General features: G+C 71.6%; 171 protein-coding genes and 1 riboswitch (1 of these 172 running past the window's edge). Of the genes, 99 read left to right on the top strand and 72 right to left on the bottom strand.

Features of this window, described 5'->3' with window-relative positions; genetic code table 11:
• From whiA to AB0N81_RS08390, 9 genes are all read left to right on the top strand, one after another.
• Positions 1 to 12, top strand: the final stretch of a protein-coding gene (gene whiA / locus AB0N81_RS08350) for a DNA-binding protein WhiA (RefSeq protein WP_365356769.1). The gene continues 996 nt to the left of window position 1, outside the view; 12 of the gene's 1,008 nt are visible here — the last part of the coding sequence; its start codon lies beyond the left edge, outside the window; its stop codon occupies positions 10 to 12.
• A gap of 203 nt (positions 13 to 215) precedes the next feature.
• A complete protein-coding gene (locus AB0N81_RS08355) occupies positions 216 to 3,176 on the top strand; it encodes a M14 family zinc carboxypeptidase (RefSeq protein ID WP_365356772.1) in 2,961 nt (986 codons plus the stop codon).
• Between the two features lie 189 nt (positions 3,177 to 3,365).
• Complete coding sequence (gene gap, locus AB0N81_RS08360) at positions 3,366 to 4,376, top strand: type I glyceraldehyde-3-phosphate dehydrogenase (protein WP_365356773.1); 1,011 nt, start codon at positions 3,366 to 3,368, stop codon at positions 4,374 to 4,376.
• Positions 4,377 to 4,482: 106 nt separating this feature from the next.
• Entirely contained in the window at positions 4,483 to 5,694 is a 1,212-nt protein-coding gene (locus AB0N81_RS08365) for a phosphoglycerate kinase (protein WP_365356774.1), read from the top strand.
• Positions 5,695 to 5,700: 6 nt separating this feature from the next.
• The gene (gene tpiA / locus AB0N81_RS08370; protein ID WP_365356776.1) at positions 5,701 to 6,477 is read left to right on the top strand and encodes a triose-phosphate isomerase; all 777 of its coding nucleotides are present in this window, start codon (positions 5,701 to 5,703) and stop codon (positions 6,475 to 6,477) included.
• A 101-nt stretch (positions 6,478 to 6,578) separates the two neighbouring features.
• Positions 6,579 to 6,809, top strand: a complete 231-nt coding sequence (gene secG / locus AB0N81_RS08375) for a preprotein translocase subunit SecG (protein WP_055702100.1) — start codon at positions 6,579 to 6,581, stop codon at positions 6,807 to 6,809.
• A 159-nt stretch (positions 6,810 to 6,968) separates the two neighbouring features.
• Complete coding sequence (locus tag AB0N81_RS08380) at positions 6,969 to 7,304, top strand: RNA polymerase-binding protein RbpA (protein WP_329389108.1); 336 nt, start codon at positions 6,969 to 6,971, stop codon at positions 7,302 to 7,304.
• Between the two features lie 168 nt (positions 7,305 to 7,472).
• Positions 7,473 to 9,125: a glucose-6-phosphate isomerase gene (gene pgi, locus AB0N81_RS08385; protein WP_365356778.1), complete on the top strand. Its 1,653-nt coding sequence runs from the start codon at positions 7,473 to 7,475 to the stop codon at positions 9,123 to 9,125.
• Between the two features lie 313 nt (positions 9,126 to 9,438).
• Positions 9,439 to 9,702 (top strand): DUF2087 domain-containing protein, encoded by a 264-nt coding sequence (locus AB0N81_RS08390; RefSeq protein ID WP_365357021.1) that lies wholly within the window; start codon positions 9,439 to 9,441, stop codon positions 9,700 to 9,702.
• 52 nt (positions 9,703 to 9,754) lie between these two features.
• Here AB0N81_RS08390 and pgl read toward each other — a convergent pair whose 3' ends face one another.
• From pgl to tkt, 5 genes are read right to left on the bottom strand one after another with little or no spacing between them, the layout of a single operon-like run.
• Positions 9,755 to 10,534 (bottom strand): 6-phosphogluconolactonase, encoded by a 780-nt coding sequence (gene pgl, locus AB0N81_RS08395; protein ID WP_365356779.1) that lies wholly within the window; start codon positions 10,532 to 10,534, stop codon positions 9,755 to 9,757.
• Positions 10,531 to 11,583, bottom strand: a complete 1,053-nt coding sequence (opcA, locus tag AB0N81_RS08400) for a glucose-6-phosphate dehydrogenase assembly protein OpcA (RefSeq protein WP_365356780.1) — start codon at positions 11,581 to 11,583, stop codon at positions 10,531 to 10,533. Before opcA ends, pgl begins: the two co-directional genes overlap by 4 nt.
• Positions 11,580 to 13,103, bottom strand: coding sequence for a glucose-6-phosphate dehydrogenase (gene zwf, locus AB0N81_RS08405; RefSeq protein WP_365356781.1), 1,524 nt, complete (start codon positions 13,101 to 13,103; stop codon positions 11,580 to 11,582). The genes opcA and zwf overlap by 4 nt, the downstream gene beginning before the upstream one ends.
• Positions 13,104 to 13,109: 6 nt before the next feature.
• Positions 13,110 to 14,228: a transaldolase gene (tal, locus tag AB0N81_RS08410; protein WP_365356782.1), complete on the bottom strand. Its 1,119-nt coding sequence runs from the start codon at positions 14,226 to 14,228 to the stop codon at positions 13,110 to 13,112.
• A 34-nt stretch (positions 14,229 to 14,262) separates the two neighbouring features.
• Positions 14,263 to 16,365 carry a transketolase gene (tkt, locus tag AB0N81_RS08415; protein ID WP_365356783.1) on the bottom strand — a complete coding sequence of 701 codons (2,103 nt, stop codon included), beginning with the start codon at positions 16,363 to 16,365 and terminating at the stop codon, positions 14,263 to 14,265.
• A 417-nt stretch (positions 16,366 to 16,782) separates the two neighbouring features.
• Here tkt and AB0N81_RS08420 point away from each other — a divergent pair, with 417 nt between their 5' ends.
• The 3 genes from AB0N81_RS08420 (at position 16,783) to AB0N81_RS08430 (ending at position 19,341) form a co-directional block, all read left to right on the top strand.
• On the top strand, positions 16,783 to 17,736 hold the full coding sequence (locus tag AB0N81_RS08420; protein ID WP_365357022.1) for a heme o synthase: 954 nt from the start codon (positions 16,783 to 16,785) through the stop codon (positions 17,734 to 17,736).
• Positions 17,737 to 17,812: 76 nt separating this feature from the next.
• Entirely contained in the window at positions 17,813 to 18,160 is a 348-nt protein-coding gene (locus AB0N81_RS08425; protein WP_365356785.1) for a hypothetical protein, read from the top strand.
• Positions 18,161 to 18,243: 83 nt separating this feature from the next.
• Entirely contained in the window at positions 18,244 to 19,341 is a 1,098-nt protein-coding gene (locus AB0N81_RS08430; RefSeq protein ID WP_365356786.1) for an amidohydrolase family protein, read from the top strand.
• Here AB0N81_RS08430 and AB0N81_RS08435 read toward each other — a convergent pair.
• The 3 genes from AB0N81_RS08435 to AB0N81_RS08445 form a co-directional block, all read right to left on the bottom strand.
• Positions 19,321 to 20,328, bottom strand: a complete 1,008-nt coding sequence (locus AB0N81_RS08435; RefSeq protein WP_365356788.1) for a COX15/CtaA family protein — start codon at positions 20,326 to 20,328, stop codon at positions 19,321 to 19,323. The two genes, AB0N81_RS08430 and AB0N81_RS08435, sit on opposite strands and share 21 nt — an antisense overlap.
• A gap of 75 nt (positions 20,329 to 20,403) precedes the next feature.
• Positions 20,404 to 21,174, bottom strand: a complete 771-nt coding sequence (locus AB0N81_RS08440) for an ABC transporter permease (protein WP_365356789.1) — start codon at positions 21,172 to 21,174, stop codon at positions 20,404 to 20,406.
• Positions 21,171 to 22,094 (bottom strand): ABC transporter ATP-binding protein, encoded by a 924-nt coding sequence (locus AB0N81_RS08445; RefSeq protein ID WP_365356790.1) that lies wholly within the window; start codon positions 22,092 to 22,094, stop codon positions 21,171 to 21,173. The genes AB0N81_RS08440 and AB0N81_RS08445 overlap by 4 nt, the downstream gene beginning before the upstream one ends.
• Before the next feature lie 173 nt (positions 22,095 to 22,267).
• On the opposite strand from AB0N81_RS08445, the gene AB0N81_RS08450 reads away from it, so the two are divergent.
• The 10 genes from AB0N81_RS08450 to AB0N81_RS08495 all read left to right on the top strand — a co-directional run bounded on the left by AB0N81_RS08450 (position 22,268) and on the right by AB0N81_RS08495 (position 29,897).
• The gene (locus AB0N81_RS08450; protein WP_365356792.1) at positions 22,268 to 23,008 is read left to right on the top strand and encodes a metalloregulator ArsR/SmtB family transcription factor; all 741 of its coding nucleotides are present in this window, start codon (positions 22,268 to 22,270) and stop codon (positions 23,006 to 23,008) included.
• The gene (gene sufB, locus AB0N81_RS08455; RefSeq protein WP_365356793.1) at positions 23,005 to 24,426 is read left to right on the top strand and encodes a Fe-S cluster assembly protein SufB; all 1,422 of its coding nucleotides are present in this window, start codon (positions 23,005 to 23,007) and stop codon (positions 24,424 to 24,426) included. Before AB0N81_RS08450 ends, sufB begins: the two co-directional genes overlap by 4 nt.
• Before the next feature lie 61 nt (positions 24,427 to 24,487).
• Positions 24,488 to 25,708, top strand: a complete 1,221-nt coding sequence (gene sufD / locus AB0N81_RS08460; RefSeq protein ID WP_365356795.1) for a Fe-S cluster assembly protein SufD — start codon at positions 24,488 to 24,490, stop codon at positions 25,706 to 25,708.
• The gene (locus AB0N81_RS08465) at positions 25,705 to 26,049 is read left to right on the top strand and encodes a bifunctional 3-phenylpropionate/cinnamic acid dioxygenase ferredoxin subunit (RefSeq protein ID WP_365356796.1); all 345 of its coding nucleotides are present in this window, start codon (positions 25,705 to 25,707) and stop codon (positions 26,047 to 26,049) included. The genes sufD and AB0N81_RS08465 overlap by 4 nt, the downstream gene beginning before the upstream one ends.
• Before the next feature lie 8 nt (positions 26,050 to 26,057).
• Positions 26,058 to 26,822: a Fe-S cluster assembly ATPase SufC gene (gene sufC, locus AB0N81_RS08470; RefSeq protein WP_362995453.1), complete on the top strand. Its 765-nt coding sequence runs from the start codon at positions 26,058 to 26,060 to the stop codon at positions 26,820 to 26,822.
• Complete coding sequence (locus AB0N81_RS08475) at positions 26,819 to 28,087, top strand: cysteine desulfurase (protein WP_365356798.1); 1,269 nt, start codon at positions 26,819 to 26,821, stop codon at positions 28,085 to 28,087. Before sufC ends, AB0N81_RS08475 begins: the two co-directional genes overlap by 4 nt.
• Before the next feature lie 16 nt (positions 28,088 to 28,103).
• Positions 28,104 to 28,580: a Fe-S cluster assembly sulfur transfer protein SufU gene (sufU, locus tag AB0N81_RS08480; RefSeq protein ID WP_365356799.1), complete on the top strand. Its 477-nt coding sequence runs from the start codon at positions 28,104 to 28,106 to the stop codon at positions 28,578 to 28,580.
• On the top strand, positions 28,577 to 28,915 hold the full coding sequence (locus AB0N81_RS08485) for a metal-sulfur cluster assembly factor (RefSeq protein ID WP_030358830.1): 339 nt from the start codon (positions 28,577 to 28,579) through the stop codon (positions 28,913 to 28,915). The genes sufU and AB0N81_RS08485 overlap by 4 nt, the downstream gene beginning before the upstream one ends.
• Before the next feature lie 116 nt (positions 28,916 to 29,031).
• A complete protein-coding gene (locus AB0N81_RS08490; RefSeq protein ID WP_365356800.1) occupies positions 29,032 to 29,352 on the top strand; it encodes a multidrug efflux SMR transporter in 321 nt (106 codons plus the stop codon).
• The gene (locus AB0N81_RS08495) at positions 29,352 to 29,897 is read left to right on the top strand and encodes a TetR family transcriptional regulator (protein WP_365356801.1); all 546 of its coding nucleotides are present in this window, start codon (positions 29,352 to 29,354) and stop codon (positions 29,895 to 29,897) included. The genes AB0N81_RS08490 and AB0N81_RS08495 overlap by 1 nt, the downstream gene beginning before the upstream one ends.
• On the opposite strand, the gene AB0N81_RS08500 is transcribed toward AB0N81_RS08495, so the two are convergent.
• The gene (locus tag AB0N81_RS08500) at positions 29,869 to 30,759 is read right to left on the bottom strand and encodes a winged helix-turn-helix transcriptional regulator (protein ID WP_365356802.1); all 891 of its coding nucleotides are present in this window, start codon (positions 30,757 to 30,759) and stop codon (positions 29,869 to 29,871) included. The genes AB0N81_RS08495 and AB0N81_RS08500 overlap by 29 nt on opposite strands.
• Positions 30,760 to 30,813: 54 nt before the next feature.
• Between AB0N81_RS08500 and AB0N81_RS08505 the strand changes: the two genes are divergently transcribed.
• The 12 genes from AB0N81_RS08505 (at position 30,814) to AB0N81_RS08560 (ending at position 40,598) form a co-directional block, all read left to right on the top strand.
• Complete coding sequence (locus AB0N81_RS08505; protein ID WP_365356803.1) at positions 30,814 to 32,112, top strand: MFS transporter; 1,299 nt, start codon at positions 30,814 to 30,816, stop codon at positions 32,110 to 32,112.
• 9 nt (positions 32,113 to 32,121) lie between these two features.
• On the top strand, positions 32,122 to 33,123 hold the full coding sequence (dapD, locus tag AB0N81_RS08510) for a 2,3,4,5-tetrahydropyridine-2,6-dicarboxylate N-succinyltransferase (RefSeq protein ID WP_365356804.1): 1,002 nt from the start codon (positions 32,122 to 32,124) through the stop codon (positions 33,121 to 33,123).
• Between the two features lie 31 nt (positions 33,124 to 33,154).
• On the top strand, positions 33,155 to 33,763 hold the full coding sequence (locus AB0N81_RS08515; RefSeq protein WP_365356805.1) for a hypothetical protein: 609 nt from the start codon (positions 33,155 to 33,157) through the stop codon (positions 33,761 to 33,763).
• Between the two features lie 223 nt (positions 33,764 to 33,986).
• Positions 33,987 to 34,541: a SigE family RNA polymerase sigma factor gene (locus AB0N81_RS08520; protein ID WP_365357023.1), complete on the top strand. Its 555-nt coding sequence runs from the start codon at positions 33,987 to 33,989 to the stop codon at positions 34,539 to 34,541.
• 2 nt (positions 34,542 to 34,543) lie between these two features.
• On the top strand, positions 34,544 to 35,770 hold the full coding sequence (locus AB0N81_RS08525) for a WD40 repeat domain-containing protein (protein WP_365356807.1): 1,227 nt from the start codon (positions 34,544 to 34,546) through the stop codon (positions 35,768 to 35,770).
• Between the two features lie 84 nt (positions 35,771 to 35,854).
• Entirely contained in the window at positions 35,855 to 36,265 is a 411-nt protein-coding gene (locus tag AB0N81_RS08530; protein WP_365357024.1) for a phage holin family protein, read from the top strand.
• Positions 36,262 to 36,831, top strand: coding sequence for a DUF3618 domain-containing protein (locus AB0N81_RS08535; protein ID WP_365356808.1), 570 nt, complete (start codon positions 36,262 to 36,264; stop codon positions 36,829 to 36,831). Before AB0N81_RS08530 ends, AB0N81_RS08535 begins: the two co-directional genes overlap by 4 nt.
• The gene (locus AB0N81_RS08540; RefSeq protein WP_365356809.1) at positions 36,828 to 37,094 is read left to right on the top strand and encodes a DUF4235 domain-containing protein; all 267 of its coding nucleotides are present in this window, start codon (positions 36,828 to 36,830) and stop codon (positions 37,092 to 37,094) included. Before AB0N81_RS08535 ends, AB0N81_RS08540 begins: the two co-directional genes overlap by 4 nt.
• Before the next feature lie 69 nt (positions 37,095 to 37,163).
• Positions 37,164 to 37,973 (top strand): glucose 1-dehydrogenase, encoded by an 810-nt coding sequence (locus AB0N81_RS08545; RefSeq protein WP_365356811.1) that lies wholly within the window; start codon positions 37,164 to 37,166, stop codon positions 37,971 to 37,973.
• 63 nt (positions 37,974 to 38,036) lie between these two features.
• Positions 38,037 to 38,837, top strand: a complete 801-nt coding sequence (locus tag AB0N81_RS08550; protein ID WP_365356813.1) for an SGNH/GDSL hydrolase family protein — start codon at positions 38,037 to 38,039, stop codon at positions 38,835 to 38,837.
• Positions 38,838 to 38,925: 88 nt separating this feature from the next.
• Positions 38,926 to 39,663: an antibiotic biosynthesis monooxygenase gene (locus tag AB0N81_RS08555; protein ID WP_365356814.1), complete on the top strand. Its 738-nt coding sequence runs from the start codon at positions 38,926 to 38,928 to the stop codon at positions 39,661 to 39,663.
• A gap of 98 nt (positions 39,664 to 39,761) precedes the next feature.
• Positions 39,762 to 40,598 carry an SRPBCC domain-containing protein gene (locus tag AB0N81_RS08560; protein WP_365356816.1) on the top strand — a complete coding sequence of 279 codons (837 nt, stop codon included), beginning with the start codon at positions 39,762 to 39,764 and terminating at the stop codon, positions 40,596 to 40,598.
• Positions 40,599 to 40,617: 19 nt separating this feature from the next.
• Here AB0N81_RS08560 and AB0N81_RS08565 read toward each other — a convergent pair whose 3' ends face one another.
• The gene (locus AB0N81_RS08565; RefSeq protein WP_365356818.1) at positions 40,618 to 42,471 is read right to left on the bottom strand and encodes an endonuclease/exonuclease/phosphatase family protein; all 1,854 of its coding nucleotides are present in this window, start codon (positions 42,469 to 42,471) and stop codon (positions 40,618 to 40,620) included.
• 244 nt (positions 42,472 to 42,715) lie between these two features.
• Between AB0N81_RS08565 and AB0N81_RS08570 the strand changes: the two genes are divergently transcribed.
• On the top strand, positions 42,716 to 44,182 hold the full coding sequence (locus AB0N81_RS08570) for a hypothetical protein (RefSeq protein ID WP_365356819.1): 1,467 nt from the start codon (positions 42,716 to 42,718) through the stop codon (positions 44,180 to 44,182).
• Between the two features lie 102 nt (positions 44,183 to 44,284).
• On the opposite strand, the gene AB0N81_RS08575 is transcribed toward AB0N81_RS08570, so the two are convergent.
• The 3 genes from AB0N81_RS08575 to AB0N81_RS08585 all read right to left on the bottom strand — a co-directional run bounded on the left by AB0N81_RS08575 (position 44,285) and on the right by AB0N81_RS08585 (position 46,299).
• A complete protein-coding gene (locus AB0N81_RS08575; protein ID WP_365356821.1) occupies positions 44,285 to 44,740 on the bottom strand; it encodes a hypothetical protein in 456 nt (151 codons plus the stop codon).
• Positions 44,741 to 44,766: 26 nt separating this feature from the next.
• The gene (locus AB0N81_RS08580; protein ID WP_365356823.1) at positions 44,767 to 45,927 is read right to left on the bottom strand and encodes a hypothetical protein; all 1,161 of its coding nucleotides are present in this window, start codon (positions 45,925 to 45,927) and stop codon (positions 44,767 to 44,769) included.
• Positions 45,928 to 45,993: 66 nt separating this feature from the next.
• A complete protein-coding gene (locus AB0N81_RS08585) occupies positions 45,994 to 46,299 on the bottom strand; it encodes a hypothetical protein (RefSeq protein ID WP_365356824.1) in 306 nt (101 codons plus the stop codon).
• A 195-nt stretch (positions 46,300 to 46,494) separates the two neighbouring features.
• Here AB0N81_RS08585 and AB0N81_RS08590 point away from each other — a divergent pair, with 195 nt between their 5' ends.
• Complete coding sequence (locus AB0N81_RS08590; protein WP_365356826.1) at positions 46,495 to 47,949, top strand: alkaline phosphatase PhoX; 1,455 nt, start codon at positions 46,495 to 46,497, stop codon at positions 47,947 to 47,949.
• A 6-nt stretch (positions 47,950 to 47,955) separates the two neighbouring features.
• Here the strand turns inward: AB0N81_RS08590 and AB0N81_RS08595 are convergent, their stop codons facing one another.
• Complete coding sequence (locus AB0N81_RS08595) at positions 47,956 to 50,394, bottom strand: protein kinase (RefSeq protein WP_365356827.1); 2,439 nt, start codon at positions 50,392 to 50,394, stop codon at positions 47,956 to 47,958.
• A 1-nt stretch (position 50,395) separates the two neighbouring features.
• The gene (locus AB0N81_RS08600; RefSeq protein WP_365356828.1) at positions 50,396 to 52,831 is read right to left on the bottom strand and encodes a protein kinase; all 2,436 of its coding nucleotides are present in this window, start codon (positions 52,829 to 52,831) and stop codon (positions 50,396 to 50,398) included.
• A gap of 510 nt (positions 52,832 to 53,341) precedes the next feature.
• Here AB0N81_RS08600 and AB0N81_RS08605 point away from each other — a divergent pair.
• Together AB0N81_RS08605 and AB0N81_RS08610 are read left to right on the top strand one after the other, a co-directional pair.
• Positions 53,342 to 54,937: a TROVE domain-containing protein gene (locus tag AB0N81_RS08605; protein WP_365356830.1), complete on the top strand. Its 1,596-nt coding sequence runs from the start codon at positions 53,342 to 53,344 to the stop codon at positions 54,935 to 54,937.
• Positions 54,938 to 55,141: 204 nt separating this feature from the next.
• Positions 55,142 to 55,369 (top strand): CarD family transcriptional regulator, encoded by a 228-nt coding sequence (locus tag AB0N81_RS08610; RefSeq protein ID WP_055564387.1) that lies wholly within the window; start codon positions 55,142 to 55,144, stop codon positions 55,367 to 55,369.
• A 127-nt stretch (positions 55,370 to 55,496) separates the two neighbouring features.
• Here AB0N81_RS08610 and AB0N81_RS08615 read toward each other — a convergent pair whose 3' ends face one another.
• From AB0N81_RS08615 to AB0N81_RS08645, 7 genes are all read right to left on the bottom strand, one after another.
• Positions 55,497 to 56,708 carry a TerD family protein gene (locus tag AB0N81_RS08615; RefSeq protein ID WP_365357025.1) on the bottom strand — a complete coding sequence of 404 codons (1,212 nt, stop codon included), beginning with the start codon at positions 56,706 to 56,708 and terminating at the stop codon, positions 55,497 to 55,499.
• Between the two features lie 153 nt (positions 56,709 to 56,861).
• Positions 56,862 to 57,851 carry a zinc-dependent alcohol dehydrogenase family protein gene (locus AB0N81_RS08620; protein ID WP_365356831.1) on the bottom strand — a complete coding sequence of 330 codons (990 nt, stop codon included), beginning with the start codon at positions 57,849 to 57,851 and terminating at the stop codon, positions 56,862 to 56,864.
• A gap of 16 nt (positions 57,852 to 57,867) precedes the next feature.
• On the bottom strand, positions 57,868 to 58,716 hold the full coding sequence (locus AB0N81_RS08625; protein WP_365356832.1) for a carbohydrate ABC transporter permease: 849 nt from the start codon (positions 58,714 to 58,716) through the stop codon (positions 57,868 to 57,870).
• On the bottom strand, positions 58,716 to 59,669 hold the full coding sequence (locus AB0N81_RS08630; RefSeq protein ID WP_365356833.1) for a sugar ABC transporter permease: 954 nt from the start codon (positions 59,667 to 59,669) through the stop codon (positions 58,716 to 58,718). Before AB0N81_RS08630 ends, AB0N81_RS08625 begins: the two co-directional genes overlap by 1 nt.
• Entirely contained in the window at positions 59,666 to 61,033 is a 1,368-nt protein-coding gene (locus AB0N81_RS08635; RefSeq protein ID WP_365356834.1) for a sugar ABC transporter substrate-binding protein, read from the bottom strand. Before AB0N81_RS08635 ends, AB0N81_RS08630 begins: the two co-directional genes overlap by 4 nt.
• A gap of 109 nt (positions 61,034 to 61,142) precedes the next feature.
• Positions 61,143 to 61,913: a DeoR/GlpR family DNA-binding transcription regulator gene (locus AB0N81_RS08640; protein ID WP_365356835.1), complete on the bottom strand. Its 771-nt coding sequence runs from the start codon at positions 61,911 to 61,913 to the stop codon at positions 61,143 to 61,145.
• A gap of 244 nt (positions 61,914 to 62,157) precedes the next feature.
• Positions 62,158 to 62,967, bottom strand: a complete 810-nt coding sequence (locus AB0N81_RS08645; protein ID WP_365356837.1) for an NAD(P)-dependent oxidoreductase — start codon at positions 62,965 to 62,967, stop codon at positions 62,158 to 62,160.
• Between the two features lie 312 nt (positions 62,968 to 63,279).
• Here AB0N81_RS08645 and AB0N81_RS08650 point away from each other — a divergent pair, with 312 nt between their 5' ends.
• The 3 genes from AB0N81_RS08650 (at position 63,280) to AB0N81_RS08660 (ending at position 66,840) form a co-directional block, all read left to right on the top strand.
• Positions 63,280 to 64,245 (top strand): 5-dehydro-4-deoxyglucarate dehydratase, encoded by a 966-nt coding sequence (locus AB0N81_RS08650; RefSeq protein ID WP_365356838.1) that lies wholly within the window; start codon positions 63,280 to 63,282, stop codon positions 64,243 to 64,245.
• Entirely contained in the window at positions 64,242 to 65,414 is a 1,173-nt protein-coding gene (locus AB0N81_RS08655; protein WP_365356840.1) for a hypothetical protein, read from the top strand. The genes AB0N81_RS08650 and AB0N81_RS08655 overlap by 4 nt, the downstream gene beginning before the upstream one ends.
• Positions 65,415 to 65,496: 82 nt before the next feature.
• Positions 65,497 to 66,840, top strand: coding sequence for a S28 family serine protease (locus tag AB0N81_RS08660; RefSeq protein ID WP_365356842.1), 1,344 nt, complete (start codon positions 65,497 to 65,499; stop codon positions 66,838 to 66,840).
• Here the strand turns inward: AB0N81_RS08660 and AB0N81_RS08665 are convergent.
• Complete coding sequence (locus tag AB0N81_RS08665) at positions 66,815 to 68,020, bottom strand: MFS transporter (RefSeq protein WP_365356844.1); 1,206 nt, start codon at positions 68,018 to 68,020, stop codon at positions 66,815 to 66,817. The two genes, AB0N81_RS08660 and AB0N81_RS08665, sit on opposite strands and share 26 nt — an antisense overlap.
• A 222-nt stretch (positions 68,021 to 68,242) precedes the next feature.
• On the opposite strand from AB0N81_RS08665, the gene AB0N81_RS08670 reads away from it, so the two are divergent.
• The 4 genes from AB0N81_RS08670 (at position 68,243) to AB0N81_RS08685 (ending at position 71,075) form a co-directional block, all read left to right on the top strand.
• A complete protein-coding gene (locus tag AB0N81_RS08670) occupies positions 68,243 to 69,034 on the top strand; it encodes an HAD family acid phosphatase (RefSeq protein ID WP_365356846.1) in 792 nt (263 codons plus the stop codon).
• 124 nt (positions 69,035 to 69,158) lie between these two features.
• Positions 69,159 to 69,887, top strand: a complete 729-nt coding sequence (locus tag AB0N81_RS08675; protein WP_365356847.1) for a CPBP family intramembrane glutamic endopeptidase — start codon at positions 69,159 to 69,161, stop codon at positions 69,885 to 69,887.
• Between the two features lie 13 nt (positions 69,888 to 69,900).
• Positions 69,901 to 70,242 carry a PadR family transcriptional regulator gene (locus tag AB0N81_RS08680; protein WP_365356849.1) on the top strand — a complete coding sequence of 114 codons (342 nt, stop codon included), beginning with the start codon at positions 69,901 to 69,903 and terminating at the stop codon, positions 70,240 to 70,242.
• Positions 70,239 to 71,075, top strand: a complete 837-nt coding sequence (locus tag AB0N81_RS08685; RefSeq protein WP_365356850.1) for a hypothetical protein — start codon at positions 70,239 to 70,241, stop codon at positions 71,073 to 71,075. Before AB0N81_RS08680 ends, AB0N81_RS08685 begins: the two co-directional genes overlap by 4 nt.
• Positions 71,076 to 71,120: 45 nt before the next feature.
• Here the strand turns inward: AB0N81_RS08685 and AB0N81_RS08690 are convergent, their stop codons facing one another.
• From AB0N81_RS08690 to AB0N81_RS08715, 6 genes are all read right to left on the bottom strand, one after another.
• Complete coding sequence (locus tag AB0N81_RS08690; protein ID WP_365356851.1) at positions 71,121 to 72,569, bottom strand: penicillin-binding transpeptidase domain-containing protein; 1,449 nt, start codon at positions 72,567 to 72,569, stop codon at positions 71,121 to 71,123.
• 63 nt (positions 72,570 to 72,632) lie between these two features.
• Complete coding sequence (locus AB0N81_RS08695; RefSeq protein ID WP_365356853.1) at positions 72,633 to 73,292, bottom strand: response regulator transcription factor; 660 nt, start codon at positions 73,290 to 73,292, stop codon at positions 72,633 to 72,635.
• Complete coding sequence (locus tag AB0N81_RS08700; RefSeq protein ID WP_365356854.1) at positions 73,289 to 74,545, bottom strand: histidine kinase; 1,257 nt, start codon at positions 74,543 to 74,545, stop codon at positions 73,289 to 73,291. The genes AB0N81_RS08695 and AB0N81_RS08700 overlap by 4 nt, the downstream gene beginning before the upstream one ends.
• Positions 74,542 to 75,690 (bottom strand): hypothetical protein, encoded by a 1,149-nt coding sequence (locus tag AB0N81_RS08705; protein WP_365356856.1) that lies wholly within the window; start codon positions 75,688 to 75,690, stop codon positions 74,542 to 74,544. Before AB0N81_RS08705 ends, AB0N81_RS08700 begins: the two co-directional genes overlap by 4 nt.
• A gap of 76 nt (positions 75,691 to 75,766) precedes the next feature.
• Positions 75,767 to 76,243, bottom strand: coding sequence for a GNAT family N-acetyltransferase (locus AB0N81_RS08710; RefSeq protein ID WP_365356858.1), 477 nt, complete (start codon positions 76,241 to 76,243; stop codon positions 75,767 to 75,769).
• Positions 76,244 to 76,246: 3 nt separating this feature from the next.
• A complete protein-coding gene (locus AB0N81_RS08715; protein WP_365356860.1) occupies positions 76,247 to 77,020 on the bottom strand; it encodes an IclR family transcriptional regulator in 774 nt (257 codons plus the stop codon).
• A gap of 122 nt (positions 77,021 to 77,142) precedes the next feature.
• Between AB0N81_RS08715 and AB0N81_RS08720 the strand changes: the two genes are divergently transcribed.
• Together AB0N81_RS08720 and AB0N81_RS08725 are read left to right on the top strand one after the other, a co-directional pair.
• Complete coding sequence (locus AB0N81_RS08720; RefSeq protein ID WP_365356862.1) at positions 77,143 to 78,675, top strand: aldehyde dehydrogenase (NADP(+)); 1,533 nt, start codon at positions 77,143 to 77,145, stop codon at positions 78,673 to 78,675.
• 4 nt (positions 78,676 to 78,679) lie between these two features.
• Complete coding sequence (locus tag AB0N81_RS08725; RefSeq protein ID WP_365356863.1) at positions 78,680 to 79,288, top strand: DUF1349 domain-containing protein; 609 nt, start codon at positions 78,680 to 78,682, stop codon at positions 79,286 to 79,288.
• 52 nt (positions 79,289 to 79,340) lie between these two features.
• Here the strand turns inward: AB0N81_RS08725 and AB0N81_RS08730 are convergent, their stop codons facing one another.
• The gene (locus AB0N81_RS08730) at positions 79,341 to 80,456 is read right to left on the bottom strand and encodes a Gfo/Idh/MocA family oxidoreductase (protein ID WP_365356864.1); all 1,116 of its coding nucleotides are present in this window, start codon (positions 80,454 to 80,456) and stop codon (positions 79,341 to 79,343) included.
• A 63-nt stretch (positions 80,457 to 80,519) separates the two neighbouring features.
• On the opposite strand from AB0N81_RS08730, the gene AB0N81_RS08735 reads away from it, so the two are divergent.
• The 6 genes from AB0N81_RS08735 (at position 80,520) to AB0N81_RS08760 (ending at position 84,945) form a co-directional block, all read left to right on the top strand.
• Positions 80,520 to 80,900: a helix-turn-helix domain-containing protein gene (locus AB0N81_RS08735; protein WP_365356865.1), complete on the top strand. Its 381-nt coding sequence runs from the start codon at positions 80,520 to 80,522 to the stop codon at positions 80,898 to 80,900.
• Between the two features lie 48 nt (positions 80,901 to 80,948).
• On the top strand, positions 80,949 to 81,230 hold the full coding sequence (locus AB0N81_RS08740; RefSeq protein ID WP_365356868.1) for a peptidylprolyl isomerase: 282 nt from the start codon (positions 80,949 to 80,951) through the stop codon (positions 81,228 to 81,230).
• Positions 81,231 to 81,396: 166 nt separating this feature from the next.
• Positions 81,397 to 82,113, top strand: coding sequence for a DsbA family oxidoreductase (locus tag AB0N81_RS08745; RefSeq protein ID WP_365356870.1), 717 nt, complete (start codon positions 81,397 to 81,399; stop codon positions 82,111 to 82,113).
• 22 nt (positions 82,114 to 82,135) lie between these two features.
• Positions 82,136 to 83,191, top strand: coding sequence for an aminotransferase class V-fold PLP-dependent enzyme (locus tag AB0N81_RS08750; RefSeq protein ID WP_365356872.1), 1,056 nt, complete (start codon positions 82,136 to 82,138; stop codon positions 83,189 to 83,191).
• A gap of 114 nt (positions 83,192 to 83,305) precedes the next feature.
• Complete coding sequence (locus tag AB0N81_RS08755) at positions 83,306 to 83,896, top strand: sigma-70 family RNA polymerase sigma factor (protein WP_365357027.1); 591 nt, start codon at positions 83,306 to 83,308, stop codon at positions 83,894 to 83,896.
• Positions 83,893 to 84,945 carry a maleylpyruvate isomerase family mycothiol-dependent enzyme gene (locus AB0N81_RS08760; protein ID WP_365356873.1) on the top strand — a complete coding sequence of 351 codons (1,053 nt, stop codon included), beginning with the start codon at positions 83,893 to 83,895 and terminating at the stop codon, positions 84,943 to 84,945. The genes AB0N81_RS08755 and AB0N81_RS08760 overlap by 4 nt, the downstream gene beginning before the upstream one ends.
• 312 nt (positions 84,946 to 85,257) lie before the next feature.
• On the opposite strand, the gene AB0N81_RS08765 is transcribed toward AB0N81_RS08760, so the two are convergent.
• The gene (locus AB0N81_RS08765) at positions 85,258 to 85,779 is read right to left on the bottom strand and encodes a MarR family winged helix-turn-helix transcriptional regulator (RefSeq protein WP_365356875.1); all 522 of its coding nucleotides are present in this window, start codon (positions 85,777 to 85,779) and stop codon (positions 85,258 to 85,260) included.
• Positions 85,780 to 85,895: 116 nt separating this feature from the next.
• Here AB0N81_RS08765 and AB0N81_RS08770 point away from each other — a divergent pair, with 116 nt between their 5' ends.
• Positions 85,896 to 86,957: an alkene reductase gene (locus AB0N81_RS08770; protein WP_365356876.1), complete on the top strand. Its 1,062-nt coding sequence runs from the start codon at positions 85,896 to 85,898 to the stop codon at positions 86,955 to 86,957.
• A 100-nt stretch (positions 86,958 to 87,057) separates the two neighbouring features.
• On the opposite strand, the gene thpD is transcribed toward AB0N81_RS08770, so the two are convergent.
• The 6 genes from thpD to AB0N81_RS08800 form a co-directional block, all read right to left on the bottom strand.
• Positions 87,058 to 87,957, bottom strand: a complete 900-nt coding sequence (gene thpD / locus AB0N81_RS08775; protein WP_365356878.1) for an ectoine hydroxylase — start codon at positions 87,955 to 87,957, stop codon at positions 87,058 to 87,060.
• A gap of 52 nt (positions 87,958 to 88,009) precedes the next feature.
• The gene (locus AB0N81_RS08780) at positions 88,010 to 88,414 is read right to left on the bottom strand and encodes an ectoine synthase (RefSeq protein WP_362996944.1); all 405 of its coding nucleotides are present in this window, start codon (positions 88,412 to 88,414) and stop codon (positions 88,010 to 88,012) included.
• Positions 88,415 to 88,467: 53 nt separating this feature from the next.
• Complete coding sequence (gene ectB / locus AB0N81_RS08785; RefSeq protein WP_365356879.1) at positions 88,468 to 89,739, bottom strand: diaminobutyrate--2-oxoglutarate transaminase; 1,272 nt, start codon at positions 89,737 to 89,739, stop codon at positions 88,468 to 88,470.
• Positions 89,740 to 89,833: 94 nt separating this feature from the next.
• Positions 89,834 to 90,385, bottom strand: a complete 552-nt coding sequence (ectA, locus tag AB0N81_RS08790; RefSeq protein ID WP_365356881.1) for a diaminobutyrate acetyltransferase — start codon at positions 90,383 to 90,385, stop codon at positions 89,834 to 89,836.
• Positions 90,386 to 90,736: 351 nt separating this feature from the next.
• Positions 90,737 to 91,261 carry a DinB family protein gene (locus tag AB0N81_RS08795; protein ID WP_365356882.1) on the bottom strand — a complete coding sequence of 175 codons (525 nt, stop codon included), beginning with the start codon at positions 91,259 to 91,261 and terminating at the stop codon, positions 90,737 to 90,739.
• Between the two features lie 418 nt (positions 91,262 to 91,679).
• Complete coding sequence (locus AB0N81_RS08800) at positions 91,680 to 92,780, bottom strand: aminotransferase class V-fold PLP-dependent enzyme (RefSeq protein ID WP_365357029.1); 1,101 nt, start codon at positions 92,778 to 92,780, stop codon at positions 91,680 to 91,682.
• A gap of 112 nt (positions 92,781 to 92,892) precedes the next feature.
• Between AB0N81_RS08800 and AB0N81_RS08805 the strand changes: the two genes are divergently transcribed.
• Both AB0N81_RS08805 and AB0N81_RS08810 read left to right on the top strand, forming a co-directional pair.
• Positions 92,893 to 93,990 (top strand): amidohydrolase family protein, encoded by a 1,098-nt coding sequence (locus tag AB0N81_RS08805; protein ID WP_365356884.1) that lies wholly within the window; start codon positions 92,893 to 92,895, stop codon positions 93,988 to 93,990.
• Between the two features lie 321 nt (positions 93,991 to 94,311).
• On the top strand, positions 94,312 to 95,241 hold the full coding sequence (locus tag AB0N81_RS08810; RefSeq protein ID WP_365356885.1) for an SCO1860 family LAETG-anchored protein: 930 nt from the start codon (positions 94,312 to 94,314) through the stop codon (positions 95,239 to 95,241).
• Between the two features lie 40 nt (positions 95,242 to 95,281).
• On the opposite strand, the gene AB0N81_RS08815 is transcribed toward AB0N81_RS08810, so the two are convergent.
• On the bottom strand, positions 95,282 to 98,716 hold the full coding sequence (locus tag AB0N81_RS08815; RefSeq protein WP_365356887.1) for an ATP-dependent DNA helicase: 3,435 nt from the start codon (positions 98,714 to 98,716) through the stop codon (positions 95,282 to 95,284).
• A gap of 136 nt (positions 98,717 to 98,852) precedes the next feature.
• Entirely contained in the window at positions 98,853 to 100,325 is a 1,473-nt protein-coding gene (gene cobC / locus AB0N81_RS08820) for an Rv2231c family pyridoxal phosphate-dependent protein CobC (RefSeq protein WP_365356889.1), read from the bottom strand.
• Between the two features lie 75 nt (positions 100,326 to 100,400).
• Between cobC and AB0N81_RS08825 the strand changes: the two genes are divergently transcribed.
• On the top strand, positions 100,401 to 101,132 hold the full coding sequence (locus AB0N81_RS08825) for a ZIP family metal transporter (protein WP_365356891.1): 732 nt from the start codon (positions 100,401 to 100,403) through the stop codon (positions 101,130 to 101,132).
• A gap of 14 nt (positions 101,133 to 101,146) precedes the next feature.
• Here AB0N81_RS08825 and AB0N81_RS08830 read toward each other — a convergent pair whose 3' ends face one another.
• From AB0N81_RS08830 to AB0N81_RS08860, 7 genes are all read right to left on the bottom strand, one after another.
• Positions 101,147 to 102,592 (bottom strand): cobyrinate a,c-diamide synthase, encoded by a 1,446-nt coding sequence (locus AB0N81_RS08830; RefSeq protein WP_365356893.1) that lies wholly within the window; start codon positions 102,590 to 102,592, stop codon positions 101,147 to 101,149.
• Positions 102,586 to 103,194, bottom strand: a complete 609-nt coding sequence (gene cobO, locus AB0N81_RS08835) for a cob(I)yrinic acid a,c-diamide adenosyltransferase (protein ID WP_365356894.1) — start codon at positions 103,192 to 103,194, stop codon at positions 102,586 to 102,588. Before cobO ends, AB0N81_RS08830 begins: the two co-directional genes overlap by 7 nt.
• Positions 103,194 to 105,275 (bottom strand): putative cobaltochelatase, encoded by a 2,082-nt coding sequence (locus AB0N81_RS08840; protein WP_365356896.1) that lies wholly within the window; start codon positions 105,273 to 105,275, stop codon positions 103,194 to 103,196. Before AB0N81_RS08840 ends, cobO begins: the two co-directional genes overlap by 1 nt.
• 34 nt (positions 105,276 to 105,309) lie before the next feature.
• The gene (locus tag AB0N81_RS08845; RefSeq protein ID WP_365356898.1) at positions 105,310 to 106,818 is read right to left on the bottom strand and encodes a cobyric acid synthase; all 1,509 of its coding nucleotides are present in this window, start codon (positions 106,816 to 106,818) and stop codon (positions 105,310 to 105,312) included.
• On the bottom strand, positions 106,815 to 107,768 hold the full coding sequence (locus tag AB0N81_RS08850) for a cobalamin biosynthesis protein (RefSeq protein ID WP_365356900.1): 954 nt from the start codon (positions 107,766 to 107,768) through the stop codon (positions 106,815 to 106,817). The genes AB0N81_RS08845 and AB0N81_RS08850 overlap by 4 nt, the downstream gene beginning before the upstream one ends.
• 109 nt (positions 107,769 to 107,877) lie before the next feature.
• Positions 107,878 to 108,011: riboswitch (cobalamin riboswitch) on the bottom strand.
• Positions 108,012 to 108,130: 119 nt separating this feature from the next.
• Complete coding sequence (locus AB0N81_RS08855; protein WP_365356901.1) at positions 108,131 to 108,355, bottom strand: hypothetical protein; 225 nt, start codon at positions 108,353 to 108,355, stop codon at positions 108,131 to 108,133.
• 12 nt (positions 108,356 to 108,367) lie between these two features.
• On the bottom strand, positions 108,368 to 109,663 hold the full coding sequence (locus tag AB0N81_RS08860; RefSeq protein WP_365356903.1) for an inorganic phosphate transporter: 1,296 nt from the start codon (positions 109,661 to 109,663) through the stop codon (positions 108,368 to 108,370).
• A 313-nt stretch (positions 109,664 to 109,976) separates the two neighbouring features.
• Between AB0N81_RS08860 and AB0N81_RS08865 the strand changes: the two genes are divergently transcribed.
• The 3 genes from AB0N81_RS08865 (at position 109,977) to AB0N81_RS08875 (ending at position 113,406) form a co-directional block, all read left to right on the top strand.
• A complete protein-coding gene (locus AB0N81_RS08865; protein WP_365356904.1) occupies positions 109,977 to 110,660 on the top strand; it encodes a class II aldolase/adducin family protein in 684 nt (227 codons plus the stop codon).
• Between the two features lie 66 nt (positions 110,661 to 110,726).
• Entirely contained in the window at positions 110,727 to 111,863 is a 1,137-nt protein-coding gene (locus AB0N81_RS08870; protein WP_365356905.1) for a hypothetical protein, read from the top strand.
• Positions 111,864 to 112,041: 178 nt separating this feature from the next.
• Positions 112,042 to 113,406, top strand: coding sequence for a hypothetical protein (locus AB0N81_RS08875; protein WP_365356907.1), 1,365 nt, complete (start codon positions 112,042 to 112,044; stop codon positions 113,404 to 113,406).
• 15 nt (positions 113,407 to 113,421) lie between these two features.
• Here the strand turns inward: AB0N81_RS08875 and AB0N81_RS08880 are convergent, their stop codons facing one another.
• Entirely contained in the window at positions 113,422 to 114,312 is an 891-nt protein-coding gene (locus AB0N81_RS08880; RefSeq protein WP_365356909.1) for a neutral zinc metallopeptidase, read from the bottom strand.
• Positions 114,313 to 114,540: 228 nt separating this feature from the next.
• Between AB0N81_RS08880 and AB0N81_RS08885 the strand changes: the two genes are divergently transcribed.
• From AB0N81_RS08885 to AB0N81_RS08900, 4 genes are all read left to right on the top strand, one after another.
• Positions 114,541 to 115,353 carry a hypothetical protein gene (locus AB0N81_RS08885; protein ID WP_365356910.1) on the top strand — a complete coding sequence of 271 codons (813 nt, stop codon included), beginning with the start codon at positions 114,541 to 114,543 and terminating at the stop codon, positions 115,351 to 115,353.
• Positions 115,354 to 115,474: 121 nt separating this feature from the next.
• Positions 115,475 to 117,073 carry an ABC-F family ATP-binding cassette domain-containing protein gene (locus tag AB0N81_RS08890; RefSeq protein WP_365356912.1) on the top strand — a complete coding sequence of 533 codons (1,599 nt, stop codon included), beginning with the start codon at positions 115,475 to 115,477 and terminating at the stop codon, positions 117,071 to 117,073.
• Positions 117,074 to 117,447: 374 nt separating this feature from the next.
• Positions 117,448 to 117,669 (top strand): helix-turn-helix domain-containing protein, encoded by a 222-nt coding sequence (locus tag AB0N81_RS08895; RefSeq protein WP_055550175.1) that lies wholly within the window; start codon positions 117,448 to 117,450, stop codon positions 117,667 to 117,669.
• Between the two features lie 136 nt (positions 117,670 to 117,805).
• Entirely contained in the window at positions 117,806 to 118,609 is an 804-nt protein-coding gene (locus AB0N81_RS08900; RefSeq protein ID WP_365356914.1) for an enoyl-CoA hydratase/isomerase family protein, read from the top strand.
• A 24-nt stretch (positions 118,610 to 118,633) separates the two neighbouring features.
• On the opposite strand, the gene AB0N81_RS08905 is transcribed toward AB0N81_RS08900, so the two are convergent.
• Positions 118,634 to 119,356, bottom strand: a complete 723-nt coding sequence (locus tag AB0N81_RS08905; protein WP_365356916.1) for a nucleopolyhedrovirus P10 family protein — start codon at positions 119,354 to 119,356, stop codon at positions 118,634 to 118,636.
• 100 nt (positions 119,357 to 119,456) lie between these two features.
• Here AB0N81_RS08905 and AB0N81_RS08910 point away from each other — a divergent pair, with 100 nt between their 5' ends.
• The 5 genes from AB0N81_RS08910 to amaP are packed head-to-tail and all read left to right on the top strand — an operon-like array spanning position 119,457 to position 121,749.
• Positions 119,457 to 119,942, top strand: a complete 486-nt coding sequence (locus AB0N81_RS08910) for an Asp23/Gls24 family envelope stress response protein (RefSeq protein ID WP_365356918.1) — start codon at positions 119,457 to 119,459, stop codon at positions 119,940 to 119,942.
• A 27-nt stretch (positions 119,943 to 119,969) separates the two neighbouring features.
• Positions 119,970 to 120,155: a hypothetical protein gene (locus AB0N81_RS08915; RefSeq protein ID WP_365356919.1), complete on the top strand. Its 186-nt coding sequence runs from the start codon at positions 119,970 to 119,972 to the stop codon at positions 120,153 to 120,155.
• 3 nt (positions 120,156 to 120,158) lie between these two features.
• Complete coding sequence (locus tag AB0N81_RS08920; RefSeq protein ID WP_365356921.1) at positions 120,159 to 120,503, top strand: hypothetical protein; 345 nt, start codon at positions 120,159 to 120,161, stop codon at positions 120,501 to 120,503.
• Positions 120,500 to 121,165, top strand: coding sequence for a DUF6286 domain-containing protein (locus AB0N81_RS08925; RefSeq protein ID WP_365356922.1), 666 nt, complete (start codon positions 120,500 to 120,502; stop codon positions 121,163 to 121,165). The genes AB0N81_RS08920 and AB0N81_RS08925 overlap by 4 nt, the downstream gene beginning before the upstream one ends.
• Positions 121,162 to 121,749: an alkaline shock response membrane anchor protein AmaP gene (gene amaP, locus AB0N81_RS08930; RefSeq protein ID WP_365356924.1), complete on the top strand. Its 588-nt coding sequence runs from the start codon at positions 121,162 to 121,164 to the stop codon at positions 121,747 to 121,749. Before AB0N81_RS08925 ends, amaP begins: the two co-directional genes overlap by 4 nt.
• Before the next feature lie 34 nt (positions 121,750 to 121,783).
• On the opposite strand, the gene AB0N81_RS08935 is transcribed toward amaP, so the two are convergent.
• The 6 genes from AB0N81_RS08935 to AB0N81_RS08960 form a co-directional block, all read right to left on the bottom strand.
• Positions 121,784 to 122,539 (bottom strand): SDR family oxidoreductase, encoded by a 756-nt coding sequence (locus AB0N81_RS08935; protein WP_365356925.1) that lies wholly within the window; start codon positions 122,537 to 122,539, stop codon positions 121,784 to 121,786.
• 5 nt (positions 122,540 to 122,544) lie between these two features.
• Positions 122,545 to 124,338, bottom strand: a complete 1,794-nt coding sequence (locus tag AB0N81_RS08940) for a glycoside hydrolase family 15 protein (RefSeq protein ID WP_365356927.1) — start codon at positions 124,336 to 124,338, stop codon at positions 122,545 to 122,547.
• Positions 124,339 to 124,407: 69 nt separating this feature from the next.
• A complete protein-coding gene (locus tag AB0N81_RS08945; RefSeq protein ID WP_365356928.1) occupies positions 124,408 to 125,196 on the bottom strand; it encodes an SURF1 family protein in 789 nt (262 codons plus the stop codon).
• 49 nt (positions 125,197 to 125,245) lie between these two features.
• Entirely contained in the window at positions 125,246 to 125,479 is a 234-nt protein-coding gene (locus AB0N81_RS08950; protein WP_079043687.1) for a hypothetical protein, read from the bottom strand.
• 63 nt (positions 125,480 to 125,542) lie between these two features.
• Complete coding sequence (locus AB0N81_RS08955) at positions 125,543 to 126,538, bottom strand: DEDDh family exonuclease (RefSeq protein ID WP_365356929.1); 996 nt, start codon at positions 126,536 to 126,538, stop codon at positions 125,543 to 125,545.
• Between the two features lie 31 nt (positions 126,539 to 126,569).
• A complete protein-coding gene (locus AB0N81_RS08960) occupies positions 126,570 to 127,205 on the bottom strand; it encodes a TetR family transcriptional regulator (protein WP_365356930.1) in 636 nt (211 codons plus the stop codon).
• A gap of 82 nt (positions 127,206 to 127,287) precedes the next feature.
• Here AB0N81_RS08960 and AB0N81_RS08965 point away from each other — a divergent pair, with 82 nt between their 5' ends.
• From AB0N81_RS08965 to AB0N81_RS09010, 10 genes are all read left to right on the top strand, one after another.
• Positions 127,288 to 128,085 (top strand): acetoacetate decarboxylase family protein, encoded by a 798-nt coding sequence (locus tag AB0N81_RS08965; protein WP_365356932.1) that lies wholly within the window; start codon positions 127,288 to 127,290, stop codon positions 128,083 to 128,085.
• Position 128,086: 1 nt separating this feature from the next.
• The gene (locus tag AB0N81_RS08970) at positions 128,087 to 128,971 is read left to right on the top strand and encodes an SDR family NAD(P)-dependent oxidoreductase (RefSeq protein ID WP_365356933.1); all 885 of its coding nucleotides are present in this window, start codon (positions 128,087 to 128,089) and stop codon (positions 128,969 to 128,971) included.
• 13 nt (positions 128,972 to 128,984) lie between these two features.
• Entirely contained in the window at positions 128,985 to 130,286 is a 1,302-nt protein-coding gene (locus tag AB0N81_RS08975; protein WP_365356935.1) for an amidohydrolase family protein, read from the top strand.
• Positions 130,283 to 131,521 carry an amidohydrolase family protein gene (locus AB0N81_RS08980; protein WP_365356937.1) on the top strand — a complete coding sequence of 413 codons (1,239 nt, stop codon included), beginning with the start codon at positions 130,283 to 130,285 and terminating at the stop codon, positions 131,519 to 131,521. Before AB0N81_RS08975 ends, AB0N81_RS08980 begins: the two co-directional genes overlap by 4 nt.
• A gap of 102 nt (positions 131,522 to 131,623) precedes the next feature.
• Positions 131,624 to 136,810: a caspase family protein gene (locus AB0N81_RS08985; RefSeq protein ID WP_365356938.1), complete on the top strand. Its 5,187-nt coding sequence runs from the start codon at positions 131,624 to 131,626 to the stop codon at positions 136,808 to 136,810.
• 60 nt (positions 136,811 to 136,870) lie between these two features.
• Positions 136,871 to 137,212: a hypothetical protein gene (locus tag AB0N81_RS08990; RefSeq protein WP_365356940.1), complete on the top strand. Its 342-nt coding sequence runs from the start codon at positions 136,871 to 136,873 to the stop codon at positions 137,210 to 137,212.
• Positions 137,209 to 137,859: a hypothetical protein gene (locus AB0N81_RS08995; RefSeq protein ID WP_365356942.1), complete on the top strand. Its 651-nt coding sequence runs from the start codon at positions 137,209 to 137,211 to the stop codon at positions 137,857 to 137,859. The genes AB0N81_RS08990 and AB0N81_RS08995 overlap by 4 nt, the downstream gene beginning before the upstream one ends.
• A 72-nt stretch (positions 137,860 to 137,931) precedes the next feature.
• Positions 137,932 to 138,657, top strand: coding sequence for a VIT family protein (locus AB0N81_RS09000; protein WP_365356943.1), 726 nt, complete (start codon positions 137,932 to 137,934; stop codon positions 138,655 to 138,657).
• Positions 138,658 to 138,836: 179 nt separating this feature from the next.
• Complete coding sequence (locus AB0N81_RS09005; protein ID WP_365356945.1) at positions 138,837 to 139,733, top strand: sterol desaturase family protein; 897 nt, start codon at positions 138,837 to 138,839, stop codon at positions 139,731 to 139,733.
• Positions 139,730 to 140,419 carry a lysoplasmalogenase gene (locus AB0N81_RS09010; RefSeq protein ID WP_365356946.1) on the top strand — a complete coding sequence of 230 codons (690 nt, stop codon included), beginning with the start codon at positions 139,730 to 139,732 and terminating at the stop codon, positions 140,417 to 140,419. Before AB0N81_RS09005 ends, AB0N81_RS09010 begins: the two co-directional genes overlap by 4 nt.
• On the opposite strand, the gene AB0N81_RS09015 is transcribed toward AB0N81_RS09010, so the two are convergent.
• From AB0N81_RS09015 to AB0N81_RS09025, 3 genes are all read right to left on the bottom strand, one after another.
• Positions 140,388 to 141,392 carry a CopD family protein gene (locus tag AB0N81_RS09015; protein WP_365357031.1) on the bottom strand — a complete coding sequence of 335 codons (1,005 nt, stop codon included), beginning with the start codon at positions 141,390 to 141,392 and terminating at the stop codon, positions 140,388 to 140,390. The genes AB0N81_RS09010 and AB0N81_RS09015 overlap by 32 nt on opposite strands.
• Positions 141,393 to 141,547: 155 nt before the next feature.
• On the bottom strand, positions 141,548 to 143,047 hold the full coding sequence (locus AB0N81_RS09020) for a S8 family serine peptidase (protein WP_365357032.1): 1,500 nt from the start codon (positions 143,045 to 143,047) through the stop codon (positions 141,548 to 141,550).
• Positions 143,048 to 143,136: 89 nt separating this feature from the next.
• Positions 143,137 to 144,684, bottom strand: coding sequence for a S8 family serine peptidase (locus AB0N81_RS09025; protein ID WP_365356947.1), 1,548 nt, complete (start codon positions 144,682 to 144,684; stop codon positions 143,137 to 143,139).
• Positions 144,685 to 145,011: 327 nt separating this feature from the next.
• Between AB0N81_RS09025 and AB0N81_RS09030 the strand changes: the two genes are divergently transcribed.
• The 3 genes from AB0N81_RS09030 to moaA all read left to right on the top strand — a co-directional run bounded on the left by AB0N81_RS09030 (position 145,012) and on the right by moaA (position 148,212).
• Entirely contained in the window at positions 145,012 to 145,410 is a 399-nt protein-coding gene (locus AB0N81_RS09030; protein ID WP_365356948.1) for a DUF485 domain-containing protein, read from the top strand.
• Entirely contained in the window at positions 145,407 to 147,044 is a 1,638-nt protein-coding gene (locus AB0N81_RS09035) for a cation acetate symporter (RefSeq protein ID WP_365356949.1), read from the top strand. The genes AB0N81_RS09030 and AB0N81_RS09035 overlap by 4 nt, the downstream gene beginning before the upstream one ends.
• A gap of 160 nt (positions 147,045 to 147,204) precedes the next feature.
• Entirely contained in the window at positions 147,205 to 148,212 is a 1,008-nt protein-coding gene (gene moaA / locus AB0N81_RS09040) for a GTP 3',8-cyclase MoaA (protein WP_365356950.1), read from the top strand.
• Here the strand turns inward: moaA and AB0N81_RS09045 are convergent.
• Both AB0N81_RS09045 and AB0N81_RS09050 read right to left on the bottom strand, forming a co-directional pair.
• Positions 148,209 to 148,457 (bottom strand): hypothetical protein, encoded by a 249-nt coding sequence (locus AB0N81_RS09045; protein ID WP_365356951.1) that lies wholly within the window; start codon positions 148,455 to 148,457, stop codon positions 148,209 to 148,211. The genes moaA and AB0N81_RS09045 overlap by 4 nt on opposite strands.
• A 186-nt stretch (positions 148,458 to 148,643) precedes the next feature.
• Positions 148,644 to 149,030 (bottom strand): DUF3099 domain-containing protein, encoded by a 387-nt coding sequence (locus AB0N81_RS09050; RefSeq protein WP_365356953.1) that lies wholly within the window; start codon positions 149,028 to 149,030, stop codon positions 148,644 to 148,646.
• Positions 149,031 to 149,254: 224 nt separating this feature from the next.
• On the opposite strand from AB0N81_RS09050, the gene AB0N81_RS09055 reads away from it, so the two are divergent.
• On the top strand, positions 149,255 to 149,530 hold the full coding sequence (locus tag AB0N81_RS09055) for a GlsB/YeaQ/YmgE family stress response membrane protein (protein ID WP_150183375.1): 276 nt from the start codon (positions 149,255 to 149,257) through the stop codon (positions 149,528 to 149,530).
• Between the two features lie 61 nt (positions 149,531 to 149,591).
• Here AB0N81_RS09055 and tyrS read toward each other — a convergent pair whose 3' ends face one another.
• The 3 genes from tyrS to AB0N81_RS09070 form a co-directional block, all read right to left on the bottom strand.
• Positions 149,592 to 150,857: a tyrosine--tRNA ligase gene (gene tyrS / locus AB0N81_RS09060; RefSeq protein ID WP_365356955.1), complete on the bottom strand. Its 1,266-nt coding sequence runs from the start codon at positions 150,855 to 150,857 to the stop codon at positions 149,592 to 149,594.
• A gap of 70 nt (positions 150,858 to 150,927) precedes the next feature.
• Complete coding sequence (locus AB0N81_RS09065) at positions 150,928 to 152,322, bottom strand: metallopeptidase TldD-related protein (protein ID WP_365356957.1); 1,395 nt, start codon at positions 152,320 to 152,322, stop codon at positions 150,928 to 150,930.
• Positions 152,319 to 153,842, bottom strand: coding sequence for a TldD/PmbA family protein (locus AB0N81_RS09070; RefSeq protein WP_365356958.1), 1,524 nt, complete (start codon positions 153,840 to 153,842; stop codon positions 152,319 to 152,321). Before AB0N81_RS09070 ends, AB0N81_RS09065 begins: the two co-directional genes overlap by 4 nt.
• 186 nt (positions 153,843 to 154,028) lie before the next feature.
• On the opposite strand from AB0N81_RS09070, the gene fabG reads away from it, so the two are divergent.
• From fabG to AB0N81_RS09085, 3 genes are all read left to right on the top strand, one after another.
• Complete coding sequence (gene fabG, locus AB0N81_RS09075) at positions 154,029 to 154,748, top strand: 3-oxoacyl-[acyl-carrier-protein] reductase (protein ID WP_365356959.1); 720 nt, start codon at positions 154,029 to 154,031, stop codon at positions 154,746 to 154,748.
• Between the two features lie 4 nt (positions 154,749 to 154,752).
• Positions 154,753 to 155,523, top strand: coding sequence for an enoyl-ACP reductase FabI (fabI, locus tag AB0N81_RS09080; protein WP_365356960.1), 771 nt, complete (start codon positions 154,753 to 154,755; stop codon positions 155,521 to 155,523).
• Positions 155,524 to 155,650: 127 nt separating this feature from the next.
• Positions 155,651 to 156,067 carry a hypothetical protein gene (locus tag AB0N81_RS09085; RefSeq protein WP_365356961.1) on the top strand — a complete coding sequence of 139 codons (417 nt, stop codon included), beginning with the start codon at positions 155,651 to 155,653 and terminating at the stop codon, positions 156,065 to 156,067.
• Here the strand turns inward: AB0N81_RS09085 and AB0N81_RS09090 are convergent.
• Positions 156,051 to 156,737, bottom strand: coding sequence for a FadR/GntR family transcriptional regulator (locus tag AB0N81_RS09090; protein WP_365356962.1), 687 nt, complete (start codon positions 156,735 to 156,737; stop codon positions 156,051 to 156,053). The two genes, AB0N81_RS09085 and AB0N81_RS09090, sit on opposite strands and share 17 nt — an antisense overlap.
• Positions 156,738 to 156,824: 87 nt before the next feature.
• On the opposite strand from AB0N81_RS09090, the gene AB0N81_RS09095 reads away from it, so the two are divergent.
• The 4 genes from AB0N81_RS09095 to AB0N81_RS09110 all read left to right on the top strand — a co-directional run bounded on the left by AB0N81_RS09095 (position 156,825) and on the right by AB0N81_RS09110 (position 159,302).
• Positions 156,825 to 158,147, top strand: a complete 1,323-nt coding sequence (locus tag AB0N81_RS09095) for an MFS transporter (RefSeq protein ID WP_365356963.1) — start codon at positions 156,825 to 156,827, stop codon at positions 158,145 to 158,147.
• A 43-nt stretch (positions 158,148 to 158,190) separates the two neighbouring features.
• Positions 158,191 to 158,307 (top strand): SGM_5486 family transporter-associated protein, encoded by a 117-nt coding sequence (locus AB0N81_RS09100; RefSeq protein ID WP_254374049.1) that lies wholly within the window; start codon positions 158,191 to 158,193, stop codon positions 158,305 to 158,307.
• A 171-nt stretch (positions 158,308 to 158,478) separates the two neighbouring features.
• Positions 158,479 to 158,694 (top strand): hypothetical protein, encoded by a 216-nt coding sequence (locus AB0N81_RS09105; protein ID WP_365356964.1) that lies wholly within the window; start codon positions 158,479 to 158,481, stop codon positions 158,692 to 158,694.
• Between the two features lie 89 nt (positions 158,695 to 158,783).
• Positions 158,784 to 159,302, top strand: coding sequence for a histidine phosphatase family protein (locus AB0N81_RS09110; protein WP_365356965.1), 519 nt, complete (start codon positions 158,784 to 158,786; stop codon positions 159,300 to 159,302).
• A 68-nt stretch (positions 159,303 to 159,370) separates the two neighbouring features.
• Here AB0N81_RS09110 and serB read toward each other — a convergent pair whose 3' ends face one another.
• Together serB and AB0N81_RS09120 are read right to left on the bottom strand one after the other, a co-directional pair.
• Positions 159,371 to 160,585: a phosphoserine phosphatase SerB gene (serB, locus tag AB0N81_RS09115; protein WP_365356967.1), complete on the bottom strand. Its 1,215-nt coding sequence runs from the start codon at positions 160,583 to 160,585 to the stop codon at positions 159,371 to 159,373.
• A gap of 562 nt (positions 160,586 to 161,147) precedes the next feature.
• On the bottom strand, positions 161,148 to 162,923 hold the full coding sequence (locus AB0N81_RS09120; protein ID WP_365356968.1) for a streptophobe family protein: 1,776 nt from the start codon (positions 162,921 to 162,923) through the stop codon (positions 161,148 to 161,150).
• A 266-nt stretch (positions 162,924 to 163,189) separates the two neighbouring features.
• Here AB0N81_RS09120 and AB0N81_RS09125 point away from each other — a divergent pair, with 266 nt between their 5' ends.
• Entirely contained in the window at positions 163,190 to 165,790 is a 2,601-nt protein-coding gene (locus tag AB0N81_RS09125) for an FHA domain-containing protein (RefSeq protein WP_365356970.1), read from the top strand.
• 115 nt (positions 165,791 to 165,905) lie between these two features.
• Here the strand turns inward: AB0N81_RS09125 and AB0N81_RS09130 are convergent, their stop codons facing one another.
• The 3 genes from AB0N81_RS09130 to AB0N81_RS09140 all read right to left on the bottom strand — a co-directional run bounded on the left by AB0N81_RS09130 (position 165,906) and on the right by AB0N81_RS09140 (position 168,686).
• A complete protein-coding gene (locus AB0N81_RS09130; protein ID WP_365356972.1) occupies positions 165,906 to 166,604 on the bottom strand; it encodes a transglycosylase SLT domain-containing protein in 699 nt (232 codons plus the stop codon).
• Positions 166,605 to 166,926: 322 nt separating this feature from the next.
• On the bottom strand, positions 166,927 to 167,991 hold the full coding sequence (locus AB0N81_RS09135; protein WP_365356974.1) for an S-adenosylmethionine:tRNA ribosyltransferase-isomerase: 1,065 nt from the start codon (positions 167,989 to 167,991) through the stop codon (positions 166,927 to 166,929).
• Complete coding sequence (locus tag AB0N81_RS09140; protein WP_365356975.1) at positions 167,988 to 168,686, bottom strand: SDR family NAD(P)-dependent oxidoreductase; 699 nt, start codon at positions 168,684 to 168,686, stop codon at positions 167,988 to 167,990. The genes AB0N81_RS09135 and AB0N81_RS09140 overlap by 4 nt, the downstream gene beginning before the upstream one ends.
• 223 nt (positions 168,687 to 168,909) lie before the next feature.
• Here AB0N81_RS09140 and AB0N81_RS09145 point away from each other — a divergent pair, with 223 nt between their 5' ends.
• The 4 genes from AB0N81_RS09145 to AB0N81_RS09160 all read left to right on the top strand — a co-directional run bounded on the left by AB0N81_RS09145 (position 168,910) and on the right by AB0N81_RS09160 (position 171,437).
• Positions 168,910 to 170,055, top strand: coding sequence for a GAF domain-containing sensor histidine kinase (locus AB0N81_RS09145; RefSeq protein ID WP_365356977.1), 1,146 nt, complete (start codon positions 168,910 to 168,912; stop codon positions 170,053 to 170,055).
• Complete coding sequence (locus AB0N81_RS09150) at positions 170,048 to 170,710, top strand: response regulator transcription factor (protein WP_365356979.1); 663 nt, start codon at positions 170,048 to 170,050, stop codon at positions 170,708 to 170,710. The genes AB0N81_RS09145 and AB0N81_RS09150 overlap by 8 nt, the downstream gene beginning before the upstream one ends.
• A gap of 140 nt (positions 170,711 to 170,850) precedes the next feature.
• On the top strand, positions 170,851 to 171,096 hold the full coding sequence (locus AB0N81_RS09155; RefSeq protein ID WP_365356981.1) for a chaplin: 246 nt from the start codon (positions 170,851 to 170,853) through the stop codon (positions 171,094 to 171,096).
• Between the two features lie 92 nt (positions 171,097 to 171,188).
• A complete protein-coding gene (locus AB0N81_RS09160; protein ID WP_365356983.1) occupies positions 171,189 to 171,437 on the top strand; it encodes a chaplin in 249 nt (82 codons plus the stop codon).
• Between the two features lie 96 nt (positions 171,438 to 171,533).
• Here the strand turns inward: AB0N81_RS09160 and AB0N81_RS09165 are convergent, their stop codons facing one another.
• Complete coding sequence (locus tag AB0N81_RS09165; RefSeq protein WP_365356985.1) at positions 171,534 to 172,322, bottom strand: hypothetical protein; 789 nt, start codon at positions 172,320 to 172,322, stop codon at positions 171,534 to 171,536.
• A gap of 120 nt (positions 172,323 to 172,442) precedes the next feature.
• On the opposite strand from AB0N81_RS09165, the gene AB0N81_RS09170 reads away from it, so the two are divergent.
• The 3 genes from AB0N81_RS09170 to AB0N81_RS09180 all read left to right on the top strand — a co-directional run bounded on the left by AB0N81_RS09170 (position 172,443) and on the right by AB0N81_RS09180 (position 174,731).
• The gene (locus AB0N81_RS09170) at positions 172,443 to 173,240 is read left to right on the top strand and encodes an ABC transporter ATP-binding protein (RefSeq protein WP_365356986.1); all 798 of its coding nucleotides are present in this window, start codon (positions 172,443 to 172,445) and stop codon (positions 173,238 to 173,240) included.
• Positions 173,241 to 173,285: 45 nt separating this feature from the next.
• Positions 173,286 to 173,714 carry an NfeD family protein gene (locus AB0N81_RS09175; protein ID WP_365356987.1) on the top strand — a complete coding sequence of 143 codons (429 nt, stop codon included), beginning with the start codon at positions 173,286 to 173,288 and terminating at the stop codon, positions 173,712 to 173,714.
• An 81-nt stretch (positions 173,715 to 173,795) separates the two neighbouring features.
• Positions 173,796 to 174,731 carry an SPFH domain-containing protein gene (locus tag AB0N81_RS09180; protein WP_365356989.1) on the top strand — a complete coding sequence of 312 codons (936 nt, stop codon included), beginning with the start codon at positions 173,796 to 173,798 and terminating at the stop codon, positions 174,729 to 174,731.
• 28 nt (positions 174,732 to 174,759) lie between these two features.
• Here AB0N81_RS09180 and AB0N81_RS09185 read toward each other — a convergent pair whose 3' ends face one another.
• The 3 genes from AB0N81_RS09185 to AB0N81_RS09195 form a co-directional block, all read right to left on the bottom strand.
• Positions 174,760 to 175,266 carry an HNH endonuclease gene (locus AB0N81_RS09185; protein WP_365356990.1) on the bottom strand — a complete coding sequence of 169 codons (507 nt, stop codon included), beginning with the start codon at positions 175,264 to 175,266 and terminating at the stop codon, positions 174,760 to 174,762.
• 166 nt (positions 175,267 to 175,432) lie between these two features.
• Positions 175,433 to 175,972: a YbhB/YbcL family Raf kinase inhibitor-like protein gene (locus AB0N81_RS09190; RefSeq protein ID WP_365356991.1), complete on the bottom strand. Its 540-nt coding sequence runs from the start codon at positions 175,970 to 175,972 to the stop codon at positions 175,433 to 175,435.
• 48 nt (positions 175,973 to 176,020) lie between these two features.
• Entirely contained in the window at positions 176,021 to 176,803 is a 783-nt protein-coding gene (locus AB0N81_RS09195; RefSeq protein WP_365356992.1) for a sporulation protein, read from the bottom strand.
• A 161-nt stretch (positions 176,804 to 176,964) separates the two neighbouring features.
• On the opposite strand from AB0N81_RS09195, the gene AB0N81_RS09200 reads away from it, so the two are divergent.
• Complete coding sequence (locus tag AB0N81_RS09200; protein WP_365356993.1) at positions 176,965 to 177,615, top strand: DNA-3-methyladenine glycosylase; 651 nt, start codon at positions 176,965 to 176,967, stop codon at positions 177,613 to 177,615.
• Positions 177,616 to 178,046: the final 431 nt, after the last annotated feature.

The raw sequence follows: 178,046 nt of genomic DNA on the forward strand, positions 1-178,046 counted from the left end.
ATGGCGGTCTGACGCCCGTCCCGCACGTCTCCTGCCGTACGTCTCCTGCCGTACGCCTCCTGTCGCACGTCTCCTGAGCCGCCGCCGCCCCACCGGGCGCCGGCGGCTTCGGCATGCCCGTCCCGCACGTCTTCACCCAGCGTATTGACATGATCATGCACTGTCACGAGCCTGGCATCCGGCACATCTGTGCCGGACAACCGCAAGGGGGGCTCATGAGACGAAGAGCGAGCGCGAGATCGGTTCTCGCAGTGAGCGCACTGCTCATCGGCGGACTTGTCACCGCCCCGCACGCCCAGGCCGACGGGCCCGCGAATGCCCCGGCCGCCGACGACCCGGCGGCCGTCAACGTCTACCAGGCCGAGGTCACCAAGAAGCAGATCCCGATCCTCGTCGAGGCCGGGCAGGACGCCCACGAACTCGCCGGGCAGATATCCGGGAACGGCGCCGGCCGTGTCGAGCTGTATCTGACCGAGGGCCAGGCCGAGGCCGTAGAGCGCAAGGGCATCGAGCTCAGCGAGCACAAGGTGTCCAAGGCGGCGCAGAAGCGGATCGAGGCCGCGGGGGACGGCGTCTACCGGCCGTACAGCGGAAAGGGCGGCCTCCAGGAGGAGATCGTCAGGACCGGGCAGGCGAACCCCGGCATCACCAAGGTCGTCTCCATCGGCAAGACCCTCCAGGGCAAGGACATCCTCGCCCTGAAGATCTCCAAGAACGCCAAGAAGGCGAAGGACGGCTCCAAGCCGTCGACGCTCTACATGTCCAACCAGCACGCGCGCGAGTGGATCACCCCCGAGATGACCCGCCGCCTCATGCACCACTACTTGGACAACTACGGCAAGGACAAGCGCATCACCAAGCTCGTGAACTCCACCGAGCTGTGGTTCGTGCTCTCCGCCAACCCCGACGGCTACGACTACACACACGCCGCCGACGGCAACCGCCAGTGGCGCAAGAACCTGCGCGACATCGACGGCGACGGGAAGACCGCGCCGGGCGACGGCGTCGACCTCAACCGCAACTTCGCCTACAAGTGGGGTTACGACAACGAGGGCTCGTCCCCGGAGCCGTCCTCCGAGACCTACCGCGGTACGGGCCCGATGTCCGAGCCCGAGACCAAGGCACTCGACCGCTTCCAGAAGCGCATCGGCTTCACGTACGGCATCAACTACCACTCCGCGGCCGAACTGCTCCTCTACGGAGTGGGCTGGCAGGTCGCCACGCCGACCCCGGACGACGTGCTCTACCGGGCGCTGAACGGCACCCCGGAGAAGCCCGCCGTCCCCGGCTACCACCCGCAGGTCTCCTCCGAGCTCTACACCACCAACGGCGAGGCCGACGGGCACGCGGGCAACATCAACGGCATCTCGATGTTCACCCCGGAGATGTCCACCTGCCAGACCGCGTCGAACGTGGACCCCGATGACGCGTGGAAGCCCCAGGACTGCGCCTCCATCTTCACCTTCCCGGACGACGAGAAGCTGATCCAGCAGGAGTTCGCCAAGAACGTCCCCTTCGCGCTCGCCGTCGCCGAGACCGCACTCCACCCCGACCAGCCGGTGTCCGTCAGCGGCATCGAGGCCCCGGACTTCACCCCTGACTCCTTCACCACCTCCTACGCCCGCGGAGGCGACCAGGAGGTCGCCGTCACCGCCCGCAAGTCGGTGCGCGACAAGGAGCTCAAGTACCGCGTCAACGGCGGCCGCACGCACGACGAGAGCCTCGAGGCATGGAAGGGCGGCGAGACCTACGGCGGCGAGGACAACCTCCACTTCGACGAGTACCGCGCACAGATCGAGGACGCGCGCGCGGGCGACAAGGTCGAGGTGTGGTTCACCGGACGCACGAAGAAGGGCCGCACCCAGAGCGAGCACTTCACCTACACCGTCGCCGAACGCCCCAAGGCGAACACGCTCGTCGTCGCCGAGGAGGGCGCGACGGCCACCCAGACACAGAAGTACGTGGACGCCATCAAGGCCAACGGCCGTAACGCCGCCGTCTGGGACGTCGCGAAGCAGGGCGCCCCGCACGCCCTCGGCGTCCTGTCCCACTTCTCAGCCGTCGTCCACTACACCGGTGACCCCGTCCCCGGCGCACCCACCCAACTCGCCCTGCGCGAGTACCTCAACGAGGGCGGCAAGCTCATCGAGTCCGGCGAGCGCACCGGCGGCAACGTCGACCTCGGCGAGGCCCTCACCGACGACTTCGCGCAGTACTACCTCGGCGCGTACGAACGTCTCTCCGCACCCGGCGCCACCGCCTTCAAGGGCAGCGGAGCCCTCGACGGCGTGAGCACCCCGCTCGCCGCCGCCGACGCCAACCCGCTCGACAAGGCAGGACGCTTCACCGTCACCTCCGACAGCCTGCCGCCCAAGGAGTTCCCGCAGTTCAAGAGCGCGGCCGCGGGCTCCTACCCCGGCCTCACCAACCCGTACGCGCCCTTCGAGGGCCAGGGCATGGCCTCGGCCACCCACGCCGACCAGGACTGGAAGCGGCTCACCCGCACCATCGACCTGACCGGCGTCTCGGCCGCCGACGCGCCGGAGCTGCGGTTCGCGCTCAACTGGAACCTGGAGCCCGGCTACGACCACGGGCTGCTCGAAGCGCACACCGCGGGCGCCGACGACTGGACCACGCTGCCCGACAAGAACGGCAACTCGTCCGCCACCGTCCCCGCCGAGTGCGCGGCCGGGTTCTTCGTCAACAGCCACCCGTTCCTGCGCCACTACCTGACGGTGGGCGCGGACACCTGCACCGCCTCCGGCACCAGCGGCTCATGGAACAGCTTCACCGGTTCCTCCGGCGGCTGGAAGCCGGTCGCCTTCGACCTGAGCGCCTACGCGGGCAAGAAGGTAGAGGTGTCGCTCAGCTCCGTCACCGACCCCTCCAGCGGCGGCCGCGGCCTCTTCGCGGACAACGCTCAACTGGTCGTCGGCGGCACCGCCACTCAGACCGAGGGCTTCGAGTCCTCGCTCGGCTCCTGGACCGCCGCGCCGGCCCCGGCCGGAAGCCCCAATATCACAGGCGACTGGGCGCGGAGCGGCGAGCTCTACCGCTCCTTCGCGGCGGTCACAGCGCGTGACAGCGTGCTCCTCGGCTTCGGGTTCGAGCATGTGCCCGGAAAGGCCGGGAGGGCCGCTCTTATGGGCGCCTCCCTGGCACATCTGCGCAGCTGACAGTGCGTAATCGGGACCAAGGTCCCGGTGGCCCGTACCCCTACTCCGGGGTACGGGCCTTTGTGCCGCTTACGGCCCCTCTCGATGTCACCTCAGAGGCTTCAGAGAGGTAGGGTCGGAGGCGGTCGGGGACATCCCATACAACTCGCCGGCGTCTAAAACCGGCGTACCAACGAGGAGATCGGTTTCGTGACGATCCGCGTAGGCATCAACGGCTTTGGCCGCATCGGTCGCAACTACTTCCGCGCGCTGCTGGAGCAGGGTGCGGACATCGAGATCGTGGCTGTCAACGACCTGGGTGACACCGCGACCACCGCACACCTTCTGAAGTACGACACCATCCTGGGCCGCCTCAAGGCCGAGGTGTCGCACACCGAGGACACCATCACGGTCGACGGCCGCACCATCAAGGTGCTGTCCGAGCGCAACCCCGCCGACATTCCGTGGGGTCAGCTGGGCGTCGACATCGTGATCGAGTCGACCGGCATCTTCACCAAGAAGGCCGACGCCGAGAAGCACATCGCCGGTGGCGCGAAGAAGGTCCTCATCTCGGCTCCGGCCAAGGACGAGGACATCACCATCGTGATGGGCGTCAACCAGGACAAGTACGACGCGGCCAACCACCACGTCATCTCCAACGCCTCCTGCACCACCAACTGCGTGGCGCCGATGGCCAAGGTTCTCGACGAGAACTTCGGCATCGTCAAGGGCCTGATGACGACGGTCCACGCGTACACGAACGACCAGCGCATCCTGGACTTCCCGCACTCGGACCTGCGCCGCGCCCGCGCCGCCGCCGAGAACATCATCCCGACCACGACGGGCGCCGCCAAGGCCACCGCCCTGGTCCTGCCGCAGCTCAAGGGCAAGCTCGACGGCATCGCGATGCGCGTCCCGGTCCCGACCGGTTCGGCCACCGACCTGGTCGTCGAGGTCTCCCGCGAGGTCACCAAGGACGAGGTCAACGCCGCGTTCAAGAAGGCCGCCGACGACGGCGACCTGAAGGGCTACCTCTTCTACACCGAGGACCCGATCGTGTCGTCCGACATCGTCAGCGACCCGGCCTCCTGCACCTTCGACTCGTCCATGACGATGGTCCAGGACGGCAAGTCGGTGAAGATCCTCGGCTGGTACGACAACGAGTGGGGTTACTCCAACCGTCTCGTCGACCTCACGGTCTTCGTCGGCGGTCAGCTCTGATCACCAGAGCAGGCACCTCGATGTGAGCACAGGGTTCGTCCCGCGCGATGATGCGCCGGACGGGCCCTGTTGCACGTCAGCGTCAGCCCTCCCAAGGAGTCCAGTAGTGAAGACGATCGACGAACTTCTCGCCGAAGGGGTCGAAGGCAAGCGGGTCTTCGTCCGCGCCGACCTCAATGTGCCGCTCGCCGACGGCACCATCACCGACGACGGCCGCATCCGCGCCGTCCTGCCGACGGTCAAGGCCCTCGCCGACGCGGGCGCCAAGGTCGTCGTGGCCTCGCACCTGGGTCGCCCCAAGGGTGCCCCGGACCCGGCCTTCTCGCTGCTGCCGGCCGCCGAGCGGCTCGGTGAACTCCTGGGCGGGTCCGTCGCGTTCGCGCAGGACACCGTCGGCCCGGCCGCGCACGACGCGGTGGACGGCCTCCAGCCGGGCCAGGTCGCCGTCATCGAGAACCTCCGCTTCAACGCGGGCGAGACCAGCAAGGACGACGCCGAGCGCGGGCAGTTCGCCGACCAGCTCGCCGCTCTCGCGGACGTCTACGTGGGCGACGGCTTCGGCGCCGTGCACCGCAAGCACGCCTCGGTCTTCGACCTGCCGGCCCGCCTGCCGCACTACGCCGGCTACCTCATCGCCGCCGAGGTCGGCGTCCTGAAGAAGCTCACCGACGACGTCAAGCGGCCCTACGCCGTGGTCCTCGGCGGCGCCAAGGTCTCCGACAAGCTCGGCGTGATCGACCACCTCCTGGAGAAGGCCGACCGCATCCTCATCGGCGGCGGCATGGCCTACACCTTCCTCAAGGCGCAGGGCCACGAGGTCGGCATCTCCCTCCTCCAGGAGGACCAGATCCCCGAGGTCAAGAAGTACATGGAGCGCGCCGAGGCCAAGGGCGTCGAGTTCGTCCTCCCCGTCGACGTGTTGGTCTCGCCGGAGTTCCCGGACCTGAAGACCAAGGCACCGGCCAACCCCACGACGGTCGCCGCGGACGCCATCCCGGCCGACCAGGAGGGTCTCGACATCGGCCCCGAGACCCGTAAGCTCTACGCCTCGAAGCTCTCCGACGCGGCCACCGTCTTCTGGAACGGCCCGATGGGCGTCTTCGAGCACCCCGACTACGCCGAGGGCACCAAGGCGGTCGCCCAGGCGCTCCTCGACTCCCCGGCCTTCACGGTCGTCGGCGGTGGCGACAGCGCCGCCGCCGTGCGGACGCTGGGCTTCGACGAGAACGCATTCGGCCACATTTCCACCGGTGGCGGCGCCTCCCTCGAATACCTCGAGGGCAAGACGCTCCCCGGCCTCGCGGCACTGGAGAACTGACACCTGATGACAACGCGCACCCCGCTGATGGCGGGCAACTGGAAGATGAACCTCAACCACCTCGAGGCCATCGCCCACGTCCAGAAGCTCGCCTTCGCCCTGGCGGACAAGGACTACGAGGCCTGCGAGGTCGCCGTCCTGCCCCCCTTCACCGACCTGCGGTCCGTGCAGACCCTCGTCGACGGCGACAAGCTCAAGATCAAGTACGGCGCCCAGGACATCTCGGCGCAGGACTCCGGTGCCTACACCGGCGAGATCTCGGGCCCGATGCTGGCCAAGCTGAAGTGCACCTACGTCGCCGTGGGCCACTCCGAGCGCCGCCAGTACCACAACGAGACCGACCAGATCTGCAACGCCAAGGTGAAGGCCGCGTACAAGCACGGCCTGACCCCGATCCTCTGCGTCGGCGAGGGCCTGGACATCCGCAAGGCCGGCCAGCAGGTCCAGTACACGCTGAACCAGCTCGACGGCGGCCTGAAGGACGTCCCGGCCGAGCAGGCCGAGTCCATCGTGATCGCCTACGAGCCGGTCTGGGCGATCGGCACCGGCGAGGTCGCGACCCCCGAGGACGCGCAGGAGGTCTGCGGCGCGATCCGCCGCCGCCTCGCCGAGCTGTACTCGCAGGAGCTCGCCGACAAGGTCCGCATCCAGTACGGCGGCTCCGTCAAGGCGAAGAACGTCGCCGACATCATGGCGCAGCCCGACGTGGACGGCGCCCTGGTGGGCGGCGCCGCGCTGGACTCCGACGAGTTCGTCAAGATCGTTCGCTTCGGCGACCAGTGAGTATGCGCTAGCGGCGTTACGTCGTACCCTGACGGGGGCCGAAGCCTGCCTTCGGCCCCCGTCGTCGTTTCAGATCCGAGGAAGTTGGTCCAGCCGTGGTTATGGGGTTCTCGATCGCCCTGATCGTCTTCAGCCTGCTGATGATGCTGCTGGTGCTGATGCACAAGGGCAAGGGCGGCGGTCTCTCCGACATGTTCGGTGGCGGCATGCAGTCGTCCGTCGGCGGCTCCTCCGTCGCGGAGCGCAACCTCGACCGCATCACGGTCGTGGTCGGTCTGCTCTGGTTCGCCTGCATTGTCGCGCTCGGCCTGCTGATGAAGGCGAACAACTAGCGCCGCCCGCTGCTCGCTTGTCCGGTGCAGGCCCGCGTGCGCGGCTTATCATGGGGCTTGCGTCCGGGGGAGGGGTGTAACTCCCGACACTGGACGCGCGTTGGGCCTTACGTAAACTGAGGCGCCCGCAGCAGCACCATCACGCAGGGAGTTACGACCGTGGCAAGTGGCAACGCGATCCGAGGAAGTCGGGTCGGGGCGGGGCCGATGGGCGAGGCCGAGCGCGGTGAGTCCGCGCCGCGAGCGCGCATCTCCTTCTGGTGCTCCAACGGGCACGAGACTCAGCCCAGCTTCGCCAGCGACGCGCAGATCCCCGACACGTGGGACTGTCCCCGCTGCGGCTTCCCAGCAGGTCAGGACCGGGACAACCCGCCGGACCCGCCGCGCACCGAGCCGTACAAGACGCACCTGGCGTACGTGCGGGAGCGGCGCAGCGACGCGGACGGCGAGGCGATCCTCGCGGAGGCGCTCGCCAAACTGCGGGGCGAGATCTAGTACTTGAGAACCGGCCGGACACCGAAAGGTGCCCGGCCGGTTTCTTTCTCCCGGCACGTGTGCGGACAGACAGTTTCGGACATCTCATCCCGCTCTCTGATCGATTAGGTTGGAAGGTGCAGCGGGGCAATGGACGTACGTGCGTACGAGAGAAGGCTGAAGTCCGAGATGAACGCAGAAAGCCGCGCCAGGCTCGATCAGACTCCCGAGTGGACGGCGCTCGCCAAGCACCGTGAGCGGCTGGGGGAGGTGCAGCTGCGAGAGCTGTTCGCCGCGGACCCGGCGCGCGGCACGGCGTACACCCTCCAGGTCGGCGACCTGCACATCGACTATTCCAAGCACCTCGTCACCGCCGAGACGCTGACGCTGCTGCGCGAGCTCGCCGCCGCGACCGACGTCTTCGGCCTGCGGGACGCCATGTTCCGCGGCGAGAAGATCAACACCACCGAGGACCGCGCGGTCCTCCACACCGCGCTGCGCGCGCCGCGGGACGCCGTCATCGAGGTCGACGGCGAGAACGTCGTGCCCGCCGTGCACGCCGTCCTCGACAAGATGAGCGCCTTCTCCCAGAAGGTCCGCTCCGGCGAGTGGACCGGGCACACCGGCAAGCCCATCAAGAACGTCGTCAACATCGGCATCGGCGGCTCCGACCTCGGCCCCGCGATGGCGTACGAGGCGCTGCGCTCCTTCACCGACCGCGGCCTCACGGTCCGCTTCGTGTCGAACGTGGACGGCGCGGACCTGCACGAGGCCGTGCGGGACCTGGACGCGGCGGAGACGCTGTTCGTCATCGCCTCGAAGACGTTCACCACCATCGAGACGATCACGAACGCCACGTCCGCGCGCGACTGGCTGCTGACCGAGCTGAAGGCCGGCCAGGACGCCGTCGCCAAGCACTTCGTGGCCCTGTCGACGAACGCCGAGAAGGTGTCGGAGTTCGGCATCGACACGGCCAACATGTTCGAGTTCTGGGACTGGGTCGGCGGCCGCTACTCGTACGACTCCGCGATCGGTCTCTCTCTGATGATCGCCATCGGGCCCGACCGCTTCCGCGAGATGCTCGACGGCTTCCACCTCGTCGACGAGCACTTCCGCACCGCGCCCGCCGAGTCCAACGTGCCGCTGCTGATGGGCCTGTTGGGCATCTGGTACGGCAACTTCCACGACGCCCAGTCGCACGCGGTCCTGCCGTACTCGCACTACCTCTCCAAGTTCACCGCGTACCTCCAGCAGCTGGACATGGAGTCCAATGGAAAGTACGTCGACCGGGACGGCAAGGAAGTCAACTGGCAGACGGGCCCGGTCGTCTGGGGCACGCCCGGCACCAACGGCCAGCACGCCTACTATCAACTGATCCACCAGGGCACGAAGTTGATCCCGGCGGACTTCATCGGCTTCGCCGAGCCGGTCGCCGACCTGCTCCCCGGCCTGGTCGGCCAGCACGACCTGCTGATGGCCAACTTCTTCGCGCAGACCCAGGCGTTGGCCTTCGGCAAGACGCCCGACGAGGTCCGTGCCGAGGGCGTCGCGGAGGAGCTCGTCCCGCACAAGACGTTCAAGGGCAACCACCCGACGACGACGATCCTCGCCAAGGAGCTGACGCCCTCGGTCCTCGGCCAGCTCATCGCGCTCTACGAACACAAGGTGTTCGTACAGGGCGCCGTGTGGAACATCGACTCCTTCGACCAGTGGGGCGTCGAGCTCGGCAAGGTCCTCGCCAAGCGCGTCGAGCCGGCGCTGACCGAGGGCGCCGAGGTGCCGGACCTGGACGGGTCGACGACCGCGCTGGTCGCCAAGTACCGGGATCTGCGCGGCCGTTGATGGCGCGTCGGAGTTAATCGGATGCGGGTGCCCCGACCGGCGGGTGACACTGCTTCGGCTCTGTCACCCGCCGGGAGGGAACCCCGTCATGGACCAGCTGCTCGCCGCGCTCGCCGACCCCGAGAGACTCAGGCTGTACGCGCGCATCGTCCTCGACGACCTGCCGCCGCGCGAGGCCGACTCCGCCGTCGCGCGCAGGCACCTGGGACGCCTCCTCGCCGCGGGACTCGTGGAGCGGCGGCCCGACGGGTCGCTGCGGGCCGACCCGGCCGTCTTCCGGCGCTCGCCCCTCCCCGGGGACACACACCCCGGCGTGCCCCGCCGCCTCACCGGCTTCTTCGCGCACGGCCGCCTCACGGCCATTCCCGTACGCCCGGTCGTACGCCACGAACTCCTCGTCCACCTCACGGACACGCTCTTCGACACCGGCCGCGTCTACAGCGAACGTGAGATCAACGACGCGTTCCGCACCGTCCACCACGACACCGCGGCGCTGCGGAGGTACTGCGTCACCGACGGCCTCCTCGTCCGTGAGCAGGACGGCAGCAGCTACCGCCGCGTCCTCGCAGACGCCTGAGGGCCCCGCACCGGCTGGTGCGGGGCCCTCATACACGTACGACGGGAAGCGGCTACGCCACCGCAGGCGGATACAGCTCCGGAGGGAGCTGGGAGGCCGCCGCGGCGTCCATCAGCCACAGCGTGCGCGAGCGGCCGTAGGCACCCGCCGCCGGGGCCTGCACCTCGCCGGCGCCGGACAGGGCGATCGCCGCGGCGTTCGCCTTGTCCTCGCCCGCCGCGAGGAGCCACACCTCGCGGGCCGCCCGGATCGCCGGGAGCGTGAGCGAGATACGGGTCGGCGGGGGCTTCGGCGCGCCGTGCACACCGACCACCGAGCGCTCCGTCTCACGCACCGCGGGCAGCTCAGGGAAGAGCGACGCGACATGCGTGTCCGGGCCGACGCCGAGCATCAGTACGTCGAAGGTCGGCACCGGGCCGTGGTCCTCCGGGCCCGCGGCGGCGGCGAGTTCGGCGGCGTAGACCTCCGCCGCCGCGTCCACCTCGTACGGACCGTCCGACGCGGGCATCGGATGCACCCGGGCCGGGTTGAGCGGCACCGAGTCGAGCAGCGCCTCCTTGGCCTGGGTGTAGTTGCGCTCCGGGTCGCCGTCCGGCAGGAAGCGCTCGTCGCCCCACCACAGGTCGAGGCGCGACCAGTCGATGGCGTCCTTCGCCGGGGACGAACCCAGCGCGGCCAGCAGGCCGTTGCCGTTGCGGCCGCCGGTGAGGACCACCGACGCGTGGCCGCGGGCGGCCTGCGCGTCGACGACCTTCGTGATGAGGCGGGCCGCCGCGGCCTGCGCCATCAGCTCCTTGTCGCGGTGGACGACGAGCTGCGGGGCCGCGCTCACTTCGCGGCCGCCTTCTTCGCCGCGGCCTTCTTCGCCGGAGCCTTCTTCGGCTCGGGAGCCGCCACGGAGTCACCGGAACCCCGGGGAGCCTCATCGGCCGTCTCGGTCACCCGCTCGGTGGGCGTCTGCGCCAGCCGGTCCACGCCGTACTTGAGCGCGGACGCGTAGGTGTCGTCCGGGTCGAGGCGCCGCAGCTCCTCCGCGATCAGCTCCGCCGTCTCGCGGCGCTTGAGCGCCACGGCCCGGTTGGGCTGGCCCTCGATGTGGAGCGTCGCGAGCGAGCCGTCGGCCCGGTCGAGCACGATGGGACCGCAGTCGGTCTCCATGCGCACACCGGTCAGGCCGGGGCCGGGCGACAGCGCCCGCTTCACCGGGACGTCGAGCCGGTCCGCGAGCCACATGGCGAGCAGCTCGACGCTCGGGTTGAACTCCTCGCCGTCCACCTGCACCGACTGCACCTTGCAGGCGATCTGGTCCAGGGCCGCGGCGAGCATGGAGCGCCACGGGGTGATGCGGGTCCAGGCCAGGTCGGTGCTGCCGGGGTGGTAGGACTCGGCGCGGGCGGTCAGCTCCTGGATCGGATCCTCAGCCGTGTACGAGTCCGTGACGCGGCGCTGCGCCAGGGCGCCTAGCGGGTCGTTGGCCGCGTCGCTCGGGGCGTTCACCGGCCACCAGACGACCACGGGGGCGTCGGGGAGCAGCAGCGGCAGCACGACCGACTGGGCGTGGTCGATGACCTCGCCGTACAGCCGCAGGACCACCGTCTCGCCGGTGCCCGCCTCCACGCCGACCCGTACCTCGGCGTCGAGGCGCGAGGTGGTGCGGTCACGGGGCGAGCGGGCGGCCCGCTTGATGACCACGAGGGTGCGCGAGGGGTGCTCGCGGGACGCGTCGTTGGCGGCCCTCAGGGAGTCGTAGGCGTTCTCCTCGTCGGTGACGATGACGAGGGTCAGGACCATGCCGACGGCCGGGGTGCCGATCGCGCGGCGGCCCTGCACCAGCGCCTTGTTGATCTTGCTGGACGTGGTGTCCGTTAGGTCGATCTTCATGGCCGACGCCAGCTCCGTCCGTCTCGTGCGAGCATTTCGTCCGCCTCGGTCGGGCCCCAGGTGCCGGCCGGGTACTGCGCGGGCTTGCCGTGCTTGTCCCAGTACTCCTCGATCGGGTCGAGGATGTTCCAGGAGAGCTCGACCTCCTCCGTGCGGGGGAAGAGGTTGGCGTCGCCGAGCAGGACGTCCAGGATCAGACGCTCGTACGCCTCCGGGCTGGACTCGGTGAAGGACTCGCCGTACGCGAAGTCCATCGAGACGTCCCGGATCTCCATGGAGGTGCCGGGCACCTTGGAGCCGAACCGGACCGTGATGCCCTCGTCGGGCTGGACGCGGATGACGATCGCGTTCTGCCCGAGCTCCTCGGTGGCGGTGTGGTCGAAGGGGGAGTGGGGCGCGCGCTGGAAGACGACCGCGATCTCCGTGACGCGGCGGCCCAGGCGCTTGCCGGTGCGCAGGTAGAAGGGCACGCCCGCCCAGCGGCGGTTGTCCACCTCCAGCTTGATCGCGGCGTAGGTGTCGGTCTTCGACTTGGCGTCGATGCCGTCTTCCTGGAGGTAGCCGACGGCCTTCTCGCCGCCCTGCCAGCCCGCGGCGTACTGGCCGCGGACCGTGTTCCTGCCGAGGTCCTTCGGGAGCCGGACGGCGCCGAGGACCTTCGCCTTCTCGGCGACCAGCGCGTCCGCCTCGAAGGAGGCGGGCTCCTCCATCGCGGTCAGCGCCATCAGCTGGAGCAGGTGGTTCTGGATGACGTCGCGGGCGGCGCCGATGCCGTCGTAGTAGCCGGCGCGGCCGCCGATGCCGATGTCCTCGGCCATCGTGATCTGGACGTGGTCGACGTACGACCGGTTCCAGATCGGCTCGAACATCTGGTTGGCGAAGCGGAGCGCCAGGATGTTCTGGACGGTCTCCTTGCCGAGGTAGTGGTCGATCCGGAACACCTGGTCCGGGTCGAACACCTCGTGCACGATCGCGTTCAGCTCCTGCGCCGACGCCAGGTCGTGTCCGAACGGCTTCTCGATGACCGCACGGCGCCAGCAGCCCTCCGGGGCGTCCGCGAGCTCGTGCTTCTTCAGCTGCTGGACGACCTGCGGGAAGAACTTCGGGGGCACGGAGAGGTAGAAGGCGAAGTTGCCGCCCGTCCCCTGCGCCTTGTCGAGCTCCTGGATGGTGGCCTTGAGCTGCTCGAAGGCGTCGTCGTCGTCGAAGTTGCCCTGGACGAAGCGCATGCCCTGGATGAGCTGCTGCCAGACCTCCTCGCGGAACGGCGTGCGGGAGTGCTCCTTGACCGCGTCGTGGACGACCTGGGCGAAGTCCTCGTCCTCCCAGTCGCGGCGGGCGAAACCAATCAGGGAAAAGCCCGGCGGCAACAGGCCTCGGTTGGCGAGGTCGTAGACAGCAGGCATCAGCTTTTTACGGGACAAATCGCCCGTGACGCCAAAGATGACCAGGCCCGACGGCCCCGCGATACGCGGGAGCCGTCGGTCTGCGGCGTCACGCAGCGGATTGCTGCTTGACAAAGTGGGTCAGCCCTTCGCGGGAGCGAGGCGCTTGAGCTCGGCCTCAGTCGACTTGAGCAGGTCGGTCCAGGACGCCTCGAACTTCTCGACGCCCTCTTCCTCGAGCAGCTGCACGACCTCGTCGTACGAGATGCCGAGCTTCTCCACGGCGGCGATCTCGGCGCGCGCCTGGTCGTAGGTGCCCGCGATGGTGTTGCCGGTGATCTTCCCGTGGTCGCCGGTGGCTTCCAGGGTCGCCTCGGGCATCGTGTTCACCGTGTTGGGCGCGACGAGCTCGTCGACGTACAGGGTGTCCTTGTACGCGGGGTCCTTGACGCCGGTCGAGGCCCACAGCGGACGCTGCTTGTTGGCCTGCGCCTTGTCGAGCGCGGCCCAGCGGTCCGAGGAGAAGACCTCCTCGTACGCCTCGTAGGCGAGGCGGGCGTTGGCGAGCGCGGCCTTGCCCTTGAGGGACTTGGCCTCGTCCGTGCCGATGCCGTCCAGGCGCTTGTCGATCTCGGTGTCCACGCGGGACACGAAGAAGGACGCCACCGAGTGGATCTTGGAGAGGTCCAGGCCGCGCTCCTTGGCCTTCTCCAGGCCGGCGAGGTAGGCGTCCATGACCATGCGGTAGCGCTCCAGCGAGAAGATCAGCGTGACGTTGACGCTGATGCCGAGGCCGATGACCTCGGTGATCGCCGGGATGCCCGCCTCGGTGGCCGGGATCTTGATGAGCGCGTTCGGCCGGTCCACCAGCCACGCGAGCTGCTTGGCCTCGGCCGTCGTGGCCTTGGTGTTGTGCGCCAGGCGCGGGTCGACCTCGATGGACACGCGGCCGTCCTGGCCGCCCGTCGCGTCGAAGACCGGTCGCAGGATGTCGGCGGCGTCACGGACGTCCGCCGTCGTGATCATCCGGATGGCTTCCTCGACGGTGACCTCGCGAGCGGCGAGGTCCGAGAGCTGCTGGTCGTAACCGTCGCCCTGCGAGATGGCCTTCTGGAAGATCGAGGGGTTGGTGGTGACGCCCACGACGTGCTGCTGGTCGATCAGTTCGGCGAGGTTGCCGGACGTGATCCGCTTGCGCGACAGGTCGTCCAGCCAGATCGCGACGCCTTCTTCTGAAAGGCGCTTGAGTGCGTCTGTCATGGAATTACATCTCCTACTTGGTCGTATATGGGCGTCAGCGCTGAGCGGCTGCGATCGATTCCCGGGCCGCCTCGGCCACCGCGTCGGCGGTGAAACCGAACTCGCGGAACAGCACCTTGGCGTCCGCGGAAGCACCGAAGTGCTCCAGCGAGACGATGCGGCCCGCGTCGCCCACGAAGCGGTGCCAGGTCAGGCCGATGCCCGCCTCGACCGCCACGCGCGCCTTCACCGAGGGCGGCAGCACCGAGTCCCGGTACCCCTGGTCCTGCTCCTCGAACCACTCGACCGACGGCATCGAGACGACGCGCGTCGGAACACCGGCGGCCTGGAGCTGCTCGCGCGCCTCGACGGCGAGCTGGACCTCGGAGCCGGTGCCGATGAGGATGACCTCCGGCGCTGTGCTCTTCCCGTTGGGCCCTTCGGCCTCGAACAGGACGTAGCCACCCTTGGCGGCGTCCTCGTTGCGCTCGTACGTCGGCACGCCCTGACGGGTCAGCGCGAGGCCGTGCGGGGCACCCTTGCCGAACTCCTTGGTGTAGCGCTTGAGGATCTCGCGCCACGCGATGGCGGTCTCGTTCGCGTCGGCCGGGCGCACGACGTTCAGGCCCGGGATGGCGCGCAGCGAGGCCAGGTGCTCGACCGGCTGGTGGGTCGGGCCGTCCTCGCCGAGGCCGATGGAGTCGTGCGTCCACACGTACGTCACCGGCAGGTGCATCAGCGCGGACAGGCGCACGGCGTTGCGCATGTAGTCGGAGAACACCAGGAAGGTGCCGCCGTAGATGCGGGTGTTGCCGTGCAGCGCGATGCCGTTCATCTCCGCGGCCATGGAGTGCTCGCGGATGCCGTAGTGGATCGTGCGGCCGTACGGGTCGGCGCCGGGCAGCGGGTTGCCCGTGGGCAGGAACGACGACGTCTTGTCGATCGTCGTGTTGTTCGAGCCCGCGAGGTCGGCGGAGCCGCCCCACAGCTCGGGGATCACCGCGCCGAGCGCCTGGAGGATCTTGCCGGACGCGGCGCGCGTGGCGACCGCCTTGCCGGTCTCGAACTCCGGGAGCTTCTCCTCCCAGGCCTCGGGCAGCTCGCCCTTGGCGACGCGGTCGAACTCGGCGGCGCGCTCGGAGTTGGCGGAACGCCACTCGGCGAAGCCCTTCTCCCACTGCTTCTTCGCCTCGGCGCCGCGGTCCAGGGCCTTGCGGGTGTGCGCGAGAACCTCGTCGGAGACCTCGAAGGTCTTCTCGGGGTCGAAGTCCAGGACGCGCTTGGTGGCGGCCACTTCCTCGTCGCCCAGCGCCGAGCCGTGCGCGGCCTCGGTGTTCTGCGCGTTCGGGGCGGGCCAGGCGATGATCGAGCGCATCGCGATGAAGGAGGGGCGCTCGGTCTCGGCCTTGGCGGCCTGGATCGCGGCGTAGAGGGCGGCCGGGTCGAGGTCGCCGTTCTCCTTGGGCGCCACACGCTGGACGTGCCAGCCGTACGCCTCGTACCGCTTGAGGGTGTCCTCGGAGACCGCGGTCTCGGTGTCGCCCTCGATCGAGATGTGGTTGTCGTCCCACAGCAGGACCAGGTTGCCGAGCTTCTGGTGCCCGGCCAGCGACGAGGCCTCTCCGGAGATGCCCTCCTGGAGGCAGCCGTCACCGGCGATGGCGTAGATGAAGTGGTCGAACGGGGACGAGCCGTCGGCCGCCTCCGGGTCGAACAGACCGCGCTCGTAGCGGGCGGCCATCGCCATGCCCACGGCGTTGGCGACGCCCTGGCCCAGCGGGCCCGTGGTCGTCTCCACGCCGACCGTGTGGCCGTACTCCGGGTGGCCCGGGGTCTTCGAGCCCCAGGTGCGGAAGGCCTTCAGGTCGTCCAGCTCCAGGCCGTAGCCGGCCAGGTAGAGCTGGATGTAGAGGGTCAGGGACGAGTGGCCCGCAGAGAGGACGAACCGGTCGCGGCCGGTCCAGTCCGCGTCCGCCGGATCGTGGCGCATCACCTTCTGGAAGAGGGTGTACGCGGCGGGCGCGAGGCTCATGGCCGTACCGGGATGGCCGTTGCCGACCTTCTGTACGGAATCCATGGCCAGGACGCGGGCGGTGTCAACGGCCCGCTGGTCCAGTTCGGTCCACTCGAGGTCTGTGGTGGTCGGCTTGGTGCTCACCCTGAGTCAGGGCTCCTCTCCACATGTCGAATGCCGGCGGTAGATCCCACCGGCCGATGTCGAGCCTACCGCTGCTAGAACGCTCATTTTTTCGAGTCATTCCAGACTGCCGTGACATGCGCGGATCCGCCTCTCGAAAGGAAAGCGGAGGTATTAGGCAAGTGAATATGGGCTCGCTCATATGTCCGCTCAAAAGGCCACCGGTATCGCCCATTTGTCCGCTCAATGAACGCCCCGTTCCGCTCATGTGACGACCCCGGTCGCCGCGGACGCCGTTCGGCCGCCCGGCCAACACGACCCGACCCCCGCGAAGGGCGAGGTATGGGCAACGTCTACAGTGGCGTGGTACGCGCGGGCCTTTACCGGATCTTCATGTCTGAAGGTGCTGGTCGGCCCGCTGGGATGTCTCTGTCAGGGGTGTGCGTGACGGCCGTTGAATCCCGTCCAGCGGGGGTTTCCGGGACGGACCTTAGCCCGAGCCATCGGCCGTTCGGGGCTCGTGTCAAGGCGTTCGTGGCGCTGACCAAGCCGCGGATCATCGAGCTGCTGCTCATCACCACCGTTCCGGTGATGTTCCTCGCCGAACAAGGAGTGCCCGACCTCTGGCTGGTCTTCGTGACCTGCCTGGGCGGCTATCTCTCCGCGGGGGGTGCCAACGCGCTCAACATGTACATCGACCGCGACATCGACGCCCTCATGGACCGCACGTCGCAGCGGCCGCTGGTGACCGGCATGGTCAGCCCGCGCGAGTGCCTCGTCTTCGGCATCACCCTCGCGATCGTCTCGACCCTGCTGTTCGGCTTCGCCGTCAACTGGCTCTCGGCGTGGCTCTCGCTCGGTGCACTGCTCTTCTACGTGGTCGTCTACACGATGATCCTGAAGCGCCGCACCTCGCAGAACATCGTCTGGGGCGGCATCGCGGGCTGCCTGCCGGTGCTCATCGGCTGGTCCTCGGTCACCAACTCCATGTCGTGGGCGCCGGTCGTCCTCTTCCTCGTCATGTTCTTCTGGACGCCGCCGCACTACTGGCCGCTCTCCATGAAGGTCAAGGAGGACTACGCCCGCGTCGGCGTGCCGATGCTGCCGGTCATCGCCTCCAACAAGGTGGTCGCCCGCCAGATCGTCCTCTACAGCTGGGTCATGGTCGCCGTCTCGCTGCTGCTGCAGCCGCTCGGCTACACCGGCTGGTTCTACACCGCGGTCGCGCTGGTCACCGGCGGCTTCTGGCTGTGGGAGGCGCACGGGCTGCAGAGCCGCGCCAAGGCCGAGGTCACGGGCGGCAAGCTCAAGGAGATGCGGCTCTTCCACTGGTCCATCACGTACGTCTCGCTGCTCTTCGTCGCGGTGGCGGTGGACCCCTTCCTCCGCTAGGGCCTGGGTCGCGCGTGGCCCACGCCACGCCGGCCGCCCGTCGCCAGACGATCTACTCGTCGGTAGCATCCTGCCCATGGCAGACACGCAGCAGGCGGACGACAGTAAGCAGGCGGCCAAGGACGAGCGCCGGGCGGCCAAGCTCGCCAAGGAGATCGGGGCCTTCGCGCAGGCGCACGGCGGCGCCGAGGGGCAGGTCGCGTACATCGGCCACGAGGGCACCCGGATCGTCCTCGTCGGCGGGGACGGCGGCTGGGGCGACCTGGTGGCGCCCACCTACGCCGTCGCGCAGAGCGCCGTCGAGAAGGCCGGCATCACCGTCCACGAGGACTTCGCCGGGGAGTTCGCGGCGAAGGTGAAGACCGGCCCCTACGAATGGACCCGTATGGCGGGCATTCAGCTCGGCGGCCCGAAGAACGACTGAGGCCGGGACCGGCCGAAAGCAACACCTGACACCCGGTGCACCCGTTAGGACCGTAGGAGCACGGTCCACCCTCGGGAGCCCGGATGATCGAAACGCCGTCCCTGGTGGACCAGTACTGCCATGGCGTCCTCCGTACGGAGCTGGGCCTCGGCACCTTCGAGGCCCACCTCGGCCGGGGCGAGGGCCCACCCGCCCCCGGCACCACCTTCTTCGACACCCAGACAGGCTTCGCGGTGCGCCGCTGGTGCCCGCCCCTGCTCGGCCTGGAGCCGCACTGCCCGCCGGCCCGCTATCTCGCCCGCCGCCGCGAACTGGGCGTCCTGGAATCGGGCCGCCGCCTGCTCCGGGGCAGCGGCATCACCACGTACCTGGTCGACACGGGCCTGCCGGGGGACCTGACGGGCCCCGGCGAGATGGCCTCCACGGGCGACGCCCAGGCCCGCGAGATCGTCCGCCTGGAATTACTCGCCGAGCAGGTCGCGGACACCTCCGGCACCGCCGACTCGTTTCTCGCCAACCTCGCCGAGTCCGTGCACGCCGCCGCCGTGGGAGCCGTCGCCTTCACCTCCGTCGCGGGCGCACGGCACCCGCTCGCCCTCGCCGCCGAACCGCCGGGCCCCGGCGAGGTGCGGGGCGCGGTGGAGCGCTGGCTGGCGGGGCGGCAGGTGGGCGGGGAGCTCGCGGACCCGGTGCTGCTGCGGCATCTGCTGTGGATCGCCGTGGCCTCGGGCCGGCCGCTGCAGCTGCACGCGGGCGCCGGGGACCCGCAGACACACTTCGGGGACTTCGCGCGCGCCACGGCGGGCCTCGGCACCGATCTGATGCTGCTGCACGGCTATCCGTACCATCGCAGCGCCGCGCACCTCGCGGCCGTCTTCCCGCACGTGTACGCCGACCTCGGCCCCGCGCTCGTACGCACCGGGGCCCGCGCGGCGGCCGTGCTCGCCGAGATCCTCGAACTCGCGCCCTTCGGAAAGCTGCTGTTCTCCAGCGGCGCCCACGGCCTGCCCGAACTGCACGTCGTCGGGGCACACCTGTTCAGGGAGGCCCTCGGGCGGGTGCTCGGCACCTGGGTCGCGGAAGGCGCCTGGTCGCTCACCGACGCGCAGCGCGTCGCCGGGCTGATCGCCGCGGGCAACGCCCGGCGGGTGTACGGACTCTCAGACGGCCGAGAGACGTGAGTCGTCCGCCTGGGCGGGCACCTCGGCCGTCGTGACCGGCCGCTCCCGCAGCGAGAGCAGCACCCGCATCACGAAGATCAGCACCAGGCACGAGCCGAACATGTGCAGCCCGACCAGGATCTCCGGCAGGTCCGTGACGTACTGGACGTAACCGATCGCGCCCTGCGCGAGGAGGATCAGGAACAGCTCGCGGACGCGGGCCAGCGGGCCCGGCGGCGCATCCACCGCCTTGAGGACGAACCACAGGGCGAACGTCAGCGTCACCACGATCCAGGCGAGGACCGCGTGCAGCTTGCTGACGTCCTCCCAGTCGAAGCCCATCCTCGGGACGTCGCTGGAGTCACCGGCGTGCGGCCCGGAGCCCGTCACGATCGTGCCCATGGCGATCAGCACCACGGAGGCCGCGACCAGGCACCACACGAGCTGCACCACGGCTTTGCCGACCAGCGGACGCGGCTCGGCGTCGCCCTCGCGGGTCCGCTGCCACATCGTGACGGCGACCGCGATCAGGGCGGAGGAGAGCAGGAAGTGCGCCGCGACCGTCCACGGGTTGAGCCCGACGAGTACCACGATGCCGCCGAGCACCGCGTTGCCCATGACCAGCCAGAACTGCGCCCAGCCGAGCAGGGTGAGGCTGCGCCGCATCGGCTTCTGCGAGCGGGCCGTGATGATCGCCCAGCCGACCACCGCGCACAGCACGTACGTCAGCATGCGGTTGCCGAACTCGATGACGCCGTGGAAGCCCATCTCGCTCGTCGCGGTCAGGGACTCCTCCGTGCACTTGGGCCAGGTCGGGCATCCGAGGCCCGAACCGGTCAGCCGGACGGCGCCGCCGGTCACCACGATGACCACCGTCATGACGAGGGAGATCATGGCCGCCTGCTGGACGGTCCGGCGGGAGGGGGTCCAGCGCTCGGCGATGAAGGCGAGCGGGTTCCGCACGGCTTGAGCGATGTCGGCTCGGGTCACGTTTGGCACGCGCACCATCGTAGGGGGCCGCTTGTGCACGCCTTCACGAGGGGGACGTTATGCGCCGCTTCCCGGACACGGCCCAGGAGGGCGCTACTCCCAGCGGAAGAACTTCGCCGCCGCGCCGAGCCCGAGGACCGCCCACACCGCGAGAATCCCGAGGTTCTGCCACGGCATGCCGGCGCCGTGCTGGAGGACGTCGCGAAGACCGTCCGAGAGGGCGGAGATGGGAAGCCAATCGAGCACGGTCCTGACCGCGTCCGGGAACTTGTCGAGCGGGACGATCACGCCGCCGCCCATGAGGAGGAGCAGGAAGACGAGGTTCGCGGCCGCGAGGGTCGCCTCGGCCTTGAGGGTTCCCGCCATCAGCAGCCCGAGACCGGAGAAGGCGGCCGTGCCGAGCACCAGGAGGAGCAGGACGGCGAGCGGGTTGCCGTGCGGGGACCAGCCGAGCGCGAACGCGATGACCGTGAGAAGCACGATCTGCAGGACCTCGGTGACCAGGACCGAGAGGGTCTTCGCCGCCATCAGGCCCCAGCGGGGGAGCGGCGAGGCGCCGAGGCGCTTGAGCACGCCGTACCGGCGCTCGAAACCCGTCGCGATGGCCTGCCCCGTGAAGGCCGTCGACATCACGGCGAGCGCGAGGATGCCGGGTGCGAGGAAGTCGACGGCCTCGCCCTCTCCGGTGTCGACGATGTCGACGGCGGAGAACAGGACGAGCAGCAGGGTCGGGATGACGACCGTGAGGAGCAGCTGCTCGCCGTTGCGCAGCAGCATCTTCGTCTCCAGGGCCGCCTGCGCCGCGATCATGCGGGAGAGCGGGGCGGCGCCCGGCTTCGGCGTGTACGTTCCGGCGGCGCTCATCCGCGCAGCTCCTTACCGGTCAGTTCCAGGAAGACGTCTTCGAGGGTGTGGCGTTCGACCGAGATCCTGTCCGGCATGACTCCGTGCTGGGCGCACCAGGAGGTGACGGTGGCGAGCAGCTGGGGGTCGACCGTGCCGCTGACGCGGTAGGAGCCCGGGGTCAGTTCGGCCGCCGCGGAGTCCGGTGGGAGCGCCTTCAGCAGCGAGGCGACGTCGAGGCCGGGGCGGCCGGTGAAGCGCAGGGTGTTCTCGGCGCCGCCGCGGCACAGCTCGTCGGGGGTGCCCTGGGCGATGACCTTGCCCGCGTCGACGATCGCGACGTCGTCGGAGAGCTCCTCCGCCTCGTCCATGTGGTGCGTGGTGAGGATGACGGAGACGCCGTCGCGACGCAGGTCGCGGACGAGCTCCCAGGTCGCCCGGCGCGCCTGCGGGTCCAGGCCGGCGGTCGGCTCGTCGAGGAAGACGAGCTCGGGCCTGCCGACCACGGCCATGGCGAGCGCGAGGCGCTGCTGCTGGCCGCCGGAGAGCCGCCGATAGGTGGTGCGGCCGCAGCTGCCGAGGCCGAGGCGTTCCATGAGGGAGTCCACGTCCAGCGGGTGCGCGTGCAGCCGGGCCACGTGGCGCAGCATCTCGTCGGCGCGGGCGCCGGAGTAGACACCGCCGGACTGGAGCATCACGCCTATGCGGGGCCGCAGCGCGTCGGCCTGGCGGGCCGGGTCGAGGCCGAGTACACGGACGGAGCCGGAGTCCGGCTTCCGGTAGCCCTCGCAGGTCTCGATCGTGGTGGTCTTGCCCGCGCCGTTGGGGCCGAGGACGGCGGTGATGCCCGCCCCGGCCGTCAGGTCGAGACCGTCGACCGCGGTCTTGTTTCCGTACCGCTTGACCAGACTCTCGATCTGGAGGACGGGCTCGTTTCGCATGGTGAGCCAGTCTAGGGACGGAGTGGAGGGGCCGGGTGGGCGGGGCGCGGTCGGCCGGGGTGCCAGTGATCGTTTCCGCAGGTCAGCTTAGGTATGCCTAAGTGATGTAGCGCACCGCGCGGTGATCGGGGCGCGGGTTGTCAGGGTCTGAGGAATTACGCAACAATGGCGTTGTGAAAAACGTCGGCGAGGCTCCGCAGGAGGAACTCGCGACCGGTGAGCGGTCCACCCGCAACCGGGTCGCGCGGTCCATCCTGGATCACGGCCCGTCCACCGTCACCGATCTCGCGAAGCGGCTCGGCCTCACCCAGGCGGCCGTCCGCAGGCACCTCGACACGCTCGCCCACGAGAACGTCGTCGAACCCCGCGAACAGCGGGTGTACGGCGCACGGACCCGGGGCAGGCCCGCCAAGGTGTTCGCCCTGACCGACTGCGGGCGCGACGCCTTCGACCAGTCGTACGACAAGCTGGCCGCGGACGCGCTCCGGTGGATCACCGAGCACCACGGCGAAGGGGCGGTCGTCGAGTTCGCCAGGGCGCGGATCGCCGCCCAGGCCGAGACGTACAAGAAGGCGATGGACGCGGCGCCGCCCGAACAGCGCACCGAGGCTCTTGCGAAGGCATTGACCGCCGACGGGTACGCTGCTACGGCGCGCAGCGCACCGGTCGGCGAGCAGCTCTGCCAGCACCACTGCCCGGTCGCCCACGTCGCCGAACAGTATCCGCAGCTGTGCGAGGCGGAGACGGAAATCTTCTCCACGCTGCTCGGCACACACGTGCAGCGCCTCGCCACCATCGCCCACGGAGACGGCGTCTGCACGACGTTCATCCCGCGCAGCGGCGGCAGCACTCCCCACACAGCACAGACCACCAATTCAGCATCAGCAAGCACGGCCGGGAGGAACCCCGCATGACGCTCCCCACGGAGACTGCTCACCCCGAGCTCGAGGGTCTGGGCACTTACGAATACGGCTGGGCCGACTCCGACGTCGCCGGTGCCTCTGCCAAGCGCGGCATCAACGAGGACGTCGTCCGCGACATCTCCGCGAAGAAGAGCGAGCCGGAGTGGATGACCAAGCTCCGCCTCAAGGGCCTGCGCCTCTTCGACAAGAAGCCCATGCCGAGCTGGGGCTCGGACCTCTCCGGCATCGACTTCGACAACATCAAGTACTTCGTGCGCTCCACGGAGAAGCAGGCGGAGTCCTGGGAGGACCTGCCCGAGGACATCAAGAACACGTACGACAAGCTCGGCATCCCCGAGGCGGAGAAGCAGCGCCTCGTCTCCGGTGTCGCGGCCCAGTACGAGTCCGAGGTCGTCTACCACCAGATCCGTGAGGACCTGGAAGAGCAGGGCGTCATCTTCCTGGACACCGACACGGCACTGAAGGAGCACCCGGAGCTCTTCAAGGAGTACTTCGGGACCGTCATCCCCGTCGGTGACAACAAGTTCGCGTCGCTGAACACCGCTGTGTGGTCCGGTGGCTCGTTCATCTACGTCCCCAAGGGCGTGCACGTCGACATCCCGCTCCAGGCCTACTTCCGCATCAACACGGAGAACATGGGCCAGTTCGAGCGGACCCTGATCATCGTGGACGAGGACGCCTACGTTCACTACGTCGAGGGCTGCACCGCGCCGATCTACAAGTCGGACTCGCTGCACTCCGCCGTCGTCGAGATCATCGTCAAGAAGGGCGGCCGCTGCCGCTACACGACGATCCAGAACTGGTCGAACAACGTCTACAACCTGGTCACCAAGCGCGCCGTGGCGTACGAGGGCGCGACCATGGAGTGGATCGACGGCAACATCGGCTCCAAGGTGACGATGAAGTACCCCGCCGTCTACCTCATGGGCGAGCACGCCAAGGGCGAGACGCTGTCCATCGCCTTCGCGGGCGAGGGCCAGCACCAGGACGCCGGCTCCAAGATGGTCCACATGGCGCCGAACACGTCCTCGAACATCGTCTCCAAGTCGGTGGCGCGCGGCGGCGGTCGTACGTCGTACCGCGGCCTCGTCGAGATCGGTGAGGGCGCCGCAGGCTCGAAGTCGAACGTGCTGTGCGACGCGCTGCTCGTCGACACGATCTCCCGCTCGGACACCTACCCCTACGTCGACGTCCGCGAGGACGACGTGTCGATGGGTCACGAGGCGACGGTCTCCAAGGTCTCCGACGACCAGCTCTTCTACCTGATGAGCCGCGGCATGACGGAGTTCGAGGCCATGGCGATGATCGTGCGCGGCTTCGTCGAGCCGATCGCCAAGGAGCTGCCCATGGAGTACGCCCTGGAGCTGAACCGGCTGATCGAGCTGCAGATGGAGGGTTCGGTCGGCTAAGACCGGACACCGTCCCGCAGCGAGCAGATTTCTTACGCAGAGAGAGAGCACGACGACAGCCATGGCTGAGGCTCAGAACTCCCCCAAGTCCTCGACTTCGCTCGGGCAGGGGGGACCCCCACCGCTGGGGTCGACGACCGCCGGATCGATCGCGGTGGCCGCCGAGTCCACCGTCGCCACCCGTATGAGCGCGCCCCCGTCCTTCGACGTGGCGGACTTCCCGGTCCCCCACGGCCGCGAGGAGGAGTGGCGGTTCACCCCGCTGGATCGCCTGCGTGGTCTGCACGACGGCACGGCGGTGGCGGACGGCGTCATCCGCGTCGAGGTGAGCGCCCCCGAGGGCGTCACCCAGGAGACCGTCGGCCGGGACGACGCGCGCGTCGGCAAGGCGGGCAAGCCCGTCGACCGCATCGCCGCGCAGGCCTACTCCTCCTTCGAGAAGGCCTCGGTCGTCTCCGTACCCAAGGAGACGGTCCTCGCCGAGCCGATCCGCATCACGGTGCACGGCCAGGGCGGCACCGCCTTCGCCCACCAGGTGATCGAGCTGGGCGCGTTCGCCGAGGCCCTGGTCGTCATCGACCACACCGGTGACGCCGTGCTCGCCGCCAACGTCGACTTCCTCGTCGGCGACGGCGCCAAGCTCACCGTCGTCTCCGTCCAGGACTGGGACGACAAGGCGGTGCACGTCGCCCAGCACAACGCGCTGATCGGCCGCGACGCCTCCTTCAAGTCCGTCGTCGTCACCTTCGGCGGCGACCTGGTCCGCCTGCACCCCCGCGTCACCTACGCGGGCCCCGGCGGCGAGGCCGAGCTCTTCGGCCTGTACGTCACGGACGCGGGCCAGCACCAGGAGCACCGCCTCCTGGTCGACCACAACACCCCGCACTGCAAGTCGAACGTCGTCTACAAGGGCGCGCTCCAGGGCGACGACGCGCACGCCGTGTGGATCGGTGACGTCCTCATCGAGGCCGCCGCCGAGGGCACCGACACGTACGAGATGAACCGCAACCTGGTGCTGACCGACGGCGCCCGGGTCGACTCGGTGCCGAACCTCGAGATCGAGACCGGCGAGATCGTCGGCGCGGGCCACGCCTCGGCGACCGGCCGCTTCGACGACGAGCAGCTCTTCTACCTCCAGTCGCGCGGCATCTCCGAGGAGGACGCGCGCCGCCTGGTCGTCCGCGGCTTCTTCGCCGAGCTGGTCCAGCAGATCGGCCTGCCCGACGTCGAGGAGCGCCTCATCGCCAAGATCGAAGAGGAGCTGGAGGCGACGGTCGCATGACCATCGACGGCACCCGATTCGTTCGGGCCTGCGGACTGGGCGAGCTGGAGGAGGACACCCCGAAGCGGGTGGAACTCGACGGCACGCCGGTCTCGGTCGTCCACACCGAGGGCGAGGTGTTCGCGATCCACGACATCTGCTCGCACGCGAACGTCTCCCTCTCCGAGGGCGAGGTGGAGGACTGCCAGATCGAGTGCTGGCTGCACGGCTCCAGCTTCGACCTCCGCACCGGCAAGCCGTCCGGCCTTCCCGCGACGCGCCCCGTCCCCGTATACCCCGTAAAGATCGAAGGGGGCGATGTGCTCGTTGACGTACACGCCTCCCTTTCCCAGGAGTCCTGAGGCAACCCATGGCAACGCTTGAAATCAAGGACCTGCACGTCACCGTCGAGGCCGACAACTCCACCAAGGAGATCCTCAAGGGCGTCGACCTGACCGTTAAGCAGGGCGAGACCCACGCCATCATGGGCCCGAACGGCTCCGGCAAGTCGACGCTCGCCTACTCGGTCGCGGGTCACCCCAAGTACACGATCACCCAGGGCAGCGTGACCCTCGACGGCGAGGACGTCCTCGAGATGTCCGTCGACGAGCGCGCCCGCGCCGGCATGTTCCTCGCCATGCAGTACCCGGTCGAGGTCCCCGGCGTCTCGGTCTCCAACTTCCTGCGCACGTCGGCGACGGCGATCCGCGGCGAGGCCCCCAAGCTGCGCACCTGGGTGAAGGAGGTCAAGTCCGCGATGGAGCAGCTCCAGATGGACCCGGCCTTCGCCGAGCGCAACGTGAACGAGGGCTTCTCCGGCGGTGAGAAGAAGCGCCACGAGATCCTCCAGATGGAGCTCCTCAAGCCGAAGATCGCGATCCTCGACGAGACGGACTCCGGCCTGGACGTCGACGCCCTGCGCCAGGTCTCGGACGGCGTCAACCGCGTCCGCGAGACCGGTGAGGTCGGCACCCTGCTGATCACGCACTACACGCGCATCCTGCGCTACATCAAGCCCGACTTCGTGCACGTCTTCGCGAACGGCCGCATCGCCGAGTCCGGTGGCGCCGAGCTCGCCGACAAGCTGGAGGCCGAGGGCTACGAGGCATACACGAAGGGTGGCGCATCCGCGTGACAGTGGCCCACCAGGGGCTTTCCGGCCTCCTCGACACCGAGGCGATCCGCAAGGACTTCCCGATCCTGGATCGCACGATCCACGACGGCAAGAAGCTCGTGTACCTGGACAACGCGGCGACCTCGCAGACGCCGCGCCAGGTGCTCGACGTGCTCAACGAGTACTACGAGCAGCACAACGCCAACGTCCACCGCGGCGTGCACGTCCTCGCCGAGGAGGCCACGGCGCTCTACGAGGGCGCCCGTGACAAGGTCGCGGAGTTCATCAACGCGCCGAGCCGCGACGAGGTGATCTTCACCAAGAACGCGTCGGAGTCGCTGAACCTCGTGGCCAACATGCTGGGCTGGGCCGACGAGCCCTACCGCGTGGACCACGAGACCGAGATCGTCATCACGGAGATGGAGCACCACTCCAACATCGTGCCGTGGCAGCTGCTCTCGCAGCGCACCGGCGCGAAGCTGAAGTGGTTCGGCCTCACGGACGACGGCCGGCTCGACCTCTCCAACATCGAAGAGGTCATCACCGAGAAGACGAAGATCGTCTCCTTCGTGCTCGTCTCCAACATCCTGGGCACGCACAACCCGGTCGAGGCCATCGTGCGCCGCGCCCAGGAGGTCGGCGCGCTCGTCCTGATCGACGCCTCGCAGGCCGCCCCGCACATGCCGCTGGACGTGCAGGCGCTGCAGGCCGACTTCGTGGCCTTCACCGGCCACAAGATGCTGGCCACGACGGGCATCGGCGTCCTGTGGGGACGGCAGGAGCTCCTCGAGGACCTGCCGCCGTTCCTGGGCGGCGGCGAGATGATCGAGACGGTGTCGATGCACGCGTCGACGTACGCTCCCGCGCCGCACAAGTTCGAGGCGGGCACCCCGCCGGTCTCCCAGGCCGTGGGCCTGGGCGCGGCCGTGGATTACCTCTCGGCCATCGGCATGGACAAGATCGCCGCGCATGAGCAGGCGATCACCGAGTACGCGGTCAAGCGTCTGCTGGAAGTCCCGGACCTGCGCATCATCGGTCCGGCGACGGCCGAGGAGCGCGGCGCCGCGATCTCCTTCACGCTCGGCGACATCCACCCGCACGACGTGGGCCAGGTCCTCGACGAGCAGGGCATCGCGGTCCGTGTGGGTCACCACTGCGCACGTCCCGTCTGCCTCCGGTACGGAATTCCTGCGACCACGCGAGCGTCGTTCTATCTGTACTCCACGCCCGGCGAGATCGACGCCCTCGTCGACGGCCTGGAGCACGTACGGAACTTCTTCGGCTGAGGGGCTGACCGGGAACGTGAAGCTGGATTCGATGTACCAGGAAGTCATCCTGGACCACTACAAGCACCCGCACGGGCGTGGTCTGCGCGATGGCGACGCCGAGGTGCACCACGTCAACCCGACGTGCGGCGACGAGATCACGCTGCGCGTCAAGTACGACGGGTCGACGATCGCCGACGTGTCGTACGAGGGCCAGGGCTGCTCCATCAGCCAGGCCAGCGCGTCCGTCCTGAACGACCTGCTGGTGGGCAAGGAGCTCGCCGAGGCGCAGAAGATCCAGGAAGTCTTCCTGGAGCTGATGCAGTCCAAGGGCAAGCTGGAGCCCGACGACGCCATGGAGGAGGTCCTGGAGGACGCGGTCGCGTTCGCCGGGGTCTCCAAGTACCCCGCCCGCGTCAAGTGTGCTCTGCTGAGCTGGATGGCGTGGAAGGACGCGACGGCCCAGGCGCTGGGCGAGACCGACGGCGCCGCTGCCGAGAGGAAGACCGCATGAGCGAGAACGAGACCCTGACCACGAAGCCCGCTTCCGAGGAAGAGGTCCGCGAGGCGCTGTACGACGTCGTCGACCCCGAGCTGGGCATCGACGTCGTCAACCTCGGACTGATCTACGGCGTGCACATCGACGACGCGAACATCGCGACGATCGACATGACGCTGACCTCGGCGGCCTGCCCGCTGACGGACGTCATCGAGGACCAGGCGAAGTCCGCTACCGAGGGCATCGTCAACGAGCTCCGGATCAACTGGGTCTGGATGCCGCCGTGGGGCCCCGACAAGATCACGGACGACGGCCGCGAGCAGCTGCGCGCGCTCGGGTTCAACGTCTGAGCGGACCCCGCCGCCGAGCGGGAGCGAAGCGCCGCGCGAAGCCCCCGGAGAGTTCCTCTCCGGGGGCTTCGTCGTTTTAGGTACGCCCGTACACAGTGATATGTACACTCGTACGCATGGGATACGGACTGCTGGCCGCGGCCATCGCGGCGGAGGTGGCCGGGACGACGGCCATGAAGTACAGCGAGGGCTTCAGCAGGCTGGTGCCCTCACTGATCACGATCGCGGGTTATCTGCTCGCCTTCACTCTGCTCGCGCAGACCCTCAAGACCCTCTCCGTGGGCACCGCCTATGCGATCTGGGCGGGCATCGGCACCGCCGCCGTCGCCGCGATCGGCATGATCTTCATGGGGGAGTCAGCCAACATGGTCAAGATCGCGGGCATCGGCCTCGTGATCGCGGGCGTCGTCGTGCTCAACCTGGGAGGGGCCCACTGATGGTCCGCCGGTACGACCCGGACCGCCGCCAGCGCATCATCGACGCGGCGATCCGCGTGGTGGGGGAGAAGGGGATCGGCGGGCTCAGCCACCGCACCGTCGCCGCCGCGGCCGATGTCCCGCTCGGCTCCACGACGTACCACTTCAAGACGCTCGACGAGCTCCTGGTCGCCGCGCTGCGGCAGAGCAACGAGGGCTTCGCGAAGGTGATGGCCGCAGGGCGGGCCTTCAACGACCCCGACGCGGACCTCGCGGCGGAGCTCGCGCGGCTCCTCGGCGAGTGGTTCGCGGGGGAGCGCTACGGCGTCGAGCTGGAGTACGAGCTCTATCTCGCCGCCCTGCGCAGGCCCGCGCTGCGTCCGGTGGCCGCCGAGTGGTGCGCGGGCCTCGCCGAGGCGATCGAGCGGTGCACCGACCCGGTTACCGCGCGCGCCCTCGTCGCCCTGATGGACGGGATCTCGCTGCAGGTGCTGCTCACGGGCGGCGAGTACGACGAGGCGTACGCCCGGGAGGTGTTCAACCGCCTGATCCGGTCAGCGACCTGACCGTGGCGAGGGCCGCCGCGACGCTCGCCTCCACGTCCTTGACCGGGTACTGCACGTCCCGCACCACCCGGACGGCGTCCACCACCAGCGTCAGCCGCTTCAGCCGGCTCAGGCCCGCCGCACGGAACGTCGGCAGGCGCAGCGCCGCCGTGAGGCCCAGGCCCTCGTCCGAGAGGAGCGGGAAGCGCAGGCCCTCCTTCTCGGCGAACGCCCGCTGCTCGTCGGGGCGCTGGGCCGAGACGCCGTGCACGGTCGCGCCCGCCGCCGTGAACTCCGCGAGCTGGTCCCGGTAGGTGCAGGACTCCAGCGTGCAGCCGCGCGCGCCGGGAATCCCGGCCCAGCCGGGCGGATAGGCGTCCTGGCGGGCGTACGCGCCGGGGAAGCAGTACAGGACCGTGTACGGGGTGTCCCCGGCCACCGGATCGCGCGGCTCCCCGTCGTGGCCCACGAGCCGGAGCTCCGGCACCCGCGTGCCGAGCAGCTCGTGGACCCGCCGCGCCTCCAGGGACGTCTCCGTCGCGGTCGCCATCGTCTCTCCCTCTCCCGTCACCCAGGTGTCGCCCCAGTCCTGGAGGGCGACCAGGACGGGCAGCAGCGCGCGGCCGCGCGGCGTCAGCCGGTACTCGTGGCGCACCGGGCGGTCCTGGTAGGGGACGCGCGTGAGCACGTCGGCCGCCACCAGGAGCCGCAGCCGCTCGGTCAGCACCTTGCGGGACAGACCCAGTTCGCGCTGCAGCTCCTCGAAGCGGTGCACGCCCCGCGCCGCGTCGCGCACGATCAGCAGGGTCCACCAGTCGCCGACGACGTCCAGGGCCTGCGCGATGGCGCAGTGGTCGTCGTCGAGCCGGGTTCGTTGCGCCATGCCGCCCATGCTGACATAGTCCGTTCCCAAAAGGAACGTACTCGGGGAGGCGTGGTGCGGGACAAGCGCGGCGAACGGCGGGACCGGCAACCGGGACAGCGGCTGCGTGACGTACCGAGAACCGTGTGGCTGCTCGCCGCGGGCCAGTTCTTCAACATGGTCGTCACCTTCACCTTCGTCTACTTCTTCGTCTATCTGACGGACGAGCGGGACCTGTCCGTCGCCCGCGCCGGACTCATCAGCGGCATCGGCGGCATCGGCATGGTCGCGGGCAACTTCACCGGCGGCTGGTTCGGCGACCGGTACGGCCACCGCCGGGTGCTCCTCGTCGGGTCCCTCGCCGCCGGCGCAGGCGTGCTCGCGCTGCCCGTTCTGCCGGTCGCGCTGCTGTACGTCGTGCCGGCCCTCAGCCAGTACGCGGGAGGATGCGCGCGCGCCGCCAACAGCGCCCTTGTCGCCGTCGCCGTCCCCACGGGCGGGCGCCGCCATGCCTTCGCCGTGACCCGGTTCGCGGCCAACGCGGGATTCACCGTCGGGCCCCCGCTGGGCGCGCTGCTGATCGCCCACGTCTCGTACGACTGGCTCTTCGTCGTCGACGGGCTCGGCACGCTCGTCTTCGCCGCGTACGCCCGGCAGATCCTGCCCGCCCACGGCGCGGCACGCGCCAAGCAGGCCGAGCCGGGACCGGGCGTCCTCGCCGCCCTGCGACAGCGCCCCACCGTGCTCGTCCTCCTCGGCGCCATCCTCGTCACCGACCTCGTCTACCGCCAGCAGTACTCGACGCTTCCCGTCGACCTCGCCCGGCACGGCCTGGACACCGGCGTCTACGGCTGGCTCCTCGCCATCAACGGCGGCGTCATCCTGCTCCTCGAACTCCCCGCCACCCTCGCCCTGCGCGGCCGCGCGCCGCTGCGCATCATCGGGGCCGGGCTGCTGCTCGTCGGCGCGGGCTACGCCGTGCTCGCCCTCGGCGTCGGCGTCGCCACCGCCGTCGCCATGATGCTGCTGCTCACCGCGGGCGAGATCCTCTACAAGACACCGGCCACGGCGTACGTCGCCGACCACGCGCCCGCCCACGTGCAGGGCCGCTTCCAGAGCCTGTACTCCGGCGTCTCGGTCAGCGGCGTCGTGCTGTCGGCGCCGCTCGGCGGGGCGCTGTACACCGTGGCGCCGGGGCTGCTGTGGCCGCTCTGCGCGGTGCTCGCGGGGGTGGCGGGGTGCGTCGTCCTCGCGGCGGGGCGGGGGCGGACCCGCCCGGCGTCCGTGCCCGTCCCCGTCCCCGTCGCCGTCGGCGGCACCACCGCCGGCCCGGACCCTGAGACCGGTTCGCCCGCGCGCGGCACCTCCGGTTAGGTTTCACCCATGACCGACACGAACGCATCTCGCACCACCGGCGCCGTCGCCGCAGGCCTCGCCACCGTCACCACCGACGGCACCGTTCTCGACACCTGGTTCCCCGCCCCCGAGCTCACCGCCGCGTCCGCCGAGGACCTCGGCCCCGCAGGCAGCGAGCGGCTGACCGCCGAGCGCGCCGTGGAACTGCTCGGTGAGGGCGCCGCGAAGGCCATCGGCCCGGACGCCCGCCGTGGCGTGGAGATCATCGCCGTACGTACGGTCATCACGTCCCTCGACGACAAGCCGCTGGACGCCCACGACGTCTACCTGCGCCTGCACCTGCTCTCGCACCGCCTGGTCAAGCCGCACGGCGTGAACCTCGACGGCCAGTTCGCCTTCCTCGCCAACGTCGCCTGGACCTCGCTCGGCCCCGTCGCCGTCGACGACGTCGAGAAGGTGCGCCTCAACGCCCGCGCCGAGGGCCTGCACCTCGCCGTGACGTCCGTCGACAAGTTCCCGCGCATGACGGACTACGTGACGCCGAAGGGCGTCCGCATCGCCGACGCCGACCGGGTCCGGCTCGGCGCGCACCTCGCCGAGGGCACCACCGTGATGCACGAGGGCTTCGTGAACTTCAACGCGGGCACGCTCGGCACCTCCATGGTCGAGGGCCGCATCTCCGCGGGCGTCGTCGTCGGCGACGGCTCGGACATCGGCGGCGGCGCCTCCACGATGGGCACGCTGTCCGGCGGCGGCAACGTCCGCATCGTCATCGGCGAGCGCTGCCTGGTCGGCGCCGAGGCGGGCGTCGGCATCGCGCTGGGCGACGAGTGCGTCGTCGAGGCCGGCCTCTACGTCACCGCGGGCACCCGCGTCACCATGCCCGACGGACAGATCGTCAAGGCCCGCGAGCTCTCCGGCGCCTCGAACATCCTCTTCCGCCGCAACTCGGTCACCGGCACCGTCGAGGCCCGCCCGAACAACGCGGTGTGGGGCGGCCTGAACGACGTCCTGCACAGCCACAACTGACCGGACACCGCCGCTCGACAGGGGGAACGACATGAACAGAACGGGTGCACGGGCGCTGGCCCTCGGCGCCGCCGCGGTGCTCGGCCTGGTGGCCGGGTGCGGACAGAGCGTGGGGCAGCCCCGCGACGACGTCCGCGGCGGCGCGCACGAGGTGAGCCGGGCGGCGACCGGTGATCACAGCCATCCGCTGCGCAAGAGCGACATCCCCTGGAGCGGCAGCCCGAGCCCGTTCAACGCGCAGACCAAGCTCGCCGACGGGCGGCGCGTGGCCATGCACTACATGAAGGGCAAGGGGCTGTTCGTGCAGGACTACAGCCCCCGCGCCAAGGGCTGGTCCAAGCCCGCCGTCGTGTACAGGACCAAGACCGACGCCTGCCAGGGCATCACCCTCAAGGCCAAGGACGGCACCGTCGCGGCCTTCGGCGACTTCGGCATGTACTGCGCGGACGGCGAACCGCCGACCGAGTCGGTCGCCGCGGTGGCCGTGGGCCCGCTGACGAAGTGGGACAAGCACCTCACGACGGACTTCGACGGCTGGGAGAAGATCGCCGTCGCCCCCGGAGGCAAGAAGGTCACGTTCAGCCGGGGCGGCGACACGCTGCGCTGGACCAAGGCCGGAGGATTCCCGGCCGCGCGCTGAGCGAGCCGCAGAGTCGCGGAGCCGCACCGGAGCGGTCGCCCCTTTTGGGGCGGCCGCTTCTTTTCGTGCGGCTTCTTTTCGTGCGGCTTCTTTTCGTGGGGCTCCTGCTTCGTGCGGATCTTTTTCTTGCGGGTTTTTTCTTCGGGAGGCATAGCGGGGGGCTCCCGGACCCGTCCTCAACCATGCGGGAGGGCAACAGGCCCACCAGGGAGCGAAGGTGACGATGGATGCCCAGGAGCAGGACCGTTTCCGCGAGTTCGTGGAGACCAGATCGCCGGCGCTGCTGAAGACCGCCGTACTGCTCAGCGGAGGCGACCGGCACGCGGGGGAGGACCTGCTGCAGAACGCGCTCGTCAAGGCGGCGGGGCGCTGGCAGCGGATCGACGAGCCGGAGGCGTACGTCCGGCGCATCCTGTACCGGCAGCAGGTCAGCCGGTGGCGGCTGAAGTGGCCCCGGCGCGAACTGGCCGTCGCGCAGCCGCCGGAGCGCGCCACGTCCGCGGACGGCACATCTGCCGCGGAACTGCGGATCGTGATGCGCGGAGCGCTGGCCAAGCTGACCGCTCGCCAGCGGACCGTACTCGTACTGCGCTACTTCGAGGACCTGCCCGAGGCGGAGGTGGCGGCCGTCCTCGGCTGCTCCGTCGGCACCGTGCGCAGCACGACGCACCGCTCCCTCGCCCGGCTGCGGGGCCTCGCGCCCGAACTGGCGCACCTCGACCGGCACGACACCGCGGAGCGGCCCGTCTCCCCCGACTTCTCGCCCATGGAGGTATGACCGTGAACATGGCAGATGTGGTGCGCGATTCGCTGCGGGAGCAGGCGGACCAAGGAGCGCCCGTGCCGGGCGACTTCGCCGACCGCGTGCTGGCCGTGCGGCGGCGGCGCAGGACCCGGGCGATCGTGGGCACCTCGCTCGCCGTGGCGACGGCCGCCCTCGTGGCGGTGGCGGTACCGGCGATCGACTCGGACTCCGGGGAGGAGGGCCCGCGGCCGGCCAGCGAGCTGCAGAGCGGCGACGTCCTCGCGCACCCCGGCCAGACACCCCCGCGGGAGCTGATCGCCGCGGGCCGGACGGCGCTCGCCGCGTACAGCACGAGCAAGCGCGTCATGCAGCCCGACGGCGACGCCGTCTTCACCCGTACCTACCGGCTCCTCGACCAGAAGACCGGCACCTACCGCGAGGCGCCCCGCTGGTCCTGGCTCGACGTCGCGCCCGGCATGCGGACCGCCGCCGTCCTGGAGCGTGGCCTGCCCACGAAGCGGATCGGCCTGCTGAACCTGATCACGGGCAAGGTCGAGCGCTGGATCCCGGTGAAGCACGGGGTCGGAGGCGTCGAGTTCTCGCCCGACGGCAGGAAGCTCGTCGCGACGACGTACGCGGACGACCCGGACCGGCTCGACAAGGACCGGCCGATGAGCGACGGCAAGCACGAGGAACCGGGCCCCGCCGACCCGAGCAGGACCGGCTTCTACGTCCTTGACGTGGCTTCGGGGAACGGGAGTTGGAGCGAGGTGAAGACGAAGACCGGCGAGTTCGGCATCGCGGACATCAACACCCGCCAGGACTTCACCTTCAGCCATGACGGCTCCCTGGTCTACACGGGCCTCACCTCCGCGCCGCACCAGCAGTACTACGACTTCGAGGGCCGCAAGCGGAGCACCCCCGCGAAGGAGAAGCATCTGCGCTGGTTCGTCGACGGCGGGCTCTCCCCGAACGGAAAGCTCGCCGCCGGTGACTTCGCGGGCGGCGCCAAGACCACCGCCACCGAGGTCCTCGACCCCCTCACCGGCAAGCGCGTCGCCAAGATCCCCGGCCAGCAGCTCCTCGCCTGGGCCGACGACAAGCGGCTCATCGCCTGGGACATCGCGCCCGGCACGAGCGAATACCGCAACCGTCTCGTCCTCGTCACCATCGGGAGCAAGAAGACCGTCCCGCTCAGCGGCTACCGCTCGTCGAAGGCCGACGCCGGCTCACGCTGGACGCCCCTCTTCGCCGAACGCTGATCACCCCGCTGTGTGGGTAGCGTCGCCCGGTCCGGGTACTCGGCCCTCCCAGCCAGAAGGGAGGCGGACCCCGTGACCGGGACCATGGGCGAGCAGCCGACGCGCGATCACGCGCAGCACTCGGTGGGAGAGCTCGTCGAACGGGCCAGCGCACAGCTTTCGGAACTCGTACGTCAGGAGATGCGGCTCGCCGGCCAGGAGATGGCCGAGAAGGGCAAGCGCGCGGGCCGCGGCGGAGGCCTCCTCGGGGCAGCCGGCGCGGTCTCGTACGTCGGTCTCATGGCGCTCGCGGCCACAGCGGCCGCGGCACTCTCACTGACCATGCCCGTGTGGGCCGCCGCCCTCATCGTCACCGGCGTGCTGTTCGCCGTGGCCGGGGTGCTCGCAGCGCTGGGGCGCAAGCAACTGGCCCGCGCGGTGCCCCCCGTGCCGCAGGAGGCGATGGACAGCGTCAGGGCGGATGTCGACGAGATCAAGGAAAGGGCCCACCGATGACGGACACCCCGAAGGACTCCACCAGCACGGGTGCGAAGGGGCCGGACGAACTGCGCCGGCAGATCGACGAGACCCGCAGCAACCTGGGCGAGACCGTCGAGGAACTCGCGGCGAAGGCGGACGTGAAGACCCGCGCCCTGGAACGGGCCGCGGTGGTCAAGGGACAGGTACAAGGAACGGCGGCACAGGTGAAGGACAAGGTGACGGAACAGGCGGCACGCGCCAAGGGCAAGGCGGCCGACGAGGCGGGCCACGCGAGGACCGTGACGGCCGAGGGCGCGGCACGTGCCAAGGAGAGGGCGGCCGAGGGCGCGGCCCGCGCCAAGGACGCCGTGCTCGACGGCAAGGCGCGCGCGGAACAGCACGCCGCCGTGGTCCAGGCAGAGGCGAAGGTGGCCGAGGCCGCGCGCCGGGTGCAGGAGGGCACGCCCGAGCCGGTACGGGCCGTCGCGAACGGCCTCGTGAGCAGCGGGCGCCGCCGCCCGGGGGCGTTCGCCGCGGCGGGCGCGGGCCTCCTGCTCGCCTTCGTGGTGCTGCGCCGCCGTAAGGGGGCGGGCCGGTCATGAGCGGGGTCCAGGTCCTCTACAAGCCGCTCGGCCTGGCCTTCGGCATGGCGGGCGGCGCGCTCGCGAGCGCGCTGTTCAATCGCACGTGGAAGGCGGTCGCGGGTGAGGACGACGCGCCGGACGCGCACGACGAGGAGCGTGCCTGGGGCGAGATCCTCGCCGCGGCCGCGCTTCAGGGAGCGATCTTCGCCGTGGTCAGGGCCGCGGTGGACCGCGGCGGCGCGATCGGCGTGCGGCGGATGACGGGCCGCTGGCCGGGCTGACGCCGACGGCCGTCTGGCATGATCGGCGCGGGCGCCGACAGGCCGGACGACACAGAGGCTTGAGGCACGATGAACGACAGCACCACCAGCACCACCACCACCAGCACCACCAACAACACGGCCGCCGGTGGCGGCGCGGGGCAGGGCGAGCGGCGCGTGGCCCTGGTGACGGGCTCCTCGTCCGGCATCGGCGCCGCCATCGCCCGCCGCCTCGCCGCCGCCGGCGTCCGCGTGGTCGTCAACTCCGCCCGCTCGGTGGAGGCGGGCGAGAAGCTCGCGGCCGAACTCCCGGACGCCGTCTACGTACGGGCGAGCGTCGCCGACGAGGCCGACGCCGCGCGGCTCGTCCAGGCGGCCGTCGACACGTACGGCCGCCTGGACATCCTGGTCAACTGCGCGGGCGCCACCCGGTTCATCGACCACGACGACCTCGCGGCCGCGAGCCCCGACGTGTGGCGGGAGCTGTACGACGTCAACGTCATCGGCGTGTGGCAGACCATCACCGCTGCCGTCCCGCACCTGCGGGCGAGCGGCGCGGGCAGCATCGTCAACATCTCCTCGCAGGCGGGCGTGCGCCCGAACGGCAGCTCGATCCCGTACGCGGTCAGCAAGGCCGCCGTGAACCACATGACCAAGCTGCTCGCCAAGACGCTCGGCCCGGCCGTACGGGTCAACGCGGTGGCACCCGGCATGATCGACACGCCGTGGTTCGACGGGGTGGAGGGCATCGAGGCATCGATGGAGGCGGTGGCGGAACGGCTGCCGCTGGGCCGCGTCGGCCGCCCCGAGGACATCGCCGAGGCGGTGGCCGACCTGACCAACTCCTCGTACATCACCGGCGAGGTGCTCCTCGTCGACGGTGGCGGCCACCTCCTGTAGCCGCCACCGGGGCGCCGCGGGGGCCGCGTTGACGGAGCCGGGCGCCCGGAGGAAGCTCTGCGCATGGCCACGACGCAGCATCACCGGTACGCGCGTTACGTCGCGATCGGCGACAGCCAGACGGAGGGACTCGGGGACGGCGACGAGGAGCACGGCTACCGGGGCTGGGCCGACCGGCTCGCCGAGATCCTCGCCGCCGGGAACCCCGGCCTCACGTACGCCAACCTCGCCGTGCGTGGCCGGCGGACGGCGCGGATCAAGGCGGAGCAGCTGGCCCCGGCCCTCGCGCTGAAGCCGGACCTCGTGACCGTCATGGCGGGCATGAACGATCTGGTGCGGCCGGGCTTCGATGCCGCGCTCGTCGCCGCCGACGTCGAGGAGATGTTCACCGAACTGACCGCCGCGGGCGCGCGCGTGGCCACCGTGACCTTCCCGGACATCGGGCGCGTCTCACCGCTCGCACGGCGCGCGCTGCCCCGCGTCCTGGAGCTGAACGCCCGCATCCGCGCGGCCGCCGACCGCCACGGCGTCGTCGTGTTCGACACGTTCCCGTACCGCATCACCACCGATCCGCGGCTGTGGAGCGGGGACCGCATGCACGCGAGCCCGCTCGGGCACGCCAGGATCGCCGCGGGCATGGCGGACGCGCTCGGTCTTGCCGGGCACGAGAACTGGCTGCGCCCGCTGCCCCCGCCGGCCCCGGTCTCCGTGTTCGGGGCGGTGACGGCGGAGGCGCGCTGGTTCGCCGGGTTCCTGGGTCCGTGGCTGTGGCGGCGGGTGCGGGGGCGTTCGTCGGGCGACGGGCGGGAGGCGAAGCGCCCCGTGCTCGCGGAGGTGGCGGCGAACGGTCACCGAGGGGCTTGACTTGAACCTTGGTTGAGGTTGGAGCGTTGTCCTCGTCCACGCCGGACCCCCTCCGGCACCCGACAGCGACCGAGACGGACGGCCCGCCATGCCCACGACCTCCACCCTCAGCACCGGAACCCTCCCCGACCCCGCCCGCCGCGACGGGGGCCTCACCTTCATCAGCACGTGGAGCACCGGCTCGCCCGAGCGGCAGCGGGCCACGCTGGACGCCATCGCGAAGGCCTGGGAGACCCGCCCCTGGCCGCACGAGGGCCTCCTCTCGTACACGGTGTACGCGGGCGCCGACGGCTCGACCGTCCTGCACCACTCGCAGTGGCGCGACGAGGACGCCTACCAGGACTTCTTCGCGAGCTCCGGCAACGGCAGGGACGCGAGGAACGCCGACATCGACGCGGCCGTCCCCGGCATCGACCGGCTCGGCCTGAACAAGACGCGGCTGTACCGCAGTTGGACCGGCGGGCGCGGGCGTGCGGGGCGCGAGCCCGGCGCGATCGTGATCGTGCAGGTCGACTTCGAGGGCCCCGACCCGGAGCGGCAGCGCGCCTGGGCGGACACGGTGATCGAGGCCCTGGACAGCGGCCCCGCCGACGGCAGCGGGCTCTACGCGGCGCACTTCCACGCCAGTACGGACGGCAGGCGCGTCGTCAACTACGCGGAGTGGGAGAGCGAGCAGGCCCACATCGACGCGCTCGCCTCGGCGGGCGACGGCATCGGCTCGCCCACGCCCCAGTGGCGGCGGGTGCGGGAGTTCCCCGGTGTGCTGGACGATGGAGCGGTGGCCCGGTACCGCTTCGCGTACAACTTCGTACCGAGCAAGGCGTAGTTTCCCGGCGCCGCCCCGCCGACGGCTCCCGCCCGCCTGGACAGCGCCGGTTCCCGGCGGGACGGTGGAGCCATGCTGGACGCACTCAGGGGGCCGTCATGAGCGGCGACGGCGGGCCGGGCCGGGGCAGGCCGGGCAGGCGCCGCAGGCCCGGCAGGGCGAGGGCGGACAGCGGCAGGCCCCCGGAGACCGCAGGGTCCCCCGCCACCGGCACGGCGTTCGAGATCGTCCGGGAGCTGGAGATCGAGGGCTCCCCGGCCCAGCTCTGGTCCGCCCTCACCACCGGCACCGGCGGCTGGCTGTGGCCCATGGAGTACGAGCCGCGCGAGGGCGGCGCCGCCCCCTCCGGCGGCACCGTCACCCGCTGGGACCCGCCCCGCCGCCTCACCGCCCGCGTCGAGGACCCGGACGGCGTGCCGGGCCAGACCCTCAACCAGCTCGACCACCTCATCGAGCCGCGCGACGGCGGCCGCCGCTCCTGGCTGCGCCACGTCCACAGCGGCATCTTCACCGACGACGGGGACATCCGGTACGAGGCGACCGTGAAGCACATCGACTTCCATCTGCACACCCTGGGCCAGTACATGGCGTACTTCGAGGGCCGCCCCGTCGCCTTCTCCGCCGTCAGCGGCCCGCCCGCCGCAGGCGCCCCGGACGCCTTCGTCCGGCTCGCCCGCGCCCTCGGCCTGCCCGACGACGCCACGGACGGCGCCCGCGTCCGCGTCCAGGCCCCCGGCGGGGAACTGGACGCGGTGATCGACTTCCGCAGCCCGTACTTCATCGGGCTGCGCGCGGACGAGACGCTGCACCGCTTCTTCGGCCGCAACCACTTCGGCGCCCGGGTCGGCGTCTGCGTCCACGACTTCGGCGCGCACGCCGACGCCAAGGGCACCGAACTGGCCTGGCAGGACTGGCTGGACCACCTCTACGGCTGATCACAGGCCCAGCCGTCGGTCAGGGACGGAAGCGCAGCACCTGCGGGTCGTGGTCGCTGTTCTGCTGCGCGAACTCCGCATTGATGTGCACGCTGTCGTAGCTGAAGTCGTCCGCGTCGCCCACCCCCGGGCTGGTCAGGATCTGGTCGAGGACCTGCGAGTTGCCCTGGTAGACGTACGAGTAGCGTTCGCTCCTCGGCAGCGACTTCACGGCCGCACGCAGCGCCCCGCCGTCCGTCAGCGCCTTGGTGGTCGCGGAGAACTCGAAGTCGTTGATGTCACCGAGCACGACCACGTCGGCGTTCCGCTGGACCTTGCGGATGTCCTTCACGAAGCCGTTCACGGCCTGCGCCTGCCGCAGCCGCTTGGCCTCGGAGGAGCGCACCGGCGGCTGGTGGTGCGAGGTCAGCCCCTCGTCGCCGCCCTTCGACCCGAAGTGGTTGGCGACCACGAAGACCGTGCGGCCGCGGAAGACGAACTCACCGGCCAGCGGCTTGCGGCTGTCCGCCCACGCGTCGTTCAGCGGGTCGACTCGGCCGGGGGAGTGGCTGAGCGCGGCCCGGCCCTTCTTCCGCACGACCTGGGTGGGCGTCGTCGCGTCGCCGGGCGCGCGCTCGGTGAAGGAGACCCGCTCGGGGTTGTGGAGGAAGACCTGACGTATGTTGCCGCCGGGCTCGCCGCCGTCCTTGTTGTTGTGCGGGTCGACGGAGTGCCACGCGTAGCGCGGCCCGCCCGCGGCGACGATCGCGTCGGTGAACTTCTTCAGGGTGGCGTCCGCGGAGACCGTCCCGTCGTTCTTCGCGCCGTTGTCGTCCTGGATCTCCTCCAGGGCGAGGATGTCGGGCGAGGCGAGGTTCGAGACGACGGCCGCGGCCAGCGCGTCGAACTTCTCCTGCGGGTCCCCCGGGTCGAGGTTCTCGACGTTGTACGTGGCGACGGCGAGCTCGCCCTTGGCCTGCCGCCGCGTCTTCTCGCGCTCGAGGCCCTTGTCGGCGATGCCGCCGAGCTCGCGGGCCACGAGGGTGTAGCCGCCGAACTGGTTGAAGTCCAGGGGCCCTTCGGCGCCGCCGCGCAGCACGTCACCGACGTCCGCCTTGGGGAAGGGCTGCTCGGAGACGGGCGCCAGCTGCTGGATCTGCAGCCGCCCGCCGTTCTGCGCGTCGTACGAGCCGTAGACGGTGCCGCCGCGCCTGTTGTCGTTCTCGTGCTTCTTCACCGTCACCCACAGCTCGTTGTACGCGTCGGTCGCGCCGACCACGCGTGAGCTGCCGACCCGCACGTTCATCCCCTCCAGGGACTCGTACAGGTCCAGGGCGTACGAACGGGGCCTCAGCGGCAGCGCGTTGATGCTGCCGCCCTGCGCGGGGTCACCGGCCGGCGCGTACGCGGCGGGGACGGACTTCGCGCCGATGGTGACGGGCGCGGGCAGCGGGTTGCCGGACGACTCCACGGTCACCGTCGGCTTGGTGATCTGCGTGAGGGACTGGTTGCCGGATCCGGCGCCCCCGGGAACGTACTCCGAGACCGTGCCGGAGACCCGGACCGCGTCGCCCGTCTGCACGGTGAGGGCCGCCGAGCCGGTGAAGACGAAGACGGCCTCGCTCGTGGCGGGGTCGGCGTCGGCCGCACCGTCGGCGGACTGGATCCAGAAGCCCTTGGAGCCGTATCCGCGGACGCCCGTCACGATGCCCGCGACGTCCGTGACCTGCTGTCCCGCCAGGGGAGAGAGGCGGGTGGTGCCCTGGATGTCGTGGACGCGGATCTCGTCGGCGGAGGCGGCGGAGGACGACACCACGAGCAGGCCCGCGGCGAGGGCGAGGGCGCTGACAGTGCTGACAGTGCTGACGGCGGCGGGTCTCGGTATGTGGGGCATCAGGGAACTCCGGATGAGGGAAGGATGAGGGAAGACGGAGAGGACAGCAGGCACCCGGACAGGCGCTCTACGCGCGTCAATCTCTTGCCTGACCAGGGGAGTTGTCAAGGTTGTGCGGGTGCCCGTTCCCTGTACGTCTTCTGACAGGGACATGAACCGGGCGGCATGCGGCCAAATCCGTCTAGGCTTGCGCCGTGCCGACCCGTACGTTCGGCGCCCCGCACCCTCGGAGGAGAACCAGCCGATGTCCGTAAGCCCCGCCACCCTGCCGCCGGTGCTGCTGCACTCCGAAGCGGAACTCGCGCGGGCCGCGCTCGCCACGCCGCTGCTGTCCCGCGCCGTCCGGCTCGCCCGCTGGGCGGGACCCGGGACCCGGGTCGGCGCGGGCGGCGAGCTCGTCGACGCACAGCTCCCGGCTGCCGCGGCCGAGCTGGACCTCGCGGCGCAGGGCATCGACGAGGAGGACGCTGCCGCCTACGCGAGCGAGGCCTGGCGGGTCGCCGTGGACACCGGCCTCGTCGAGGTCACGGACGCCGAGGAGGAGGGCGCGGAAGGCACCGTCACCCAGGGCGAGGACCTCGCGCTGCTCTCCGCCGGCAGCCCGCAGGACGTCCTCGGCGTCTGGCTCGGCGCCCTCGACACCGTGTACGCGGACGCCACCGTGCCCGACATGGAGAACCTCCTCGACGTCCTGGAGGAGAACGGCGAGGTCGACTTCGACGAGCTCGGCTGGGACCCGCAGGCCGAGGCCGACTTCCTGGACGGCGTCCTCGGCAACCTCTACCTGCTGACGGTCGGCGACGCCGCGGCCGGCGAGGACCCGGTGCCGCTGCCCGCGCTCGCCGCCTCGATGATCGTCCCCGACGACATGGGCGAGCCCACGGACGACGTCCTGGAGCGGGTCTCGGACGCGATGATGAAGCTCGACGACCAGTTCCGCCTCTTCGAGCCGCTCGGCCTCGTCGAGTACCAGCCGGTCGACGAGGCCCTCATGGCCGACATCGACGACGAGAGCGCCGAGCAGCCCCCGCAGGTCGACGACGAGGACGTCAGCCGCTACGGCATGGTCCGGCTCACCCCGCTCGGCCTGTACGGCGTCCGCGCCCGCATGCTGGAGGCCGGAGTCGACGCGCCCGCCGTCGGCGACCTCGCGGACAAGGGCGCCGACGCGCTGCTCGACGGCACCTCCGGCTTCCCGCAGCACGCCGCGCAGGCGGAGATCGAGCAGTGGCTCGCCCGGCACGCACCGCTGGACGCCGCACGCGAGCTGCTCGCCGCCGCGCGCGGCGGCGACGAGGGCGCGCCGCTGCGCAGGCTCCGCTGCCAGCAGGCGCTCTCCCTGGTCGGCGGCGAGGCGGAGCCCGCGCTGCGCGACGTGCTCGACGACCCGGAGCTCGGGGGTCTCGCCCGGGTGTGGCTCGCCGAGCAGGGCGCCGCGGACGTGCCCGCGCCGTCGGAGGCGCTCATCTTCTGGCTGACCATCGACACGCTCGCCGCGCAGCTCGCCGCCGAGGGCAACTCGGACGAGCTGCAGGGCCTGGTCGAGGGCCTCGCGGAGCAGCACAGCGGCTTCTTCGCCACGGCGTGGCGGGTCGAGCACCCCGCCACGGCCGACGTCCTGGAGGCGATGGGCCGCCTGCACCCCGACAAGAAGGTGGCGAAGGAGGCCCGCAAGGCGGCGTTCAAGGCGAGGTCGCAGCAGGGGGTTTGAGCCCGTCCGGCGGGTGAGGACGAGCCCGGAGGGCGATCGACAGCACCCCGGGTGGGCCCAGCCAGCAGGCCCACCCGGGTTCCGCTCACCCCGCCGGAGGCGTCAGCACTCGTACCGCGTCGTGTGCTTGAACGACGACGTCGCCCCGTCGAACCCGTACGTCCCCCGGTACGCCGGAGGGTTCTGGTACTCGCCGACGATCGTGATCGTGTTCGCGCACGAGCCCTGCCCGGCGCGCTTCGCGTCGAGCCGCATCGTCTCGCCGATCGTGCCGCCCGTGATGTCCCACGGCGCGCCGCAGATGCCGGACGTGATCCGGCCGCCCGTCACCACGTGCGGATAGGTGTTGGGGTTGTACTTCACCTCGATGGCGAACGTGACGGCGCCACTGTGCAGCGTCAGCCTGCAGTCCGTCGACAGGGCCTCGGCCGACACCTCGGCCATCGGCGCGGAGAACGCCTCGTCACGCGTCTTGACCTCGGCGCCCTGCGGATTGTGGAAGCGATGCTCCGACGTCCGCGACCGGCCGCCCTTCTGCTTACGTGCCTGAGTGGTCATGGGAAACCCTCCTTCCGTCCTGACCGTCAGGCCAGCAGCTCGGCGATCTCCACGCGCAGCAGCGCGCGGACGTTCTCGATGTGGTTGACGATGGTCGCGACCGACGAACCGGCGAAGAGCAGACCCACCGCGACGTCGTCCTGCGAGGTGACCAGCGAACCGGAGTCGCCGCCCGCCGAGATGTTCGTCGTGACGATCTGGTCCTTGAACCGGGCCGTGCCCGCCGTGCCGTAGTTCACGTCGACCGTCGCGTCGACCGCGATGATCCGGCCGAAGCTGATGTTCGTCGTCCTGCCGGACTTCTTCACCAGGTCGCCGACGGCCACGTTGGCCTTGCGCCGCCAGGCGCGCGGGGCGCCGCTGAAGTACTGCTCGCGCGTCGCGTCCTGGAAGTCGACCGAGCCGAGCGCCGCGTCCACCACGTTGTTGTGCCGCTCCAGCGGGATCTGCGGGGCGAACTGGATCGTGACGAAGCGCTCCAGGGTCGCGATGCGGTCCGCCGGGTCCTGCCCGCCGTCGAAGACGCCCGGCTGCACGATGGCGCTGCCCAGCTGCGCCCGGTTGGAGTCGGCGAGCACGTGGTTGTTGGAGAGGATGTAGAACTTCGCCGGCACACCGAGGCCGGAGCCCGGCGGGTCGACGGAGGCGCCGGGCAGGAAGTCGTAGACCACGCTGCCGAGCGTGCCCGCGGTCACCCGGACGTTGCCGACCGAGAAACCCGAGGGGCACGGGCGCATCCGGCGCTTGAGCAGCTGCGGCTCGAACGCGCCGCGCCCGGCGAGATCTTCGAGCTGTGGCTGCGCGAGGCCCGCGAGCTGCTCGCTGATGCTGCCGTCCGGGCCGTACGCCGACGCGCGGTCCTCGGCCCGCCGGCCGCCGGGCCTGCTCTGCTGGCGCTGCGCCGCGATGTGGCCCACCGCGACGACGTCGGTCGGGGTGCCGTCGTCCATCTGGCGCGGGACGACGTCCCGCTCCGGGAGCATGGACTCCGGGACCTTCTGGGTGACGAACACGATGACGGCGGGCTCGCCGGTGGGTTCCCCGCCGCTCCACTTCACGCCGTGGCCGAAGCCGACGACGTTGGACAGCGGCTGTTGCGGCCGCAGGAAGTCGGACATCGCCTGCTGGCGGGAGCTGTCGCTCAGCTGACCGCCGGTGGGTCCTCGCATCAGTTCGGGCTGGCTCACCACGCCAGACCACCTCTTCCCCTTTGAAGGGTGGGGGTTCCGGGCCGCGCCGGGGCGCCGCTGCCGCTACGTCCCGCCGTTCTGCGCGTCGATCTCGCCGATGGCGAGTACGCGTACGGGGACGCCGTCGAGCATGTCCGGAACCACGTCTTCGTCACGGAGACGGTCGCGGGGCACTCGGTGGGTGACAAAGACGACGATCACGTCCTGACCCGAGTGGTCGTCCCTTCCGATGCCGACTCCGGTGACATTGGCCAGCCTCATCAGCCGGCCCTCATGGAGGCTGCGTGCCTGATGTGCGTCCACTCGGCTCGCCTCCCCTTGCGGGTGGTGCGGCACTGCCACGTAGGTGATGTCTATTGCGGTGTGCATCGCGGGTCAAGGTGTTCTGCGGTGATTCTTCGCATTGCGGGTGAACCTGCCCGTCGGCCGGTCCCGGCGGGCAGGTTCACGGAAGGAGGCCCCTCGGCGTCGGACGGCGTTCAACCGCCGTTCGCGCGCGGGCGGGACGGTGACGCCGACAGCAGCCCGGTCGTACGTACCGCCTTCGCGTCCTCAGGAGAAACGATGCCGCTCACCCGCAGGGATTTCGCCAGACGCTCCGCGCTCTCCGGTGCGGGGGTCGCCCTGGCCGGCAGCGTCGGCGCGCTCGCCACCGCGCCCGGCGCCCTCGCCGCGACGGAGGTCGAGGAGGCGGCACACGCCCCGGGCCACGGCCACGGAGGCCACCTCGGCCCCGGCTACGGCCCCCTCGTGCCCGACCCCGACGGCCTCCTCGCGCTGCCCGCCGGATTCTCGTACCGCGTCCTCACACACAGCGGGAAGACCAAGCTGGAGAGCGGCGAGTTCACACCCTCCAACCACGACGGCACCGCCACCTTCCGCGGCCCGCGCGGCACGACGCTCCTCGTCAACAACCACGAGCTGGGCGGCCCCCGCAGCAAGTGGAAGCACCCCGTACCGCTCACCGAGGGCCTCGTCTACGACCCCGCGGCCGCGGGCGGCTGCACCGTCGTCGAGGTCCGCCCCGACGGCCGCGTCGCCGAATGGGTCGGCATCGCGGGCACCGCGACCAACTGCGCGGGCGGCAGCACCCCTTGGGGCACCTGGCTCACCTGCGAGGAGACCGAGGACCGGGCCGGCAGGAACGGCATGACCAAGGACCACGGCTACGTCTTCGAGGTCGACCCCGCCGACCGGCGCGCCAACCGCGCCCCCAAGCCCATCAAGGCGCTCGGCCGCTACGCCCACGAGGCCGTCGTCGTCGACCCCAAGCGCGGCCACCTCTACCTCACCGAGGACGCCTCAGGGCCGAACGGCCTCCTCTACCGCTGGACCCCGCCCCGGGGCTTCGCGCACGGCCGGGGCAAGCTGCGCACCCTCGCCGACGACGCGGGCGTCCTGAAGGCCCCCAAGTGCTACGACTCCGGCGGCCGCTTCGTCGACGACCTGTCCCGCGCCACGAAGATCGGCACGGTCTACGGCGTCGACTGGGTCGAGGTCCCCGACCGCGACGCGCGGACCGTGCCCGTGCGCCAGCAGTTCGACGACGGCGACATCACGCGCGCCCGCAAGCTCGAAGGCATGTGGTGGGGCGACGGCGGCGTCTACATCGTCGCCTCCTTCGCCCGCGACGAGAGCCCCGTCCAGCACGACGGCCAGGTGTGGTTCTACCACCCGGGCCGCCGCACCCTGACCCTCAAGGTGCTGCTCGGCGTCAACCCGGACCCCGGCAAGGACGGCGCCTTCGACGGCCCCGACAACATCACCGTCTCGCCCTACGGCGGCCTCGTCATCGCGGAGGACGGCGACGGCGTACAGCACCTCTTCGGCGCGACCGAGAGCGGCCGCACGTACCCGATCGCACGCAACGAGCTGAACAACGGCACCGAGGACGACCCGGAGTACAGCGAGTTCACCGGCGTCACGTTCTCACCCGACGGCAGGACGCTGTACGCCAGCATCCAGACCCCCGGCATCCTGCTCGCGATCACCGGGCCCTGGAAGCGGCAGCGGCGCTGACCGGCGTCACGCGCTCCCCGGCGCGTTGACCGCCCGCAGGGACGAGGTGCCGACCCTGGCGTACCAGCCGTCGGCGTCGGCGGCGAGCCAGGTGACCGCCTCGTCCACCGGCCACTCCCGCAGCGTCTTGCCCGTACGCAGACTCAGCGCCCGGCACACCTGCCCCGCGGTGACGTAGACCGTGCCGCCGCCGATGGCGGGCGGACAGCGCGCGACGGCGTCGAACGACGTCCGCCACAGCTGCCGCCCGCCACCGTTCTTGGTGCCGGTGAGGTCGATGGCCTGCAAGGTCCTGGCGTCCAGCCAGTTCAGCAGGGTGCCGTCCCGGGCGACCGGGCCGCGCCTGCCGCCGCCGGACAGGGGCGGCCAGCCGGTGTCGAGCCCGGCCGTCGGGTGGTTCCACAGCCGCTTGCCGCTCTCCGGGCCGAAGCCGATCAGATCCTCCCCTGCGGCGAGCACCAGGCCCGTGCCCGAGGCGTGCCCGAGAGCCGTGGCGCCGCTCCCCGACGTCAGCCCGAGCCGCTCCTCCCGCAGCCGGCCCCCGGTGCGCACGTCGATGAGGTGCAGGTCGCCGGCGTCGGTCAGGAGGGCGAATCGGTCGCCGCCGCCGCGGCCGCCCGGCGCGGGCAGCGTGACCGGCGCGGTCTGCACCGGCTCGTCCCTGCCGAGCGCGGTGTAGGTCCACGGTTCGCGGCCCGTGACCGCGTCGAGGCAGAACACACGGGGGTCCAGCGCGTCGGTGTCCGGCACGAGGAGCAGCCTGTCGCCCGAGACCGCGGGCGCCCGCCAGTCACGGGTGTCCTCCTTGCGGCGCGTGCGGGGCGAGCCGCCCGAGGGCAGCGCGCGCGTGTGCAGCACCCGGTCGTCGGACGATCCGCCGCCGTCGTCCAGCGTGACGAGCCGCCCGCCCGCGACGGCGAACCACTTCACGGCGCCGCGCCACGGCCGCTCCGGACGCCACACCTCGCCGCTCTCCAACTCATAGCCCCTGTCCATGAGTTCAGGGGCGATCAGCAGACCGCTCGCGACGCCCCAGAGCGGTTCACGGACGGCCTCGGCGGGAGCCTTCTCGTACTGCCAGCGGGTGGTCCCGTCCACGGCGTCGACGGCACGCACCAGACCCTGGGTGGTGAATCCGCTCCTCGGCCCGTGCACCAGCACGGTGTCCCCGACGAGCAGCGCGGACCCGACGCCGCCCGTGCCGTCCTCCTCGCCGGTCAGCGCCCAGCGCTCGCGGCCGGGCCGCTTCGACCCCTCGCGCAGCAGCGGCCCTTCCCGGTCCGTGCCCGCGCCCGGCGCCTTCGGGGCCCGCGCGACGGCCCAGCCGGCGAGCCCCGCGAGACCGGCGCCGCCGGTGGCGAGGAAGGTACGGCGGGCGAGGGCGCGGCGGCGTTCGGCACGGGGGTTCCCGGCAGGGGGGATTTCGGTACGGGGGTTCTCCGTACGGGGGTTCCCGGTACGGGGGTTCCCGGTACGGAGGGTGGTGGCGGGCCGCGGCCCGGGTTCCCGGCGGGGCTGCGGGAGGGTGGGCGCGGGGGAGGGGCGGCCGTCGGTGTCGTCCGTCCCGCCCGCGATCAGCGACCGCAGCGGTTCCTCCCGCCACCACAGGGGCGCGTCCGGCGCGGAGGCGAGCGCCAGTACCCGCGCCACGGACGGGCGCCGGCGCGGATCCTTGTGCAGGCAGTCGGCGACGAGCGCGCGCAGGCCCGAGCTCTCCGGAACCCCGACGAGGTGCGGCTCCTCGTGCGTGGCGCGGTAGAGCAGCACGGCGACGGGGCCCGAGCCGAAGGGCTGCTCACCCGTCGCCGCGAAGGCGAGGACCGCGCCCAGCGCGAACACGTCGGCGGCGGGCCCCACGTCACCGGCGGCGACCTGCTCCGGCGCCATGAACCCGGGCGTGCCGATCATCGACCCGGCCTGGGTGAGGCCGAGGTCCCCGGCGGCACGGGCGATGCCGAAGTCGATGACGCGCGGACCGTCGGCGGTCACCAGCACATTGGACGGCTTGAGGTCCCGGTGCACGATGTCCGCCGCGTGGATGCTCGCCAGGGCCTCGGCGAGACACGCCCCGAGCGACCGCACGGCCGCGGCGCCCAACGGCCCGCCCACGGCGACCGCGCGGCGCAGGGTGACCCCCGGCAGGAACGCCGTGGCGAGCCAGGGCACGGGGGAGTCGGGGTCGGCGTCGAGCACGGCGGCGGTGTGCGCGCCCGTGACGGCGCGCGCCGCGGTCGCCTCCCGCCGGAACCGCTCCCGGTAGTGCGGATCGGCGGCGAGGTGCTCGTGCACGGTCTTGACGGCGACGAGCCGCCCGCCGGGGCTGCGTCCCAGATAGACCTGTCCCATGCCCCCGGACCCGAGGCGTCGCACGATGCGGTGCCCACCGAGCCGACGGGGGTCACCGGGAAGCAGCGGGGTGCCCGGCACGAGCGGAGTCCCGGTCATGTCAGGTCCGGGTGCCGCGCGGGCCGCGGAGCGTGTGCAGGGTGCGGCCGGCGCAGACGTGGAACAGGCCGTCGCGCGCGGCCGCCAGCTTCATGTCGGACGCGGGGTCGACCCGTGCCGCCCACGCGGCGTCACCCGTCCGTACGTCCAGCGCGTACACCCCCCACGTCCCCTCGCCCGAACCATCCGAACCGCCTGAACCGCCCGAACCGCCCGGCTCCGGCCCCGAGACCAGGACGAGCCCGTCCGAGACCAGCGGCACCCCGTCCTCGATCTCCCGGAACCCGGGCCGCGACCACCGCCTCCTGCCCGTACGGGCGTCGAGAGCCTCGACCCCGTCCGACGACGAGGCGAGCACCAGGCCGCCCGTGGCGCGCGGCGCGACGGCCGTGACCGCGTCCGCGGGCCGGTCCCACACGGTGCGGCGGGTCGCCAGGTCGACCGCCTCGATCCGCTCATCCGACGCGAAGTAGCCGACGCCCTCGGCCCCGGGGTGCGCCTCGGGGCGCCGGGCGCCGTCCGCGACCTCCCGCTCGACCGTGCCGTCCGACGCCTTGAGGACGACCAGCGGATCGTGTCGCGCGTGCCGGTCCGTGCCGGGGGGCCCTGAGCTCCGGGACGCGGTGGCCACCGCTATGCGGCCGCCCGCGTCGTCCACGCCGATCACCCCCGCCGCGCGCCCTTCGTGGAACCAGAGCTCGTTCCCCGTACGCGCGTCGAAGCCGTAGGCGCGCCAGGGCCGGTCCAGGGTGCCGCGCCGCTCCTGCAAGGTGTCGTACGAGGCATAGGTGAACAGGCAGGCGACGTCTCCCGCCAGGGTGAACAGACCGTTGCCGCCCTCCAGTTCGCTCGGAGGGGCGTCGAGAGGGCGGGGCGGCCGGTGCGGGTTGCGCATCAGGACGCCCGAGGTCCACGCCTCCCGGCCGCCGGCCACGCGCAGCGCGATCAACTCGGGTTCGAAGAGGCTGTCGCGAAGGACGTAGACCAGGTCGCCGCGGGTGTCGACGCTCCGCAGGTTCTCCTCCGGGTAGCTCCAGCGGACTGTGTTGGTCTCCGCGTCCAGGCGGACGAGCCCCTTGTCGTCGAGCACGTAGAGGTCCTTGCCGCTGCGCAACAGGGCTCCGCCGTACTCGACTTCGCCGATGTCGCGGCTCCAGATCACCTCACCGGCGGGCGGCCGGGGCTCGTCGCGCCGCTCGGTGCCGCCACCGCCACCGCCACCGCTGTCGCTGTCGCCCTCGCCCTCGCCGTCGAGGAGGACGGCCGCCGTCGTGGTGCCCACGGCCGCGAGGGCCGCGCCGCCGCCCCAGGTCAACAACCGGCGCCGGGAGGTGCGGGGTGGCGGGGGCGGCGGGGTACCGGGGCGGGCGTCGGTGGGAGTGGCGGGAGCTTCGCGGCGGGCGGTCGGCGGTGGCGCGTCGGTGGGGTCGGGGGGTGATGGCGGTGGCTCGCCGGTGGGGTCGGGGGGCGGTGGCTCGTCGGCGGGACCGGTGGGCGGTGGCCCGTCGGCGGGGCCGGGCGAGGGAGGACCCTCCCCGCCCTCCTGGCCCTCCCCACCCTCTTCGCCCGCCCGCCCCACCAGCTCCGCGACCTTGTCCTCCTGGCGGCGGATCAGCCCAGCGACCGGCTCCTGTTCCCACCACGGCTCGGGCAACGCCCGCTCGGCGCACCAGGCGAGCACCCCCGCGACCGAGGGCCGGTCCGCCGGGTCCCGGGCCAGACAGCGGCCCAGGAAGTCCGCCCAGGCGGGGCCCGGCACGCCGAGCAGGTCGGGCTCGTCGTGCAGCGTGCGGTAGAGGACTTCGGGGGCGCCGCCCGAACCGAAGGGGCCGCGCCCCGTCGCCGCCACCGAGAGGACCGCGCCGAGCGCGAACACGTCGGCGGCGGGCCCCGGCGGCCGGGCGTCCCGCGCCAGCTGCTCGGGGGCGATGAAGCCGGGCGAGCCGATGGCCTCGCCGTCGGCCGTGAGGCTCTCGTCGGCCGCGCTCTTGGCGATGCCGAAGTCGATGATCTTGGGGCCGTCGCGGGTGACGACGACGTTGGACGGCTTCACGTCGCGGTGCACGAGCCCCGCCGCGTGCACCGCCGCCAGGGCCTCGGCGAGCGCGGCGCCCAGCGCGGCGAGCTCGGCGGAACCGAGCGGGCCGTGCGCGGCCACCGCCTTCGGCAGCCCGGGCCCCGCGCAGAACTCGATGGCCAGCCACGGCTGTTCGGCGTCCGGCCCCGCGTCGAGCACGGCGGCGGTGTACGGGCCCGTGACGGCCCGCACGGCGGCCGCCTCACGGCGGAAGCGCTCGCGGAACTCCGGGTCGGCGGCGAGGTGCGCGTGGACCGTCTTGACGGCGACAGGGCGACCCGACGCGGACCGCGCGAGGTGGACGCGGCCCATGCCGCCCTCGCCGAGCAGCGCGACGATCCGGTACCCGCCGACCTCCACGGACGCTCCTTCCGGTGGCCCGCGAGGGCCCTTGGGACGACAGGACGAGCTGACGGACTGTGCGACGCCTGTGGGGCATCGTACGGTTGCGGCCGCCGGGAGATCAGTGGGCGTGAATAACCTTTGGCGCCCCGCCGGTTCACTCTCCTAAAGTAATGCCCAGTGGCAGAGCACCACCTTCGGTTCCGCCGAAATGGGCTCCGGCCACCACAATTTCATGTTTTTTCCAGCACCTCCCGGTGCGCGGGCAGCGGCTCCTTCCTTTCAAGAAATCGCGCCGCCGCCACCTTGATCTCGGGAGGCAGCAGCTGGTGTGTGCCCGGTGCGCAGACAACGGTTACTTCATGGATCAGACGGTTGCGGGTTCGAATCCCGTCATCGACTTCGGGTCGGTGTAGCTCAATTGGGCAGAGCATCCGACACAAGTCCGTCGTCGCTTATGAACTCGGGCACACTCCTGCCGCCTGTCTCCCCGCCACCTGTACGCACGACGAATTCGGGGGGATTCTCATGGCGCGTTTCAACACCAAGTCCATCAAGGCACTCGTCACTTCTCCGGTGAAGTCGACCGGCCGCACCACCCGCACGTACGAGGGCGGTCCCGGGCATCTCCGCGACCCTCGCTCCGAACTTTTCCTGCTCGCCGTCTCGAACTTCGTCTCCCAGCGGACGTTCTACGAGAGCGGCGACCGTCGCGACGACCGCTTCGCCGGCCTCGTGCGCCGCCTCGCCGTCGAGGACCCGCGGTGGACCGCGGGCCTGCTCGGCTGGCTGCGCGGCGACGGCAACATGCGTACGGCCTCGATCGTCGGCGCCGCCGAGTACGTCAAGGCACGCCTCGACGCGCACGCCACCGAAGGACCCACCGGCCGCCAGGTCGTCGCGTCCGTGCTGCGCCGGCCCGACGAGCCCGGCGAACTCCTCGGCTACTGGACGTCGATGTACGGCCGGGCGGTACCCAAGCCCGTCAAGCGCGGCATCGCCGACGCCGTGCGCCGCCTCTACAACGAGAAGTCCCTGCTGAAGTACGACACGGCCACCAAGGGCTACCGCTTCGGCGACATCCTCAACCTCGTGCACGCGGCGCCCGACCCGGCCAAGCCCTGGCAGGGCCCCCTGTTCCGGTACGCGCTCGACCGCCGCCACCACCCGGAGACCGCGGTGCCGCCCGAGGGCGCGCGCGTCCTCGCCGCGCACCGCGAGCTGATGGCGCTGCCCGTCGCCGAGCGGCGCGCGGTGGTCACCGGCGAGGGCGGTGCCGAGCGGCTCGCCGCCGCGGGCATCACCTGGGAGGCGCTCGCGGGATGGCTGCAGGGCCCCATGGACAAGGCGGCCTGGGAGGCCGTCATCCCGTCGATGGGCGTCATGGCGCTGGTCCGCAACCTGCGGAACTTCGACGAGGCGGGCGTATCGGACGAGGTCGCGGCGACCGTCGCGGCCAGGCTCGCCGACCCCGAAGCCGTCGCGAAGTCGCGGCAGTTCCCCTTTCGCTACCTCGCGGCGTACCAGCACGCACCGTCGCTGCGCTGGGCGTACCCGCTGGAGCAGGCCCTCGGCCACTCCCTCGGGAACGTGCCGTCGCTGCCGGGCCGGACGCTGATCCTGGTCGACCGGTCCGGTTCGATGTGGGCGCGTCTTTCGGACCGCTCGGAGCTCAACCGCGCCGACGCCGCCGCCGTCTTCGGCACGGCGCTCGCGCTGCGGGCCGCCGACGCGGACCTGGTGCAGTTCGGCACCACCAGCGCGGAGGTGAAGTACCGCGCGGGCGAGTCCGTCCTGAAGATCCTCGGCCGCTTCGGCGATCTCGGCGGCACGGACACCACCAAGGCGGTACGCCGCTTCTACAAGAAGCACGACCGGGTACTGATCGTCACCGACGAGCAGGCGGCGTACGACCGCCGCGGCGGTCCGACCGAGCAGGTCCCGGCCGACGTTCCCGTCTACACCTGGAACCTCGCGGGCCACCGTCCGGGCCACGGCCCCTCCGGCCAGGGCAACCGCCACGTCTTCGGCGGCCTCTCGGACGCGGCGTTCCGCATGGTGCGGCTGATCGAGGCGGGGCGGGACGCCGACTGGCCGTGGGACGCCACGTCGGACGCCGCCTGAGCGGGTCGAGTCCCCCGTTCCTCCTCCGCCACAGCGCGTGGCCGAGGGGGAGCGGTCCGTCACCCGTGTCCCCCGTTCGGGTCGCATCCGCGACACCGTACGGGGGCGACACACCGTGGCTTGTGTGTCTGTTCCATACCGATGTGAGCGCAGTGTCAGTACGGAGCATGGTGCCCACGCCTCCCGGGGCCTCATACTTCAAGTATGACGAGGCCCCCCGGCTCGCGCCGACACCTGCCGAACAGTCCCTTCAACGTGCCCGCCCCGCCCGCGCCACCCGTGGAGCACTTCGAGGTGGGTGACCGGGTTTCCCACGACCAGTACGGCCTGGGGAGGATCGTCGGCGTCGAAGGTGAAGACGCGGTGGTCATCGACTTCGCCGGTCGCCAGGGACGTTTCCTGAGCCCCTACCCGAAGCTGGCCAAGCTCTGATTCCGGACTCCATGACGTTTCCGGACCCCGTGACCTGATACGCGTGAGGGGCGGCGGACCGCATCCGCGGACCGCCGCCCCTCACGCATGCCCGGAGCCCGGAGCCCGGAGCCCGGGGCGCAGAGCCCTACAGGGCCTGCGCCGCGGGCTTCACCATGCCGCGGACCGTGCGGGACTTGACGAACTGCCCCATTCCGGTCATTTCCCACTCGCCGGTGAACTGCTTGATCAGCTTGGCCATCATGACGCCGGTCTGCGCCTCGGCGTTGGTCAGGTCGAAGCGGACCAGTTCCTCGCCCGAGGCCGCGTCGATCAGGCGGCAGTACGCCTTCGCGACCTCCGTGAACTTCTGGCCGGAGAACGAGTTCACCGTGAAGACCAGGCCCGTGACGTCCTGCGGGAGACGGCCGAGGTCCACGACGATCACCTCGTCGTCACCGCCGCCCTCGCCCGTGAGGTTGTCGCCGGAGTGCTTGATCGCGCCGTTCACGATCGAGAGCTTCCCGAAGTAGCAACTGTCGACGTGGTTGCGCTGCGGGCCGTACGCGATGACGGAGGCGTCCAGGTCGATGTCCTTGCCGCGGAACGCCGGCTCCCAGCCGAGGCCCATCTTGACCTGGGAGAGCAGCGGCTTGCCGCCCTTGACCAGGGACACCGTCTGGTTCTTCTGGAGGCTGACGCGGCCCTTGTCCAGGTTGATCTTCCCGGCGCCGGGCGCGGGCGCGGCGGGCGCCGCCGGGACGGCGGCCGGCGGGGGCGGGCCCTGCACCGGCTGCCCCACCGGGGGTGCCATCGGGGCGGGCGGAGCCGCGGGGGCGGCGGCGGGCGCGGCCGGGGCCGGGGCGGGCTCCTCCACCGAGACGCCGAAGTCCGTCGCGATGCCCGCGAGGCCGTTGGAGTACCCCTGACCGACCGCGCGGGCCTTCCAGGCGCCGTTGCGCAGGTAGATCTCGACGATCACCAGGGCCGTCTCGGAGCCGAGCTGCGGCGGCGTGAAGGTCGCGAGGACCGAGCCGTCGTCGGCGTTACGGATCGTGGCGGTGGGCTCGACGCCCTGGAAGGTCTGGCCCGCCGCGTCCGGGCTGGCGGTCACGACGATCTTCTCGATGCCGGACGGCACGGCGGAGGTGTCGACGGTGACCTTGTCGGGGGTCGTACCCCCACCCGACTGATAGGTCACGCCGGGCCCGGAGGGCTGGTTGAAGAAGATGAAGTCGTCGTCGGAGCGCACCTTGCCGTCGGCGGTGAGCAGCAGGCCCGATACGTCGAGCCGCACCGGAGCGGCGACGTCCACCGCCACACGGGCGGCGGTCAGCGGGATGTTCGAGCCGGGGGTCATAGCTGTCATGCCAGGGGTAACGAACGATCCCGCTTTGCCGTTCCCTTACCCGGGCAGGGATTTTCCCTGTCCGAGGTCCCGGCATGACCGGAGCGTACGTCCGGCCATGCCGCGCCGGTACCGAATCACGGCACCGCCGTCACGGCATCCCCCTCACGGCACCACCACGATCTTGCGGCCCACCCCGGCGGCGAACCGGTCGAGTGCCTGCGGGTACTCCGCCAGCGGCAGCCGGTCGCTGATGAACACGTCCGGGTCGAGCACGCCGCCCGCGAACAGTTCGGCCGCCCGCTCGTAGCTGTGCAGGACCGCCATCGAACCGGTGATGGTGATCTCCTGGTTGTAGATGCGGTACGGGTCGATCTTCACGCGTGTGGCGTAGTCGGCGACACCGAACTGAAGGAACGTGCCCGCCTTGGCGACCCGTTCGAGCCCGTCCTGGATCGCGGCCGCGTTGCCGGTCGCGTCGATGACCACGTCCCAGCCCCGCGGACGCTCCAGTTCGTCCGCGTTCGCCGCCGAGCCCGAGACGCCGAGACGCTGTGCCGTGGCGAGCCGGTCCGCGTTCAGGTCCACGACGTCGACGCTCGCCGCGCCGGTGCGCTTGGCGAGTTCCAGCATCATCAGGCCCATCGTCCCCGAGCCGTAGATCAGCACGTGCGCGCCGAGCCGCGCCCGCAGCACGTCGTAGCCGCGCACGGCGCAGGACAGCGGTTCGATGAGGGCCGCGTCCTGGGTGCGTACGTGGTCGGGGAGGCGTACGCAGTTGGCGGCGGGCGCCACCGCGTACTGGGCGGCGCCGCCGGCGGTGGTCACGCCGATCGCGGCCCACCGCTCGCAGAGGTTGCCCCGGCCGTCGCGGCAGTAGCGGCACTCGTGGCAGTGCAGGGAGGGGTCCACGGCGACCCGGTCGCCGACGGCGAGCGTGCGGACGTCACTGCCGAGCGCGACGACCTCCCCGGCGAACTCGTGGCCCGGCACGACCGGCAGGGTCGGCGCGAACTCGCCCTGGAGGATGTGCAGATCGGTGCCGCACAGGCCGCACGCGGCGACCTCGACGACGACGTCGCGGGGCCCGGGGGAGGGGTCGGGCAGCTCTTTGACGACGGCCTTGCCGACGGACTCGATGATGGCGGCCTTCACTTGGCGGCTCCCTGGTTCATTTGACGGCTCCCAACGACAGGCCCTGGACCAGCTTGTCCTGGGCGGCGAACCCCGCGGCGAGCACCGGCAGGGAGATCACGAGCGACGCGGCGCACACCTTCGCCAGGAACAGGCCCTGGCTGGTGATGAAGCCGGTCAGGAAGACGGGCGCGGTCTGGGCGACGACGCCCGTGAGCACCCGCGCGAAGAGGAGTTCGTTCCAGCTGAAGATGAAGCAGATCAGGGAGGTCGCGGCGATCCCCGGCAGGGCGATGGGCGCCACCACGCGCGTGAGGATCGTCGGCAGCCGTGCCCCGTCGATCTGCGCGGCCTCGATGACGGGCTTCGGCACTTCGGCGAGGAACGACTGCATCATCCACACCGCGATCGGCAGGTTCATCGAGGTGTAGAGGAGGACGAGCAGCCAGATGTTGTCCAGGAGGCCGGTGTTCTTGGCGAAGAGGTAGATCGGGAGCAGGCCCGCCACGACCGGCAGCATCTTCGTGGACAGGAAGAAGAAGAGCACGTCCGTCCACTTCTTCACGGGCCTGATGGACAGGGCGTACGCGGCCGGGAGCGCGAGGACGAGGACGAGCAGGGTCGAGGCGAGTGACGCGACCGTCGAGTTGACGAGGGAGGGCCAGGGGCTCGCTCCGCCGCCCGCCCCGAAGAAGTCCCGGTAGCCGTCGAGGGTGAGGGAGGCGGCGAGCGAGGGCGGGTTGGTCGCGGCGTCCTCCTCCGAGTGGAAGGAGGTCAGCGCCATCCAGGCGATGGGCAGGAAGAACAGGATTCCGGCGAGCCAGGCGGTGAGCCCGAGGCCGATGCCCCTGGTGCGTACGGCGTTCGGTGTGCGGACGGTGCTCATCAGCGGGACGCCTCCTCACGGAACAGGGACGAGACGACCCGCAGGGCGAAGGTCGCGATGATGATCGAGCCGATGACGACGAGCACGCCCGCCGCGGAGGCCAGACCGTTCTCGTGGGCCTGGTAGAAGCTCTGGTAAACGGTGTAGGGCAGGTTCGCCGTGCCGAGGCCGCCCGAGGTGATGGTGAAGACGGCGTCGAAGTTCTGCACGATGTAGATCGAGCCGAGCAGCGCGCCCAGTTCGAGGTAGCGGCGCAGGTGCGGGAGCGTCAGATGGCGGAAGACCTGCCAGCTGCCCGCGCCGTCCATGCGGGCCGCCTCGATCAGTTCGGGGTCGCGGCTCTGCAGCCCCGCGAGCAGGATCAGCATCATGAAGGGCGTCCACTGCCACACCAGGGAAGCCTCGATGGCGAGGAGCGGGGTGTTGGAGATCCAGTCGGGCTGGGTGGCGGAGTCCCCGCCGACCCAGTGCAGCAGGCCGTTGAAGAGTCCGTACTCGGGGTTGTAGAGCACGTGCTTCCACAGGAGCGCGGCGGCCACGGGGACCAGGAGGAACGGGGCGATGAGAAGGGTGCGGACCAGTCCGCGCCCCCGGAAGCGCCGGTTCAGGAGCAGGGCGAGGCCGAGCCCCGCGACCAGGCTCACGAGGACGACGGAGGCCGTCAGGAGGATCGTCGTCAGCACGGACTTGCGCAGGTCGGGGTCGGTGAGGACCTCGCTGTAGTTGGCCAAGCCGGTGAAACTGCGGGCGTCCGGATAGAGGGCGTTCCAGTCGAAGAAGGAGATCACCAGGGTGGCCACGAACGGCAGCTGGGTCACGGCGATCATGAAGATGAGGGCGGGCAGCAGGGGCGCCCTGGTCGCCCAGGCGCGCAGCCGTCCCGGTGTCCCCGGCTTACGGGTGTCGGGCACGCGCGTGTGCCCGACGGCGGTGGTGCTCGCGGTGGCGGTCATCGTCCCTCGTACTCCTCGGAGATCTTCTCGGCGAGGTCCTGTGCGGTGTCCAGGGCCGCGTCGACGGACTGGCGTCCGGCGATGGCCGCGCTGATCTCCTGGGAGACCTTGGTGCCGAGGTCGGTGAACTCGGGGATGCCGACGAACTGGATGCCGGGCGCGGGGCGGGGCTGCACGCCGGGGTCGCGGGGCCGCGCGCCCTCGATGGCGGCGCGGGTGACGTCCTGGAAGGCGGCGGCTTCCTTGCGGTAGGCGGGGTTCGCGTAGGTCGACGCGCGCTTGCCCGCGGGGACGTTCGACCAGCCGATCTTCTCGCCGACCAGTTCCTCGTACTCCTTGCCGGACGCCCAGGAGATGAACTTCCAGGCCCTGTCCGGGTTGTGCGAGGCCTTCTGCATGCCCCAGGCCCACGTGTACAGCCATCCGGAGCTCTCCGTCTTCGCCACCGGAGCGGGTACGTAGCCGATCTTGCCCTTGACCGGTGACTTGGCGGACTCCAGGGAGCCGGCGGCCGCGGTCGCGTCGTACCACATGGCGGTCTTGCCCTGGGTGAGGTTGTTGAGGCACTCGGCATAGCCGGACTGCGCGGCCCCGGACTGTCCGTGCTCGCGAACGAGGTCTACGTAGAAGCGAGTTGCCTTTTCGAACTCGGGGGAGTCCAGGCGGGCCTTCCAGTCCTTGTCGAACCAGGTGCCCCCGAAGGTGTTCACGACGGTCGTCAGCGGCGCCATCACCTCGCCCCAGCCGGGCAGCCCGCGCAGACAGATGCCCTTCATCCCGGGTTCCTCGCCGTCCACGCGGGCGGCGAGATCCGCCACCTGCTGCCAGGTGGGGTGGTCGGGCATGGTCAGTCCGGCCTTCTTGAAGACGTCCTTGCGGTACATCAGGAAGGACGACTCTCCGTAGAAGGGCTGTCCGTAGAGCTTGCCGTCGTCACCGGTGAGCGACTGGCGCATGGGCGGCAGGATGTCCTTCTCGTCGTACGCGGTGTCCTTGCGCGCATACGAACCGACCTCGTGCAGCCAGCCGTTCCTGGCGTAGATGGGTATCTCGTAGTTGCTGAGCGTCGCGACGTCGTACTGGCCCGCCTGGTTGGCGAAGTCCTGGCTGATCTTGTCCCGGACGTCGTTCTCTGGCAGGACGGTGAAGTTCACCTTGATGCCCGTCTCCTTGGTGAAGTGGGCAGCGGTGAGTTTCCGCAACTCCACCATCTGCGGGTTGTTCACCATGAGGACGTTGATGGAGTCGCCGCCTGAACCGGCCCCGCCGGCACCGGCCCAGCAGCCGGCGAGCAGCGGGGCGAGCAGCGCCCCTGCGGCGGCCGCGGCGAGCGCGCGCGGCCTCCGTCGGCTCGGGGTTCGCATGAAAGCTCCTGGACGTACGTAGAGGGTCATATCGGGGAGGTCGGGATGCCTCGGGGCGCACGGAAGCCCGCGCCGACCGCAAAAAGGGGGAGTCGGGACGAGGGCGGGGTCAGGCGCGCAGGACCTGTGGTCCGAGGAGTGAGTAGCGGTGCGCTTCGGAGGCGGGCAGCCGGCTGCTCGTGACGATCGTGTCGAGGTCGCCGATCCCCGCGAACCGGCAGAAGCTCGTCGCCCCGAACTTCGTGTGCACGCCGAGGAACACCGTGCGCCGCGACGCCCTGATGGCCTGCGCCTTCACCTCGCTGACCGCGGGGTCGGGGGTGGTGAGCCCGTGTTCGCGGGAGATGCCGTTGGCGCCGATGTACGCCAGGTCGATGACGAACCCGGCCAGCATGCGGGTCGTCCAGTGGTCGACGGTCGCGAGCGTGCCGGGGCGCACCCGGCCGCCGAGGAGCAGGACGGTGACGTTCTCGGCCTCGGCGAGGACGCCCGCGGTGGCCAGTGAGGCGGTGACGACGGTCAGCGGGCGGCCCGCCGCAACCTTGGGCAGCGCCTCGGCGATCAGCTGCGGGGTGAAGCCCTCGTCGACGAAGACGGTCTCGGCGTCACCGAGCAGTTCGGCGGCGGCGGTCGCGATGCGCCGCTTCTCCGGGACGTGCATGGTCGTGCGGAACGCGAGGGTGGTCTCGAAGCCCGCGCTCTCCACGGGGTAGGCGCCGCCGTGGGTGCGGCGGACCAGGCCGTGGTCCTCCAGGGCCCGCAGATCGCGGCGGACGGTCTCCTTGGCGACGCCGAGCTCGTCGGCGAGCGCCGTCACGTCGACGGAGCCTGCGTGGCGGGCCGCGTTGACGATCCGCCGCTGACGTTCTTCCGCGGTCATCGGCGCCACCTGCTTCCCCTGGGTCTCGCGGTGCCCGTTCGGGCCCTGTGGGGGAAGTTCTACAGCGCGGACCAGGGCGTTACCAGGCTCCGAGCGGGCGCGATGCTGCCCGTATGTGCCCGCTTGGCGGGGCGGCGGCCTGTGCGGCGGGCTCCGGGCGTGCCCGTTTCGGGGGGCGTGGCTGCCCGTTCGGTGCCCGGACGAGTGCGAGCGGGCATCGGGACCGGGCTCCGGCGGGGGAGGGTCAGTAAGGCCACACGGGCGGGTTCGTGCAGAAGTGGCCGCCCAGGTGCGCGTGGTCGGGATTCGCCGGGTCCAGTTCGCCCTGCTCGGCGATCAGCTTCTCCGCGTACCGCTCGGAGTCGTCCCGCGGGTCGTAGCCGAGCGCCCGCGCCGACGAGAGGTCCCACCACAGGCGGGTGTTGGCGGACGAGCCGTAGACCACCGTGTGCCGTACGTCCTCGGCGGTGAGGGCCGCGTGGAAGAGCCGCGCCCCGTCGTCCGGGCTCATCCAGACGGACAGCATCCGCACGCTCGACGGCTCCGGGAAGCACGATCCGATGCGGACCGACACGGTCTCGATGCCGTGCTTGTCCCAGTAGAACTGGGCGAGGTCCTCGCCGAAGGACTTCGACAGGCCGTAGAAGGTGTCGGGGCGGCGCGGGGTGTCGACCGGGATCAGCGGGTCGTCGCCGCGGGGGCGCGGGGTGAAGCCCACCGCGTGGTTGGAGGAGGCGGAGACGATCCGCCGGACGCCCTCCTCGCGGGCCGCCTCGTAGAGGTTGTAGGTGCCTTCGATGTTGGCCTTGAGGATCTTGTCGAAGGTGGACTCCAGGGAGATGCCCGCGAGATGGAGGACCGCGTCGGTCCCGCGCACGGCCTCGCGCAGCGCGTCCTTGTCGGCGAGGTCGGCCGTGACGGCGTCCGGCTCGTCCGCGACCGGCCGCACGTCGAGCAGGCGCAGGTCGTAGCCGTACGCCGGCAGTAGCCCGCGCATCAGGGTGCCGAGGCCGCCTGCGGCGCCGGTGAGCAGGACGGTGCGGGGAGCGGGCATGCGGGGGTCTCCTCGTGCGGGCGTATGTATCCACGTACAGGATTCACATCCGTGGACACGCTAGAGATCCCCGTCGTGCCGCGTCAAGTGTTCCGGGCCGCACTCGGAGGCGGTAAATCCGCTCGTAGGTGGGGAGTTCGCGCGCTTGACCCGGTTCGGGAGGCGCCTTAGCGTGGGTGTGTTCAGAGATATGGACGTGAATCAGAAACATGCACGCCCGACATCCGGAAACACGCACGCCAGACATCCAGAAACACGCACGTCCGACATCAGAAGCACCCACGCCCGACACGTACGCCCCAGGGAGAGCCCGTGACGTCAGCCCCCCTCGCTTCCCGACTCCGCGTCCCCAGCGGGCCGCTGTTCTTCCCGGTCACCGCGTACGGGCCGGACGGCGCTCTCGACACGGACACCTTCCGCACCCATGTGCGCGGCGGCATCGAGGCGGGCGCGGCGGCCGTGTTCGCCTGCTGCGGAACGGGCGAGTTCCACGCCCTGACGCCCGAGGAGTTCCAGGAGTGCGTCGCCGCCGCGGTCGACGAGGCGGCCGGGCGGGTGCCGGTGGTCGCGGGCGCCGGGTACGGCACCGCGCTCGCCGTGCGGTACGCGCGCCTCGCCGAGGAGGCGGGCGCCGACGGGCTGCTCGCCATGCCCCCCTATCTCGTCGTCGCCGCGCAGGAGGGGCTGATCCGGCACTACACCGAACTGGCCGCCGCCACCTCCCTGGACGTGATCGTCTACCAGCGCGACAACGCCGTCCTCACCCCGGAGACGGTCGTCGAACTCGCGCGCACGGACGGCGTCATCGGCTTCAAGGACGGCCTCGGCGACATGGACCTGATGCAGCGCACCGTCAGCGCCGTGCGCGGCGAGGTGCCGGGGGACTTCCTGTACTTCAACGGCCTGCCGACCGCCGAGCTGACCGGCCTCGCCTACCGCGGCATCGGCGTGACCCTCTACTCCTCGGCGGTCTTCTGCTTCGCCCCCGACATCGCGCTCGCCTTCCACCGCGCGTTCAACGCCGGTACGCCGGAGGGGGATGCCACCGTGAACCGCCTCGTCGACGGCTTCTACCGCCCCTTCGTGGAGCTGCGCGCCCTCGGCCGCGGTTATGCCGTCTCCCTCGTCAAGGCGGGCGTGCGGCTCGGCGGCCTCGACGTGGGCCCCGTGCGGCCGCCGCTCCACGAGCCCGCCGACGAGCACGTCAAACGACTGGCCGAACTCATCGAGCGCGGGCGTGAGCTGCTCGGGAGCGCGCACCCGGGAGCGGGCGCGTGAGGGCCGCCGCGTTCCTCTACCCGTGGGACGTCGTCGGCGACCCCGACGCCCCCGCCCGCCTCGCCGCCCTCGGCGTCCGGCAGGTCACCCTGGCCTCCGCCTACCACTCCACCCGCGCGCTGACCCCGCGCCACCCGCGCCACCGCATCGTCACGGCCGCGCACGCCGCCGTCCTCTACCCGCCGGGCGACCACTGGCAGGGCCGGGAGCTGCGCCCGTACGCGGCCGGGGACTGGGCCCCGGGCGATGCCTACGGAGAGGCGGCCCAGGCCCTGCGCGACGCCGGGCTCGATGTACACAGCTGGGTCGTCCTCGCCCACAACTCCCGCATGGGCGACGACCACCCGCAGACCTCCGTCGTCAACGCCTACGGAGACCGCTATCCGTGGGCGCCCTGCATCGCACAGCCCGCCACGCGCGCGTACCTGGCCGACCTCGCAGCGGAGGCCGCCGTACGCCCCGGAACGGACACGCGCGGCACGGAACTGGAGTCCTGCGGCTGGTACGGGCTCGCGCACCTGCACGCCCACGACAAGACCGCGGGCACCGCACTCGGCGAGGCCGGGCAGTACCTGATGTCGCTCTGCTTCTGCGCCTCCTGCCGGGAGGGGTACGAGGGGGAAGGCCTCGACCCGGACGGGCTTGCGGCCGCCGTCCGCCACGCCCTGGAACCCGTGTGGCGCGGTGGCGACGAGGGCGAGGGCCGGCAGGCGGTCGAGAAGCTCATCGGGGCGGGCCGGGCGGCGGCCACGCGCGCGTGGCGCGAGAGAACCGCCCGCACGCTCCAGGAGACCGTCGTCGGCGCTGTCCGCGCGGCGGCACCCACCGGATTCCAGGTGCTGCTCCACGCCGACCCGGTGACGTACCACTGCGGAGCGAACGCGGGCGTCGACCCGGCGCACATCCTCTCCGTGGCCGACGGCGTGGTCGTGCCCTGCACGGGAGGCCCGCGCCTGCTGGAGCCGTTCGCCGCGCACGGCGCGGGCCGGCCGGTCCTTGCCGCCAACCTCACCGTGGTGAGCGGCATGGGCGGCAGCCCCGCCACCCTCGCCGCCGACGCGGCCCGCGCGGCCGACCTGGGCGCCACCGAACTGCGGCTCTACCACGCGGGCTTGGCATCGGACGCCGACCTCGCGCACGTCGCCGGGGCCCTGTCGCACGCGGAGTGATCACCGATACGATCCGCGCACCACAACCGTCGCTCCCGTACCAGGGGCAGAACCCCCGTACCCGGGGGCAGAGGGGGACAAGGTGCGCAACAAGGGGATATCCGCGCTGGCCTGCGCAGGACTGATGGCGGGTGCCGCGGTGCTCGGCGGCGTGACACCCGCCGCCGCGCAGGCGGCCGGCGAGAGCGCCTCGGCGACCGACCTCCGTGAACGCCTGGAGCGAATACCGGGCATGACGGTGGTCTCCGTGGCGGACAAGGAGGGTTACCCCCTCTACTCGCTCACGTACAGGCAGCCCGTCGACCACCGCAAGCCCCACGGCGCCGGCTTCACGCAGCGCGCCACGCTCTGGCACAAGGCCACGGACAAGCCGACCGTCCTCTACACCGGCGGCTACACCCTCGCGGGCGGCACCGCCTCCCTCACCAGGCTGATCGACGCCAACCAGGTCAGCGTCGAGCACCGCTACTTCGCCGAGTCACGGCCCAAGGGCGCCGCGGGCGACGACTGGTCCAAGATGACCGTCCAGCAGGAGGCCGCCGACGAGCACCGCCTCACCCGCGCCCTGCGCAGCGTCGAGAAGGGCAAGTGGCTGGGCACCGGCGCCAGCAAGGGCGGCATGACCGCCACGTACCACGAGCGCTTCTACCCCGAGGACCTCGACGCCGTCGTAGCGTTCGTCGCGCCCAACGACGCGAACAACCGCGACGACACCGGCTACGAACGCTTCTTCAAGACGGTGGGCACCAAGGAATGCAGAGACGCCCTGAACGCCGTGCAGCGCGAGATGCTCGTACGTCGCGACACGCTGCTCCCCAAGTTCGAGGCGGACGCGAAGGCCAGCGGCGACACGTTCGAGGAGACCCTCGGCACCACCGACCGGGCCTACGAGTTCGCGGTCCTGGACCAGGTGTGGAACTTCTGGCAGTCCGGCACCGCCGCCGACTGCCCGACCGTGCCCGACGCGAAGAAGGCCACCGACGACGAGCTCTACGACTGGTCGAAGAAGCACGGCTTCAGCGTCTACCAGGACGAGTCCCTCGGCACCAACGGCTCGGGCCCCTACTACCGCCAGGCGGCCACCCAGCTCGGCTGGGCCGACCTCCGGTTCAAGCACCTCAAGGGCGTCCGCAACCACCCCGACATCTACCAGCCCAACTCGGTGCTGCCCGCCGCGATGCGCGGCACCTACAACAACAGCACCATCGCCGACGTCGACCGCTGGGTGAAGAACCGCGGTCAGCGCATGATGTTCGTCTACGGCGAGAACGACCCGTGGAGCGCCGAGAAGTTCACCCCCAGCCGCCACGACTCGTACCGCTACGTGGTGCCCGGCGCCAACCACGGCGCATCGATCGCCAAGCTGCCGGCGGCCGAACAGACACAGGCAGTCAAGACCATCAAGCGCTGGGCGAACGTGAAGTAGCCCGCGCCCGGGGCGCCAGCAGGGGCGCGGCGATCACGAGTCGCGCCCCCGCGAGCACCGGCAGCAGCACGCCGATGTGCACGCTCTCCACGAGGGCCGCGCCCGCCGCGATGCCGATCGCGGTGGGCGCGAACATCAGGGTGTTGGCGGTCGCCGCCACCCGGCCGAGCAGCGCGTCCGGCGTCTCGCGCTGCACCGCCGTCAGGGCCGCGATCAGTACGCACGGCAGGCCGACGCCGTTCGTGAGGCTGCCCGCGAGGACCGCGGCGTCGCTCGGCACCGCGGTCAGCGCCGCCGCGACGGCGGTCAGCGCGATGCCCGCCCCGGCGAACCGCCGCGCCCCGAACCGCCGCATCAGCGCCCCCGACGCCACCCCCACCGCGAGGGAACCGACGCCCTGCGCGACGTACAGCACGCCCGTGTACGAGGGGGAGCGGCCGAGCCCCTCGACGACCGCGTAGACCGTCGCGCCGCTGATGCCCGAGGTCAGCATCGTCAGGCCGCCCGCCGCGACGAGGGGGCGGAGTCGGGCGTGTCCCCACAGGTGTCGCGCCCCCTGAGCCGTCCGTGCCCGCAGGGGCGTGCGGTCGGGCACCGGGGGGTTCTCGTGGACCCGCAGCAGCGCGAACATCCCCGCCGCGAGGACGAACGTCACCGCGTCCAGGAGGGCCACCCGGGCGCCTCCGTACGCGGCGAACAGACCTGCCCCGGCGAGTGGCGCCACCAGTTTCATGCCTTCGTTCGCGGACATCCGCAGGCCGTTGAAGTCGCCGAGGAGATCCTTGCCGACGGCTGTCGCGGCCAGGGCCGCCTCCGCCGCGTCGGTGACGACGCCGCACGCCCCGTACACCACGAGGACCGTGAAGAGGACCCACAGCCGGTCCGCGGCGTCCACCGCGAACAGGGACAGGAGGAGCGCGCCGAGTGCCAGGTTCGCGGCCACGAGGAGCGGTCTGCGGCGGGTGCGGTCGGCGAGCGTGCCGAGCAGCGGGCCGGCCAGGGTGGGCGCCCACAGCGCGAGCTGGCAGAGCGCGGCGAGCCCGTCCGACCCCGTGAGCTCCTTCACCCAGATCCCGGAGGCCAGCCACAGCGCGGAGGTCCCGAAGCCGGAGACCACCACGGCACCCAGATACAGCCCGGCGTTGCGGTCCCGCAGGACGCGCCGGATCGTCGATGTCATGCCTGGTGATGCTGGTGCGTGAGGTCCCCGCGCCGGTATCGGGCCGATGCCCTATGCGCCGCCAGCCAGTTGGGGGACGTGCTTGGTCCACAAGGGGAGACCTGCTGAGACCTAGGGGGAGGTATGGATCAGGTAAAGGGTCGGTCCACGGTCTCCCCAGGGGCGGGTCGATGCGCGTAGACAGTCCTTGACCTGCCCGAACCCTGAGCGGAGACGCAACACATGCGGAAGTCCCTACGCGTGGCCGGCCTGGCCACCGCCTGCACCGTCGCCGGTGCCGCCCTCTACACCGCCGCTGCCGCCGGCGCCGACCAGGCCCCGCCGCGCCCCACCAAGGAGCCCCACAACATCGACCTCCTCGTCGGCGAGATCGACGCCTACTACGGCGCGGCCAAGGGCGCGGACGGCGTGTGGAAGTCCTCGCCCGACAGCCCGTACGCCAAGGACCTGGCCCGCATCCAGGCCAAGGCGAAGAAGGACATACGCAGGGCGGCCCACCACACCCGCCACGGCAAGAAGCCGGCGATCGTCCTCGACGTCGACGACACGGCGCTGCTCAGCTTCGACTACGAGAAGTCGACCAACTACACGTACAACAACGACAGTTGGTACGCCTACGTCAAGGAGGCCAAGCGCCCCGCCGTCTTCGGCATGCCCGAGCTCGTGAAGTACGCCAAGAGCAAGGGCGTCGAGGTCTTCTTCCTCACCGGCCTCGCCGAGCAGCTGCGCGAGGGCGCCGTGACCAACCTCGCCAGGGCGGGATACGACACGAAGCTCGACCGGACGCACGTCTTCACCAAGGACAAGGCGAACCCGCCCGCCTACCTGAAGAACTGCGCGACGCCCGCCGCCTGGAACTGCACCACCGTCCAGTTCAAGGAAGGCACGCGCAAGTACATCGAGTCGACCGGCTACAACATCGTCGGCAGCTTCGGTGACCAGGTGAGCGACCTGGAGGGCGGCTACGCCGACAGGACGTACAAGCTCCCGAACCCGACGTACTACGTGGGCTAGCCGACGCGGTAGGTGAACCGGTCGCGGCGGCGGCCGGGGAGTCGGTACAGCGAGATAGGTTGCAACCCTGACTAGGTCGTCATACGGTCTAGGTAGCTCAGACGCTCAGGGTAGGGGGATCCCCATGACCATCTCGCCGGACTTCTCGGCCGCCTCGACGGCCGTCGCCGCCACGCTCACCGCATACCTGCTCCTCGGCGAGCCGTGGGCAGGCCGCCGGATGTACGGCTCGCTGGCCCGGCGCAGGGACACCGAACCCCGCGCCCTGGTCCGCTACTTCGGCCTCGTCCTCACCCTGTGGTGGGCCTTCGCCGCCCTCGCCCTCGCCGCCCTGCTCCTCTCGCCGGGCACGGCCGCCGCCGACTTCGGCCTCGCGGTGCCCGAGCGGCCCACCTACGTCGTCGCCGGGATCCTCCTCGCCGCCGCGATCGCCGTCTCCTCCGGACGGAACTTCCACGACCTCGCCAAGCGGGGCAGGAACGTGCCGGGGCTCGCCGCCATCGAGGCGATGCTGCCCCGCACCGCCGAGGAGCGCAGGCTCGCCGTCGCCGTCGCCGTGACCGACGGCCTCTGCGCCGAACTCGTGTACCGCGGCCTCCTCATCGCCTTCGGCGTCGGCACGCTCGGCCTCGACCTCTACGCCGCCGCGGCGCTCTCGGTCCTCGTCTACGCGCTCGCCGGTATCTACCAGGGCCGCCAGGGCGTCCTCGTCTTCGCCCTCCTCGGCGCGGTGCTCACCGGCCTCTATCTCGCCACGGGCAGCCTCCTGCTCCCCGTCGCCCTGCACGTCTTCCTCTCCGTACGCGACCTGACGCTGCCCGCACCGGACAAGCTGCGCGCCTCCGCCGCCTGAAAGGAGACCTGAAGTGACCGACCGCCGCGCCAGTTGGTTCAAGGGCGTCCTCGACCTCCTCGTGCTCGCCGCCCTCACCGACGGCGAGAGCTACGGCTACGAGATCGCCAAGCAGCTCGGCGCCGCCGGCTTCGGCCAGATCAAGGGCGGCACGCTCTATCCCGTGCTGAACCGCCTGGAGGAGGCGGACCTGGTCGCCGCGGAGTTCCGCGCCGCCGACAAGGGACCCGGCCGCCGCTACTACCGGCTCACCGACGCCGGACGCGCGACCCTCGCGGAACAGGGCGGGCTGTGGCTCGCCTTCGACGGATCCGTACGAGAAGTCCTGGCGAAGGCGGGAGTGCGAGCACCATGAACACACAGCACGGGCAGGACGCACAGCACGAGCACGAGCACGAGCACGAGCACGAGCACGAGCACGAGCACGAGCACGAGCACGGGCACGGGCATGAGCGGGACGGGCAGCGCGAGTACCTCGCCGCCCTCGCCGAGCGGCTCCGGGCGCAGGGCCTGCCCGCCGACCGCGTCGAGGCGACCGTCGCGGACCTGGCCGCCCACCTGGAGGAGTCCGGTGCCGCGGACGCCGAGGCCGAGTTCGGGCCCGTCGAGGAGTTCGCCGCGCAGCTGGTGCCCACCGCGGGGGAGCGGGCACCGGAGGCGCGGGGCGAGCGGGCGGAGACCTGGCGCTGGACCGCCGACACCTACGTCGACGAGGAGCTCCTGAACCGCTTCGGCGACGAGGGCTGGGAGGTCGACAGGGTCGACGCCCTCGGCCGGTTCGTCAGCCACCGTGACGTGGAGCAGCCGCAGCGCTGGGAGTACCGGCGCGAGCTGGTCACCCGCGGGCGCGACGGGCTGGACGAGCGGCTCGCCCCCGACGGCTGGGAGGCGTGCGGCGAATGGGTCGTCTACGCCTGGTTCAAGCGCCCCAAGGCCGCCAGCATCGGCCCGGCGGCGCGGCTCGCGACCACGCCGCCCGCCCCGGCAGGCACCCGCTTCTTCAGCCGCAGGTTCTACGCACTGCTCGCCGTCCTCGCCGCCGCCGTGGCGGTCGCGGGCTTCGCGGTGGCCTCGGACGAGAACGACGCGGCGTCCGGGGCGGGCTTCGCGGTGGGACTGCTCGCGGGCGCGGCGGTGGTCGTGGCGCTCGCGTGGGGCATGTCGGTGTGGCGGGGGCGCCCGCGGTAGGCGTACCGAGGGCGCCCCGATCCGGGCGGCGGCCCCGCCCGGGTGTCAGGCCGCGAGGGCCGCCGACATCATCGCCTTCGCGATCGGCGCCGCCAGACCGTTGCCGCTGACCTCGTCGCGGGCCGCGCTCGACGACTCGATCATCACCGCGACCGCCACCTTCTTGCCGTCGCCGCCCTTGGCGAACGACGTGAACCAGGCGTACGGCGTCTGGCTGTTGTTCTCGCCGTGCTGCGCCGTGCCCGTCTTGCCGCCGACGGTCGCGCCGCTGATCTTCGCGTTCGAGCCGGTGCCCTTCTCGACGACGGTCTGCATCGCGGACTCCAGGCCCTCGGCGGTGGACTCGTCCATCACGCGCTGGGAGTCGCCGTCCCCGTACTTCTCCAGGGTGTCGCCGCCGGAGTCGCTGATCTCCGAGACCATGTGCGGCGCGGCGAGCACACCGCCGTTGGCGATGGCCGCCGACACCATCGACATCTGCAGCGGGGTCGCCGTCACGTCGAACTGGCCGATGCCGCTGAGCGCCGTCTGCGCCTTGTCCATGCCGGACGGGTAGACACTCTTGGACGCGCGCACCGGCACGTCCAGCTTGTCGGCGTCGAAGCCCATCTTGTCCGCCATCGCCTTGACCTTGTCCTGGCCCAGGTCGACGGCCATCTTCGCGAAGACGTTGTTGCAGGAGTACTGCAACGCGGTGCGGATGTCCGCGTTCTCGCAGGGAGCCGACTGGTTCTCGTTCTTGAGGACCGTCCGCGTGCCGGGCAGCGTGTACGGGTTGGGGCTGCTCGTCCTCTCGTCCACCGAGCCGTAAAGGCCGTCCTCCAGGGCCGCCGCCGCGACGACCAGCTTGAAGGTGGAGCCGGGCGGGAGCGGCTGCCGCATCGCGCGGTTGACCATCGGCTTCTCCTTGTCGGTGGTCAGCTCCTTCCACGCCTCGGAGTCCGTGGAGCCGCTGATCCTCGACGGGTCGTACGACGGGGTCGACACCATGCCGAGAATCCTGCCGGTCTCGGGGTCGATGGCCACCGCCGCGCCCTTGGTGTCGCCCAGCGCCTTGTAGCCGGCCTTCTGCACCGCCGGGTCGATCGTCGTGATGACGTTGCCCGGGTCGGCCCGCTTTTTGGTGAGCGTGTCCAGGGGGTTCTTCAGGCGGTTGTCGGTGCCGTCGAGCAGGTCCTTGTAGATGCCTTCGAGCTGGGTGGCGCCGTAGACCTGGGAGCTGTAGCCCGTGATGGGCGAGTACAGGTCGCCGTCCTTGTAGGTGCGCTTGTACGCGAGGTCTCCGCCCTTCGTCCGCTCGGAGCCGGTGATGGCCTCACCGCCCACGATGATGTCGCCCAGCGGGTTCGCGTACTGCTCTATCGCGTTGCGCCGGTTGTGCTTGTCGTCCGCGAGAGCCTCCGAGTCGTGGAACTGCACCCATGTCGCCCGGACCAGCAGGGCGAGCACGAGCAGCAGTGCGAAGACCGAGGCGTGCCTGATCGTCTTGTTCATCCCGTGGGAAGACGAGCGGAGGGGAGGATTTCGTTCCCTTGTGGTGTGCTTGCGACCGTTTTCTCATCGAGCCTTCATGAAGCCCGCCTCGTAGGCCGCGATCACCGCCTGCGTGCGGTCCCGCGCGCCTGTCTTGGCGAGGACCGACGCCACATGGGTCTTCACCGTCGCCGCGCCGACCCCCATCCGGTCCGCGATCTCCGCGTTGGTCAGGCCCGCCGCCATCAGCCGCAGCACGTCGTTCTCCCGGCCGGTGAGCCGTGCCACCCAGGCGGGCGGCGCGGGCTCGGCGCGCCCGTACTCGGCGGCCAGGGCGCGCACGGCGGCGGGGAAGAGCAGTGATTCGCTGCGCGCGACGAGCCGGACCGCCTGGACGAGCTCGTCGGCGTCCGCCCGCTTGAGGAGGAACCCGGCGGCCCCGGCGCGCAGCGCCTCGTACACGTACGCGTCGTTCTCGAACGTCGTCACGACGACGATGCGCGGCGGCTGTGGCATGGTCCGCAGGATCTGCTCGGTGGCGCGGATGCCGTCCACCTCCGGCATGCGGACGTCCATCAGGACAACGTCGGGCTTCAGTTCCCGTACGACGGAGACCGCCTCGGCGCCCGTCGCCGCCTCGCCCGCCACCTCGATGCCGGGCTCGGCGGAGAGGATCGCGCGCAGGGCGGTGCGCACCATGCGCTCGTCGTCCGCGAGGACGACCCGGATGTCGTTCGCCGTCATTGCTGTCCCTTCAGAGGAAGTCGTACGTCGAGTCGCCACACGCTGTCGGCGGGGCCCGCGCGGGCCGTGCCGCCGAGCAGCCGGGCCCGGTCCGCGATGCCGTGCAGGCCGTGGCCGCCGCCGGGCCGGGACGCGGGGGAGCGGGGCGGCAGCGGGTTCTCGGCCCGCACGGTCAGGTCGGGGCCGTCCAGGGCGACGCGCAGGGTCACGGAGCCGGGATCGCCGCCGTGCCGCAGGGCGTTGCTCAGGGCCTCCTGCACGATGCGGTAGGCCTCGCGGGAGACCAGCGGGGGGAGGGACTCGGGCGCCACGTCGACGGTGGCGGTCACGCGGAGACCGGCCGCTCTGGTGCGGCGCAGCAGGCCGTCCAGGTCGGCGTCGAGGGTGGGCGCGGGGGACGTCGGCCCCGCGCCGTCGGCCTCCCGCAACACGCCGAGCACGGCGTCCAGTTCGCCCACCGTGCGGCGCGTGGTGTCCTCGATGGCGGCCAGCGCCTCGCGCACGAACTCCGGGTCGTGGTCCAGGACCCGGCGGGCCGCGCTCGCCTGGAGCGTGACGGCGCTCAGGGCGTGGCCGACCGAGTCGTGCAGCTCACGCGCGAGACGGTTGCGCACGGCGAGGTCGGCGGCGCGCTGCTCGGCGGCCGCGAGCCGGTCGGCGGGCGTCGGCCCGAGCAGGGCGGGCGCCGAGCGCGCGAGCAGCCCGCCGGCCGTGGCCGCGCACGCCGCGAGTGCCGCGAGCGACGCGAGGCCGATGACCGGCGAGAGCGCCAACAGCCAGGGCTCGCCGAAGACTTGGGGCATTCCGATGCGGCTGTCCCGCAGCACGGAGAAGAAGGGCAGCGCGATCAGGACGCCCGCGAAGGGCGGCAGCGCGAGCGACATGCCGCTGATGACCCCGCCGAGACCGAGGTGCAGCGTGAACCACGCGGCGGTGCGGCCGCGCGCCGCCCGGGAGCGCGCGGGACCCTCGGCGAGGGAGTCGGCAGGTACCCCGCACAGCGCCCGCACGGCGGCCACCGACATCGGCCGCGTCAGCGGGAACAGCGCGGTGACCGCGGCGAGCGGCAGCCCCAGCGCGAACGCGCTGAGCTGCGAGCCCAGCGAGCCGAGGACGGCGCTGTCCTCGAAGAACGGCCCGACGACGACGGAGCCGACGAAGACGTACGGCATGGCGAGGGCGCCGCCGAGGATCAGATGTATCCAGCGGCGGCGCGCCCGGCGCCCGAACAGGAGGGTGGCGAGTGCCTTCACGCAGTGGTTCCCGCCCGCTCTTTGAGGAAGCCCGCCATGAGGACGGCGACGATCGTCCCGATGATCATGTGGACAGCGTAGGTGAGGAGCATCGGCCCGGTGGGCTGCTTCGTGGCGTCACCGAGGGCCGCGAGCGAGCCGAGAAGCAGCCAGGCTCCCCAGCAGCCGACCGCGCCCGAGCCGAGCCAGGCCAGCGTGAGCGGCACCCTCACCGGCAGCGAGGACCGGAAGACGAGGAGCAGGGCGCCCGTGACGGCCGCCACGAGGTAGATCGCGTCCAGGGCTTCCAGAACGTGGAAGTCGGCCGTACGCCTCAGCGCCCGCGCCCCGCCCAGTCCGGCCGTGGAGCCGGTGGCCCACGCCACGTGGAGCGCGACGGGGAGGAGTGCGAGCAGCGCTGCGGCTCCCGCGGCGGTCCGTGCCCCGCGTGCGGCGCGCGGCAGGTCCCGGACCCGCCCCTGCCACAGGTGCCCCCAGCGGTCCCGCGCGTACAGGGCGAAGAGGGAGCCGAGCGTGATGCCCTGGAGGATGAAGCCGGTGTAGACGACGCCGAACACCCAGTCGGCGAGGAACGGTTCGCCCTCGCCGGTGGAGGAGCCCCCGCCGACGCCGCCGCCGAGCGCCTTGACCGCCAGTTGCAGCGGATACCCGGCCATGATCGGTGTCAGGAGGCCGGTGGCGACCCACATCGGCGCCAGGAGCAGCCGGGCAGGCACCCGCAGGCCCCACGGCCGGGTCAGGAGCAGCGCCAGCACGATGACGGACGCGTCCATGAGGACGGTCAGGCCGTTGACGAGGGCCATGAGGACCCGGTGATCGAGCAACGGGCTGCCCTCGGGGATACCGACCCGGCTCCCGGAGATCCAGGCGACCTTGAGGACGAGATATGGAACGCAGGCGATCACGGCGGCGACGCGCAGCGCGAGGCGGAACCGGCCGAGGCCGGGGGAGGCGGCCCGGACCCGCGGGGAGGGGGAGATGGAGGAGGCAGGGGAGTCCGGGGAGGCAGGGGAGGTGAGCGGGACCGGCGGGGCTGGGGGCTCGGAAGAGGCTGGGGTTGTGGAGGAGGCAGAGGGCTCGGAGGAGACAGGGGGCTCGGAGGGGGCGGGGGTGGCCGAGGGGGCGGTGGGCAGGGTAGGCGGCATGATCCCAAGGTGCCGCCAGGCCCGTGCGCGGCGCCTCCTGCGCCGTGACGATCCGCCTCCGCCGCGCGGCGGAGGGTCAGCCCTCGCGCAGGACGAGGACCACCTCGTCGATCTCCGCCCCGCGCGCCGCGGCGTACCCCCGCTCCGTGGCGGAGAGGCGGAACCCGCACTTCTCCAGGACCCGGATCGAGCCCGCGTTGTCCGCCGCCGCGCGGGCGTAGAGCGGCCGGTCCCGCTCCAGGTCGAGGAGGTGGCGCAGCGCCGCGGTGGCCAGACCGCGCCCCCAGTACGCACGGTCGATCCAGTACGTGACCTCCCGCTCGCCGGGCGCCCCGTACACCCCCGCGCTGCCCACCACGTCCCCGTCCGCGAGGACCGTGCGGACGACTACGTCGGCGGAGCCCCGCATCTTCGCCCAGTGCGCCTCGAAGGCGTCCCGGTCGGCCGGGTCCTTCGGCGTGAACGCGGCCATGAGGGCGGCCTCGGGGTCGTTCATCTGCCGGTAGAAGACGGGCAGATCACTGTCGTGGACTTCGCGCAGGTCGACAATCATGGTTCAGAGCCTACGAGTTGCCAGTGTCAGCCGGTCCCGCGCGTCGAAGAGCGCGTCCTTGACCATCTGTTCGTGCGCGGGCGTGAGCCGGGCCACCGGCACCGAGCAGCTGATCGCGTCGCGCGCGGGGGTGCGGTAGGGGATGGCCACGCCGAAGCAGCGCAGGCCAAGCGTGTTCTCCTCGCGGTCCACCGCGAACCCCTGCTCGCGCACCGCGTGCAGCTCCTCGATGAGCTTCTCGCGGTCGGTGATGGTGTGCTCGGTGAGCGCGGGCAGCGTCTCCGGGAGCAGCTTGCGGACCTGGTCGTCGGTGTGGGTGGCGAGCAGCGCCTTGCCGAGCGACGTGGAGTGCGCGGGGAGCCGGCGGCCGACGCGCGTGAAGGGCCGCAGGTAGTGCTGTGACTGGCGGGTGGCGAGGTAGACGACGTTCGTGCCGTCGAGCCGGGCGAGGTGGATGGTCTCCGTGGTGTCGTCGGCGAGCCGGTCCAGGGTCGGGCGGGCGGCGGCCACGACCTCGTCGCCGTCGATGTAGGACGTGCCGACGAGCAGGGCGCGCACCCCGATCCCGTACCGCGTGCCGGTGGCGTCCGTCTCGACCCAGCCGAGCTCGACCAGGGTCCGGAGCAGCATGTACAGACTCGACTTGGGATAGCCGACGGCCTCCTGCACCGCGGCCAGGGAGTGCATTCCGGGGCTGCCCGCGAAGTACTCGAGCAATTCCACCGTCCGCACCGCGGACTTGACCTGCGCACCGCCTCCGGTCTCGCCAGCCGACATCGCCCTTGACCCCTTTGAACGCAGAGAAATAGTCTCAACTCCCCGCCGTTCATCAGCGGAGACGGTGTTCAGCATATCGAACAGCCCTGGTGAGTGGCATACGTCTGGAAAGGGAATCCGCGGTGGCAGCAGCACCAGTCTGGAGTGTCGACCCCCGAACCGGGAAGCAGCGCGAGCAGGTCGCCGTGGAGGCCACGGCCGGGGAGGTCGACCGCGTGGTCCGCGCCGCCCGCGACGCCGCGCCCGCGCTCGCCGACCGCGCGGTCCGCGCCGCCTTCCTGCGCACCGCGGCCGATCTCCTCCAGGAGACGAAGGACCACCTCGTCGAGGCCGCGGACGCGGAGACCGCCCTCGGGCCCGTCCGGCTCACCGGCGAACTCGCCCGCACCTGCTACCAGTTGCGCGCCTTCGCGGACATAGTCGACGAGGGGGCCTTCCTCGGCGTCGTCATCGACCACCCGGACCCCTCGGCGACCCCGCCCATCCCCGACCTGCGCCGTTACAAGATCCCGCTCGGTGTCGTCGCGGTCTACTCCGCGTCCAACTTCCCCTTCGCCTTCTCCGTGCCCGGCGGCGACACCGCCAGCGCGCTCGCCGCGGGCTGCCCCGTGGTGGTCAAGGCCCACCCCGACCACCCGGGCACCTCCGAACTGGTCGCCTCCGTGCTGCGCAGGGCCGCCGTCGCGCACGGCATCCCCGAGGGCGTCCTCGGCCTCCTGCACGGCTTCGAGGCGGGCGTCGAACTGGTCAAGCACCCGCTGGTGTCCGGCGCGGGCTTCACCGGTTCCATCCGCGGCGGCCGTGCCCTCTTCGACGCGGCCGCCGCCCGGCCCGTCCCGATCCCCTTCCACGGCGAGCTCGGCTCCCTCAACCCCGTCGTCGTCACCGAGGCCGCGGCCGCCGAGCGCGGCGAGGAGATCGGCGCGGGACTCGCGGGTTCGATGACGCTCGGCGTCGGCCAGTTCTGCGTCAAGCCCGGCCTGGTCCTCGCCCCCCAGGGGGCGGGCGGCGACCGGCTCCTGAAGTCCCTGACCGAGGCCGTCAGCGACACCGAGGCCGGGGTGCTCCTGGACCACCGGATGCGGGACAACTTCGTCGCCGGGGTGCGCGAGCGCGCCGGACTCCCGGACGTGGAGGCGCCGGTGACCCCCGGCGCGGGCGGCGAGCACACCGTCAGCGCCGGATTCCTGACCGTCCCGGCCGAGCGCCTCGCCGACGAGGGGGCGTACGACCTGCTCCTGGAGGAGTGCTTCGGCCCGGTCACCGTCGTCGCCCGGTACGCCGACGCGGCGGAGATCACCGCCGTCCTCTCCCGCCTGCCCGGCAACCTCACCGCCACCGTGCAGCTCTCCTCGGACGAGGCGGCGGGGGAGAGCGGCCGGGGCGCCGAGCTGCTCGCCGAGCTCACCCCGCTCGCCGGGCGCGTCCTCGTCGACGGCTGGCCCACGGGCGTCGCCGTCGCCCCCGCCCAGCACCACGGCGGCCCCTACCCCGCGACCACGTCGACCTCGACGTCCGTGGGCGGCACGGCCGTCGAACGCTGGCTGCGCCCGGTCGCGTACCAGAACACTCCTGAGGCGCTGCTCCCGCCCGAGCTGCGCGACGACAACCCGCTGGGCCTGCCGCGGCGTTACGACGGGCGCCTGCAACACTGAGGCCATGGACCTCACCCTGCCCGAACTCCCCTTCCCGCTGCGCAGCTACGGCCCCGACGGCCACTGGTCGCACGAGGACGGTGTGCTCACCGGCTGGGCGGGGGCCCGCCAGGACCGCTTCGTGCCCCCGACGGGCGAGGCGCTGGAGCCCGCCTCCGACGCGCCCCGCCTGCTCGGCGCGCCGGAGGGCGACTTCCAGCTGATCGCCCGCGTCACGGTCGGCTTCGCCGCCGCCTTCGACGCGGGCGTGCTCTACCTCCACGTGGGGGAGCGGGAGTGGGCCAAGCTCTGCCTGGAGCGCTCCCCGGACGAGCCCACGATCTGCACGGTCGTCACCCGCGGCCACTCGGACGACGCCAACGCGTTCGTGGTGGACGGCAGCAGCGCCTGGCTGCGCATCAGCCGTACGGGGACGGCGTTCGCCTTCCACGCGTCGACGGACGGCGAGCGGTGGACGTTCGTGCGGATCTTCTCGCTCGGCGACCAGGAGTCGGCCGGTGCCGCGCTCGTCGGCTTCATGGCGCAGTCGCCCGTGGGGGAGGGCTGCGTGGTGACGTACGACCACATCGAGTTCCGCCCGAACTGGCCGAAGGGGCTGCGGGACGGCTCGTAGTCCCTGCTCGGACAGCCCCTGCTCGGACAGTCCCTGCTCGGACAGTCCCTGCTCAGAGCCCGACGCGGGTGCCGGTGACGGCCGCGCGCTCGATGGCGTCGAGCAGGCGCTGGCGCCGGACGGCGTGCGCGAAGTCCGGCGCCGAGGTGCCGCCCCCGGTCAGATCGCCGAGTATCCGCGCGTACTGCGCGCCCACGTTGTACGCGGGAAGCCCACGCACGTCGTCGAGCGCCGGCACGTCGAAGTAGCGGGCGGGTACGGGGAGTTCGGCGGCCGTCGTGTCCGCGCCCCGGGCGCCCCGCACGGTGAGCGCGGCCTGCTGGAGATGCCCGGAGTCCCCGGTGATCACCAGGTCGCCCTCCGTGCCGTTGATCTCCCAGTGGAAGTCAGTGCCCCGGGACAGCCCGGCACGGAAGTGCGCCGAGACGACGGCCCCCTCGCCGAGCCGCCCGCTCACCGCGATCTGGTCGTCGACGGTCATCGCGGCCGGGCGGCCCGTGCCCTCCTCGTGGACCACGGGACGCCGGGTCGCCAGGGTCGCCGAGACCTCGGTGAACTCGCCGAGCACCATGGAGACGGCGTCGATCGTGTGGCCGAAGGGGATGGTCAGCATGGTCGCGCCGTTCCGCTTGTCCAGCAGGTACTCGCCGGACGGCTCGAAGACGGGACCCCAGCGCCGCCCCGACGCGATGACGCTGCTCGACAGGACCTCACCGACGTAGCCGTCGGCGACGAGATCGCGGACGAACCGCACGGCGGGCGCCGAGCGGGCCTGCAGCCCCGTGAACGTCCGCACCCCCGCCCGGCCCGCGGCCGCCGCCAGCTCCTCCGCCTCGGCGAGGCCGTTGCCGAGCGGCCACTCCGAGAGCACCGCCTTGCCCGCGTCGAGCGCGGCCATGATCGCCTCGCGGTGCAGCGGCACCCGCACGCTCACCACGACGAGGTCGACCTCGTCGCTGCGGACGAGCTCCGCGGTCGAGCCGAAGGCCAGCGGCACCCCGTACTTCTCGCCCGCGGCCCGTGCCGATGCGTCGCTCGACGCGGACAGGGCGCGCAGCTCGTACCCGTCGAGGCGGGCCAGCGCGGGGACGTGGGAGTGGGGCGCCCAGCCGCCGCGGGCGGAGAGACCGACGAGACCGACACGGACGGGAGCGGTGAAGGAGTTCATGAGCGGGACGGTAGGAGGCGTCCCCTGATCACCCGCAAGGGCCCTCACTATATTTTGGAAACCATGACTGGTCAGACCCGTGCCGACCGCCACACCCGCCACGACATCTACGGCCTGCTCTGCCCGGGCCGCGCCGTCTTCGAGCTGCTCGCGAACAAGTGGACGGGCCTCGCGATCACCGCCCTGGAGGACGGACCGCGCCGCTTCGGCGAGCTGCGCCGCAAGCTGGAGGGCGTCAGCCCCAAGGTGCTCACCCGGACCCTGCGCCGCCTGGAGGAAAACGGCCTCGTCCGGCGCACGGTCTACGCCGAGGTCCCGCCCCGCGTCGAGTACGAACTGACCGAGCTCGGCCGCGGCGCCCTGGCACCCCTCGCCCACCTGCGCACCTGGATCAGGGCGAACACGGGCAGGTTCGCGGCCGCAGAGTCTCTGACAGGGGAATGAGGCGCTTACCCTTGGCGGCGTTCATATGCATTCGAAAAGGAGTGGAAAATGGCTAGGGCCACTGCGCGGCACATCTTGGTCGCGACCGAGACGGAAGCGCTCCAGCTGAAGGAGCAGATCGAGGGCGGTGCGGACTTCGCCGAGCTGGCCAAGAAGCACTCCTCGTGCCCCTCGTCGAGCGCCGGCGGCGACCTCGGCTCGTTCGGCCCGGGACAGATGGTGCCCGAGTTCGACCAGGTCGTCTTCTCGGCCCCGGTCGGCGAGGTCCAGGGCCCGGTGAAGACCCAGTTCGGGTCGCACCTCGTCGAGGTCACCAGCCGCCAGGACTGACGCGGTGTGCCGGGCCGCGCCGCGTCAGGCGCGGCCCGGTCCCGGCGCCGCGCCGGGCACTTCCCCGCGAGGGGAATGAGACGCTTCGGTCGTACGTTGACGGACTGAGCGGAGGCAGCCTCCGCACCGAACCGCTTCGTACCGTACGACCTGGAAAGAGCCACACATGCGCGTCGAGATCTGGAGCGACATCGCCTGCCCCTGGTGCTACGTGGGCAAGGCCCGCTTCGAGAAGGCTCTCGCCGCCTTCCCGCACCGTGACGGCGTCGAGGTCGTGCACCGCTCCTTCGAGCTGGACCCCACCCGCGCCAAGGGCGACACCGGCCTGGTGCTGCCGATGCTCATGGGGAAGTACGGCATGACCGAGGAGCAGGCCCGCGACGGCGAGCGGCGGCTCGGGGAGAACGCGGCCGCCGAGGGCCTCGACTACCGCACCGAGGGCCGCGACCACGGCAACACCTTCGACATGCACCGCCTCCTGCACTTCGCCAGGGAACAGGGCAGGCAGGACGAGCTGATCGGGCTGCTCTACCGCGCCAACTTCGCCGAGGAGCGGTCCGTCTTCGCGGACGACGAGCGCGTCGTGGAGCTCGCCGTCGAGGCGGGTCTCGACGAGAGCGAGGCGCGGGCCGTCCTCGCCGACCCCGAGCGGTACGCCGAAGACGTCCGCGCCGACGAGCGCGAGGCCGCCGAACTGGGCGCGAACGGCGTGCCGTTCTTCGTCCTCGACCGCAAGTACGGCATCTCCGGCGCCCAGCCCGCCGAGGTCTTCACCCAGGCCCTGGAGCAGGCGTGGGGCGCGCGCTCGCCGCTCACCACCCTCGCGCAGGCCGGCGAGGGCGACGCGTGCGGTCCCGACGGATGCGCGGTTCCGCAGGCCTGAAGCGCCACATAGGTTGATCCCCATGGAGTCCATGGGGATCAACAACGGCACCGAATTCGCTCCCACGTCGACGTATCTGAACACCGCGAGCTGCGGCCTGCTGCCCCGCCGCGCCATCGAGGCGGTGTGCGCGCTCGCCGCCGAGAACGGCGAGGGAAGGCCGGGCGGCGCGGGCGACTTCGAAGTGGTGGACCGGGCCAGGGCCGCCTTCGCCCGGCTCGCCGGGGTCCCGGACGGCCGCGTGGCGACCGGCGGTTCGGTCTCGGTGCACGCCGGGCTGATCGCCGCCTCCCTGCCGCCCGGCGCCGAAGTCCTCACCCCCGAGGGCGAGTTCGCGTCGATCGTGAACCCCTTCGTGCTCCGCGGCGACCTCAAGATGCGGTACGCGCCGCTGGACGAGCTCGCCGCGGCCATCACCCCGACGACCTCGCTCGTCTCCTTCTCCGCCGTCCAGTCGGCCGACGGCCGCACCGCCGACCTGGCGGCGGTCCGCGACGCGGCGGCCGCCCACGGCGCGCGCACCCTCCTCGACACCACGCAGTCGGCCGGCTGGCTGCCGTTCGACGCGGACGCGTACGACTACACCCTGACCGGCGCCTTCAAGTGGCTGCTGTGCCCGCGCGGCGTGTCGTTCCTGACGGTGCGGGAGGAGGCGCAGGAGTCCCTGGTCCCGCTGCACGGCGGCTGGCTCGCGGCGGCGGACACCTGGAACTCCACCTACGGACCGCTCTCCGAACTCGCCCCGGACGCCCGCCGGTTCGACGAACCCGTCGCCTTCCTCGCCTACCACGGGGCCGCCGCAGCGCTCACCCTCGTCGAGGAGACGGGCATCGACGCGATCCACGCCCACGACACCGCCCTCGCCGCCCGCTACCGCGCCGGACTCGCCGAACTGGGCCACACACCGGTGCCCGGCACCACACCCATCGTCTCGGTTCCCGGACTCGCAGAGCGGGCCCCCGAGCTGAGCCGCGCCGGCATCCTCACCTCGGCACGGGCGGGACACCTGAGGGCCGCGTTCCACCTGTACAACACCGAGGCGGATGTGGACCGGATCCTCGACGTGCTGTCCGGCTGAACCCTGGCGCGGCGGGCCGCGGGACGCCAGGCTTGGCAGTACTACGTGGTCGCGCGGCCGCGCGAGGTGGTGGTGCCGGTGGAGCCGTCCTCCGAGAGGCCGGGCACGTCCGACCTGCCCTACGGCCCCGCCCGTCAGCCCGCCGACGCCGACCTGCACCGGCGCCTGGTCTACGGCGACGAGGCGGCCCTCGCCGAGGCCTACGCCGCGTACGGCGTGCTCGTCCACCGCGTCGCCACCCGCGTCACCCGCAACCACACCGCCGCGGAGGACGTCACCCAGGAGGTCTTCGCCCACCTGTGGACCAGGCCCTACGCCTTCGACACCCGCCGCGGCAGCCTGCGCGGCTGGCTCTCGATGCTCGCCCACCGGCGCGCCGTGGACTGGGTGCGCGGCGAGGAGCGGCACCGCAAGGCCGCCCACGCCGACGAGACCGTCCTGCGCACGGCACCGGCACCCGGCCCCACCCCGGACGAGGCGATACTGGAACAGGAACGCTCCCTGCTCCTGCACTCCGCCCTCGCCCGGCTCCCGCTGCCCCAGCAGCAGGTGGTGCACCTCGCCTACTTCGCGGGCCGCACCTACCGGCAGGCCGCCGTCGAGCTCGGCATACCCGAAGGCACCGCGAAGACCCGCCTGCGAACGGCCCTGCGCACCCTGGCCGAGACCCTCGCGGACCCACCCCTGCGAGGTGAACTCCCTTGACCGGCAACCACGAAGCGGTACCGCACGAAGCGGCACCCCACGAAGCGGTACGCGAACTCCTCGGCGCCTGGGCCGTGGACGCCCTCATGCCCGGCGACGAGGCCGACGTCGTGCGGCACCTCGCCGCGTGCGAGCTCTGCGCCGCCGAGGCCGCCCGGCTGCGCGCCACGGTGCGGCACCTGGACGGTCCCGCCCCGCCGGAACCGGCGCCGGACGGCAGAGCCGGACAGCACGGGCTCTCCCTCGCCCTGCGCAGCCGCGCCCCCGCCCTGCGCACCGCCCCGCACGCCGCTCCCTACGCCGCCGCCGTGGCCGGACTCCAGGCGCTCCTGGGCGAACTGGACGAGCGCGGCTGGGGGACCCCTGTCGTACACGACTGGGACGTGCACGACACCGTCGCCCATCTGATCGCCGCCGACGAGCCGCTCGCCCGCCATCTGGGCCTGCCCGCGCGCGTGCCCTGCTCGCCGGCCCCGGGCGGGGCGCCGTGGCGTGCCGTGTGGGAGGCGCGCACCCGCGAGGTGATCCGCCGCGAACGGCCCCGGACGCCCGCGCAGACCGTCTCCACATGGCGGCTCCAGGCCGCCGGGCTGCTCTCCTCCCGGGCCGCCCACGACCCCGAACACGCCGCCCGCGCCACCGTGCTGGCCGGGGTGCGCCTCCCCGTCGCCGACCACTTCCTGACCCGCGCCTTCGAGACCTGGGTGCACGCCGACGACATCGGCGTCGCCCTCGACCGCCCCGTGCCCCCGCCGCCCTCCCCGCACCTGTGGCAGCTCGTGCGGCTCGGCATCCGGCTCCTCGGCCCGGCCCTCGGCCCGCAGGCCCCGGCCGTCGCGCTCACCGTCGCGGGGGACGGCGACGAGAAGGAGTGGGTGCTGGGCAGCTCGGACGACCCGGTGCGGGCCGAACTGGTCCTCGCCCCCGTCGACTTCTGCCTGCTGGTGGGCGGCCGCCGCGCGCCGGACCAGGTGCCGCGCGGGACGGCGGGCGACGAGTCGGCGGTACGCCGGGTCCTGGCCAGAGCAGCCTCACTGGCGTGGCTGTGACTCCGCCCCGTCAGGGGCCGTGGGGGACTGCGAGCTGAGCCCCCACTGGCCCGCGGTTGAGTCTGTGGCGGGTCGTGCCCCGTCAGGGGCGCGGGGAACTGCGCGCCCACGCGCCCAGCCTTCACGGGCCCGCGGCGGCGTCTGCGGCGTCTGCGGCATCTGCGGCGGCAGGCTCCGCGACGTGGCTGCGGCCCGGCGGGGAAGGCCCGCGGCGGGGTCGGCCCGGAGGCGAGTGCGGGGTCCGGGGGTGAGTGCGGGGTCCGGGGGCGCGCGGGGTCCGGGGGCGCGCGGGGCCCAGGGGGGTGCGCGGGGCTAGCCCCGCGTCTTCCGCTCCGGGCAGTCCTCCGTCTCCTTGCAGAGGTTCGTCTCGACCTTTCCGAGCAGCCTGAGGAGATCCGCGCGCTCGGTCTCGTCCAGGCCGGTCAGCGTATGGCCCTCCAGCTCGCCCCACGCGCGCTCCACCTGGGCGAGCAGCCCGCAGCTGGCCGCGCTGGCCTCGACGAGCACGGCCCGCCGGTCGGCAGGGTCGGGACGCCGCCGCACATGTCCGGCCTGCTCCAGGCGCTGCAGCATCTTCGTGACCGTGGAGGGGTCGAGGTCGACCGCCTTGATCAGCTCGGACTGCCGCACCGGGCCCGCTTCCCACAGGTGCATCATCACGAACTCCTGGCCGGGGTAGAGCCCGAGCCCCTTCAGGACCTTGCCCGCCGCGATGCGGTGCAGCCGGGCCACCCGGCTGACGGCGAGACTGACGGGTCCCGCGTCGGCGACACCGGATGCCCCGGGCCTACAGACGGGGTCGGCCGGGGGTGCCTGCACGGTGTCGGCCTTCATACGAGCTCCTGTTCTCGACGTCCTCGAAAACTTTACCTTGGTCGGCCAATGAATGCGCTACAGTGACAACCGGCGCGAATGATTGGCCGACCACATAAACCAGCCCGGGAGTTCTGATGACCACCGCGTTCGACCCGATCGACCTGTCCGGCATCCAGCTCGGCAACCGCATCGCCATGGCCCCCATGACCCGCAGCCGCGCCGGTGAGGGCGGGGTCGCCACCGATCTGACCGTCGAGTACTACGCCCAGCGTGCGTCCGCGGGCCTGATCATCACCGAGGGTATCCAGCCTTCTGTGGTCGGCCAGGGATACCCGGACACTCCGGGGCTGCACACCGCCGAGCAGATCGCCTCCTGGCGCAAGGTGACCGACGCCGTGCACGCTGCGGGCGGCAAGATCTTCGCCCAGCTCATGCACACCGGCCGCATCGGCCACCCCGTGCTGCTGCCGGACGGCCTGACCAACGTCGCCCCGTCGCCCGTCGCCGCCGCGGGGCAGGTCTACACCGCCGAGGGTCCCAAGGACTTCATCACCCCGCGCGAGCTGACCGGCGCCGAGGTCCGCGCCACCATCGACGACTTCGTCACCGCCGCGCGGGGCGCCGTAGACGCGGGCTTCGACGGCGTCGAGCTGCACGGCGCCAACGGCTATCTGATCCACCAGTTCCTCGCGCCCGGCTCCAACCGCCGCACCGACGAGTGGGGCGGCTCCGTCGAGAACCGCATCCGCTTCGCCGTCGAGGTGGCCTCGGCCGTCGCCGCGGAGATCGGCGCCGCCCGCACCGGCTTCCGCGCCTCGCCCGGCAACCCCTTCAACGACATCTCCGAGCCCGACCCGGAGCCGACGTACACCGCGCTGGTGAAGGAGCTGGCCGGTCTCGACCTCGCGTACCTGCACGTCATGGAGGTCGGCGGGATCCGCGAACTGACCGTACGGCTGCGCCAGGAGTTCGGCGGCGCCTTCCTCCTGAACCCCGCGACCGAGGGGCCCACCGGCCACGACGCGCTCGCCCTGATCGAGGACGGCACCGCGGACCTCATCACGTTCGGCGCGCTCTTCCTCGCCAACCCCGACCTGCCGGCCCGGCTGCGGACCGAAGGGCCGTACAACACGCCGGACCCGGCGACCTTCTACGGCGGCACCGCGAAGGGGTACACGGACTACCCGGCGCTGTAACCGGACGCGTACGGCACGCACAGCGAGCCGGCCCGGCACCCACGGGGGGTACCGGGCCGGCTCGCTGTCCGCGCTGGATCACTCCACGCTCACTCCGTGCTCACCGCACCGGGGTGAAGTCCCGCGCCCCGATGTACTCGGGCCGGCGCACCGGCGCCGAGAACGGCTCCACCGCGGTGTTCTCCACGCTGTTGAACACGATGAAGACGTTGCTGCGCGGGTACGGGGTGATGTTGTCCCCCGAACCGTGCATGGCGTTGCAGTCGAACCAGGTTGCCGAGCCGGCCTCACCCGTGAACAGGCGGATGCCGTAGTCCGACGCGAGGTGCGTGAGCGTCTCGTTCGACGGGATGCCCGCGTCCTGCATCTGCAGCGACCGCTTGTAGTTGTCCTCCGGCGTGGCGCCCGCGCAGCCGAGGAACGTCTTGTGCGACCCCGGCATGATCATGAGACCGCCGTTGGTGTCGTGGTTCTTCGTCAGCGCGATCGACACCGAGACGGTCCGCATGTTCGGCAGGCCGTCCTCCGCGTGCCAGGTCTCGAAGTCGGAGTGCCAGTAGAACCCGGAGGCGCCGAAGCCCGGCTTCACGTTGATCCGGGACTGGTGGACGTACACGTCCGAGCCGAGGATCTGCCGGGCCCTGCCGACGACCCGCGGGTCCGCCGCCAGCTTGCCGAAGAGCTCACTGATCTTGTGCACCTCGAAGATCGACCGGATCTCCTGGGAGCGCGGCTCGACGATGGAGCGCTCGTTCGCGCGCATCGCCGGGTCGTTCATGAGCCGCTCCAGCTCGGCGTGGTACATCGCCACTTCGTCCGGGGTGATCAACTGGTCGATCGCCAGGAAACCGTCCCGCTCGAACCCCGCCAGGTCCCCGGGCGTGATCGGCCCTGCCGCACCCGGCTCGGACCACACCACGGGGTCCTTGCGTTCGATGAGCACCTCTTCGGCGCCTCGGGTCGGGTACAGGTCGCTGGTGCGTTCGGGTGCGGTGGTCATGGTGTTGCCTGCCTCTCCTCTCGTACGGCCCTGTTCGGGATGTAGGTCGTGGTCAGACCGCGTCCGGCTCCGTGAGCAGCGGGTACACGCCGTTCTCGTCGTGGTCCTCGCGACCGGTGACGGGCGGGTTGAAGACACACAGGCAGTGGAAGTCTTCCTTGATCCGCATGGTGTGCTTCTCGTGCCCGTCGAGCAGGTACATCGTGCCCGGCGTGATCGTGTACTTCTCGCCGGTCGTGTCGTCGGTCAGCTCCGCCTCCCCCTTGGTGCAGACGACGGCCTCGATGTGGTTCGCGTACCACATCGACGTCTCCGTACCCGCGTACAGGATGGTCTCGTGCAGCGAGAAGCCGACGCGCTCCTTGGCGAGAACGATGCGCTTGCTCTCCCAGGTGCCCGAAGCGGCCTTCACGTGCCGGTCGGTGCCTTCAATGTCCTTGAACGAACGGACGATCACGGTGAGTTGGTTCCTTTTCTCTTACGGTGCCGGGGGCTCGGTAGCGCGCTCGGTCAGGCGGTCTCGCGAACCGCGCGGGCCAGCGTGCGCAGCCCCTCGTCCAGCTCGTCGGGGGTGATCGTCAGCGCCGGAAGGAGCTTGACGACCTCACCCTCGGGGCCGGAGGTCTCGATGAGCAGGCCCAGTTCGAAGGCCCGCTTCGCCACGGCGCTCGCCCGGTCCTTGTCCAGGAACTCGATGCCCCAGACCAGACCGCGGCCGCGGAACTCCTTGATCTCGGCGCGGTTCTCCTCGACGATCGCGGAGAGCACCTGCTCGACCTGCTCGCCGCGGGCGCGGGTCTGCTTCTCCATCGCCGAGCCGTCGGCCCAGTAGGTCTCCAGGGCGGCGGCGGCCGTCACGAACGCCGGGTTGTTGCCGCGGAACGTGCCGTTGTGCTCGCCCGGCTCCCACACGTCGAGCTCCGGCTTGAACATGCACAGCGACATGGGCAGGCCGTAGCCGCTGATGGACTTCGACACCGTCACGATGTCCGGCGTGATGCCCGCCTCCTCGAAGGAGAAGAAGGCACCGGTGCGGCCGCAGCCCATCTGGATGTCGTCGACGATCAGGAGCATGTCCCAGCGCTCGCACACGTCGGCGAGCTTGCGCAGCCACTCGGCGCGGGCGACGTTGATGCCGCCCTCGCCCTGCACCGTCTCGACGATCACGGCGGCGGGCTGGTTGAGGCCGGAGCCCTGGTCCTCCAGAAGCCGCTCGAACCAGATGAAGTCGGGGGTCTGTCCGTCGAGGTAGTTGTCGAACGGCATCGGCGTGCCGTGCACCAGCGGGATGCCGGCGCCCGCCCGCTTGAACGCGTTGCCGGTCACGGCGAGCGAGCCGAGCGACATGCCGTGGAAGGCGTTCGTGAACGACACGATCGACTCGCGGCCCTTGACCTTGCGGGCCAGCTTCAGCGCCGATTCCACGGCGTTGGTGCCCGTCGGGCCCGGGAACATGACCTTGTACGGCAGGTCGCGGGGGCGCAGGATGACGTTCTGGAAGGTCTCGAGGAAGGCGCGCTTCGCGGTCGTCGACATGTCGAGACCGTGCGTGACGCCGTCCCGCTCGATGTAGTCGATCAGGGCGCGTTTCAGGACCGGGTTGTTGTGCCCGTAGTTGAGCGAGCCGGCACCGGCGAAGAAGTCGAGGTACTCGTGGCCGTCCTCGTCGTACATGCGGCTGCCCTGCGCGCGGTCGAAGACCGTAGGCCAACCGCGGCAGTAGCTGCGCACCTCCGACTCCAGGGTCTCGAAGACGCTCAGGTCGGGCTGGGTGATGGTCACAGCAGATCTCCTGGGAGATGGAAAGACGTGGGAGGTGGGGGGAGTTACGGGTGTTGCGTGGTGCTGGGGAAGCATGTGGGGGAAGCGAGGGGGATCAGTGGCCGAGCGGACCGATGCGGTACAGCACCTCGGGCTCGTGGCCGTCGTCGGGGAAGAGCCCCGCGTCGAACAGGACCTTCCGCTCGACCGACGCGCCGTGTCGCCGCGCGAAGGAGAGGAAGAGCCGCTCGGACGCGGTGTTCGAGGGCGCGATCGTCGTCTCGATCCTGGTCAGCGCTCGGCCCGCGGCGATCCTCGAGGTCAGTCCCTCAAGCAGGGCGCCGGCCAGACCGCGGCCACGCTGACCGTGGTCGACGGCCACCTGCCAGACCATCAGGACGTCGGGGTGCTCGGGCCGGATGTAGCCGGTGATGAACCCGACCGTCTCCCCGTCGGCGTCCCGGGCCACGACGGACGTGGCCGCGAAGTCACGGCACCACAGCAGATAGCTGTAGGACGAGTTCAGGTCGAGCACCTTGGAGTCGCGGGCGATCCGCCAGATCGCGGCGCCGTCGGCGACGTCGGGACTGTCCAGTCGCAGCCCCTCCGGCATTTTCAGGAATTTCGCTTGCAGGTCGGTCGGTAGATCGGCTTGTGCAGCGGTCATGCGGATTGAATTTACCGAGCAATTTCTCGGATTGCATCGGGGGGAGGGGTTACGTGAGAGCGTTCTATGTGTTATCACGCGGGGGTGCGCGCCCGCATGAGCTCTCGCCGTTTTGGGGTATTTTCGCCCGGATTTAAAACGCAAAACGGGCGTGCTGTGGAGTACGTCACACAGGTGCGACCCACTGGAGGCGTGTCCGAATTGTGGTGTTTGGTGCTGTCGAAATCTTAGTGTTTAGGTCCCCGGAAAGCGGGCAGAAGAATACGGGAAGCTGTGCTTGTCGAGTTTATAAATAATTCGTGAGAACGCACGCGGGAATTCAAAGAGCGGCAAAGGAGTGGAGGGGTGGATTCACGATCCGGTGACCCCGTCCAGCCGCTCCCTGAGGAGATCGGCGTGGCCGTTGTGCCGGGCGTACTCCTCGATGAGATGCACGATGATCCAGCGCAGGCTGACGACGTCCTCGCCACCAGTGACGGCCGCCTCCTCGGCGCCGAGCCGCCCCGTGTCGTCGAGCGAACGCCCCGCGCAGAGCTTCCGGTTCACCGCGACCTCGTGCTCCCACACCGCGAGCACCTCGGCGAACGTTCTCGACCGGTCCAGGGTGAAGCCACTGCGGTCCCCGTAGAGCGGCGCCACGTCGCGCTGCGCGAACACCCGTTGAATCCAGTTCCGTTCGACCTCGGCGAGGTGCTGCACCAGACCGAACAGCGAGAGCGCGGACGGCTCGACGGACGTGCGCAGCGCCTGTTCGTCGTCGACCCCCGCGCACTTCAGCGCCAGCGTAGCGCGGTGGAGGTCGAGCCAACCCGCCAGCATGGCGGGCTCGTCGGCGGTCAGGGGCGGGATGCGGCGGCCGTCCGGGAGCGTGGTCATGACAGGCGCACTGCCATGGGGCGGCGGGCGGCCGCACCGGATTCGTGCGGGCCGCGGAGGCTGGGGCGCGCGGCTGCGTTGGCGGGGGGCCGGGCAGGCCGAGCCGGGGCGAGTCCGGCTCCGAGATCCGGCACCGGCTCTGCGCCCTGGCAAGGCGCCGGCTCCGAGCCCTCCACCCGCACCGGCTGTACGACCGGGACCAGCCCTGAGAACGGCACCGGCTCCGCGACCGGCACCGGCCCCGGTTCTGCGACCGGCAGGGCGCCAGTGGTGCCGTGCTCGGCGTCAGCTCTGCGACCGGCACCGGCACAGCCCTGCGGCCCGGCACCGGCTCCGAGGTCGCCACTCTGCCCGGCACCGCTACCGGAGCCGGGCAGAGTGACGAAGGTGGGTGTCCGGTGCCGGGGCGGGGGAGGCGTCAGCTCCAGGCGTTCGTCACCGCGCGGCGGGCCGACTCCAGGTCGATCGTGAGGCCGGCCTCGCCCATCACGGCGCCCAGGGCGGCGATGCAGGCGTGCACCACACCCCGGGTCGCGTCCGGCCCGTAGTGGTTGACCCGGATCATCTCCTTGGCCAGCGCCCCGCCCCCGGCGACCAGTGGAAGCACCGGGTCCGCGGCGAGCGCCCTGGCCACCAGGTCCGAGGCGTCCACGCCCGACGGCGCCCGCAGGGTGGTGGCGACCGGCGCCGCGTCGGACGCCTCGCGCACGTACGGCTCCAGGCCTCCGCCGAGCGCGAGCGCCCCCGCACGGGTGGCGGCGGCCGCGGTGGCGTGCCGCGCCATCAGGGCGTCCAGGCCCTCCGTCTCGATGCGCTCCACGCACGCCTCGAGCGCCAGCATCTCCAGCTGGGCGGGAGCGTGCAGCAGCGCCTTCCTGCCGCCGTCGATCCAGCGCTCCTTCCAGTCGAGGAGGGAGAGGTAGGAGCGGCGCGGCGCCTGCGGGTTGGCGGCGATGCGCTCCCACGCCCGCTCGCTCACGGAGACCGCGGAGACACCGGCAGGACCGCCCATCGCCTTCTGCGCGCCGATCACGCACAGGTCCACGCCCCACGCGTCCGGCAGCAGCGGCTCGGCGGCCACCGAGGCGACCGCGTCCAGCATGAACAGCGCCCCGTGCTCCCGCGCGACCGCGCCGATCTCCGCGACGGGGTTGGTGTTGCCGGTCGCGGCCTCCGCGTGCACCAGCGACACGAAGTCGATCTCCGGGTGCTCGGCGAACGCCTGACGCACCTGGTCGGCGGTGACGGCGGTGTGGAACGGCACGGCGAGGTCGATCACCGTCGCGCCGCAGTCGCGCAGCCAGTTCCCGAAGGTCTGGCCGTACGGCCCCGTGATCACGTTCAGCGCGGTCGTGCCCGGCCGCGCCGCGCCCCGGATGCATCCCTCCAGGGGCAGCAGCGCCTCGCCCTGCATGATCACGACGTCCTGCTCGGTGTCGAGCAGCCGGGCCACCCGCGCCTCGATGGCGGCGAAGTGCTGGGCGCTCAGGGGCGCCAGGTCCAGAAAGGGGTGCGTCACAGTACTGCTCACGTCACTGCTCACTTCGCTCACGAGTTCGTTCGGGCTGCGGTACCGAGCCTACCGACCGGCCCCGTACCGGGCGTTCCGAGTGCCTCCTAAGCTGCTGTCCATGAGCGATCACGCGGTGCTGCACGTGAAGGGGCGGGTGCTCGTCGGGCCCGATGACGTACGGGACGAGCTGTGGGTGGTCGGGGGGAGGGTGACGTACGACCGCCCCGTCGGCACGGCCGCGGACGACGTCCGCACGGTCGAGGGCTGGACGCTGCCCGGCCTGGTCGACGCGCACTGCCACGTGGGCCTGGACGCGCACGGCCCCGTCGACGCGGCCACCGCCGAGAAGCAGGCCCTCACCGACCGCGAGATCGGCGCCCTCCTCATCCGCGACGCGGGCTCGCCCTCCGACACCCGCTGGATCGACGACCGCGAGGACCTCCCGAAGATCATCCGCGCGGGCCGCCACATCGCCCGTACGCGCCGCTACATCCGCAACTACGCCCACGAGATCGAGCCCGAGGACCTCGTGGAGTACGTGGCCCGGGAGGCGCGGCGCGGCGACGGCTGGGTCAAGCTCGTCGGCGACTGGATCGACCGCGAGGCCGGCGACCTGGCCGCGTGCTGGCCCCGCGGGGCGGTCGAGGCGGCGATCGCGGAGGCGCATCGCCTGGGCGCCCGCGTCACCGCCCACTGCTTCGCCGAGGACTCCCTGCGCGACCTGGTCGAGGCGGGCATCGACTGCATCGAGCACGCCACGGGCCTGACCGAGGAGACCATCCCGCTCTTCGCCGAGCGCGGCGTCGCCATCGTCCCCACGCTGGTCAACATCGCCACGTTCCCGGGCCTGGCTGCGGGCGGCGAGGCGAAGTTCCCGCGCTGGTCGCGGCACATGCGGCAGCTGTACGACCGCCGCTACGACACCGTGCGCGCGGCATACGACGCGGGCGTCCCGGTCTACGCGGGCACCGACGCGGGCGGCTCCCTCGCCCACGGCCTGGTCGCGGCGGAGATCGTCGAGCTGACCCGCGCGGGCATCCCCGCGGTGGACGCACTCTCCGCGACGACGTGGGGTGCGCGGGAGTGGCTGGGGCGCCCGGGGCTCGCGGAGGGCGCGCCGGCGGACCTCGTGGTGTACGAGGCGGACCCCCGGCAGGACGTACGGGTGCTGGGGGCGCCGCGGAGGGTCGTGCTCAACGGCAGGGTGGTGGGTTGACCGGGGCGTTACGCGCTGCCGGTGTGGCTCGTTGGAGCTGCCCACGTGGAGGGCTCGCGTCAACTTCCGTGCGTGGTGGGCGTGGTGGGCGGGGTGCGTGGGCGGTGTGAGGGAACGCCTGTGCCGCGAGATTCGAATGCAGGGACGGAAACCTCCCGTTGGAGTGAACTCACGTCAGGTTGCTGACCGTTCACTCTGAGTGCGTAAAGATTCCCGCGTCGTCCTTCGCCGAATGCGGGGCGACGCCGTCGGCGCGCACGTGATGTCCCCATGTGGCGTGCGCCGCCGACGGCCCGTTTCTCTCGTGGGGGTTCCACCACCTTGAACAGCAACACTTTCCGCACGCCCGGACGCCGCCTCTCCGTCGTCGCCGTCACCACCGCGCTCGCCGCCGGGCCCGCGGCGCTCGCCGGCGCGGGGTCCGCGCAGGCCACCGGCGGCGAGAGCCACCAGGGCGGACGGGCCGACGCCGTCGTCCTGCGCACCGGGCTGAACGTCTCCCTGCTCAACAAGACCGTGAACGTCCCGTTCAAGGTCGCCCTCAACGAAGTGCAGGCACCCGCGAGCGCCGAGAAGACCACGCTCACCGCCCAGCTGGACGGGGTCGACGGCGGACGGCCCTTCAGCGTGCTGCGCGCCGACGTGGCCACGGCCAAGGCGACCGTGCGGGGCGGCACGGCGCAGGGATACAGCAACGTCGCGCGGGCGAAGATGCACGTGCCGGGACTGCCGCTGCTCTCCCTCGTCGAGGTCGAGAAGGTCACCTCCAAGGCTGTCTGCGCGGCGGGGAAGCGGCCCGTAGCCGAATCGAATCTGCTGGGCGGCGTGACCGTGCTCGGCAAGAAGGTCACGCTGACCGCGCGAGGGACGACCGAGGTGAAGGTGCCGGGCGTCGGGGAGGTGCGGCTCGACCTGTCGAAGACGCACACGACGTCGCGGACGGCGGCGGCGTCCGCGCTGGAACTCAAGGTGTCCGTGAACCCGTTGAAACTGAACGTCGCGGAGGTCACGGGTACGGTGCGGTTGGCCGGGGCGGGGTGCGAGGCGCCGTCGTCCGTGCCGCCGAAGGATGCCGGGGAGAAGCCGCAGGGTGAGCCGGGGGAGCGGGTGGAGGCGACGAAGCCCAAAACGGAAGCGAACCTCGCGGAGACGGGCGGCAGTTCCATGACGCCGTATGTGGCGGGCGGGGCCGTGGTGCTGCTGATGGTGGGCGGCGGGGCAGTGGCGCTCGCCCGCCGCGCACGGGACTGATCCCGGCCTCAGCGCCCCCGCTCACCCCGGGGTGAATCGCTCACCCCGGGGTGCCGAAGGCAGTGTCCGCGTGCTCGCCGCCCCAGCCGGCCGGGGTGCGCCAGATGACGTTGACGCGGAAGACGTCGTGGATCGTGTCCGCGGACCAGTCCTCGGCAGGCGGTTCGGGGAGCACCAGATAGAGACCGTCGGCCGGCGCGGGCAGCGTGTGGTTGATCTCGAGCAGGCGGGTCGCGCCCGAGCGCAGGTCCGCGTAGGCGGAGCAGCCCGCGCCCAGGGCCTCGTAGAGGAAGAGACCGTGCTGGGTGACGCAGCTGACGTCGACGACCGGGGAGTCGGCCGGCTGGAGGTCCGCCCACAGGAGTGATGCCTTCAGCGCGTGCCGGACCGCTTCGTGCTTCTTGCACGCGCGGTCGGTGCCGGCGGCGGTCTCCAGCGCGCGAAGGAAGCCGTCCTTCGCGGTGGCGACCGGGGGTGCGGCTGTGTCCGCAGTGGTCATCTGTACGTCTTCTCTCTGATCGTGATCCGGATCGTGATCGTGGTCGGGATCGGGTTGCGTCGGGGTGACGACGGGAACGGCGCTGCCCGGCTCCGGCTCCGGCTCCGGGTCCGAGTCCGAGTCCGGGCTCGAATTCGGGTCCGGGCTCGGCGCCGGGGCGAAGCGCTCCTGGAGCTCTCGCCGCGCTTCGGCCAGGGGCTGCGCCCAGCCGGACTCCGCCAGCCCCGCTGCCAGCCGGCCCGCGTCGAAAGTCCCCTCCTTGAGCGCGCGATTGGCCGTCGCCGCGAGATCGCGCAGGGCTCCGAGCCGTTCTCTGTCCGGATCGCCGAACAGGTGGAGCACACTGACCCAGTCGGCCTGGTCCCGGCGGAGGACGCGGTTGGCCATGCCCTGGAGTTCGGAGAGACGGCTGCGGGCGTCGACGACGTCGCCGTCGCTGTCGGCCAGTTCGCCGAGCACATCCAGTGCCGCGAGGTAGCGTTCCGCCATCCGCTCCGAAATGGGCGACCGGCCGCGCTGGTCGGCGGTGAGCACCGTCTGTGTCGTCTCGTTGGCGAACACCCAGCAGTCCAGCACCTCGCCGCGCAGCGGGGGAACCGACCCATGGCGGACGGTGAGGACGAGCGGCCGGTCGAGCACCGGCGACAACGGCTTGGCCTTGTAGCGACCGCCCGGCGCCCGGCCCACGACCTGGACCCGGACATCGGTGCCGATCCGGGAAAGCCGTCCGGCTTCGCCGCCCTCGTGCCGGGCACCGGGGACAGCCGGTGCCGGGGCGTCCTCGGCAGCGGTGAGCGCCGTCGGCAGCGGGGCGGTGTGCAGGACGGTCAGGCTCTGGGTGCTGCGGGTGAGGGCCACGTACAACTGGCGCAGCCCGGCGGGACCGCGGCCGGCGATCGTGGCCGGCTCGACGACCAGGACGTGGTCGTACTCCATGCCCTTGACCTGAGCCGCGGCCAGCACGGACACGGCCGCACGGTGCTGTTCGCCGATGTCGCCGTCCTCGGCGATCCTGCGAGCGACGGTGTCCGGCAGGTCCGAGTCGTCGGGAACGATGACGGCGACGGAGCGGGGCGTGCTGCCGTCACTGGTGCCCGTGAGCCGGACCGCGTGGGTGACGGTGTCGTCGAGCAGCTTCCCCGGCTCGGTCGCCACGGTCCGTACCGCGTCCGCTCCCACCTCCCGGACGGCCCGCGGGTACGGCAGCGTCGGAGCGATCGTCCGGGCCAGCGGGGCGACGAACTCCATGATCTCGGCGGGGACGCGGTAGCTGGTGGTGAGCTCGGCCACGCTCCAGTCGCCGTGGTCGGAGAGCAGGGCGCCGAGCAGGTCCCAGCTCGTCGGGGTGTGGACGCCCGTCGCCTGCGCGAGGTCGCCCAGGACGGTCATGGAGCCGCCCGCGGCACACCGCCGCCGCAGAGAGCGGGCCTGCATGGGCGTGAGGTCCTGGGCCTCGTCGACGACGATGTGGCCGTACCGCGGCGGGCCGTCACCGGTGATCAGCACCCGGAGCTCTTCGAGGCAGACCTGGTCGTCGAGGGTCCACGGATCGGCGTCGGCGCTGGTGGCGCGGGCCCGCAGCAGGGCCGTCCGCTCGTCCTCGTCGAGGATGCCGTCAGCGCATTCCCGCAGGAGGTCGGCGGAGTCGTAGAGGCCGCGCAGGGCCTCCCGGGGGCCGGGGGACGGCCAGACGCGTTCGACGAGGCGCTCGACCCGGCGGTTGCGTTCCAGGTCGCGGCGGATCGTGCCGGTCTGCCCGCGGCGCGGCGCGATGTCGGCGAGCTCCTGGAGAAGCCGGTCGACGAAGAGGCCGCGGAAGCGGTCGCGACGCTCCCTGAAGGGCCCGTCGCCGCTGTGGGCCCGGTCGAGGAGGGCGAGGACCTCGGACTTCGGCACGCGCAGAGTCGTACTGCCGGCGGTGACGACGATCCCGGGCTCGTCGCCCTCGAAGGAGGGAGCGGTGGTGAGGGCGTCGAGCGCCTCCGGGCGGTAGTCGCTCTCCACGCGGCGCCGCAACACGTCCGCCATGCGTTGGTCCGACTTCACCAGGCGCGCCTCCGGCGAGTCGGTGCTGAGGATCTCGCCCTCCCACAGGCGGTCCAGCTGGACGGCGTTGACGTCCCGGGTGCCGAGGGTGGGGAGGACCTGTCCCACGTAGTCGAGGAATCGCTGGTGGGGGCCGATGACGAGGATGTCCTGAGCTTTGAAGTGCTCGTTGTTGACGAGCCAGGTCACCCGGTGGAGACCGACCGCCGACTTGCCGGTGCCGGGGCCGCCCTGCACGACGAGGATGTCCGAGGGCGAGCCGGTGACCAGCTTCATCTGGTCGCGGCGGATGGTCTCGACGATGTCCCGCATCCGGCCGCCGCGCGAACGCTGCAGCTCCCTCAGCAGGAACTCGTCCGGCTGCAGCCCCTTCCGCCGCCGGCGTCGTACGACGTCTCTGGGGGTGGGGGCCGGCACAGGTGCGGGCTCCGGTGCAGGGGCGGGCTCGGGCACGGCCACGGGTGCGGGAGCGGGTGCGGAAGCGGCTGTCGACAGGGAGATCTCGTCGAAGTAACTCTCGACGATCCGCTGTGCACAGCGGAGTTGCCGACGCAGGACCACCTCGCCCGGGTTCTCCGGCCGGGTCTCCAGCCACCTCTTCGCCAGGGGGCTGGTCCACAGCAGGACCACCGGCTCGTGCGAGGCGTCGTGCACTCCGCGGCGCCCGATGTACCAGGGCCGGGGGTCGCCTCCCGGGTCCTCCGGCGCGTCGACGCGGGAGAAGACCAGGGCCTCGCCGTTGAGCCCTCCGTAGGCCTCCGCGCGCGCCTGCGCCTCGGCCCGGTTGGCGATCCCGTCCTTGCCGCTCGCCGACGCGGTGGCGGCCGAGGTGCCGCCCAGTTCGGCCAGCTTCATGGCATAGCAGTCGTACGCGTGATTCACCGCCCGCTGCTCGCCCGTGAGGATCTCGTCCCGAGTGGTGGTGCTCATATATGTCCTCCCTGCGGTGCCGGGGGACACCGCCACGGGCATGTGCCCGTACCCCGCTGAAACAACTATCAGAGACGGGGCGGTGACGAACAGTCAGGGGCAACTGCACCGGTGGGCCGGGCCGGTTGCCGGAGGCCTACATGTGCAATGTCGTGGTGAGGGCGGCCAGGAAGCGGTCCGAGGTGGGGCGGTCCCTGACGGCCAGTCGGATCCAGTCGGGCCCCAGGCCAGGAAACGTATCGCCGCGCCGCACAGCGAACCCGAGCCCCCGAAGCCGCTCCCGCACCCCGGCCGCCCCCGGCACCCGCACCAGCAGGAAAGGCCCCTCGGCGGGTCCCACCGAGCGAACCCCGCACGGGGACAACTCCGCGAGCCCGGCGAGGAGATGGGAGCGGTCCGCGGCGATGCGGTGCGCCGCGTGACCGGACTCGGCCAGCGCCCTCGGCCCCACACACGCCCGCGCCGCCTCCAGGGCGGGCGAGGACACCGGCCACAGCGGCTGCGCCTGTGCGAGCGCGGAGATCGTGTCCGGCGCGGCGAGGACGTAGCCGATGCGCAGACCCGCGAGGCCCCACGTTTTGGTGAGGCTGCGCAGGACCACCAGGCCCGGGACGTCCGTGCGGCCCGCCAACGCCTCCCGCTCGCCCGGCACCGCGTCCATGAACGCCTCGTCGACCACCAGAATCCGGCCGGGCCGGGCCAGGGCGGCGATGGAGGCCGCCGGGTGGAGGATCGACGTCGGATTGGTGGGGTTGCCGACGACCACCAGGTCGGCCTCCTCGGGTACGGCGGAGGCGTCGAGCCGGAAGCCGTTCTCCTCCCGCAGCAGGACCCGCCCCACCGCGTGCCCCGCGTCCCGCAGCGCGGCCTCCGGCTCGGTGAACTGCGGGTGCACGACGTAGGGGTGACGGACCTTCAGCGCGCGGGCGAGGAGGACGAAGGCCTCCGCCGCGCCCGCGGTGAGCAGCACCCGGTCGGGCGCCAGACCGTGCCGCGCCGCCACCGCCTCCCGCGCCGCCCGGCCGTCCGGATAGGCCGCCAGGCCGTCGAGGGACGTGGCGATGACCTCCTTGAGCCACGCCGGGGGAGTGTCGGAGCGTACGTTCACGGCGAGGTCGGTGAGGTCCGCGCCGTCGTCCCGCACCTCCGCGTCCCCGTGGTGGCGCAGGTCGACCGGGACGGCGGGGGTGCCCGGCCGGGCCGCGATCGCGCACGTCGCCATCGGCGGGCGCCCCACGGGCGCCGACTTCCGCTTCGGTACGAGGAGTTCGCCGCCGCCCCGCAGCGCCGCCGCCTCCGCCACGGACGGCGTGCCCACCGCGGCCCGGGACCGCGCCGACGGATTCGGCACCGTCACATCCGCCAGATCCCGCGCCGAGTACGTCACGAGCGGCACGCCGAGCCGTGCGGCCGCCCCGACGATCCCCGGCTCCTCGCCCTTCACGTCGACCGTCGCCAGCTCGGCGACCGCCGCCTCGGGGAAACCCGCCTCGCGGACCGCGTCCCGGACGAGGCCGAGCACCTCCGCCACCGGAGCGTCCTCACAGGCGCCGACGCCGACGACGAGCACGACGTCCTCGGCGGACGTCACCTTTCCGGCACCGGACATGGAGAGTAGGTCCTTTCGTGTGGGACGGGGGTGGTGGATGTGCGGGGCAGGGGGTCAATCGGCTAGCAAGGGGCCATGGCGGTGTTCGTGGCGCTCGGCGCCTTTCTCATGACCCTGGTGGGCGGCTGGACGGCCCAGCGGGTCACCGACCGGCGCCACCTCGTCCTCGGGCTCGCGGGCGGGCTGATGCTCGGTGTCGTCGGCCTCGACCTGCTGCCGGAGGCACTGGAGGCCGCGGGGCAGCCCGTCTTCGGCGTACCGGCGGCCCTGCTCCTGTTCGTCGCCGGCTTCCTCGTCGCCCATCTGGTGGAACGTCTCCTCGCGGGCCGCCAGGCCGCGCACGGAGCCGGGGAGGGCGAGCACGGCCGGGTCCCGGAGGTCGGGCTCACGGCGGCCGCCGCGATGGTCGGGCACAGCGTGATGGACGGCGTCGCGATCGGCGCCGCCTTCCAGGTGGGCGGCGGCATGGGCGCGGCCGTCGCGCTGGCCGTCGTCGCCCACGACTTCGCGGACGGCTTCAACACGTACACGATCACCAGCCTGTACGGGAACGCTCGCCGCAAAGCCCTCGCCATGCTGTTCGCGGACGCGGCGGCCCCGGTGGTGGGCGCCGCGTCGACGCTGCTCTTCACCATTCCGGAGCAACTCCTCGGCAGCTATCTGGGCTTCTTCGGCGGCGCGCTGCTGTATCTCGCGGCGGCCGAGATCCTGCCCGAGGCGCACCACGACCACCCGGCCCGCTCGACCCTCCTGTGCACGGTGGCGGGCGCGGCGTTCATCTGGCTCGTGGTGGGCATCGCGGAATGAGGGCCGCTCTCCGGTCACGGCGTGCATCTTCCGACGAACCGGCGTGCGACGCCCGGCTCCGCCGCCCAGTGCGTGTGCAGATAACTGGCGTGCACATTTCCCTGTACGAAGCCTTCGACGCGCCGCTCGGGCTGGTGCAGGCCCCACGCGGGGGCCGCCCCCGCGCCCGGCTCGACGACCGTGCGGTGGAACTCGTGGCCCCGCATCCGCGTCCCCGCGGGCGCGAGCACGCTGTCCGACACGGCCACCGCCTCCCGGTAGCCGAGCGTCAGCCGCTCCGACATCCGCGCCGCGGCGTCCAGCACCCCGCACATCGGCTTCCCGTCCAGCTCACGGGAGAGGTAGAGCAGGCCCGCGCACTCGGCGGCCACGGGCGCCCCGTAGAGCGCGAGTGCGGCCACGGCCTTCCTGAGCGGTTCGTTGGCGGACAGCTCGGGCGCGTACACCTCGGGGAAACCGCCCCCGATGACCAGCCCGGCCGTCCCGTCGGGCAGTTGCTCGTCGTGGAGGGGATCGAACGGTACGACCTCCGCCCCGGCGGCCGTGAGCAGCTCCGCGTGCTCGGCGTAGGAGAAGGTGAAGGCGGCCCCACCGGCGACGGCGACGACGGGGCGCTGCCCTTCGCGCCCGGCCGGGGGGTGTCCAGCCCGTCCACCGAGCCCCGTGCCGGGGTTCGGGGCGGAGCCCCGGTTTCGGGAAGGGGCGGGATCGGGGAGAGAAGCGCCGCAGGCCACAGCCGCAACCGGATCCCACGCGTCACCTGACAGCGAGGGCGCGCTGCGGGCCAGTGTGAGCAGGGCGTCCAGGTCGCACCCCTCCCGCACCTGCGAGGCCAACGCGGCGACGGACTCCACCGCCTCGGTCTGCCGCTCGGCCACCGGTACGAGCCCCAAGTGCCGTGACGGCGCGCTCACTTGGGCCACGCGGCGCAGTACGCCCAGCACGGGCACCCCAGAGGCGTCGAGCGCCTCCCGCAACAGCGCCTCGTGCCGGTCCGAGCCCACCTTGTTGAGGATGACGCCCGCGACCCGCACCTCGGGGTCCCAGGAGGCGAAGCCGTGCACGAGCGCCGCCACCGACCGCGACTGCGACGACGCGTCGACGACCAGCACGACCGGTGCCCGCAGCAGCTTCGCGACGTGGGCGGTGGAGGCCAGCTCGCCCTGGCCCGCCGCCCCGTCGTACATCCCCATCACGCCCTCGATCACGGCGAGGTCGCACCCGGCCGCCCCGTGCGCGAACAGCGGCGCGACCAGGTCGGGCCCGCACAGGTATGCGTCGAGGTTGCGGCCGGGGCGGCCGGTCGCCAGCGCGTGGTAGCCGGGGTCGATGTAGTCGGGCCCGACCTTGTGCGGGGACACGGCGAGCCCGGCCGCCGCGAACGCGGCCATCAGGCCCGTCGCGACGGTCGTCTTCCCGCTGCCCGACGACGGCGCCGCGATGACGAGCCGAGCTACCACTCGATGCCCCTCTGGCCCTTCTGGCCTGCGTCCATCGGGTGCTTGACCTTGGACATGTCGGTGACGAGGTCCGCGAAGTCGATCAGCTGCTGCGGGGCGTTGCGGCCCGTGATGACCACGTGCTGGGTGCCGGGGCGGTTCCGCAGCACCTCCACGACCTCGTCCGTGTCGATCCAGCCCCAGTGCATCGGGTAGGCGAACTCGTCGAGGACGTACAGCTTGTACGTCTCCTCGGCGAGGTCGCGCTTGACCTGCTCCCAGCCCTCGCGGGCCTTGTCCTCGTTCGTCAACTCGCCCTCGGCGGGGGCGCGCTGGATCCACGACCAGCCCTCGCCCATCTTGTGCCAGGCGACCGTGCCGCCCTCGCCGGAGGCGCCGAGGACCTTCAGCGCGTTCTCCTCGCCGACCTTCCACTTCGCCGACTTCACGAACTGGAACACCCCGATCGGCCACCCCTGGTTCCAGGCGCGCAGCGCCAGACCGAACGCGGCGGTCGACTTGCCCTTCCCGATGCCCGTGTGGACGAAGACCAGCGGACGGTTGCGGCGCTGGCGTGTCGTCAGCCCGTCGTCCGGTACGACACTCGGCTGTCCCTGCGGCATTAAGCGGCCCTCCTAGAAGGCGAGTTCATTCCCTGTACGTCCTTGACGAGGCCGGCGATCGAGTCGGCCCGCAGCTCGTCGAGGGTCACGGCCGTACCGCCGAGCTCGCCCGCCAACTGGCCCGCGAGACCGAGGCGTACGTAGCCCGACTCGCAGTCGACGACGACCGAGGCGACCCCGTCCGCCGCGAACAGCCGGGCCGCACGGCCCGCGCGGGCCACCGGCTCCACACCGCCCGTCGCCCGCCCGTCCGTCACCACGACCACCAGCGGCCGCCGCGCGGCGTCCCGCAGCCGCTCCACACGCAGCACGTCGTGCGCCTTCAGCAGGCCCTCGGCCAGCGGTGTGCGGCCGCCGGTCGGCAGCGATTCGAGGCGGGCCGCGGCGGCGTCCACCGACGAGGTCGGCGGCAGCGCCACCTCGGCGCCCTTGCCGCGGAACGTCACGAGCCCCACCTTGTCGCGCCGCTGATAGGCGTCCAGGAGGAGCGAGAGCACGGCACCCTTCACGGCACTCATGCGCTGCCGCGCCGCCATCGACCCGGACGCGTCCACGACGAACAGCACGAGGTTGCCCTCGCGCCCCTCGCGCGTCGCCTGCCGCAGGTCGTCACGGCGTACGACGAGACCGGCCCCCGAGCGCCCGCGCGCCTTCTGGTGCGGGGCGGCGGCCTGCACCGTCGCCGCCAGGTGCAGCTTGGTGAGGGCTCCGCGAGGGCGGCGCGAACCCGTCGTACGGCCGTGCTCGGTCCGCGCCCGCGAGCGCCGTCCGGCCGCGCCCTCGCCGATGCCGGGCACGCTCAGCATCTTCGTGCGGAACGGCTCGGCGGCGCGAACGGCCTGCTGCTCGCCGGAGGCCCCGCCCGGAGCAGGGGCGGGCTCCTGCGGGGCCGGGGCCTCCTCGGACTCCTCGGCCTCCGGGCCCTGGTTCTGGGAGGGCAGCTCGGGGGAGTCGGGGCCCTCTCCGGCCGGGGGCTGCCCGCCGCCTCCGCCGGGCCCGTCGGGGTCGGGGTCGTCGTCGCCGTCGGGGGAGCCGCTCTCAGGCGGCTCGGGCTCCTCGGAAGCCTCGTTCTCGCGCGCCTCCTCCAGCGTCTCGTCGAGCTTGTCCTCGTCGAGGCCCGGCGCGTCGAAGGGGTTGCGGCGCCTGCGGTGCGGCAGCGCGAGCAGCGCGGCCTGCCGCACGTCCTCGCTCTGCACGTCGGTACGGCCCTCCCACGCGGCCAGCGCCGTCGCCGTGCGCGCCATCACGATGTCCGCGCGCATCCCGTCGACCTCGAACGCCGCGCAGGTCGCCGCGATCTGCCGCAACGCCGCGTCGCCCAGGACGACTTGGGGGAGCAGTGCGCGGGCCGCCGCGACGCGGGCCCGCAGCGCGGACTCGTCCTCGGCGAAGCGCCCCGCGAAGCCCTCGGGATCGTCGTCGTACGCCAGCCGCCGCCGTACGACCTCGACGCGCTGGTCGGTCTCACGGGACGCGGCCACCTCGACGGTGAGACCGAACCGGTCGAGCAACTGCGGCCGCAGCTCGCCCTCTTCGGGGTTCATCGTGCCGACGAGCAGGAACCGCGCGGCATGCCGCACGGAGACGCCTTCGCGCTCCACGTACGAGGCGCCCATCGCGGCCGCGTCCAGGAGCAGGTCGACCAGGTGGTCGTGGAGCAGATTGACCTCGTCCACGTACAGGATGCCGCGGTGCGCGTCGGCGAGCAGGCCGGGCTCGAACGCCTTGACGCCCTCCGCGAGCGCACGCTCGATGTCCAGGGCGCCGACGAGCCGGTCCTCGGACGCGCCGACCGGCAGCTCCACCATCCGCGCGGGCCGCGCCGTGGCGCCGCCCGCCTCGTGCGGGCCGTCGGGGCAGTTCGGGTCGGCGGCCGCCGGATCGCACGAGAAGCGGCACCCGGCGACGACCGGGACCTCCGGGAGCAGCGCCGAGAGAGCGCGCACGGCGGTGGACTTGGCGGTGCCCTTCTCCCCCCGCACGAGCACGCCGCCGACAGCGGGCGATACGGCGTTCAGCAAGAGCGCGAGCCGCAGGTCGTCCTGCCCGACGAGGGCGGTGAACGGATACGGGGTGGTCACAGGGCCTCCTTGAAGCGGTGGTGCGTGGCGGCGCTCACGAGGGCGCTCCCGGCGCGATGAACGGCAGACCCTTCGGCGCGCCGTTCTCGATCAGGTCCAGGAGTCCGTCCGTGTCCGCGTGTTCTTCGATCAGGTCGCCGAGCAGGTCTAGCTGTTCCTCCCGCAGGGTGGCGAAGCTGGTGTCTGGGGCCGGCACGAAACGGCGTCCGGCCGCGCGGGCGACCTCGGCGAGGAACCGGCGCCGGAACGCGTCGCTCTCCAGCGACCCGTGCCAGTGCGTGCCCCACACCTCGCCGACCCGGCAGCCGTCCAGGAAGGTCTCCCCGCCCGCGACGTCGGCCACGCCGTGATGGATCTCGTACCCCTCGACGCGCTCCCCGAGGGCCTCGCCCACCGGCCGCGCGAGGGTCTTCTCGCGGGCGAACCGCACCCGCACGGGCAGCAGCCCGAGCCCGTCGACGGACCCGGCACGCGACTCGACCTCGTCCTCGATGTGCTCGCCGAGGACCTGGAAGCCGCCGCAGATGCCGAGCACGGGCCGCCCCTCGGCGGCGCGGCGCGCGAGGGCGTCCGCGAGGCCGCGCTCGCGCAGCCACTGAAGGGCGCGCACGGTCCCGCGCGTGCCCGGTACGACGACGAGGTCGGCGTCGACGAGCTCCTCCGCCCGGTCCACGAACCGCACGACGACGCCCGGCTCGGCGGCCAGCGCGTCGACGTCCGTGAAGTTGGACATCAGCGGCACGGCGCACACGGCGACCCGCAGCACGTCCTCGCCGACCGGCGGCGCCACCACGGACTCCCGCACCGCACCCCGCAGGGAGACCCGCAGGCCGTCCTCCTCGTCGATGCCGAGCCCGTGCTGGAACGGCAGCACGCCGTACGTACGCCGCCCGGTGAGCCCGAGCAGCATGTCGAGACCGGGCTCGAGGAGGGAGACGTCCCCACGGAACTTGTTCACCAGGTAGCCGGCGACGAGCTCCTGGTCGGCCGCGCTCAGCAGCGCCGTCGTCCCGAAGAACGACGCGAAGACCCCGCCCCGGTCGATGTCCCCGACGACGAGCACGGGGAAGCGGGCGGCGCGCGCGATGCCCATGTTCACGATGTCGGTGCGCCGCAGGTTGATCTCGGCGGGACTGCCCGCGCCCTCACAGATCACGGCGTCATAGCTGCCCCGCAGCTCCTCCAGACACCCCACGACGGTGTCGAGCAGCGCCGCCTGCCGCCCTCCGTGGTAGCCGCGGGCGCTCATCTCGCCCACCGGCTTGCCCATCAGCACGACCTGGCTGGAGCGGTCGCCGCCGGGCTTGAGCAGCACGGGATTCATCAGCGCGCTCGGCTCGACGCGGGCGGCCTGCGCCTGCATGGCCTGCGCCCGCCCGATCTCGGCGCCCTCGCGGGTGACGAAGGAGTTGAGGGACATGTTCTGCGCCTTGAACGGCGCGACGGACACACCCTTGCGGGTCAGCCACCGGCAGATGCCCGCGGTGACGACGCTCTTCCCGGCGTCCGAGGTGGTCCCTGCGACGAGCAGCCCACCACTCATACGTTTCTCCCTGACTTTGCCGACCGCAGCGCCAGGCGGGCGGTCACCGAGGCGCCTAGAGCCAGCCAGCTCACGCACCGGGAAAGCTTCACTGCCCGCTCGATGTCGGCCACGCCCACGTCACGCCCGTCCGTGTTCAGCACGGGCCGGTGCTCGACCCGTCCCGCGTACGACAGGGTCCCGCCGAGCCGGACGCCCAGCGCCCCGGCGAAGGCGGCCTCGACGGGTCCGGCGTTGGGGCTCGGATGCTTCGCGGCGTCCGCGCGCCACGCCCGCACCGCCCCCGAGGGTGACTCCCCGGCCAGCGCGGCCAGCACGGCGGTGAGCCGCGCCCCCGGCCAGCCGAAGACGTCGTCGAGCCGCGCGGAGGCCCAGCCGTAGCGCCGGTACCGCGACGACTTGTGCCCGACCATCGCGTCGAGCGTGTTCACGGCACGGAAGGCGACGAGCCCCGGCACCCCGCCGAAGGCGCCCCACACGAGCGCCCCCACCACCGCGTCGGACGTGTTCTCGGCGACGGACTCCACGACGGCCCGCGCGATGCCGTCGGCGTCCAGCGCCTGCGGGTCCCGCCCGCACAGATGCGGCAGCCGCTCCCGCGCGACCTCGACGTCGCCGGCCTCCAGCGCCCCGCCGATCGCCCGCGCCTCACGGCCGAGCGAGGTCCCGCCGACCACGGCCCAGGTCGCGGCGGCGGTCAGCGCCACGGACCCGGCACGTGACCGGCGTACGAGAGAAGAGGCGAGGACGGCGGCGCCCGCCGCACCCCCGGCGCACACCACGGCGTGCAGCGCGCCCCACCCGCGGTGGTCGCGCCACAGCACCCGTTCGACGGCACCCGCCGCCCGTCCGAACGCGGCGACAGGATGGCCACGGCGGGGATCGCCGAGCAGCAGGTCACCGAGGAGTCCGGCGGCGGCGCCGTACGCGAAGTCGCGATCGGCACTCATGGGCTCAGCCCGCCGCTGCGCTGAGGAGGGAACTCGTACTCAGAGAAGGAACCGGCAACGGGCGGCCGAGCATGGCGATATGTCCTCACTCAGGGTGTCCGCGCCCTGGTTCGACGTGATCGGCGGCGAGAGTTCCTGGCTCGCGGGGAGGTCTCTCCCCGGTGACAGTGGCGGGACCGCGCCGGATTCGCACCGGCTTCCTCTTCTGCCGCCGTAGTTGGCCCCGGCAGTCCACCACGCCCCGCGAATGCCCGTCAACTCGCCGTTGACCTGCGGTGGGAGAGTGTGTTGGGGCCCACATACAAGAGTGGGGCGCGGAGCGTTTTCGCACGCTCCGCGCCCCACCCGGGAACGCTGCTGTGTCAGGCGACGATCAGATAGATCCCGTACGCCACGGCCGCCGCGCACAGGGCGAAGCAGGCGTACGCGCCGGTGCGGGCCATGGCCGCGGAGCCGCCGGTGGAGGAGGCCGCCCGCTCCTGCTGGGAGAGGCCGACGATCCCGAGGGTGAACAGGCCCACCAGGGCCACGGTCACCACGAGGCTGACTCCGAAGACGGAGCCGAGAGCTGCCCAGTCGATGCTCATGGTCGTCTGTCCTTACACCGTCGCCGGCCTGGCGGGGTCCGCCATGGCGCCGGTCGTGGTCGTGGTCGGGGCCGAGAGGGTGGCCTTGACGGCCTCGTCCGGGCCGGTCATGGCGGCCGTCGTGCCCACCGGGGGCGGGCTGACGGCGGCGATCGCGGTGGTGACGACGCCCGCGGGCTCGGCGGCCGTGGTGCCGTCGTGGCGGATCTCGTCGTCGGTGACGTTGGTGTGGGTGACGGCGTTGCGCCGCGAGAGCGCCCAGATGACGGCGGAGCCCGCGACCAGGAGCGCGGCGGTGACCGCGACGCCCCAGGGGCCCTGCTGGGTGAGGAACTCGGCGCCCGCGCCGACCAGACCGGCGGCCGGCAGGGTCAGACCCCAGGCGATGAACATCCGGGTCGCGGTCGACCAGCGGACCACGCCGCCCTTGCGGCCGAGGCCCGCGCCCATCACGGCGCCGGAGCAGGACTGGGTGGTGGAGAGCGAGAAGCCCAGGTGCGAGGAGGCCAGGATGACCGTCGCGGCGCTGGTCTGGGCGGCGAAGCCCTGCTGCGGCTGGAGGTCGGTGAGGCCCTTGCCCATGGTGCGGATGATGCGCCAGCCGCCGAGGTACGTGCCGAGGGCGATGGCCACACCGGCCGAGACGATGACCCACATCGGGGGGTTCGCGCCGGGGTTCAGGACGCCGCCGGTGACCAGGGCGAGCGTGATGATGCCCATGGTCTTCTGCGCGTCGTTGGTGCCGTGGGCCAGCGAGACGAGGCCCGCGGAGGCGATCTGGCCCGCGCGGTAGCCCTTGGCGGTGGCCTTGGTGTCGGTGTTGCGGCCGATCCGGTACGTCAGGCGTGTGGCCAGCGCAGCGGCGAGACCCGCCACGAGCGGCGCGGCGAGGGCCGGGATCAGGATCTTGGTGACGACGGTGCCGCCGTTGATCGACGACCAGCCCATCGACATGACCGCGGCACCGATGAGGCCGCCGAAGAGCGCGTGGGAGGAGCTGGAGGGCAGGCCGACCAGCCAGGTCAGGAGGTTCCAGAGAATCGCGCCGACGAGCGCGGCGAAGATCACCTCGGTTTTGAGGCCGTCCTCGTTGACGATGCCGCCTGAGATCGTCTTGGCGACTTCGACGGAGAGGAAGGCTCCGACGAGGTTGAGCACGGCGGACATGGCCACCGCCGTCTTGGGCTTGAGAGCGCCGGTCGAGATGGTCGTCGCCATCGCGTTGGCAGTGTCGTGGAAACCGTTCGTGAAATCGAACACGAGAGCGGTGACGATCACGATCCCGAGGAGAAGCGTGATGTGTTCCATTTACCCAGGCTTCTGTTGGACGTCAGTGGCATGTGGAACGTAGGCAACCCGGGTGAACGGAAAGTGAACTGGGTCGGGCGGTGCGGTGACCCGAAGCGGAGTGCCCTCGCTCCGTATGGACCAGGTGTCCGACGACGATCGTACGGAGGCCCCCCGGGAGGCCCGCAAACTGGGCGGAGTGTCGGGTTCCGCCATCCGATGACGGGTCCTCGCACGACCGGCTCCGAGCAGCCCGCGGAACGGGTCGGGCCCGTCGAAAGAGATCCTGATCACGCGGGTACGGCTCCCGGCGTCCGGCTGGCAGGATCACCGCATGACTGAGCAGCGGGACGAGGAGCGGGAAGCGGCGCGCGACGCCATCCGGAACGCCTGGGCCGAGCTGGTCGGGACCGCTCGCAGGACGGTGCGGGACGGCCTGGTCGTCGGCACCTCGGGCAACGTCTCCGTACGCGTCGGCGGCACGGTCCTCGTCACCCCGAGCGGAGTCCCCTACGACCGGCTGCGGCCCGAGGACGCCGTCGGCGTCGACCTCGAAGGACGACAGCTCTTCGGCGACCTCCCGCCGACCAGCGAACTCCCCATGCACCTCGCGATCTATCGCAACACATACGCGGGCGCCGTCGTCCACACCCACGCCGTGCACGCCACGGCCGTCTCGATGCTGGTCCCCGAGCTCCCGGCGGTCCACTACATGACCGGCATCCTCGGCGGCCCGGTCCGCGTCGCGCCCTACGCGCTCTACGGCACCGAAGAGTTGGCCGAGCACATGCTCAGGGCCCTGCGCGACCGCACGGGATGCCTCCTCCAGAACCACGGAACGGTCACCTACGGGGACAATCTCTCCCAGGCCTACGACCGCACGGCCCAACTGGAATGGATGTCCCGCCTCTGGCTCACGGCAGCCGCGGTCCCCGGCCACGCCCCGACCCTCCTCTCCCCGGGGCAGCTGCGCGAAGCGGAAGAGAAACTGCGCGGGTACGGCAGGCCCGCCGACTGACCCGGCGCGTCACCCCGCGGACACCGCCCACTGGCCCCGGAGCCCTCGGCCCCGGACACTGGGACGGTGCGCCCAGCCAAAGCGACGGCAGCGGCCGTCACCGCAGTCACAGCCGCCCTGGGGACGGCCGCGGCCGCCATCGCGGCGGGCCGCTTCGCCAGCGACGCCGCTCTCAAGGTGCCCGCGGGCCGACCCCTGCCGACCGACCCACGCCTCACCGTGCACGCCACGGCCGCGGGCCGGATCAGCCTCACCCGCGCCCTCGCGAGCCTCCGCCCCGGCACGTACGGCCTGAGCGGCGACGGCACCCACGCGATCGTCGGCCCCGTCCTGGAGTCCGCCCCGCACGAGGCCGACACGGTCGTACGCCGCCTCGAAGCCGTCACCCACGGCTCCCTCGGACCCGGCGACCGCGTCCGGCTCACCCCACAGGTCCACATCGGTGACCCGCGCGCCGCGCTCGGCATCGATTACGAGGACGTCACCGTCCCCGGCGAACTCGGTGCCCTGCCCGCCTGGTTCGTGCCCGGCGCCCGGGACACCTGGGTCATCACCGTGCACGGCCTGGGCACGACCCGCGAACACCCCATGGTCGTCATGGACTTCCTGCGCCGCCTGCGCGTCCCGGTCCTCGACCTCGCCTACCGCGGCGACCCGGGCGCCCCCCGCTCCCCGGACGGCCTCGGCCACCTCGGCGAGACGGAGTGGCGTGACGTGGACGCCGCCGTGCGCCACGCCGTGCGCCACGGCGCCGGGCGCGTCGTCCTGCACGGCTGGTCCACCGGCGCCGCCATGTGCCTGCACACCGCCGCCCACTCGGCGCTGCGCGACCGCATCAGCGGCCTCGTCCTCGACTCGCCGGTACTGAACTGGGAGACCACCCTGCGGGCCCTCGCCGGCGCCCGCCGCACCCCCGGACCGCTCCTTCCGCTTGCGGTCCGTGCGGCCCAGGGACGCACGGGGCTGCGCGGCGACCGGCTCCGGGAGGCCGCTGACCCCGCGACACTGCGGGTGCCGACCCTCGTCGTGCACGGCCCCGACGACACCGTCGCGCCCTGGGCCCTCTCCCGCAGGCTGGCCGAACAGCGCCCGGACCTCGTCACGTTGCACCCCGTGCCCGACGCCCCGCACGGCGCCATGTGGAACGCCGACCCGGCGGGCTACGAAGAGGTGCTGCGGCGCTTCCTCACCCCCTTGCTGTGACCCTGCGCCACCATTCCGTTTGGGTTTTCGGACCGTCAACAGGAAGACTGCCCCCGTGACGTCCCGTACCCCGCGCGACTCCAGGCTCCGACTTGTCCGTGCGCCCTATTCGAGGGCCGAAGAGCGAGGAGAGGCCCGGCGCGACGCAACACGCCCCCTCTCCGCCGCGCCCGGCGCGATGAGCAACCGCCGAACACGCCGTCCCGCACCCCGCCCACCCGAGGGCACGCCCGCTCCCGCCGAACTGGCCCGGGGAGCGCGCGCCGGCCTCGCGGACGCCGTACGGGTCGCCCGCTGGGCCGACGCCGCCCTCCGCCCCGGCCCCGGCGGCACCGGCGCGAGCCCCGACGGCAAGGGCACCCTCTCCGACGCCACCGCCGAACGGGCCGCCACCGAGCTGGGACTGACCCCCGCTCAGGTCCGCGCCGACTGGGACACCGCCCGTCTCGCGGGCCTCATCGAGGTGCACGGCGACAGCGCACGCCCCGGCTGGCGGCTGCGCGCCTGGGACCGCGACGACACCGCCGTGCTGCGCGGCTGGGTCGCCCTCTTCGACGCCTGGTCGCTGGCCCACCCGGCGCCCGACGACCTCGCCCCCGCGGCCGTCGCCGAGACCGTCGAGGCCATGCCGCAGGTCCTGTCCTTCCTCCAGCTGTCGGCGGGCCCCGTCCCCGTGCCGCAGCTGCTCGACCTCCTGGACCAGCGGGTCACGGAACTGCGCACCGAACGCTGCGAGATCCCCTACGGCCCCCAGCCCCAGCCCCAGCCCGCCGCCGACCCGGCCGACCCGGCCGCCCTGGCCGACCGCGGCGATGAGGCACCCCCGCTGCCGGCCCTCCTCGACTGGGCCCTGCACGGCCTCGCCTCCGTCGGCGCGCTCACCTACGCCGACGGCCAGGCCACGCTCACCCCGCTCGGCAGCTGGGCGGTCTGGGTCAAGCTGGAGCAGATCTGCGTCGCCGCGCAGAGCCCGGCCGGCCACATCGAGCAGTCCGCCGAGGACATGCTGCGCGGCTGCGCCCGCCTGCGGCCCAACGCGGCCCGCGCCGAATACCGCGCCTGGCTCGCCGCCCGCACCGTCGGCAGCGCCGTCACCGACCTCCTCACCGCCGCCCGCGGCGAGGACGCCCTGCTGCGCGGCCTCGCCTTCGAGGCGCTGCGCGTCGTCGGCGCCCCGGCCGAGGCGGAGGTCAGGGCTGTCGTCGAGGAGCCCCCGCTGCGCCCCTACGCTCTGCTGTGGCTCGCCGAGCAGGAGGGCGCCGACCCCGAGGATGTCCACCTCGTGCTGACCCGCGACGAGTCCACCTGGCTCTGGGTCGACACCGCGGCCGCAGTCGCCGACCACGGCGAGGCGCAACTCCTCGTCCGGCACCTGGAGTCGGCGGTCCAGCCCACCGTGCCCGCCCTCCTCGACGAGGTGCGCCGCGTCGGGCACCCCCGCACCGTCCAGGTCCTGGTCGCCCTCGCCGCCGCCCACCCCGACCCGGCACTCGCCAAGGCCGTGCGCCGCGCGGCCTTCCAGGTGCACACGGGCGGGGAGTAGCCCTCGGGGCCCGGGTCAGCGGAAGGTGTCGCACTGGGCCATGTCGCCGGTGCGATAGCCCTGGTAGAACCACTGCTGGCGCTGCTCGGCCGAGCCGTGCGTCCAGGACTCAGGGGTGACCCGGCCCTGGAACTTCTCCTGGATGCGGTCGTCGCCCACCGCGGCCGCCGCGTCCAGGCCGTCGCGGATGTCGTTGTCGTCGAGGCTGCTGATCAGCGGCCTTCCGGTGCGGTCGTCCGGGCTGCGGGTCGCGTGCCGCGCCCAGACCCCGGCGTAGCAGTCGGCCTGCAGCTCGACCTTCACCGCGTTGCTGTCGCGGCCCGTGCGCCCGTCCTGGGAGCGCTGCAGGGTTCCCGACAGGTTCTGCACGTGGTGCCCGTACTCGTGGGCCACGACGTACGCCTGCGCGAAGGGGCCGCCGGTGGAGCCGAACTTGGTCCGCAGCTCGTCGAAGAAGCCCAGGTCCAGATAGACCTTCCGGTCGCCGGGACAGTAGAACGGGCCGACCGCCGACGACGCGGTGCCGCAGGCGGTGCCCACACGGCTGGTGAACAGGACGGTCCGCGCGGGGGAGTACGCCGCCCGACGGCGCTGGAACTCCGGCCGCCAGTAGTCCTGGAGGCTGTTGACCACCGCCACGATGCGGCAGTCCTCCTTGCTGTTCGCGTCCCGCCCCTTGTGGCAGCTCTGCTGCACCTGCGCGAGGGACGAGGAGGAGGCCTCGGGCTCCTCGTCGCCGGAGGAGAGCCCCAGCTGGTCGGGGCCCACTCCGAAGAAGAGCCCCAGGAGCAGTGCGATCAGCCCGGCGACGCCGCCGCCCACGGTCGCCCTGCCGCCGGGGATGCGACTGCCGCGCACATCCTGCACCTCGGAGGTGTCCAGGTTGGCGTCGTCGTCGAACTGCATGGGCGCACCCCTCTGCCGCGCATCCGGAGCGACACACGTCGCCCCGCGCCGGGCTACCGGCCACTTCATCCTGATATGCCCGCCCCCGCCGGGCGCCGGACGGAGGTCCGAACGGGGGACGCGGGCCGCTCCCCGCGCCGTGTCGCTCCACCGAACGGCGGCCCCCTGGAGACCCCGCCGCTACGCTCTGCGCCTGATCCGTGGGCCTCGGCACCGAAGGGGGGCGTCATGTCCGCTCTGCCGCTCGACTCGACCGGCCTGCCGCACGAGGCGGCCGGACCCGGCGGCGGGGCGCCCGTGCCGTCGCCCGAGCCGCCCGCCCCGGACCGCCGGGGCACGCGCATCGCCCTGCCCGTGGCCCTCGCCCTGCTCGCCCTGCCCCTCATCACCGCCGCCCACCACTCGCGGCCCGCCCCCTACGGAGACCACCTCACCGTCCACGCGCGCACGCCGGCCACCGGCCCCGCCACGGACCCCGGGCTGCGCACGCGGGGACCGGCCGTCGAGGCGTACGACACGGAGAGCGGCAGCCCCCGCTGGACGTACACGCGCGCGGGACGCCGCCCCGTGACGCTCCTGCCCGCGCCGGGGCACGCCTTCACGCTCTGGAACGACGGCCTGGTCACCGACACCGCGCGCGCCGACGGCGGCTCCGTGCGCTGGCACCGCGCCGTCCCCGCCGTCACCGACTGGCTGCGCACCCCGCAAGCCCGCGGTGGCGCAGGAGTCCTGCAACCGCTCACCCCCGGCACCCGCATGCTGGCCGTCGTCACCCCGGACCGCATCGCCGCCTACCGCACCGCGGACGGCGACCTGCGCTGGGTGCTGCCCGCCCGCCCCGGCTGCGCCTTCGAACCGGCGCGCTCGGTGCGCCGCGGCAGGGCCCTGCTGATCGCCCAGCCCTGCACGGGGCGGACCGCCCCCTGGACCTCCCAGGTCGTGGCGGTGGACGACTACGGAAGGATCGTTCCCGGCCGCACCCCGCTGGGCAACGGGGACCTTGAGCGGGGCCCCGGCGCCGTTGGTCGCCCGGAAAACTAGTTGCGGCGGCCCGTTAGACTGGCTGCCATGGCAGCTCCTCTCCTCAGTTGGACGGCATAGACACCGGTCCCGAGCACCTCAGTCGTCCCACTCGCCGTCCACTCTGTTCAGGAGTACCCCCGTGATCACCGCTTCCGGCATCGAGCTGCGCGCCGGCGCCCGCATCCTCATCGAGAACGCCTCCTTCCGCATCGCGAAGGGCGACCGCATCGGTCTCGTCGGCCGCAACGGCGCGGGCAAGACCACCCTCACCAAGTGTCTGGCGGGTGAGGGCATCCCCGCGGGCGGCACGATCTCCCGCTCCGGAGAGGTCGGCTACCTCCCGCAGGACCCCCGCACCGGCGACCTCGACGTGCTCGCCCGCGACCGCATCCTCTCCGCGCGCGGCCTCGACACCCTGATCCGCAAGATGCGCGAGAACGAACAGCGCATCGCGAGCGGCTCGGGCGCGACCCGCGAGAAGGCCCTGAAGCAGTACGAGCGCCAGGAGACGGAGTTCCTCACCAAGGGCGGGTACGCGGCAGAGGCCGAGGCCTCCACCATCGCCGCCGCGCTCAACCTCCCCGACCGCGTGCTCGGCCAGCCCCTGCACACGCTCTCCGGAGGTCAGCGCCGCCGCATCGAGCTGGCCCGCATCCTCTTCTCGGACGCCGACACGCTCCTCCTCGACGAGCCGACCAACCACCTCGACGCCGACTCCATCGTCTGGCTCCGCGACTACCTGAAGACGTACCGCGGCGGCTTCATCGTGATCTCCCACGACGTCGACCTGGTCGAGACGGTCGTCAACAAGGTGTTCTACCTGGACGCCAACCGCGCCCAGATCGACGTCTACAACATGGGCTGGAAGCTCTACCAGCAGCAGCGCGAGTCCGACGAGAAGCGCCGCAAGCGCGAGCGTCAGAACGCCGAGAAGAAGGCCGCGACGCTCCACTCGCAGGCCGACAAGATGCGCGCCAAGGCCACCAAGACCGTCGCCGCGCAGAACATGGCCAAGCGCGCCGACAAGCTCCTCGCGGGCCTGGAGGCGGTGCGCCAGAGCGACAAGGTCGCCAAGCTGCGCTTCCCCGAGCCCTCGCCGTGCGGCAAGACGCCGCTCATGGCCGAGGGCCTGTCGAAGTCGTACGGCTCGCTGGAGATCTTCACCGACGTCGACCTCGCGATCGACAAGGGCTCGCGGGTCGTCATCCTCGGCCTCAACGGCGCGGGCAAGACCACCCTGCTGCGGCTCCTCGGCGGCGCCGAGAAGCCCGACACCGGACAGGTCATCGAGGGCCACGGCCTCAAGCTCGGGTACTACGCGCAGGAGCACGAGACGCTCGACCCGGAGCGCACGGTCCTGGAGAACATGCGCTCGGCCGCTCCCGACCTCGACCTGGTCGAGGTCCGCAAGACGCTCGGCTCGTTCCTCTTCTCCGGGGACGACGTCGACAAGCCCGCCGGTGTGCTCTCCGGCGGTGAGAAGACCCGGCTCGCCCTCGCGACCCTGGTCGTCTCCTCGGCCAACGTCCTCCTCCTGGACGAGCCCACCAACAACCTCGACCCGGCGAGCCGCGAGGAGATCCTCGGCGCGCTGCGCACCTACAAGGGCGCGGTCGTCCTCGTCACGCACGACGAGGGCGCCGTCGAGGCCCTCCAGCCGGAGCGGATCATCCTGCTCCCGGACGGTGTCGAGGACCTGTGGGGCCAGGACTACGCGGACCTGGTCGCCCTCGCCTGAGGCCCGGACGCCCCGTGCCGGGGCGTCCACCGCGCTTGATCGAATGACTGATCCACTGCGTATGGATCATTCGGCCGATCCGTGATCCCTCATCTGTGTGAGCTGGCCTCGTACCGAGGTGTGGCATACACGGATTTCCGCGCCGACCTGCGAAGAGGCGCGCCTCATCGTCCTGCACGGCCCTGACCTGGTGGTTCGCCGTGCCGCTCGTTCGACCAGGGGAAATCCAGCGCCCGGAATCACTGATTCCGCTCGTGATGGACGCGCCGGGAACGGCAAACCCCGGCGTACGGACCTTGTCGAATGGGTGGCCAGGAAGCCCGAGAGGGGTGATCATGAGAAGTCCAGAGCGCACTTCCCATGAGGAGGCACGGGTGGCCGAGACTCTGAAGAAGGGCAGCCGGGTAACCGGCGCCGCGCGCGACAAGCTCGCGGCAGACCTGAAGAAGAAGTACGACGGTGGTGCGAGCATCCGGGCGTTGGCCGAAGAGACCGGCCGTTCGTACGGGTTCGTACACCGGATGCTCAGTGAATCCGGCGTCACGCTGCGGGGACGCGGCGGGGCGACGCGAGGCAAGAAGGCCGCCGCCGGCTGACAGGCAGGCGGCACGCAGTCCGGTGGTCCGATGGTGGCCACCCGGTCGGTCGGGCTGATCGACCGGGTGGTTACTGTGCAGTCACTTACGGGCGCTCCCATGCGTCCGGACCGACCGCACCCATTCGGAGGCACCCATGGCTTCGTCCGACAGCGAGCTCGCACCGGTTCTCGACAAGGACGGCGTACGCCTCACCATCGACGAGGCCGTCGCCACGGTGACGCTGACCAATCCGGCCAAGCGCAACGCCCAATCTCCCGCGCTGTGGAGGGCGTTGGTCGAGGCCGGTCAGCTGCTGCCCGGCAGTGTCCGCGTCGTGGTGCTGCGCGGTGAGGGCAAGTCCTTCTCCGCGGGCCTCGACCGGCAGGCGTTCACGCCCGAGGGCTTCGACGGCGAGCCGTCCTTCATCGACCTGGCACGCGGTGAGGACGGCCTGCTCGACGCCACCATCACCGAGTACCAGGACGCGTTCACCTGGTGGCGGCGGAGCGACCTCGTGTCCATCGCCGCCGTCCAGGGTCACGCCATCGGCGCCGGCTTCCAGCTCGCGCTCGCCTGCGATCTGCGGATCGCGGCGGACGACGTGCAGTTCGCCATGCGCGAGACCAGCCTGGGCCTGGTCCCCGACCTCACCGGCACGCACCCGCTGGTGGGGCTCGTCGGCTATGCCCGCGCGCTGGAGATCTGCGCCACCGGACGCTTCGTCCACGCGGACGAGGCCGAGCGGGTGGGCCTCGCCAACCTCGTCGTGCCCGCGGACCAGCTCGACGCCGCCGCCAAGGACCTGGCCGCCGCGCTCATCGCCGCGCCGCGCGACGCCGTCATCGAGACCAAGGCACTGCTCCAGGGCGCCACGGGCCGCTCCTACGAAGAGCAGCGCGTCGCCGAGCGCGCCGCCCAGGGCCGCCGGCTCCGCGACCTCGCGGGCCTCGGCGACTGACCGGCACAGATCCTGGCACGGGCCCTAACCCACCTCGGTGACGAGCACGGCCACCGACGGGTGGTCGGGCAGGGCGGCACCGGCCGCCGCGCGGACCGCGAGCGCCACGTCCAGAGCACGGTGTCCGCGGTCCGTGGCGAGCTCCACGCGCGCGTGGCGGCGCGGCAGCGTGTCCGTCGCCGGGCGCTCCTCGATGACCACGGCCCGGCCCAGCACCCCGGTGAGCCGGGCCACCCCGGGCACCGCGAGGGCGGCCCGCTCGACGCGCCCCTCGTCCCCCTCGCTGCCGCCGCCCTCGTCCGCCGGTCGCTTTGACGGCTCCCCTTCAGGGCGTACGTCTTCGGGGGCCGCGCTCTCGTCGAGCAGGGCCGTCACCCTCAGATCCACCTCCTCGGCCAGCAGACCGAGCCGGTCCGCCGCCCCGGACAGCGCGGCACGCAGCCGCTCAGCCGCCGCGGGCAGTGGCTCCCCGACCGCGGCAGCGAAGTCCGCGGTGATCCGCAGCGGTCCGGGAGGCAGCGCGCTCGGCGGTGCCGGCACGACCGCGGCGTACACCTTCTCCGGATCGGCCAACGCGATACGGACCGTGCCGAGCCGCACTCCGGCGACCTGCTCAGCCATCTGGCGCAACGCGCCCTCCGCCGCGGATTCCGTCACCCACGTGCCGTCTCCCGCGCCGCCGAGCGGCAGGACCCGGCCGAGCCCCAGCTGCCGTCGTACGGCCTGGGTCCAACCCTCACCTGTCATGGCTCCACCCTGCCGCATCCCGGGCGCGCGAGCGCGGGGCCGCGCTTAATGTGAAGAGCATCTACAGAGCAGACCCCCTTTCGAAAGGGACGGGACGGCCATGACCGAGACCGGACAGCGGAAGGCGTCTCAGACGCTGGAGAAGGACTCCCCGAAAGAGAGCACGGGGGCGTCCGCGGCCGGACGGGGCGGCGGTGCCCCAGGCAGCCGCGGCCGCACCACCATCGCGGACGGCGTCGTCGAGAAGATCGCCGGGCTCGCCGCGCGCGACGTCGACGGCGTGCACGCGATGGGCGGCGGCCTCGCACGGACCTTCGGAGCCGTGCGCGACCGGGTCCCCGGCGGCTCGAAGTCGGTGTCGCGCGGCGTGAAGGCCGAGGTCGGCGAGGTGCAGACCGCGCTCGACCTGGAGATCGTCGTCGAGTACGGCGTATCGATCGCGGACGTCGCGCAGGACGTGCGCGAGAACGTGATCACGGCCGTCGAGCGCATGACCGGGCTCGAGGTCGTCGAGGTCAACATCGCGGTGAGCGATGTGAAGCTGCCGGACGAGGAAGACGACGAGCCGCAGGGACGCCTTCAGTAGAAGGACGCCCTCAGTAGGGAGCGCACGATGAGCATGGCCGTGATCGGCATGGTGGCCGGAATGGCTCTTGGCTTCGCCGGATACTTCGGCGGATTCGGGGCGTTCCTGCTGGTGGCCGCCCTGGGCGCCATCGGCTTCGTCGCCGGACGGTTCCTCGACGGAGACCTGGAACCCGGCGACTTCTTCCGCACCCGCGGCGACCGGCGGCGGTGAGCGGTGGCGGCACAGGTCGCGCCCGCGGAGCGCGGAGCGACCCGGATCGCCGACCGGGTCGTCGCGAAGATCGCCGCGCGGGCGGCACGTGAGGCGGTGGACGCGGTGCCGCCCGACGGTCCGCCGCCGCGCGCCACGGTCACCGTGCGCCACGAGTCCGCCCGCATCCGCGTCAGCATCGAACTGGACTACCCCTGCGACATCGGCGGCCAGTGCGGCGCCGTGCGTCGCCGCGTCACCCGACAGGTGGAGGCGCTGGCGGGGATGGACGTGCCCGAGGTGGCAGTCCAGGTGGAGCGGCTGCACTCGGCGCGGGTACGCGAGGCAGCACAGGGGAGGACCCGATGAGCGAACCCCAAGGGGGCGGCACCCGGCCGGTGCCCGTCATCGACCAGCCGGAGAACGAACCCGACCCGTCGCCCTCCGCCACGGCCCACCAGCCGCCGCCCACGCTCTCCGGCGACGAGAAGGCCCCCAGATTCTGGTCGCGCCGCAGGGTGCCCGCGGCGCTCCTCGCCCTGCTCGCCCTCGGCGGCACCGGGCTCCTCCTCTACGACATCGTCGCCGTCCGCGCCGACCACCCCGCAATGTGGTGGCGGCGCGAACTCGCCCACCGGCTCGGTGAGCGGACCCTCGACGACACCGCCGTGCTCGTGGGGGCCGCGGTGGCCGCCCTCGCCGGGCTCTGGCTCCTCGTGCTCGCCGCCACCCCGGGGCAGCGCGGCCTCCTGCCGATGCGACGCACGCGTTCCGACGTGCGCGCGGGCCTGTACCGGGGCGCCGCTGCCATGGTGCTGCGCGACCGGGCCATGGACGTGCCCGGCGTGCAGTCCGCGCGGGTCCGCGTGAAGCGCTCCAAGGTGGACGTGCGCGCGGTGTCGCACTTCCGTGAACTCGACGACGTACGCGGCGATCTGGACACCACGCTGGCCGACGGCATCCGCGAGCTGGGTCTCGCGCGCGCCCCCGGCCTCGCCGTCCATGTCGCCCGGCCGGGACGGAAGGGGTGAGTGCCGTGCTGCGCACGGTCAACCGCGTGGTCCTCGCCCTGATCGGGCTCGTGCTGCTCGTCCTCGGCGGCTCCGTGCTCGCCGTGGGGCTCGGCGCGTCACCGCCCTCGTGGTGGATCCACGACAGCCGGCACGACGTGCTGGTCAGCGCCGCCGACCGGGCGCGCTGGCGGGACCACGGCTGGTTCTGGCCCGTGGCCATCGCCGTCCTCGCCGTGCTGGTCCTGCTCCTCCTGTGGTGGCTCTCCGCGCAGCTGCGCAGGCGCCGCCTCGCGGAGGTGCTCGTGGAGACCGGGGACGGCGAGGGTGCGCTGGTGCGGGGCCGTGCGGTGGAGAACGTACTGGCCGCGGAGGCCGAGACGCTGGACGGCGTCGAGCGTGCCCAGGCCGTCCTGACCGGTCGGCGCGGTACGCCACAGGCCCGCGTGGACCTCGTCCTCGCCCCGCACGCCACCCCGTCCGATGCCCTGCACCACCTCACCACCGGCCCCCTCACCCACGCCCGCGACTCCGCGGGCCTGCGGACACTGCCGACGACGGTGCGCCTGCGCGCCCTCAAACACGGGGCGAAACGCGTGAGCTGACTCGGGCTTGTCAGAAGCCTCTGTAAGAACTCCGTCAGAAGCCCGAGCGGGCGCCGCCGTCCACCGGGACCATGATCCCCGTCAGGTACGACGCCGCGGGGGAGAGCAGGAACGCCGCGGTGCGGCCGAACTCCTGCGGGGTGCCGTAGCGGCGGAGCGGGATGGTCGACTCGTTCGCGGCGCGGGTGGCGTCAGGGTCGGGGGAGAGGCCGTCGAGCTGGCGCATGCGGTCGGTGCCGATCCGGCCGGGGAGCACGCCGACGACACGGATGCCGCGCGGGCCGAGCTCGTCCGCGAGGGACTTGGCGAATCCGGCGAGCCCGGGGCGCAGGCCGTTCGAGATCGTCAGGCCCGCGATCGGCTCGTACACGGAGCCGGAGAGCACGAAGCCGATGACGCCGCCCTCGCCGAGCTCCGCGGCCGCCGCGCGGGCGAGCCGCACGGCCCCGAGGAAGACCGCCTCGAACGCCGCCTGCCACTGCTCGTCGGTGTTGTCCGCGACGAAGCCGGGCGCGGGCCCGCCGACGCTGATCAGTACACCGTCGAAGCCGCCGAAGTGCTCGCGCGCCGCGGCGATCAGCGCGCTCGCGGCAGCGGGGTCGGCGTTGTCGGCGGCCACGCCCACCGCGTTCGGGCCGAGCTCGGCGGCCGCCTCGTCCACCGTCTTCTGCTGCCGGCCGGTGAGCACGACCTTCGCCCCGTCCGCGACCAGTTCGCGCGCGGTGGCGTTGCCGAGGCCACGGGTGGCGCCGGTGACTACGTAGACACGGTCCTTCAGTCCAAGATCCATGGCCCCTATCCTCCCGCGTCCACCCCGTAGAGCGCGAGGGCCGTGTTCACCAGGCCGATATGGCTGAATGCCTGTGGGAAGTTGCCCAGCTGCCGCCCGGTCGAGGGGTCGTACTCCTCCGCGAGCAGGCCCACGTCGTTGCGGAGCGCGAGAAGGCGCTCGAACAGTTCGCGCGCCTCCTCCGTCCTGCCCGTCATGTGCAGCGCGTCGGCCAGCCAGAACGAGCAGGCGAGGAAGGTGGCCTCACCGCCCGGCAACCCGTCGATGCGCTTCTCGTCCGAGCTGTACCGCCGCACGAACCCTTCGTGGCCCAGCTCCCGGTGGATCGCGTCCACCGTGCCGATGACGCGCGGGTCGTCCGGCGGCAGGAACCCCATGCGCGGGATGAGCAGGAGGGACGCGTCCAGCTCGGCGGAGCCGTAGAACTGCGTGAACGTGTTACGACCGGCGTCGTACCCGCGCTCGCACACCTCCCGGTGCACCTCGTCGCGCATCTTGCGCCAGCGCTCGACATCCCCGAGGTTCTCGGCCAGACCGGGGTCCTCCTCCAGGGCGTGCACGGTCCGGTCGGCGGCGACCCACGCCATCACCTTCGAGTGCACGAAGTGCCGGCGCGGACCGCGGACCTCCCACAGGCCCTCGTCCGGTTCGCGCCACTTCTCCTCGAGGAACTCCAGCATGCACCGCTGGAGGTTCCAGGCATGCGGCCGCGGGGTCAGACCCTTCGCGCGGGCCATCGTGAGGGAGTCGATGACCTCGCCGTACACGTCGAGCTGCAGCTGGTTCACGGCGTCGTTGCCGATGCGCACCGGGGTCGAGTCCTCGTACCCGGGCAGCCACGGCACCTCGTACTCCGGAAGCCGCCGCTCACCGCATATGCCGTACATGATCTGGAGGTCGGCCGTGTTGCCGGCGACCGCGCGCAGCAGCCAGTCGCGCCACGCCTCGGCCTCCTCCAGATAGCCGGCCGAGACCAGGGCGCCCAGGGTGAGGGTGGAGTCGCGCAGCCAGGAGTATCGGTAGTCCCAGTTGCGTACGCCGCCGATCTCCTCGGGCAGGGAGGTGGTGGGGGCGGCCACGATGCCGCCGGTCGGGGCGTAGGTGAGTGCCTTGAGGGTGATGAGGGAACGCTCGACCGCGTCGCGGTGCGGCCCTTCGTAGCGGCAGTGCGCGGACCATTCCCGCCAGTCGGCGAGGCTGTCGCGCAGCGCCTCATAGGGCTCGACGAGGGTGGGGCGCGGCTCGTGCGAGGGATGCCAGGTGAGGACGAAGGCCACTTTCTCGCCTGCCTCCACCGTGAACTCGGAGTGCGTGCCGAACCCCTCCCCCCAGGTGCGCACCTCGGGCTCGCTGCGCAGCCACACCGCGTCGGGGCCCGCGACGGCCACGCGGACCCCGTCGGTCCTGCGCATCCACGGCACGACCGAGCCGTAGTCGAAACGGAGGCGGAGCGTACTGCGGACGGTCACCCTGCCCGTCAGCCCCTCGACGATGCGTACGACATCGGGGGCGCGGTCGCGCTGCGGCATGAAGTCGGTGACGCGGACGGCGCCGTCCGGGGTCTCCCACTCCGAGTCCAGGACGAGGGTGCCCGGCCGGTACGCGCGCCGGGTGCAGGGTCCTGCGTCCTTCGGCGCGATGCGCCAGTGGCCGTTCTCCTCGTCGCCGAGCAGCGCGGCGAAGCAGGCGGCCGAGTCGAATCGGGGCAGGCAGAGCCAGTCCAGAGAGCCGTCCCTGCCGACCAGGCCGGCGGTCTGGAGATCGCCGATGAGCGCGTAATCCTCGATGGGGTGATGCACGCAGAACGGCTTCCCGGGATAAGGCCCCGTCAATCGGACGTTGTGCCGCGTGGATACGAGAGGCCCGGCTCAGGCGTTCGCCGGTGCCGCCTCGGGCGCCGGGGCCTCGGCGGCCGCCGCGCGGTCGCGCCGCTCCCTGCGGACCAGGACGACCCAGCCGATCGGAACGCCGGAGGCGAACAGCCACCACTGGACCGCGTACGCCATGTGGGCCCCGATGCTGCTGTGGTCGGGCTCGCCGATCAGCTCGGGGGAGCCGCCTTTCGCCTCGGGCGCGGACAGCTCGACGTATCCGCCGAGGACCTCCTTGCCGAGGGCGTCGGCCTGCTGACCGCTGCTGATCAGCATGATCTGACGGTCCGGCAGTCCGCGGACGTCCTTGATGCCGCTGGCCGCGGACGTCTCGTCGGCCATGAGGCGGCCGGTGACGGTGATCTCGCCCTTGGGGGGCGCGGGGATCTCGGGGAAGGCGGTCTGCGGCCCGTCCGCGGGAATCCAGCCACGGTTGACGAGCAGGATCTTGCCGTCGTCGAGGACGAACGGGGTGAGGACGTGGAAGCCGACCTCGTCGTCGGAGTTGGTGCGGCGCCGCACGACGACCTCGTGCTCCGGATCGAACGTCCCCTTGGCGCTCACCCGGCGGTACAGATCCGTCCTCGGCACCTCGTGGCCGGGCGAGGTGAGGCTCTCGGCCGGGACCGGGTCGGCGGCCAGCGCGTCGGCGATCCGCTGGTTCTGCGCGACGCGGTGCTCGTGCCGGTGCAACTGCCAGAAACCCAGCTCGACCATCACGGGGATGAGAACGAGGCCGATGAGGGTGAGGATCACCCACTGCCGGGTCAACAGGAAGCGGTACACCCCACGACGGTACCTCTAGGGCCGTGGGGTGTCCGGGGGCGGGGTCGGGTCAGACCTTGTCGATGATGCCCACCCGCCCCTCCGCGCGCGAGCAGTGGGCGCCGCAGTACCAGTGCCCCTCCACCTCGACACCCTGGCCGATGATGCGGCACCGGCAGTGCTCGCAGATGGGCGCCATGCGGTGGATGGCGCAGGAGAAGCAGTCGAAGACGTGCACCGCGCCCTGCGCGTGCACTTCAAAGGACATGCCGTAGTCGTTTCCGCAGACCTCGCAACGTGCCATGCGCCACAGGGTGGGACGCCGGGGCGTCGCGGGGCGAGCGGTCGGCGGGCGAGTCGCCCGCAATCACCCGTCTGACGCGGGCGCCACGTCCTGGAGGAGCTGCCCGAAAGCCGCCTCGTCGATCACCGGGGTGCCGAACGAGCGCGCCTTGACCGTCTTGGAGGTGCCGGAGTCCGGGTCGTTCGTGACGAGCAGGCTCGTGAGACGGGACACACTCGTCGCGATGTGCAGCCCGGCCTCGACCGCCCGGTCCTCCAGGAGTTCGCGCTCCACGGAGGTGTCTCCGGAGAACGCCACCCGCATGCCCTGCTTGAGTGGTTTGCCCGGTTCGTAACGCCCCGGGTTCGGGTACGGGCACGGCGGCCGCTTGCGCGAGGGGCGCCAACTCCCCGGCCGGTACGAGGAGGAAGGCGCCGGCCCCGTCGACTGGCGGACGATGCGCGGCGCGCCGTCGGACCACTCCGTCAGCGGCCGGCACTCCAGGAGCGGCAGCCGGACATTGCCCCCGGCCGCCGCCAGCAGGCTGGGCCGGAACGCCTCGGCGAGCACACGCGCGTCGTCCAGGGCGTTGTGCGCGTGGCGCTGCTCGACGCCGAAGTGCGCGGCCAGGGACTCCAGCTTGTGGTTGGGCAGCGGGAGCGCCAGCTCCTTGGAGAGGGCGATGGTGCACAGGCGTTGACGCACGGGGGCCAGGCACTGCGCGCGCGCGTACTCCCTGGCGATCATCGACCAGTCGAAGACCGCGTTGTGCGCGACGAGGACGCGGCCGTCCAGGCGTCCCGCGAACTCCTCGGCGATGTCCTTGAAGAGCGGCGCGTCCGCGAGCATTTCGCTGGTGAGCCCGTGGATCCAGACCGGGCCGGGGTCGCGCTGGGGGTTGACCAGCGTGTACCAGTGGTCCTCGATCTCGCCCCGGGCGTCCACGCGGTAGACGGCGGCCGACACTATGCGGTCGTCGCGGGCCAGGCCGGTGGTCTCCACGTCGACGACCGCGTATCCCGTTGGATACGCGGCCGGCCAGGGCACTGCGGACGCTGCGGTCGTGCGGTCTTCGAGCATGGTCCATGAGGATACGGGCCGCGACTGACAGTCAGGGCGCCGGTCCGAGAAGCCCCGCCACGAGAGCCCTCACGGAGGTGGTGAAGAGCGCCTCCGGATCGACGGGTCCGGCCAGCGCGCGGGCGAGCGCGCCGTCCTGCTCGGCGGCCTGCGCGGTCCACAGCTCGTCCTCGCCGGGGTGCTGCGCGGGGGCGCGTTCGCGGTTGCGCTCGACCAGGACGTGGCCGACGACGTGGACCTGGACGGCGCGCACGGCGTCGGCGGCGCGGACGCCGCGCAGCCCCGCCTCGTGGAGCTCGTGCACGAGGGCCCGCTGGGCGGGCAGGAACATGCGTTCCGTCAGGCCCCGTTCGTGGACCATCGCGACGAGGTGCGGGTGGTCGAGGAGCCGGCGGCGCAGGGCGCGGGCCACGGAGGCGACGCGCTGCGCGGGCGTGCGGCCGGTGGCGCGGATCTCGCCGAGGTCGGCGAGGGTGCGCTCCACGAGGGCGTCCAGGAGCGACTCGCGGTTGCCGACGTGCCAGTAGATCGAGGTGACGGCGGTGCCGAGCTCGGCGGCGAGTGCCCGCATCGTCAGGGCCCGCGGCCCGTGCCGCTTGACGAGACGCGCGGCCGCGGTGAGGACCTGCTCCCGGTCCAGATGCGCGCGAGGCTCTTTACCCTTCACGAGTCCTGTTGTAACTGTGTTACAGAACCGCCGCAAGTCCCGGCCGCGGGCCCGAGTCCGCGCTGACGAAGGGTGGTACGACATGGCACGCATTCGCTACGGGGCACGCTCCGAGGCGGAGATCGCCGCCTCGCGCACCGCGAGCTCCCGGCTTCCCGACATCTGGTCCACGGGCGTGGTGGCCCTCTGGGAGAGCGATCCGGACGCGGTCGCGGCGGTCCTGCCACCGCCGCTGAAACCCACCGGGCGGCCCCTGGTGCGGGCGAACATCAGCAAGGTCGACCTGCCCGGCTACCCGCTGGGCGCGGGCTCCGTCGCGGTCGCCGCCGAGCACGCGGGGGTGACGGGCTGGTATCCGCTGGTGATGCCGATGACCCATGAGCGGGCCCTGATCGGCGGCCGTGAGGTCTTCGGCGAACCGAAGAAGCTCGGCGAGGTGGAGGTCGAGCGCGACGGCCTGGTGGTGCGGGCCCGCCTCGCCCGGCACGGCATCGCGTTCGTGGAGGTGCGCGGCGCGGTCAGCGGAGCCCTGCCGCTGCCGGAACCGACGCGGAAGACCGACTTCTACTTCAAGTTCCTGCCCGCGGTGGACGGTTCGGGCTTCGACGCGGACCCCGTGCTCGTGCACTGCGTACGGAACGAGAAGGTCCGCAAGCTGGAGGCCGTCACCGGGGACGTCGTGCTGCGCGAGTCGATGTACGACCCCGTGGCCGACCTGCCGGTGAACGCCCTGGTCGAGATCACCATCGGGGAGAAGACCACCGACCAGCGGGGCCGCGTCGTCGAGCGCGTCAGCGCCCAGGCCCTGCTGCCCTACATCCACCAGCGCTACGACGACCCCGCGCAGATCCTCGACGGGCCGCCCGAGGGGAGCGTCTGAGATGGAGCTGCGCGCGGGACAGGTCGCCGTCGTCACGGGCGCGGCGAGCGGTATCGGGCTCGCCATGGCACGGCGGTTCGCCGCGGACGGTCTGCGCGTGGTCCTCGCGGACGTCGAGGAGAGCGCCTTGGAGAAGGCCGCCGCGGGACTGCGGGAGGACGGCGCGACGGTGCACGCGCGCGTGGTGGACGTCGGGGTGCGCGAGCAGGTCTTCGCCCTCGCGGACGAGGCGTACGAGAAGTTCGGCGCCGTCCACGTGCTGTGCAACAACGCGGGGGTCGGCTCGGGCGCCGAGGGCCGCATGTGGGAGCACGAGCCGAACGACTGGAAGTGGGCCTTCGAGGTCAACGTCTGGGGCGTCTTCCACGGCATCCAGGCCTTCGTGCCCCGGATGATCGCGGGCGGCGAGCCCGGCCACGTCGTCAACACTTCCTCGGGGGACGGCGGCATCGCACCGCTGCCCACCGCCTCCGTGTACGCCGTCACCAAGGCCGCCGTGGTGACGATGACCGAGTCGCTGTACGCCCATCTGAAGGCGGAGCACGCGCGCGTGGGCGCCTCCGTGCTCTTCCCCGGGCCGCACATGCTCCGCACCGGCCTGTGGGAGTCGCACCGCAACCGGCCCGGCCGGTACGCCAAGTCCCGCCCCCGCAGCACCCCTTACCGCAGCCTCGACCAGTGGGAGACCGCGATGCGGGAGGCGGGCCAGGAGGTCGAGTTCACGCCCGTCGAGCAGGTCGCGGACTTCGTGGCCGAGGGCGTCGCGGCCGGCCGTTTCTGGCTGCTTCCGGAGAGCGAGCACAGCGACCGGCAGATCAGGGCGAGGTCGCGGTCGATGCTCGACCGGTCGGACCCGGCGTATCTGGAGAGCTTCATCCTGGACTGAAGGGTGTGACCCGATGACCGAGCAGGAACACCAGAGTCAGCACGATCCGTACCTGATCATCTCCTCCGACTGCCACGCCGGGCTCCCCACCGAGGAGTACCGGCCCTACCTCGACAGCCGCTTCCACCGGGACTTCGACGCGTTCCTCGGCGAGCGCGGCGCCCGCCGCGAGGAGGCGACGCGGCTCGGCATCCGCAACGACGCGTTCGCCGCCAAGTGGTTCCAGGACAACGAGGAGGGTCTGCGCGGCGGCTGGGACACCGCGCAGCGAATCAAGGAGCTGGACGGCGACGGGGTGGCGGCGGAGGTCGTCTTCCCCGACGCGGACGCCGTCGACAGCCGGACGGCCGCGCCCTTCGGAGTGGGCCTCGGCCTCTCCGGTGACCAGGACCCCGAGCTCGGCATGGCGGGCGCCCAGGCGCACAACCGCTGGCTGGCCGACTTCGTCTCCGAACACCCCGAACGGCACTGCGGGGTCGCCCTGTTGCCCATCACCGGCGATGTCGACCGCGTCGTCGCCGAGGTCCGCCGCGCCAAGGAGTCCGGGCTCGGCGCGCTGATGATCCCCTCCATGTGGGTCGACAAGGCGCCCTACCACGACCGGCGCTACGACCCCGTGTGGGCCGCGGCGGCCGAGTGCGCGATGCCCGTGGTCACCCACTCCGGAGCGGCGCCCCGCCACGAGTACGGAGACCATCTCGGGATCTACGTCTCCGAAGTCACCTGGTGGCCTGCCCGGCCGCTGTGGTTCATGCTCTGGTCCGGTGTCTTCGAACGCCACCCGGGCCTGAAGTTCGGCGTGGCCGAGTCCGGCTGCTGGTGGCTGCCCAACCTCCTGTGGTTCATGGACCGCCTCTACCTGGGCGCGCACGGCGGCAAGAAGCTCTCCCCGTTCGCGGAGCTGAAGCGTCCGCCGCACGAGTACCTGGACCGGCAGATCTTCGTCTGCGCCACCAACACCAAGCGCCGCGAGCTCGCCCAGCGGTACGAGATCGGCGTCGACAACATCCTCTGGGGCAGCGACTTCCCGCACCCCGAGGGGACCTGGCCCGACACGCGCGCGTGGCTGAGGAAGACCTTCCACGACATCCCGGTGGCGGAGACCCGCCGCATGCTGGGCCTCGCCGCCGCCGAGGTCTTCGGCTTCGACACGGACCGGCTCGCGCCGCTCGCCCGCCGCATCGGTCCGACACCCGCCGACCTCGGCCAGGACCCCGACCAGCGGGCCGTCGAGGCGTCCTGGGCGCGCTCGCGCGAGGTGGGCCGCCACTGGCTGACCGACCACGACTTCCCGGTACTGGGGGCACAGCTGTGAGCGAGGAGCGCTACACCGTCATCTCCGCCGACTGCCACGCGGGCGCCGATCTCCTGGACTACCGGCCCTACTTGGAGTCGCGCCACCACGACGCGTTCGACGCCTGGGCGGCCACCTACGTCAACCCGTACGAGGACCTCCTCGCCGACACCGCCGACCGCAACTGGAACTCGGACCGCCGAGTCGCCGAGCTCGAAGCGGACGGCATCGTCGCCGAGGTCGTCTTCCCGAACACGATTCCGCCGTTCTTCCCCTCGGCGTCCCTGATGGCCCCCGCGCCGACGCGCGAGGAGTTCGAGCAGCGCTGGGCCGGCCTGCGCGCCCACAACCGCTGGCTCGCGGACTTCTGCGCCGCCGCCCCGGGCCGCAGGGCGGGCGTCTTCCAGATCCTCCTGAACGACGTCGACCGGGCCGTCGAGGAGATCCACCGGTCGGTGGAGGCGGGCCTGACCGGCGGCCTCATGCTGCCCGGCACACCGCCGGGTTCGGGCCTGCCCGAGCTCCACTCATCGACGTACGACCCGATCTGGGCGGCCTGCGCCGGACTGGGCGTGCCGGTCAACCACCACGCCGGCTCGGCATCGCCGCCGCTCGGCGAGGAGCCGGCCGCGCGCGCGGTGTTCATGGTCGAGACGACGTGGTTCTCGCACCGGGCGCTGTGGCACCTCGCCTTCGGCGGCGCGTTCCGCCGCCACCCGGAGCTGAGACTCGTCCTCACCGAGCAGGGCTCGGGCTGGATCCCCGGGGTGCTCGACATGCTGGACTACTACCACGGCCGACTGGTCGCGGCGGCGAGGAGGACCACCGTCCCCGACACGGCCGAGTCGAAGTTCGGCGCGGGTCTCGCCGACGCGATGGGCAAGGGGCCCTCCGAAGTGTGGCGCGACAACTGCTTCGTGGGCGCGAGCTTCATGCGCCCGCACGAGGCGGCCCTGCGCGACCGCATCGGCCTCGACAAGATCATGTGGGGCAGCGACTACCCGCACGACGAGGGCACGTACCCCTACTCGCGCGAGGGCCTGCGCATCGCCTACGCCGGTCTCCCCAGGGAGGAGATCGCCGCCATGGTCGGCGGCAACGCGGCCCGCGTCTACGGCTTCGACCTGGAGCGGCTCGGACGGATCGCCGCACGCGTGGGGCCCACCGTCGCGGAACTGGACGAACCCCTCAAGGAGGCCCCGGCGGACGCGACGAGCCCGGTGTTCGCGACGGGAGGGTCGGTACGGGTCTGGTGAGCGGACGGCGGCTCGGGGCGGTGTCCGACGCCGGTCACCGCCCCGAGCCTCCTGTGGGATCCTGGCCCGCGTCGAGCTCGGTGCAACGGGAGGCGCGCAGCCATGGGGGAGAGCAAGCGGGCGCTGATCGTCGCCGTTCCGCGTTACGAACTCGAGGAACAGTTCCCGGACTTGGTCCAATCCGTCCACCGCGACGCGGAGCTCATCGGGGAAGCGCTGCACTCCTCCGGATACAGCGTCGAGGTCCTCGGGCTCGCACCCGACAAGCCCGCCCATCGCTCCCGCATCCGCAGCGCGGTCAGCCGGATCTGCTGCACCGCCCCCGAGGACGGCACCGTCCTCATCCACTTCACCGGCCACGGGCTCTCCGTCGGGGGCGCCGACCATCTCGTGCCCGCCGACGCCCAGTTGAGCTGGGCCACCGAGCCGCCCGAAGTGCTGGTCGACAGCCTCATCGACCTGGACCTGACCTCGCTGCTCCAGGGCTGCAGGGCCGACACGGTGCTGCTCACCGTCGACGCCTGCCGCGACGCGGCCGGTCCGGAGGGCGGTTCGCACGGCGGCCCCGCCACCAACTTCCCCTCCTGGCGCGACCGCGTCGCCGTCCTCTTCGGCTGCGGCCCCGGCCAGACGTGCGGCTCCGACGACGAGCAGGGCAGCCACTTCACACGCGCGCTCGCCGAGGCGCTCGACGCCGACACCGCGCCGCGCACCGTGGCCGAGGTCATCGCGTACACGACGACGAGGACCACCGAGCTGGCCCGCGCGGCCCGCCACGAGCAGACCCCCAACCCGCACTACTCGCCGAGCGGCCCGGACGCCCTCACCGGGGTGCGGCTCTGCTCCGGACGCACCCTCCAGGAGTCGTGGTCGACGGCGGTCTGCGACCCCGAACTGTGGGCGGCCGTGCACTGCGACGACGAACGCCGCGCCACGCTCCAGCGTGCCCTGGTCCAGCTCACCCGGGAGTGCGCCCGGTGGTGCGGCGCCGCGACGGCCAAAGTGCACGACCCGTGGGCGGACGACGACTATCCCGTGCGCGTCCTCACCAAGGGCCTGCGGCCGCTCCTCGCGCCCTCGCAGACGCAAGGCGGGCCGGTCCTGGACGCGGGCGAGTTCGCCGTGCTCGCCGCAGCTCCCTTCGTGCGGGAGGCGTTGTACGCCCTCGGCGTCAAGACGGCCGTCGCGGCGGACGCCTTCCAACTGGAGCCCGCCGTCGGGGACAGCGAGACGGAGACGGAACGCGTCGACCTCGAACACACCTTCGCCGCGCATGCGTTGATCTGGCGCAAGGGCCGCGAGCTGGCGGGCCGGGGGCAAGAGGAGGACGCGCGGGCCGTCGCAGCCTGGCTCATGCACCGGCACGTGCGGGGCAAGGAGGAGCTGTGGGACGACATGTACGTCACCCAGCTCCTGCGGCCCCTGGCCAGGGCGCTGCTCGGCGAGGGCGCGCCGACCGGACGCGTCGAGGAGCTCGCCGACGAACTCGTGCGCGTCTGCCGGCAGACCGGGGTCGTGCCTCCCCAGCCCGGCGGCGACGACCGCGAACCGCCCTACCGCCTCTCCGAGCTCGTCCGCTCGGGACCGCCGGGCGCGAGCGAGATCACCGAGCGGTGGCGTCCCCGGGAGCTTTCCTGGCTGATCGCCGTCGCCGGTCTCCTCGGCGGCGATCTGCGGGAGCTGCCCGGCGTGCTCGTCGACAACATCGGCGTCACCGACGGGCTCGTACCGGCGCAGGCCGTCGCGAGCGTGCGGGAGCTGCGCTGGGTCAGGGACCGCTACGCCCGGACCGTCGACCTCGACCTCCAGTGCCCGCACCCCGCCGTCCACGCGGCTCTGGAGGCGCTGACCGGCTGGACCGACGACGCCGTGCAGCGCGTGCGCGAGCACGCCGGACCGACGCCGGACGATCTCCTCGCGCACCTTCCGGAGCGGGTCACCTGCCGTCGGCTCGGCCCCGCGTGGGACACCGCGACCAAGAACACCGTGTACGGCGTGCCGTTGATGCGCTTCGGCCTCGCCGAGGACGAGATGCGGGAGCTCTTGATGGGCACGCAGCTCTACGGAGACCGCAATCTGGCCCTGCGCGAGCTCTACCAGAACGCGCTGGACGCCTGCCGCTACCGCCAGGCACGGCTGCGCTACGGCAAGGCGCTCAAGGGCATCCCGTACTCCTGGGAGGGCGAGATCGTCTTCCGGCAGGGCGTCGACGACGCGGGCCGCCCCTACGTGGAGTGCGCGGACAACGGCGTCGGCATGGGGCGCGACGCCCTGCGAGGCACGTTCTCGCGCGCGGGGCGCCGCTTCGAGCAGTCCCGCGAGTACCGCAGGGAACAGGCCCGCTGGCGGCGTGCCGACGACACCTTGCGGATCTACCCCAACAGCCGCTTCGGAGTGGGGGTGTTCAGCTACTTCATGCTCGCCGACGAGATCAGCATCCGCACGCGCGCGACGGACGACTACGGCCGCCCCGAGTCCGGCCGGGGCCTGCGCGTGGACATCGCCTCCAGCGGCAGCCTGTTCCGCATCAAGGCCGCGGACGAGTCCAAGGCCGGCGGCGGCACCACGGTGCGCCTCTACCTCCAGGACGACTCCGTCGACGTGGCGAAGGAACTCGGCGCCCTGGTGTGGCGCACCGATTTCACCCTTCGGGTGGAGCGGGACGGGCAGACGGTACGGAGCTGGCAGCCGGACACGCTCTACTACGAAGGCGACGCCTCGCGGGCGGTCCGGGCGACGCGGGACCTGTGGTGGGTGCCGGGGCAGGGGCGGTTGCTGGCCGATGGGGTGCTGGTCGGAGGAGGGGCGGGCGAGGGGCAGGGGCAGATGGAGTCCCGGCTGCCCCGGTGGGACAGGCGCGACGGCAGGGAGTCGAACGAGCCTCGCCGCGGCAGCTTCCCGTTCGGTTGTGTGATGGACCTCAGGGAGACCCACTCGCCGGAGCTCAGCACCAGCAGGACCCGTGTCTTCTCCTACGACCAGGCGTGGGTGACCGAGGAGATCCTGCGGGCCTGCGCGCGCTTCGAGGCTCCTGAGTGGTTCTACCTGGAGTGGCTCTGGGACTTCGCCTGGTGCGTGCCGGAGGGCGCCGTGCGGGTGACGGAGCGGCTCATGGCCGCGGACGCCCAGGTGACGTCCGAGCTGACCTGGGACCGGACGACTCTCGTTCCCTTTCGTCGAGTGGGCTATTTCTCCGCTGATCGGGCGATCGCCGCCAAGCGCGGATTGGAAGGGCCCGGGTACCCGGCGGGGGACGGCCGCTATCTGGCCTGGCGGTCCGCCATCCTGCGGGACGCCGGCATCAGGCGGGAGGAACGGAGGCTGACCCTTCCGGTTCCGGACTCGGTGGAGGGCTATCCGCGCCCCCGTGCCTGGGAGGCCAGCCCCTATGGGGACACTCTGCACGGCACCGACTTCCTGCTCCGGGCCGCCATGCCCCCGACGTCCGAGGCATGCACGTTCGGCCAGTTGCTCATGCGGTCCAGACGGCACGCCATCACGGGCATCGACGTACCCGCGGTGTCCGACCTCGACGCCGCTCATGCCCTGGCGCTGGACGAAGTGGACCGGGGTCTGCTGCTCGGCAGAGGAGCGTACGGCGGGCTGCGGAGGTACTGGCTGACCGACATCGAAGCGGAGGGTGTCCGGGACCCGATCTGGCTTCTGAGACGGTTCTCCGCGGAGCCGAGGATCTCTGTGCGTGAAGCGCTCGAGCGGGCACGGCGATTCGCCGCCGCCGGGTTCGCCTTCCACATCCCGGACGCCGTGGCAGAGCCGCCCGGCGACCACCGGGCCACCCACGAGGAGCTCGACGCCCTCTCCTGGCACCCGTGGTACGCGGGCCCCGAGGGCAGGGTCGTCCTGGGCAGCAGCCCGCCCCCCGGCTTCTACGCCGAGGTAGTGCGCCGTTACGCCTGGCTGGGGCTGCCGGAACTGCCCGCCTTCGAGCGGCAGGCCGGCGCGACCAAGGAGCATGGGCGCGCGGAGCTCACCGACGAGGAGGAGGCGGCCTACTCCCGCCACTTCAGCGTGTACGCGTCCGACAAGGACGTGTCGCTCGTACCGGTGGTCATCGCGGCAGGAGCACTGTCCCTCACCTGCGCCGAAGTCATCGAGCGGTTCGCCACCACGTTCCAGGCCCTGAGGAGGAGAGTGCCCGATCTCGGGGACCTCGCCGGGTACACACCCAGCAGGCTCGACTGCGAGCTGCTCCAGCCGTCCCGGCCCGGCCTTCGGCCGTACGAGATGCCGGACCACGCCCCCTTGCCGCTCCTCAGTACGGCGCTCGCGGTGCAGGGCGTGCAGGCGGATGCCGAGCAGTTGCGGCGGGCTCTCACCCGGCTCGCGGAGGGCGGGCTCGTCCAGCCGTCAGCCCCCGGGCTCGTCGACAGATGGCGGGAGCTTTCGCCTGCCGACCTGAGCATGCTGCCGTACGAGCGGGGCACGAACGGGGGGCTGGGCCGAGTGGAGGGATCGAGGTATCCCCTTGTGCAGCAGGACTTCGACGCGGCTTACGGTCTCGTGGCCGCCTCCGTGGCCGGCTTGCCGCTCGGCACGGCATTCGACCGGCTCACCGTCCTCGGCCCACTGACCGGCCACCCCGCACCGCTGCGCCTGCCATCCCCCGAGCGACTCGCCGGAGTGAGACCTTCCAGGGCGGACGCGGCCGCCTGCTGTCTGCGTGGCGACCGGGGCGTGGTCTGGCGTACGGACGCTGACGTACGCCTCCTCATCGCGCACGCGCGCGACCTGAACGTCACTCTGGGGGACAGCCTGGACACGCTCGTCCAGTACGCCGAACTGGGCGCCCCCTGGCGTGCGATCGAGGGCGACGACCAGGTGTGGCGCGACCACCGGCCGACCTCGCACGACAGCGCCCTCTTCGAGGACGACCTGGTTGGCGGTGGCGGTACGGTCACGCCCCTCGACCTCGTCCGCGTGGCCGCCCGCTTCGGCCGGCCCCTCGGCCAGGCCTGGGACGGGCTCGCGCGCTACCGGCCCTTCGGCCTCGAACTGGCCATGGCGCGCCCGGAGATGACGGTGATCCCTTGCTGGCAGGACCTGATCCTGCTCACCTCCCGGTACACGGGTCGCGCCCCCGCCCTCACCGGGCAGGTCCCGCCCCGCCACATCGCCGTCGCCGCCCGCGAGGTCGAGGAGTCCACGCACTGGGTGCGCGACCGGCTCGCCCTGTACGCCGAGCTGTTCGCCCTGACCCTGCCCGACGACTGCCCCGCCGAGCCCGCTCCCACCCCGCAGGCCGTGCCGTACCGCCCCGAAGCCGACTGACACCGGTCGGCTGGCTGGCAAACCGACACCGACCGACCGACCTACGGAGACCGCAGCCCCATGCCCGCCCATGCCCCGACCCCGTTCCAGGAGTTGGAAGTCCAGCCCGCCGACGCCTTCACCGTGGAGCGGTCCGCCGACGGCCGCTGGTACACCGTGACAGGACCCTGCCCGACCTGCCGGGGCCGCACGGTGTTCCGGGTCGCGTTCGGGGTGCTCGGACCGGCCAAGGGGCGGGCGCGCCGCCGCGCCCGCCCCGAGCCGCTCACCGGCTCGATTCCCGTCTACTGCCAGTGCGGCTACCCGCATCCCGACCGGCCGCCCGAGTCGCCCGACTCCGGCTGCGGAGCCTTCTGGGACGTACCGGTACCGCCCGACGCGCAGGGTGGTGCCACGCCGTGACCGACCTCGCCAAGAAGAGGTTCGCGCAGCTCGGACAGCAGCTCCAGATCGACCAGCTCGCCGCTGTCCGGCGGCAGGCCGAGGGGTGGCGCAACGGCCTCGCCGGGCTCACCGGACTGGTCGGCGCCGTCTTCGTGCTCAAGGGCAGGGAGAGCGTCGCGGGCATGCCGGACCTCTGGCGGTGGACGACGGCGGGCCTGCTCGTCGCCGCCTTCGGCCTGCTGCTCTCCGGCGCACTGAAGGCGGTGCGCGCCGCGCACGGACAGCTGGGGCAGCGGACCTGGCTGAGCGGCGACCGGCTCTTCGCGGCCGTCCTCGACGAGGTCGAGGAGACCCAGGACGCCCTGGCCTCGGCACGGCGGCGCTCCGTCGTGGGGCTGTGCGCGATCGTCGCCGCGCTGGCGGTCAGCTGGGTGGTGCCGGTCGACGCCGACAAGGGCGGGAAGGCGGCCGAGGGGCGGCCCGCCGAGACGCACCGGGTGCGGGTGACGACGGCGAAGGGCACGGTCTGCGGAGAGTTGGTGGTGAGCGACGCGCGGGGCGTCGCGGTACGGGTGGCGGACGGCGGTGGCCGGAAGGGGAAGCCGGTGCGGCGCACGGTCCCCGCGGACGAGGTCAGGTCGGTGGTCCCCGCGCGGCGCTGCTGAGCCGGGGCTGAGCCGGGGCGCCGGACGGCGTGCCGACGGCGTGCGGGGCGCCCGTGGTGAGACCCTCCCCGGATGAGCGACCGGACAGCGTCCGACGAGGCGCACGACGAACCGCACGGAGGAGCCCTCGGAACCCGGCTCAACTGGCTGCGGGCCGCCGTCCTCGGCGCCAACGACGGCATCGTCTCCACCGCGGGACTCGTCGTCGGCGTCGCGGGCGCCACGGACGAGCGGGGCACGCTGCTGACGGCGGGCCTCGCAGGGCTGCTCGCCGGGTCCATGTCGATGGCCGCGGGGGAGTACGTCTCCGTGTCGACGCAGCGCGACTCGGAGAAGGCCGCGCTGGCCGTGGAGAAGCGCGAGCTGCGCGAGCAGCCCGAGGCCGAACTCGCCGAGCTGACCGACCTCCTGGAGGAGCGGGGGCTCAGCCGCGAAGTGGCCCGCGAGGCCGCCGAGCAGCTCACCGAGCGGGACGCCCTGCGCGCCCACGCGCGCGTGGAGCTCGGCATCGACCCGGACGACCTCACCAATCCGTGGCACGCCGCCTGGGCCAGCTTCGTGGCGTTCACCGTGGGCGCGCTGCTGCCGCTGCTCGCGATCGTGCTGCCGCCCGCCGGCTTGCGGCTCGCCGTGACCGTCGTCTCCGTCCTCGCGGCGCTCGCCCTCACGGGCTGGAGCAGTGCCCGCCTGGGAGCCGCGCCCGCGCGCCCGGCCGTACTGCGGAACATGCTGGGAGGGGCGCTCGCGATGGCGGTGACGTACGGGGTGGGGGCGCTCCTCGGGGCGGCCGGTGTCTGAGTCCGTGTCTGCGGCCGGGGGCTGCGTCTGCGGCCGAGGGCTGCGTCTGTGGCCGGGGCCTGCGCCTTCGGGGAGGGTCGCCTTTGGTGAGGATCACCAACATCTGCTCCCGTACCGTCGGTAATACTTGTCGGTAACAACCTCTAGTCGTGGGCGAATAGCCGTTCTACGGTGCACGCATGTCCCCGAACCTGCCCGATGTCGTGCTGTGGTCCATCCCGGCTTTCGTGCTGCTCACCGTCGTCGAGATCGTGAGCCACCGGATCCATCCCGATGAGGACGCCGCGGGGTACGAGACGAAGGACGCCGCCACCAGCGTCACCATGGGGCTCGGCAGCCTCGTCTTCGACCTGCTGTGGAAGATCCCGATCGTCGCGATCTACTCGGGCGTCTACGCACTGACACCGCTGCGCGTCCCCGTCCTGTGGTGGACGATCCCGCTGATGCTCCTCGCCCAGGACTTCTTCTACTACTGGTCGCACCGGGGCCACCACGTCATCCGCATCCTGTGGGCCTGCCACGTGGTGCACCACTCCAGCCGCAAGTTCAACCTCACGACGGCACTGCGCCAGCCCTGGACGAGCCTCACGGTGTGGCCGTTCTACCTGCCGCTCATCGCCTGCGGCGTCCACCCGGCGGCGCTCGCGTTCTGCTCCTCGGCCAACCTGGTCTACCAGTTCTGGATCCACACCGAGCGCATCGGGAAGCTGCCGCGCCCCTTCGAGTACGTCTTCAACACGCCCTCGCACCACCGCGTGCACCACGCGTCCCAGGGCGGCTACCTGGACCGCAACTTCGGCGGCATCCTGATCATCTGGGACCGGATGTTCGGCTCCTGGGTCGCCGAGACCGACCGTCCCGTGTACGGCCTGACGAAGAACATCGACACGTACAACCCCCTGCGCGTGGCGACCCACGAGTACGCCGCCATCGCCAGGGACCTGCGCGCGGCCGCAGGCTGGCGCGAGCGGGCCGGGCGCGTCTTCCGCGGCCCCGGCTGGCAGCCGAAGGCTCCCGAGGCGCCGGCGACGCCCCTGCCCGCCTCCGACGTGACGGTCCCGGAGCGGGCGGCGTGATCCGGCGGCCGCCACCGGGGCTGCTCCTCGGCGCCTTCGGTGCCGCCGCGCTCGGCGACCTCGTCGCGCTCCTCGCGGACTCCGACGCCGGCCACGCCGTCTTCAAACCGCTCCTCATGCCCCTCCTCGCGGCGTACGTCGCCACACGGCGGGGGCCCCGACTGCTCATCGCCGCCCTCCTCTTCGGCTGGGGCGGCGACACCTTCCTGCTCTTCGACGCCGAGCCCGCCTTCCTCGCCGGGATGGGCTCCTTCGCCGCGGGACACGTCTGCTACCTCGTGCTCTTCAAGCGGTACGGAGCCGGGCCCCCCCGCGCGCGTGGAGCGGGACTCGTGGCCGCGTACACCCTCGCGCTCGCCGTCACCGTGGCGCTGCTCTGGCCCGACCTGCCGGCCGACATGCGGGGTCCCGTCGCGGGCTACAGCCTGCTGCTCACCGCCATGGCGTTCGGCGCGACCACGCTCGGCGTCACGGCGGCCGCTGGAGGGGCGCTGTTCCTGCTCTCGGACACCCTCATCGCGACCGGCGTCGCCGACTGGCCGCAGCTGCCACGACCCGACTTCGCGATCATGCTCACGTACGTGGCGGCCCAGACCCTGCTGACCAAAGGAGTGCTGACCGCCGCCGAGACCCCGCGGGACCCGACGCCCGCGGTCACCAGCGGATCGGTACCGGTACCGCGGTGAGCAGCGCCGAGACCACCACGACGAGACCCAGCACGGCCACCTCCGCGCGCGCGGGGACGTACGCCGAGACGGGGTCCGTCGTGCGGCGCAGCCGGTGGCGGGCCGACAGCGCGAGCACCGCCACGACGGCGACGAGCAGCACCTTGGCGAGCAGGGTGCGCCCGTAGGCCGTCCCGGTGAGCTGGTCGACGACCGTGCCCGGCGGCATCCGGCGCAGCGTGCTGCACACGCCCGTCGCCGTGATCGCGGCCAACAGGACGGCGGCCACGCGCGCGTAGAGCCCGAGCACCGCGACGCCCTCCTCCGGAGACGTGGTCCGCCACCGCCGCAGTGTGCGCAGGACGTACAGCAGGCCGCCCGCCCAGAGCGCGCCGCACGTCAGGTGCACCAGCGTGAGGCCGCTGCCGACGAGCGGGGAGTCCTCCACCGGAGGGTGGGCCCGCAGCGCCTCCGCGACGATCACCGCGGCGAGCGGGAGGGCCGCGGAAGACGGACGCCGGGAGCGCGCGCACAGCGCGGCCACGATGAAAGCGTTGACCTCGACGAGGGCCAGCCTCCCGTCACGGGTGTCGTACAGCCGCCCGATGTCCAGGTCCGCGAGCTCCCGCGGCACCAGGTTGCCGTTCGCCACGATCGCCGCGAGCCCGAGCGCCGCGGCGCACCCCGCCCACGCCGCGTACGACGACCAGCCGCGCGGCAGCCGGCCAAGCGGCGCCCCCGGGACCCGGCGGGCCAGCCGGGCGGCGAACACCTCGCCCGACTGCACGCTCAGGGCGGCGAACAGGACCGTCCGCAGGAACGTGATCCCACCCGTGCCGGGCGCCTGCGCCTCACCGGTGCCGTCCAGCGCCATCGACGGGCCGAACAGAGGGATCAGCGCGGCGACGGCCACGAGGACGAGCACGGCGACGGCGCGGCCGACGGAGGGCCGGCGGCGCGGAGCGCGGTGCGAGACGGGGGCGGGGGCCGGTATGCCGGCCGCGGCATCGCCTCCGGGCTCGACGGACGGTCGTACGGGGCTCACTACAAGATCTTCACCGGGGCTCCCGGCGGGGGCAAATCCTGGGGGCGACAGGAAAGGGCCGGGCGGCCCCGCGGCCGACCGGCCCGAACTGTCCTGCTCCGGTGCTACTTGCGCACGGCGTCCAGCGCGTCGGCCATGCCCACTCCGTAGAAGCCGTTCTTGTTCCTGCCGCCCTCGCAGACCGCGTCGACCTTGCCGTCCCCGTCGAAGTCGTACGGGTCGGTGCAGGCGATCGCGTCGGCCTGGCGGTGGAGCAACGCCTTGATCCGCTTGGCCGAGGCGTGCGGATGCGTCGACTTCAGCAGCGCGGCCACGCCCGCGGCGTGCGGCGACGCCATCGACGTACCGCCCTTGTAGCCGAACTTGCCGCCCGGCAGCGTCGACAGGATGCGGCCGTCGACGGCCGGCGGGTTCGGCGCCTGGTACTTGGTGGAGTCACCGCCCGGCGCCGTGATGTCGACGACACCGTCGCCGTAGTTCGAGTACGACGCCTTGATGCCCTTCGCGCCGGTGGCGGAGACCGTCACGACACCCGGCAGCTGCGACGGCAGGTCGAAGCAGTCCTTGGTCTTGATGGTCCGCGGCACCGGAGTGGTGTCGTTGGGACTCGACTTGTCGATGATCTCGTCCTGGGCGAGGTCGGTCTTCGCGTTGCCCGCGGCCGCGACGTTCACCGCGCCCTTGCGCTCCGCGTACCTCGCGGCCCGCCCGACGGCGTCGACGAGCGCCTTCTGATCGTCGTCCGTCTTGCAGGCGAACAGCCACGGGTCGGTGTAGTAGCTGTTGTTGGTGACGTCGACGCCGTGGTCGGCCGCCCACACGAAGCCGCAGACCACGGCCTCCGCGTAGTACATGCCGCTCTCGGGCTCCGCCACCTTCAGGCTCGCGACCTGCACGCCGGGCGCGACGCCCGTGATGCCGGTGCCGTTCTTGGCGGCGGCGATCGTGCCCGCCACGTGCATGCCGTGGTCGCTCTCCCCGGCCACCGGACGCCACGCGTCGCCCTTCTGGACGGGTACGCCGCCCAGGCAGCTCGCGGACGCCCTCCGGTCGAAGTTCGGCGCGATGTCGGGGTGTGTGTCGTCGACTCCGGAGTCGAGCACGCCGACCGTGACCTTGCGGCTGCCGAGGGAGATCTCGTGCGCCTTGTCCGCCTTCATGGCGGGCAGGTCCCACTGCAGCGGCTCCAGCTCGTCCTGCCCCGCCGACGCCTTGCCCGCCGCGGCCTTCGCCTCGGCGGCGGTCAGCGGCCGCTCCGACTCCAGGGCGTCGTCGGCCTGCGCCGACAGCGGAGCCGTCCGCGTCGCGCCCGCCGAGTCGACGCCCTTCACCTTGCGGATCGTCTTCGCGAAGTCCGGGTTCGCCGAGTGGACGACGATGACGCCGATCTTGTCGTACGCGATGACGACGTCACCGCCGGCCTTCGCGATGGCCTTGTGCGCGCGCTCCGAACTCCCCTTGCCGGGGCGGACGTTCACCACGTAGCTCATGGACGAGGCGTCCGTGGCATCCGATGCCGACGACGAGACCGAGGCCGGCGCGTCCGGTACCGCTGCGGGCCGCGCGGACGCCGTGCCCGGCAGGAACGCGAAGGCCGAGACCATCGCGACGCCGAGCGGCAGGGCCAGGGCGCGGCGCGAGCGCAGGAAGGCGGCGGACGATATGTGGAGCTTGGTCACGTGCTGTCTCCCCGTCACTTCTTCTTCACGGCGTCGAGCGCGTCGACGAGCCCGCTGCCGTAGAAGCCGTTCTTGTGCTTGCCGCCGGTCTCGCACACCGCGTCGACGTCGCCGTCACCGTCGGGGTCGTACGGTCCTGACGGGCACTCCAGGCGGTCGGCCTGCTTCTTCAGGAGCCGCTGCAGCTCTGCGGGGCCCGCCTCGGGATGCGTGGACTTGATCAGTGCGGCGACACCCGAGGCGTGCGGCGCGGCCATCGACGTCCCGCGCAGCCAGCCGTACTCGCCGCCCGGCATGGTGGAGAGGATGTTGCCGTTCTTCGACGGGGTGTCGGTCGGCAGCTGGTACTTGTCGCCGCCCGGGGCCGTGACGTCGACGACGCCCTTGCCGTAGCTGGAGTACGACGACTTGAGGTTCTTCACGCCCGTCGCGCTGGTGGTGACGACACCCGGCAGCTGGGTCGGCACGTCGAGGCACTCGTGCGGGTCGATGGTGCGGGTCACCGGAGTGGAGTCGTCCGGGCTGGAGTCGTCGACGATCGCGTCCGCGTCCAGGTCGTGGTTGGAGTTGCCCGCGGAGGCGACGTTGAGGGTGCCCTTCTTCTGCGCGTACAGCTGCGCGCGGTTGACCGCGTCGAGGATCGCCTTCTGGTCCGGGTCGTCCTTGCAGTTATACAGCCACGGGTCCACGTAGTAGCTGTTGTTGGTGATCTCGACGCTGTGCTCGGCGGCGAACACGAAGGCGCAGACCACGTTCTCCGGGTAGAACAGCTCGTCGACCGGGTCGGCCACCTTGATGCCCGCGATCTTCACGCCGGGCGCCACGCCCGCGACGCCGACACCGTTGCGCGCGGCGCCGATCTCACCGGCCACGTGCGTGCCGTGGTAGTGGTCCTTGTTCTGCGGCCGCCAGGCTCCGGCCGAGGTGTCCGCCTTGCCGCCCACACAGCTCGCGGACTGCGCTGCCGAGAAGTTGGGGGCCAGGTCCGGGTGGGTGTCGTCGACGCCGGTGTCGATCACGGCGACGGTGACCTTCTTGCTGCCCGGGTTGATCTTCGCGGCCTTGTCGGCGCCGATCGCGCGCAGGTCCCACTGGTCCGCTTCCATCGGCTCGGCGTCCGGGGCGGCGCTCTGCTTCAGGGCCTTGGCCTCGGCCTTGGAGAGCAGCTTCGCCTTGCCGTCGTCCGTGGTGCCGGCGGCCTTCAGGGGCGCGGTGTGGGTCGCGCCGGCGGACTGGACGCCGCGCACGCCGCGTATTCGCTTGCCGAAGTCCGCGTCCGTCGAGTGGACGACGATGACGCCGATCTTCTCGTGCGTGACGACCACGGAGCCGCCGGCCCTGGCTATCGCCTTCTTGACGTACGCGAGCGTCTTGCGGTCCGTACGGGTGTTGACGACGTACGCGAAGACGGGGGCGTCCTTCGCGGCCTGCGCCGACACGGGGGCGGGGGACTCGTTCGGGGCCGCGGTCGCGGCGCCGGGCACGAAGCCGACCGAGGCGGCGAGCGCGAGGCCGAGCGGCACGGTGAGCGCCGTACGGCGTCTGGAACGCAGATGAGCCATGGGGTCTCCACATCATCCGGATACGGAACTGCCCGAACACAGCTGGTGCTCGGGCAGGTACATGACGGGCGTGCAGGGTGAAGCTATCCCCCGAACTCCCAGGCCAGCAATGCCTTCCGGAAGAAACCCGGGGCCCGGGGCGCGTCGTGTGTGCCGCCGTGACGTTGAGCAGACAACGGAAGCAACATCAACCCCTGTCGGATCACGTCCCATGGCCTTAGCATCGCCATCCGTGGCTCACGTGATCCGCGTCACGCCGGATGTGAGGCCAGAGAGCACATGGAACAACTGTCCGTCCCCACCCCACCCGCACCACGAGGAGACTCCGTGGCCACCGACGCACCGCCCCCTTCGAAGGGTGGCGCAGGAAAAGACCCCGCTCCCCACGCGCCCTCCACGGAGGAGTTCATCGAGGTGCAGGAGAGCACGGAATTCGGTGAACTGCGCCGCTCGCACCGCTCGTTCGCCTTCCCGCTCACCGTCGCCTTCATCGCCTGGTACCTCGTCTACGTCCTGCTCTCCAACTACGCGGGCGACTTCATGGGCACCAAGCTCTTCGGCAACATCAACGTCGCCCTGGTCCTCGGTCTCGGGCAGTTCCTGACCACCTTCCTCATCGCCTGGTTCTACTCGCGCCACGCGGCGGCGCAGCTCGACCCGAAGGCCGAGGCGATCAAGTCCCGCATGGAGAACCGTCCGCAGAGCCGCCTGGAGGGCGACGCATGAGCCCCGCGCACACCGCCGTCATCGACCTGGCGGCCGCGTCCGACGCCTCCCAGCACCGGCCGCTGATCATCAGCCTCTTCGCCGCCTTCGTCGTCGCCACCCTCTTCATCACCGTCTGGGCAGGCCGGCAGACCAAGAGCGCCGCCGACTTCTACGCGGGCGGCCGCCAGTTCACCGGCTTCCAGAACGGCCTGGCGATCTCCGGCGACTACATGTCCGCCGCGTCCTTCCTCGGCATCGCGGGCGCCATCGCCCTCTTCGGCTACGACGGTTTCCTCTACTCCATCGGCTTCCTGGTCGCCTGGCTGGTGGCGCTCCTCCTGGTCGCCGAACCGCTGCGCAACTCCGGCCGCTACACGATGGGCGACGTCCTCGCGTACCGCATGCGCCAGCGCCCGGTCCGTACGGCTGCGGGCACCTCCACGATCGTCGTCTCGATCTTCTACCTGCTCGCGCAGATGGCGGGCGCGGGCGTCCTGGTCTCGCTGCTGCTCGGCATCACCAGCGACGCCGGAAAGGTCCTCATCGTCGCCCTCGTCGGCGTCCTGATGATCGTCTACGTCACCATCGGCGGCATGAAGGGCACCACCTGGGTGCAGATGGTCAAGGCCGTCCTGCTCATCACGGGCACCATCCTCATCACCTTCCTGATCCTGCTGAAGTTCAACTTCAACGTCTCCGACCTGCTGGGCACGGCCGCCTCCAACAGCGGCAAGGGCTCGGCCTTCCTGGAGCCGGGCCTCAAGTACGGCGTCTCCGGCACCTCGAAGCTGGACTTCATCTCGCTCGGCATCGCCCTGGTCCTCGGCACCGCGGGCCTGCCGCACATCCTGATCCGTTTCTACACCGTGCCCACGTCCAAGGCCGCCCGTAAGTCCGTGAACTGGGCCATCGGCATCATCGGCGCCTTCTACCTGATGACGATCGTCCTCGGCTTCGGCGCCGCCGCCCTGCTCAAGCCCGGCGAGATCATCGCCTCCAACAAGGCGGGCAACACGGCGGCACCGCTCGCCGCCATGGAGATCGGCGGCGGTGGCGACTCGACCGGCGGCGCGATCCTGCTCGCGGTGATCTCCGCGGTCGCCTTCGCCACGATCCTCGCGGTCGTCGCGGGCCTCACCCTCGCCTCGTCGTCCTCGTTCGCGCACGACATCTACGCGAACGTCATCCGCAAGGGCAAGGCCACCGAGAAGGAGGAGATGAAGGCGGCCCGCTGGTCGACCGTCTTCATCGGCATCGTCTCCATCGCCCTCGGCGCCCTGGCCCGCGACCTGAACGTGGCGGGTCTGGTCGCCCTCGCCTTCGCCGTCGCGGCCTCCGCGAACCTGCCGACGATCCTCTACAGCCTCTTCTGGAAGAGGTTCACCACCCAGGGAGCGCTCTGGTCCATCTACGGCGGGCTCGTCGCGGCCGTCGGCCTGGTGCTGTTCTCGCCGGTCGTCTCGGGCAAGCCGAGCTCGATGTTCCCCGACGCGAACTTCGACTTCTTCCCGCTGGAGAACCCGGGTCTCATCTCCATCCCGCTGGGCTTCCTGCTCGGCTGGCTCGGCTCGCTCCTCTCCAAGGAGGAGCCGGACAAGGGCAAGTACGCGGAGCTGGAGGTCAAGTCCCTCACCGGCGTCGGAGCCCACTGACCGGCTTTTGTTCACACGTTCGTAGCGGCCGCGTCGTAGAGTCCTACGACGCGGCCGCACTGTTCCTCGTGGCAAATGGCCCATGGCGTTGTCAGAGGTGTCGCGTAAGGTCGAAGGCAGTGGGACCCATCAGAATCCGACCGCCGGGGAGGGGGCCGCAGTGCTCATCGACACGTTTGGCCGCGTAGCCACTGACCTGCGCGTATCACTGACCGACCGCTGCAATCTGCGATGTACGTACTGCATGCCGGAAGAGGGTTTGCAGTGGCTGGCCAAGCCGGACCTGCTCACCGACGACGAGATCGTCCGCCTCGTCCGCATCGCCGTCACACAGCTCGGCATCACCGAGGTCCGCTTCACCGGCGGCGAGCCTCTGCTGCGCCCCGGCCTCGTCGGCATCGTCGAGCGCTGCGCCCAGCTTGAGCCCCGCCCGAAGATGTCCCTGACGACGAACGGCATCGGCCTCAAGCGCACCGCCAAGGCCCTCAAGGCCGCCGGCCTCGACCGGGTCAACGTCTCCCTGGACACCCTGCGCCCCGACGTGTTCAAGACACTCACCCGCCGCGACCGCCACAAGGACGTCCTCGAAGGTCTCGAAGCGGCCCGCGACGCCGGCCTCACCCCAGTCAAGGTCAACACCGTCCTGATGCCGGGGCTGAACGACGACGAGGCCCCCGACCTGCTCGCCTGGGCCGTCGAGAACGACTACGAACTGCGCTTCATCGAGCAGATGCCCCTCGACGCCCAGCACGGCTGGAAGCGCGACGGCATGATCACCGCGGGTGACATCCTCCAGTCCCTGCGCACCCGCTTCGAGCTCACCGAAGAGGGCTCGGGGGAGCGCGGGTCCGCGCCCGCCGAGCGCTGGATCGTGGACGGCGGCCCGCACCGCGTCGGCGTCATCGCCTCCGTCACCCGCCCCTTCTGCTCTGCCTGCGACCGCACCCGGCTGACGGCCGACGGCCAGGTGCGCACCTGCCTGTTCGCCACCGAGGAGACCGACCTGCGCGGCGCGCTGCGCGCGGCCCCGGAGGACAGTACGAACGGCTCGGACGAGGCCATCGCCCGCATATGGAAGCTCGCGATGTGGGGCAAGAAGGCCGGCTCCGGCCTGGACGACCCGTCGTTCCTTCAGCCCGACCGCCCGATGTCGGCGATCGGCGGCTAGTCGTCCCCGTACGGCTGGCCGTCCCCGTCGGCGGCCTCGCGGGTCTGCCACTCATCGAGCGGCACGACGTCCTTCAACATGCCGCGGACGCCGAGGAACTGGGAGAGGTGTTCGCGGTGGCCGTCGCACGCGAGCCACGTCTTGCGCCGCTCCGGTGTGTGGAGCTTCGGGTTGTTCCAGGCGAGCACCCAGACCGCGTCGACGCGGCAGCCCTTGGCGGAACAGATCGGTTTTTCGTCACTCACAGTCGCATCCAAGTGCTGCAAACAAGGCGACGCCGAGCAGCCACGGGGGGAGCTGCCCGGCGTCGGTCTGTCGCTCCGACGGGGGATGCGGAGCGCGTACGAAGTATGTCATGGGGGACCCGCGGACTGGCACCGGAACTACATGATTGATCTGAGGTTTTCCTGAGCTTGGCGCAACGTCGACGGTCAGCTCTTCTCGTGCGAAGTGCCGCGCCGCTGGTCGTACGCGGGACCCAGGGGATCTTCCGGGACGGATTCCGCCGCGGCGGCCGCGGCGGGCGGCGCGAGCATTGGCCGAGAAGGAGCGGGTACGAACGTCGACGGCAGCGAAGGCGGAGTCTCCCGGCCCGCGTTGGCGATCACGACGGAGACGTACGGCAGGAGAATCCCGAGCACCAGAGCGACGAGCGCGACGTGTCGCTCGACGTTCCACAGCACGGCGGCGGCCACCACCGACACGGTGCGGACCGACATCGAGATCACATACCGGCGTTGCCTGCCCCGTACATCCTCCGCGAGACCCTGCCGGGCCCCCGTGATCCGGAAGACCTGGCCGCTGCTCTGCTTCCGCATCACGTTCCACCGCCCTGTCCGCTGTGCCGGACTCTCCCTGGAACCTGCCCCGGTCCGGCGGCTCAACATTACGCCGCGGCTGCGCCGCCTACGAGACCGGGGCAGGCCTCTACCCGGTGTCCCTCCTGCGTCGCGCCACGTATGGAGGCGCCCGACATGCGCCGTACGGCGGGCGGGTCGAGACTGGCCGTATCGCTCATGTGGAGCCGTACTAGGAGGCAGCTATGGGCTGGTTGTGGGCCATCATCGTGGGATTCGTGCTGGGGCTGATCGCCAAGGCGATCCTGCCCGGCAAGCAGCACAGTCCCCTCTGGCTGACCACGGTGTTCGGCATCATCGGAGCCGTTCTGGGCAACTGGCTCGCGACGCAGTTCGGCATCAACGAGACCAAGGGCATCGACTGGGGCCGCCACGCGCTCCAGCTGGTCGCGGCGCTCGTCGTAGTCGGCCTCGGTGACGCTGCGTACACCATGCTCCGCGGCAACAAACGCAGGGCGTAGCCGCCTCGCGTGGAAAGGGGCCGGTCCACCAGGACCGGCCCCTTTCCGTGTGCGGACGCGGCTACCGCGTGACCTCGACCGCGGCCAGGTTCTTCTTGCCGCGGCGCAGCACCAGCCAGCGTCCGTGCAGCAGATCCGCACGGGCCGGCACGGCGTCCTCGGCGGCGACCTTCACGTTGTTCACGTAGGCACCGCCCTCCTTGACCGTGCGCCGGGCGGCGGACTTGCTCGCCACCAGGCCGACCTCGGCGAGCAGGTCCACGACCTGGCCGAGCTCGGCGACCTCGATGCGCGGCAGCTCGGAGAGCGCCGCGGCCAGCGTCGCCTCGTCCAGCTCGGCGAGCTCGCCCTGGCCGAAGAGCGCCTTGGACGCGGCGATGACCGCGGCGCACTGGTCCGCGCCGTGCACCAGTGTGGTCAGCTCCTCGGCGAGCGCGCGCTGCGCCGCACGGGCCTGAGGCCGCTCCTCGGTCTGCTTCTCGATCTCCTCCAGCTCCTCGCGGGACTTGAAGGACAGGATCCGCATGTACGTCGAGATGTCCCGGTCGTCCGTGTTCAGCCAGAACTGGTAGAACGCGTACGGCGTGGTCATCGTCGGGTCGAGCCAGACCGCGCCGCCCTCGGACTTGCCGAACTTGGTGCCGTCCGACTTGAGCATCAGCGGCGTGCCCATGGCGTGCACCGCGGCGTCCGGCTCCAGGCGGTGGATCAGGTCGATGCCCGCCGTGAGGTTGCCCCACTGGTCGCTGCCGCCGGTCTGCAGCGTGCAGCCGTACCGCCGGTAGAGCTCCAGGAAGTCCATGCCCTGCAACAGCTGGTAGCTGAACTCCGTGTACGAGATGCCCTCCTGGGACTCCAGGCGGCGGGCCACGGAGTCCTTGGTCAGCATCTTGTTCACGCGGAAGTGCTTGCCGATGTCACGCAGGAACTCGATCGCGGACATGCCCGCGGTCCAGTCGAGGTTGTTCACCATCGTCGCGCCGTTCTCGCCCTCGAAGGAGAGGAACGGCTCGATCTGCGAGCGCAGCCGGGCCACCCAGTTCGCGACCGTCTCCGGGTCGTTCAGGGTGCGCTCGGCGGTCGGCCGCGGGTCGCCGATCTGGCCGGTCGCGCCGCCCACCAGCGCCAGCGGGCGGTGCCCCGCCTGCTGGAGCCGGCGCACGGTGAGGACCTGCACGAGGTGCCCCACGTGCAGGCTCGCCGCGGTCGGGTCGAAGCCGCAATAGAACGTGACGGGACCGTCCGCGAGCGCCTTGCGCAGTGCGTCTTCATCGGTGGACAGGGCGAAAAGCCCCCGCCACTTCAGCTCGTCGACGATGTCCGTCACGGGTCTCGCGTCTCCTCGGGTGTACTGGGTCCATGTACTGATGGGCTGCACGGACGTGCAGGGTCCGAGGTTATACGCCCTGGCTGACCGAACTCATGTTGAAATCCGGGACGCGCAGCGCGGGCATCGCGGCCCGGGTGAAGTAGTCGCCCCACTCGCGCGGCAGCGTCCTCTCCGTGCGGCCCGCCTCGGTCGCCCGGCCCAGGAGATCCACGGGCGACTCGTTGAACCGGAAGTTGTTCACCTCGCCCACGACCTCGCCGTTCTCGACGAGATACACGCCGTCCCTGGTCAGCCCGGTGAGCAGCAACGTCGCCGGGTCGACCTCACGGATGTACCAGAGGCAGGTCAGCAGCAGTCCGCGCTCGGTGGCCGCGACCATCTCGTCCAGCGAGCGGTCGCCGCCACCGTCCAGGACGAGGTTGTCGACGGCCGGCGTCACGGGGAGCCCGGTCAGGCCCGCGCTGTGCCGGCTGGTCGCGAGGTGAGCGAGCTCACCGGCGCTGATCCACTCGGTGGCGGCCAGCGGCAGACCGTTGTCGAAGACGGAGGCGTCACCGCCCGAGGAGTGCGCGAGCACGAACGGCGCCGACTCCAGGCCCGGCTCGTACGGGTCGCTGCGCAGCGTCAGCGGCAGCTCGGTGAGGCGTTCGCCGAGGCGCGTGGCGCCGCCCGGCTTGGAGAACACCGTGCGGCCCTCGGCGGCGTCGCGGGCCGACGACGACCAGATCTGGTAGATCAGCAGGTCCGCGACGGCGGTCGGCGGCAGCAGCGTCTCGTACCGCCCGGCGGGCAGGTCGATGCGCCGCTCGGCCCACCCGAGGCGCTGTGCGAGCTCCGCGTCGAGCGCCCCGGGGTCGACGTCCTTGAAGTCACGGGTGGCCCGCCCCGCCCACGCCGACTTGGTGCGGTCCGGCGACTTGGCGTTGACCTCCAGCGTGCCGGTGGGCTGGTCGTGCCGCAGCCGCAGCCCCGTCGACGTACCGAGATAGCTCGACACGAACTCGTGGTTCGCGAAGCCGTACAGCTCCCGCCCGCCCGCGCGGGCCCTGGCGAACGCCTCGCCGAGCGCCGGGGCGAAGTCCGCGAAGACCGCCGACGAGGTCTCGACGGGGGCGTCCGTGAAGTCGGGGGAGGCGGCGGTGCCGGACACCAGGGGCTGCGCGTCCTCGGCGGGGCCCGCCCCGCGTGCGGCCTCCTCGGCGGCCCGCACCAGCGGCTCCAGGTCGTCCGCGGTCACGGCCGAGCGGCTCACGACACCGGACGCGGTGCCCTCCTTGCCGTCGACGGTGGCGATGACGGTGAGGGTGCGGCCGCGGGTGACGCCGTTGGTGGTGAGCGCGTTGCCCGCCCAGCGCAGGTTCGCCGTCGACTCCTCGTCGGCGATCACGACGCAGCCGTCGGCGGTGGACAGTTCGAGGGCGCGCTCGACGATCTCGTGCGGCTTGGTGGCGCTGCGGCTCATCGGCCGGCCTCCTGCGTGGTGTTCAGAATGTTCACGCCCCGGAACAGGGCGGACGGGCAGCCGTGCGAGACCGCGGCGGTCTGGCCCGGCTGGGCCTTGCCGCAGTTGAAGGCGCCACCGAGGACATACGTCTGCGGCCCGCCGACGGCGGCCATCGAGCCCCAGAAGTCGGTGGTGGTCGCCTGGTAGGCGACATCGCGCAGCTGTCCGGCGAGCCGCCCGTTCTCGATCCGGTAGAAGCGCTGCCCGGTAAATTGAAAGTTGTACCTCTGCATGTCAATGGACCACGATCGGTCGCCGACCACATAGATGCCGCGGTCCACGCCCGCGATCAGGTCCTCCGTGGAGAGCCCGCCGGGGTCCGGCTGGAGCGACACGTTCGCCATGCGCTGCACCGGCACATGGCCGGGGGAGTCCGCGTACGCGCAGCCGTTGGACCGCTCGAAGCCGGTGAGCTTCGCGATCCTCCGGTCCAGCTGATAGCCGACCAGCGTGCCGTCCTTGACCAGGTCCCAGGACTGCGCGGCCACGCCCTCGTCGTCGTACCCGACGGTCGCGAGCCCGTGCTCGGCGGTCCTGTCGCCCGTCACGTTCATCAGCGACGAGCCGTACGCCAGCTTGCCGAGCTGGTCGAAGGTGGCGAACGACGTGCCCGCGTACGCCGCCTCGTAGCCGAGCGCGCGGTCCAGCTCGGTGGCGTGGCCGATGGACTCGTGGATCGTCAGCCAGAGGTTGGACGGGTCCACCACGAGGTCGTACGAGCCGGCCCGGACGCTCGGCGCCCCCATCTTCTCCGCCAATTGCTCAGGAAGCATGGAGAGTTCGCTCTCCCAGTCCCAGCCGGTCCCCGTGAGGTACTCCCAGCCGCGGCCCACCGGCGGCGCGATCGTCCGCATCGAGTCGAACTCACCGCTCGCCTCGTCGACGGCCACCGCGGTCAGCTGCGGGTGCAGCCGCACGCGCTGCTGCGTCGTCACCGTCCCCGCCGTGTCCGCGTAGAACTTGTTCTCGTGCACGGTGAGCAGCGAGGCGTCCACGTGCGCGACCCCGTCGGCGGCGAGCAGCCGCGCGCTCCAGTCGGCGAGCAGCCCCGCCTTCTCCTCGTCCGGCACGGAGAACGGATCGATCTCGTACGAGGAGACCCACGTCCTGTCCTCGTGCACCGGCTCGTCCGCGAGCTCGACGCGCTCGTCGGACCCCGCGGCCTTGATGACCTGCGCGGACAGCTTCGCCATCGCCACGGCCTGCGAGGCGACCCGCGCCGCCGCGTCCATCGTCATGTCGACACCGGAGGCGAAGCCCCAGGTGCCGCCGTGCACGACACGGACCGCGTACCCGAGGTCCGTCGAGTCGGACGAACCCGCGGGCCTGGCGTCGCGCAGCTGCCAGGACGCGCTGCGCTCCCGCTCCAGGCGGAAGTCCGCGTGGTCGGCGCCGAGCGCCCGCGCGCGGGCGAGCGCGGCGTCGGCGAGAGCCCGCAGCGGCAGCGCCGTGAAGGCTTCATCGATGGAATGAGGCACGGATGTCTCCCTGCTGTCGGCACTGGTCAGGTCAGATCATGTCGCGCCCGACGTCCTGGGGGCCAGGGTTTTCTGTAGGGACCCGACAGCGACTCCTCTGCGCCACTGTCGGTCGTCGATTCTCCGTATGACGGGAGGTACCGATAGGTTTTCGAGGTACCAGACCGCTACCGAAAGGGTGATCCGTTGAGCCGCTCGGTTCTCGTCACCGGAGGAAACCGGGGCATCGGCCTCGCCATCGCCCGCGCTTTCGCCGACGCCGGCGACAAGGTCGCGATCACCTTCCGCTCGGGTGAGCCGCCGAAGGAACTCACCGACGCCGGTGTCCTCGCCGTCAAGTGCGACATCACCGACGCCGAACAGGTGGAGCAGGCATACAAGGAGATCGAGGAGAAGCACGGGAACGTCGAGGTCCTGGTCGCCAACGCCGGCATCACCAAGGACCAGCTCCTGATGCGCATGACCGAGGAGGACTTCACGTCCGTCCTCGACACCAACCTCACCGGTACCTTCCGCGTCGTCAAGCGTGCCAACCGCGGCATGCTGCGCGCCAAGAAGGGCCGCGTCGTCCTCATCTCCTCGGTCGTGGGCCTGCTGGGCGGCTCCGGGCAGGCGAACTACGCCGCCTCCAAGGCCGGTCTGGTCGGTTTCGCGCGTTCGCTCGCCCGCGAGCTCGGTTCGCGCAACCTCACCTTCAACGTCGTCGCCCCGGGTTTTGTCGACACCGACATGACCAAGGTGCTCTCGGACGAGCAGCGCGAGGGCATCGTCGCCCAGGTGCCGCTCGCCCGTTACGCGCAGCCCGAGGAGATCGCCTCCGTGGTGAAGTTCCTCGCGTCGGACGACGCCTCGTACATCACTGGAGCCGTCATCCCCGTTGACGGCGGATTGGGCATGGGTCACTGATCACATGAGCGGAATTCTCGACGGCAAGCGCATCCTGATCACGGGTGTGCTGATGGAGTCCTCCATCGCCTTCCACGCGGCGAAGGTCGCTCAGGAGCAGGGCGCGGAGGTCATCCTGACCGCCTTCCCGCGGCCCACCCTCACCGAACGCATCGCCAAGAAGCTCCCCAAGCCCGCCAAGGTCATCGAGCTCGACGTGACCAACCAGGAGCACCTGGACCGCCTCGAGGGCATCGTCCGCGAGGAGCTCGGCGGCCTGGACGGCGTCGTCCACTCCATCGGCTTCGCCCCGCAGGACGCCCTCGGCGGCAACTTCCTGAACACGCCGTTCGAGTCGGTGGCCACGGCCATGCACGTCTCGGCGTACTCCCTGAAGTCGCTGACCATGGCCTGCCTGCCGCTGATGCCGGAGGAGGGCGGCGCGGTCGTCGGCCTGACCTTCGACGCGCAGTTCGCCTGGCCGCAGTACGACTGGATGGGCCCCGCCAAGGCCGCCCTGGAGGCCACCAGCCGCTACCTGGCGCGCGACCTCGGTTCCCGGGACATCCGCTGCAACCTCGTCTCCGCGGGCCCGCTCGGCTCCATGGCCGCCAAGTCCATCCCGGGCTTCTCGGACCTCGCTAAGGTCTGGGACACCCGCTCCCCGCTGAACTGGGACATGGCCGACCCGGAGCCCGCGGGCCGCGGCATCGTCGCCCTGCTCTCGGACTTCTTCCCGAAGACCACCGGCGAGATCGTCCACGTCGACGGCGGCGTGCACATGATGGGCGCCTGACCAGGCACTTCGCCAGGCATACGGTACGTTCCCGAGGCCCCGTCCCCCGCAGCGCGCGGGAGGCGGGGCCTCACCCGTTCGGCCCCCCGGCCGGGCGGCGGCGGGGGAGTGCCGCGCACTCTGGAGTGTGCGTCTCTCCGGTGCGGTGCCCCTGGCTCTCGCTCTTGTGGTCGTCGCGCCGAGTGCCGCGCCGCAGGACGCTTCCCCCGCGCGCGCGCCGCAGGACGCTTCCCCCGCGCGCGCGGACCAGGACGCTGCCCACGCGCGCGCGGACCAGGACGCTGCCCACGCGCGCGTGGACAAGGACAAGCCCCGGCCCTTCGGCTCGGCGTGCCGCACCGGCGTCGTCGGCTCGCACGTCGTCGCCCACTGCCACAACCCCTACCCCGAGACCGACCGGGTCCGCCTCCACGTGGAGTGCTACCGGTGGTGGGACATCGACACCGACTCCCGCCCCGTCGAGGCGGGGCCCGCGATGACGGTGCGCCTCACCGGGCGGTGCTGGAAAGAGGTCCGCTCGGTCTGGGTCAGCCACCAGAAGTGAACCGCTCCGGGCGGCACATAAAGGGGTAGCCCGCGGCCTCCGAAGCGGCGGCCTCCGCGTCACCCACACGGATCGCGTCGACCAGACGGGCATGGTCCATGTGCGACTCCGGGGTGAGCTCCTCGCCGATGTCCTCGCGCAGCCAGTCCCGCAGCACCTCGCCGAGGTCCGCGTACATCGCCATCATGACGTCGTTGTGCGAGGCGGCGACGACAGCCATGTGGAACGTCGCGTCGGCCGTCACGAACGCCTCCGCGTCCCCGGACGCCCAGACCTCCTCGCGGCGCGTCAGCAGGGCATCGAGCTGCTTGAGGTCGCGCTCGGTGCGGCGCTCGGCGGCGAGCTTCGCGGCGCTGGACTCCAGCGTGCTGCGCAGCTCGGCGATGTGCCGCGGGTCCGCGTCGGCGAACCTGCGCTGCATCACGCCCGCGAGCTCGCTGGTGGCGATCACGTAGGTGCCCGAGCCCTGCCGGATGTCGAGCAGGCCGTTGTGCGCGAGGGCGCGCACGGCCTCCCTGACCGTGTTCCTGGCCACGCCCAGCTGCTCGACCAGCTCGGGCTCGGTGGGGATGCGGGAGCCGACCGGCCACTCGCCCGACGAGATCTGGTTGCGCAGCTCGGAGATGACCTGTTCGGAGAGTGCCGAACGGCGAGGAGTGGTCAACGGCATGACGTTCCTTCGTGCGTGGCCTGTGGATGAGCGGTGTGACGCAAACGGATTGGACAGCCAATCATCCCATGATTCTATGATGGCCCTATGGCTAGCGAGGAAATTGGGACGATGGCGCCGACAGCAACACCCCCGGCACGCGCAGAGACGTCGACACGCACCGGGACGCCGGAGAAACCGGCCCCCACGCGCGCGTGGGCGACGCGACTCGTCATCGTCGGCATCGTCCTCGCGGCCATGAACCTCCGCCCCGCCATCACCAGCCTCGGCGCCCTCCTCGAAGAGGTGCGCGACGGCCTCGGCATGAGCGGCACCCTCGCCGGACTGCTCACCTCCGTGCCGCCCCTCTGCTTCGCGTTCTTCGGCGTGATGGCGCCCCGCCTCGCCCGCCGCTTCGGGCCCAGCGCGGTGGTGTGCGTCGGCATGGCCGCCATCGCCTCGGGCCTCGTGCTCAGGCCCTTCATCGGCGGCACCGCGGGCTTCCTCGCGGGCACTGCCCTCGCCCTCGCGGGCATCGCTGTCAGCAACGTCCTGATGCCGGTCATCGTCAAGCGCTGGTTCCCGGACCGGGTCGGTTCGATGACCGGCCTCTACTCGATGGCCCTCGCGTTCGGCACCTCCATCGCGGCGGCCGCCACCGTGCCCCTCACCGACGGTCTCGGCGGACGCTGGCAGACCGGCCTCGCCGTGTGGGCGGCGCTCGCCGTCGTCGCCGTCGTGCCGTGGATCCCGCTCGTCCGCGACCGGGGCACGGCCGCCACCGCCGCGCCCGAGCACGTCAGCCCGGCCGTACGCCAGGAGGACGCGGGGCTGCGCATCACCCACAGCCGCACCGCGTGGGCCCTCGCCGTCTTCTTCGGCCTCCAGGCCACGGCCGCGTACATCACGATGGGCTGGATGCCGCAGATCTTTCGCGACGCGGGCGTCCCCGCGGGCGAGGCGGGCGTGCTCCTCGCCGTCACCATGGCCATGGGCGTGCCCCTGGCGTTCGTCATCCCCAGGGTCGCCACGCGCCTGACCAACCAGGGCCCCGTCGTGATCGTCCTCGGCGCGTGCGGACTCGCCGGGTACGCCGGCCTCTACCTCGCCCCCGCGGGCGGCGCCTGGGTCTGGGCGCTGCTGCTCGGCATCTCCAACTGCGCCTTCCCGCTCGCCCTCACGATGGTGGGCATGCGGGCCAAGAGCAGCGTGGGCGTGGCCAAGCTGTCCGCCTTCGCGCAGAGCACCGGCTACCTGATCTCGATCCCGGGACCGCTCCTCGTGGGCGTGCTCTACCAGCACAGCGGCGGCTGGGGGCTGCCGATCGCCCTGATGGCGGGCTTGATGGTGCCGCAGATCGTCATCGGTACGCTCGCGGGCCGCAACCGCACGGTCGAGGACGAGGTGGCGGCCAGGGCCGAGGCGGCCTGACCCCGCCGGGCGGCAGGCGGGCACAGGGTGCGAGACTGGCCGTATGCCCGTCCTCGACCCGAACCCCCAGAACGGCCAGAAGAAGCTGCTCATCGTGCTCGGCGCGATGCTGGCCATCACCGTGATCATCGGCATCGTCGCCTCCATCGCCTCGCCGTGACCCGGCCCCCGACAGGGTGATGGTGGGGCTAGCACCCCCATCCCCTAGGGGGTCAGTCTCAGGGTCAAGTGGGTGGATCTCCGGATGGGTTGAGGGCCGCCGATCGCCTAACTTCGAGTTGTGCCCGCGACGAGCGGCACGAACGGACCACTCGGAGACCACGGAGGCGGCATGTCGGCCCGATCGCACACCCGGCGCGACCCGGCCCAGTCGGGCAGCGTCGAGATCCAGCTCCCGTGGTGGGCCATCGCCCTCCCCGCCATCGCCTTCGCGGCCCTGCTCCTGCTCATCCTGAACCCCGTGGACGCGCACGCGGCGACCAGCGAGCCGGTCGTCACGAACCTCCTGGAACGCATACGGACGATGATCCTGCGCACGGCCTCCTGAGAGCCCGTGTCACCGGGCGAGTCACCCGCGCCGGGGGACCACGCCAACTCCCTGCGCCCCATGGCGCGTTTCATGCGAAGCTGGGATGCATGAGCGTCGCAGAACCCCGCAGGATTGTCCTCTTCCGGCATGCGAAGGCCGACTGGCCGCAGGTTTCCGACCACGAGCGGCCGCTCGCGGAGCGGGGCCGCCGGGACGCCCCCGTCGCCGGGCGCAAGCTGGCCGACAGCGGCATCCCCTTCGACCAGGCCCTCTGCTCGACCGCGACCCGGACCCGCGAGACCTGGAAGCTCGCCGTCCAGGAGCTCCCGCAGCGGCCGAAGACCGTCTACGAGGAGAGGCTGTACGAAGCCTCCCCCGGCGAACTGATCGCCGTGCTCAACGAGACCCCGGACGACGTGCAGAACCTCGTCCTGATCGGCCACAACCCCGGCGTCCAGGGGCTGACCGATGTCCTCGCCGGGGAGTCCGAGGGCGACGCCAGAGAGCGGCTGAACCGCCGGGGCTTCCCGACCGCGGCCTTCGCCGTCCTGACGTACGCCGGTTCATGGAAGGCGCTCGAGCCGGGCGTGGCCACCCTCGTCGACTACTGGGCGCCGTCCGAGTAGCTCCTCCCTCCGTCCACCGTGAAGGGCCCGGCACCACTGGTGCCGGGCCCTTCGACAGGTGGTGTACGTCAGTCCAGGTGCATGTCGGCCGCCTCGACCTCTTCACGGGTGATCCCGAGGAGATAGAGGACGGTGTCGAGGAAGGGGACGTTCACCGCGGTGTGCGCGGCCTCGCGGACCACGGGCTTGGCGTTGAAGGCGACGCCGAGCCCCGCCGCGTTCAGCATGTCGAGGTCGTTCGCGCCGTCGCCGATCGCGACGGTCTGCTCCAGCGGCACCCCGGCCTCCGTGGCGAAGCGGCGCAGCAGCCTGGCCTTGCCCGCACGGTCGACGATCTCACCGGTCACCTTGCCGGTGAGCTTGCCGTCGACGATCTCCAGGGTGTTGGCCTGCGCGAAGTCGAGGCCGAGACGTTCCTTCAGATCATCGGTGACCTGAGTGAACCCGCCCGAGACGACGCCCACTTGGTAGCCGAGGCGCTTGAGGGTACGGATGAGGGTGCGGGCACCCGGCGTGAGCCGCACCTCGGAGCGGACCTTGTCGACGACCGACGCGTCGAGCCCCGCCAGGAGCGCCACGCGGGCGTGCAGCGACTGCTCGAAGTCCAGCTCCCCGCGCATCGCGGCCGCCGTCACCTCGGCGACCTCGTCCTCGCACCCGGCGTGCGCGGCGAAGAGCTCGATGACCTCGTCCTGGATGAGCGTCGAGTCGACATCCATCACGACGAGCCGCTGGGCGCGGCGGTGCAGGCCCGTCGACACGACCGCGACGTCCACGCCGAGCCGTGCGGCCTCTATGGCGAGGGCGGTGCGCAGCCGCTCGGTCTCGGTGCCGGACACCGCGAACTCGACGGCGGTGACCGGGTACTTGGCGAGTCGGAAGATACGGTCGATGTTGCCGCCGGTGGCCGTTATCCGGGCGGCGATCGCGGCCGTCGACTCCGACGTCAGTGGGTGGCCGAGGACGGTCACGAGCGAACGCCCGAGGCCGCGCGGCCGGTTGTCGCCGATGCCGGAGATGATCTCGGCCTGCATTCTCATGGACTCCGCCCAGCTGTGGACGGTGGCCCGCAGGTCGCCCTCCAGACCGGCGGGCGGCTCGGTCACGAGCGCGCACAGCACGATCCGGCCACGGGTGACGACCTGCTCGATGTCGACGACGTCGAGGGAGTAGGCAGCGAGGGTGTCGAAGAGACCGGCGGTGATGCCGGGGCGGTCCTTGCCGAAGATCTTGACGAGGAGCGTCGGGATGTCGGCGGGCTGCGGGGGCTGCGAAGCGCTCATGGTGATCCCTACGGTATCCGCCCCCTCTCCCTCCCCGCCCCACCGGTCCGCCACCCGGACACCCCCTACACACCCTCACTTCCCCGACACGCCCCACGGCGCTGTCCCCGCTCGCTCGTCCGCCCCCGGCATGGACCAGACGCGGCCCGCCACGCGTGTCCGAGTCGCCCCCAGCGCCCCGGGTGCGATCAGTCAGGCCTCCCTTTCCCCGGCACGCCCCACCCCGCTGCCCCCGCCCGTTCGTCCGCCCCCGGTAGGGACCAGGCGCGGCCTGCCACGCGTGTCCGGGTCGCCCCCCATCGTCCCGGGTGCGATGACTCGGGTCTCCCTTTTCCGGTACGCCCCACCGCGCTGCCCCCGCCCGTTCGTCCGCCCCCGGTAGGGACCAGGCGCGGCCTGCCACGCGTGTCCGGGTCGCCCCCACCGCCCCGGGTGCGATCAGTCGGGTCTCCCTTTTCCGGTACGCCCCACCGCGCTGCCCCCGCTCGCTCGTCCGCCCCCGGTAGGGACCAGGCGCGGCCTGCCACGCGTGTCCGGGTCGCCCCCACCGCCCCGGCTGCGATCAGTCGGGTCTCCGTGGGTTCTTCGGGGGAGGTGGAGGTGGAGGTGGGGGAGGAGGTGGTGGGGGCCAGTCGGAGGAGTGGGAGCGGCGGCGGGGTGGCGGGGGTGGTGGGACCACTGGGCCCATGATCGTCGGGGCGCCGGAGACGTCGCGGGGTGCGGACGGGGGCGGACGCAGGTAGGGGTTCGTGTCGGGGTTCGGCGGCCGGTGCGGAGCACCGGGGGAGTACGGCCCGGCCCCGGACGCCGAGCGCGCCCCGGGCATCGCCGAGGAGACCGGATCCGGCGCCGCCGCCACCGTCGAGCCCGACCCCGCCCCCGACGCGAACCACGACGCCCCGCCCCCCGCCGCCCCCACGGCCACCGAGAGCAACGCCCCCACCAACCCCGCCCCCAACCCCCACGCCGCCCCGAACAGCGCCGCCGCCCCGAGTCGCCCGTGCAGCTCTACCCCCGCGCCGAACGCGTCGAAGCCGAACACGGAGAGGGAGGCGTCGGCGGAGACCGCGGTCAGCCACGCCAGCAGGGGGAGCCCGAGCGCCGTCACCACCCCGAGCCGCACCCCGCACCGGCCCACGAAGCCCGGAGCGGACGTCTCACCTCGTACACCTCGCGTATCTCCTATACGTCCTACATCTCGCGCATCTCCCACATCTCGTGCATCCCTTGTATAAGGAGTCCGTACGGCCGTCAGCACCCCCGCGAACAGCATCGTCACCGCCGCAGCGACCCCCAACAGCCACACCCGCCCGTCGAGTTCGGCGAGCCGCCCGAGCGTGAGCGCCTTGTCGGACGGCCCCGTCAGGAGATCGTCCACCGGGTCCGGCAGGAAGCGCGCGAGCTCGCCCGTCGCCCTGCCGTCCCACGGCACGAAGAGCCCGACGGGCAGCCCGAGCCACACCCCGTTCGGCGCCCCGAGCAGCGCGGCGCCCGCGATCCGCTTGGGGTGGTCGTCGCCGACCATCGCGTACGCCGCCGCCGCGAGCCCCGCGGCGACCGTCACCAGCACCACCGTGACCAGCGCGGAGACGGCCGGCCGCACCACCCGGTGCAGCCCGTCGAGGCGCCGGGGCAGCGGCGTGCGCCGGGACGCGAGCAGCGCGATGAGCAGGACGCCGACGACCCACGCCGCCCCGCCGAGCAGCGTCGGACCGGTGTCCACGGTGAAGCCGACCGAGGCCTCCGCCTCGACCAGGTCCCCGAGCCGGTCGGGGAGGAGCCCGCCGACGTCCCCGAGCCCGTCGGGCAGCTTGTCGCCGATGCCGCCCGGCAGCCGGTCGAGGCCCTCCTCGACCCCCTTGTCGATGCCGAGCTGCTTGCCGTCGATCGTGATGACGTCGTGCCCCGCCCAGGCGAGCCCCGCGAGCATCGCGAGGAAGAGGGCGATCACCGCACTCACGCGCGCGGCGAGTTCGGCGGGGGAGATGACAACCCCCGCCCCGCGCAGAGAACGCAGGAAGAAGTGGGCGAGGAGCAGCGCGCCGACCAAACCCACACCGAGTGGCGCAATATCGACTGTTGTGGTCGCCTCGGCACCCTCAAGGCCGAACGCCGAGACGTCGCCGGACGGCGTCACCGAACCTCCCGCGCCCAGCGCGACGGTCGCAGCCGTCATCGGCCCGAGCGCACCGATCGCGTCGGCGCCGAGCAGATGCAGTCCGAGTGCGGCCGTCCCCGCCATGCCGACCAGGGCCCAGCTCACCGCGGCGATCGCGGAGATCAGCACGTCGCCCCACCGAACGCCCCGGCTCTCGCCCTCATATACGTCGGCCTGCATCAGGACCCCCCGAACCGCGGCACGTTGCCCTGAATGCACGGAATGCTCTCAATGCGCATGATCCGTATGCACTGATGGGCGCTTACTACTCTCCGGGGCGGTTTCTTCCCCGTCAACGGGGCAACCCGTCACACGCGTACGCAGTCTTCACAAGGCCCGACTTTCGGTCAGAGCCCTCCGCCTGAAATAGTTCCTCCCGATGTTCGACATCCCTAGACTCCCCACCGATGGGGGCTAGCTCGGGGGACAACTCAGTGGGGCATGGAGTGCCGGAACTCGTACTGGAATTGAATGGCAGGACCTGGGCGCTGGACGCGTCCAGGCCGTACACCCTCGGACGTGATCCGCAAGGGGATATCTCGCTCGATGACGCCAGGGTTTCCTGGCGGCACGCGACGATCAGCTGGAGCGGGCACAGTTGGGTCATTGAGGACCACGGCAGCACCAATGGCACCTTCGTGCAGGGCCAGCGGATCCACCAGATGGAAATCGGACCCGGTTCGGCCGTGCACCTCGGCAACGCGACCGACGGTCCGCTGCTGAACGTGTCCGGCGGCGCGGCGGGGGCGCCCGCCGCGGCCGTCTCCGCACCGCAGCAGCAGGCCCAGCAGAACCAGCAGCACCAGCAGGAGGCTCCGGACTGGGCCGCGCAGGCCCAGCAGCAGGCACCCCAGCAGCAGGCCCCTTACCAGGCGCAGCAGCAGAGCTGGCAGCAACAGCCGCCGCAGCACCAACAGCACCAGCCTCAGCAGCAGCACCAGCCGCACGTGCCCCAGCAGCAGGGCGGCCCTGCCGAGCAGTACGCGCAGAAGACCCCGGGAACCGGCGGCGCCGCGGGGGCCCCGCCGGTCTACGGCGACCGCAGCCCGACGACGTTCCACCAGCTCGCACTGGGCCGCAAGATGCGCATCGGCCGTGCGCTCGAGAACGAGCTGGTCGTCTCCGACCTGCAGGTCTCGCGTCACCACGCCGAGTTCACGGCGACGCCCGACGGCCGCTTCGAGATCCACGACCTCGGCTCGCACAACGGCACGTACGTCAACGGTCAGCCGATCGCGAAGTCCTCGACGGTCCTCATCGGCCCGAACGACATCGTCGGCGTCGGCCACTCGACGTTCCGCCTCGTCGGCGGGCAGCTCGAGGAGTTCGTCGACACCGGTGACGTCTCCTTCTCGGCCCGCCACCTCACGGTCACGGTCGACGGCGGCAAGCAGATCCTCAAGGACGTCTCCTTCGGCGTCCCGGAGAAGTCGCTCATCGCGGTCATCGGCCCCTCGGGTTCCGGAAAGTCCACCCTGCTCAAGGCGCTCACCGGCTACCGGCCCGCCAACCAGGGCGACGTCCTCTACGACAACCGCAACCTGTACAAGCAGTTCGCCGAGCTGCGGCAGCGCATCGGTCTGGTCCCGCAGGACGACATCCTGCACAAGGAGCTGACCGTCAAGAAGGCCCTCAAGTACGCGGCCAAGCTGCGCTTCCCGGCCGACACCACGGATGCCGAGCGCAACTCCCGTATAGACGAGGTGCTGCGCGAGCTCAAGCTGGACATCCACAAGGAGAAGAAGGTCACCTCCCTCTCCGGTGGCCAGCGCAAGCGCGTCTCGGTGGCCCTGGAGCTCCTGACCAAGCCGTCGCTGATCTTCCTGGACGAGCCGACCTCCGGCCTCGACCCGGGCATGGACCGCGACGTCATGCAGCTGCTCCGCGGCCTCGCCGACGACGGCCGCACGGTCCTCGTCGTCACGCACTCGGTCGCCGAGCTGGCGATCTGCGACAAGCTCCTGGTGATGGCGCCGGGCGGTTCGGTGGCGTACTTCGGCCCGCCGGAGGAAGCCCTGAACTTCTTCGGCTACAGCACCTGGGCCGACGTCTTCTCCGCCTTCGAGAACTACCGCGACTACGACTGGGCGGGCCGTTGGAAGGGCTCGCAGCACTACCAGATGTACGCCGCGGACATCGACGCCGTCGCCGCGCAGTCCGTACAGATGCCGCCGCCGCAGGCGGTGAAGCCGCCGAAGCCACAGGGCTGGGGCTCACAGCTGTGGACCCTGATCCGCCGCTACACCTCGGTGATCGCCTCCGACAAGGGCTTCATGGGCCTCATGGTGATCCTGCCCGCGGTCCTCGGCATCGTCAGCGTCGTCATCCCGGCCGACTTCGGCCTCGCCCCGCCGAAACCGCCGGTCAAGTTCAACGGCGACGCCGGCACGATCATGCTGATCCTCGCGGTCGGCATGTGCTTCTCGGGCGCGGCCAACTCCGTACGAGAACTGATCAAGGAACGCGTCATCTACGAACGGGAACGGGCCACCGGCCTCTCCCGCTCCGCGTACCTGATGTCCAAGGTCATCGTCCTCGGCGTGATCACGGCCATCCAGGGCGTCATCATCTGCGGCATCGGCTTCGCGAGCCGTGACATGCCGGAAGAGGGCCTGATCATGCCCCCGGCCGTGGAGATCTGCCTGACGATCATCGCGCTCGGCTTCACCTCGATGATGTTCGGCCTGGTCATCTCCTCGCTGGTGAAGACCGCCGAGAAGACCATGCCGCTCCTGGTCATGTTCGCGATCGTCCAGGTCGTGTTCACCGGCGTCCTCTTCCAGGTCTACGGCTCGCCCGGCCTGGAGCAGTTCGCCTGGCTGATGCCGTCCCGCTGGGCCATCGCCGGCGCAGGCGCCACGCTCGACCTCGCGCACCTGATGCCGCCGTGGGACCCGAAGAACCCGAACGACCTGGACCCGCTGTGGGAGCACTCGGCGAGCCAGTGGGGCATCAACATCACCATCCTGCTCGCGCTCGGCGTCGTCTGCGGCATCGCGGTCGCGCGCCTGCTGCGCCGCCACGAGCCGGAGGTCATGCGCAAGTGACCCCCGGTGCCTCCGGGCACACGAGAAGGGCGGCACCCCGTGCGGGGTGCCGCCCTTCGGCGTCTTGAGAACCTCATCTTCGGCTGAAGAGGTCCAGTGATCAGGCGATCAAGGCTCAGTAGGCGCCGTTCACGTTGTCCATCGAGCCGTACCGGTCGGCGGCGTAGTTGGCCGCGGCCGTGATGTTGGCGACCGGGTCGTAGATGTTCGTGGAGGTGCCGTCGACGTGGTACGCGTCGAACGTCGGCTTGATGACCTGGAGCAGGCCGATCGACGGGGTGCCGTTGATGGCGTTGATGTCCCAGCCGTTCACGGCCTGCGGGTTGCCCGCCGACTCACGGATGATGTTGCGGTGCAGGCCCTCGTAGGAACCGGGGATGCCCTTGGCCTTCATGATGTCCAGGGACTGGCGGATCCAGCCGTCGAGGTTGTTGGTGTAGACCGGCTTGCGGGCGGCGGCGCGGCTGGCGGCCTCCTTGGCCTTCCGCTCGTCCTCGGCCTTCTTCTTCGCGGCGGCCTCGTCGGCGGCCTTCTTGTCGGCGGCGGCCTTCGCGGCGGCGTCCTGGGCCTTCTTGTCGGCGCTGCTGTGCTGCTTGATGACACCGGCGCGGACGGCCTGCTCGGCCTCGACGTTCTGCTTGAAGGCCACCGGGGCGGTATCGAGGCTCTGGGTCTCGGTTCCCGCATCGGCGCTGCCCGGCACGAGGGAGAACGCGAGGGCAGCGGCGCCGAGCGTGGCGACACCGGCGATCGAGAACTTCTGGGCCTTGGTCACAGTGGCGCGACTATGGCCGGGGGTGTTGTGCATGGACATGCGAGTTGGACCTCTTCGAATAGCGGAGGTCGCTCACGGCCGGCGGGGACATGGTGCTGTCCGGCAAAACGCCGCGGTCGGGAGGACCGCGGCGCCGAGCGACTGAGCAATTCTTAGCGGCCGCAAAATTGTGTGGCAAAGATGTGACGTACGATGCCGGGTAGTGGATCAGGGGGCACACGGACTCCCAAAGCGGGCATCTACCCCGTCCCCTTTAAGGGATTCCTCATCAACTAGGGGTCTTCGTACGTGACGTGCGCCCTATGCGCGGGCTCACATCAGCGACGTAACGGCCTCACCAAGAGTTGCCGTCGCAATGCTCTCAGTGAGGGCCCTCATCCGGGAGGAGGAGGTGCACGTCGCCGAACTCGTGCCACAGGTAGAGACGGCTTACCGCCTCCGTATAACCCCGCTCGATCGCCGCACGCCCCGCGACGGCCTCCAGCATCAGCAGATGCGAGGCCTCCGGCTCGTGGAGCCCGGTCAGCAAGCCGTCCACCACCCGAACCCCGCGCTCCGGGGTCACCACCAACTCGGTCCGGCCCGCCGCCGCCCGCACCACACCGTCGGGCCCCGCGGCGGCCTCGACGGCGCGCACGGCCGTCGTACCGACCGCCACGACCCGGCCCCCGGCTGCCCGCGCGGCGTTGATCAGCCGAGCCGACACCTCCGACACCTCGAAGAGCTCCGGGTACGGCGGCTCGTGCGCCTCCTGCGAGGCGACACCGGTGTGCAGCACCACCGGCGCGAACTGCACCCCCCTGCTCACCAGCTCCGCCACCATCGACGCCGTGAACGGCCGCCCCGCACTCGGCATCTCCGCGCTCCCCGCCCCGTCCGGCGACGGCAGCGCGAACACGGTCTGGTACGCGGAGAGCGGCTGGTCCCTCTCTGTATAGGAGTAACGAATGGGGCGACCGTGCCTCCGGAGCAGCCCGGGCACATCCCCCGACACCCGCACCCACCACAACCGCCGGCTCTCCGCCGCCACCGGCTCCTCATATACAAGGCGTACGTCTCCGGAGAGCCGCACGACCGAACCGGCCGGGCCACCGGCACGCGCGCGTGTAGTGCCCTTCCCGTCCGGGTCCCGCAGCTCCACGGCCCACCGCCCGTCAGTGCCCCGGGTGGAGAAATGCACCACCACGCGCGCGTGCCCGAGCCTGCCGTCCACCGCCGCGGGCAGGGTCCGGGACGTGTTGACGACGAGCAGGTCCCCGGCCCGCAGCAGCGCGGGCAGCTCCGCGAACGCGTGGTGCGTGACCTCGGTGCCGTGCGACACCAGCAACCGCACCGCGTCCCTCCCGCGCCCGGGACCCCGCTGTTCGGCCGGCACCCGGGCGACGAGCGCGTCCGGCACGCACAGCGGCGCGCCGAGCACGCTCATCGCGCACCCGCGAGCAGCGCGGGAGCCGTGTAACGACCACTGGCGGGCCGCTCGGCGATCACCCGCAGGAAGGCGGGCACCACCGTCTCCGGAAGAGGCCGCCCGGACGGGTCGTCGACGGGCACCGCCGCCTGATACAGATCCGTCCGCATGTCCCCGGGATCCACGGCCCACACCCGCACCCCGGGCTCCTCCTCGGCGAGGACCGCCGAAAGGTGATCCAGGGCGGCCTTGGAGGCGCCGTACCCGCCCCACGTCTCGTACGCCTCCACAGCCGCGTCGGAGCTGAGGTTCAACACCGCACCCCCCGACTCCCGCAGCAACGGCAACGCCTCCTGCACCAACCCCAAAGCCGCCACCACATTCGTCTCCAGGGCCGCCCGCAGCCCGTCGAGCGCCAGCCCGTCCAGCCGTACGAGAGGCTCGGCGCCCAGCGCGCTCGCGTTGTTCACCAGCAGATCGAGCCCGCCGAGGCGCCGCGCCGCGGCCACCAGGTCCGCCCGGTGCCCCGCGTCGGTGACGTCCCCGGCCAGCGCCTCCACGCGCGTGCCGTACCTGCTCAGCTCACGCGCCGAGCCCTCCAGGGCCGCGGCGGTCCTCGCGTCGAGCACGAGATTCCAGCCGGACTCCGCGAGAGCCCCGCCCAGCGCGCGCCCCAGCCCCTTCGAAGCCCCCGTGATGATCGCTACCGGCATGACATCCGTCCCCTCGGTTCGTCTGACCGTCGTCCTGCGGTGCCCGTCCGAGCTCCACTGGGCCACCGTAGGAACGGCCCCGTCCCGGACGCCTCGTGCGGGAGCCGCAACCGCGCGGGTCCCTTCGCCCTAGTCCCGGACCAGGGACCTAGGCCCCGGGCCCTAGTCGGGGGCCTCCACAGGTCGGATACGCACTGTCACACCCCGCCGGTACGGTGTGACCATGAGTCAAGGACCCCGATCCGGCCTGACCGCGGTGAGTTCCGCGCTCCTCGCCATGAGCAGGCACCTGGAGGTGCGCGACGTCCTCAAGACGATCGTCGCCTCGGCCCGCGAGCTGCTCGACGCCGAGTACGCCGCGCTCGGAGTCCCCGACGACCACGGCGGATTCGCCCAGTTCGTCGTCGACGGCGTCAGCGACGACCAGTGGAAGGCCATCGGCCCGCTGCCCCGGCAGCACGGCATCCTCGCCTCGATGCTCCAGAAGGGCGAGACCGTCCGGCTCGGCGACGTGCGCGAGGACCCCCGTTTCGGAGGCTGGCCCTCCGCCCACCCGGACATGTCCGACTTCCTCGGGCTGCCCATCCGTTCGGACGGCGAGACGCTCGGCGCACTCTTCCTCGCCAACAAGAAGTGCCCCAAACCCCAAGGGGGTTGCGGCTTCACCGAGGACGACTCGGAACTCCTCGCCATCCTCGCCCAGCACGCCGCCATCGCCCTCACCAACGCCCGCCTGTACGAGCGCAGCCGCGAGCTGACCATCGCCGAGGAGCGCTCGCGCCTCGCCCACGAACTGCACGACGCCGTCAGCCAGAAACTCTTCTCGCTGCGGCTGACGGCCCAGGCGGCCGCCGCCCTGGTGGACCGCGACCCGTCCCGCGCCAAGGGCGAACTGCAGCAGGTGGCGGTGCTCGCGGCCGAGGCCGCGGACGAACTGCGCGCGGCCGTCGTGGAGTTGCGCCCCGCCGCCCTCGACGAGGACGGCCTGGTGGCCACCTTGCGTACGCACACCCAGGTGCTGCACCGCGCCCACTCCGCGCACGTCACCTTCGAGAGCAACGGTGTGCGGGCGCTGCCGGCCTCGCAAGAGGAGGCCATGCTGCGGGTCGCCCAGGAGGCCCTGCACAATGCGCTGCGCCACTCCGGCGCCGAGCACGTCGCCGTGATCCTGGACAAGCGCGGCGCCGGAGCCGTCCTGCGCGTCGTCGACGACGGTTCGGGCTTCGACCCGAAGGCGATACGCCGCGCGGGACGGCACCTGGGCCTGGTCTCCATGCGGGACCGGGCGAGCGGGGTCGGCGGACAGCTGACCGTGGAATCGGAGCCCGCCAAGGGCACGACGATCGAGATGGAGGTCCCTGGTGGCTGATGCCGCGCTCAATCCCAAGACAGGTATCCGGGTGCTGCTGGTCGACGACCACCAGGTCGTCCGCCGCGGCCTGCGCACGTTCCTGGAGATCCAGGACGACATCGACGTCGTCGGCGAGGCGTCGGACGGCGCCGAAGGAGTCGCCCGGGCCGAGGAGTTGAAGCCGGACGTCGTCCTGATGGACGTCAAGATGCCCGGCATGGACGGCGTCGAGGCGCTCCGCAAGCTCCGCGAACTGGCCAACCCCGCGCGCGTGCTCATCGTCACCAGCTTCACCGAGCAGCGCACGGTCGTCCCGGCCCTGCGCGCCGGCGCAGCGGGGTATGTCTACAAGGACGTCGACCCGGACGCCCTCGCCGGCGCCATCCGCTCCGTGCACGCGGGGCACGTCCTGCTGCAGCCGGAGGTGGCGGGCGCCCTGCTCTCCCAGGAGGAGGCGGGTCACAGTCAGGGCAGGGGCGGTTCGCTCACCGAGCGCGAGCGCGAGGTCCTCTGCCTGATCGCCGACGGCCGCTCGAACCGCGAGATCGCCCGCGCCCTCGTCCTCTCCGAGAAGACCGTCAAGACGCACGTCTCGAACATCCTGATGAAGCTGGACCTCGCCGACCGGACCCAGGCCGCTCTCTGGGCCGTGCGCCACGGCGTGACCGGCTGATGCGGACCGTCGCCTTCCGGACTGAGATTCATACCGTCGTGTAGATGTCCCCCGATTGGCGTATCCGGCGCGGGGGTCGGGCGTTCTCCAGTGCGTGCTGCGGCGGCTGGCCGCAGCTTCTGCTCAGGAGGATCGTAGAAGTGAAGAACCTGAAGAAGGCCGCTGCTGTCACGATGGTGGCCGGTGGCCTGGTCGCGGCCGGCGCCGGTATGGCCTCCGCCCACGGCGGCGCGCAGGCCGACGGCGTCGCCAAGAACTCGCCCGGCGTCGTCTCCGGGAACCTGGTCCAGGCTCCGGTCCACATCCCCGTGAACGTCTGCGGCAACACCGTCACCGTCATCGGCGCCCTGAACCCGACGTTCGGCAACGTCTGCGAGAACCTCTGATCGCACCCTGCGATCACCGGTCGCCGCCACGTGACCGGTTCCTGACCCCCTCGCAACAGGGGTCGCCCATGTCAGCAGGAGGAGCACGTCCCATGAACAGCATCGCCAAGAAGGCCGCTCTGGCCGTCGTCGCCGCCGGTCTCGCCGCGGGCGCGTCCGCCGGAGCCGCGTCCGCCACCGCGGACGCCCAGGCCGACGGCGCCGCCGTGAAGTCCCCGGGCGTCGGCTCGGGCAACCTGGTCCAGGTGCCGGTCCAGGTCCCGGTCAACGCCACGGGCAACAGCGTGAACGTCATCGGCGTCCTGAACCCGGCGTTCGCCAACGAGACGGTGAACCACTGAGGCACCGGCCTCGGCATGGGCCCCGCGGACCGCTGAGGTCCGCGGGGCCCGCTGCGTCGCGGCCCCCACGACACCGCCGACACCGCCGGCGCGGCCTCAGCGCCCGTCCCGCTCCCGCTCCTCGACGTACGAGTTGAACGCCGCCACCTGCGCCCGCCGCGCCGTCCGCTCCACGGGACGCAGCGCCTCGACCCGGGCGGCCATCTCCGACGCGCTCACGGCCCCACCGTGCCCGTTCTCGTACGCGAGCGAGATCAGCAGGCCGACCCGCTGCGCCAGCTCCAGGACCCGCACCGCGCGCGGCGGATAGCCGGGCGCGAGCAGCTCGCGCCCCCTCTCTGCCCGCGCCCGGTACGCGTCGAGCGCCGCCTCGGCGACCGGCCCCGACCCCGCCACATCGAGCCGGGACAGCACCTGCGTCGCCTCCCGCAGCGCCTCCGCGAGCTCGCGCTCCGCCTCGCCCAGCGAGGGCACGTCGGCGGGCGGCGCCTCCCGCACGGGCAGGCAGTGCCAGAGGACCTCCACATGCACATCGCCTTCGGGCCCCGCCTCGTACACCTCGGGCACGAGCCCGTACGGCGCGCCGAAACCGACGACGGCCTCCTCCGCCTCCAGTGCGCGCGCGTTGAACTCGGGCGGCCCGCTCAGCCCGAGCGGATGCCCCGGCGCGGGGAGCGCCACTCGCAGACCGGTCACCCCCAGCGAGCGCAGCCGCCCCATGGCGAGCGTGAGTCCGACCGGGCCGGGCTCCCCGGGGAGTCCTTCGACCCGGTGCACCGCGTCGTCGCCGACCATCGCGAGCACCGCGTCATCCGGAGAAATAAATCCGGCCAAAAGGGCATTTCCCCATGCGGCCAGGCGTCCTGAGCGTGGTTCCGAGAGCATGCACACAGCCTAAGGACCGGCCTCACGACAGGAACGCTCGGCCGGTGGCGTAGGTTTTATCCGGGGGCCGCGTCCACAGGCGCGAGCGACGACGAGACTGCAATGGGAGACAGCGCGCTCATGAGCGATGTACTGGAGCTTGAGGACGTATCTGTGGTCCGCGAGGGCCGGGCTCTGGTGGACCAGGTCTCCTGGTCGGTCAAGGAGGGGGAGCGCTGGGTCATCCTCGGCCCCAACGGCGCCGGCAAGACCACCCTCCTCAACGTCGCGTCGAGCTACCTCTTCCCGAGCACCGGCTCCGCCACCGTCCTCGGCGAGACCCTCGGCAAGCCCGGCACGGACGTGTTCGAGCTGCGCCCGCGCATCGGCATCGCCGGCATCGCCATGGCGGAGAAGCTGCCCAAGCGGCAGACCGTCCTCCAGACCGTGCTCACCGCGGCGTACGGCATGACCGCCGGCTGGCACGAGAACTACGAGGACGTGGACGAGCAGCGCGCCCGCGCCTTCCTCGACCGCCTCGGCATGAGCGACTACCTGGACCGCAAGTTCGGCACCCTCTCCGAGGGCGAGCGCAAGCGCACCCTGATCGCCCGCGCCCTGATGACCGACCCCGAGCTGCTCCTCCTCGACGAGCCCGCCGCGGGTCTCGACCTCGGCGGCCGCGAAGACCTCGTACGCCGCCTCGGCCGCCTCGCACGCGACCCGATCGCCCCCTCGATGATCATGGTCACGCACCACGTCGAGGAGATCGCGCCCGGCTTCACGCACGTCCTGATGATCCGCCAGGGCAAGGTCCTCGCCGCGGGCCCGCTTGAGCTGGAGCTCACCTCCCGCAACCTCTCCCTGTGCTTCGGTCTCCCGCTGGTCGTCGAGCAGCGCAACGACCGCTGGACGGCCACGGGACTTCCGCTCAGCTGATCGGCGCCCTGTCCCGGAAGGGACCCGCGGTCCTACGATGACCGTGTGGACATCGACGCATGGGTGTGGTGGCTGATCGGAGCCGCCGCACTCGGAATCCCGCTCGTACTGACCGCGATGCCGGAGCTCGGCATGCTCGCCGTGGGGGCCGTCGCCGCCGCCGTGACCGCGGGCATGGGCGGCGGCATGGTGCTGCAGGTCGTGGTCTTCGCCGCGGTCTCGGTGGCGCTCATCGCCGTCGTACGCCCCGTCGCGGCGCGGCACCGCTCCCAGCGGCCCGAACTGGCCACCGGAGTCGACGCGTTGAAGGGCAGAACGGCCGTCGTCCTCGAACGGGTCGACGGCTCCGGCGGCCGCATCAAGCTCGCGGGCGAGATCTGGTCGGCCCGAGCCCTCGACACGGACCGTGCCTACGAGGCGGGGCAAGCGGTGGACGTCGTCGAGATCGACGGGGCGACGGCCGTCGTGCTGTGAATCCCCCACGGGCCGGATGACGGTCTGACAGACTCGACCAGCAAGATCTTCGCCGAGGCATGAGGGGTACGGGGAAACACGATGCAACCATTCATCATCGTCCTGGTCATTCTGGTGGTGCTGGTCTTCATCGCCCTGATCAAGACCATCCAGGTCATCCCGCAGGCGAGCGCCGCCATCGTCGAGCGCTTCGGCCGCTACACCCGCACGCTGAACGCGGGCCTGAACATCGTCGTCCCGTTCATCGACTCGATCCGCAACCGCATCGACCTGCGTGAACAGGTCGTCCCCTTCCCGCCCCAGCCGGTGATCACCCAGGACAACCTGGTGGTCAACATCGACACCGTCATCTACTACCAGGTGACCGACGCGAGGGCCGCGACCTACGAGGTCGCCAGCTACATCCAGGCGATCGAACAGCTCACCGTCACCACGCTGCGCAACATCATCGGCGGCATGGACCTGGAGCGGACCCTCACCTCCCGCGAGGAGATCAACGCGGCCCTGCGCGGCGTCCTCGACGAGGCCACCGGCAAGTGGGGCATCCGCGTCAACCGCGTAGAGCTCAAGGCGATCGAGCCGCCGACCTCCATCCAGGACTCGATGGAGAAGCAGATGCGCGCCGACCGTGACAAGCGCGCCGCGATCCTCCAGGCCGAAGGTGTGCGGCAGTCGGAGATCCTGCGGGCCGAGGGTGAGAAGCAGTCCGCGATCCTGCGCGCCGAAGGTGAGGCCAAGGCCGCGGCCCTGCGCGCCGAGGGCGAGGCCCAGGCGATCCGCACGGTCTTCGAGTCCATCCACGCCGGCGACCCGGACCAGAAGCTGCTCTCCTACCAGTACCTCCAGATGCTCCCGAAGATCGCCGAGGGCGACGCCAACAAGCTCTGGATCGTCCCCAGCGAGATCGGCGACGCCCTCAAGGGCCTCGGCGGCGCGCTCGGCAACTTCGGCCCGATGGGCGGCGGTTCGGTCCCCGCGCAGGCCAAGGAGCGCCGCGAACAGCCCCCGATCGACTGACGGGCCCCGAAGGACGGCGGGCGCGGTGCTAGGCGGCGGGCTGCGCCAGCCACTCCGGCAGCGACGCGAGATCCTCCCGGCCCAGCGACAAGAGCATCGCATCGGCGGGCGTCGGCTCGAACGGCTGCCGCAGCAAGGGCATACCGGCCTCCTCCGGAGTCCGGTTCGCCTTGCGGTGATTGTCCAGCGCGCACGACGCCACCGTGTTCAGCCAGGAGTCGGCGCCGCCCTGGGACCGCGGCACCACGTGGTCCACCGTCGTGGCACGCCTGCCGCAGTAAGCACACCGGTGCTGGTCACGGACCAGTACACCCCGCCTCGACCATGGCGCCTGTCTTCGGAACGGCACCCGCACGTACCTGCACAGTCTGATCACCCGCGGCACCGGAATGTCGATCGTCGCCGCGCGCACGCGCAGTCCGGGGTGGGCGTGCTCGACCACGGCCTTGTCCTGGAGCACCAGAACGACGGCCCGGTTGAGCGACACCGTCGAGAGCGGCTCGAAGCTCGCGTTCAGCACCAGCGTGTCCCGCATCAACCTGCCCACCTCCCGTATGCACCGGCCCACCGCCTGGCGGGCTGGGATCAACTCTGGCCGGGCACGCCGAGATGGACAACGAAATAAAAAATGCCCGCCTCTGATCACTTCCATGACCAGAGGCGGGCAAACAATCGGTGAACCCTCAGTATCTGAGAGTCACTCAGCTTTCCGGGGGAGCCGCGTACTCGGCGATCACCTGGGCACGCGCCAGCGTGTGGAACCGGAGGTTGAAGCCCACGACCGCGGGCGAGGCGTCCGAGTCGGGACCCAGCCTCTCCTGGTCCACCGCGTACACGGTGAACACATAGCGGTGCGCCGGGTCGCCGGGCGGCGGCGCCGCACCCACGAACTCCTTCGCCCCGTAGTCGTTGCGCACCTGCACGGCGCCCTCGGGCAGTCCCTCGAACTTCCCGCTGCCCGCACCGCCCGGCAGCTCGGTCACCGAGACCGGGATGTCGAAGACAGTCCAGTGCCAGAACCCGCTCCCCGTAGGGGCGTCCGGGTCGAAGCACGTCACGGCGAAGCTCTTGGTCTCGGGCGGGAAGCCCTCCCACCGCAGGTGCGGCGAGGTGTTCCCGGCCGCCTGGACCTGAGCGTCCTTGAGGACCGCGCCCGGTTCGAAGTCCTCGCTCACGACCGTGAACGCCGGCACGGCCGGATGGAAGTCATGGGGAAGCGGCGGCCTCTTGAGCTCGCTCACGTAGGCACCTCCTGGTTGATTGCTGGTCCTCGCTGATCCGCTCCGAGCCTAGAACCAGTTGCGCTTGCTGCCGACCTGCGACAGCCACTCGTTGAGGTACGCCGCCCAGTCGGTGCTGTGGAAGTCGTTCAGCCCGACCTTGAACGAACGGAACGAGTCGCTGCTCTCGCTGAACAGGCCCGGCTTCTTGTCCATCTCCAGTACGACGTCCATCTCGCGGTCGTCGGCGACGAAGCTCAGCTCGACCTGGTTGAGCCCGCGGTACTGCTGCGGCGGGAAGAACTCGATCTCCTGGTAGAACGGCAGCTTCTGCCGCGTGCCGCGGATGTGACCGCGCTCCATGTCCGCGCTCTTGAAGCGGAAGCCCAGCTGGATGAAGGCGTCCAGGATGGCCTGCTGTGCCGGCAGCGGGTGCACGTTGATCGGGTCCAGGTCGCTCGAGTCCACGGCGCGCGCGATCTCCAGCTCGGTGGTCACACCGATGTTCATGCCGCGCAGCTGCTGCCCGTCGATGCTCGTGACCGGGGTCTCCCAGGGGATCTCCAGGCTGAACTGCACGGCGTGCACCTGGTTGGCCTGCAGAGTGAAGGCGCCACCGAGCCGCTGCTTGATGAACTCGATGTCCTGCTTGGTCTCCTGGTCGTTGCCCTCGACCTCGACCCGCGCCTGCAGGCCGACGGAGAGACCCTCGATCTCCTGGTCCACCGACCCGCCCTGGATCCGCACCTCACCCTGGACCACGCCGCCCGGGACCACGTTGATCTCGGTCAGCACGGTCTCCACCGAGGCACCGCCGGCACCCAGACTCGCGAGCAGCTTCTTGAACCCCATGACACTCCATCCCCAGGCCGCCGCCTGTGGCTCGTCCCGACTTGGATACTTGATCGATAGAAACGCGAGGGGACCGCGTGCGGTTCCGCACCTCACCCTGGCAACCGGGCGGCCGGACGACCACCCGCGAACCAAGACCATGTGCACTACGCTCGTACGGCATGATCGCGAGCCCTGACCGTACGCCCCTCACCCGAGACTTCTTCGACCGCCCGGTCCTGGAGGTCGCCCCTGACCTGCTCGGCCGCATCCTGGTGCGCGACTCGGCGGCCGGCCCGATCGAAGTCCGCCTGACAGAGGTCGAGGCGTACGCGGGAGAGGTCGACCCCGGCTCACACGCGTACCGCGGCCGCACGGCCCGCAACAGCGTGATGTTCGGGCAGCCCGGACACATGTACGTCTACTTCACCTACGGCATGTGGCACTGCATGAACCTGGTGTGCGGTCCCGAGGGCATGGCGAGCGCGGTCCTCCTGCGCGCAGGAGAGATCACGGAGGGTGTGGAACTGGCTCGCAAACGTCGACTCTCGGCCCGTAACGACAAGGAACTGGCCAAAGGCCCCGCCCGCCTGGCCACAGCTCTCGACGTGGACCGACAGCTGGACGGCACCGACGTCTGCGGCGACCCGTCGTCCCCCTTCTCCGTACTGACCGGTGCCCCGGTCCCGTCCGACCAGGTCAGCAGCGGTCCCCGCACGGGAGTGGCCGGCGAAGGCGGCGAGGGCAGTGTCCATCCGTGGCGCTTCTGGACGACCAACGACCCTACGGTCAGCCCCTATCGGGCCCATACGCCTCGACGCCGCCGAACTTGACGCACGGTCGGGCCCTCCGTAAGGTAGTCCGAGTCGCTTGAACCGGGTACGGCAATCTGCCAGCAGCCGGAAGCGGCCAACCACTACCTGACAACTTCCCCTCGGCGGGGCCTTATTTCGCATGCCTGCATGTCGAAATTCGAACTCGCGAAACTCGATTATGAGTTGCGGAGGGAATCGGCTAACGTAGTGAACACGCCGAAAGGCAAAGGCCCTCCAACGGCCACCGGAAATGAAATCCGAACCGGGAACGGAACGGAAAACGGATCTGGTAAGGTTGGAAACACGAAATACCGAAGGGAAGCGCCCGGAGGAAAGCCCCAGAGAATGTTCTGCGGGTGAGTACAAAGGAAGCGTCCGTTCCTTGAGAACTCAACAGCGTGCCAAAAGTCAACGCCAGATATGTTGATACCCCGACTCACTTCGGTGAG

It is taken from the genome of Streptomyces sp. NPDC093510 (assembly GCF_040683555.1).
Lineage (GTDB): Bacteria > Actinomycetota > Actinomycetes > Streptomycetales > Streptomycetaceae > Streptomyces.

Bases quoted from the DNA above. Each gene is read 5' to 3' on its own strand.
- AB0N81_RS08500 (WP_365356802.1), bottom strand. From the start codon at position 30,759: ATGGCGCAACGAACCCGGCTCGACGACGACCACTGCGCCATCGCGCAG.
- AB0N81_RS08625 (WP_365356832.1), bottom strand. From the start codon at position 58,716: ATGAGCACCGTCCGCACACCGAACGCCGTACGCACCAGGGGCATCGGC.
- AB0N81_RS08825 (WP_365356891.1), top strand. From the start codon at position 100,401: ATGGCGGTGTTCGTGGCGCTCGGCGCCTTTCTCATGACCCTGGTGGGC.
- AB0N81_RS09020 (WP_365357032.1), bottom strand. From the start codon at position 143,047: ATGGTCTCGGCCTTCGCGTTCCTGCCGGGCACGGCGTCCGCGCGGCCC.
- AB0N81_RS08685 (WP_365356850.1), top strand. From the start codon at position 70,239: ATGAACACACAGCACGGGCAGGACGCACAGCACGAGCACGAGCACGAG.
- AB0N81_RS09050 (WP_365356953.1), bottom strand. From the start codon at position 149,030: ATGCGGAAGCAGAGCAGCGGCCAGGTCTTCCGGATCACGGGGGCCCGG.
- AB0N81_RS09100 (WP_254374049.1), top strand. From the start codon at position 158,191: ATGCCCGTCCTCGACCCGAACCCCCAGAACGGCCAGAAGAAGCTGCTC.
- AB0N81_RS08970 (WP_365356933.1), top strand. From the start codon at position 128,087: ATGGAGCTGCGCGCGGGACAGGTCGCCGTCGTCACGGGCGCGGCGAGC.
- secG (WP_055702100.1), top strand. From the start codon at position 6,579: ATGGGGTTCTCGATCGCCCTGATCGTCTTCAGCCTGCTGATGATGCTG.
- AB0N81_RS08495 (WP_365356801.1), top strand. From the start codon at position 29,352: ATGGTCCGCCGGTACGACCCGGACCGCCGCCAGCGCATCATCGACGCG.
- AB0N81_RS09170 (WP_365356986.1), top strand. From the start codon at position 172,443: ATGAGCGATGTACTGGAGCTTGAGGACGTATCTGTGGTCCGCGAGGGC.
- AB0N81_RS08440 (WP_365356789.1), bottom strand. From the start codon at position 21,174: ATGAGCGCCGCCGGAACGTACACGCCGAAGCCGGGCGCCGCCCCGCTC.
- AB0N81_RS09035 (WP_365356949.1), top strand. From the start codon at position 145,407: ATGAGCCCCGCGCACACCGCCGTCATCGACCTGGCGGCCGCGTCCGAC.
- AB0N81_RS08805 (WP_365356884.1), top strand. From the start codon at position 92,893: ATGAGCGATCACGCGGTGCTGCACGTGAAGGGGCGGGTGCTCGTCGGG.
- sufD (WP_365356795.1), top strand. From the start codon at position 24,488: ATGGCTGAGGCTCAGAACTCCCCCAAGTCCTCGACTTCGCTCGGGCAG.
- AB0N81_RS09055 (WP_150183375.1), top strand. From the start codon at position 149,255: ATGGGCTGGTTGTGGGCCATCATCGTGGGATTCGTGCTGGGGCTGATC.
- AB0N81_RS08795 (WP_365356882.1), bottom strand. From the start codon at position 91,261: ATGACCACGCTCCCGGACGGCCGCCGCATCCCGCCCCTGACCGCCGAC.
- AB0N81_RS08665 (WP_365356844.1), bottom strand. From the start codon at position 68,020: ATGACATCGACGATCCGGCGCGTCCTGCGGGACCGCAACGCCGGGCTG.
- AB0N81_RS08670 (WP_365356846.1), top strand. From the start codon at position 68,243: ATGCGGAAGTCCCTACGCGTGGCCGGCCTGGCCACCGCCTGCACCGTC.
- AB0N81_RS08575 (WP_365356821.1), bottom strand. From the start codon at position 44,740: ATGACCACTCAGGCACGTAAGCAGAAGGGCGGCCGGTCGCGGACGTCG.
- AB0N81_RS08465 (WP_365356796.1), top strand. From the start codon at position 25,705: ATGACCATCGACGGCACCCGATTCGTTCGGGCCTGCGGACTGGGCGAG.
- AB0N81_RS09140 (WP_365356975.1), bottom strand. From the start codon at position 168,686: ATGCCGGTAGCGATCATCACGGGGGCTTCGAAGGGGCTGGGGCGCGCG.
- AB0N81_RS08570 (WP_365356819.1), top strand. From the start codon at position 42,716: ATGTCCGTAAGCCCCGCCACCCTGCCGCCGGTGCTGCTGCACTCCGAA.
- AB0N81_RS08605 (WP_365356830.1), top strand. From the start codon at position 53,342: ATGGCGCGTTTCAACACCAAGTCCATCAAGGCACTCGTCACTTCTCCG.
- AB0N81_RS08490 (WP_365356800.1), top strand. From the start codon at position 29,032: ATGGGATACGGACTGCTGGCCGCGGCCATCGCGGCGGAGGTGGCCGGG.
- AB0N81_RS08855 (WP_365356901.1), bottom strand. From the start codon at position 108,355: ATGAGCATCGACTGGGCAGCTCTCGGCTCCGTCTTCGGAGTCAGCCTC.
- ectA (WP_365356881.1), bottom strand. From the start codon at position 90,385: ATGACCGCTGCACAAGCCGATCTACCGACCGACCTGCAAGCGAAATTC.
- AB0N81_RS08905 (WP_365356916.1), bottom strand. From the start codon at position 119,356: ATGACAGGTGAGGGTTGGACCCAGGCCGTACGACGGCAGCTGGGGCTC.
- sufB (WP_365356793.1), top strand. From the start codon at position 23,005: ATGACGCTCCCCACGGAGACTGCTCACCCCGAGCTCGAGGGTCTGGGC.
- serB (WP_365356967.1), bottom strand. From the start codon at position 160,585: ATGAGCGCTTCGCAGCCCCCGCAGCCCGCCGACATCCCGACGCTCCTC.
- AB0N81_RS09200 (WP_365356993.1), top strand. From the start codon at position 176,965: ATGATCGCGAGCCCTGACCGTACGCCCCTCACCCGAGACTTCTTCGAC.
- AB0N81_RS08435 (WP_365356788.1), bottom strand. From the start codon at position 20,328: ATGGTGCGCGTGCCAAACGTGACCCGAGCCGACATCGCTCAAGCCGTG.
- AB0N81_RS09130 (WP_365356972.1), bottom strand. From the start codon at position 166,604: ATGTCCATGCACAACACCCCCGGCCATAGTCGCGCCACTGTGACCAAG.
- AB0N81_RS08925 (WP_365356922.1), top strand. From the start codon at position 120,500: ATGAGCGAACCCCAAGGGGGCGGCACCCGGCCGGTGCCCGTCATCGAC.
- AB0N81_RS08730 (WP_365356864.1), bottom strand. From the start codon at position 80,456: ATGAACTCCTTCACCGCTCCCGTCCGTGTCGGTCTCGTCGGTCTCTCC.
- AB0N81_RS08765 (WP_365356875.1), bottom strand. From the start codon at position 85,779: ATGAAGGCCGACACCGTGCAGGCACCCCCGGCCGACCCCGTCTGTAGG.
- AB0N81_RS09000 (WP_365356943.1), top strand. From the start codon at position 137,932: ATGAGCGACCGGACAGCGTCCGACGAGGCGCACGACGAACCGCACGGA.
- AB0N81_RS09065 (WP_365356957.1), bottom strand. From the start codon at position 152,322: ATGAGCCGCAGCGCCACCAAGCCGCACGAGATCGTCGAGCGCGCCCTC.
- AB0N81_RS08910 (WP_365356918.1), top strand. From the start codon at position 119,457: ATGACCGAGACCGGACAGCGGAAGGCGTCTCAGACGCTGGAGAAGGAC.
- dapD (WP_365356804.1), top strand. From the start codon at position 32,122: ATGACCGACACGAACGCATCTCGCACCACCGGCGCCGTCGCCGCAGGC.
- AB0N81_RS08610 (WP_055564387.1), top strand. From the start codon at position 55,142: ATGACGAGGCCCCCCGGCTCGCGCCGACACCTGCCGAACAGTCCCTTC.
- AB0N81_RS08425 (WP_365356785.1), top strand. From the start codon at position 17,813: ATGGCAGACACGCAGCAGGCGGACGACAGTAAGCAGGCGGCCAAGGAC.
- AB0N81_RS09110 (WP_365356965.1), top strand. From the start codon at position 158,784: ATGAGCGTCGCAGAACCCCGCAGGATTGTCCTCTTCCGGCATGCGAAG.
- cobO (WP_365356894.1), bottom strand. From the start codon at position 103,194: ATGCCGCAGGGACAGCCGAGTGTCGTACCGGACGACGGGCTGACGACA.
- AB0N81_RS09095 (WP_365356963.1), top strand. From the start codon at position 156,825: ATGGCTAGCGAGGAAATTGGGACGATGGCGCCGACAGCAACACCCCCG.
- AB0N81_RS08555 (WP_365356814.1), top strand. From the start codon at position 38,926: ATGCCCACGACCTCCACCCTCAGCACCGGAACCCTCCCCGACCCCGCC.
- AB0N81_RS08540 (WP_365356809.1), top strand. From the start codon at position 36,828: ATGAGCGGGGTCCAGGTCCTCTACAAGCCGCTCGGCCTGGCCTTCGGC.
- thpD (WP_365356878.1), bottom strand. From the start codon at position 87,957: ATGACCACCGCACCCGAACGCACCAGCGACCTGTACCCGACCCGAGGC.
- AB0N81_RS08850 (WP_365356900.1), bottom strand. From the start codon at position 107,768: ATGAGTGCCGATCGCGACTTCGCGTACGGCGCCGCCGCCGGACTCCTC.
- AB0N81_RS09185 (WP_365356990.1), bottom strand. From the start codon at position 175,266: ATGCGGGACACGCTGGTGCTGAACGCGAGCTTCGAGCCGCTCTCGACG.
- AB0N81_RS08560 (WP_365356816.1), top strand. From the start codon at position 39,762: ATGAGCGGCGACGGCGGGCCGGGCCGGGGCAGGCCGGGCAGGCGCCGC.
- AB0N81_RS08900 (WP_365356914.1), top strand. From the start codon at position 117,806: ATGGCTTCGTCCGACAGCGAGCTCGCACCGGTTCTCGACAAGGACGGC.
- AB0N81_RS08950 (WP_079043687.1), bottom strand. From the start codon at position 125,479: ATGGCACGTTGCGAGGTCTGCGGAAACGACTACGGCATGTCCTTTGAA.
- AB0N81_RS08815 (WP_365356887.1), bottom strand. From the start codon at position 98,716: ATGAGCACCACCACTCGGGACGAGATCCTCACGGGCGAGCAGCGGGCG.
- AB0N81_RS08735 (WP_365356865.1), top strand. From the start codon at position 80,520: ATGACTGGTCAGACCCGTGCCGACCGCCACACCCGCCACGACATCTAC.
- AB0N81_RS08975 (WP_365356935.1), top strand. From the start codon at position 128,985: ATGACCGAGCAGGAACACCAGAGTCAGCACGATCCGTACCTGATCATC.
- AB0N81_RS09105 (WP_365356964.1), top strand. From the start codon at position 158,479: ATGTCGGCCCGATCGCACACCCGGCGCGACCCGGCCCAGTCGGGCAGC.
- AB0N81_RS08845 (WP_365356898.1), bottom strand. From the start codon at position 106,818: ATGAGTGGTGGGCTGCTCGTCGCAGGGACCACCTCGGACGCCGGGAAG.
- AB0N81_RS08675 (WP_365356847.1), top strand. From the start codon at position 69,159: ATGACCATCTCGCCGGACTTCTCGGCCGCCTCGACGGCCGTCGCCGCC.
- AB0N81_RS08530 (WP_365357024.1), top strand. From the start codon at position 35,855: ATGGGCGAGCAGCCGACGCGCGATCACGCGCAGCACTCGGTGGGAGAG.
- AB0N81_RS09135 (WP_365356974.1), bottom strand. From the start codon at position 167,991: ATGAGCGTGCTCGGCGCGCCGCTGTGCGTGCCGGACGCGCTCGTCGCC.
- AB0N81_RS08935 (WP_365356925.1), bottom strand. From the start codon at position 122,539: ATGGATCTTGGACTGAAGGACCGTGTCTACGTAGTCACCGGCGCCACC.
- AB0N81_RS08885 (WP_365356910.1), top strand. From the start codon at position 114,541: ATGTCCGCTCTGCCGCTCGACTCGACCGGCCTGCCGCACGAGGCGGCC.
- fabI (WP_365356960.1), top strand. From the start codon at position 154,753: ATGAGCGGAATTCTCGACGGCAAGCGCATCCTGATCACGGGTGTGCTG.
- AB0N81_RS08985 (WP_365356938.1), top strand. From the start codon at position 131,624: ATGGGGGAGAGCAAGCGGGCGCTGATCGTCGCCGTTCCGCGTTACGAA.
- tal (WP_365356782.1), bottom strand. From the start codon at position 14,228: ATGACAGACGCACTCAAGCGCCTTTCAGAAGAAGGCGTCGCGATCTGG.
- cobC (WP_365356889.1), bottom strand. From the start codon at position 100,325: ATGTCCGGTGCCGGAAAGGTGACGTCCGCCGAGGACGTCGTGCTCGTC.
- AB0N81_RS08860 (WP_365356903.1), bottom strand. From the start codon at position 109,663: ATGGAACACATCACGCTTCTCCTCGGGATCGTGATCGTCACCGCTCTC.
- sufC (WP_362995453.1), top strand. From the start codon at position 26,058: ATGGCAACGCTTGAAATCAAGGACCTGCACGTCACCGTCGAGGCCGAC.
- AB0N81_RS08990 (WP_365356940.1), top strand. From the start codon at position 136,871: ATGCCCGCCCATGCCCCGACCCCGTTCCAGGAGTTGGAAGTCCAGCCC.
- AB0N81_RS08535 (WP_365356808.1), top strand. From the start codon at position 36,262: ATGACGGACACCCCGAAGGACTCCACCAGCACGGGTGCGAAGGGGCCG.
- AB0N81_RS09160 (WP_365356983.1), top strand. From the start codon at position 171,189: ATGAACAGCATCGCCAAGAAGGCCGCTCTGGCCGTCGTCGCCGCCGGT.
- AB0N81_RS09120 (WP_365356968.1), bottom strand. From the start codon at position 162,923: ATGCAGGCCGACGTATATGAGGGCGAGAGCCGGGGCGTTCGGTGGGGC.
- AB0N81_RS08515 (WP_365356805.1), top strand. From the start codon at position 33,155: ATGAACAGAACGGGTGCACGGGCGCTGGCCCTCGGCGCCGCCGCGGTG.
- AB0N81_RS08635 (WP_365356834.1), bottom strand. From the start codon at position 61,033: ATGCGAACCCCGAGCCGACGGAGGCCGCGCGCGCTCGCCGCGGCCGCC.
- AB0N81_RS08695 (WP_365356853.1), bottom strand. From the start codon at position 73,292: ATGACGGCGAACGACATCCGGGTCGTCCTCGCGGACGACGAGCGCATG.
- AB0N81_RS08520 (WP_365357023.1), top strand. From the start codon at position 33,987: ATGGATGCCCAGGAGCAGGACCGTTTCCGCGAGTTCGTGGAGACCAGA.
- AB0N81_RS09195 (WP_365356992.1), bottom strand. From the start codon at position 176,803: ATGGGGTTCAAGAAGCTGCTCGCGAGTCTGGGTGCCGGCGGTGCCTCG.
- AB0N81_RS08705 (WP_365356856.1), bottom strand. From the start codon at position 75,690: ATGCCGCCTACCCTGCCCACCGCCCCCTCGGCCACCCCCGCCCCCTCC.
- AB0N81_RS08880 (WP_365356909.1), bottom strand. From the start codon at position 114,312: ATGCAGTTCGACGACGACGCCAACCTGGACACCTCCGAGGTGCAGGAT.
- AB0N81_RS08550 (WP_365356813.1), top strand. From the start codon at position 38,037: ATGGCCACGACGCAGCATCACCGGTACGCGCGTTACGTCGCGATCGGC.
- AB0N81_RS08645 (WP_365356837.1), bottom strand. From the start codon at position 62,967: ATGCCCGCTCCCCGCACCGTCCTGCTCACCGGCGCCGCAGGCGGCCTC.
- AB0N81_RS08745 (WP_365356870.1), top strand. From the start codon at position 81,397: ATGCGCGTCGAGATCTGGAGCGACATCGCCTGCCCCTGGTGCTACGTG.
- AB0N81_RS09005 (WP_365356945.1), top strand. From the start codon at position 138,837: ATGTCCCCGAACCTGCCCGATGTCGTGCTGTGGTCCATCCCGGCTTTC.
- AB0N81_RS08585 (WP_365356824.1), bottom strand. From the start codon at position 46,299: ATGCACACCGCAATAGACATCACCTACGTGGCAGTGCCGCACCACCCG.
- AB0N81_RS08770 (WP_365356876.1), top strand. From the start codon at position 85,896: ATGACCACCGCGTTCGACCCGATCGACCTGTCCGGCATCCAGCTCGGC.
- AB0N81_RS09025 (WP_365356947.1), bottom strand. From the start codon at position 144,684: ATGGCTCATCTGCGTTCCAGACGCCGTACGGCGCTCACCGTGCCGCTC.
- AB0N81_RS08615 (WP_365357025.1), bottom strand. From the start codon at position 56,708: ATGACCCCCGGCTCGAACATCCCGCTGACCGCCGCCCGTGTGGCGGTG.
- AB0N81_RS09090 (WP_365356962.1), bottom strand. From the start codon at position 156,737: ATGCCGTTGACCACTCCTCGCCGTTCGGCACTCTCCGAACAGGTCATC.
- AB0N81_RS08725 (WP_365356863.1), top strand. From the start codon at position 78,680: ATGGACCTCACCCTGCCCGAACTCCCCTTCCCGCTGCGCAGCTACGGC.
- AB0N81_RS08595 (WP_365356827.1), bottom strand. From the start codon at position 50,394: ATGACCGGGACTCCGCTCGTGCCGGGCACCCCGCTGCTTCCCGGTGAC.
- AB0N81_RS08430 (WP_365356786.1), top strand. From the start codon at position 18,244: ATGATCGAAACGCCGTCCCTGGTGGACCAGTACTGCCATGGCGTCCTC.
- AB0N81_RS08750 (WP_365356872.1), top strand. From the start codon at position 82,136: ATGGAGTCCATGGGGATCAACAACGGCACCGAATTCGCTCCCACGTCG.
- AB0N81_RS08355 (WP_365356772.1), top strand. From the start codon at position 216: ATGAGACGAAGAGCGAGCGCGAGATCGGTTCTCGCAGTGAGCGCACTG.
- AB0N81_RS08740 (WP_365356868.1), top strand. From the start codon at position 80,949: ATGGCTAGGGCCACTGCGCGGCACATCTTGGTCGCGACCGAGACGGAA.
- AB0N81_RS08715 (WP_365356860.1), bottom strand. From the start codon at position 77,020: ATGTCGGCTGGCGAGACCGGAGGCGGTGCGCAGGTCAAGTCCGCGGTG.
- AB0N81_RS08710 (WP_365356858.1), bottom strand. From the start codon at position 76,243: ATGATTGTCGACCTGCGCGAAGTCCACGACAGTGATCTGCCCGTCTTC.
- AB0N81_RS08955 (WP_365356929.1), bottom strand. From the start codon at position 126,538: ATGCTCGAAGACCGCACGACCGCAGCGTCCGCAGTGCCCTGGCCGGCC.
- AB0N81_RS08640 (WP_365356835.1), bottom strand. From the start codon at position 61,913: ATGACCGCGGAAGAACGTCAGCGGCGGATCGTCAACGCGGCCCGCCAC.
- AB0N81_RS08875 (WP_365356907.1), top strand. From the start codon at position 112,042: ATGAGCAACCGCCGAACACGCCGTCCCGCACCCCGCCCACCCGAGGGC.
- AB0N81_RS08485 (WP_030358830.1), top strand. From the start codon at position 28,577: ATGAGCGAGAACGAGACCCTGACCACGAAGCCCGCTTCCGAGGAAGAG.
- opcA (WP_365356780.1), bottom strand. From the start codon at position 11,583: ATGAAGATCGACCTAACGGACACCACGTCCAGCAAGATCAACAAGGCG.
- tpiA (WP_365356776.1), top strand. From the start codon at position 5,701: ATGACAACGCGCACCCCGCTGATGGCGGGCAACTGGAAGATGAACCTC.
- AB0N81_RS09165 (WP_365356985.1), bottom strand. From the start codon at position 172,322: ATGCTCTCGGAACCACGCTCAGGACGCCTGGCCGCATGGGGAAATGCC.
- AB0N81_RS08445 (WP_365356790.1), bottom strand. From the start codon at position 22,094: ATGCGAAACGAGCCCGTCCTCCAGATCGAGAGTCTGGTCAAGCGGTAC.
- AB0N81_RS08965 (WP_365356932.1), top strand. From the start codon at position 127,288: ATGGCACGCATTCGCTACGGGGCACGCTCCGAGGCGGAGATCGCCGCC.
- AB0N81_RS09180 (WP_365356989.1), top strand. From the start codon at position 173,796: ATGCAACCATTCATCATCGTCCTGGTCATTCTGGTGGTGCTGGTCTTC.
- pgi (WP_365356778.1), top strand. From the start codon at position 7,473: ATGAACGCAGAAAGCCGCGCCAGGCTCGATCAGACTCCCGAGTGGACG.
- AB0N81_RS09145 (WP_365356977.1), top strand. From the start codon at position 168,910: ATGAGTCAAGGACCCCGATCCGGCCTGACCGCGGTGAGTTCCGCGCTC.
- AB0N81_RS08590 (WP_365356826.1), top strand. From the start codon at position 46,495: ATGCCGCTCACCCGCAGGGATTTCGCCAGACGCTCCGCGCTCTCCGGT.
- AB0N81_RS08915 (WP_365356919.1), top strand. From the start codon at position 119,970: ATGAGCATGGCCGTGATCGGCATGGTGGCCGGAATGGCTCTTGGCTTC.
- AB0N81_RS08630 (WP_365356833.1), bottom strand. From the start codon at position 59,669: ATGACCGCCACCGCGAGCACCACCGCCGTCGGGCACACGCGCGTGCCC.
- AB0N81_RS08565 (WP_365356818.1), bottom strand. From the start codon at position 42,471: ATGCCCCACATACCGAGACCCGCCGCCGTCAGCACTGTCAGCACTGTC.
- AB0N81_RS08690 (WP_365356851.1), bottom strand. From the start codon at position 72,569: ATGAACAAGACGATCAGGCACGCCTCGGTCTTCGCACTGCTGCTCGTG.
- AB0N81_RS08865 (WP_365356904.1), top strand. From the start codon at position 109,977: ATGACTGAGCAGCGGGACGAGGAGCGGGAAGCGGCGCGCGACGCCATC.
- AB0N81_RS08545 (WP_365356811.1), top strand. From the start codon at position 37,164: ATGAACGACAGCACCACCAGCACCACCACCACCAGCACCACCAACAAC.